Source organism: Caulobacter sp. AVps18, from assembly GCF_058681425.1.
The window spans coordinates 3,573,289-3,803,974 of the sequence record NZ_CM178737.1; the positions used below are offsets into that span (position 1 = coordinate 3,573,289).

At 64.6% G+C, this 230,686-nt stretch carries 188 protein-coding genes, 2 tRNA genes and 5 pseudogenes (2 of these 195 running past the window's edge); 102 read left to right on the plus strand and 93 right to left on the minus strand.

Annotation, left to right across the window (positions count from 1 at the left end; genetic code table 11):
• Positions 1-128, minus strand: partial view of a LacI family DNA-binding transcriptional regulator gene (locus tag ACW179_RS16290; protein ID WP_492060510.1) — the start only. 955 nt of this gene lie to the left of the window's left edge; only the first 128 of its 1,083 coding nucleotides appear in the window; its start codon is at positions 126-128; the stop codon falls past the left edge of the window.
• Positions 129-289: 161 nt separating this feature from the next.
• Between ACW179_RS16290 and ACW179_RS16295 the strand changes: the two genes are divergently transcribed.
• Both ACW179_RS16295 and ACW179_RS16300 read left to right on the plus strand, forming a co-directional pair.
• Positions 290-1,798 (plus strand): UxaA family hydrolase, encoded by a 1,509-nt coding sequence (locus ACW179_RS16295; protein WP_492060511.1) that lies wholly within the window; start codon positions 290-292, stop codon positions 1,796-1,798.
• Complete coding sequence (locus tag ACW179_RS16300; protein ID WP_492060512.1) at positions 1,798-3,240, plus strand: mannitol dehydrogenase family protein; 1,443 nt, start codon at positions 1,798-1,800, stop codon at positions 3,238-3,240. The genes ACW179_RS16295 and ACW179_RS16300 overlap by 1 nt, the downstream gene beginning before the upstream one ends.
• Before the next feature lie 10 nt (positions 3,241-3,250).
• Here the strand turns inward: ACW179_RS16300 and ACW179_RS16305 are convergent, their stop codons facing one another.
• Both ACW179_RS16305 and ACW179_RS16310 read right to left on the minus strand, forming a co-directional pair.
• Positions 3,251-3,814, minus strand: a complete 564-nt coding sequence (locus ACW179_RS16305; protein WP_492060513.1) for a sugar transferase — start codon at positions 3,812-3,814, stop codon at positions 3,251-3,253.
• A 10-nt stretch (positions 3,815-3,824) separates the two neighbouring features.
• On the minus strand, positions 3,825-5,918 hold the full coding sequence (locus ACW179_RS16310) for a coiled-coil domain-containing protein (RefSeq protein WP_492060514.1): 2,094 nt from the start codon (positions 5,916-5,918) through the stop codon (positions 3,825-3,827).
• A 1,171-nt stretch (positions 5,919-7,089) separates the two neighbouring features.
• Here ACW179_RS16310 and cysD point away from each other — a divergent pair.
• The gene (gene cysD, locus ACW179_RS16315; protein WP_492060515.1) at positions 7,090-8,061 is read left to right on the plus strand and encodes a sulfate adenylyltransferase subunit CysD; all 972 of its coding nucleotides are present in this window, start codon (positions 7,090-7,092) and stop codon (positions 8,059-8,061) included.
• Positions 8,061-9,977 (plus strand): sulfate adenylyltransferase subunit CysN, encoded by a 1,917-nt coding sequence (gene cysN, locus ACW179_RS16320; protein WP_492060516.1) that lies wholly within the window; start codon positions 8,061-8,063, stop codon positions 9,975-9,977. The genes cysD and cysN overlap by 1 nt, the downstream gene beginning before the upstream one ends.
• Here cysN and ACW179_RS16325 read toward each other — a convergent pair.
• The 7 genes from ACW179_RS16325 to ACW179_RS16355 all read right to left on the minus strand — a co-directional run bounded on the left by ACW179_RS16325 (position 9,965) and on the right by ACW179_RS16355 (position 16,234).
• The gene (locus ACW179_RS16325) at positions 9,965-11,131 is read right to left on the minus strand and encodes an MFS transporter (RefSeq protein WP_492060517.1); all 1,167 of its coding nucleotides are present in this window, start codon (positions 11,129-11,131) and stop codon (positions 9,965-9,967) included. The genes cysN and ACW179_RS16325 overlap by 13 nt on opposite strands.
• Positions 11,132-11,162: 31 nt before the next feature.
• The gene (metG, locus tag ACW179_RS16330; protein WP_492060518.1) at positions 11,163-12,878 is read right to left on the minus strand and encodes a methionine--tRNA ligase; all 1,716 of its coding nucleotides are present in this window, start codon (positions 12,876-12,878) and stop codon (positions 11,163-11,165) included.
• Between the two features lie 188 nt (positions 12,879-13,066).
• Entirely contained in the window at positions 13,067-13,765 is a 699-nt protein-coding gene (rnc, locus tag ACW179_RS16335) for a ribonuclease III (protein WP_492060519.1), read from the minus strand.
• 21 nt (positions 13,766-13,786) lie between these two features.
• A complete protein-coding gene (lepB, locus tag ACW179_RS16340; protein WP_492060520.1) occupies positions 13,787-14,635 on the minus strand; it encodes a signal peptidase I in 849 nt (282 codons plus the stop codon).
• Positions 14,636-14,765: 130 nt separating this feature from the next.
• On the minus strand, positions 14,766-15,059 hold the full coding sequence (locus tag ACW179_RS16345; RefSeq protein ID WP_492060521.1) for a YciI family protein: 294 nt from the start codon (positions 15,057-15,059) through the stop codon (positions 14,766-14,768).
• A gap of 30 nt (positions 15,060-15,089) precedes the next feature.
• A complete protein-coding gene (acpS, locus tag ACW179_RS16350) occupies positions 15,090-15,482 on the minus strand; it encodes a holo-ACP synthase (protein ID WP_492060522.1) in 393 nt (130 codons plus the stop codon).
• Entirely contained in the window at positions 15,479-16,234 is a 756-nt protein-coding gene (locus tag ACW179_RS16355; RefSeq protein ID WP_492064338.1) for a pyridoxine 5'-phosphate synthase, read from the minus strand. Before ACW179_RS16355 ends, acpS begins: the two co-directional genes overlap by 4 nt.
• Positions 16,235-16,440: 206 nt before the next feature.
• On the opposite strand from ACW179_RS16355, the gene ACW179_RS16360 reads away from it, so the two are divergent.
• Positions 16,441-18,057 (plus strand): amidohydrolase, encoded by a 1,617-nt coding sequence (locus ACW179_RS16360; protein ID WP_492060523.1) that lies wholly within the window; start codon positions 16,441-16,443, stop codon positions 18,055-18,057.
• Positions 18,058-18,061: 4 nt separating this feature from the next.
• Here the strand turns inward: ACW179_RS16360 and pyrE are convergent, their stop codons facing one another.
• On the minus strand, positions 18,062-18,643 hold the full coding sequence (gene pyrE, locus ACW179_RS16365; protein ID WP_492060524.1) for an orotate phosphoribosyltransferase: 582 nt from the start codon (positions 18,641-18,643) through the stop codon (positions 18,062-18,064).
• A 79-nt stretch (positions 18,644-18,722) separates the two neighbouring features.
• Between pyrE and ACW179_RS16370 the strand changes: the two genes are divergently transcribed.
• Positions 18,723-19,127 carry an NUDIX domain-containing protein gene (locus ACW179_RS16370; protein ID WP_492060525.1) on the plus strand — a complete coding sequence of 135 codons (405 nt, stop codon included), beginning with the start codon at positions 18,723-18,725 and terminating at the stop codon, positions 19,125-19,127.
• Here ACW179_RS16370 and ACW179_RS16375 read toward each other — a convergent pair.
• The 4 genes from ACW179_RS16375 to folK form a co-directional block, all read right to left on the minus strand.
• On the minus strand, positions 19,124-20,164 hold the full coding sequence (locus ACW179_RS16375) for an alpha/beta hydrolase (RefSeq protein ID WP_492060526.1): 1,041 nt from the start codon (positions 20,162-20,164) through the stop codon (positions 19,124-19,126). The two genes, ACW179_RS16370 and ACW179_RS16375, sit on opposite strands and share 4 nt — an antisense overlap.
• A 68-nt stretch (positions 20,165-20,232) precedes the next feature.
• The gene (locus ACW179_RS16380; protein WP_492064339.1) at positions 20,233-22,416 is read right to left on the minus strand and encodes a RelA/SpoT family protein; all 2,184 of its coding nucleotides are present in this window, start codon (positions 22,414-22,416) and stop codon (positions 20,233-20,235) included.
• A gap of 152 nt (positions 22,417-22,568) precedes the next feature.
• Positions 22,569-22,928 (minus strand): DNA-directed RNA polymerase subunit omega, encoded by a 360-nt coding sequence (gene rpoZ, locus ACW179_RS16385; protein ID WP_035049486.1) that lies wholly within the window; start codon positions 22,926-22,928, stop codon positions 22,569-22,571.
• 135 nt (positions 22,929-23,063) lie between these two features.
• Positions 23,064-23,594 (minus strand): 2-amino-4-hydroxy-6-hydroxymethyldihydropteridine diphosphokinase, encoded by a 531-nt coding sequence (folK, locus tag ACW179_RS16390; RefSeq protein ID WP_492060527.1) that lies wholly within the window; start codon positions 23,592-23,594, stop codon positions 23,064-23,066.
• A gap of 13 nt (positions 23,595-23,607) precedes the next feature.
• Here folK and ACW179_RS16395 point away from each other — a divergent pair, with 13 nt between their 5' ends.
• From ACW179_RS16395 to ACW179_RS16405, 3 genes are read left to right on the plus strand one after another with little or no spacing between them, the layout of a single operon-like run.
• Positions 23,608-24,207, plus strand: a complete 600-nt coding sequence (locus ACW179_RS16395; protein ID WP_492060528.1) for a LabA-like NYN domain-containing protein — start codon at positions 23,608-23,610, stop codon at positions 24,205-24,207.
• Positions 24,197-24,625 (plus strand): hypothetical protein, encoded by a 429-nt coding sequence (locus tag ACW179_RS16400; RefSeq protein ID WP_492060529.1) that lies wholly within the window; start codon positions 24,197-24,199, stop codon positions 24,623-24,625. Before ACW179_RS16395 ends, ACW179_RS16400 begins: the two co-directional genes overlap by 11 nt.
• Entirely contained in the window at positions 24,622-25,302 is a 681-nt protein-coding gene (locus tag ACW179_RS16405) for a uracil-DNA glycosylase (protein WP_492060530.1), read from the plus strand. Before ACW179_RS16400 ends, ACW179_RS16405 begins: the two co-directional genes overlap by 4 nt.
• Positions 25,303-25,346: 44 nt before the next feature.
• Here ACW179_RS16405 and ACW179_RS16410 read toward each other — a convergent pair whose 3' ends face one another.
• Positions 25,347-26,306, minus strand: a complete 960-nt coding sequence (locus ACW179_RS16410) for an SMP-30/gluconolactonase/LRE family protein (protein ID WP_492060531.1) — start codon at positions 26,304-26,306, stop codon at positions 25,347-25,349.
• Between the two features lie 167 nt (positions 26,307-26,473).
• On the minus strand, positions 26,474-27,967 hold the full coding sequence (glpK, locus tag ACW179_RS16415) for a glycerol kinase GlpK (RefSeq protein ID WP_492060532.1): 1,494 nt from the start codon (positions 27,965-27,967) through the stop codon (positions 26,474-26,476).
• Between the two features lie 169 nt (positions 27,968-28,136).
• On the opposite strand from glpK, the gene ACW179_RS16420 reads away from it, so the two are divergent.
• From ACW179_RS16420 to ACW179_RS16430, 3 genes are all read left to right on the plus strand, one after another.
• Positions 28,137-29,222 carry a DUF2336 domain-containing protein gene (locus tag ACW179_RS16420; RefSeq protein ID WP_492064340.1) on the plus strand — a complete coding sequence of 362 codons (1,086 nt, stop codon included), beginning with the start codon at positions 28,137-28,139 and terminating at the stop codon, positions 29,220-29,222.
• Positions 29,223-29,254: 32 nt separating this feature from the next.
• Positions 29,255-30,037, plus strand: a complete 783-nt coding sequence (locus ACW179_RS16425; protein ID WP_492060533.1) for an NAD kinase — start codon at positions 29,255-29,257, stop codon at positions 30,035-30,037.
• 91 nt (positions 30,038-30,128) lie between these two features.
• On the plus strand, positions 30,129-30,611 hold the full coding sequence (locus tag ACW179_RS16430) for an Hpt domain-containing protein (protein WP_492060535.1): 483 nt from the start codon (positions 30,129-30,131) through the stop codon (positions 30,609-30,611).
• Positions 30,612-30,616: 5 nt separating this feature from the next.
• Here the strand turns inward: ACW179_RS16430 and ACW179_RS16435 are convergent, their stop codons facing one another.
• From ACW179_RS16435 to folD, 3 genes are read right to left on the minus strand one after another with little or no spacing between them, the layout of a single operon-like run.
• The gene (locus ACW179_RS16435; protein ID WP_492060537.1) at positions 30,617-32,020 is read right to left on the minus strand and encodes a D-arabinono-1,4-lactone oxidase; all 1,404 of its coding nucleotides are present in this window, start codon (positions 32,018-32,020) and stop codon (positions 30,617-30,619) included.
• A gap of 13 nt (positions 32,021-32,033) precedes the next feature.
• A complete protein-coding gene (locus ACW179_RS16440) occupies positions 32,034-32,390 on the minus strand; it encodes a c-type cytochrome (RefSeq protein WP_492060538.1) in 357 nt (118 codons plus the stop codon).
• Positions 32,390-33,286, minus strand: coding sequence for a bifunctional methylenetetrahydrofolate dehydrogenase/methenyltetrahydrofolate cyclohydrolase FolD (gene folD / locus ACW179_RS16445; RefSeq protein ID WP_492060540.1), 897 nt, complete (start codon positions 33,284-33,286; stop codon positions 32,390-32,392). The genes ACW179_RS16440 and folD overlap by 1 nt, the downstream gene beginning before the upstream one ends.
• A 92-nt stretch (positions 33,287-33,378) precedes the next feature.
• Here folD and crtY point away from each other — a divergent pair, with 92 nt between their 5' ends.
• From crtY to ACW179_RS16460, 3 genes are read left to right on the plus strand one after another with little or no spacing between them, the layout of a single operon-like run.
• Positions 33,379-34,566, plus strand: coding sequence for a lycopene beta-cyclase CrtY (gene crtY / locus ACW179_RS16450; RefSeq protein WP_492060541.1), 1,188 nt, complete (start codon positions 33,379-33,381; stop codon positions 34,564-34,566).
• A complete protein-coding gene (locus ACW179_RS16455) occupies positions 34,563-36,065 on the plus strand; it encodes a phytoene desaturase (protein WP_492060542.1) in 1,503 nt (500 codons plus the stop codon). Before crtY ends, ACW179_RS16455 begins: the two co-directional genes overlap by 4 nt.
• A complete protein-coding gene (locus ACW179_RS16460) occupies positions 36,062-36,991 on the plus strand; it encodes a phytoene/squalene synthase family protein (RefSeq protein ID WP_492060543.1) in 930 nt (309 codons plus the stop codon). The genes ACW179_RS16455 and ACW179_RS16460 overlap by 4 nt, the downstream gene beginning before the upstream one ends.
• Here ACW179_RS16460 and ACW179_RS16465 read toward each other — a convergent pair.
• Genes ACW179_RS16465 through ACW179_RS16480 form a run of 4 tightly spaced genes read right to left on the minus strand, consistent with a single transcriptional unit; the run spans position 36,988 to position 40,509 of the window.
• Positions 36,988-37,461: a sterol desaturase family protein gene (locus tag ACW179_RS16465; RefSeq protein WP_492060544.1), complete on the minus strand. Its 474-nt coding sequence runs from the start codon at positions 37,459-37,461 to the stop codon at positions 36,988-36,990. The genes ACW179_RS16460 and ACW179_RS16465 overlap by 4 nt on opposite strands.
• Before the next feature lie 8 nt (positions 37,462-37,469).
• Positions 37,470-38,678, minus strand: coding sequence for an ABC transporter permease (locus ACW179_RS16470; protein ID WP_492060545.1), 1,209 nt, complete (start codon positions 38,676-38,678; stop codon positions 37,470-37,472).
• Complete coding sequence (locus tag ACW179_RS16475; protein WP_492060546.1) at positions 38,675-39,619, minus strand: ABC transporter ATP-binding protein; 945 nt, start codon at positions 39,617-39,619, stop codon at positions 38,675-38,677. Before ACW179_RS16475 ends, ACW179_RS16470 begins: the two co-directional genes overlap by 4 nt.
• Positions 39,616-40,509 carry a polyprenyl synthetase family protein gene (locus ACW179_RS16480; protein WP_492060547.1) on the minus strand — a complete coding sequence of 298 codons (894 nt, stop codon included), beginning with the start codon at positions 40,507-40,509 and terminating at the stop codon, positions 39,616-39,618. The genes ACW179_RS16475 and ACW179_RS16480 overlap by 4 nt, the downstream gene beginning before the upstream one ends.
• A 118-nt stretch (positions 40,510-40,627) precedes the next feature.
• Here ACW179_RS16480 and amaB point away from each other — a divergent pair, with 118 nt between their 5' ends.
• The 5 genes from amaB to arfB all read left to right on the plus strand — a co-directional run bounded on the left by amaB (position 40,628) and on the right by arfB (position 44,832).
• Complete coding sequence (gene amaB, locus ACW179_RS16485) at positions 40,628-42,151, plus strand: L-piperidine-6-carboxylate dehydrogenase (RefSeq protein ID WP_492060548.1); 1,524 nt, start codon at positions 40,628-40,630, stop codon at positions 42,149-42,151.
• An 802-nt stretch (positions 42,152-42,953) separates the two neighbouring features.
• Positions 42,954-43,028, plus strand: a tRNA-Thr gene (locus tag ACW179_RS16490).
• 21 nt (positions 43,029-43,049) lie between these two features.
• Positions 43,050-43,958: an alpha/beta hydrolase gene (locus tag ACW179_RS16495; protein WP_492060549.1), complete on the plus strand. Its 909-nt coding sequence runs from the start codon at positions 43,050-43,052 to the stop codon at positions 43,956-43,958.
• On the plus strand, positions 43,955-44,413 hold the full coding sequence (locus ACW179_RS16500; RefSeq protein ID WP_492060550.1) for a YaiI/YqxD family protein: 459 nt from the start codon (positions 43,955-43,957) through the stop codon (positions 44,411-44,413). The genes ACW179_RS16495 and ACW179_RS16500 overlap by 4 nt, the downstream gene beginning before the upstream one ends.
• On the plus strand, positions 44,410-44,832 hold the full coding sequence (gene arfB / locus ACW179_RS16505; protein ID WP_492060551.1) for an alternative ribosome rescue aminoacyl-tRNA hydrolase ArfB: 423 nt from the start codon (positions 44,410-44,412) through the stop codon (positions 44,830-44,832). The genes ACW179_RS16500 and arfB overlap by 4 nt, the downstream gene beginning before the upstream one ends.
• Before the next feature lie 99 nt (positions 44,833-44,931).
• Here the strand turns inward: arfB and ACW179_RS16510 are convergent, their stop codons facing one another.
• From ACW179_RS16510 to ACW179_RS16520, 3 genes are all read right to left on the minus strand, one after another.
• A complete protein-coding gene (locus ACW179_RS16510) occupies positions 44,932-45,414 on the minus strand; it encodes a MarR family winged helix-turn-helix transcriptional regulator (protein WP_492060552.1) in 483 nt (160 codons plus the stop codon).
• Between the two features lie 204 nt (positions 45,415-45,618).
• Positions 45,619-45,834 carry a hypothetical protein gene (locus ACW179_RS16515; RefSeq protein WP_492060553.1) on the minus strand — a complete coding sequence of 72 codons (216 nt, stop codon included), beginning with the start codon at positions 45,832-45,834 and terminating at the stop codon, positions 45,619-45,621.
• A 55-nt stretch (positions 45,835-45,889) separates the two neighbouring features.
• Positions 45,890-46,387 carry a GcrA family cell cycle regulator gene (locus ACW179_RS16520; RefSeq protein WP_492060554.1) on the minus strand — a complete coding sequence of 166 codons (498 nt, stop codon included), beginning with the start codon at positions 46,385-46,387 and terminating at the stop codon, positions 45,890-45,892.
• A 385-nt stretch (positions 46,388-46,772) separates the two neighbouring features.
• On the opposite strand from ACW179_RS16520, the gene ACW179_RS16525 reads away from it, so the two are divergent.
• The 3 genes from ACW179_RS16525 to ACW179_RS16535 all read left to right on the plus strand — a co-directional run bounded on the left by ACW179_RS16525 (position 46,773) and on the right by ACW179_RS16535 (position 48,464).
• The gene (locus tag ACW179_RS16525; protein WP_492064341.1) at positions 46,773-47,264 is read left to right on the plus strand and encodes a c-type cytochrome; all 492 of its coding nucleotides are present in this window, start codon (positions 46,773-46,775) and stop codon (positions 47,262-47,264) included.
• Between the two features lie 109 nt (positions 47,265-47,373).
• Complete coding sequence (locus ACW179_RS16530; RefSeq protein WP_492060555.1) at positions 47,374-48,108, plus strand: nuclear transport factor 2 family protein; 735 nt, start codon at positions 47,374-47,376, stop codon at positions 48,106-48,108.
• 2 nt (positions 48,109-48,110) lie between these two features.
• On the plus strand, positions 48,111-48,464 hold the full coding sequence (locus ACW179_RS16535) for a nuclear transport factor 2 family protein (protein WP_492060556.1): 354 nt from the start codon (positions 48,111-48,113) through the stop codon (positions 48,462-48,464).
• Between the two features lie 99 nt (positions 48,465-48,563).
• Here ACW179_RS16535 and ACW179_RS16540 read toward each other — a convergent pair whose 3' ends face one another.
• The 5 genes from ACW179_RS16540 to ACW179_RS16560 form a co-directional block, all read right to left on the minus strand.
• Positions 48,564-50,918 (minus strand): thiamine pyrophosphate-binding protein, encoded by a 2,355-nt coding sequence (locus tag ACW179_RS16540; protein WP_492060557.1) that lies wholly within the window; start codon positions 50,916-50,918, stop codon positions 48,564-48,566.
• 14 nt (positions 50,919-50,932) lie between these two features.
• Positions 50,933-54,079, minus strand: a complete 3,147-nt coding sequence (locus tag ACW179_RS16545; protein ID WP_492060558.1) for an efflux RND transporter permease subunit — start codon at positions 54,077-54,079, stop codon at positions 50,933-50,935.
• The gene (locus ACW179_RS16550) at positions 54,079-55,206 is read right to left on the minus strand and encodes an efflux RND transporter periplasmic adaptor subunit (protein WP_492060559.1); all 1,128 of its coding nucleotides are present in this window, start codon (positions 55,204-55,206) and stop codon (positions 54,079-54,081) included. Before ACW179_RS16550 ends, ACW179_RS16545 begins: the two co-directional genes overlap by 1 nt.
• Positions 55,207-55,330: 124 nt before the next feature.
• Positions 55,331-56,122 carry a hypothetical protein gene (locus ACW179_RS16555; protein ID WP_492060560.1) on the minus strand — a complete coding sequence of 264 codons (792 nt, stop codon included), beginning with the start codon at positions 56,120-56,122 and terminating at the stop codon, positions 55,331-55,333.
• Positions 56,119-56,895, minus strand: coding sequence for a class II aldolase/adducin family protein (locus tag ACW179_RS16560; protein WP_492060561.1), 777 nt, complete (start codon positions 56,893-56,895; stop codon positions 56,119-56,121). Before ACW179_RS16560 ends, ACW179_RS16555 begins: the two co-directional genes overlap by 4 nt.
• Before the next feature lie 154 nt (positions 56,896-57,049).
• Here ACW179_RS16560 and ACW179_RS16565 point away from each other — a divergent pair, with 154 nt between their 5' ends.
• The 4 genes from ACW179_RS16565 to ACW179_RS16580 are packed head-to-tail and all read left to right on the plus strand — an operon-like array spanning position 57,050 to position 60,374.
• The gene (locus ACW179_RS16565; RefSeq protein ID WP_492060562.1) at positions 57,050-57,721 is read left to right on the plus strand and encodes a DUF969 domain-containing protein; all 672 of its coding nucleotides are present in this window, start codon (positions 57,050-57,052) and stop codon (positions 57,719-57,721) included.
• Positions 57,718-58,674, plus strand: coding sequence for a DUF979 domain-containing protein (locus ACW179_RS16570; RefSeq protein ID WP_492060563.1), 957 nt, complete (start codon positions 57,718-57,720; stop codon positions 58,672-58,674). Before ACW179_RS16565 ends, ACW179_RS16570 begins: the two co-directional genes overlap by 4 nt.
• Positions 58,652-59,692, plus strand: coding sequence for a DUF2891 domain-containing protein (locus tag ACW179_RS16575; protein WP_492060564.1), 1,041 nt, complete (start codon positions 58,652-58,654; stop codon positions 59,690-59,692). The genes ACW179_RS16570 and ACW179_RS16575 overlap by 23 nt, the downstream gene beginning before the upstream one ends.
• A 10-nt stretch (positions 59,693-59,702) precedes the next feature.
• Entirely contained in the window at positions 59,703-60,374 is a 672-nt protein-coding gene (locus ACW179_RS16580) for a spermidine synthase (RefSeq protein WP_492060565.1), read from the plus strand.
• A 23-nt stretch (positions 60,375-60,397) separates the two neighbouring features.
• Here ACW179_RS16580 and ACW179_RS16585 read toward each other — a convergent pair whose 3' ends face one another.
• Genes ACW179_RS16585 through dapA form a run of 3 tightly spaced genes read right to left on the minus strand, consistent with a single transcriptional unit; the run spans position 60,398 to position 62,233 of the window.
• A complete protein-coding gene (locus ACW179_RS16585) occupies positions 60,398-60,883 on the minus strand; it encodes a hypothetical protein (RefSeq protein WP_492060566.1) in 486 nt (161 codons plus the stop codon).
• A 7-nt stretch (positions 60,884-60,890) separates the two neighbouring features.
• Positions 60,891-61,349, minus strand: coding sequence for an SsrA-binding protein SmpB (gene smpB, locus ACW179_RS16590; protein ID WP_492060567.1), 459 nt, complete (start codon positions 61,347-61,349; stop codon positions 60,891-60,893).
• Positions 61,349-62,233 carry a 4-hydroxy-tetrahydrodipicolinate synthase gene (gene dapA / locus ACW179_RS16595; protein ID WP_492060568.1) on the minus strand — a complete coding sequence of 295 codons (885 nt, stop codon included), beginning with the start codon at positions 62,231-62,233 and terminating at the stop codon, positions 61,349-61,351. The genes smpB and dapA overlap by 1 nt, the downstream gene beginning before the upstream one ends.
• Positions 62,234-62,477: 244 nt before the next feature.
• Between dapA and ACW179_RS16600 the strand changes: the two genes are divergently transcribed.
• Positions 62,478-64,586, plus strand: a complete 2,109-nt coding sequence (locus ACW179_RS16600) for a lytic transglycosylase domain-containing protein (protein WP_492060569.1) — start codon at positions 62,478-62,480, stop codon at positions 64,584-64,586.
• 1 nt (position 64,587) lies between these two features.
• On the opposite strand, the gene ACW179_RS16605 is transcribed toward ACW179_RS16600, so the two are convergent.
• Genes ACW179_RS16605 through ACW179_RS16620 form a run of 4 tightly spaced genes read right to left on the minus strand, consistent with a single transcriptional unit; the run spans position 64,588 to position 67,781 of the window.
• Complete coding sequence (locus tag ACW179_RS16605) at positions 64,588-65,343, minus strand: ABC transporter ATP-binding protein (protein WP_492060570.1); 756 nt, start codon at positions 65,341-65,343, stop codon at positions 64,588-64,590.
• The gene (locus ACW179_RS16610) at positions 65,340-66,380 is read right to left on the minus strand and encodes a FecCD family ABC transporter permease (RefSeq protein WP_492060571.1); all 1,041 of its coding nucleotides are present in this window, start codon (positions 66,378-66,380) and stop codon (positions 65,340-65,342) included. The genes ACW179_RS16605 and ACW179_RS16610 overlap by 4 nt, the downstream gene beginning before the upstream one ends.
• Positions 66,323-67,141, minus strand: coding sequence for an ABC transporter substrate-binding protein (locus ACW179_RS16615; RefSeq protein ID WP_492060572.1), 819 nt, complete (start codon positions 67,139-67,141; stop codon positions 66,323-66,325). Before ACW179_RS16615 ends, ACW179_RS16610 begins: the two co-directional genes overlap by 58 nt.
• Before the next feature lie 4 nt (positions 67,142-67,145).
• Positions 67,146-67,781, minus strand: a complete 636-nt coding sequence (locus ACW179_RS16620) for a TetR/AcrR family transcriptional regulator (protein ID WP_492060573.1) — start codon at positions 67,779-67,781, stop codon at positions 67,146-67,148.
• A 170-nt stretch (positions 67,782-67,951) separates the two neighbouring features.
• On the opposite strand from ACW179_RS16620, the gene ACW179_RS16625 reads away from it, so the two are divergent.
• The 3 genes from ACW179_RS16625 to ACW179_RS16635 are packed head-to-tail and all read left to right on the plus strand — an operon-like array spanning position 67,952 to position 71,093.
• Complete coding sequence (locus tag ACW179_RS16625; protein WP_492060574.1) at positions 67,952-69,367, plus strand: glycosyltransferase; 1,416 nt, start codon at positions 67,952-67,954, stop codon at positions 69,365-69,367.
• 17 nt (positions 69,368-69,384) lie between these two features.
• A complete protein-coding gene (locus tag ACW179_RS16630; RefSeq protein WP_492060575.1) occupies positions 69,385-70,296 on the plus strand; it encodes an RsmD family RNA methyltransferase in 912 nt (303 codons plus the stop codon).
• A gap of 5 nt (positions 70,297-70,301) precedes the next feature.
• Positions 70,302-71,093: a TrmH family RNA methyltransferase gene (locus tag ACW179_RS16635; RefSeq protein ID WP_492060576.1), complete on the plus strand. Its 792-nt coding sequence runs from the start codon at positions 70,302-70,304 to the stop codon at positions 71,091-71,093.
• 336 nt (positions 71,094-71,429) lie between these two features.
• Here the strand turns inward: ACW179_RS16635 and hrpB are convergent, their stop codons facing one another.
• Entirely contained in the window at positions 71,430-73,904 is a 2,475-nt protein-coding gene (gene hrpB / locus ACW179_RS16640; RefSeq protein ID WP_492060577.1) for an ATP-dependent helicase HrpB, read from the minus strand.
• Positions 73,905-74,004: 100 nt separating this feature from the next.
• Here hrpB and ACW179_RS16645 point away from each other — a divergent pair, with 100 nt between their 5' ends.
• Both ACW179_RS16645 and ACW179_RS16650 read left to right on the plus strand, forming a co-directional pair.
• Entirely contained in the window at positions 74,005-75,633 is a 1,629-nt protein-coding gene (locus tag ACW179_RS16645; protein ID WP_492060578.1) for an amino acid permease, read from the plus strand.
• Between the two features lie 102 nt (positions 75,634-75,735).
• Positions 75,736-76,455 (plus strand): MBL fold metallo-hydrolase, encoded by a 720-nt coding sequence (locus ACW179_RS16650; protein ID WP_492060579.1) that lies wholly within the window; start codon positions 75,736-75,738, stop codon positions 76,453-76,455.
• A 10-nt stretch (positions 76,456-76,465) separates the two neighbouring features.
• Here ACW179_RS16650 and ACW179_RS16655 read toward each other — a convergent pair whose 3' ends face one another.
• Complete coding sequence (locus tag ACW179_RS16655; protein ID WP_492060580.1) at positions 76,466-76,711, minus strand: hypothetical protein; 246 nt, start codon at positions 76,709-76,711, stop codon at positions 76,466-76,468.
• A gap of 188 nt (positions 76,712-76,899) precedes the next feature.
• Here ACW179_RS16655 and ACW179_RS16660 point away from each other — a divergent pair, with 188 nt between their 5' ends.
• From ACW179_RS16660 to ACW179_RS16670, 3 genes are all read left to right on the plus strand, one after another.
• Positions 76,900-77,664, plus strand: a complete 765-nt coding sequence (locus ACW179_RS16660; RefSeq protein WP_492060581.1) for a response regulator — start codon at positions 76,900-76,902, stop codon at positions 77,662-77,664.
• Positions 77,661-79,097 carry an ATP-binding protein gene (locus ACW179_RS16665; protein WP_492060582.1) on the plus strand — a complete coding sequence of 479 codons (1,437 nt, stop codon included), beginning with the start codon at positions 77,661-77,663 and terminating at the stop codon, positions 79,095-79,097. Before ACW179_RS16660 ends, ACW179_RS16665 begins: the two co-directional genes overlap by 4 nt.
• A 218-nt stretch (positions 79,098-79,315) precedes the next feature.
• Entirely contained in the window at positions 79,316-79,996 is a 681-nt protein-coding gene (locus ACW179_RS16670) for a hypothetical protein (protein WP_492060583.1), read from the plus strand.
• A gap of 6 nt (positions 79,997-80,002) precedes the next feature.
• Here the strand turns inward: ACW179_RS16670 and ACW179_RS16675 are convergent, their stop codons facing one another.
• Positions 80,003-80,722, minus strand: a complete 720-nt coding sequence (locus ACW179_RS16675; protein WP_492060584.1) for a DUF1345 domain-containing protein — start codon at positions 80,720-80,722, stop codon at positions 80,003-80,005.
• Positions 80,723-80,794: 72 nt separating this feature from the next.
• On the opposite strand from ACW179_RS16675, the gene ACW179_RS16680 reads away from it, so the two are divergent.
• Together ACW179_RS16680 and ACW179_RS16685 are read left to right on the plus strand one after the other, a co-directional pair.
• Positions 80,795-80,947: a hypothetical protein gene (locus ACW179_RS16680; RefSeq protein WP_492060585.1), complete on the plus strand. Its 153-nt coding sequence runs from the start codon at positions 80,795-80,797 to the stop codon at positions 80,945-80,947.
• Between the two features lie 23 nt (positions 80,948-80,970).
• Positions 80,971-81,180, plus strand: coding sequence for a con-10 family general stress protein (locus ACW179_RS16685; protein WP_492060586.1), 210 nt, complete (start codon positions 80,971-80,973; stop codon positions 81,178-81,180).
• Between the two features lie 92 nt (positions 81,181-81,272).
• Here the strand turns inward: ACW179_RS16685 and egtB are convergent, their stop codons facing one another.
• Complete coding sequence (gene egtB / locus ACW179_RS16690) at positions 81,273-83,456, minus strand: ergothioneine biosynthesis protein EgtB (RefSeq protein ID WP_492060587.1); 2,184 nt, start codon at positions 83,454-83,456, stop codon at positions 81,273-81,275.
• Between the two features lie 222 nt (positions 83,457-83,678).
• Here egtB and ACW179_RS16695 point away from each other — a divergent pair.
• Positions 83,679-83,752, plus strand: a tRNA-Cys gene (locus tag ACW179_RS16695).
• Between the two features lie 109 nt (positions 83,753-83,861).
• Complete coding sequence (gene nhaA, locus ACW179_RS16700) at positions 83,862-85,088, plus strand: Na+/H+ antiporter NhaA (protein ID WP_492060588.1); 1,227 nt, start codon at positions 83,862-83,864, stop codon at positions 85,086-85,088.
• Between the two features lie 78 nt (positions 85,089-85,166).
• Here the strand turns inward: nhaA and ACW179_RS16705 are convergent, their stop codons facing one another.
• Both ACW179_RS16705 and ACW179_RS16710 read right to left on the minus strand, forming a co-directional pair.
• A complete protein-coding gene (locus tag ACW179_RS16705) occupies positions 85,167-86,765 on the minus strand; it encodes an ATP-binding protein (RefSeq protein ID WP_492060589.1) in 1,599 nt (532 codons plus the stop codon).
• A 263-nt stretch (positions 86,766-87,028) separates the two neighbouring features.
• Positions 87,029-88,654 (minus strand): flavin-containing monooxygenase, encoded by a 1,626-nt coding sequence (locus tag ACW179_RS16710; RefSeq protein ID WP_492060590.1) that lies wholly within the window; start codon positions 88,652-88,654, stop codon positions 87,029-87,031.
• Positions 88,655-88,853: 199 nt separating this feature from the next.
• On the opposite strand from ACW179_RS16710, the gene ACW179_RS16715 reads away from it, so the two are divergent.
• A complete protein-coding gene (locus ACW179_RS16715; protein WP_492060591.1) occupies positions 88,854-89,711 on the plus strand; it encodes an acyl-CoA thioesterase in 858 nt (285 codons plus the stop codon).
• Positions 89,712-89,714: 3 nt separating this feature from the next.
• Here the strand turns inward: ACW179_RS16715 and ACW179_RS16720 are convergent, their stop codons facing one another.
• Positions 89,715-91,313, minus strand: a complete 1,599-nt coding sequence (locus ACW179_RS16720; protein WP_492060592.1) for an acyl-CoA synthetase — start codon at positions 91,311-91,313, stop codon at positions 89,715-89,717.
• Positions 91,314-91,535: 222 nt separating this feature from the next.
• On the opposite strand from ACW179_RS16720, the gene ACW179_RS16725 reads away from it, so the two are divergent.
• From ACW179_RS16725 to ACW179_RS16750, 6 genes are all read left to right on the plus strand, one after another.
• Positions 91,536-92,639, plus strand: a complete 1,104-nt coding sequence (locus tag ACW179_RS16725) for an NADH:flavin oxidoreductase (RefSeq protein WP_492060593.1) — start codon at positions 91,536-91,538, stop codon at positions 92,637-92,639.
• A gap of 74 nt (positions 92,640-92,713) precedes the next feature.
• Positions 92,714-93,457 (plus strand): SDR family NAD(P)-dependent oxidoreductase, encoded by a 744-nt coding sequence (locus tag ACW179_RS16730; RefSeq protein ID WP_492060594.1) that lies wholly within the window; start codon positions 92,714-92,716, stop codon positions 93,455-93,457.
• Positions 93,454-94,095 (plus strand): SDR family oxidoreductase, encoded by a 642-nt coding sequence (locus tag ACW179_RS16735; protein WP_492060595.1) that lies wholly within the window; start codon positions 93,454-93,456, stop codon positions 94,093-94,095. Before ACW179_RS16730 ends, ACW179_RS16735 begins: the two co-directional genes overlap by 4 nt.
• A complete protein-coding gene (locus ACW179_RS16740) occupies positions 94,092-94,973 on the plus strand; it encodes an SMP-30/gluconolactonase/LRE family protein (protein ID WP_492060596.1) in 882 nt (293 codons plus the stop codon). The genes ACW179_RS16735 and ACW179_RS16740 overlap by 4 nt, the downstream gene beginning before the upstream one ends.
• 13 nt (positions 94,974-94,986) lie before the next feature.
• The gene (locus tag ACW179_RS16745; protein WP_492060597.1) at positions 94,987-96,159 is read left to right on the plus strand and encodes an acyl-CoA dehydrogenase family protein; all 1,173 of its coding nucleotides are present in this window, start codon (positions 94,987-94,989) and stop codon (positions 96,157-96,159) included.
• A gap of 7 nt (positions 96,160-96,166) precedes the next feature.
• The gene (locus ACW179_RS16750) at positions 96,167-97,315 is read left to right on the plus strand and encodes an acyl-CoA dehydrogenase family protein (RefSeq protein WP_492060598.1); all 1,149 of its coding nucleotides are present in this window, start codon (positions 96,167-96,169) and stop codon (positions 97,313-97,315) included.
• A 109-nt stretch (positions 97,316-97,424) separates the two neighbouring features.
• Here the strand turns inward: ACW179_RS16750 and ACW179_RS16755 are convergent, their stop codons facing one another.
• Entirely contained in the window at positions 97,425-98,201 is a 777-nt protein-coding gene (locus ACW179_RS16755) for an SDR family NAD(P)-dependent oxidoreductase (RefSeq protein WP_492060599.1), read from the minus strand.
• A gap of 172 nt (positions 98,202-98,373) precedes the next feature.
• A pseudogene (locus tag ACW179_RS16760) lies at positions 98,374-101,273 on the minus strand (TonB-dependent receptor).
• A gap of 186 nt (positions 101,274-101,459) precedes the next feature.
• Here ACW179_RS16760 and ACW179_RS16765 point away from each other — a divergent pair.
• The gene (locus ACW179_RS16765) at positions 101,460-102,233 is read left to right on the plus strand and encodes an IclR family transcriptional regulator (protein ID WP_492060600.1); all 774 of its coding nucleotides are present in this window, start codon (positions 101,460-101,462) and stop codon (positions 102,231-102,233) included.
• Positions 102,234-102,343: 110 nt separating this feature from the next.
• Here the strand turns inward: ACW179_RS16765 and ACW179_RS16770 are convergent, their stop codons facing one another.
• Positions 102,344-103,987, minus strand: coding sequence for a long-chain fatty acid--CoA ligase (locus ACW179_RS16770; RefSeq protein WP_492060601.1), 1,644 nt, complete (start codon positions 103,985-103,987; stop codon positions 102,344-102,346).
• 240 nt (positions 103,988-104,227) lie between these two features.
• Here ACW179_RS16770 and ACW179_RS16775 point away from each other — a divergent pair, with 240 nt between their 5' ends.
• Positions 104,228-105,733: an enoyl-CoA hydratase-related protein gene (locus ACW179_RS16775; RefSeq protein WP_492060602.1), complete on the plus strand. Its 1,506-nt coding sequence runs from the start codon at positions 104,228-104,230 to the stop codon at positions 105,731-105,733.
• A 114-nt stretch (positions 105,734-105,847) separates the two neighbouring features.
• On the opposite strand, the gene ACW179_RS16780 is transcribed toward ACW179_RS16775, so the two are convergent.
• On the minus strand, positions 105,848-106,618 hold the full coding sequence (locus ACW179_RS16780) for an enoyl-CoA hydratase/isomerase family protein (protein WP_492060603.1): 771 nt from the start codon (positions 106,616-106,618) through the stop codon (positions 105,848-105,850).
• A gap of 207 nt (positions 106,619-106,825) precedes the next feature.
• Here ACW179_RS16780 and ACW179_RS16785 point away from each other — a divergent pair, with 207 nt between their 5' ends.
• Together ACW179_RS16785 and ACW179_RS16790 are read left to right on the plus strand one after the other, a co-directional pair.
• Positions 106,826-108,400 (plus strand): glucose 1-dehydrogenase, encoded by a 1,575-nt coding sequence (locus ACW179_RS16785; RefSeq protein WP_492060604.1) that lies wholly within the window; start codon positions 106,826-106,828, stop codon positions 108,398-108,400.
• Between the two features lie 27 nt (positions 108,401-108,427).
• A complete protein-coding gene (locus tag ACW179_RS16790; RefSeq protein WP_492060605.1) occupies positions 108,428-108,958 on the plus strand; it encodes a nuclear transport factor 2 family protein in 531 nt (176 codons plus the stop codon).
• Between the two features lie 29 nt (positions 108,959-108,987).
• Here the strand turns inward: ACW179_RS16790 and ACW179_RS16795 are convergent, their stop codons facing one another.
• On the minus strand, positions 108,988-110,628 hold the full coding sequence (locus tag ACW179_RS16795) for a flavin-containing monooxygenase (RefSeq protein WP_492060606.1): 1,641 nt from the start codon (positions 110,626-110,628) through the stop codon (positions 108,988-108,990).
• A 27-nt stretch (positions 110,629-110,655) separates the two neighbouring features.
• On the minus strand, positions 110,656-110,811 hold the full coding sequence (locus ACW179_RS16800; RefSeq protein WP_492060607.1) for a hypothetical protein: 156 nt from the start codon (positions 110,809-110,811) through the stop codon (positions 110,656-110,658).
• 37 nt (positions 110,812-110,848) lie between these two features.
• On the opposite strand from ACW179_RS16800, the pseudogene ACW179_RS16805 reads away from it, so the two are divergent.
• Positions 110,849-112,168 (plus strand): annotated as a pseudogene (locus ACW179_RS16805) (spinster family MFS transporter); the annotation flags it as partial.
• A gap of 119 nt (positions 112,169-112,287) precedes the next feature.
• Here the strand turns inward: ACW179_RS16805 and ACW179_RS16810 are convergent.
• Entirely contained in the window at positions 112,288-115,098 is a 2,811-nt protein-coding gene (locus ACW179_RS16810; RefSeq protein ID WP_492060608.1) for a TonB-dependent receptor plug domain-containing protein, read from the minus strand.
• Between the two features lie 291 nt (positions 115,099-115,389).
• On the opposite strand from ACW179_RS16810, the gene ACW179_RS16815 reads away from it, so the two are divergent.
• The 6 genes from ACW179_RS16815 to ACW179_RS16840 all read left to right on the plus strand — a co-directional run bounded on the left by ACW179_RS16815 (position 115,390) and on the right by ACW179_RS16840 (position 120,406).
• Entirely contained in the window at positions 115,390-116,406 is a 1,017-nt protein-coding gene (locus ACW179_RS16815) for a cyanophycinase (RefSeq protein WP_492060609.1), read from the plus strand.
• 17 nt (positions 116,407-116,423) lie between these two features.
• Positions 116,424-117,437 (plus strand): isoaspartyl peptidase/L-asparaginase family protein, encoded by a 1,014-nt coding sequence (locus ACW179_RS16820; protein WP_492060610.1) that lies wholly within the window; start codon positions 116,424-116,426, stop codon positions 117,435-117,437.
• 34 nt (positions 117,438-117,471) lie between these two features.
• The gene (locus ACW179_RS16825; protein WP_492060611.1) at positions 117,472-117,918 is read left to right on the plus strand and encodes an Lrp/AsnC family transcriptional regulator; all 447 of its coding nucleotides are present in this window, start codon (positions 117,472-117,474) and stop codon (positions 117,916-117,918) included.
• Between the two features lie 101 nt (positions 117,919-118,019).
• Entirely contained in the window at positions 118,020-118,352 is a 333-nt protein-coding gene (locus ACW179_RS16830; protein WP_492060612.1) for an Lrp/AsnC family transcriptional regulator, read from the plus strand.
• Between the two features lie 42 nt (positions 118,353-118,394).
• The gene (locus ACW179_RS16835; protein WP_492060613.1) at positions 118,395-119,420 is read left to right on the plus strand and encodes an N-acetyltransferase DgcN family protein; all 1,026 of its coding nucleotides are present in this window, start codon (positions 118,395-118,397) and stop codon (positions 119,418-119,420) included.
• Complete coding sequence (locus ACW179_RS16840) at positions 119,420-120,406, plus strand: dipeptide epimerase (RefSeq protein ID WP_492060614.1); 987 nt, start codon at positions 119,420-119,422, stop codon at positions 120,404-120,406. The genes ACW179_RS16835 and ACW179_RS16840 overlap by 1 nt, the downstream gene beginning before the upstream one ends.
• On the opposite strand, the gene ACW179_RS16845 is transcribed toward ACW179_RS16840, so the two are convergent.
• Positions 120,403-120,918 carry an Lrp/AsnC family transcriptional regulator gene (locus ACW179_RS16845; protein WP_492060615.1) on the minus strand — a complete coding sequence of 172 codons (516 nt, stop codon included), beginning with the start codon at positions 120,916-120,918 and terminating at the stop codon, positions 120,403-120,405. The genes ACW179_RS16840 and ACW179_RS16845 overlap by 4 nt on opposite strands.
• Positions 120,919-121,085: 167 nt before the next feature.
• On the opposite strand from ACW179_RS16845, the gene ACW179_RS16850 reads away from it, so the two are divergent.
• The gene (locus tag ACW179_RS16850; RefSeq protein ID WP_492060616.1) at positions 121,086-122,615 is read left to right on the plus strand and encodes an N-acyl-D-amino-acid deacylase family protein; all 1,530 of its coding nucleotides are present in this window, start codon (positions 121,086-121,088) and stop codon (positions 122,613-122,615) included.
• 259 nt (positions 122,616-122,874) lie between these two features.
• On the opposite strand, the gene ACW179_RS16855 is transcribed toward ACW179_RS16850, so the two are convergent.
• Positions 122,875-126,138: a TonB-dependent receptor gene (locus ACW179_RS16855; protein WP_492064342.1), complete on the minus strand. Its 3,264-nt coding sequence runs from the start codon at positions 126,136-126,138 to the stop codon at positions 122,875-122,877.
• Positions 126,139-126,463: 325 nt separating this feature from the next.
• Between ACW179_RS16855 and ACW179_RS16860 the strand changes: the two genes are divergently transcribed.
• The 6 genes from ACW179_RS16860 to ACW179_RS16885 all read left to right on the plus strand — a co-directional run bounded on the left by ACW179_RS16860 (position 126,464) and on the right by ACW179_RS16885 (position 134,238).
• A complete protein-coding gene (locus ACW179_RS16860; RefSeq protein WP_492060617.1) occupies positions 126,464-128,431 on the plus strand; it encodes a rhamnogalacturonan lyase in 1,968 nt (655 codons plus the stop codon).
• Positions 128,428-129,765, plus strand: coding sequence for an oligogalacturonate lyase family protein (locus tag ACW179_RS16865; RefSeq protein WP_492060618.1), 1,338 nt, complete (start codon positions 128,428-128,430; stop codon positions 129,763-129,765). Before ACW179_RS16860 ends, ACW179_RS16865 begins: the two co-directional genes overlap by 4 nt.
• A 211-nt stretch (positions 129,766-129,976) precedes the next feature.
• On the plus strand, positions 129,977-131,176 hold the full coding sequence (locus ACW179_RS16870) for a rhamnogalacturonan acetylesterase (protein WP_492060619.1): 1,200 nt from the start codon (positions 129,977-129,979) through the stop codon (positions 131,174-131,176).
• Complete coding sequence (locus ACW179_RS16875; RefSeq protein ID WP_492060620.1) at positions 131,166-132,131, plus strand: alpha/beta hydrolase; 966 nt, start codon at positions 131,166-131,168, stop codon at positions 132,129-132,131. Before ACW179_RS16870 ends, ACW179_RS16875 begins: the two co-directional genes overlap by 11 nt.
• Complete coding sequence (locus ACW179_RS16880) at positions 132,128-133,552, plus strand: rhamnogalacturonidase (protein ID WP_492060621.1); 1,425 nt, start codon at positions 132,128-132,130, stop codon at positions 133,550-133,552. Before ACW179_RS16875 ends, ACW179_RS16880 begins: the two co-directional genes overlap by 4 nt.
• A 149-nt stretch (positions 133,553-133,701) precedes the next feature.
• Positions 133,702-134,238: a DUF6250 domain-containing protein gene (locus ACW179_RS16885; RefSeq protein ID WP_492060622.1), complete on the plus strand. Its 537-nt coding sequence runs from the start codon at positions 133,702-133,704 to the stop codon at positions 134,236-134,238.
• A gap of 102 nt (positions 134,239-134,340) precedes the next feature.
• On the opposite strand, the gene ACW179_RS16890 is transcribed toward ACW179_RS16885, so the two are convergent.
• Genes ACW179_RS16890 through ACW179_RS16910 form a run of 5 tightly spaced genes read right to left on the minus strand, consistent with a single transcriptional unit; the run spans position 134,341 to position 140,567 of the window.
• A complete protein-coding gene (locus ACW179_RS16890) occupies positions 134,341-137,043 on the minus strand; it encodes an exo-rhamnogalacturonan lyase family protein (protein WP_492060623.1) in 2,703 nt (900 codons plus the stop codon).
• A gap of 15 nt (positions 137,044-137,058) precedes the next feature.
• Complete coding sequence (locus tag ACW179_RS16895) at positions 137,059-137,841, minus strand: rhamnogalacturonan acetylesterase (RefSeq protein ID WP_492060624.1); 783 nt, start codon at positions 137,839-137,841, stop codon at positions 137,059-137,061.
• Positions 137,838-138,980 carry an FMN-dependent L-lactate dehydrogenase LldD gene (gene lldD / locus ACW179_RS16900; protein WP_492060625.1) on the minus strand — a complete coding sequence of 381 codons (1,143 nt, stop codon included), beginning with the start codon at positions 138,978-138,980 and terminating at the stop codon, positions 137,838-137,840. The genes ACW179_RS16895 and lldD overlap by 4 nt, the downstream gene beginning before the upstream one ends.
• Positions 138,981-138,984: 4 nt before the next feature.
• Complete coding sequence (gene lra1 / locus ACW179_RS16905; RefSeq protein ID WP_492060626.1) at positions 138,985-139,746, minus strand: L-rhamnose 1-dehydrogenase Lra1; 762 nt, start codon at positions 139,744-139,746, stop codon at positions 138,985-138,987.
• A 23-nt stretch (positions 139,747-139,769) separates the two neighbouring features.
• Positions 139,770-140,567, minus strand: coding sequence for an IclR family transcriptional regulator (locus ACW179_RS16910; RefSeq protein WP_492060627.1), 798 nt, complete (start codon positions 140,565-140,567; stop codon positions 139,770-139,772).
• 245 nt (positions 140,568-140,812) lie between these two features.
• Here ACW179_RS16910 and rhmD point away from each other — a divergent pair, with 245 nt between their 5' ends.
• The 8 genes from rhmD to ACW179_RS16950 all read left to right on the plus strand — a co-directional run bounded on the left by rhmD (position 140,813) and on the right by ACW179_RS16950 (position 151,540).
• The gene (gene rhmD, locus ACW179_RS16915; RefSeq protein WP_492060628.1) at positions 140,813-141,991 is read left to right on the plus strand and encodes an L-rhamnonate dehydratase; all 1,179 of its coding nucleotides are present in this window, start codon (positions 140,813-140,815) and stop codon (positions 141,989-141,991) included.
• Positions 141,992-142,013: 22 nt separating this feature from the next.
• Positions 142,014-142,877 carry a 2,4-didehydro-3-deoxy-L-rhamnonate hydrolase gene (locus ACW179_RS16920; RefSeq protein WP_492060629.1) on the plus strand — a complete coding sequence of 288 codons (864 nt, stop codon included), beginning with the start codon at positions 142,014-142,016 and terminating at the stop codon, positions 142,875-142,877.
• Positions 142,874-143,623: an SDR family NAD(P)-dependent oxidoreductase gene (locus tag ACW179_RS16925; protein ID WP_492060630.1), complete on the plus strand. Its 750-nt coding sequence runs from the start codon at positions 142,874-142,876 to the stop codon at positions 143,621-143,623. The genes ACW179_RS16920 and ACW179_RS16925 overlap by 4 nt, the downstream gene beginning before the upstream one ends.
• Before the next feature lie 13 nt (positions 143,624-143,636).
• Positions 143,637-144,545, plus strand: coding sequence for an amidohydrolase family protein (locus ACW179_RS16930; RefSeq protein WP_492060631.1), 909 nt, complete (start codon positions 143,637-143,639; stop codon positions 144,543-144,545).
• Positions 144,546-144,573: 28 nt separating this feature from the next.
• Positions 144,574-144,906 carry an L-rhamnose mutarotase gene (gene rhaM / locus ACW179_RS16935; RefSeq protein WP_492060632.1) on the plus strand — a complete coding sequence of 111 codons (333 nt, stop codon included), beginning with the start codon at positions 144,574-144,576 and terminating at the stop codon, positions 144,904-144,906.
• Positions 144,907-144,908: 2 nt separating this feature from the next.
• Positions 144,909-148,676 (plus strand): beta-galactosidase, encoded by a 3,768-nt coding sequence (locus ACW179_RS16940; protein ID WP_492060633.1) that lies wholly within the window; start codon positions 144,909-144,911, stop codon positions 148,674-148,676.
• A 44-nt stretch (positions 148,677-148,720) separates the two neighbouring features.
• Complete coding sequence (gene bglB, locus ACW179_RS16945) at positions 148,721-149,830, plus strand: beta-galactosidase BglB (protein WP_492060634.1); 1,110 nt, start codon at positions 148,721-148,723, stop codon at positions 149,828-149,830.
• 120 nt (positions 149,831-149,950) lie between these two features.
• Positions 149,951-151,540 (plus strand): MFS transporter, encoded by a 1,590-nt coding sequence (locus tag ACW179_RS16950; protein ID WP_492060635.1) that lies wholly within the window; start codon positions 149,951-149,953, stop codon positions 151,538-151,540.
• A gap of 269 nt (positions 151,541-151,809) precedes the next feature.
• Here the strand turns inward: ACW179_RS16950 and ACW179_RS16955 are convergent, their stop codons facing one another.
• The 3 genes from ACW179_RS16955 to ACW179_RS16965 form a co-directional block, all read right to left on the minus strand.
• Positions 151,810-155,691 carry an FG-GAP-like repeat-containing protein gene (locus tag ACW179_RS16955; protein WP_492060636.1) on the minus strand — a complete coding sequence of 1,294 codons (3,882 nt, stop codon included), beginning with the start codon at positions 155,689-155,691 and terminating at the stop codon, positions 151,810-151,812.
• Between the two features lie 376 nt (positions 155,692-156,067).
• Positions 156,068-164,287 (minus strand): hypothetical protein, encoded by an 8,220-nt coding sequence (locus ACW179_RS16960; RefSeq protein ID WP_492060637.1) that lies wholly within the window; start codon positions 164,285-164,287, stop codon positions 156,068-156,070.
• Between the two features lie 2 nt (positions 164,288-164,289).
• Positions 164,290-166,119 (minus strand): sulfotransferase family protein, encoded by a 1,830-nt coding sequence (locus ACW179_RS16965; RefSeq protein WP_492060638.1) that lies wholly within the window; start codon positions 166,117-166,119, stop codon positions 164,290-164,292.
• Positions 166,120-166,778: 659 nt separating this feature from the next.
• Between ACW179_RS16965 and ACW179_RS16970 the strand changes: the two genes are divergently transcribed.
• Positions 166,779-167,870 carry a helix-turn-helix domain-containing protein gene (locus ACW179_RS16970; protein WP_492060639.1) on the plus strand — a complete coding sequence of 364 codons (1,092 nt, stop codon included), beginning with the start codon at positions 166,779-166,781 and terminating at the stop codon, positions 167,868-167,870.
• Positions 167,871-167,976: 106 nt separating this feature from the next.
• Complete coding sequence (locus tag ACW179_RS16975) at positions 167,977-168,675, plus strand: IS6 family transposase (RefSeq protein ID WP_492060640.1); 699 nt, start codon at positions 167,977-167,979, stop codon at positions 168,673-168,675.
• A gap of 480 nt (positions 168,676-169,155) precedes the next feature.
• Here the strand turns inward: ACW179_RS16975 and ACW179_RS16980 are convergent, their stop codons facing one another.
• Positions 169,156-169,827, minus strand: a complete 672-nt coding sequence (locus ACW179_RS16980; protein ID WP_492060641.1) for a hypothetical protein — start codon at positions 169,825-169,827, stop codon at positions 169,156-169,158.
• Positions 169,828-170,198: 371 nt separating this feature from the next.
• Between ACW179_RS16980 and ACW179_RS16985 the strand changes: the two genes are divergently transcribed.
• Positions 170,199-171,224, plus strand: a complete 1,026-nt coding sequence (locus ACW179_RS16985; RefSeq protein WP_492060642.1) for a fatty acid desaturase — start codon at positions 170,199-170,201, stop codon at positions 171,222-171,224.
• Between the two features lie 96 nt (positions 171,225-171,320).
• The gene (locus tag ACW179_RS16990; protein ID WP_492060643.1) at positions 171,321-172,037 is read left to right on the plus strand and encodes a B3/B4 domain-containing protein; all 717 of its coding nucleotides are present in this window, start codon (positions 171,321-171,323) and stop codon (positions 172,035-172,037) included.
• 69 nt (positions 172,038-172,106) lie between these two features.
• Here the strand turns inward: ACW179_RS16990 and ACW179_RS16995 are convergent, their stop codons facing one another.
• Positions 172,107-172,385: a hypothetical protein gene (locus ACW179_RS16995; protein WP_492060644.1), complete on the minus strand. Its 279-nt coding sequence runs from the start codon at positions 172,383-172,385 to the stop codon at positions 172,107-172,109.
• Positions 172,355-173,227 carry a hypothetical protein gene (locus ACW179_RS17000; protein ID WP_492060645.1) on the minus strand — a complete coding sequence of 291 codons (873 nt, stop codon included), beginning with the start codon at positions 173,225-173,227 and terminating at the stop codon, positions 172,355-172,357. Before ACW179_RS17000 ends, ACW179_RS16995 begins: the two co-directional genes overlap by 31 nt.
• Positions 173,228-173,389: 162 nt before the next feature.
• Between ACW179_RS17000 and ACW179_RS17005 the strand changes: the two genes are divergently transcribed.
• The 6 genes from ACW179_RS17005 to ACW179_RS17030 all read left to right on the plus strand — a co-directional run bounded on the left by ACW179_RS17005 (position 173,390) and on the right by ACW179_RS17030 (position 177,889).
• Positions 173,390-174,904 (plus strand): ComEC/Rec2 family competence protein, encoded by a 1,515-nt coding sequence (locus ACW179_RS17005; protein WP_492060646.1) that lies wholly within the window; start codon positions 173,390-173,392, stop codon positions 174,902-174,904.
• A 108-nt stretch (positions 174,905-175,012) separates the two neighbouring features.
• Positions 175,013-175,600 carry a hypothetical protein gene (locus ACW179_RS17010; RefSeq protein ID WP_492060647.1) on the plus strand — a complete coding sequence of 196 codons (588 nt, stop codon included), beginning with the start codon at positions 175,013-175,015 and terminating at the stop codon, positions 175,598-175,600.
• A gap of 70 nt (positions 175,601-175,670) precedes the next feature.
• Complete coding sequence (gene dinB / locus ACW179_RS17015; RefSeq protein WP_492060648.1) at positions 175,671-176,804, plus strand: DNA polymerase IV; 1,134 nt, start codon at positions 175,671-175,673, stop codon at positions 176,802-176,804.
• 9 nt (positions 176,805-176,813) lie between these two features.
• On the plus strand, positions 176,814-176,939 hold the full coding sequence (locus ACW179_RS17020; protein ID WP_492060649.1) for a hypothetical protein: 126 nt from the start codon (positions 176,814-176,816) through the stop codon (positions 176,937-176,939).
• A 64-nt stretch (positions 176,940-177,003) separates the two neighbouring features.
• Positions 177,004-177,210: a hypothetical protein gene (locus ACW179_RS17025; RefSeq protein WP_492060650.1), complete on the plus strand. Its 207-nt coding sequence runs from the start codon at positions 177,004-177,006 to the stop codon at positions 177,208-177,210.
• A complete protein-coding gene (locus ACW179_RS17030) occupies positions 177,176-177,889 on the plus strand; it encodes a S1/P1 nuclease (protein WP_492064343.1) in 714 nt (237 codons plus the stop codon). Before ACW179_RS17025 ends, ACW179_RS17030 begins: the two co-directional genes overlap by 35 nt.
• Before the next feature lie 288 nt (positions 177,890-178,177).
• Here the strand turns inward: ACW179_RS17030 and ACW179_RS17035 are convergent, their stop codons facing one another.
• The 3 genes from ACW179_RS17035 to ACW179_RS17045 form a co-directional block, all read right to left on the minus strand.
• Positions 178,178-178,375 (minus strand): hypothetical protein, encoded by a 198-nt coding sequence (locus tag ACW179_RS17035; RefSeq protein ID WP_492060651.1) that lies wholly within the window; start codon positions 178,373-178,375, stop codon positions 178,178-178,180.
• On the minus strand, positions 178,329-179,039 hold the full coding sequence (locus tag ACW179_RS17040) for a 3'-5' exonuclease (RefSeq protein WP_492060652.1): 711 nt from the start codon (positions 179,037-179,039) through the stop codon (positions 178,329-178,331). Before ACW179_RS17040 ends, ACW179_RS17035 begins: the two co-directional genes overlap by 47 nt.
• A 130-nt stretch (positions 179,040-179,169) precedes the next feature.
• Positions 179,170-180,021, minus strand: a complete 852-nt coding sequence (locus tag ACW179_RS17045; RefSeq protein WP_492060653.1) for a hypothetical protein — start codon at positions 180,019-180,021, stop codon at positions 179,170-179,172.
• Between the two features lie 92 nt (positions 180,022-180,113).
• Between ACW179_RS17045 and ACW179_RS17050 the strand changes: the two genes are divergently transcribed.
• The 8 genes and pseudogenes from ACW179_RS17050 to ACW179_RS17085 all read left to right on the plus strand — a co-directional run bounded on the left by ACW179_RS17050 (position 180,114) and on the right by ACW179_RS17085 (position 187,470).
• On the plus strand, positions 180,114-181,286 hold the full coding sequence (locus ACW179_RS17050; protein WP_492060654.1) for a hypothetical protein: 1,173 nt from the start codon (positions 180,114-180,116) through the stop codon (positions 181,284-181,286).
• A gap of 145 nt (positions 181,287-181,431) precedes the next feature.
• Positions 181,432-182,256, plus strand: a complete 825-nt coding sequence (locus ACW179_RS17055) for a C1 family peptidase (RefSeq protein WP_492060655.1) — start codon at positions 181,432-181,434, stop codon at positions 182,254-182,256.
• Between the two features lie 12 nt (positions 182,257-182,268).
• The gene (locus ACW179_RS17060; RefSeq protein ID WP_492060656.1) at positions 182,269-182,559 is read left to right on the plus strand and encodes a protease inhibitor I42 family protein; all 291 of its coding nucleotides are present in this window, start codon (positions 182,269-182,271) and stop codon (positions 182,557-182,559) included.
• 102 nt (positions 182,560-182,661) lie between these two features.
• Positions 182,662-183,765, plus strand: a complete 1,104-nt coding sequence (locus ACW179_RS17065) for a hypothetical protein (RefSeq protein ID WP_492060657.1) — start codon at positions 182,662-182,664, stop codon at positions 183,763-183,765.
• A 25-nt stretch (positions 183,766-183,790) separates the two neighbouring features.
• Positions 183,791-185,002, plus strand: coding sequence for a CHAT domain-containing protein (locus ACW179_RS17070; protein ID WP_492060658.1), 1,212 nt, complete (start codon positions 183,791-183,793; stop codon positions 185,000-185,002).
• Positions 184,999-185,730, plus strand: a pseudogene (gene rplC, locus ACW179_RS17075) (50S ribosomal protein L3); the annotation flags it as partial. The gene ACW179_RS17070 and the pseudogene rplC, both read left to right, overlap by 4 nt.
• Before the next feature lie 1,175 nt (positions 185,731-186,905).
• The gene (locus ACW179_RS17080; protein WP_492060659.1) at positions 186,906-187,040 is read left to right on the plus strand and encodes a hypothetical protein; all 135 of its coding nucleotides are present in this window, start codon (positions 186,906-186,908) and stop codon (positions 187,038-187,040) included.
• Positions 187,041-187,143: 103 nt separating this feature from the next.
• Positions 187,144-187,470 carry a hypothetical protein gene (locus tag ACW179_RS17085; RefSeq protein WP_492060660.1) on the plus strand — a complete coding sequence of 109 codons (327 nt, stop codon included), beginning with the start codon at positions 187,144-187,146 and terminating at the stop codon, positions 187,468-187,470.
• Between the two features lie 36 nt (positions 187,471-187,506).
• On the opposite strand, the gene ACW179_RS17090 is transcribed toward ACW179_RS17085, so the two are convergent.
• From ACW179_RS17090 to ACW179_RS17100, 3 genes are read right to left on the minus strand one after another with little or no spacing between them, the layout of a single operon-like run.
• Positions 187,507-188,415, minus strand: a complete 909-nt coding sequence (locus ACW179_RS17090) for a plasmid partitioning protein RepB C-terminal domain-containing protein (protein ID WP_492060661.1) — start codon at positions 188,413-188,415, stop codon at positions 187,507-187,509.
• Position 188,416: 1 nt separating this feature from the next.
• Positions 188,417-189,301 (minus strand): plasmid partitioning protein RepB C-terminal domain-containing protein, encoded by an 885-nt coding sequence (locus ACW179_RS17095; RefSeq protein ID WP_492060662.1) that lies wholly within the window; start codon positions 189,299-189,301, stop codon positions 188,417-188,419.
• Positions 189,298-190,857: a recombinase family protein gene (locus ACW179_RS17100; RefSeq protein ID WP_492060663.1), complete on the minus strand. Its 1,560-nt coding sequence runs from the start codon at positions 190,855-190,857 to the stop codon at positions 189,298-189,300. Before ACW179_RS17100 ends, ACW179_RS17095 begins: the two co-directional genes overlap by 4 nt.
• A 158-nt stretch (positions 190,858-191,015) precedes the next feature.
• Here ACW179_RS17100 and ACW179_RS17105 point away from each other — a divergent pair, with 158 nt between their 5' ends.
• Positions 191,016-191,318: a hypothetical protein gene (locus ACW179_RS17105; RefSeq protein WP_492060664.1), complete on the plus strand. Its 303-nt coding sequence runs from the start codon at positions 191,016-191,018 to the stop codon at positions 191,316-191,318.
• A gap of 50 nt (positions 191,319-191,368) precedes the next feature.
• Here ACW179_RS17105 and ACW179_RS17110 read toward each other — a convergent pair whose 3' ends face one another.
• The 3 genes from ACW179_RS17110 to ACW179_RS17120 all read right to left on the minus strand — a co-directional run bounded on the left by ACW179_RS17110 (position 191,369) and on the right by ACW179_RS17120 (position 193,301).
• Complete coding sequence (locus ACW179_RS17110) at positions 191,369-191,644, minus strand: hypothetical protein (RefSeq protein ID WP_492060665.1); 276 nt, start codon at positions 191,642-191,644, stop codon at positions 191,369-191,371.
• A 122-nt stretch (positions 191,645-191,766) separates the two neighbouring features.
• Complete coding sequence (locus ACW179_RS17115; protein WP_492060666.1) at positions 191,767-192,531, minus strand: HAD family hydrolase; 765 nt, start codon at positions 192,529-192,531, stop codon at positions 191,767-191,769.
• Positions 192,528-193,301 carry a hypothetical protein gene (locus ACW179_RS17120; RefSeq protein ID WP_492060667.1) on the minus strand — a complete coding sequence of 258 codons (774 nt, stop codon included), beginning with the start codon at positions 193,299-193,301 and terminating at the stop codon, positions 192,528-192,530. Before ACW179_RS17120 ends, ACW179_RS17115 begins: the two co-directional genes overlap by 4 nt.
• A 71-nt stretch (positions 193,302-193,372) precedes the next feature.
• On the opposite strand from ACW179_RS17120, the gene ACW179_RS17125 reads away from it, so the two are divergent.
• Positions 193,373-194,068, plus strand: coding sequence for an IS6 family transposase (locus ACW179_RS17125; RefSeq protein ID WP_492060668.1), 696 nt, complete (start codon positions 193,373-193,375; stop codon positions 194,066-194,068).
• Positions 194,069-194,116: 48 nt separating this feature from the next.
• Positions 194,117-194,677 (plus strand): IS6 family transposase, encoded by a 561-nt coding sequence (locus ACW179_RS17130; protein ID WP_492064344.1) that lies wholly within the window; start codon positions 194,117-194,119, stop codon positions 194,675-194,677.
• On the opposite strand, the gene ACW179_RS17135 is transcribed toward ACW179_RS17130, so the two are convergent.
• The 13 genes from ACW179_RS17135 to ACW179_RS17195 form a co-directional block, all read right to left on the minus strand.
• Positions 194,674-195,306, minus strand: a complete 633-nt coding sequence (locus ACW179_RS17135) for a hypothetical protein (RefSeq protein ID WP_492060669.1) — start codon at positions 195,304-195,306, stop codon at positions 194,674-194,676. The genes ACW179_RS17130 and ACW179_RS17135 overlap by 4 nt on opposite strands.
• Before the next feature lie 2 nt (positions 195,307-195,308).
• The gene (locus ACW179_RS17140) at positions 195,309-199,496 is read right to left on the minus strand and encodes an RHS repeat domain-containing protein (protein ID WP_492060670.1); all 4,188 of its coding nucleotides are present in this window, start codon (positions 199,494-199,496) and stop codon (positions 195,309-195,311) included.
• Positions 199,497-199,558: 62 nt separating this feature from the next.
• Positions 199,559-200,023, minus strand: a complete 465-nt coding sequence (locus ACW179_RS17145) for an Ig-like domain-containing protein (protein WP_492060671.1) — start codon at positions 200,021-200,023, stop codon at positions 199,559-199,561.
• A 171-nt stretch (positions 200,024-200,194) separates the two neighbouring features.
• Entirely contained in the window at positions 200,195-201,406 is a 1,212-nt protein-coding gene (locus tag ACW179_RS17150) for a type II secretion system F family protein (RefSeq protein ID WP_492060672.1), read from the minus strand.
• Positions 201,399-203,075 carry a GspE/PulE family protein gene (locus ACW179_RS17155; protein ID WP_492060673.1) on the minus strand — a complete coding sequence of 559 codons (1,677 nt, stop codon included), beginning with the start codon at positions 203,073-203,075 and terminating at the stop codon, positions 201,399-201,401. Before ACW179_RS17155 ends, ACW179_RS17150 begins: the two co-directional genes overlap by 8 nt.
• Positions 203,072-203,815, minus strand: coding sequence for a prepilin peptidase (locus tag ACW179_RS17160; RefSeq protein WP_492060674.1), 744 nt, complete (start codon positions 203,813-203,815; stop codon positions 203,072-203,074). The genes ACW179_RS17155 and ACW179_RS17160 overlap by 4 nt, the downstream gene beginning before the upstream one ends.
• Positions 203,812-204,264 (minus strand): type II secretion system major pseudopilin GspG, encoded by a 453-nt coding sequence (gene gspG / locus ACW179_RS17165; RefSeq protein WP_492060675.1) that lies wholly within the window; start codon positions 204,262-204,264, stop codon positions 203,812-203,814. The genes ACW179_RS17160 and gspG overlap by 4 nt, the downstream gene beginning before the upstream one ends.
• A complete protein-coding gene (locus ACW179_RS17170; protein WP_492060676.1) occupies positions 204,240-204,968 on the minus strand; it encodes a hypothetical protein in 729 nt (242 codons plus the stop codon). Before ACW179_RS17170 ends, gspG begins: the two co-directional genes overlap by 25 nt.
• A complete protein-coding gene (gene gspD, locus ACW179_RS17175; RefSeq protein WP_492060677.1) occupies positions 204,934-206,862 on the minus strand; it encodes a type II secretion system secretin GspD in 1,929 nt (642 codons plus the stop codon). Before gspD ends, ACW179_RS17170 begins: the two co-directional genes overlap by 35 nt.
• A 32-nt stretch (positions 206,863-206,894) precedes the next feature.
• Entirely contained in the window at positions 206,895-207,440 is a 546-nt protein-coding gene (locus tag ACW179_RS17180; RefSeq protein ID WP_492060678.1) for a hypothetical protein, read from the minus strand.
• The gene (locus ACW179_RS17185; RefSeq protein WP_492060679.1) at positions 207,416-207,937 is read right to left on the minus strand and encodes a GspMb/PilO family protein; all 522 of its coding nucleotides are present in this window, start codon (positions 207,935-207,937) and stop codon (positions 207,416-207,418) included. Before ACW179_RS17185 ends, ACW179_RS17180 begins: the two co-directional genes overlap by 25 nt.
• Positions 207,934-208,758, minus strand: coding sequence for a hypothetical protein (locus tag ACW179_RS17190; RefSeq protein WP_492060680.1), 825 nt, complete (start codon positions 208,756-208,758; stop codon positions 207,934-207,936). The genes ACW179_RS17185 and ACW179_RS17190 overlap by 4 nt, the downstream gene beginning before the upstream one ends.
• Entirely contained in the window at positions 208,755-209,312 is a 558-nt protein-coding gene (locus tag ACW179_RS17195) for a prepilin-type N-terminal cleavage/methylation domain-containing protein (protein WP_492060681.1), read from the minus strand. Before ACW179_RS17195 ends, ACW179_RS17190 begins: the two co-directional genes overlap by 4 nt.
• A 781-nt stretch (positions 209,313-210,093) precedes the next feature.
• On the opposite strand from ACW179_RS17195, the gene ACW179_RS17200 reads away from it, so the two are divergent.
• Complete coding sequence (locus ACW179_RS17200) at positions 210,094-210,618, plus strand: UCP034077 family protein (protein ID WP_492060682.1); 525 nt, start codon at positions 210,094-210,096, stop codon at positions 210,616-210,618.
• Positions 210,619-211,432: 814 nt separating this feature from the next.
• Positions 211,433-212,506: an RHS repeat domain-containing protein gene (locus tag ACW179_RS17205; RefSeq protein ID WP_492060683.1), complete on the plus strand. Its 1,074-nt coding sequence runs from the start codon at positions 211,433-211,435 to the stop codon at positions 212,504-212,506.
• Between the two features lie 83 nt (positions 212,507-212,589).
• On the opposite strand, the gene ACW179_RS17210 is transcribed toward ACW179_RS17205, so the two are convergent.
• Positions 212,590-213,048 (minus strand): RHS repeat domain-containing protein, encoded by a 459-nt coding sequence (locus ACW179_RS17210; protein ID WP_492060684.1) that lies wholly within the window; start codon positions 213,046-213,048, stop codon positions 212,590-212,592.
• 130 nt (positions 213,049-213,178) lie between these two features.
• On the opposite strand from ACW179_RS17210, the gene ACW179_RS17215 reads away from it, so the two are divergent.
• From ACW179_RS17215 to ACW179_RS17230, 4 genes and pseudogenes are all read left to right on the plus strand, one after another.
• Positions 213,179-217,441 (plus strand): RHS repeat domain-containing protein, encoded by a 4,263-nt coding sequence (locus ACW179_RS17215; protein ID WP_492060685.1) that lies wholly within the window; start codon positions 213,179-213,181, stop codon positions 217,439-217,441.
• Between the two features lie 730 nt (positions 217,442-218,171).
• Positions 218,172-218,336 (plus strand): annotated as a pseudogene (locus ACW179_RS17220) (IS6 family transposase); the annotation flags it as partial.
• Between the two features lie 262 nt (positions 218,337-218,598).
• Positions 218,599-219,420: a hypothetical protein gene (locus tag ACW179_RS17225; protein WP_492060686.1), complete on the plus strand. Its 822-nt coding sequence runs from the start codon at positions 218,599-218,601 to the stop codon at positions 219,418-219,420.
• A 265-nt stretch (positions 219,421-219,685) separates the two neighbouring features.
• Positions 219,686-219,766, plus strand: a pseudogene (locus ACW179_RS17230) (ATP-binding protein); the annotation flags it as partial.
• Positions 219,767-219,999: 233 nt separating this feature from the next.
• On the opposite strand, the gene ACW179_RS17235 reads toward ACW179_RS17230, so the two are convergent.
• The 3 genes from ACW179_RS17235 to ACW179_RS17245 are packed head-to-tail and all read right to left on the minus strand — an operon-like array spanning position 220,000 to position 223,318.
• Positions 220,000-220,464, minus strand: coding sequence for a TIR domain-containing protein (locus ACW179_RS17235; protein WP_492060687.1), 465 nt, complete (start codon positions 220,462-220,464; stop codon positions 220,000-220,002).
• Entirely contained in the window at positions 220,461-220,910 is a 450-nt protein-coding gene (locus ACW179_RS17240) for a hypothetical protein (RefSeq protein WP_492060688.1), read from the minus strand. The genes ACW179_RS17235 and ACW179_RS17240 overlap by 4 nt, the downstream gene beginning before the upstream one ends.
• Positions 220,910-223,318 (minus strand): sensor histidine kinase, encoded by a 2,409-nt coding sequence (locus ACW179_RS17245; RefSeq protein WP_492060689.1) that lies wholly within the window; start codon positions 223,316-223,318, stop codon positions 220,910-220,912. The genes ACW179_RS17240 and ACW179_RS17245 overlap by 1 nt, the downstream gene beginning before the upstream one ends.
• Before the next feature lie 145 nt (positions 223,319-223,463).
• On the opposite strand from ACW179_RS17245, the gene ACW179_RS17250 reads away from it, so the two are divergent.
• On the plus strand, positions 223,464-224,630 hold the full coding sequence (locus ACW179_RS17250) for a hypothetical protein (protein ID WP_492060690.1): 1,167 nt from the start codon (positions 223,464-223,466) through the stop codon (positions 224,628-224,630).
• 433 nt (positions 224,631-225,063) lie between these two features.
• On the opposite strand, the gene ACW179_RS17255 is transcribed toward ACW179_RS17250, so the two are convergent.
• Positions 225,064-227,337: a hypothetical protein gene (locus tag ACW179_RS17255; protein ID WP_492060691.1), complete on the minus strand. Its 2,274-nt coding sequence runs from the start codon at positions 227,335-227,337 to the stop codon at positions 225,064-225,066.
• Between the two features lie 154 nt (positions 227,338-227,491).
• Here ACW179_RS17255 and ACW179_RS17260 point away from each other — a divergent pair, with 154 nt between their 5' ends.
• Positions 227,492-230,686, plus strand: the 5' portion of a protein-coding gene (locus ACW179_RS17260; protein ID WP_492060692.1) for a hypothetical protein. The gene runs 600 nt beyond the window's last position; the window shows 3,195 of its 3,795 coding nt (coding positions 1-3,195); its start codon is at positions 227,492-227,494; its stop codon lies off the right edge, out of view.

Here is a 230,686-nt window from a genome sequence, read left to right on the forward strand (position 1 = left end):
ACGGTCTTCTTGGAGACACCCGCCAACCGGGCGATGTCGTTGATGGTCGCGCGCTTGCGACCGCCCTCAACGCCGCTCTCGGTTTCGGTGTCGCCAGGCGACGTCAGAGGCGGTTTAGAACGGTTCACGGCGTTTCCATGCAGCTTCGGGCGCTTTCTTTTGTCATACTCTACACATGCAGTCGTCGCTACCAATGGGCGAAACGACCGTTTGTAGAGAATTTGACACCGGTTACCATGCTCGAGGGAGAGCGCCTCGCGGCATGTAACGCCGCTGCGCGAAGGTATCGATGACTGAAACCATCCAAGCGCCTGCCGAATCGATTCACGACGTCGATCCGCGAGATCACGTGGCAACGGCCCTGCGCGACCTGCGAGCGGGCGAGGTTCTGGACTTGCATGGCCGCACCCTCATCGCCGGGACCGACATCCCCAAGGGCCACAAGATCGCGACGCGGCCGGTCCGGATCGGCGAGGATGTGCTCAAGTACGGCTGGCCCATCGGCAGTGCGGTCGCGGATATCGCCGTTGGCGACCACGTCCACGTCCACAATGTCGCAACAAAGCTCTCAGGCGTCGAAAGCTACGCTTGGTCTCCGTCCGTGCCGTCGCCGCAGGCTCACGACGAGACCCGCAGTTTCATGGGCTATCGCCGTGCCAATGGTCGGGTCGGGACGCGCAATGAGATCTGGGTGCTTTGCACCGTCGGCTGCGTCGCCAACACCGCACGTCGCATCGCAGACAAGGCCAATGCGCGCTTTGCGGGGCGTACCGACGGGGTGTTCGCCTTCCCTCATCCATTCGGCTGCTCGCAACTCGGCGACGACCTGATCCACACTCGCAAGCTGATCGCCGCTCTCGCCGCCCACCCAAACGCCGGCGGCGTGCTGATCCTGGGTCTGGGTTGTGAGAACAATCAACTCAAGGCCTTGCTGGACAGCGCCCCCGACATCGACCCGGCCCGGCTGCGATCCTTCACCACCCAAGCCGTCGATGACGAACTGGAGGATGGGCTTGCAGCCATCGAGGACCTGATCGCCCTGGTCGAGCAGGATGTTCGGACGCCCTGCCCTGTCGCGGACCTGGTCGTCGGCCTGAAATGCGGTGGGTCTGACGGCTTTTCCGGCGTGACGGCCAACCCCCTCGTCGGTCGTATCGCTGACAAGGTCTCGGACGCTGGCGGCACGCCGGTCCTGACCGAGATCCCGGAGATTTTCGGCGCCGAGCAGATGCTGCTGACCCGTGCATCCAGTCAGGGCGTGTTTGACAGCGCCCTTTGCGTCATCGACGACTTCAAGCGCTACTTCATCGACAATCATCAGCCGATCCATGAAAATCCTTCGCCCGGGAACATCGCCGGCGGCATCACCACGCTGGAGGAAAAGTCGCTCGGCGCCGTCCAGAAAGGCGGCCGCTCCAGCCTTGTTGAGGTGTTGCGCTATGGCGAGCGGGTTGGACCGCATGGCCTGACGCTTCTGGAGGCGCCAGGTAATGACGCGGTGTCCTCAACAGCCCTGACCGCCGCCGGCGCGACGGTGATCCTGTTCACCACCGGGCGCGGTACGCCACTGGGCTTCCCAGCCCCGACCCTGAAGATTGCCTCCAACAGCGCCCTGGCGGCCCGCAAGCCAGGCTGGATCGACTTCGACGCCGGTATGGTGTTGGACGGAAAGTCTATGGATCAGGCCGCCAACGACCTCATGGACCTCGTTGTCGCAACGGCCTCAGGCATGGCCACCAAGGCCGAGATCAACGGCGAGCGCGAAATCGCCATCTGGAAACAAGGCGTGACTCTTTGATGGCCTCTACAATGTCCCAGTCGCTTCGCCTGCGCGCGACCAGCAGCCCCGCCGCCCTGCCGGGCGTTCTCCAGCCGGCATATGACCGCGACAAGGTCACCATCGGCGTCGTGCACCTGGGGCCTGGTGCCTTTCACCGCGCCCACCAAGCCTTCTACTTCGACCAGTTGCTGGCCCAGGATCCTCGCTGGGGTATCTGCGCCGTATCGCTAAAGAGCCCCGGCGTTCGAGATGCTCTGGCGCCCCAGGATGGCCTCTACTGCCTGGCCCAACTGGACCAGGAAACGACCTTCCGGATCATCGGCGCCATCGTCGAGGTTCTGGTCGCGCCTGAAGATCCGCCCGCTGTACTCGCGCGCCTCGCAGCGCCCATGACCCGCATGGTCACCCTGACTGTGACCGAAAAGGGCTATTGCCTGACTGCCGACGGCGGTCTTGATGAAGCCCACCCCGACATCGTCCATGACCTTGCCTGTCCGCGAGAGCCGGTCAGCTCCATCGGCTATCTGGTTGAGGGTCTGCGTCGCCGCTTCGCTGCCGGACTGGTGCCTTATGCCGTGGTGGCGTGCGACAACCTCGCCGACAATGGCTGGCGCCTGAAGGCGGCGGTCACGACCTTTGCGGCGAAGATCGACCCGGAACTGGCCGCCTGGATCGAGGCTGAGGGCCGCTTTCCGCGCACCATGGTCGACAGCATCACACCTGCGACAGACGACGCCCTGCGGGCCCGGGTCGAGGCCGCGACAGGCCTGAATGACGCCTGGCCGATCCAGCGCGAGGCCTTCACCCAGTGGGTGGTCGAGGACGTGTTGGGCGCTGATGCGCCTGACCTGGCCAGCGTCGGCGTGATTCTGACTGACGATGTGCGCGGGTTCGAGCGTGCCAAGCTACGCCTGTTGAACGGTGTGCATTCCACCCTCGCCTATGCCGGGATCCTGCGCGGCCATGAGACGGTGTTTGAAGCGATGGGCGATCCGGTGCTGGCCAAGCTGGCGCATGATCTGATGGTCGAGGACATCATCCCCACCCTCTCGGCACCCCGCGGCCTGGACCTGCTGGCCTATGCCGAAGCCATCTTGCAACGCTTCCTCAATCCCGAGATCCGACATCTGCTGTCCCAGATCGCTTGGGATGGCTCGCAGAAGCTGCCCTTCCGCATCCTTGGCACGCTGACCGAAGCCCTGGAGGCTGGTCGGTCCGTAGAGCGCCTGGCCATACCTCTAGCCGCCTGGATGCGCTTCCTTCGCCTGCGCGGCAACAGCGGCGAGAAGATCGTTGACCCTCTTGCCGATCGCCTCATCGCCATTGCGGCCGACTGTACCGGAGACGCTGCCGGCGACGTGGCCGCCTTCCTGACGCTGGAAACCGTGTTTCCGCCGGCCCTGGCCGCGAGCCCCGTGTTCGTCCGCGCGCTCGAAAAGGCCTATGTCGATCTGGGCTGAAACCTGACGATCAGCGCGTAACGCCCCGGCCGGTTAGGACCGGGGCGATCGTGCGTAGCAGGATCATCAGGTCGAACGGGAACGAACGGCGCGCCAGATACTCGGCGTCGAGTGCGACCTTGTCCGCGATGGACAGTTCGTCCCGGCCATTGATCTGAGCCCAACCCGTCACGCCGGGCCGCAATCGATCCACGCCGACAGTGGCGCGCGCTGTAATCAGGTCGTCTTGATTGAACAGCGCCGGTCGGGGTCCGACCAGGCTCATATCGCCCACCAGGACACTCCATAGCTGGGGCAACTCGTCCAGACTCAGTCGACGAAGCGTGGGGCCTATAGACGTCAGCCAGCGATCAGGGTCGGCCAGCAGATGGGTTGCGACCTCGGGCGTGTCGATCCGCATGGTCCGAAACTTGGGCATGCAAAACAGCCTGCCCGCTCGTCCCACCCGGCTTGACCAGTAAAGAGCCGGTCCCGGCGAGGTCAGCCGCACCAGCCCCCACAGCATCGCCAGCGGAACACCCAGGACAAGAAGCCCGCACCCTGCAGCGGCCGCATCGAAGGCTCGCTTGAGCATCGTTCGCTGATCAGGCCAGGTCGCCGGTCGCGGCGTCCAGCAGCAGGTAGGCCCGCCCGGCGTCAGACGACAGCAGCGCCGCCACCAGGAAGCCCTCGCGATCCTGACCGCCGGCCTCGTCGATCATCCCTGCATAACGCTTGAGGAAGCGCTCGGTATTGGCCCGCAGAGCGGCATCCGAGAACAGGCGACGGACGAGACGGCGAATGGCGGCAGGGGCCAGACGCTTGACGACCTCACGGGCGGCGCCGGCATCATGGCTCTGGATCGCGGCGGCGACCTCGTCGATCCGACCGCGCGGCAAGAGGGCGTGGGGATCGATGCCCATGGCTGAGATCTCGGCCGCCAGTCTCTCGCCCAGTGCGGCGTCGCCCGGCGACTTGCTTTCGATACCGGACAGCAGCGAGCGCCAGCTCCAGCCCGGCGGCTGGCCATCGGGGCCGTCAACCGGCGGAGGCGCGGCGCGACCACCGGCAGTCTCGAAGACTTCGCGGAATTCGTCGTCTGTGGCGGTGGGGGTCAGGCGAAGGCGTGGCCGGGGACCGGATTCGACCGGAACCGGCTCGTCCTCGGCCTCGACCGGTGGCGGCGTCGGGACCGCAGCCGGGGGTGTAGGCCGGCTACGCGCCACTGACGACGCAGGCGCGCGAGCCGCTGGCGTAGCGCTGGCCATCATGCTGGCAGCCTCGCTCAGCGCATCGTAGTTGCGACGAACACGGTCCTGGAAAGCCTGGTCGATCGCGGCGGTTTCCTCGGCCGTTCGACGGGCCGAAGCCATGAGTTCCTCGATGCCCTTCTCGATCGACGCACGGACCTCGACGGCCTTTTGCAAAGCCTCTGCAGGCATCTCGGCGGTCCGTTGCCCGACCTCATCGAGCATGGCTTCCAGCTCGCCCAATGTGCCTCGAGCGGTCTGGACCGCCTCAGCCAGCTTCTGGGCTGTACGGGCGCCAGCCTGCTCGACCATCTGGGCAGACTGCTCGATGAGGTCGCGCGCCTCCTCCATCCGGGATTCGAAGACCGTGTCGGCCTTCTGGCCGGCGGCGAAGGCGATCTCGTTCAATTGGTCAACGCGGCTGCGCGCCGCCGTGACGCGGGCGTCGACGCCTTCGCTGGCCTTCAGGGCCGAGGCGGCTAGCGCTTCCATGGCCTGTTTCAGCTCGACCTCAAGGCCTTCGCGCTGACCCGCCGCAATATCGGCGATCGTCGATAGCACCTTGCCGGCCTCTTCGGTCAGGGTCTCGCGCTCATCCCGAGCTGTCTGGGCCATGTCCTTGAACTGCTCGGCTGCGGCAGCGATCAGGCCGCGAAGCACCTCCGCGCCCATCGCCGCAATTTCGCTGAGCTCGGTGGCCCCGACGCGGGTGTATGAGACGAACTCGGTCAGTTGAGCCGTGCGAGTCTCGGTCTCGGCGGCGAAGTCTTCCTGTTCCGAGCGAAGGCTCTGGCTGGCAGCCACCAAGGCGGCGCGCTGTTGGGCGAGATTTTTCTCGACCGCGTTCATCTGGTCGCCCAGACCCTGGCCTGCGGTTTCGAGCCGGGCGATTTGGCGAGAGATATCCTCGGCTCCGACCCGCGCCGCGTCGGACGCTTCAGCGGCGGCGGCGGCCAGATCGGCGGCCCGGGCTGCCAGAGCCGCTTCGGCTTCCCGCAGTTGCGTCTCGGCCAGATCGGAGGCCTCAGCGACCATCCGAGCTTGGCTGCCGATCGCGTCGACCACGGCGGTCGAGCGCGTGTCGAGGTTGTACGAAAGGGTTTCGAGAGCCTGGCGTTCATGCCCCAGTCCCTGTGCCAACTGGTCGGCCATCCGCGCCGACTCCGTCGCGGCCAGGACCAGGTTGGCGGTTTCTTCTGCCAGCGCCTGACGCAGCGCCAAAATCCGGTCGCGGGCCTCTTCGGCCGAGGCCGTCGCATGGTCGATCTGGTTGCGAACCGCCTCCACGGCACCAGACGCACCCGCAGCGGCCAGCACCGCCGGAGTCACCAGTCGGTCGGTCAGTATTCGGCTACGGCGCAGCTCTGCCGACACGCCCTGAGCCTGACGGAGCAAATAGGCACCCAGCAAGGTCAACAAGGCTGGCCCGATGGCCAGTCCGGCGAACACGCTTAGGGCGAAGCCTTCGACCTTGAGAGCGGGAACATCCCGAGAATAGCCCAACGCAAAAGCGATAGGTGCCAAGGACCATAGTGATGCCGCTGCGACAGCCAGCGTCCAGAACAAAAGCGCCGACATCGGCGACCTGTCGGACTTTGGCGGAAGCTCAAAAGGCTCAGGCGGCGGACGACGCACATCCGGAGAGGTCATGCGCGGCTCAGCTGGGGTCGGCGCAACGTCGCGCTCGGCTACGGGCACCGGCGCGGGCGGCTGCGCGGCGCTTGTCGCCAGAGAGGTTGCCGAAACGGGTGGCGGCTCGAATGACGATTCAGGCGCTGGCGCATCGACAAAGCGGCTACGTCGCGACGCTGCACGCGCCCTGGGCGTGAACGGCTCGGGCGGACTGACAATTCCCGGTTCGGCTATATCGAGATCGAGGTCCTGACCAAGTTCCGACGGCGGGGCATCGAGTTCAGCATCGAGCGCGGCCCCAACCTCAGCCGCTTCCGCGATGGCAGGCCAGGCGGACGAGTCGAACATCGGGAAGTCAGGCGCGGTTAGGAGCTCCTCGGGGGGCCTCTCCACCGAAGGCGCGGAAAAATCGAGCGGTTGGCGCTTCTTAGGCTTCATACAGAGCCAAGGTCCCAAGGCAGTCGGCGTGGGGAGCGACGAACAATCCGCGCGCAAACCCCATTTCGCATAATGCATGAACCTAGCGGCGAAAAGCTCGCGCGCAAAGCGGCTTCGGTTGAGTTTTCAGGGGTTACGTCGCCGCAGGCGCGGTGCCTGGCGCACGGATGGTGACTGGTGACGGGCTGATACGCGGCGAACGTGTAACAACCCGCTCTTTAGCGGGCTTGGCCTTGGGCTTGTCGTCGACAACAACGCCAAACTGGCACAACGCCAAGGATGACAGCCAAACGACCATAACGGCGAGGATTTCAGCCAAGAAACTCATTGGAATGCCCACGCTTGGATAGCGCCGTTATGCGATAGGCCGATGTCAGAGCCGAGTGAACTTTTCGTTATGGTGATGACGGCCAGCCCCACACAAGCTCACAGCGCCTCCAGAATTCCAGTGGTTGTCGTGAAGCCAATGCCTGACTAGGTCGCCATAATACGGCGTCAGTCGCGAGATCACTTTCGCGGCTGGGGTCATTTCGATTTGCGGAGCCCTGTCTTGGCCCCTACCCAGCTTGCATCGATCGCGCCCAGTCCTGCGCGGGAAACGTTCATGACCGACCTTTCACCAGCCCGTCTGACCCATCTTCAGCGCCTGGAGGCCGAGAGCATCCACATCCTGCGGGAGGTGGCGGCCGAGTGCGAACGCCCCGTCATGCTGTATTCGATCGGCAAGGACAGCGCCGTGATGCTGCATCTGGCGGCCAAGGCGTTCTTCCCTTCGCGCCCCCCCTTCCCGCTGCTGCACGTCGATACGACCTGGAAGTTCCGGGCCATGTACGATTTGCGCGAAAAGGTCGCCACCGAGCTGGGCTTTGATCTGCTGGTCCACAAGAACCCGGAAGCCGAGGCCAAGGGCATCAACCCATTCGACCACGGTAGCGCCCTCCATACCGACATGTGGAAGACTGAAGGGCTCAAGCAGGCCCTCGCCCAGTACGGCTTCGATGCGGCCTTCGGCGGCGCGCGCCGCGACGAGGAGAAGAGTCGCGCCAAGGAACGGGTTTTCAGCTTCCGCTCGGCCGAGCAGCGCTGGGACCCCAAGAACCAGCGCCCCGAACTTTGGAAGCTCTACAACACCCGCAAGCATCCCGGCGAAAGTCTGCGGGTGTTCCCGATCTCCAACTGGACCGAGCTGGACGTCTGGCAATACATCCACCTGGAAAACATCCCCATCGTGCCACTTTACTTCGCGGCCGAGCGGCCAGTGGTCGAGCGCGACGGCAGCTTGATCATGGTGGATGATGAACGGTTCCGGCTGAAGCCCGGCGAAGTTCCGCAGATGAAGAGCGTCCGTTTCCGCACACTGGGCTGCTATCCCCTGACGGGGGCCGTCGAGAGCACGGCATCAACCCTGCCTGAAATCATCCAGGAAATGCTGCTGGCCACAAGCAGCGAACGCCAGGGCCGGGTCATCGACCATGACCAGTCCGGGTCGATGGAGAAGAAGAAGCAGGAGGGCTATTTCTGATGAATACCATCTACAAGCCCTCCGATCTGATCGCCGACGACATCGACGCCTACCTCGTCGCCCACCAGCACAAGTCGCTGCTGCGCTTCATCACCTGTGGGTCGGTAGACGACGGCAAGTCCACCCTGATCGGGCGACTGCTGTACGACAGCAAAATGATCTTCGAGGACCAGATGGCGGCCCTCGAAGCCGACTCCAAGCGGGTCGGCACGCAAGGCGGCGCGATCGACTTTGCCTTGCTGGTGGATGGCCTGGCCGCCGAGCGCGAACAAGGCATCACCATCGATGTCGCCTACCGCTTCTTCTCAACCGACAAGCGCAAGTTCATTGTCGCCGATACGCCCGGCCACGAGCAGTACACCCGCAACATGGTCACCGGGGCCTCGACCGCTGACGCGGCCGTGATCCTGATCGACGCCCGCAAGGGCGTGCTGACCCAGACCCGCCGCCACTCCTATCTCGTCAGCCTGCTCGGCATTCGCCATGTCGTTCTGGCGGTGAACAAGATGGATCTCGTCGGCTGGGACCAGACGGTATTCGACGCCATTGTCGCCGACTACCGCGCCTTCGCTGACCAGATCGGCCTGTCGGTCTTCACCCCCATCCCGATCTCGGGTCTGGGCGGCGACAACATGGCCAGCAAGAGCGAGGCCTCGCCCTGGTACAATGGCCCGATCCTGATGGACTGGCTGGAAGACGTGCAGGTCGAGGACGATCTGCAGGCCAAGCCGTTCCGCATGCCGGTTCAGTGGGTCAACCGGCCCAATCTCGACTTCCGGGGCTTCTCGGGCCTGATCGCCTCGGGCGTGGTCAAGCCTGGCGACCGCGTCCGCGTGCTACCGTCGGGCCGCGAGAGCCGTGTCGATCGCATCGTCACCCTGCCCGATGACCTGCCCCAGGCTGTAGCCGGGCAGTCGGTGACCATCACGCTGACCGACGAGATCGACATCTCGCGCGGAGACCTGATCGTCGCCGCCGATGCGCCTAGCCCTATAGCGGGTCAGTTCGAGGCCACGGTCGTCTGGATGGACGACGAGCCCCTGCCGGCAGGCCGCGCCTATCTGCTGAAGATCGGCGCCCGCACGGTCGGTGCCAGCATCACTGAAATCAAGCACCGGGTGAACGTCAACACTCTGGAGCACACGGCAGCCAAACGTCTGGAGCTGAACGAAATCGGTCTGGTCAATCTGTCGCTGGACCAGGCCGTGCCGTTCGAGGCCTATGCTGACAATCGCGAACTGGGCGGCTTCATCCTGATCGACCGGATGAGCAACCGCACGGTCGGCGCGGGCATGCTGAACTTCGCCCTACGCCGGGCTGACAACATTCACTGGCAACATACGGACGTTACAAAACAATCCCGCGCCGCCCTGAAGGGCCAGCGAGGCCAGGTCGTCTGGCTGACCGGCTTGTCCGGCGCCGGCAAGTCGACCATCGCCAATCTGGTCGAGAAGCGTCTGCACGCCCTGGGTCGTCACACCTATCTCCTCGACGGCGACAACGTCCGTCATGGCCTCAACAAGAACCTCGGCTTCACCGAGGAGGACCGGGTCGAGAACATCCGCCGGGTCGCCGAGGTGGCCAAGCTGATGGTCGACGCCGGCCTGATCGTGCTGACCGCCTTCATCTCACCGTTCCGCGCCGAACGCCGCATGGCCCGCGAGATCCTGGAGGGCGGCGAGTTCATCGAGGTCTTTGTCGATACGCCTCTGGCCGTGGCCGAACAGCGCGACGTCAAGGGTCTGTACGCCAAGGCCCGGGCGGGCCAACTGAAAAACTTCACCGGTATCGACAGCCCTTATGAGGCCCCCGAAGCCCCCGAACTGCGCATCGACACCACGGCCATGAGCCCGGTCGAGGCGGCCGAGCGGATCGTCGAATGGCTGGAAGGCCGCGAGGTCGACTACGACATATGAAACCGTCCGGTGCGGCGGTTCAGGGTGATGGCTCCGGCCAGGCCCAGGGCCGCCACGCCGGCCATGGCCAGATAGCCGTGAACGCCGAACGCATCGAACAGCGGCCCGGCACACAGGGTCGCGACGCCCAAGGTAAGGCCACCCGACAGGGCCGAGTTGATCGCCTGGGCGGCCGAGGCGTTGGCCGGCGGGGTCAGTTTCTCGATCAGGCGCAGTGAGGCCAGGAAGCTGGCCGCAAAGGTCAGGGCGTGCAGCGCCTGCATCGGAAACAGCATCCACAGTGGCGGCGCAAAAGCATAGGCGATCCACCGCAGCACCGCCGCTGCCCCGCCCAGGATCATCAGCTTTTCAGGTCCGATCTTGCGGCACCAGGGCTCCAGGAACCACATGAAGGCCACCTCGGCGGCGACGCCAACGCCCCACAGCAGGCCGATGACCGGCTCGGAAATCCCCTGCCCCCGCCAGAGGATGGTCGAGAATCCGTAGTAGAAGGCGTGAGCGCCCTGGATCAGACCGGCGGTCATCACGGCCAGCTGGAAGGTCTGGTCGCGAAGGAGCGATCCGAGACCTTTCCAGCGCTCTGACCCGACGGGCTTGGCGCCTTCGGCATGGACCCGCTCGGGCGGCACGAACACCGCAGCCGCCAGGGCCGTGAGGAATGCGGCCGCCGCGATCCAGATCGGAATGATCTCCGGCGCTGCGACCGCCAGGACGACGCCCATGATCAGGTTGGCGACGATGAAGGCCGCCGAGCCCATGCCCCTTGGCAGGCCGTAGTTGAACCCCTCGGTGCGCGCCCGTCGCAAGGTGATGACGTCGACCAGGGGCGAAACCGTCGACAGCAGCGTCTGGCCGATCAGCCAGGCGATGGCCAGGCCCAGGGCACCGGGCGCGATCAGCAGGGCCGCGTAACCCAGTCCGGCACCTAGCGACAGCAACACCATCGGCGAGCGCCGCAGGGTGAAACCATCGGCCCACACCGCCAGGGCCGGACCCGTGAACGGCCGGGCCAGCATCGGTATGGCCAGGATCAGGCCGATGGCCGCGCCGCTCATCCCCCGGTCGCGCAGATAGGTGGCGATATAGGGCAGGCTGACGCCCGTCCCGAGATAGATCGCGACATAGAAGAAGCTGAGCCGGGTCAGGCTGCTCATCGGCCGGCGCGGCCCATATCGTGGACGAAGATCACCCCTCTTCCGCCCCGCCGAAGCGGGCCGTCCATTCGGCAATCATGTCCTCGTCGATCTTCTTGAACAGCACCTCGGGCGCGCGCACCGACAGGCCGACCGGCAGCCTGCTGAGCTCGACCGCGGCGTCGTTCGACGGCCAGGCCGCGGGGACGTCCAGCGAGAAGGCCTTGGCGATCTCCCCGGCCGCGAACGGAATAAACGGGGCTGAAATCTTGGCATACAGCGCCGCGAGATTCAGAGCCGTGCGAACGATGACAGCGGCGCGGTCGCGGTCAGTCTTGATCGCGGTCCAGGGCGCGGCTTCCTGCAGATACTCGTTGCCGACCACCCACAGGGCCCGCAGCGCCTGGGCGCTCTTGCGCACCTCGATGGCGTCCATCTGTTCGGCGAGATCAGCAAGGCGGGCCGAGACGTCGGCGAACAGCTTTTCTTCGAGCGGCCCCGGCTCACCGCCCTCGGGCACGACACCGTCGAACTTGCCTTCGGTGAACTTCAGGATGCGGTTGATGAAGTTGCCCAGCACGTCGGCCAGGTCGCGGTTCACCGAGCTGGCGAACATCTCCCAGGTGAAGGCGGTATCCGAGCTCTCGGGCGCGTTCGAGGTCAGATACCAGCGCCAGAAATCCGGCGGCAGGATCTCCAAAGCCGCGTCCATGAAGACGCCCCGTTTGGAGCTGGTCGAGAACTTTCCACCATACCAGTTCAGCCAGTTGAAGGCCTTGAGCATATCGACGCTCTTCCACGGCTCTTCCGAGCCCAGGATCGTCGCCGGGAAGCTGACCGTGTGGAAAGCGACGTTGTCCTTGCCCATGAACTCGACATAGCGAACGTCATCGGCGCCGGCGTCGGTGCGCCACCAGCGCTGCCAGTCGCGGCCCTCCTCGGCTTCGGCCCATTCCTGGGTGGCGGCGATGTATTCGATGGGGGCGTCGAACCAGACATAGAAGACCTTGCCTTCCATGCCCGGACGCGGCGCGCCGTCCTTGACCACCGGCACGCCCCAGGCGAGGTCGCGGGTGATGCCGCGGTCGATCAGGCCCTCATCCAGGAACTTGTAGGCGATCGACTTGGCCAGAATGGGCCAGTCGCCATGCGTATCGACCCAGGCCCTGATGCGGTCAGCCATTTTCGTCTGGAGGAGATAGAGGTGGCGGGTGTCACGCACCTCCAGGTTCCGCGAGCCCGAGATCACCGAATAGGCGTTCTTCAGGTCGGTGGGATCCAGCAGGTTGCCGCAGCTGTCACACTGGTCGCCGCGCGCCTTCTCGAAGCCGCAGTGCGGGCAGGTGCCCTCGATATAGCGGTCAGGCAGGAAGCGCTTGTCGTCGATGGAATAGACCATCTGGTCGACCCGCTCCTCGATCAGGCCGTTGGCCTCAAGAACTTCGGCGAAGTGTTGGGTCAGCTTGCGGTTTTGCGGCGAGGACGAGCGGCCAAACCAGTCCCACGACAGGCCGAAGGCGGCGGCGACGTCGCGCTGCAGAATATGCTGCTCGGCGCAGTAGGTCTCGACGTCCTGGCCGGCAGCGGCGGCGGCCAGCTCGGCCGGGGTTCCATGCTCGTCGGTGGCGCAGATGTAGAGCGTCTCATTGCCCCGAGCCCGCTGGAACCGCGCATAGACGTCGGCCGGCAACATCGATCCCGCCAGATTGCCCAGGTGCTTGATGCCGTTGATGTACGGCAGGGCGGAGGTGATCAGGATACGGGCCATGCGGCGCAATCTTCCGGGGAGTCAGGGATCAGAGGAAACAGGCGTTCGCATATAGAAGGCTGAGCCGCGAAACAAAAGCGCCCCGCCGCACGGTATTGCCGAGCTGGTCGCCATCCCCATCTCACGGGACGGGTTTACTGGCGGCGCACTGTTCGCTGGATGGAAGCTCAAGCCGTAAGCCTGAAGGCTCAGGTCGCCGCTTCACGCTCCAGCAGCGCCTTGGCGGCGGCCTTCTCGGCTTCCTGTCGAGAGCGGCCGCTGGCCAGCGCCGGATCGAAACCCGCAACGGTCACCTGCACCGTAAAAACCGGCGCGTGGTCGGGGCCTGTACGATCCATGACGGCATAGGACGGCAAGGGCTTGCCCTGCGCCTGGGCCCATTCCTGGAGCGCCGTCTTGGGGTCACGCGGCTTGCCCTGCGCCGCGCGGTCGAACTCGGCGCTCCACAGGTCCAGAAAAACACGGCGGGCGGTCTCAAGCCCTCCATCGCGATAGAGCGCAGCCATCAGGGCCTCGGCGCCACCGGCCAGGATCGACTCGGTCTCTCGACCACCGATCTTGCTCGACGATGCCGACAGCCTAAGCGCGGGGCCCAGCTCAGCAGCGCGGGCCACTCGAGCGCAGGTCTCACGGCTGACAAGGGCGTTCAGGCGCGGCGCAAGTTCGCCCTCCTTGGCCTGCGGAAATCGCTCGGCCAAGGCCTCGGCAGCCAATAGGCCCAGCACGCGGTCTCCGATGAACTCCAGAACTTCGTTGTCAGCGGTCTTCTTGGCGCCGTCTCCGACACTGGCGTGCGTCAGGGCTTGCTCCAGCAGCGTCCTGTCCGAAAATGCATGACCAATGCGACGCTCCAGGTCGCCGACGGCGGCGGCCCGTCTGTTATCCATGGCGCAAGGTTCCGACCGCGATCACTTCAGAACGCGGAAGAAGCGGTTGTAGCGGGCATCCATCACCCAGGTCCAAGGCTTGAACAAAGACGCATCGCGGTTCCACGACAGCAGGATGATCTGGGCCTTGCCCACCAGGTTTTCGGCCGGGACGAAGCCGACGCCAACCTCGTCACCGATGTACTGGTCCAGTTCGTAGTCCCACTTGCAGACCCCCGGACCGGTGTCGAGCGGCGAGGTGCCGGGGTCGAAACGGCTATCGGCCGAGTTGTCGCGATTGTCCCCCATGAAGAAGTAGCAGTTCGCCGGTACGGTATAGACACCGGTGTTGTCGCCACGGCTGTCGGGCGCGAAGTCCTGGGTGGCGTACTTGCGGCCTTCGGGATTGGTTTCTTCGAAGCGCTGGACCTGCTGGGTAAAGCCATACCCCATATCGACCAGGGCGGGGGCCTGCGCGGCCTGCGGCAGCGCCTTGCCATTGATATAGACCGCGCCAGAGCGCACCTGGACCTTGTCGCCGGGCATGCCGATCAACCGCTTGATGTAGTCGGTGCGTCCGTCGCGGGGCAGCTTGAAGACGATGATGTCGCCGCGCTTGGGCGACTTGCCCAGAATACGGCCCTCGAAGATCTTGGGGCTGAACGGGATCGAGTGGCGGCTCCAGCCGTAGCTGAACTTGCTGACGATGATGTAGTCGCCTTCCAGGAGGTTGGGCTCCATCGAGGCTGACGGGATCGTGAAGGGCTGGAACAGCAGCACCCGCAGCACCAAGGCGATCGACAGGGCGTAGGCCACTGTCTTGACGATCTCGATGATTTCCTTGACGGCGCCGCCCTTGTCTTCAGGGGGCGAGGTGTCGGCGTCGGTCATGCGGGGGCTGGGCTCTTCCTAGAATGGGTTCCGGCGAACCGGACAGGCTTTGCTAGACGCGGTTGGCCACAGGGGCAAGCGCCTCGCCGGTTATCTCGGCTTCATGGCACAGGTTGGGCGGACGCAACCGCTATCCGTCGGTCGGCAGAAGGCGGATTTCGACACTGCCGCCTGCCTCGTAGACCGGATTTCCAGCCAGGCACGCCCTGGCATCGTCGAGATCGGCGGCGGCAATGCGTACAAAGCCGGTGATATGGCTTGAGATCGCAGCCGGGGTGCCGTCCCGCCTGACACATTCCCCTCCGCCGATGGCGCTTCCGCCGAGAAGCCGCCCCTCCATCGCCAACCTGTCCAACCAGGCCGGCCATTGGTCCAAGGCCTCGCCTGAAGAATCGCCATGCATCAGCAGGAGATAGTCATTCATGGCCACGCGATCCTTGGAGGCGGCTTGAGCTCAGACGGCCTCAATAATCACGAAGGCCTGCGCCCAGGGATGATCGTCGGTCAGAGACAGGTGGATCACGGCCTTCTTGCCCGGCGGGGTAAGCGCAGCAAGACGTTCAGCCGCCCCACCGGTCAGGACCATTGTCGGCTGGCCCGACGGCAGGTTGACCACGCCCATTCCGCCCAGATGCACGCCCTGCTTGAGGCCCGTGCCCAGCGCCTTGGAACAGGCCTCCTTGGCGGCGAACCGCTTGGCATAGCTGCTGGCGCGATCTGGCTTTCGCTCGGACCGCTTGCGCTCGACTTCGGTGAAGACCTTGTTTGTGAAACGGTCGCCAAACCGCTCCAGAGACTTCTCGACTCGGCGGATGTCGCAAAGATCCGACCCGATTCCGACAATCATGCGACCAATTCCAGACGCGCGGCGTCCATCAGGGCGCGCATCCGATGGATGGCCTGCGGAAGCCCAACGAAAATCGCCTCGCCGATCAGGAAGTGGCCGATATTCAGTTCGGCGATCTGGGGGATGGCGGCGATAGGCTTGACCGTCGCATAGTCGATCCCGTGGCCGGCGTGCACCTCAAGACCCAGGCTCGTGGCAAATTCCGCGCCCGTCTTCAGGCGTTGAAGTATAGCCTCCGCGCGCTGGACCTCACCGGCCCGAGCTGCGTCGCAATAGGCACCCGTGTGGAGCTCAATCACCTGTGCACCCAGGCGATGCGAGGCCTCGATCTGGGCCGCCTCGGCGTCGATGAAAAGCGAGACCCTGCTGCCGGCTTCGCGAAGACGGGCCGTAGCCGCAGCGATGGCGTCATAGCCGCGCACGATGTCCAGCCCGCCCTCTGTGGTCACTTCCTCTCGGCGCTCGGGCACCAGACAGGCGGCATGGGGCCGGGCCTTTAGCGCAATACCGACCATTTCCTCGGTGACCGCCATCTCGAAGTTCAGGGGCTTGCCCCGCTTCAGGCACAGATCGGTCAGCACCGCGATATCAGCGTCGGAGATGTGCCGGCGATCCTCGCGGAGGTGGGCGGTTATGCCATCGGCGCCGGCGGCCAGGGCCAGTTCGGCCGCGCGCACAGGCTCAGGATAGACGGAGCCCCGTGCATTACGAATCGTCGCCACGTGGTCGATATTGACGCCCAGCCGGACGATAGTTGGATGCTTGCCGGAAATGGGAAAACCTCACGTCGCGCGTTCTGCGGCAGGTGATAGCCACGCCGGCATCCTATCGCCATTGCTTCGCAAGGTGGAGGCCCGAAGGTGGCCACGCAAGGCGCCAGGAATTCGAAAACGCCGTGGACACCGCCCGCGCCGCCCCACAAGGTCATAGCTGGACGAGTCAAACGGGGCGGATGTGCATGTTCGGCAACACGTTGCGGGCTACGGCCCTGGCGATACTGCTATCGGGCGTCGCGTCTTCCGCCCTCGCCGCCTCGATTTCGCCAGCGAAGCTAAAGTCCCTCAAGACTCAGGCCGTGGCCGGCGTCGAGTCGCGCGCCAAGCTTTCGCAGGTCATGAACGACCAGATCTTCTCCTACGGCGAGCTGGGCTTTCAGGAGATCGAGACCTCTAGATACATCACCGGTGTGCTGGAGCAGAACGGCTTCACCATCAAGCGCGGGGTCTCGGGCATCCCAACGGCCTGGACAGCCACCTGGACGCACGGCGTCGGTGGACCGGTCATCGCCCTGGGCAGCGACATCGACTGCATCCCCAAGGCCTCGCAGAAGCCTGGCGTGCCTTGGCACGACCCCATCATTGCCGGCGCGCCCGGTCACGGCGAGGGACACAATTCCGGTCAGGCCCTCAATGTCGTTGCGGCGTTGGCGCTGAAGGACCTGATGATCAAGGAGAACATCGCCGGGACCCTGATGCTGTGGCCCGGCGTCGCCGAGGAGCTGGTGGCCGGCAAGGCCTACATGGTCCGCGACGGCGTATTCAACGGCGTCGATGCGACGATCTTTACCCATGTCGGTTCCAATCTTGCGACCACATGGGGGCAGCCGACCGGCACCGGCCTGGTGTCCGTAAAATACAATTTCCACGGCGAGTCGGCCCATTCGGCCGGCGCCCCCTGGCGGGGCCGCAGCGCTCTGGACGCGGTCGAGCTGATGAACATCGGCTGGAACATGCGCCGCGAGCATCTGCGGCCCGAGCAGCGCTCGCACTATGTCATCGTCGATGGCGGCGATCAGCCCAATGTCGTGCCGTCCGAAGCCAGCGTCTGGTACTATTTCCGCGAACAGACCTTCGACGCGATCAAGAAAAACTACGCGATCGGAGACAGGATCGCCCAGGCCGCCGCCGACATGACCGACACCAAGGTCGACCACCAGGTGATCGGTACGGCGGCGCCGCGGCACTTCAACCGACCGATGGCTGAGGCGGCCCAGGCCAATATCGAGACAGTCGGCCTGCCGGTCTGGACCGCCGACGAGCAGGCGTTCGCCAAGGCCGTCCAGACCAACATCGGCGCGCCCAAGCAGACCGGTCTCGACGTCAAGCTCAAAGGCCTGTCGCCGCCGGACCCCAAGCCGGAAAGCGGCGGCTCGGACGATATCGGCGACATCTCGTGGATCATGCCGACCATCACGATCAACTATCCGGCCAACATCCCCGAGCTGCCCGGACACCATTGGGCCAACGCCATCTCCATGGCCACGCCGATCGCCCACAAGGGCGTGGTAGCGGGCTCCAAGGTGGTCGCGATGACGGCGCTGGATCTCCTGACCCAGCCCAAGCTGCTGACTGCGGCCAACAGCTATTTCAAGGACGTCCAGACCAAGGACCAGAAATACGTGCCGATGCTGGCGGCGACCGACATGCCCCAGACCCAGATCAACGCCAACATCATGGCGACCTATCGGCCGGCGATGAGCAAGTTCTACTACGATCCCGCCAAGTACGGGACCTATCTGGAACAGCTGGGCGTGGAATGGCCGGTCAAGCAGCTGACGCCGCCAACCGCCAAATAGGGGCTTAGCGCAGCCGGCGGCTGCCCGGGTCCTCGATGGGGATCGCGGCAAGCTCCGGTGGCAGAGCATCGGCCGGGTACGCGGGCACTTCCAGGCTGCACAGCGAGACCAGCGGCACGCCGACATCCACCTTGCCGCCCGAGCGGTCGACGATGCAGGCCGCAGCGATGACGTCGCCGCCGGCTTCCTGGATCGCGGCGATGCACTCGCGCGACGACAGGCCGGTGGTGACGATATCCTCGACCATCACGACCTTCTGGCCTGGCTCGAGGTGGAAGCCGCGACGGAACTTGAAACTGCCCCCCTCGCGCTCGACATAGATCGAAGGCACGTTGAGGTGACGGGCCGTTTCATAGCCCGGGATGATCCCGCCGACAGCAGGCGACACCGCCACCTCGGGCTGACCCACGGTGGCGACAATCTTCTCGGCCAGGGCCTTGCAAAGCCGCTCGCAGCGTTCAGGCCGCATGAACACCAGGTTCTTCTGCAAGAAGACCGGGCTGTGCAGGCCACTGGACAGCACGAAGTGGCCTTCACGCAGGGCTCCGGCAGCGCGGAATTCGTCGAGGACGTCATCATTGGTCATGGTCGGCGGATATAACGCACCCGTCCGAGACTTCAAACGCCGCCTTGCGTGCGGTGCCGGTTTTGGGTCTATCCAGCCCATGAGCGAAGTTACCCGTCCTCGCATCGGCTGTGGTGCCGCCATCCTTGACGATCAGGGCCGCCTGCTGCTGGTCAAGCGAGTCAAGAACCCCGAGGCAGATCACTGGGGCGTGCCCGGCGGCAAGCTGGACTGGGGCGAAGCGGCCCGCGCCTGCGCCGAGCGCGAGATCGAGGAGGAACTGGGCATCCGGATCGTCGCAGGACCGGTGCTGTCGGTAACCGACATGATTGCGGCAGACTACCACTGGGTGGCCATCACCTATCGCGCCGAATGCTTCGAGGGCGAACCTGTGATCATGGAAGACCACGCCCTGTACGAATGGGGCTGGTTCCCGCTCAACGCCCTTCCGGCCCCCCTCACCGCCTCAACGGCCGATGCCGTAGCGGTTCTGAGCCGGCTCTAAACCAGCTCCTTACTGATCCGCCAGGCTCGCAGCGACAGGACGTAGTCGCGGTTGCCGATCGTCTCGGCGTCCATGCCCGCAAGCACCGAACCGATGTCGAAAGCCATGGCCCGACTGCGCACGTAGTAGCTGTGCTGGACCAGAGCGTCGGCGTCGCCGGCGACATTGCGGCAGTCGACCAGCACCACCTTCTTGGGCAGCATGTCGATCAGGCGTGGTCCATCCGAACCCAGGCGATCGGGATTGCCTTTGGTCTTGTCCGAGATCAGCAAGGCCCGATCCGAGGGGTTGAAATAGACCGTCACCTGGCGCCCGATCCTAGGCAGCGGCTTCAGCTTGCTGTCCTGCTCGAAAGCGTCGTCATCCTCGTCGGGCGCCGCCAGCAGGATCTGATCGAAGATCCGCACCAGCCCGTCGGCATCCTTGGCGATCAGCGCCTGCAAACCTTGGCGCAACACATAGCTGCCCATGCTGTGGGCCAGCAGGTGGATACTGCGCTCGCAGCGATCCTCCTTCTGTAGCCGTTCCAGAAAGTCACGTAATTTCAGATAGGCGCGCGCCAGGGCCGGTCCCGATGCGCGCGCATCCTCACGGTCGCTGTAATAGGACATGTAGGGGACCGCCTCCCCGTCAGAGGGCCAACTAAAGACCACCACGTTGACGGGTCGCCCGTTGTCGGTGGCGCCGGCCCGGATCCGTACGTCGCGCGCCAGCCGCGCCCCGGCCTCGATCGCGCCGTTAAAGGTGACGTTGAAGCCGTGAATGAAAACCAGCGTGTCGCGCCCGTCCAACATCTCTTTGCGCAGGTCGTCCAAGAACCGGCCGCCGCCGGTCTTGGAAGGATCGGGCTCGCCCTTCACATCGGGATAGACAAAGACCGAGCCGCCCTGCAGCGTCTCGACGCCTGCCGGGAAGTCCACATGACCGAACCGAAGGGCCGCCACGCCGTCTGGATTAAAGCGCGGCCCAAAGACCAGCTTCTTGTTGTCGGGCAACTCGTTGCGATTGGTCGCGAAATAGACCCGCACGTCACCCATGGCTCGCCCCCTCTTGGAGCGAGCACGATACACCCTTAACGGGAGTCTAGCAAATACACTCGCGAGGCCTAACCCCGGGTCCGATCCACCGTCTCAACCGACGGACAGGCCCGGAGCGCCGCCGAGATGTTGGTCAGGTGCTTGGCGTCGCGCACCTCGACATCGATGTCGGTGTCGAAGAAGTCGCTCTGGCGATGGTGCATGCGCAGATTGACGATATTGCCGCCGGCCTCGCCGATGATCGTGCAGACCTGCCCCAGCACCCCAGGCGCGTTCTGGATCGTGGCGTGCAGACGTGTGAGCGAAACAGTCTCGCGCTCGGCCTCGGGCGTCCAGTTCAGGTCGCGCCAGAGATCCTCGCGATCCTCGTAGTCGGCGAGCTTGGGGCAATCGATAGTGTGGACATCCAGGCCCCCGTCCTGGCCCGAGGTGCCATCCTCGCGAAGAATCCCGACGATGCGATCGCCCGGAACCGGGCTGCAACAATGGGCGAAGTGCAGCGACACGCCGGGGGTCAGGCCGCCGCCACGCACATAGAGCCGCGCGCCCTTGCCGCCCTCGATCTTGCGACGGGCCAAGGCAGCGGCCATGTCGCTGTCCTTCATGCCGGGGAAGGCCGTTTCCAGCACCTGGCTGGGGGAAACACGCCCCCGCCCGACAGCGTCGAAGAGGCTCTCTTCGCTGTCCAGCGCATAACGCTCCAGGATCGGTCGCAACGACACGTCCTTCAGCTTCTTGCCGGCCCGCTCGAAAATCTGCTCCACCGAAGAGCGGCCCAGACGCAGGAACTCTTCCTTCTCGGTCTGGCGGATATGGCGGCGAATGGCCGAACGCGCGCGACCGGTCACAGTCAGCGAGCGCCAGTCGGGCGGCACCACGGGCTTGGAGCCCCGGATAACCTCGACCACGTCCCCGTTGTTGAGGCCCGTCCGCAGCGGCTTCAGCTCGCCGTTGATCTTCACGCCAATGCAGGTGTCGCCGACGCTGGTATGGACGGCATAGGCGAAGTCCAATGGCATGGCGCCGCGCGGAAGGCTGACCAACTTGCCCTTGGGCGTGAACACGAAAACCTGGTCAAGGAACATCTCGAGCTTGGCGTGCTCGACCAGTTCCTCGGCGTCGCCGCCATGTTCCAGCACCTGGACCAGCTGCCGAAGATTGGCCAGCGGGTCGCGGCCGCCGGCCGCTTCCATGCCTTCAAGGTCAAGACCGTAGGAAGCGTCCTTATAGCGGAAGTGCGCCGCCACGCCCTCTTCGTTGACGCGGTCCATGGATTCGGTGCGGATCTGCATCTCGATCCGCATGCCGCGCGGGCCAACTACCGTGGTGTGGAGCGAGCGGTAATTGTTGCGCTTGGGCGTCGAGATGAAGTCCTTGAAGCGATCGGGCACGCTGGACCAAGACCGGTGCAGAACGCCGAGCGCCCGATAGCAATCCTCCTCGCTGTCGACGATCACGCGGAAGGCGTAGATGTCGGACATCTGCGAGAAGCCGATCGACTTGCGCTGCAGCTTGCGCCAGATCGAGTAGGGCGACTTTTCCCGTCCAAAAACCCTGGCCGGCAGGCCAGCGGCGTCGAGGCGGGCCGAGATCTCCTGGCTGACCAGCGCCACCGCCCCGCCCTGCTCGGCACGAAGGGTGTCCAGCCGGCGAACGATGGCGTTGCGGGCCACCGGATTGGTGTGCTCGAACGAAAGCTCTTCCAGCTCGGTGCAGATCCGGTGGCAGCCGATATTACGGGCCAGGGGCGCGTAGATGTCGCGGGTCTCGCGAGCGATCCGCTCGCGCTTGGCCTGCGTCTTGATGAAATGCAGCGTCCGCATGTTGTGCAGACGGTCGGCGAGTTTCACCAGCAGAACGCGGACGTCCTTGCTGATGGCCAGGATGAACTTGCGCAGGTTCTCGGCCTGACGCGAATGCTCAGCCTGCAGTTCCAGCTTGGAAAGCTTGGTGACGCCTTCGACCAGCTCGGCGATCTCTTCGCCAAACAAGCCCGCAATATCCTCGCGGGTGACCGGTGTATCCTCGATCACATCATGCAGCAGGGCCGTGACGATGGTGGCGGTGTCCAGCCGATACTCGGTCAGGATGCCGGCCACCTCGATCGGGTGCGCATAGTAGGGGTCGCCGCTGGCGCGGGTCTGACTGCCATGCATGCGCATGGCGTAGACGTAGGCGCGGTTGAGAAGCGCCTCGTCTGCGGTTGGGTCATAGGAATGGACCCGCTCGATCAACTCATATTGACGCAGGATCTTCTGGCGCGGCTTGGCGGCCGGGGCATCGCTCGAGAGCTGAAACGAAGACGCGCCCGAATCGACCCCGGAAGGGGAATCGACGGACGCGCGTTCGGAAGGAGCGGCGGCGGGCGCCGCTTCAAGGATTAGAGGGTCTGCGCCGTCGGGGCTCAGTACCGCTCCTCCTGACCGCCGTCGCGGTCGCTCTGCAGGGCGCGAACCAGTTCAAGTTCGCTCATCTGCATGTGGCTCGGATCAGCCAGCAGGGCCAGGGTCTCAGCTTCTTCCTCGGCCTCGGTGTGCTCATCCACGCGTTGCAGCGTGCTGATCAGCTGTTCCTTCAGGCCTTCGTGGTCGACGACGTCGTCGGCGATCTCGCGCAGGGCGACGACCGGGTTCTTGTCGTTGTCGCGATCGACCAGCAGCGCCGCGCCGGCCGAAATGCCGCGCGCCCGGTGGGCTGACAGCAGAACCAGCGCAAAGCGGTTCGGAACCTTCTCGACGCAATCTTCGACGGTGACGCGGGCCATGGATTCCTCGGGCTAGCCGTGATGCTCTACAAAATAAGGGTCCAGGCAGCGTTACGCAACGCCGCTCGGGTTGTCACCCATCTTTCGCGAGGGGGCGCTTATGCCCGCTTCGCCAGGGGAAGTCCAGAGTATCGATCAGCGCAGGCCCAGGGGCCGTGCATCAAGACCGACGTTGACGTTCGCGGCCAACTGCGCCGCCGTCGCATCAAGAACGGGGTGACGCCAGTCAGGCGCGACCTGCGCAAGGGGCCCCATCACAAACAGCCGCTGGTGCGCGCGCGGATGGGGCGTCGTCAGCCCTGGATCATCAATCACCGCGCGGCCATGGGCGATCAGGTCGAGATCCAGCGTCCTGGGGGCGTTGCGCTCGCTCCGCGCCCGGCCAAAGGCCGCTTCGATCCCGTGAAGCGCCGCGAGGACCTGTGCGGGCCCAAGCTGGGTTCGAACCAGGGCAACGCCATTCAGATAGTCCGGGGCGGTAGGGTCGGGCCAGGCCGCAGATATCCACCATTCGGAGGTTGCGAGGACGTTCAGATCCGCAGCGGGGAATGCCGCGAGCGCGGCGTCTAGCAACGCCTCGCGACTCGTATAGCTTCCCGACAGATTGCAGCCGAGCGCCACCACCACGGCGGCGTCCAGGTCATATTGATCCAGCGTATTTTTCAAGGATTTCCCGCAGTTGACCTTTTACCCCACCGACCGCCTGGCCCTGTTCATCGACGGTGCCAATCTCTATTCCGCCGCCAAGGCACTAGGCTTCGATATCGACTACCGCAAACTGCTCGACGAGTTCAAAAAGCGCGGCGTCCTGATCAGGGCCTATTACTACACCGCGATCAACGAGAACGACGACTACTCGCCGATCCGGCCCCTGGTCGACTGGCTCGACTACAACGGCTTCACCCTGGTGACCAAGCCTGCCCGCGAATTCACTGACAGTCAGGGCCGCAAGCGCTGGCGCGGCGACATGGATGTCGAGATTGCCGTCGACATGCTGCAGATGGCTGAGGCCGCTGATCACCTTGTGCTCTTTTCCGGCGACGGCGATTTTCGCGCCGTCGTCGAGGCCGTGCAGCGCAAGGGCCGTCGCGTCACCGTGGTCTCGACCATGAAGAGTCAGCCGCCCATGACCAGCGACGACCTGCGCCGACAGGCCGACGACTTTGTCGATCTCAACGACCTGGGAAACATCATCGGCCGCCCGCAACGCGCGCCCACGCCGCGCCCCATGACAGACGCCCGCACCTTGGCCGAGCGGGAAGCCGACGATGAGTATTGAAGGTTTGGGTACACCGAACCTGGCAAGCGACGGATGGTGTTTAGAGTCGGGAGAAGAGCGACACGCTGACTCGCCGGCCACCTTTTGGATTCCCGACCGCAAGGATCGAGAAGCCTTGCAAATCGGTCATGGCGCAAAACTGATTTTTGCCATCAGTGTCGAGGAGGAAGACGGCTCTTTTAGTATCGACACCGAACGCATGTGGGTTGTTGTGACCAAGATCCGAAGCGACGGCTACATCGGGCTGCTCGACAGCCAACCCACCTGCTTCGACCCCCACGGTAGTCAGTATTTAGTGCGCGGAGCTGAAATCCTCTTTGGGCCCGAACACGTAATCGACATCGACGTCATTCCTACGGACATTCTGGAGAGTATGTCACTGGAGCCGACTCGCCGCTGGTTAAGGCCTCAAAAATGACCAATCAGCGCTCCAACATCGTCGGCGAGGTCGTTCCCTCGCCGGCTGAACCCGCGCGCGACTGCCCGCTCTGCCCGCGCCTGGTGGCCTATCGTCGTGAGAACCAGGACCTCTATCCCGACTGGTTCAATGGCCCCGCGCCCTCGTTCGGTGACCGGGACGCACGACTGCTGGTCGTTGGCCTGGCACCGGGTCGCAAGGGGGCCAATCGCACGGGCCGCCCCTTCACCGGCGACTATGCCGGCGCCCTGCTCTACGAGACCCTGATCAAGTTCGGCTTCGCCACAGGGACGTTCGAGGCCCGGCCCGACGACTCGCTGAAGCTGATCGGTAGCGCGGTGACCAATGCCGTCCGCTGCGCCCCGCCCGGCAACAAGCCCGAGACCTCGGAAGAGAACCACTGCCGGCCGTTCCTGACGGCGCGGCTGGAGATGTTTCCGAAGCTGAAAGCCATCGTCACCCTGGGCGACGTTTCGCGCCGCAATCTGCTCAAGGCCATAGGCCTGAAGGCTTCTGCCGGCCTCCCCGGCCACGGCTCGGAGTTCCAGGCCGGACCTTATCGGGTCTTCAACAGCTATCACTGCTCACGCCTGAACACGAACACCGGCCGACTGACCACCCCGATGTTCGAGGACCTGTTCGCGCGGGTGAGAGCCTATGTCGACGCCGGCGACTAGCCAGGGTCACTTGGCCGGCCAGGCTTGCGCCAGCACCGGATGCCTCAGACGAGGCCTGTGGTCTTGAGACGCACCCGCGCCAGAATGTCGTCAGCGGTCAGGAACAGCGTATGGCCATCCTCGCCGAAGGCGCAGTTGGCGACCGGACGACCCGTCTCGATGACACCGATCAGTTCGCCAGACGGCATGATCACCAGCACACCGCCCGGCCCGGTGGCGTAGAGGCGGCCCTCAGTATCGAGGCACATGCCGTCCGGCAGGCCCGGTCCACCCGCCTTCAGCAGGGCCATGGCATCGAAAAAGACCGTGGACTTCGTCGCAAGGCCGTCGGCACCCAGGTCATAGGCCATGATCACCGGTCCTTCAGGATCGGAAACGGCAACGTACAGGCGCTTTTCGTCCGGCGTCAGCGCCAGACCATTGGGGAAGGTCAACTTGTCGTCTACCACCGCGACCGAGCCGTCGGGGCGACGCAGATACACGCCGTTGAACGCCATCTCCTTGGCGGGTGAGGCGTTCAGGCCCTCAAGGCCATAGGGCGGATCGGTAAAATAGATCGCTCCGGATTTCGCTATAGCCAGATCATTGGGGCTGCTGAATCGCTTACCCTGATAGCGATCAAGCAGGATCGTTTTCTTGCGGGTCTTCAGGTCGACCCTGGAGATCGCGCGATTACCGTGATCGCAGACAAGCAAGGCCCCGTCCGCGTCGAGCGCCAGGCCGTTCGAACCCGGCTCGCGAAAGATCTTGGTGGGGGGGCCGTCATAGCCCGAGGGTTTGAGGAACACGCTTGCGCCCTCAGCTTCGCTCCAGCGGTAGATGACGTTGGCTGGAACATCGGAGAAAAGGAGATAGTCGCCCTCCTTCACCCAGACCGGCCCTTCGGACCAGACAAAGCCGTCAGCGAGTTGCTCGATAACAGCGTCAGGTGACGCCACGGCGTCCAGCGCGGGCGAGAGGCGACGAATTCGGCCCACGGTGGGACGGGCGGCAAGAGCGGACACGGGAAACACTCCGGCTAAGACGGCGGCGCTGGCCCCCAGGGTAACACCCCCCAAGGTGATGGATCTGCGCGTCGGCGTCATCCGTTTGGCTCCTCGTGCAATGACAGCGATGTCATAGCAACGCCCCGACCGGCTGGCGACCCGCGTTATGCGTTCCTCATGAAGAATCAGGTGCGGACGCGCGGCACGGCGTCCAGCCACCGCGCATAGGCAGCTTCGCGCTGATGCAGCGGCAAGGCTGGGGTTAGCCCATCGGCCGCCGGCCGCGCCGCGGCCGCTTCTTCCAGCGACGCATAAACCCCTGCCCCCAGACCGGCGAACAGAGCAGCCCCCAGCGCCGTGGTTTCCAGATAGCCGGCCCTCTGCACGGGCATACCGGTCAGATCGGAGAGGCGCTGCGAGAACCAGGCGCTTTTCGACATGCCGCCATCGATACGAAGCTGGGCCTCGTCTCCGAAGGCTTCGGGTGCGTCGGCCCGCATGGCCTCGATCAGATCGCGACTTTGCAGAGCGCAGGCGTCGTAAGTGGCGGCGGCGATCTCCGGCAGGCCCGCGTCACGGGTCAGGCCAAAGATAGCGCCCCGGGCTCCTGCGTCCCACCAGGGCGCGCCAAGGCCCGTGAAGGCCGGGACCACGACAACGCCATGATCGCTTCGCGCTGCGCGGGCCAGGGCTTCGGCGGCGCGCGGCCCGCCGGTGATACCCAACCCCTCGCCCAACCACTGGATGGCCGCACCCGCCACGAAGATCGAGCCTTCCAGCGCATAGGTCGTCTTTCCGTCGATCCGCGCCGCCACGGTGGTCAGAAGGCGTGAGCGTGAGATCGGCCGGGTCGCCCCGGTGTTGATCAGCATGAAACAGCCGGTGCCGTAGGTCGCCTTCATCTGTCCAGGCAGGATGCAACCCTGCCCCATCAGCGCCGCCTGCTGGTCGCCGGCAACGCCCCGGATTGGCACTTCGCGCCCGAGAATCCCGGCTGTGATCACGCCATAGTTGTCAGCGCAGTCCTTGACCTGCGGCATAAGGCAGGCCGGAACAGCCAGCAGATCCAGCATGGGCGCCGACCAGGCCTGTTCCTGAATGTCGAACAGCAAGGTGCGCGACGCATTGGTGGCGTCAGTAGCGTGCACCGCCCGACCGGTCAGCCGCCAGATCAACCAGCTATCGATCGTGCCGCACAAGAGCTCGCCGGCCTCGGCTCGCGCTCGGGCCCCGGTGACATGATCAAGGATCCAGGCGATCTTGGTGCCAGAGAAATAAGGATCCAGCAGCAGGCCCGTGATCTCGGCCACGCGCGGCTCATAGCCGGCGTCGCGCAGCTTTTCGCACTGCTGCGCCGTCCTGCGATCCTGCCAGACGATGGCCGGGTGAATGGGCCGCCCCGTGGTCTTGTCCCAAACCACGATGGTTTCGCGCTGGTTGGTGATGCCGACTGCAGCGATGTCTGCCACGTCGCGACCAGACCGCTCGACCGCCTCGCGCAGCACCGCCACGCAGGCCGCGAATATCTCCTCGGCATCATGCTCAACCCAGCCATCGGCAGGGTAGCTTTGCCGCAAAGGCCGGGTCGCATCCGCCAGCGCTCCGCCTGTGGCGTCAAACAGGATTGCCCGAGTGCTGGTCGTGCCCTGATCCAGAGCCAGAATCAGTTGTTCGGCCATTCCAGCGCTTCCCCTGCTGATGCTGCACCCGCGACAACACGTCGCTGTTCTTATCGTTCACCTAGCTTCACCGTTTAAGCATGTTTTCATTTGGCCGAGGCAAGTTCATGTTAATTGAGTTCGGGATTCGAGGAGGCTGGTCATCCAAGCCGTCCAGACCGCAAAGCTTCTGACACTGGCGCGCAGCCGCGACCCGGGCGACAGAGAACGCTTGCTCACCGGCATCACCGAGCTTTGCGAAGCAGGCCAGGCGATTGACGCGCCAGCAGACCCCGACGTCCAGCGCCTGCTGGACTCCATCTTCATGACGCTGGTTGTCGAGGCCGAGCGCGATATCCGTCAGCGCCTGTCGGCACGTCTGGCCGACGCGCCCTGGGCGCCGTCGGCCCTGATCAATATCCTTGCTCTCGACGAGATCGAGATTGCCCGCCCGATCATCGCACGCAGCCCTGTGCTGCAGGACCACGACCTGATTCGCCTGCTGGTGCAGGCCACTCTGGAACACCAGATTGAGGTTGCGCGCCGTCCCAAGCTGGCCGCCTCTGTGGTTGAGGCCATTCTGGCGCGGGGCGAACCTGCCGTGCTGACGGCCCTGGCCAGCAACGACACCGCCGAACTGTCGCACGACAGCCTGCGACGACTGGTCGATCGCGCCAAGGATATCGTGGCGTTACGCTCGCCCCTGGCCAGACACCCCGGCCTTTCAGCCGATCTGGCAGAACAGCTCTATCTTTGGGTCGGCCGCGCCTTGCGCGATGCGCTGACCGCCCGCTTCCATCTCGACCCCGAGGCCATGACCAAGGCCGTAGAGGAGGCCTTGCAAGCGGCTCATCGCGGCGAGGATGCAGCATCGGGCGCACTTCTGGAGTCCGAGCAGGAACGCGAGGACATGGAGCGATCTCTGGTCGAGAAGCTCGACTCGGCGGGTCAGCTTCGGCCCGGCTATCTTCTACGGGTGCTGCGCGAGGGGCGCCTGCCTCTGTTCGTGCTGGCCCTGGCCCGCCTGGGAAACTTTGAGCCGACCCAGATCCGCCGCGCCATCGACAGCAATCGTCCCGAACTTCTGGCCCTAGCCTGTTCAGCTGTCAGCATCGACCGCAGCGTTTTCCCCACGATCCTGGACCACGTCCGCCAGCTCAACATTGGTCGTCCCGGCGGCGGCGCGGAGGGCGCGCGGCGCGCCGGTAGCGCCTTTGGCCCATTCACGCCCGACATCGCCGCAATGGCGTTCAGACAGGCCGTCAGCGCGGTTTGACAAGCCGCCGGGCTTCGCGCCACTTGAGCGCGATGTACCAGCCGCAACCCTTCGTGACTCGCCTGACCTTCAAGTCCAGCGACAGGCCTGAAGCCGACGAGGCTCGCGAGCGCCTGGCCGCACGATACGGCGATGTGGGCGACGAAGCAGCGCAGGTGATCGTGGCCCTGGGTGGCGACGGTTTCATGCTTGAAACCCTTCACGAAACCATGGCGCGTCAGACCCCGATCTATGGAATGAACCGCGGTTCGGTCGGTTTTCTGATGAACGAGTACAGCGAGGACGGCCTGCTGGAGCGGATCAACGCCGCAGAGCGCGCCGTCATCCATCCTTTGGCCATGACCGCCATCGACTCCCACCGGCGCAACCACCGCGCCCTGGCCATCAATGAGGTTTCATTGCTGCGCCAAACGCGCCAGACCGCAAAGTTGCGCATCTCCATCGACGGCAAGGTGCGTATGGGCGAGCTGGTCTGCGACGGAGCCTTGATCGCAACCCCGGCCGGATCGACGGCCTACAACCTGTCGGCCCATGGCCCAATCATTCCCATCGGCGGTCAGGTCCTGGCCCTGACCCCGATCAGCGCCTTTCGCCCCCGTCGCTGGCGCGGCGCCCTGCTGCCCCGAACCGCCCGCATCACCTTCGAAATCCTTGAAGCCGACAAGCGCCCGGTGAGCGCTGTAGCCGACAATTTCGAGGTTCGCGACGTGTTGGAAGTTCACATCTCGGAGGATCGCGACACCAGTCTGGCGATGCTGTTCGACGCGGGGCGCAGCCTGGACGAGCGAGTGCTGGCCGAACAGTTCTCGGCCTGAGGCGTTCGGCCGCACAGAAACCTACGTCTCATTCGTTGTTAACGCCTGCTATGCTACTCAACTTGAAAATCCCGACGCCGGGGAGGCGATTTTGACGAACAAGCCCACCGCCGAGGTGATCCAGGTCCCGAATATGCTGAAGCTCAAGGTGGGCGGACGTGGCGGTATCGATATGGCGGCCATCGCCAAGGCGGAAGCCGCCCTCAAGAGCCTGTCCGGCAACTTCGCCCAATGGCTGCAGGACGAGATCACCAAGCTCGAAGCCGCGCGACAGGAGGTCAAGACCCAGGGCCTCAACCCCATCACGGTCGAGGCGCTTTATCTCCGCGCTCATGACCTCAAGGGCCTTGGCGCTACCTACGAATTCCCACTGATCACCCGCATGGCCGCCTCGCTGTGCAAGCTGATCGACGAGCCTGAGACGCGTCTGTCGGCGCCGATGTTCCTGGTGGACGCCCATATCGACGCCATCAAGGCCGCTGTGCGCGGCGACATCAAGGTCGACACCCACCCTGTCGGCAAGGTGCTGGCTGAGGAACTGGAAAGCCGCGTGACGGAGTATTTGAAGGGCTGAGCCCTTCAGATCACGCCAAACAGCCCCTTCAGGTAGGGATTCAGCATCCTCCCCTGCGGATCTAGCTCGGCCCGCACCTTCAGAAAATCGTCCCAGCGCGGATAGAGCCCTGCCAGTTGCCGATCGCGGAGCGTATGTAGCTTCCCCCAGTGCGGCCGGCCGCCGTGCCGACGGAAGATCGGCTCAATCAATTCATACAGAAACGCAAAGTCATCCTTGTAGTGTGTATGCACGGCGACGGAGCCGCGTGCGCCTCCCTGGAATGGCGATAGCCACGCCTCGTCGGCCGCTATCCGCCGCACCTCAATGGGAAAGAAGACGTCTGGCCGCTCCTTCTCGATAGCCGCCATCACCTCTTCTAGCGCTTTGAGCTGCACCTCTGCAGGCAGGTGGAACTCCATCTCGTTGAAACGCACGGGGCGTTCAGTCGACAATAGCTTCCAGCCCTCATCGACCGCAGTTTCGGGCTTTGCCCCGGCTAGCAAGCTCCTCGCCGCCACCTTGCGCAGCGGCGTCGAGAAGCCCAGCAGGTTTCTCAGACCCTTGAGCGCATCAAGGAATGCCGTGTCCTGATCGGGTCCGCGCACCTCCGCAGGATCGTCGGTCTCGTCATGACTGATACCGACTGCCAAACCGGTGAACGGCACGGCGTAAAACTCGAAATTTCGGTGCCGCGCCCAGCGCGATTCGGCCTGGGCCAGGGCGTCGGGGAATGGCTCGATCCAGACCTTTCGCCGGACACGGCGGTTGGGAATAGTCTTGAGCCGCACCTGCGAGATCACGCCCAGCGCGCCCAGAGAGACCCTGGCGGCCTGGAAGATATCGGCCTCCCGCGTGGCGTCGCAATCGATCACACGGCCATCGGGCGTCACCAGTCGCAGGCCCGTGACGTCGCCATGCAGGGCCTGAAGCCGAGAGCCGGTTCCATGGGTCGCCGTAGCCAGAGCACCGGCAAGCGACTGCTTGTTGATATCCGGCAGGTTGGCCATGGCACGCCCTTTGGCCGCCAAAGCCGCCCCCAGGGTGCCAAGCCGTGTGCCGGCCAGCACGGTCGCTTCGTCGCCATCCCAGCCAACAATCCCCGATAGCGCGTCCAGCGAAACCAGCGCGCCGGTCGTCGGTGCCAGCGCCGTGAACGAGTGCCCCGCTCCCACCGGCCGGATAGGCGCAGCGGCGGTCTTAAGCATCAGGGCCAGTTCGGCTTCGTCCTTGGGCGCCAGTCGCGCAGCGGGATAGGCGGTTTGCACGCCAGACCAGTTTCGCCATAGCAACTTGCCATCGGCATTGACCGACGGCGGTGAGACGGGTTCGGGCTTGTCGTGCGTTGCGACCAGATAGCCGCCGCCCCCAGCGGCCACCACCGCCGCGCCTGTTCCGCCTGCGACCAGTGCGCCTCGTCTCGAGATCATCGCGTTCCCCCGGCTACGCGGGATCTTCGCGCCCCGCCATGAAGCGTATCAGGCCCCGGAAATCAGCCGGCGCGCAAGTCGCGCACTGCCCGGAGGCCGGCATGGCCTTGAAGCCCTGGATCGTGTGGTCAAGCAGCACGGCCTCGCCCTGTTTCCAGCGCGGATCCCACGCCGCGCGATCCTGCACCAAGGGCGCGCCTGCACCCGGCGTCGCATGACAGGCCTTGCACGAGGTTTCGTATAGGCCGGCAAGCCGCGTGTCGGCGGGCTTGAGCAGCAAAGCCTGCTCCGGAGTAGGGGCCGGCGGTGCCTTCTCGCCACAGCCGGCCAGAGACAAGGCAGCCAGGCTCAGGAACACGGCCGCGCGCATCAGGCGTCGATACCGTGCAGGCGCTGGGCGGCCGTAACGGTATTGGCCAGCAGGCAGGCAATCGTCATGGGACCCACACCGCCCGGCACGGGCGTGATTGCGCCGGCCACGGCCTTGACCTCTTCGAAAGCCACATCTCCGACAAGCCTGGTCTTGCCCGCCGCTGCAGCAACGGGGTCTCGCGCCGGGAAGCGGCTGATGCCGACGTCGATAACAACCGCGCCCGGCTTGATCCAATCGCCCTTGACCATTTCCGCGCGACCGACAGCGGCCACGACGATATCGGCCTGACGCACGATTCCCGGCAGGTCGACGCTGCGCGAATGGGCGATAGTGACAGTGCAGTCGGCGGCCAGCAGCATCTGCGCCATCGGCTTGCCCATCAGGTTTGAGCGGCCAATCACCACCGCAGACTTGCCGCGCAGGTCGCCGATGACGTCCTTGAGCAGCATCATGCAGCCCAGCGGCGTGCAGGGCGTCAGAGCCGGAAGGCCGCTGGCCAGCCGGCCGGCATTGGTCACTGTGAGCCCGTCGACGTCCTTGTCGGGTGAAATTGCGGCCACGATGTCGGCCTGTTTCAGGTGATCAGGCACAGGGAACTGCACCAGCACCCCATGGATCGCAGGATCGTCGTTCAGCTTGCCGACCAGCGCCAGAAGCTCGTCCTGGCTAACATCGGCCGCCAGACGGTGGGTTTCGGAATACATGCCCGCCGCCAGGGTCTGCTCGCCCTTGTTTCGGACATAGACCTGGCTGGCAGGGTCTTCTCCAACCAGCACCACGGCAAGCCCCGGCGTGATCCCGTAATCGGCCTTGAGCGCAGCGACTTCCTCACCAATCCGCATGCGCAGATCGGCCGCAAAAGCCTTGCCGTCGATGATCCTAGCCTCGGACATGGGCGCCTCCCGGTTTCGCCGTGCCTAGCCGCTCGTTTTGTCATGCGCAACGCTGGCGTGACGGTCGCCCAATCATGCTAGAGGCTTCAAGCATGGTCGCCGCTTCACCAACCTCCCGTGCAGACGTCGTCCTGGTAGGCGGCGGATTGGCCAACAGCCTGATTGCGTTGCGCCTGAAGGCCCTGCGTCCCGACCTCAGCGTCGTTCTGATCGAGCGCGAAAGCCGAATCGGCGGCGAGCACACCTGGTGCCACTTCGAGACCGATGTCAGCCCCGGCATCGGAGGCTGGCTTCGCCCTCTCATCGTGCACCGCTGGGCCGGCTATGACGTGCGCTTCCCCGCCCACAGCCGATCCCTGACGACACAGTATCTGGCTATCACCTCAGAGCGCCTGCACCAGATGGTGACCACCGCCCTGGGCGCAAACGCCTGGCTGGGGGCTGCGGTGTCGGACGTCTCGCCCCATCAGGTCACACTGTCAGACGGTCGCCGAATTACTGCCGCCGCCGTGATCGACGGGCGGGGTCCGCGCCGCAGTCGCAGTCTTGTCCTCGGCTGGCAGAAGTTCCTGGGCCAGGGCGTGCGCCTGAGCGCGCCCCATGGCCTGACGCGCCCCATCGTCATGGACGCCACGGTCTCGCAACTGGACGGCTATCGCTTCGTCTATGTCCTGCCGCTGGACGCCACGCGCCTGCTGATCGAGGATACGCGTTACAGCGATGGGCCAGGCCTGGACCATTCCGATCTGAGGGCCGCAATCGCCGCCTATGCCGGTCAGCAGGGCTGGGTCATTGCCGCTGTCGAGCGCGAGGAACACGGAGTCCTGCCCATCGCCCTGGCCGGCGACATTGACGCCTATTGGCGTGAGGCGCGGGCCCAGGTCGCCGAGGTCGGCCTGCGCGCCGCCCTCTTTCAACCGACCACCGGCTACTCTCTGCCCGACGCCGCGCGTCTGGCCGACCAGATCGCCGCCCTGCCCCGCATCACCAGCGCTCATGTCCGCAATTGCGTCGAAGCGCACTCCAAGGCGGCCTGGCGCAGGCGTCGCTATTTCCGGCTTCTCAACCGCATGCTGTTCAAGGCCTGCGAGCCAGACCAGCGCTACAAGGTGCTTGAGCGTTTTTACCGGTTGCGCCTGCCGCTGATCCAACGCTTCTACGCTGCGCGCCTGACGCCCTGGGACAAGGCTCGCGTGTTGATCGGCAAGCCCCCTGTTCCCATCTCCCGCGCCATTGGCTATCTCGCCGAAAATTCCGTGACCCAGGACAAGACCGCATGACCCAACCCAAGCCTCGCGCAGCCGTCATCGGTTCCGGCTTCGGTGGACTATCCTTGGCTATTCGCCTTCAATCGGCCGGCTTCGACGTCACCGTGATCGAAGGCCGCGACAAGCCCGGCGGCCGTGCCTATGTCTGGGAAGACGAGGGCTTCATCTTCGACGCTGGCCCTACCGTCATCACCGATCCTGACTGCCTCAAGGAACTATTCACGCTCAGCGGTCGCAAGATCGAGGACTATGTCGAGCTGTTGCCGGTCAATCCGTTCTACCGGCTGGTCTGGGAAGACGGCGACGTCTTCGACTATGCCAACGATCAGGCCGAACTGGACCGCCAGATCGGCGCCCGCAACCCGGCCGACGTCGAAGGCTATCGCCGGTTTCACGCCTATTCAGAAGAGCTCTACCAGAAGGGCTATGTCGAACTGGGGGCCGAACCCTTCCTCGACATCCGTAGCATGATCTCATCGGCACCGGCGCTGATGAAGCTGCAGGCGTGGCGCAGCGTCTATGACAAGGTCTCGTCCTTCGTGAAGGACGAACATGTCCGCCAGGCCCTTTCGTTCCACAGTCTGCTGGTCGGCGGCAGTCCGTTCGCCACCTCGTCGATCTATGCCCTGATCCACGCCCTGGAGCGTCGCGGCGGTGTGTGGTTCCCACGTGGCGGCACAGGCGCCCTGATCCGCGGATTGGTGCGACTGTTCGAGGATCTGGGCGGTACGCTCCGGCTCAATGCGCCGGTCCGCAAGATCGCCACCCAGGACGGCCGCGTCACCGGCATCATCCAGAGCGACGGAACCTTCGAGGCCTATGACACGGTCGCCTCGAACGCCGACGTCATGCACACCTATCGCGAACTGCTGGTCGACGATCCGCGCGGCAAGAAGGCCAGCAAGGCGCTGGAGAACAAGCGCTGGAGCCCGTCACTGTTCGTGATCTATTTCGGGCTCAAGGCCGAGCACCCTGAGATCCGTCACCACACGATCTGCTTTGGCCCGCGCTATCGCGAGCTGATCGGCGAGATCTATAGCAAGAACGCCCTCGCCGACGATTTCTCGCTGTATCTGCACTCGCCCTGCGCCACCGATCCCGGCATGGCCCCCCCCGGCTGCACCAGCTTCTACGTGCTGTCGGTGGTGCCCAATCTGGAGACGGCCGAAATCGACTGGTCCAAGGAAGGCCCGGCCTATCGCGACAGGATCCTGAACTATCTGGAAGAGCGCTATATCCCCAACCTGTCGCGCGATCTGGTGACCAGCCGCATCTTCACGCCAGATGATTTCACCACCGAACTGAACGCCTGGAACGGCGCGGCCTTCTCGCTGGAGCCGCTGCTGACCCAGAGCGCCTTCTTCCGCACCCACAATCGTGACGACGTGATTCCCAACCTCTATTTCGTCGGTGCCGGCACCCATCCCGGCGCGGGGATTCCCGGCGTGGTCGGATCGGCCAAGGCGACGGCTGGCCTGATGATCGACGACTTCGAGACCGCCGCCGCGTGAGCGACCTGGAACTGCAGAGTCGCGAAGCGATCCAGAAGGGCAGCAAGAGCTTTGCCGCCGCCGCGGCCCTGTTCGACGCTGAAACCCGCGCCGATGCCGAGATGCTCTACGCCTGGTGCCGACACTGCGACGACGTGATCGACGGCCAGACCCTGGGCCACGGCATGAGTCCGGTCGAGGACGCTCCGGCCCGTCTGGCCGTCCTCTACGCCCAGACCCGGTCCGCCCTGGCCGGGGAGCCGCCAGCCGACCCGCAGTTTGCAGCCTTCCAGACCGTGGCCCGACGCCGGCAGATCCCCGAGCGCTACGCCCTGGACATGATCGACGGTTTTGCGATGGACGTCGAAGGCCGCAGCTATCAGACGCTGGACGAACTGCTCGACTATTGCTGGGGCGTCGCCGGCGTCGTTGGAACCATGATGGCGCTAGTGATGGGCGTGAAGCCTGACCAGCTTTCGATCCTGCGCCGCGCCCAGGACCTGGGCCTGGCGTTCCAGCTGACCAACATCGCCCGCGACATCGTCGAGGACGCCCGCAACGACCGGATCTATGTACCCCGCGCCTGGCTAGCGGAGTTCGGCGTGCCAGAGACCGCTGTCGCCGATCCCGTCCATCGCGCCGCCATCGCCGTGATCGCCAGCCGCCTGGTCCACGCCGCAGAACCCTACTACGCGTCAGCCCGCTGGGGGCTGCGCGACCTTCCGGTCCGCTGCGCCTGGGCCATCGCGGCGGCGCGGGGCGTCTATCGGCAGATCGGGCTGGACGTGGTCAAGGTCGGCGCCAAGGCCTGGGACGAGCGCGTCGTGGTCAGCGGCCGGATGAAGGCCTGGCGCGCGCTGGAGGGCGGCATCATCGCCCTGCGTTCGGCACTCTGGGACCGGGCGATAAAGCCGCCGCCCCGCCCAGAGATGTGGTCGAAGATCTAGGCTTCGACGCCTCGCGACTTCAACTGCGCCTTCAGTTCCCGCACCGGTTTCGCCCACAGGAAGCCGAACGACACAGCGCCGTGCTTGGTGTGGACCGCGTGGTGGATTCGGTGCGCCTGGATCGCCCGCTTCCAGAACGCCGACTTGCCGAACGGCGTCTTGAAGCGCTTGTGCACCATGCCGTCGTGAAAGACGAAATACATGAAGCCGTAAGCGGTGATCCCAAGGCCCAAAGGCAGTAGCCACGGCGTGCCGTGGACGCCGAAATAGATCGCCACGATGGCCGGGGCGGCAAAGACCACGGCAAACAGGTCATTCAGCTCGAACAGCCCCTCGCGCGGCTCGTGGTGCGACTTGTGCCAGACCCACATGAAGCCGTGCATGACGTACTTGTGGGTCACCCAGGCGAAGCCTTCCATGAAGGCGAAGGCCGCCAGGAACAGCACCAGATCAAGGGCCAGGGTCGTCATCACGGTTCCTATCGACGCGACAGCCGCGCCAGGGTCTGGGCCAAGGCGAGACCGGCCAGGCCGGCGGCGGTCAGCACGCCCCAGGCCTTATACACCTGCGAGAGTCCGGCGTCGCGCCACAGCACGCCTTGATACGCCTCAATCACCCAGGCATGGGGGGTGAACCAGCCGACGGTCTGCAGCCAGACCGGCATCAGGAAGCGCGGAACCATGCTGCCGCCGATGGCCGCCAGCACCAGGATCACGAAGGTCGACAGCATTTGGGCCTGCTCGCGGGTCCGGCAGACGGAGACAAGGCCCAGGGCAAGGCCGGCCGCGCACACGGCCGTCGCCAGGGTGGTGGGCAGCCACAGGGCCAGATGATCCAGCACGGCCACGCCATAGACGATCTGGGCTGTGGCGAAGATCGCTACGGCCTGGACGATCCCCTGCCCCACCAGGAAGACGAACTTGCCCGTCACCACCGGTCCCATGCCCGCCACACCGGCCAGCAGGCGATCGGCGACGCCCGAGCGGCGCTCGTCCATCAGTCCCAGCGCGCCCTGCATGGCCGAGAACAGGGCGAACAGGATCATCACGGCCCCGGCATAGTAGGCGATCACCGCCCCGCCCTTGCGGGCCCCGGAAAGATCTTCGCGGTCGAACAGGTCGCCGCCAGAGACGGTGGCAGGCCGGGCCTTCAGCGCGACGGCGGCGGCCTCGATCCGGGCGGACTGGGCCGGGGTCAGGGCACCCAGGGCCGGGGTCAGCTGATCGACACTGCGGCGCAGGGCGGCGTCCGGAGCGGCGCGGGCCAAGGCCTGCTGCACCCTGGCCTGGGCCAGGGGCGCGGCGACGGCGCGGCCTGGATCGGCGATGATCAGGAAGGGCCTGCCCGGCGCGGCGGGATCGGATCGGATCACCAGGCCCGCATCAGCCTGGCCAGACTTCACCCTGGCTCGCACCGCCTCAAGCGTGGCCGGTGCGACCGCCTCGGCGCGGATTTCGGAACTGGCCAGAAGGGCGGCCGCGACCCGGCCAGAGGTCTGCGTCCCGGCCAGATCGGCCATCGCCAGCTTGGGCTGGATGTCTTCACCCGTCGCCCCGGCGAATACCGAGCTGAAGATCAGGAAAACCAGCGGCGGCAGCAGGAAGGTCATGACCAGGGCCGCCCGGTCGCGCCAAAGCTCCAGCGCCATGACCTTGACCATGGCCAGCGTCATGTACAGCCGGATCATGCCGCCAGCTTCCGCTCGGCCACCAGCGAGAACAGGTTCTGCAGGGACGGTTCGCGGACCCGGATCTCGCGGGGCGTCAGGCCGGCCTTGCGCAAAGCCTTGTCCAGTCGCCCGGCGGCGGCATAGCCGTCGGCGTCCAGCCGCGTCCACAGGTCGGCGCGGTGGGTAGACGGGCTCAGGCCCTCGGCGACCAGAGAAACTTCGCCGGCGGCGTTAGGTGCTTCGGCCAGTTGGACCATCACTTCCATCCGCGCGCCAAAGGCGTCGGCCAGCAGGGTCCGGGGCGGCCCCTCCAGCACCATGCGGCCTTCACGCAGGAAGCCCACGCGGTCGGCCAGGCCCCCGGCCTGCTCCAGATCGTGGGTGGTCATCAGCACCGCCACGCCCAAGTCGCGCAGGTCGCGGATCACCGTGTCCAGCGCCTCGCGGGCGTCGATGTCGACCCCCACCGTCGGCTCGTCGAGGATCAGCAGGGCCGGCTGATGGACGATGGCGGCGGCGATATTGGCGCGCCGCTGATAGCCGCCCGACAGGTGGCGGACAGGAACGTGAGCGCGGTCGGTGGTTCGGGTGAGGCGCATGGCCCGCTCAACGGCCGCCGATACGGCCTTGCGCGGCACCTGGGCCAGGCTGGCGAAGGCGGCCAGATTCTCGGCCACAGTCAGATGGGCATAGAGGGCGATCTCCTGCGGGACCAGACCCACCACGGCCCTGGCCGAGGCGACCCGGGCCGGGTCCTGGCCGTTGAGGCGAATCTCGCCCCGATCAGGGCTAAGACGCCCGCAGATGGTCTTGATCAGCGTGGTTTTGCCTGCGCCATTTGGGCCCAGTAGGGCGTAGATCTCGCCCGGGGCCAGCGCCAGATCCACGCCGTGCAGCACGGTCTTGTCGCCATAGGCATGGACCGCGCCCGTCACGGTCAGAATGGGCGACACGGTCACGCCGCCGCCTTGCGTCCGGCGAAGAGGCGACCGACATAGCCGGCCACGAGGTCGCAGCCGCCCACACTGTCCAGCGCCGCCCGGCCGGCGGTCAGGTGGGCCTCCATGGCTGCGCGAGCCCCGGCGACGCCCAGCAGCGAGACGGCCGTTGTCATCTGGGCGTCCTTGCCCACGTCCTTGCCGGCCCCCTCGACCGAGCCCTCGGCATCGATCAAGTCATCACGGATCTGGAAGGCCAGGCCCATGCGCCAGCCAAACTCGCCCACCGCCTCGACGGCGGCGTCGGAGGCCCCGGCGATCCGCGCCCCGGCCTGGGCGGCGGCGACAATCAGCACGCCGGTCTTTTCGTGGTTTAAGCGGTCGATGGCCGGCAGGTCACGCAGCTGGTCGCGGTCGAACAGATCCCGCGCCTGGCCGGCGATCAGGCCGGAAAATCCGACCGATTGGGCGATGCGGCCGGAAATCTCGGCCCGCAGCCCGCTATCAAGGCACGTGTCGGCGGCGACAACGGCATAGGCCTGGTTCAACAGGCCGACCCCCGCCAGCACGGCGGTCGCCTCGTCGAAAGCCCGGTGAATGGTGGGCAGTCCGCGACGCAGGCCGGCGTCGTCCATCGAGGGCAGGTCATCCAGAATCAGCGAGGCGGCATGGACCATCTCGAAGGCGCAGGCCGTATCCAGCGCCGCACCTTCCGCGGCCCCGAACCGTGCTGCGGCCAGCAGGGTCAGCATGGGCCGAAAGCGCTTGCCCGGGGCCAGCAGGGCATAGCGCACCGCCTCGACCAGACGGTCGGGGGCAGATCCGACCTTGGGCGCAAGCTCGCCCAGGCGTCGATCAACGCTGGCCCGCAAGGCCTCAAGTCGCTGAAGATTGGTGGCGTTATCGTCCATTCGCGCTTCGCGACAGGCCCTGACGCCCCGATGTGGGCCGCATCATTTGAAGGCGCCCGCCAACAGCGTCAAGCAGCACCCCCTTGACCCGGCGGCCGGGTGGGCGTTTTCCACGGGAATGACCTCGTCTTTCCAATCCCCCGCCGCTCACGCCCGTACTGTCCTGGCTGATCTCGGCGTCGTCGGCCTGCCCGCCGATGGCGGCGTTCCCGTCCGCAGTCCCATCGACGGGTCGATCCTGACCCAGGTGGCCTATGACGACGCCAAGGCCATAGAGACCCGGATCGCCGCCGCCAGCCGGGCCTTCGCCGTCTGGAAAAGCGTGCCGGCCCCGCGGCGCGGCGAGCTGGTGCGCCTGCTGGGCGAGGAACTGCGCGCCGCCAAGGATCAACTGGCTGCTCTCGTCACCCTGGAAGCCGGCAAGATCGCCTCGGAAGCGGCGGGCGAGGTGCAGGAGATGATCGATATCTGCGACTTCGCCGTCGGCCTTTCGCGGCAACTGCACGGCCTGACCATCGCCTCGGAGCGACCGGGCCATGCCATGCGCGAGACCTGGCATCCGCTGGGTCCGGTGCTGGTGATCAGCGCCTTCAACTTCCCCGTCGCCGTCTGGGCCTGGAACGCGGCCCTGGCCCTGGTCTGCGGCGACCCGGTGATCTGGAAGCCGTCGGAAAAAACGCCCCTGACCGCCCTGGCCACCCAAGCCATCCTGGACCGCGCCATCGCCCGGTTCGGCGACGCCCCGCAGGGTCTGTCCAGCGTCGTGCTGGGCGGCCGCGACGCCGGCGAACGCCTGGTGCGCGATCCGCGCCTGGCGCTGGTCAGCGCCACCGGCTCCACCCGCATGGGCCAGGCCGTCGCCCCCATCGTGGCCGCCCGCTTTGGCCGCTCGATCCTGGAGCTGGGCGGCAATAACGCCATGATCGTCACGCCCAGCGCCGACCTGTCGCTGGCCGTGCGGGCCATCGTCTTTTCGGCCGCCGGCACGGCGGGCCAGCGCTGCACGTCCCTGCGCCGGCTGATCGTCCATGAGACCCTGGTCGACAAGGTGGCCAACGCGGTCGAGAGCGCCTTTGCACGGCTGCCGGTCGGCGATCCGCGCCGCGACGGCGTGCTGCTGGGCCCGCTGCACGACAGGGCCGCCTATCAGAGCTTCCTGGCCGCCATGGACCAGGTGCGGGCCGATGGCGGCACCGTCAGTGGCGGCGAGCGCCTCTTGATCGACGAGCATCCCGAGGCCTTCTATGTGCGCCCGGCCCTGGCCCGCCTGCCCGCCCCCAGCGCCGGCATGCAGCGCGAGACCTTCGCGCCCCTGCTGCACGTGGTGCCCTATCGCGACTTCGACGAGGCGGTGGCGATCCAGAACGATGTGCCCCAGGGCCTGTCCTCCTGCGTGATGACCAATGACGTGCGCGAAGCCGAAGCCTTCCTGGCCGCCTCGGGCAGCGACTGCGGCATTGCCAACGTCAATATCGGCCCGTCGGGCGCCGAGATCGGCGGCGCGTTCGGCGGCGAAAAGGAAACCGGCGGCGGCCGCGAAAGCGGCTCCGACAGCTGGAAGCAATATATGCGCCGCCAGACCGCGACCGTGAACTATTCCGGAGCCCTGCCCCTGGCCCAGGGCGTGAGGTTTGACCTATAGGCGCATGGGTCTTTGCCCCCGCGCTTTGGCTGCGATGGTGTGGGAAGGGCTGCGAAGCGCCCGGGCCTCGCCCGGATGAAGAGTAGTGAATACCGTTTCGACGAAGACGAGCGCTCCGCGTGGTCGTTCTTGCAGAGGCGTGCGGCGCTTGAGCCCTGTTGGGGCCTCGCCGCCTTGAAGCCTCCGACGGGCGGACCGGGGAGCAACCCCGTCCCGGACTGCCGGTTCTTCCGAACCGGCCTGCTGCTCGCGCGACCCCTGACGTGACGTCGTTTTAGTGTTCCACGGCCGACCGCCGCCAGACACGAAAGGGTTGGCGGTTCTGACCCGCCATCGTTTGAGCTTCCCGCTCGACCACACCCCGCCGCCGCTTCGGTCGCTGGCCTGGCGCCCTTCCCCGCGACGAGGTGGGATGTTTATGCGGGGCGTTCCGAGCGCGTTTGATTGGCGCGCTCGTTCTTTTTGCAGGGTGTTGATTTTAGTGGGTTCTATAGGCGATGCGCCGGGGATCGAGCGGGCTGGATCCCCACAAATCCTCCCCCTGAAGGGGGAGGCGGCCGTCAGGCCGGAGGGGGAAGACCGCACCGAGTCAGCAGAACTACCCCCTCCGTCGCCTGCGGCGACACCTCCCCCTTCAGGGGGAGGATCTTTTCGCTCTGCCGGTCAGGTGGGGGCCTTCAGCGCCGACCGTCATATCTCCATCACCCAGCCCCTTAATAGCCCTGAGAAAACACCGCCCCCCATTGCCCACCGCCCCCATCCGAGGCTAAGGAGGGTCCCCGTCGGGGTCCCCGGCGCGCCGGCCGGATTAGCTCAGCGGTAGAGCAGCGGTTTTGTAAACCGAAGGTCGGGGGTTCAATCCCCTCATCCGGCACCACATCCCACTTGGCGGAGTTCGATGAAAGCGCTCCTGGCAAGCCGCCTTGCGGAACGGGTTTCAAGCGCCCACCGCTTCTGCCTGGAGCGCGTCCGGGAGGCGACACGGTTTGCCGTGGCGCACCGGGATCGCGGCCTTCCCCGCCTCGCCGAGATCCGAAATTTCGACTATCCCGCCGCCACCGGCGCCCGTCCCGCGCGGCTCTATGTGCCGATGGACACCGAGGCGTCCGGGCCGGGGATCGTATTTTTCCACGGCGGCGGGTTTGTGATCTCCGATATCGAAACCCACGACGCGCTGTGTGTGCGCCTTGCCCACTCCGCCAGGGCGCGAGTGCTCTCGATCGGCTATGGCCTGGCACCCGAGAACCCGTTTCCGCAGCAGGTCAGGGACGCCAAGGCCGCCTTCCAGTGGGTCTGTGACAAGGCTGAGGACCTTGGCGTCGATCTTGATCGGCTGGCCGTCGCGGGCGACTCCGCCGGTGCCTATCTCGCGGCGACCGTGGCGAGCGACGCCAATCGCCACAGGCCCGGCGCCGTGAAGGTTCAGGCCCTTTTCTACCCCCTCATTCAGTTGGACGATCGCGCCTGGGCTGGCGCGCCGCTGCGCGATTCCCGCGTTCTGGGTCGTTTGGCTGTCGCCTATATCAACGCCCAACTGGCCGGCGGCGCGGCCCCCTCGCTGCTGGACACCATAGATCCGGCCACGCCCCGGACCCTGATGGTCACCGGCACCCATCTTGACCCTGTTCATCCCGACGCCGCGCGCTACGCCGAGGCGCTCGAAGCGGCGGGGATCGCGGTCGCGCTGCGCGAATATCCAAGCCAGGTCCATGGCTTCGCCAACCTCACCCATGTTTCTTCCACCGCTGTCGCCGCCGTTGACCAGCTGGGCGCGGACATCGGTGAAGCGCTGAGACACATGACATGAAGACCACGATCTTCATCGACGCCGACGCCTGCCCGGTGAAGGACGAGATCTACAAGGTGGCCGCGCGCTATGGGCTGAAGACCTTTGTCGTCTCCAACAGCTGGATCCGCGTGCCGCTTACCCCCGCCGTCGAGCAGGTGGTGGTCGATTCAGGCCCTGACGTGGCCGACGACTGGATCGCCGAGCGGGCGGTTCCCGGCGACGTGGTGGTGACCAACGACATCCCCCTGGCCGACCGGGTGCTGAAGGCCGGTGCCGCGGCTCTGGCGCCCAATGGCCGGGTGTTCACGCCCGACATGATCGGCTCGGCCCTGGCCTCGCGCTCCATCGGCGAGCACCTGCGCTCGATGGGCGAGGTGACCGGCGGCCCCAAGGCCTTTGGCCCGCAGGATCGCAGCAAGTTCCTGCAGGCGCTGGACACGGTGGTGGTCAAGGCCACTCGGGGCCGACGATGATCCAGATCACGTCCTGGCTGCGTATCGACGACGACGAGATCATCGAAAAGGCGGCGCGCGCTTCGGGACCCGGCGGCCAGCATGTCAACAAGACCTCCACCGCCATTGAACTGCGCTTCGATGTCCGAGGCTCCCCCACCCTGCCCGAAGACGTCAAGGCGCGGCTTGAAACGCTTGGCGGCAGTCGGATGACCCAGGACGGCGTGCTGGTGCTGTTCGCCCAGGGCAGCCGCTCGCAGGAGATGAACCGGCAGGAGGCGCGCGCGCGCCTGGTCGAGTTGATCCTGAAGGCCACCGAGCGGCCCAAGGCGCGACGGCCGACCAAGCCCACCTATTCCAGCAAGCTCAAGCGGCTGGAAACCAAGGGCAAGCGCGCCGGGGTCAAGAGCCTGAGGGGCAAGCCACGTGGCGACGACTAAAGCGCGTTCCGAGAAGTGGGAACCGGTTTTCGGAATGAAACGCGCGTGAAAACAAAAGACTAGAGCTAGTGATCTGTTTCATCAGATCGCAACCCGCTCCTAGACCGTCAGCGCCTCGCCCTTGCGGCTGAAGGCCAGGACGTCCTGCTGCCATTCAGGCTCTTCTATCAGGCCGGCCACCATCTTTTTCAGATAGCGGGTCATGTTGGTCCGCTCTTCGGGCGTCAGATCGGCATAGAGCTCGGCATGGCGCGGCTGGAGGTCTTCGTTGATGCGGGCCAGCAGATCCGTACCCGCCGGGGTCAGGCGCACCACGACAATGCGGCGGTCGCCGGGCGAGGCTGCGCGGACCACCAGCGCGTCGCGGATCAGGCCATCGATGGAGCGGGTGAGCGTGGTGCGGTCGGTGGCGGCCAGACGCGCCAGGCGGGTCATCGAGCAGTCGCCAAACCGCGCCAGGGCGATCATGGCGACCCACTTGGGGAAGGTCAGTCCGTGCTTGGCGATACAGTCCGTAGCCAGCGCCCGCCGGTGCTGCTCGGTCTGATACAGCAGATAGCTTAGATAGCTTGGCAACGGCACGACGAACGCATCCCCGACATCCAGACCCGCAACTCATCCCCCCCGGGCATGCGTCGGCGCTTTCATGTCATGCGTTCTTGAACTGCGCAATCGTCGTCGAGACACCGGTCCCAATTTGAGCGCACTTGCACCTGTTCAATCGCGCGACACGTAAAAAACCCCGCAAGCCGGGAGGGCTTGCGGGGCTTTCGACAGGCGCAGGGCTCAGGCCTCGCCGGCGGCCCGATTGCGGGCGCGGGCCCGGCTGAGCCAGTCGTCGGGATAGGTCTCGCGGACGGTGATCGACTTGAACTGGCCGACCGGGATGCGGGCGTGGTCGCCGGGATTGAGATCGCGCGACACCGAATGGCCGGCGAACTCCTCGATGATGGTGATGACCTGGCTGCTACCGGCGGTATTTTCGATGAGGACCATGTTCATGGCGATCTACTCAACAGAGGGGGTCAAATGACAGGGGGCGGAAACGACGCGGAAGTCAGAGAGCGCGCTGTTGAATGCGCTTCTCGGGCACGCCCTTCAGGGTCCAGGCCTTGATTTCGGCCGAGGACTGATGACGGCGGAAGGCGCCCTGGGCATGCTGGTCGCAATAGGAGCCCCGGGCGGGCTTGTCGCGACCGCAGAAACCGAAATCGTTCTGATCGGGATTGCCGATCGGCCAACGGCAGGAATGGGTCTCGAGGCCCAGAATGTTGGACGTGGCGCAAAGCTCGTCGGCGACCACGATCGGGGCTCTCGCCGAAGCGACCACAACGTCGCGGACAATGCGGGGACGGGCCGGAACCCGGCTGAGGGCCCGCACCGAAACGGCGCGCTGCCGGACCGGCGTTTCGCGGACCGTGATGCCCAGGCGGTGCACCTTGCCGATGACAGCGCTGCGGCTGACGCCGCCCAGCTGCCGGGCCACCTGGCTCGCGCTAAGGCCTTCAAGCCAAAGCTTTTTCAGAACCGCCGTCCGTTCGTCGCTCCAGTCCATCGCGCTTCATCCCAACCAAGCCGGGGCAACCCCCCGCCTCATTTGGGTAGGATCATGGTTAACGGCCGTCAAACAGTTATGTGCAGACCCACGTTTCCCGATTTCACCTTTCATGTTTTAAATCGGGCACATACCAGCAATTGTCGCAGGGACGACGCGGAAACCATGGCGGAAGCTTGACGACATAACGGCGTTACACCAGAAATCCGAATCCTGAACCTTGGCGGCAAATGAATGTGGCGCGGCGTCGCAGAGTTTGCGTCGAAACGTCGCGAGAGACCGATCGGAACGCGATTTCATCGTGCGCCCGTAATCGAATTTTGAGGCTTTTGATCGCCTTGAAAGGACCTATGTCTGGACGATCATGGAGCTCTTGCGGATGTCGATGCTGAAACTCAACCTGATCGCCATGGCCGCGCTGTCGGTCGCGCTGGCCGCGTGTTCCAAAGACGACGGAACAGCCTCGGAAGCGCCGGCCCGCCCGACAGCTCCCGCCCCCACCGACGCCCAAAAGGCCGCCGCGCTGGCCACCCTGCCCGCTCCCTACAACACTGGCGACCTGGCCAACGGCCAGAGCAAGTTCGCCCTGTGCCGCTCGTGCCACACCATCGCAGAAGGCGGACCGAACCTGACCGGTCCCAACCTGCATGGCGTGTTTGGCCGCAAGGCCGGCGCTGTGGCGGACTACACCTATTCGGACGCTGTAAAGGCCGCCGGTTTCGTCTGGGACGGCGAGCATCTGGACAGGTGGCTGGCCGACCCGCGCGGCTTCATGCCCGGAACCAAGATGTCGTTCGCCGGCCTCAAGGACCCCAAGGATCGTATCGACCTGATCGCCTATCTGAAGGTCGAGACGGGCTACAAGCCGGCGCCCTGATGATCACCCCGCCAGCGCCACTGACCGACCTTGATGCGGCCGATAATCTTTCCGATTGCATAGTGACGCGCATGGATACGACCCACGGCGAGGGAGCGGACCTCGCGCCATGACCGACGCCGAAGCCAGTGTGCTGAAACTTTACAGCGCCTTCAACAGCCGGGACTTCAACCTATTCTTCGACCTTCTGGCCGAGGACATCGACTGGCCGCAGGAAACCGCCGGTGGACGACTGAGCGGAAAAGCGGCCTTACGGGCCTACATCCTTGAGGATACGGCCGCCCTGCACGCCGAATATGCGCCCATCCAGGTGCAGGACCTCGGCGATGGCTGCGTTTCGGTCCTGGCCCAGCAGGTCATCCTCAGCGTCGTAGACGGCACGCTTTGGTCCAATACGAGGGTTCGGCACGTCTTCCGGTTTCACGAGGGACTGGTGGCCCGGATGGACGCGGAGCAGGACGTCGGCGCAGACGTTGACAGCGAAATCCTGCCTCTGTTGACGACATTGCATGACGCAATCGGCCGCCACGATATCGAGGGCGTCATGGCGGTATTTCACCCCCAGGCGCGCATTCCTGACAACCTTGAACATTGCGACGTGGTCGGCCTGCCCGCCATCCGCGCCTACTATTTGCGCCAGTTCGCCGCCATCCAGGTCGCCGCCTCCGTAACGGCCATCAAGCCCCTGGGCGACGAGCGGTTCGAGGCGATTGTCGATGTCCTGGTCCGGGGCTCAGGTGGCGGATTCTGGTGGGAGGGCCCCGTTATAGTCGAGTATCAGATTGAAGACGGACTGATCGTCGAGATGCAGATCGACGACAATCCGCCGGCAGAAGTTCACTGACCATGCGCGCCGAACGCGCTCTCCTGGCCAGGGCCTATGACGCCTTCAACGCCCGCGACCTGGCGGCCTTGGCCGCCACCTTCCACGAAGACGTCGAATGGCCAGACATCCTCGAGGGCGGAACCCTCATTAGCCGCCCCACCGTGATCGCCTATTTCGGGCGCCAACTGGAGTTGATGGTCCCTGATGCCCGGATCATCCGCATCCGCGCTGAGCCGCCCGGGCGGCTGGTGGCTGACATCCAGTATGCCGTGCGCGGCCTTAAGGGCGCGCTATGGTCCGACACCGCCGCAACCCTGGCCTATGATTTCCGAGACGGCCTGATCGTGCGGATGACCGTGATCGAGGGGCTTTAGAGCGCGTTCCGAAAAGTGGGAACCGGTTTTCGGAATGAAACGCGCGTGAAAACAAAAGCCTAGAGCGGGTGATCTGATTCCATCAGATCGCAACCCGCTCTAGGTAAGCAGATCCGCACAGGCGTCCAGAACAGCCTCAGCGTCCAGGCGATACAGGCCATAGAGGTCTGGCAGGTCTCCGGACTGACCAAAGGTCTCCAGACCCAGGGCCCGCACCCGCTGGCCGCGCACCGACCCCAGCCACGACAGGGCCAGGGGCGAGCCATCGGTCAGGGTCACAAGTCCCGCGTCGCGGTCCAGCGGGGCCAGCAGGGCCTCGATGGTCGATATCCGCGCGCCCTCCCCGGTCCAGCGTGAACGGCCAGAGGCGGTCCAGTTGCGGTGCAGGACGTCGGCCGAGGTAACGGCCAGCAGGCCCGCCTCGGGCATGTCTTCGGCCAGGGCCTCGAAGGCGGCCAGAGCTTCGGGTGCCAGGGCGCCGCTATAGATCACCGCCAGCCGGGCTCCCGGCGCTGGGGGCCTCAGCCAATAGGCGCCCTGCACCACGCCGGCCCGCCAGGCGTCGTCAGCGCGCGCCGGCTGGTTGATCACCCGCGTGGACAGCCGCAGATAGGTCGAACAGCCGTCCGCCGCCTGGATGCGCTCAAAGGCACGGGCCATCAGCACCGCCGTCTCGTCGGCGAAAGCGGGCTCATAGGTATCCAGCCCCGGCTGGGCCATGCCGATCACCGGCGCATTGATCGACTGGTGCGCGCCGCCTTCGGGCGCCAGGGTCAGGCCTGACGGCGTGGCCACCAGCAGAAAGCGGGCGTCCTGGTAGCAGGCATAGTTCAGGGCATCGAGGCCGCGGGCGATAAAGGGATCGTACAGCGTGCCGACCGGGAACAGCCGCTCGCCAAACAGCGGCGCGGTCAGGCCCAGCGCCGCCAGGGCGATGAACAGGTTGTTCTCGGCGATACCCAGTTCGATGTGCTGGCCTGTTTCGGCCATCGACCAGACCTGGGCCGAGGGAATGCGGCGACGCTTGAAGACATCTTCGGTGGCCCGGCGATGGAACACGCCCCGCCGGTTCACGAAGCCACCCAGATTGGTCGAGACGGTGACGTCCGGCGAGGTGGTCACCACCCGGCCGGAGAACTCGTCTGTGCGGCGAGCGATCTCGAACATCACCTTGCCAAAGGCGGCCTGGGTCGACTGCTCGCCGGCCCCCGCCACGGCGTCCAGAAATTCATCGGCCGACGGCGTGGCGACCTGCGGTGCCAGGTACTGGCGCTTGACGTCGGCGGCGAACGGCGCGCGGGCCAAGAGCCCCTTCAGGGCCGTGCGCTCGGCGGACGAAAGCCCCGACAGCGGGTCCCACTCCTCGCCCTCGACCACGCCCAGCCGCTCGCGCAGCTGCGCGATCTGGGTGGGGGTCATCAGGCCGGCGTGGTTGTCCTTGTGGCCCTGGAACGGCAGGCGCAGGCCCTTGACGGTATAGGCGATGAAGAAGCGCGGCGCGTCGTCATGGCTGGCTCGCTCGAAGGCCTCCAGCAGCGTCTCAAGGCAGTGGCCGCCCAGCTCGGTCATCAGCTCGGCCAGATCAGCGTCCTTGTAGGCCGCGATCAGCGTCAGGGTCTGGGGCTGGTCGTCCAGATCCGTCGTCAGCCGCTCGCGCCAGGCCGCCCCGCCCTGATAGGTCAGGGCCGAGTAGAGGTCGTTGGGCGCGGTTTCGATCCAGGCCCGCAGAGCTTCGCCGCCGGGCCGGGCGAAGGCTTCGCGCTGGCGTTTCGACCATTTCAGCGTTTCGACAGTCCAGCCGGCCGCCTCGAAGATCTCGCCATAGCGGGTGAACATACGGTCCTGGGTGGTCGCATCCAGGCTCTGGCGGTTGTAGTCGACGATCCACCAGGTGTTGCGGACGTCGTGCTTGCAGGCCTCGATCAGGGCCTCGTAGATGTTGCCCTCGTCCAGCTCGGCATCGCCCAGCAGCGAGATCATCCGGCCCACGCCTTGGGCCTTCACCGCCCCGCGCGCCGCCAGATAGTCCTGGGCCAACGAGGCGAAGGCGGTCATGGCCACACCCAGGCCGACTGACCCTGTCGAGAAATCGACGTCGTCCACATCCTTGGTCCGCGAAGGATAGGATTGCGCCCCGCCCAGCGAGCGAAAGCGCTTGAGGTTGTCCAGGCTCTGGCGACCAAACAGGTGCTGAATGGCGTGGAACACGGGGCTGGCGTGCGGCTTGACCGCAACCCGGTCCTGGGGTCGCAGCGCCTTCATGTAGAGCGCCGTCATCAGGGTGGTCATCGAGGCGCAAGAGGCCTGGTGCCCGCCCACCTTCAGCCCGTCCCGGCTTTCCCGCAGATGGTTGGCATTGTGGATCGTCCACGAGGCCAGCCAGAGAATGCGTTCCTCCAGACGGCGCAGCAGCGCGATTTCCTGCCGCTTGGCCGTCATTGAGCCGTCAGGCATGCTTCCTCACCGGTTTATGCCGGTGAGGTTTGCCCCTCACCGCTCTTCTCCTTGGCTTCATAGTCCTCGATCTGCCGGGTCGTCCACTCCGGAGACTTCGTGAAGCGCGCCAGCAGGTTGTAGAACACCGGCACGACGAACAGGGTCAGAAGGGTGGCGAAGATCGCACCGGTGAAGATCACCGCCCCGATCGTCTGGCGGCTACCCGCCCCGGCCCCGGTCCACAGCATCAGGGGCAAGGCGCCCATGGCGGTGGCGATCGAGGTCATGATGATCGGGCGCAGGCGCAGGGCCGCCGCCTCGATCACCGCCTCGGTGACCTTCAGACCCTCGTCGCGCAGCTGGTTGGCGAACTCGACGATCAGGATGCCGTTCTTGGCCGCGATGCCCACCAGGATGATCAGGCCGATCTGGCTGTAGGTGTTGATCGTCGATCCCACCATCAGCAGGCCAAACAGCCCACCCAGCACCGCCAGGGGCACGGTCAGCATGATAACGGCCGGGTGGATCCAGCTTTCGAACTGGGCTGCCAGCACCAGGAACACCAGCAGCAGGGCCAGGCCAAAGGCGATGCCCACCGCGCCGGACGCTTCCAGATAGTCCTTGGCCTGCCCGCCCCACTTGACGCTGACCCCCGGGGTCGGACGGGCGGCAGCCTCGTCCTGGAAGAACTTCACGGCGTCGGCCACGGTGTAGCCTTCCGCCAGTTGGGTGGTCAGGGTGACAGAGCGCAGGCGGTCAACCCGGGGTCGGTCAGGCGTGTCGCCGCGCAGTTGGGTGGTCACCACAGTGGAAAGCGGCACCAGGGTTCCTGACTGAGTGCGAACCTGAAGCTGGTCCAGGTCGGCGATGCTGCGGCGCTGCTCCAGCCGCGACTGCAGGATGACGTCATATTCCTGGCCGCTCTTGATATAAGTCGTAGCCCGGCGCGAGCCGAACATGGTCTCCAGCGCCCGACCGATGGATTGGGCCGAGACACCCAAGCTGGCGGCCTTGTCACGGTCGATCTGCACCGACAGACGCGGCGATGTGGGCTCGAAATCGATGCGCGGGCGCGAGAGGCCTGGATTATCCTGGGCCGCCGCCAGGATGGGCTGCAGCCAGCGGGCCAGCTCGGCATAGTCGTTGCCGACGGCGATCATGTCGACATTGGTGCCGCCACCGCCGCCACCACCGCCGCCGCCGCGCTGAAAGGCGCCGCGTACGCTGGCGACGGCGCGCACGCCGGTGATCTTGCCGAGGCTCTTGTTCAACTCGGCGGCCAGCTCATCGGCCGTCTTGTCGCGTTCGCCCCAGCCCTTGAGCACCAGAACGCCGTTTCCGGTGTTGAACTGGCTCTGGCCAAAGCGCGGTACCGAGATCACCGTCCGCTCGGCGACGCCTTCGGCACGATACTTTTCAAGCTCGCGCTCGACCTGATTGGCCGCCTTGACCGTGTATTCGAAGCCCGCGCCCTCGGGACCATTGATGTTGATGTCGACGCGGCCACGATCCTCGGCCGGAACCAGCTCCTGCGGCATGACGACGAACAGTCCCCCCGCCACGGCCGCCAGCACCAGCACCAAAAGGCCTGTGCCGATGGTGGCCGAGCGGGCCGCCAGCAAGCTTTCCAGCGAATGGCGATAGCTGTCCTTGAGCTTTTCCATCGCAAAATCGACCTTGCGATTGAACCAGCCGCCGGTGGTGGCCGGCTTGAGCAGCTTGGAGGCCATCATCGGCGACAGGCTCAGCGCCAGAAGGGCCGAGAAGCCGACAGCGGCGGCGATGGCCACAGCCAGCTCGACGAACAGACGCCCGATATAGCCGGGAAGGAACATCAGCGGCGCAAAGACCGAGATCAGCACCACGGTGGTGGCCACGACCGCAAAGAACACCTGCCGGGTGCCGCGAAGGGCCGCGACGGGCGCGGGTTCGCCATCGTCGACACGACGCTGGATGTTCTCGACGACGACGATGGCGTCATCGACCACCAGGCCGACCGCCAGCACCAGGGCCAGCAGGGTCAGCAGGTTCAGCGAGAAGCCCAGCGGGGCCAGGACAATGAAGGTCGAAAGGATGCAGATCGGCGCGATGATCGAGGGGATCAGGGCCGAACGCCAGCTGCCCAGGAACACCAGGTTCACCAGGGCCACCAGGCCGATCGAGATGCCCATGGTGACCCAGACCTCGTGGATCGCCTCGGCGGTGAAGATCGAGTTGTCGACCGCCTTGATCAGCTTGGTGCCGGCCGGCAGCGTCTTGTTGATCTCCTTGATCTCCTGATCGACGACCTTGGAGATGGCCACGTCATTGGCCTGTGACTGGCGGGTGAGGAAAATACCCACCTGGTTGACGCCGTTGCCGCGGAAGATCTTGCGACGCTCGTTGGAGCCTTCTTCCACCCGTGCAACATCACCGATGCGCACCACGAAACCACTGGCGTCGGCGGCGCGGATAGGCAGCTTTGCGAAGTCTTCCGGCTTGGAATAGCTGCGGCTGACGCGGATCGTGAAATCCTTGGAGTCACTCTCCAGGGCGCCGGCGGGAAGCTCGACGTTCTGGCTGTTGAGAGCATTCTCGACATCGTCGACCGTAACCCCGCGCGCGGCCATGGCGTCGGGATTGAGCCAGATGCGCATGGCGTAGAGCTGGCCGTTCAGGCCCGCCTGGGCGACGCCCGGGACGGTGGACATGCGCTCGACCAGATAGCGGTCGGCATAGTCGGCCAGGTCCAGCGGCGACAGAACCGTGGACGTCAGATTCAGAATGATGATGGGCGCGCTGTCGGCCGTGGCCTTGGCGATCTGTGGCGGGTCGGCCTGGTCGGGAAGGTTGGCCGAGACCCGGCTGACGGCGTCGCGAACATCATTGGCCGCATCGTCGAGATTGCGGTCCAGGGTGAAGGTGATGTTGATCTGCGAGCGGCCATCGCGCGACGACGAGTTGACCCGGTCAATGCCCTGGATGCCCGAGACCTGGCGCTCGATCACCTGGGTGATGCGCTCCTCGATGACCTCGGCCGAGGCCCCGCGATAGGCGGTCGAGACCGACACCACCGGCGGATCCACATTGGGCAGTTCGCGGATCGGCAGGCCGGTGAAGGCGGCCAGACCGATGACGCACAGGATGATCGCCGCGACGGCGGCGAAGACGGGGCGGCGGACGGAGAGATCCGAAAGCATCAGCCGGCCTTGCGGTCGGCGCCGCCCGCGGCGGGCTTGCCTGCGCCTTGCGGGCCACCCTTGCCGGTGGTCACCGCGCCGCCATCCCGAACCCGGTTGAGGCCATCGGCGACGATCTTGTCGCCAGGCTTGATCCCCGAGCGGATCTCGACGAAGCCATCCGCCGTCAGGCCGGTCTCGACGGCGGTACGGCGGGCAACAGCGCCCTTGGGCCCCTTGCTAATCACGAAGACCGAGGCCTGCTCGCCTTCGAACTGGACGGCGGCCTCCGGCACGGCCGGTGCCTGGCGCTGGCCCTGGTCGATGCCGACCTTGACCAGCATGCCGGGCTTGAGGCGGCCACCGGCGTTGGGGAACTCGGCTCGTGACTTGACGGCGCGCGTGGCGGGATCGATCCGCGTGTCGATCTGGGCCACACGGCCCTGGAAGCTTTCACCCGGCAGGGCGTCTGGCCGGGCCACGATGTCCAGCCCCTCGCGGAGCGTGGCGAGGTAGCGGTCGGGCACCGAGAAATCGACGCGGATCACCGAGGTGTCGTCCAGAGTAACGATGGCGGTCCCGGGGCTGATCAGGGTGCCGGGCGCCACGTCGGACAGACCCACGCGGCCAGCGAACGGCGCGCGGATGACGCGGTCCAGCTTCTGGGCCTGGGCCGAGGCGACGGCGGCCTTGGCTGTCTCCAGGGCGGCCAGAGACTGCTCGGCGCTGACGCGCGGGGCCACGCCGCGATCGGCAAGCGTTTTCCAGCGTTGATAGTCGCGCTCGGCCTGGGCCTGGCGAACCTTGGCCTCGGCGATGCCGGCGTTCTCGCTATCGGACTTCAGTTCAACCAGCACCTGGCCGCGCGCAACCGTCTGGCCGTCGCGGAAATGGACGGCCGTGATCATTTCGGCGGTGTTGGAGGTGATGGTCACAGACTGGCGGCCCTTGGCGACGCCCAGCACTTCGATACGATCCGTAAACGGACGAGCGACCACCGGGACCTGCGAGACCAGCGTGGCGCGACCACCCGGACCACCGCCCTGCGTAGCCGCCTTTCCGCCCAGCGCCAGCTTCACGCCGCCGGCGATAAGCATGAGCAAGATCGCGGCGAGGGCCGCCACAAGGAAAAAGTGCCTGCGGATCAACGGAACGACTCCTCTCGCCGAGGGGAGTCGGCGGACGGGGCAAGGTGCGGCGACATATGCCGCTCCCCTAAAGCTGCGTCCAGTGACAGCAGCATGACGGAACATTTCAGTTCAGCAACAGTGATTAGAAACCGCGCCAGACCGCAACAATCAGGCCCTGATCGCGTGCAGTTTCCCGCCCGGCCACCGTCTGGCGCCAGCCCGCCTGCACACTCCAGCGCTGGAAGCTGCGGGCCACCGAAAGCTCGGCCTTGAGCCAACGGGACGGGACGGCGCGCGACGGGGCCTCGCCGCCATAGGCCTGGGCCAGAAGAAGCCAGTTCCTGGCGGGACGCACGCCCAGGGTCGCATCCAGCCGGGTCTCGTCCGAAAGACCGCTGCGGGACAGGTGAGCGACCTGCATATCGACAAACGCCTCACGTCCGCGCACCAGGCCCGAACGGCCCAGCAACAGACGCGCTTCAAGATCAGCCTCGCCGCGTCCGGGCGCAGCATAGCCGGCATTGCGTCCTGCGCCCGCCTGCGCCGCGCCGACATAGACCGCCGCGACGGTTCGGTCAGATACAAACACGGCGTAGCGCAGGCCCAGTTCCAGCGGGCCCCGCCCCTCATAGCGCACGAAGCGGTCATGGCCTCGCGTGAGGCCGGCCTTGGCCTGCAGGGTGAGGCGCGAGGTGAGACCGTGCTCGACGAACAACGAGAGGTTTTCCTCTTCGCGATGATCGATGGCCACCAGCTGGCCTTCTGGCGTGAAGCCCTTATCGGCGGCCTGGCGCTCATATTTGGCGATCGCCTGGGTCTTGCCGTCGGGTATGGGCCAGGCGCCGGCCTGGGCCTGATCAGGTTTAGCGCAAAACAAAGCCGTCGCGGCCACCAGGACCGCGACGGCGCTTGTCTGACGAACCTGTGGGGTCAATCGGCGTAGCCGGGGGATTCCCGGTCCAACTTGCGCAGGCAGCCCGGCCAGGCCAGGCCGCCGATCATGCCCATGCCCATGCCGACCTGCTTGCGCACCTCGGCCTGGGCCTCTTCGGGCGCCAGGAGAACGTTGTCACGGCCGATCGACAGGGCCATCACCTGCTGGGCGCAGGCGCGTTCCAGGAAGAACATGCCCAGCCAGCACTCGGCGGCCGTCAGACCAACCGACAGAGTGCCGTGGTTGCGCAGCATCATCGTCTTCTTGGACCCCAGGTCGGCCACCAGCCGTTCTCTTTCGTCAAGATTGAGCGCTACCCCTTCATAGTCGTGATAGGCGAGTTGAGGCAAGACAATTAAAGCGTGCTGCGTCAGCGGCAGCAACCCCTCCTTGTGCGCCGACACCGCAACGCCCTGATCGCTGTGCAGGTGCATGACATAGTGGGCATCCTCGCGCGCGGCGTGGATAGCCGAGTGGATCGTGAAACCCGCCGGATTGATGAAGTACGGCGTCTTGTCGATGACATTGCCGTCCAGATCGACCTTGACCAGGCTGGAGGCGGTGATCTCACCGAAGAACATGCCGTAGGGATTGATCAGGAAGTGATGCTCGGGTCCCGGGATACGGGCCGAAATGTGAGTGAAGATCATGTCGTCCCAGCCATGCAGGGCGACCAGCCGGTAAAGCGCGGCTAGCTCGACACGAGCCTGCCATTCGGCTTGGCTGACCGTATCCTTGATGGACGTGACGATGGGTGATGCGCCGTCGGCCATGGGGGCCTCCTCCGGTAGGTTATCATTGTTGAGTTAGAGTCGCGCCGGGGGCGCCCGGCGTCAAGAGGCGCTCATCTCGCCTGCCAAGGCTTGCCAGAGAGGCGCACAACCCCGACGTTCGCGAAGGATTCGTTGGGCGGGAGAGCCAAGGACCATGCTGACCCTGCTGGGCGTGGCGGTGATCGTCGTGGGCTTCGCCCTGCGCTTCAACCCGCTGCTGGTCGTGGTGGCCGCCGCCTTTACCGCGGGGCTGGCCTCGGGCATGGCCCCACTGGAGGTGCTGGCCGCCTTCGGCAAGGCCTTCAACACCAATCGCTACGTCACGATCGCCTGGCTGGTGCTACCTGCGATCGGCGTGCTTGAGCGCTGCGGCCTGCAGGAACGGGCCCGGATGACCATCCAGGGCCTGAAAGGCGCCAGCGCCGGACGGATCCTGCTGGCCTATCTGTTCCTGCGCCAGGCGACCTCGGCCCTGGGCCTGACATCGGTGGCGGGCCATGCCCAGACGGTGCGTCCGCTGGTGGCCCCGATGGCCGAAGCCGCCGCCGAGAGCGCCGGCCCAGTCAGTGACGCCGACCGCGAGCGTATCAAGGCCATGAGCGCAGCCACCGACAATGTCGGGCTGTTCTTCGGCGAGGACATCTTCATGGCCATCGGCTCGATCCTGCTGATTGTCGGCTTCCTCGACCAGAGCGGCATCACGGTGGAGCCCCTGCACCTGTCGGTCTGGGCCATTCCCACAGCCATTGCCGCCTTCATCGTTCACGGGGCAAGGCTGCTGCTGTTTGATCGCCGCGTGGCGCCCAGGGCGGAGATCCAGCCATGATCGGCCTGCCGCTGGTCTATCTGGTCGCCGGCCTGATGTTCGCCGCCTTCGCCGTGCTGAGTGCCGGCGACAAGGCCAACAGCAAGCGCTTTGGCAACGCCGCTTTCTGGGCTCTGGTGGCGCTCAGTTTCCTGCTGGGCGACCGGCTGGGCGACCTCGGCAACGGCGTGCTGGTGCTGGCCCTGGCCCTGCTGGCCGGAACCGGACAGCTGGGTGTCGGCGCCCCGGCCACCACGTCGCCGGACGAGCGCCAGGCCTTGGCTCACCGCCTGGGCCTGAGGCTGTTCCTGCCCGCCCTGGTCATCCCGGTGATCACCCTGATCGGCACCTTCGCCTTTAAGGCCTTGACCGTAAACGGCCAGCACCTGGTCGAGGCCAAGAACGCCACCCTGATCGCCCTGGCCCTGGCGGCCGTCATCGCGGCGATCCTGGCCAAGGTGATGTTCAAGCAACCCGCCACAGCGCCCCTCCAGGAAGGCCGTCGCCTGATGGACCTGATCGGCTGGGCCGCCCTGCTGCCCCAGATGCTGGCGGCCTTGGGCGCAGTGTTCGCCGCTGCAGGCGTCGGCCAGACCATCGGCGAGCTGGCGGTGGCCTGGACGCCGGTCGACAGCCGCTTTGCCGTGGTCGTCGCCTACTGCCTGGGCATGGCCGGCTTCACCATCCTGATGGGCAACGCCTTTGCCGCCTTTCCGGTGATGACGGCAGGGATCGCCCTGCCCCTGGTGATCGGTCGTTTCGGCGGAGATCCGGCCGTAGTCTGCGCCATCGGCATGCTGTCGGGCTTCTGCGGCACCCTGCTGACGCCGCTTGCCGCCAATTTCAACCTTGTGCCGGCGGCGCTCCTGCAATTGAAGGACCGCTACGGCGTGATCCGCGCCCAGGCGCCGACCGCCGTCCTCATGCTGGTCATCAACGTGGTTCTGATGAATGCCCTCGCCTTCCGGGCCTGACCCCCAGCGCGCCAGCACAACTGGCCTGGCCAAGTTCACGGCCTCGCGGTTCGCGCGTATCGCCCTAGGCCATGTGGCCCGGGAATATCCCAACAAGCTGGACCATGTGATGGCCGGCGACGAAGACGCCCGCACGCCCCGCGATCTGCACCCGATCTTTTTCGGCAGTTTCGACTGGCACTCCTGCGTGCACGGCTACTGGCTGCTGGCCACCCTGCTGCGCATCCGGCCAGACCTGCCCGAGGCCGAGGCCATCATCGCCCTGTTCGACGACGCCTTCACCCCCGACAAGGTCGCCGCCGAGGTCGCCTATCTTGCCCGCCCCGAAAGCCGGGGCTTCGAGCGCCCCTATGGCTGGGCCTGGGACCTGATGCTGCAGGCCGAGTTGCTGCGCCACCCCGACCGTCCCTGGGCCGCGCGTCATGCACCTCTGGCCCAAGCCTTCGCCGACCGCTTCCACGCCTTCCTGCCCCTGGCCGACTATCCGGTGCGGGCCGGAGTCCATACCAACACCGCCTTCGCCCTGGTGCTGGCCAGCGAATATGCCGACATGACCGGCGACGCCGCCCTGCGTCAGCTGCTCGCGACCAAGGCGATGATCTGGTACGGCCAGGACGCCGCCTGCCAGGCCTGGGAGCCCTCGGGTGACGATTTCCTGTCGCCGGCCCTGATCGAGGCCGAGGCCATGCGGCGGCTGATGTCCAAGGACATGTTCGACGTCTGGATCGTGCGCTTCCTGCCGAATCTGGCCGACAAGCAGCCGGCCACCCTGTTTACGCCCGCGCGGGTCAGCGACCGCACCGACGGCAAGATCGCGCATCTGGACGGCCTGAACCTGTCGCGCGCCTGGTGCTGGCGAACCCTGGCCGGAGCCCTGCCCGACCTCGACCCGGCCAAGATGCACGCGATCAATGCGGCCCTGAGCCATCTGAGCGCCGCCGTACCACATATCTCCGGCGACTATATGGGCGAGCACTGGCTGGCGACCTTTGCCCTGCTGGCCCTGACCAACGGCTGAAAGCGACGCCATGATCCCCTGGGAACATCTCGACAGCGCCAGCGTGCCCGGCGACGGCGTGGAGCTGCGCCTGATGCGGCGCGGCACCGAATACTCGATCATGGCCGGCCCCATCGAGCTGATGAACAGCCGTCTCAGCGGCTCGGAAGAAGCCATGGCCACCCTGGCCTTCGACCGCATCGGCCAGCGGCCCGGAGCCCGGATCCTGATCGGTGGCCTGGGCATGGGCTTCACCCTGCGCGCGGCGCTGGGGGCGTTCGCGGCCGATGCCAGGATCGTGGTCGCAGAGCTGGTCCCCGCCGTCGTCACCTGGGCGCGTGGCCCCCTGAGCGGCCTGCATGGCGACAGCCTGGATGACCCCCGCGTCGCGATCCGCCTGGGCGATGTCGGCGCGGAGATCCGCGCCGCCGACGGCCTCTATGACGCCATCCTGCTGGACGTCGACAACGGCCCCGGCGGTCTCAGCCGCAAGGGCAATGACAGTCTGTACGACAAGGTCGGCCTCGCCGCCGCTCGCCGCGCCCTGCGCCCCGGCGGCGTGCTGGAGGTCTGGTCCTCCACCCGCGACAGCGCCTTCACCAAGCGGCTTGAGCGGGCCGGTTATACCGTCGAGGAGGTCGGCGTGCGGGCCCACAAGGGTCGCGGTGCGCGGCATGTGGTCTGGGTGGGGACGCGGGGGTGAGGCCGGCGTTCGAACGGTCGGCATCACAGTTCTGATCGCTCTCGGCTACGCCAGTAGGATTGTTCGCCCAGCACGGCCCGCAAGTGTGTTGGCGTTTCAAGCGCCACAGCGTGCGGCAATCGGTCGAAGCTATGCTTGGCGTAGAGGCCTTCGAAATTTCCTGCGGCTTCCTCAAGCGCGAAATACACGCCATCGAGATACACGACCTTCTGCCCTAACTCGAAATCGGCGAGCATGTACTCAAGCTGTTCTGCGTACTCTCGGACGTCCTCGTCGGTGAGATTGGAATATCCACCCCGCATCTGATCTTCGCGAACGAACATTTCGTAGGTGGTGTCGGCTTCGACGACCTTGGCATAGGTGAAGGCTTTGCGGCACTCGGTGCATGAAATGAGCCATCCGCAGCCGCACCAAGGGCAGTCAAATTGCCCCGGTAGCGAAGCCGTCGCGCTTTGGCACTGACAGTGAGACAGCACCTCGTCGTTGGCCTTGGCCAATAGCTTGATCATCGCCCCCTCAATCCCCCCGGTCGCCCTTCATCAGGCGCGCCTTGTCGCGCTGCCAGTCGCGGGCGGCTTCGGTTTCGCGCTTGTCGTGGTTCTTCTTGCCCTTGGCCAGGCCGATCTCCAGCTTGGCCAGGCCCTTTTCGTTCCAGTAGAGCTTGAGCGGGATCAGGGTGCGGCCGTCGCGCTGGACGGCGCCGATCAGCTTTTCGATCTGCTTCTTGTGCAGCAGCAGGGTGCGGTGACGGCGCGGCTCGTGGTTGAAGCGGTTGGCATGGCCATAGGGCGGGATGTCGGCATTGATCAGCTTGATCTGCTTGCCTTCGACCGAGGCGTAGGATTCAGCGATATTGGCCCGGCCGACGCGCAGGCTTTTGACCTCGGTGCCGGTCAGCATGATCCCGGCCTCGAAGGTCTCTTCGATGAAATAGTCGTACCGGGCGCGCCGGTTCTCGGCGATGGGCTTGGTCATCAGACCAGACCCGCCTCGCGCATGGCCTCCAGGATGGCCGGCTTGACCGCATCGCTGCACGGGGCGATCGGCAAGCGCACGTCCGGCTCACACAGGCCCAGCTGGGCCATGGCAAACTTGGTCGGCGAAGGCGAGGAATCCAGGAACAGGGCCTTGTGCAGGCGCACCAGGCGATCCTGCCAATACAGCGCCGTCTCCCACTGGCCGGCGATGCAGGCATTGATGAAGGTGGCGCAGGCTTCGGGCGCGACATTGGACGTCACCGAGATCACGCCGTGGCCGCCATGCGCCATATAGCCCAGCGCCGTGGGATCATCGCCCGACAGCATCACCCAGTCATCGCCGCACTGGATGCGCTGGAAGCTGGCGCGGGTCAGGTCGCCGGTGGCGTCTTTGATACCCACGATGTTGGGCAGCTTTGCGAGGCGCGCGAGGGTGTCATTGGAGATGTCGACACAGGTGCGGCCCGGCACGTTGTAGACCAGCACCGGCAGTTGGACGGCGTCGTTGATCGCCTCGTAGTGGCGATACAGGCCTTCCTGGCTGGGGCGATTATAGTAGGGCGTCACCACCAGGGCGGCGTCTGCGCCGACGGCCTTGGCGTGGGCGGCCAGCTCAATGGCCTCGGTGGTGGAATTGCTGCCTGCCCCGGCGATCACCGGCACCCGACCCTTGACGGTCTTCACGCAAAGCTCGACCACCCGCTTGTGCTCGTCGTGGCTGAGCGTCGAGGTTTCACCGGTGGTGCCGACCGGCACCACGCCATGGACGCCGGCGGCGATCTGGCGCTCAACGAGGGCAATGAACGCCGCCTCGTCCACCGCGCCGTCGCGGAAGGGCGTGACCAGGGCCGGAATGACGCCCTTGAACGGGGAATGGACCATAACTGCAATTTGCCGTGAGAAGGGGCCGCAACGGTTGCGGCCGGACGATCGGAGCGGACATATGTATGTCCCCGCCCCACCGTCCCGCAACCGGTGCGTCGGGGCAGGCAGCGGTTTGAGGGTCCAAACCCCGAGGGTCAAGCCCCGGGGTCATGGATAAGACGTCTTCAGTCGTTGTCCTGACGTTTGGGTGAGCGCCTTCGGGGGCAAATTCGATTCGGTTTGTGCGTAAGGAGATCGCGTTTTGGCTTCATTTCTGGGACGGCTTTTGCTCGGCGGCGCAAGTCTGGTGCTGGTCGGCGGCATCGCAGGCGCCCAGACCTCGGGTCCGGTTCCCTATCAGAGCCTGCCCGGTGCCCTGCCCGCCCTGGTGACCACGCCACCAACCGCCCTGCCCGGCACCCTGTCCGATGTCGACGCCGAAAACCTGCGTCAGGCCCTGTCGGCCGCCAGGAGCGGCGACGTCTCGCGCGCCCGCGCCGCCATGGGCAGCGTCGAAGATCCCGTCGCCCGCAAGATCGCCCTGTGGGCGCTGGTCGACAATTGCGCCGAGTCCCTAAGCTTCTTCGAACTCGATGCCGCCCGGCGTGACCTGGCGGGCTGGCCGCGCGGGGGTCGCCGTGAGAGCGCCGCCGAGAAGCAGCTTTCCGTTTCCGGTCTGGATCCGGCCCGCACCATCGCCTGGTTCGGCGGCAGTCAGCCGGCCACCGCCGAAGGGGCCATGGCCCTGGCCTCCGCCTATCAGGCCAGCGGCCAGAACCAGCAGGCCACCGATCTGATCCGCCGCACATGGCGTGACAAGGTGTTCGAAGCCGACGCCCAGCGCAGCATGGCCGCTCGCTTTGGAAGCCTGCTGACCGCCGACGACTATGCCCGCCGCGCCGACATCCTGCTGTACGGACCGCAAGGGCCGGCGGCGCGCGAGCTGGTGGACCTGCTGTCCCCCGAGCAACAGGCCTCCGCGCGCGTCCGCATCGCCTTCCGCCAGAACGCCGCCAACGCCACAAGCCTGTTCGAGGCCCTGGCCCCGACCGATCAGGCCGCGCCCGGCGTCGTGTTCGAGCGCGCCGCCTTCCTGCGCCGCAAGGGGATGGACACCCTGGCCCTGGGCCTGGTGGGCGGCTTCCCCGCCCCACCCACCGACGAGGCCGCCGCCGCCATCTGGAAGGAGCGCCGCGCCCTGGTGGGCTCGGCCCTGAAGGCCGGCAACAACGCCGGCGCCTATGCCGCCGCCGCCAATACCGGCCTGACCACCGGCGCAGACGCGGCCGAGGCCGAGTTCTATGCCGGCTGGATCGCCCTGGCCCGCCTCAAGCAGCCCGACGACGCCGGCCGGCACTTCGCCGCCATCGCCGCCATCGGGGCCTCGCCGATCACCAAGGGCCGGGCGCTGTACTGGCAGGGCCGCGCGACCGAAGCGCAAGGCGACCCCATCGCCGCCCAGTCCTTCTATGCCGAGGGCGCGCGCCACATCACCACCTTCTACGGCCAGCTGTCGGCCGAGAAGGCGGGCGTCACCGAGATCAGGCTGGATCCCGACCCGGTCATCACCCAGGCCGACCGCGCTCGCTTCTTTGGCCGCGATCTGGTGCGGGCGGCGCGGATCCTGGCCGACATCGGCGCGCGCGACCAGTTTCGCGCCATGGTCCTGTTTATCGACGACAACCTGCCCAATGCCGAGGAATCGGCCCTGTTGGTCGATCTGGCGCGCGGCTATGGCGACCAGGACCTGGCCATGCGCGCCGTGCGCACGGCGGCCCAGCGCGGCTTCATCCTGCCCGAGCGCGGCTATCCCCTGCTGGACCACCACTTCACGCCGGGACCGGGCGCGGCCGAGACGGCCTTCGTCTATTCGATCTCGCGGCAAGAGAGCAATTTCGACCCCAATGCCCGCTCCGGCGTCGGCGCGCGCGGCATGATGCAGCTGATGCCGCCCACCGCCGCCATCGTCGCCCGCCAGCTGGGCGAGAGCCACTCGGTCGACCGCCTGTCAGAGCCGACCTACAACATGCGCCTGGGCTCGACCTATCTGGGCGACATGGTCAACACCTTCAGCGGCTCCTACATCATGGCGGCCGCCGCCTATAACGCCGGACCGGGCCGTCCGGCGGCCTGGGCCACCCTGTGCGGTGACCCGCGCGGCGCAGCCACCGACCCGCTGGACTTCATCGAGTGCATCCCCTTCTCGGAGACCCGCAACTATGTGATGCGGACGCTGGAGACGACCATGGTCTATCGCGCTCGCCTGAACGGCGGCACTGCGCCCCTGACCCTGTCGCGCGACCTCAAGCGCGGTGCCTATGTCTATGCGCCGGCTGTGGCCCAGGCCGAGACAGTCTCGGCGCGGCCTTAGATTAGACCCGCCTGGCCACCAGAACCGGGCCTATGGCGGTCTCCACCAGTTCGCCGTCCAGCTTGAAAACGCTGGCCAGGACCTGGGGGGCCAGGGCTGTGGCCGGCGCGCCCTCGGCCACCACCCGCCCGTGGTCCAGCACGACGATACGGTCGCAGCAGCGGGCGGCCAGGGTCAGGTCGTGCAGGGTGACGACGATGGCCGCCCCGGCGGCCGCTTCGGCGCGCAGTAAATCAAGGGTCAGCATCTGGGCGTCGGGGTCGAGGCCGGCAATGGGCTCATCGGCCACCAGCAGCGGTGCTCGCGTGGCCAGCAGCCGAGCCAGCAGCACCCGGGCGCGTTCGCCGCCCGACATGTCCAGCACGCCGCGCTGCGCCAGATCGGCCGCGCCCACCCGGGCCAGACGATCGCGCGCCACGGCCAGGGCTTGCGGCTCCGGCAAGTCAATCGCACCCAGGCTGGCGACCATCTCGGCGGGCAGGTTCCAGGCCAGGCGGCGATCCTGCGGCAGATAGCCGACCAGGGCAGCGCGCTCGGCGGCGCTGAGGTCTTGCAGCCTGCGACCTGACAGAAAGGCCTCCCCCTCGGTCAGGTGCAGCAGGCCCAGGCCCGCACGCAGCAGACTGGTCTTGCCCGCGCCGTTAGGGCCGACCACGCCGACCACCTCACCGGGCTGCACGGTCAGGCCGGCGGCGTCCAGCACCAGCCGACCGCCCTGCCGCGCCCTGATGCCGACGATGCTCCAGGCAGCCGTCATGCGCGCCAGCTCCGCGCCGCGCGCCAGGCCAGCAAGGCGAAGGCCGGGGCGCCGAACAGGGCCGTGACGACCCCCAGCTTCAGTTCCTGATCGGTGGGGACCATCCGCGCCGCCAGGTCGGCCAGCACCAGCAGAAGGGCTCCGGCCAGGGCCGAGGGCCAAAGGATGCGTCGGGGGTCGTCCCTGACCAGGGCGCGCACCATGTGCGGCGCGGCCAGACCCACAAAGCCGATGACGCCCGCGCCCGCCACGGCCGCGCCGGTCAGCAGGGCCGCGCCGGCCACAGCATAGGCCCGCAGGCGGGACATCCGCAGGCCCGACATCCGCGCCGCCTCCTCGCCCAGGGTCAGCATCCGCAGGCCCTGCCCGGCCTTCAGGCACAGGGCGGTGCCGACGACCATGGGCGGCAGGGCGCGCAGGCTGTCAGTCCAGTCGCGGTTCTCGACCGAGCCCATCAGCCAGGCCAGGATCTCGGCGATGGCCACCGGCGACGGGGCCAGGTTGAAGACCAGCGCCGTCAGGGCTCCGCCAAACGCCGAGATGGCGACGCCGAACAGGATCAGGGCCTCGGGCTCGCGCAGGCGGATGGCGATGGCCACCACCGCGCCGCCGGCCACCAGAGCGCCAAGCAGCGCTCCAACTTCAACCGCGCCGGGCACGGCGGCCAGTCCGCCGGCGATGCACAGGGCCGCGCCCAGGCCTGAGGCCGCCGAGACGCCCAGCACGCCCGGATCAGCTAGGGGATTGCGCAGCAGGCCCTGCATGGTGGCACCGGCCAGGCCCAGGGCCGCGCCGACCAGGGCGGCCATGGCCACGCGCGGGGCGCGGATCGTCCAAAGCACCTCGCCCGGCGGCGAGCCCGGATGGGTCAGGGCCTGAACATATTGGCCGCTCGACAGCGGCGTCTCGCCCAGCGTGACGGCGAAAACGACGGCCAGGATAAGTAGGCCCAGCATGAGCAAACAGAGGCGCAGCAGGCTCATCGGGCAGCCCGCGCCAGGATCAGGCTGCCCTCGGCGGCGAACCAGGCCGGGCATCCGACCACCGCCCCTGGCAGCGAGGCGATTGTGCGCTCACGGGTCACCCGCTTGAGAGCCGCATGGCGTCCAGGGCCCCAACGGTCAGAGCCGGCGCGGGTCTGGTCGAAGAAGCCCAGCACCACCGCGCGCGGCGGGGTCATGACCATGGCTTCCAGCGGCACAGCGCTGAAGAACGGCCCCTTGGCGGCGTTGGACAGGCCCGCCGCCTTCAGCATGGTGTCGATCAGGGTGCCACTGCCGGCCGTATAGCCGCCCGGCGTCAGATAGAGGGCGCTGTCGCCCTTCCAGGCCCCGGCCGAGGCTTTCAACTGCTGGTCCATATGGGCGATCAGAGCCTCGCCCACAGCCTTGCGGTCAAGGGCCAGGGCCACGCGGCGGACATTGGCGCGCACGGCCTCGAAATCGGCGGCATCGTCGATCCGCACAATGCGCATCCCGCGCCGGTCAAGCGCAGCGACCAGCCGGGCGTCGCCGCCCCAGTGCCGCACCACCACATCGGGACGCGCAGCGACCAGGCTTTCCACCGTGGCGCGCCGACGCGGCAGGCCGACAGACGCGGCGCGCATATAGGAATCGGCCGCTCTCGCCCGATGCGATAGGCCGACAATGGCCTCGCGCGGGGCCAGGGCCAGCACATACTGGTCGGCGCAGGAATCCAGCGACATGACGCGTGGCGTCTTGCCCGCCGCGAGCGACGCCGCCGGCAGGGCAAGAGATATCGCCGCCAGAACGACGCCAAGCACGCGCGACAGCGTCATAAACTCAGTCCGTGACCAGACCGTGCAGCAGACCGTCCAGCATCACCGCCATCAGATCCTCGGGCGGCGACCAGCTTCGGGTGGTCTTGGTGATCAGCAGCGAGACCAGGCCATGACAGCCCGACCAAAGCACCTCAGCGGCGCTCTGCCCGTTACCTGACCGCAGGCGTCCCGAGGCAGCGATCTCATGCAGAGGCTGACTGAAGGCTTCGAAACAGCGGTCGCCCAGGGCCAGTGTAGCGGCCTGTTTGTCCAGAGAGATCGCATGGGACGAACCGCAGAACACCAGTTGGTAGGTGTTGGGGTTCTCCAGCGCGAACCGCATATAGGCCTCCAGCATCAGCCGAATGCGCGAGACCGGATCGATGGGTTTGCCGTTGACCTCGGTGTTCAGGTCCAGCAGGCGGCCGATGGCCCCATCGCTGATCTCCAGCAGGATCTGGTCCTTGTCGCGGAAGTGCATGTAGAGCGCCGTCGATGACACGCCTACCGCATCGGCGATCTTGCGGATCGTGGCCCCGGCATAGCCTTCGGCAATAAAGATCTTCTCGGCTGCGGCCAGGATCTCGCCCCGGCGCATATGGCCGTCGCCTTTCGGCTTGCGGGCGGACTTGTGCGGCTTCTTCAAAGCGACCGTCACGTGCGGCTTTCCCCAGTGTTTCCCCAGTTCGTGACACTAAACGGGAATCACCCAGCCGTCGCAAGAAACACCTCATAGACGTAAAACGTGTATTTTTTAGTTTGACAGCCATGAGATGTATTTTCTCTATCTGTCATCCTAGGATCGTGCGGATCAGCCGGGGGCAGGACATGGCGCGCGAGGAGCCGGCCGCCGTTCGCCTGACGACGACCATCGCACCGTTCGATGCAGACGTTTTGGCGTCCGTCCTGAGCGATCCGGCCGCCGGAAGCCATGTTACGCTCCGCCCGGCCGAACGATGGACCCTGGCTGGATTGCTGATGGCCTTCCTGCTTGTTGCGGTCGCCTTGCCGGGCCTGATGTTGAAGATCGTCTATGGCCTGTTTGTCGCGGCCTTCCTGGCCAGCGCCGCGATCCGGCTGGCCGCTATTCTGACGCCCCGTCGCCCTGAGCGGGCTCCACCCCTGCCACCGGCAGACCTGCCGACCTACACCGTCATCACGCCGCTCTATCGCGAAGCCGAGGTCGCAGCCGAACTGATCACCAATCTGGACCGGCTAGACTATCCCCGCGACCGACTTCAGGCCCTGGTCGTGCTGGAAGCCGACGATCTGGACACCCAGGCCGCCTTCCACGCCATGGACCTGCCAAGCTTTGTGCAGGTGCTGGTCGTACCGCCGGGCCTGCCCCGCACCAAGCCCCGCGCCTGCAACCTGGCGCTGGAGCGGGCCAGGGGCGAGTTGGTGGTCATCTATGACGCCGAAGACGCGCCCCATCCGCAGCAACTGCGCGAGGCGGCGGCGAGGTTTGCGGCCGGACCGCCAGAACTGGCCTGCCTGCAGGCCCCGCTGCGCATCGAGACCCCGCCCTATCTGGCCTTCATCGCCGAGCAGTTCCGGCTGGAATATGCGGCCCTGTTCGAAGTGCTGCTGCCGGCCTTCGCCCGCTGGGGCCTGCCCTTCCCGCTGGGCGGCACCAGCAACCACTTCAAGGCCGCGCCCTTGCGGGCCCTGGGCGGCTGGGACGCCTACAATGTCACCGAAGATGCCGACATCGGATTTCGGCTGGCGGCGGCGGGCCATCGACTGGAAACGATCGGCCTGCCCACCCTGGAAACCGCGCCCACCACCCTGGCCCAATGGGGTCCGCAACGCGCACGCTGGATCAAGGGACACCTGCAAACCCTGGTCGTGCACAGCCGCCGCGCTGTGGGCGGCCGTCGCCGCGCCTTGCTGGCCCTGATCGTGACCCTGGCCGTGCCCATTACCGCCTCGAACCTCCACGCCCCGGCCATGATCGTGGCCGGCGCCAGCATGCTGATGGACTGGCGGGACGACGCGACCCTGTCGATCCCGATCCTGCATCTGCTGTTCTATGTCGGCTGCTGGGCGGTCTGCGCAGTCGGAGGAGCGCTGGGCGTGATACGCTCCGGCGGCGCGCCGCGCTTCCTGCACCTGTTTGGCATGGTGCCCTATTGGCTGATGTGGGTGTTCGCATCCCCCCGCGCCCTGTGGCAGTTCTTCTTCGCCCCGCATCACTGGGACAAGACACGACACGCGCCGCGCACTGGACGGCCAACGCCCTGAAAGCGTATGGCGAGGCGATGAGCCCGACGATCGCCCCCGCCCCCCTTGTCATGCGCACCACCGGCTGGAGCGACTACGCCCTGCTGGACAGCGGTCATGGTAAGAAGCTGGAACGCTACGGTCCCTACACCGTGGTCCGCCCCGAGCCGCAGTGCTTCTGGAGCCCTCGCCTGCCGGCCACGGCCTGGGACAACGCCGACGCGGTGTTCGATCCTTCCGACGAGGACGAGGCCGGCCGCTGGCGCTTCAAGGGCAAGCCGATCGAGAAGTTCCCGCTCAGCTGGGGCGAGGCGAAGTTCCATGGCCAGTTCACGCCGTTTCGACACCTGGCCTTCTTTCCCGAGCAGGCCGCCAACTGGGCCTGGCAGGACCAGCGCGTGCGCGCCTTCACCAAGGCATCAGGACGTCAGCCCAAGATCCTGAATCTGTTCGGCTATACGGGCGTAGCTTCGCTCGTCTGCGCCGCCGCCGGCGCGGCCGTCACCCATGTGGACGCTTCCAAGAAGTCGGTCGGCTTCGCCCGCGAAAACGCCGCCTTCGCCGGTCTGGACGACAGGCCGATCCGCTGGATCGTCGAGGACGCCCGCCGCTTCGTGGCCCGCGAGGTTCGGCGCGGCAATGTCTATGACGGCATCATCCTGGACCCGCCCAAGTTCGGACGCGGTGCCGAGGGCGAGGTCTGGCGGCTGTTTGAGGACCTGACCGAACTGACGACGAACTGCGCGCAACTGCTCAGCGACGACGCCTCGTTCCTGCTGATGAACGCCTATGCGGCGCGCGTGTCCGGCGCGGCCATGTCGGGCCTGCTGGCCCAGGTGCTGGACGGCCGCAGCGGCGTCATCGACTGGGGCGAGCTGTCCTTGGTCGAGGACAAGGGCGACCGCCAGATCGGCCTGTCATTCTTCGCCCGCTGGTCCTCGGAAGGGTGAGCACGATGAACGCCAAAACCGTCACCTCGCTGTCGAACGCCACCGTCAAGGCCGTTCGCGCCCTGCACATGCGCAAGGAGCGTGAGGAGAGCGGCCTGTTCCTGGCCGAGGGCCTGAAGATCGTCATCGAGGCGATCGACTGTGGCCACGCACCGAAAATCCTGATGTACGGCCGCGACGCTGCCGATCATCCGATGCTGCAGAAGGCCTCGCAGGCCTGCCTGAAGTCTGGCGGCGAAGTCATTGAGGTCAATCGCGAAATCCTCGAGAAGGTCTCGCGTCGCGACAACCCCCAGGCCGTGGTCGGGGTGTTCCGGCAGGTGTTCACGCCGCTCAGCGCCATCGTGCCGCAAAGCGCCCCCTGCTGGGTAGCCATGCAGGCCGTGCGCGATCCGGGCAATCTGGGCACCGTCATCCGCACCGCCGACGCGGCCGGCTGCGGCGGGGTGATCCTGGTGGGCGACTGCGTCGATCCCTATTCGGTCGAGGGTGTCCGCGCGACCATGGGCTCGATCTTTGCGGTGCAGATCGCCAAGGCGACGATCTCCGAGTTCGTGGCCTGGCGCGAAACCTGGCCCGGCAGCGTGGTCGGCACCCTGCTGACGGCCACGGTCGACCACAAGAGCGCCGACTATGTGAAGCCGTCGCTGATCCTGATGGGCAACGAACAACAAGGCCTGCCGCCCGAGCTGGCGGCGGCGTGCGACGTCAACGTCAAGATCCCGATGCGCGGCCGGGCCGACAGCCTGAACCTGTCGGTGGCGACGGGGATCATGATCTATACGGTGACGGGGTAGGCGCTAGGAGGACAACCATATGCGTTGGCTTTACGGAATGTTCGCGAGCATAATGTTCGTGGCTCTCGTGGGCATGACCCTGGCGGGCTACGAACAGACGCGTGTGATCGGCTATGTTCTCTGGTTCGCCTTTCCCTGCCTTTGGCTAGTGCTTGGCAATAGCGTCCGATGCCCCCGCTGCGGCAAACACATTTGGGACAACGGACGCGGGTACGTTGCTCCCTGGATACCTATGCCCACCGAGTGCGTAGGATGTGGCCGCAGCAAGTCAGACTGGTGGCCTTTCCAATGGCTCCTGAAGCCTGAACCCAAGTCAGACGACCACACCCCGCCGCCCTAGGTCCCCCTCGGCTTCGCCCGCGTCGTTGGCGCAGCCGCTGCCGGGTCATCCGGCCAGACGTGCCGGGGATAGCGCCCCTTCATTTCCACCTTCACCTCGCGCCATGAGCCCTTCCAGAAGCCCGGCAGGTCGCGGGTGATCTGGATCGGCTTGTGGCCGGGCGACAGCAGCGACAGAACCAGCGGGATCTTACCGCCGGCGATGCTGGGATGCTCGGTCAGGCCAAACAGCTCCTGCACGCGGATGTCTATGCGCGGCCCGGCCTCGGCGGCGTAGTCGATGGCGACGGTGGTGCCGGTCGGGGCCTTGAAGCGGGCCGGCAGGGCTGCGTCGATCCTCTGCTGAGCGTCCCAGGGGATCAGGGACCGGATCGCGCCGTCCAGCAGGTTCTCATCCAGCGCCGATAGCGACGAGCGGCCGTGCAACAGCGGCTCAAGCCATTCGTCCAACCGATCCAGCAAGGCGGCGTCCGACAAGTCGGGCCACGCGCCGCCGTCGAGCGAACGCAAGAAGGCGACGCGGTCGCGCAGTCCCTGAACGCCGTCGCCCAGCCGCAGCGCTGACAGCCCCTCAGAGCAAACCTGATCCAGCAGGGCGCCGGCAATCAAGGCCGGGTCAGGCTTGTCGATCAGACGCTCCTCCAGAACCAACTTGCCCAGGCGCAGCAGACGCTTGGCGCGGACCTTGCCGCCGGGGCTGGTTTCCAGCCGGTCCTCGGCGGTCAGGCGATCGGCGAAGGTCTCGCGCAGAGCGACCTCGTCGACGGCGGCGGCCAGCAGGATGCGGTCGCGACTGTCGCCGCCGCCCAGCTCGCCTACCGCCAGCCAGGTCTCGCGAGCCAGGGGATCGGTGGGCTCCATATAGACGCCGCGTCCGCCGGCCAGTTGGAACTCGCCTGGCTTGCCCCGCGCCCGCGCCACCCGTTCGGGATAGGCCTCGGCCAGCATCAGGCCCTCATCCAGCGGCGTCGCGCCCGAAGGCTTGCCGGCCGCGCGGGCCCAGCGGTCGGCCAGGGCCTGGGCGTCTCTGGCCCTCGGCGAGCGATCGCGGCCAAGGTTCTCCAGCCGTCTGCGCAGGTCAGTGTCGCGCCCGCCAAGGCCCTGTTCTGTCAGGATCGCAGCGACCTCTGCCCCGCGCCGGGCCTGTCCGGAAGCGGCGGCGCGGACCATCATGTGGGCGATGCGCGGCGGCAAAGGCATCTCGGCCAGGGCCTTGCCGTGAGCGGTCAGGTCGCCGTGGCTGTCCAGCGCCTGGATACGCTGCAGCAGGCCCCGCGCCTCGGCGAAGGCGGCGGCGGGGGGCGCGTCCATGAAGCAGAGGCCCGACGCGTCGCGCGCACCCCAGCGGGCCAGGTCCAGCGCCAGGCGCGACAGATCGGCCTCGAGGATCTCAGGCCGCGCGAAAGCCGGCAGAGACCGCGTCTCGGCCTCGTCCCACAGGCGATAGCAGACGCCGGGCTCGGTGCGCCCTGCCCGGCCCCGCCGCTGGTCGGCGGCGGCGCGGCTCACACGCACAGTGTCGAGCCGGGTGATACCGCTGGCCGGATCATAGCGCGGCACACGGGCCAAGCCCGCATCGATCACCACGCGCACGCCCTCGATGGTCAGGCTGGTCTCGGCGATGGAGGTGGCCAGCACCACCTTGCGGCGGCCTGCGGGCGCGGCGGCAATGGCGCGGTCCTGGACGGCCGGATCCAGCGCGCCATAGAGCGGGGCCAGATCGACATCAGGCCGGCGTAGCCGTTCAGCAAGCCAGCTCTCGACCCGGCGAATCTCGCCCTGGCCTGGCAGGAAGACCAGCAGGCTGCCGATCTCCTCGGCCAGGGCCCGCTCGACGGCCCGCCCGACCCGCTCTTCAAGCCGCACGCGGTCGTCACGGCCCAGATAGCGGGTGTCGACCGGGAACATCCGGCCCTCGCTCTCGACCACCGGCGCGTCGCCCAGCAGGGCCGAGACCCGCGCCCCGTCGAGGGTGGCCGACATGACCAGCAGGCGCAGGTCTTCGCGCAGCAGGCCCTGAACGTCGCGGGCAAAGGCCAGACCCAGATCGGCGTCGAGACTGCGCTCGTGAAATTCATCGAAGATGACGGCGGCGACGCCCTCCAGGCCCGGGTCGTCGAGAATCATCCGGGTGAAGACGCCTTCGGTGACCACCTCGATCCGGGTCCTGGCCGAGACCTTCGACTGCAGCCGCACGCGAAAGCCCACAGTTTGACCGACCGCTTCGCCCAGGGTGTCGGCCATGCGGGCGGCGGCGGCGCGGGCGGCCAGCCGGCGTGGCTCCAGCACAATGATCTTGCGGCCCAGCACCCACGGCTCTTCCAGCAGGGCCAAGGGAACAGCCGTGGTCTTGCCCGCGCCGGGCGGCGCGACCAGTACGGTCGCATCGGAAGCGAGCAGCGCCGCCTTGAGTGCGGGCAGGACATTCTGGATCGGCAGCATCAGGGGGAGGCATAGACCCTCAAACCGCATCCGTCACCGCAAGGCGTTGCGCGATGGCGGCTCTCTGACTAACGTCCCGGCCCAATGCCTGACTAGCGGGGGTTCGCTGGTCGATGGGGAAACGAAACACATGGCCGAAAACAGGCTATTTCTGAAGAAGTCGATCGCGAGCATCCAGAAGGAAGCCGCACACAGCCAGCTGAAGCGTACGCTGGGCCCTCTCAATCTGATGAGCCTGGGTATCGGGGCCATCATCGGCGCCGGTATCTTCGTGCTGACCGGCCAGGTGGCCTCGGCCAATGCCGGCCCGGCCATCATGCTGTCGTTCATCGTCGCCGGCATCGCCTGCGGCCTGGCCGGCCTGTGTTACGCTGAGCTGGCCTCGACCATGCCGGTCTCCGGCTCGGCCTATACCTATGCCTATGGCACGCTGGGCGAGGTCTTCGCCTGGATCATGGGCTGGCTGCTGGTTCTGGAATACGGCGTCGCCGCCTCGACCGTTGCGGTCGGCTGGTCGGGCTATGTGGTCAGCACCCTGCATGCGTTCGGGGTCAATTTCCCGACGATCATGGTTGCGGGCTCCGAGGCCCCGATGTGGGCCACGCCGCTGATCCAGGCCGTCGCTACGCCCGAAGGCGGCACGACATTCGCCATGACCGGCACCCTGAACATCGTCGCGGCCATCGGTATCGCCATGGTCTCGGCCCTGCTGGTGCTCGGCGTTAGCGAATCGGCCAACGTCAACAACGCCATCGTCGTGATCAAGGTGATCGTGCTGCTGGTGTTCATCGCGGTGGGTGTCCAGTACATCAACCCCGCCAACTGGCACCCCTTCATCCCCGAGCCGACCGGTCAGCCCGGCGAATTTGGCGTGAGCGGCATCTTTCGCGGCGCGGCGATCATCTTCTTCGCCTATGTCGGCTTTGAAGCGGTTTCGACTGCGGCGGCCGAGGCCAAGAACCCCTCCAAGGATGTGCCGATCGGCATCCTGGGCGCCCTCGTCGTCTGCACCCTGATCTATATGGCCGTCGCCGCCGTCATGACCGGCGTGGTCCCCTACAAGGAACTGGCCAGCCCGGCGCCCATCGCCGTCGCCATCGACCGCATGGCCCTGGAATGGGCCGACATCCCTTATGCGGCGGCTGAAGGCGGCAACCTGAACCTGATCAGCATTGCCATCAAGATCGGCGCGATCACCGGCCTGTCCTCGGTCATGCTGGTGCTGTGCTACGGCCAGACCCGGATCTTCTACACCATGGCCCGCGACGGCCTGCTGCCGAAGGTCTTCGCCGCGATCCACCCCAAGTTCCGCACCCCGTGGCTGGGCACCATCCTGCTGGGCGTGGTGATCGCTATCGCCGCCTCGTTCCTGCCGATCAGCCTGCTGGGCGATCTGGTGTCGCTGGGTACGGCCGTGGCCTTCTCGATCGTCTGTCTGTCGGTGATCTATCTGCGGATCAAGCACCCCGACCTGCCCCGCCCGTTCAAGGTGCCGGGCGGCATCTTCACCGCCGTGCTCGGCATCGCCGCCTGTCTGTTCCTGGCCTATCAGAACTTCCAGCCGATGATCGTTCACGCGATGAACGACAATCCGCTGCCCCTGATGATCCTGGCGGGCTATGCGGCGGTCGGCGCGGTGATCTATGCCGCCTATGGCTACTGGAACTCCAAGCTGGCCAAGGGCATCGACATCACCGAAGACACCGACATGAACTCCCCTGCCGAGGCCATGGGCCACGGCGTGGACGACGTGAAGTAACCAGCCCTCTTCGGCGAAACAGGTGGAAGGCCCGGGAGCGATCCCGGGCCTTCTTTCTTGCGCGCTCGCCAGCGCCTATGTTGGCAGGATCAAGGAGTTCCCGTGAGCCAGACCCAGTCTCCCATTCGCGCCGTCATCGCGCCCGTCACGCCCCTGCAGCAGAACTGCACCATCGTCTGGTGCGCCAGGACGATGAAGGCCGCCGTGATTGACCCCGGCGGTGAGGTGCCGCGCCTGATGCGCGCCCTGGCCGACCAGGGCCTGACCCTGGAAAAGATCTGGATCACCCACGGACACATGGACCACGCTGGTGGCGCGGCCGAGCTGAAGCAGCTGACCGGGATTCCCATCGAGGGACCTCACAAGGACGACCAGTTCTGGATCGACCAGATTCAAACCAGCGGCGAGATGTATGGCATTCCCGAAGCCCGCATCTTCGTTCCCGACCGCTGGCTGGAAGACGGCGATGTGGTGACCCTGGGCGAGACCCAGTTCGAGGTCTATCACTGCCCCGGCCACACGCCCGGCCACGTGGTGTTCTTCCACCGCGAGGCGCGCTTTGCCCAGGTGGGCGACGTGCTGTTCCAGGGCTCGATCGGCCGCACCGACTTTCCGCGCGGCAATCACCAGGACCTGCTGGATTCGATCACCCAGAAGCTCTGGCCGCTGGGCGGTGACGTGCGCTTCGTGCCCGGCCATGGCGGGATGTCCAGCTTCGCCGCCGAGCGACGCAGCAACCCCTATGTCAGCGATCTGGCCATAGAGGCCGCCAACGTCCAAGGCGCGGACTTCGTCATTCCCAAGAACATGTCGCCGGGCTGAACGCCGCCCTTCAGACGTCTTCTTCCTCGGCCTCGTCCAGCGCCTCGCGCTCGAGGGCGATGATCTCGTCGTCGTCGAGGTCTTCGGCGATCAGGGCGTCGTCATTGTCGGCGTCCCCCTCGGCCGAGGTGACGTCCAGGACCTGCGGCAATTCCTCGAAGGTCTTCATCTCGCCCTCGCCGGCCAGATTCTGGTTATCCTCGTCGAAGGTCACGGCCAGATCGACGTCTTCGGAATCGTTGTCGGCGGGGGTCATGGCGGTCTCCTTCATGCGAAAAGAGATACCGTTCCGGGCGACCGTTTGTTCCCGCCCGACCGTGACAGGATCGGCTCTGTAAAAGTCGCGTGGCTCGCAAGCCATTGACGCTCAAATTGAACCAGCGGGTTGCGCCGCTGTTTCAGGCGTGAAATCTGAGCGCCACGGGGACATGGCAGGAGCGTCTCATGGAGACCATCCAACAGACAGGCCCTTCGGCCGATCCGGACGCCCCGCGCGGCGCGGCGCCCCGCATCCTCATCGTCGATGACGATCCTGGCATTCGCGACGTCGTGTCCGACTTCCTGGGACGGCACGGCTACGCGGTCGAGACGGCGCAGGACGCCCGCACCATGGAACAGGTCCTGGCCCGCGGGCCGGTCGATCTGGTGGTGCTGGACGTCATGCTGCCCGGCGAGGACGGCCTGGCCATCTGCCGGCGCCTCTCGGCGCAGGATGGCCCGGCCATCATCATGCTGTCGGCCATGGGCGAGGAAACCGACCGCATCGTCGGGCTGGAACTGGGCGCTGACGACTATCTGCCCAAGCCGTGCAATCCGCGCGAACTGCTGGCGCGCATCCGCGCCGTGCTGCGCCGACGGCAGGAACCCCGCAGCAATGACGACGCCATGGGTGCAGCCTGTGAGTTCGCCGGCTGGAGGCTTGACCTTGTGCGCCGCGAACTGCGCTCGCCGCAGTCGGTCGTGGTCAACCTTTCAAGCGGCGAGTTCTCGCTGCTGCGGGCCTTCGTGGAACGCCCACAACGGGTGCTGACCCGCGACCAGCTTCTGGACCTTGCCCGAGGCCGCGACAGCGACGCCTATGACCGGGCCATCGACGTCCAGATCAGCCGTCTCCGCCGCAAGCTGGACGACGGCGGCGGCAGCGAACTGATCCGCACAATCCGCAGCGAAGGCTATATGTTCACCGCCAAGGTCATCCGCACGCCATGAACCCCGGCCGGCGCGCCGCGCCCCTCTTCGTCCAGGCCCTGGGTCTGGTGATCCTGACCCTGGTGGCGGCGCAGTTGGTCGCCATCGCGGTCATCTTCACCCTGCCGCCACCACCGCCGGAGTTCTACCGGCAGTCGGAGATCACCCGCGCCCTCAAGACCGGCCAGACCATCCAGACCCGTGACGGTCGCCAGCTGGTGATCAAGCGCCAGAGCAAGATGCGGTCTGGCGGCCCGGACAATCCGCGCCGCGCCGAATTCAAGGCTGCAATCGGCAAGGCGATCGACGTCGCACCCGCCCGCATCGAGATCGTGACCGACAACGGTCCGCGCTTCTTTGTCCGGCGGTTCAACAAGGTTCCGGGCTCGGAAGGCCAGGCTCAGCCTGATCCTCGACGCAATGGCCCGAACGGTCGCGGCCCCTATATGGGGCGCAACATGCCGCCCCCGCCGCCCGGCGAGGGCGACGCGCGCGGTGCCGGATCCCGCGAAGAACCCCTGATCTTTGGCGACTTCGAACTGGGCGTCCGTCAGGCCGACGGTCACTGGATGGTGGTCGAACCCAAGGCGACCTTCCGCCTCGACAGCTGGCAGCAGCGGATCCTGCTGATCCTGGCACTGTCGATCCTGGCGGTCTCGCCCCTGGCCTGGCTGTTTGCCCGTCGGTTGGCCGGTCCGATCACGGCCTTCGCCGACGCCGCCGAGCGCCTGGGCCGCGACCCGCGCGCCGCGCCGCTGGAACTTTCGGGCTCGGCCGAGGTGATCGCGGCCGTCAACGCGTTCAACATGATGCAGGAGCGTCTGCGGCGTTATGTCGAGGATCGAACCGCCATGATCGGGGCCATCGCCCACGATCTGCGGACGCCCCTGACCCGGCTGCGCTTTCGGATCGAGGCCACGCCCGACGACGTTCGGGCCAAGCTCTCCAGCGACATCGATCAGATGGAGGCCATGATTTCGGCTGCCCTGGCGTTTGTCCGCGACACCACCCGCCCGGCCGAGCGTACCAGGCTGGAACTGGCCTCGCTGCTGGAAAGCGTGGTTGATGAAGCCGCCGAAACCGGTGGCAAGGCCACGGTGGAACGCGCCGAGAAGATCGTCATCGAGGGCGATCCGATCGCCCTCAAGCGCCTGGTGGCCAATCTGGTCGAGAACGCCCTGAAGTACGGCCAGGTGGCTCGGGGCAGGGTCTTCGCGGACGGCGACATGGCGATCATCGAGATCGACGACGACGGCCCCGGCATCCCGCCCACCGAACTGGAGCGCGTGTTCGAACCCTTCTTCCGGGGCGAGCCATCGCGCAATCGCGAGACCGGCGGCATCGGCCTGGGTCTGGCGGTCGTGCGCTCTCTGGCCCGCGCCCACGGCGGCGACGTGATCCTGATCAACCGTCCCGAAGGCGGGCTGCGCGCCTGCGTAAGACTGCCGATCTGACACCTGCGTCGCTAGAGCGGGTTGCGATCTGATGGAATCAGATCACCCGCTCTAGTCTTTTGTTTTCACGCGCGTTTCGTCCCGAAAACCGGTTCCCACTTTTCGGAACGCGCTCTAGCGCCGGCTTGCCGTTTGTTGCGCCCCCGCTAGACGATACGGCCGACCTGACATTCGCCCGCAATCTGGCCAGGCTTGATGCAGGGGGAAGGAGTTCCCCCATGACATCTCGCGTACCAGCCGCCCTGACCCTGGCTGCCTCCGCCCTGATCACCCTGGCGATGGCCACCAGCAGCCATGCAGCGATGCAGGACGGCAGCGCTCGCGAAGGGCCGCCCCGCCCTCGCCTGCAGCTGTTCATCAGTCCGGCAGGCGAGCCCTTCCGCGCGGCGGCCGGCGCGGCCTATCCCGTCGCAGCCTGGCTGACCGGCGCAGACAGCGACCATGATCAGGCCCTGTCGCGCGAGGAGTTCGTGGCCGATGCTGCGCGCTTTTTCGCCGTGCTGGACAGCGATCATGACAGCATCATCGACGGCTTCGAGGTCTCGGCTTACGAGAAGGATGTCGCGCCCGAAATCCTCCACGGCGCCGGGTTTGCGCCATCCGGCGAACGGCCCCCCGCTGGTCGTGGTCGGCCTCCGGGCGGCGGAGGTCGCGGTCCTGGCGGCGGCGGCAAGGGTGGACCGATGGGCGGTGCCTTGCAGGGCGCGACTCCCTACAGCCTGCTGGCCGAGCCCCAGCCCGTGATGGGCGCTGACGCAGACTTCAATCGCAGGATTTCCCGCGACGAGGCCCTTAAGGCGGCAAGGTCGCGCTTTGCGCTGCTGGACCTCGACAAGGACGGCATGCTGCGACCGGCCGAACTGCCGCCCACGCCCATGCAAGGTCGCCCCCGACGCTGACGCGCCTCAGCCCCCCACGACGCTGGCTATGATGTTGATGCCCAACGCCAGGATGGCCGTGTTGTAAACGAAGGCGGCAGCCGCATGGGCAGTGACCAGCCGGCGCAGACGCGAGGTCAGGATGGTGTTGTCCGACACCTGGAAGGTCGCGCCGACACTGAACGCCAGATAGACAAAATCCATGTAGCTGCCGGGCGGCTCGCCGGGAAAGCCGATGCCGCCCTTGCCCGCCCCGTCGCCGAAATGGCGATGGGCGTAGTGGGGCACGAAGATGGTCTGCAGGACCAGCCAAGACAGCACCAGGGTGGCCCCGGCGCAGGCCGTGATGAACACCCGCCCCTCTACCGCAGCATCCTTGGCGGCCAGCATGGCGTCGATCACCCCGCCAAGGCTGGCCAGGATCGCGGCCAGCACGATCAGCAACAGCATGGATCGGCCCTCGTCCTCACGGGCGGCCCTCTGGCGCACCTGAGCCTTGTCGGCGGTCAGGAACAGCCGCCACATCAGCGCCAAGTAGGTCGCCGCGCCGATATCCCATCCCACCAGCAGGTGCGAACCGCGTGGCGCGCCAAGCATCACGGCGCCAGCCCAACCCGCCAGGCCAGCAAGTCCACCGACCAGCAAGCGCCAATGCGCCGCCATGGGCGTCGCAACGGCCTTCGTTTCACTGTGCCTGCCCACAATCATCAGTTCCTTTTCCACCACCCAGAATAGGTGCGGATGCAATTACCTGTCTTTGCCGTGAAACCTAACGCGACTTCGCTGGTTACTTCACCAGAACGCGCAGGACACGACACCATGACCGACCCCGACGCACCGCCTCCCGTCGATCCCGGACCTCCCGAATACGATCCGGGATCGACGCCCGAGGAAGACCCGATGCCGTCGCCGCCGGTCGAACCTGGGGACGATCGTCCCTATGGCGCCGCGTCCCGCGCATCCAACACGTGATCAGTTTCGATTAGGAGCACCATATGGACCTCGACAGCGAACGGCCCCGTGGCCGCCGCGGCTTCGCCGCCATGGACCCCGAACGTCGCCGCGAGATCGCCCGAAAGGGCGGGGCAAGCGTGCCCAGCGAAAAGCGCAGCTTCGCGAAAGACCGCGATCTGGCCGCCAATGCAGGTCGCAAGGGCGGCTCCTCGTCCCGCAGTCTGCGTCCAGGGGGCGATGGGGCCCTTTGAATCCCTCGGCGCCCTTTCGACGCGCCGCGCCCGATCGGACATGCGCCGGAACCCATGCGGGGTTCCGGCGCCTTTTTGCGTTTGGGTAGCCCCTATCGCGTCAGGCTGTAGATCGCGAAGGCAGGGGCCGGGCTTTCCCAGCGTTGGTCGATGCGCCAGCCCGCACGCGTGATGATCTCCGCGAGGTCGGCCGGCCGGTACTTGTAGGAATTTTCCGTGTGGATCGTCTCGCCGGCCGCAAAGCTCAGGCGGCGGCCCGCCACGCGAACCTCTTGGTCGACCGTACTGACCAGATGCATCTCGATGCGGCTCTCCAGCGCGTTCCAGATCGCCTGATGGCGGAAAGCCTGCAGGTCGAATGTCCCTTCAAGCTCGCGATTGATGCGGGCCAGCACATTGAGGTTGAACGCCGCCGTGACGCCCTGGGCGTCATCATAGGCCGGGATCAGAACGTCGCCGCCCTTGGCGACATCAACGCCCAGAATCAGGGTTGCCCCCTCTCCCAGCAGCCCGCCGGCTCTCCGCAGGAAATCCTCGGCCTCGGGCGGAGGAAAATTGCCCAGGGTCGAGCCCGGAAAGAAGCCCGCCGCCCGTGTCCCGGCCACTGAAACCGGCAGGCGCAGCGCTCTTGTGAAATCATCCACCAGGGCGGCGACCTGCAGATGGGGATAGTCTCTGCGGATCGTTGCCGTGGCGGCGTCCAGGGCGCTCTTGCTGATATCGATGGGCGCATAGGCCGCAAGTTGCGGCGCGGCGTCGAGAAGAATGCGGGTCTTTGCGCTGGCCCCGCTGCCAAACTCGACCAGCACGGCCCCATCGGGCAGGCGCGCGGCCAGTTCCGGCGCGATCTCGCGCAGAAGCGCCGTCTCCGTGCGGGTCAGATAGTATTCCGGCAGGTCGCAAATGGCCTCGAACAGACTCGAGCCCTCGGCGTCGTAGAAATACTTGCTGGGCAGGGTCTTGGTCGGCGCGGACAGTCCGGCCAGCACATCGACCAGGAAATCGGAGGTCGTCTCAGGCCCGGCGTCGGTCAGGCTCTCAAGGTCATGCGGACCATCATCGGCCAGCCGCACCCCCGCAAAGGCCCAGCGCTTTTCAGGATGGAAGAAGTTGCGATAGGTCGCTCGCGCGTGACCGGGCGGTGTAGTCAGGCAGCCGCCGCGCAGCACCATCTGGTTGACCATGAACTTGCCATTGTACTCGCCCAGCGCGCCGGGTCCCGGACGAAAGCCGGGATAGGGGCAGTAGGCACTGGCCGTCCATTGCCAGGCATGGCCCTGGACCTGGGTCAGCCCCCCATGGCCGGGCGATCGCACGGCATGTTCCCACTCTGCCTCGGTCGGCAGCCGTCGCCCCGCCCAGGCTGCATAGGCCGCAGCCTCGTAATAGCTGACATGGGTGACGGGGGCGGCCAGATCGACGGGGCGGCGGCCCTCCAGCGTCATGACCGACCAGCCTGTCACTTCCTGTCGCCAGTAAAGCGGCGCGCGCCAGGCCTCGTCGACCACCCTGGCCCAGCCCTCCGACAGCCAGAATTCGGGCCGTTCATAGCCGCCGGCCTCGATGAAGGCGATCCACTCGCCATTGGTAGTCAGGCGGTCACACAGCCGATATGGGGCCAGAAACACCTGATGTTGCGGGCGTTCATTGTCGAAGGCAAAGCCAGAGGGCCCCGCGCCTATCTCGACCAGACCGCCGTCGAACGGCAGAAACCTGGCCACAGACGCCGAGGGCTCCGCCCCGGTCGGCCGATGGGCGCGATAGGCAGGCTCCAGCGGCGACTGGGCGAACAGGTGCAGGATGTCCATCAGGATCAGTTCCTGATGCTGCTCCTCGTGGGCGAGGCCCAGATCCAGGCGCTGGCGCATGGCCTCCGTCGAACCGCCGGCCAGCAACCGCGCCATCGCCGCGTCGACATGGGCGCGATAGGCGCCGACCTCGGCGCAGGACGGTCGGGTCAGAAGGCCCCGCGCCGGTCGCGGCTGACGCGGACCAAGGGCCTCGTAGTAAGAATTGAACAGATAGCCGAACCGGACATCAAACAGCTGGTAGCCGGCCAGATAGGGAACCAACAGGAAGGTCTCGAAGAACCAGGTCGTATGGCCATGATGCCATTTGGTCGGGCTGGCGTCCGGCATGGACTGCGCAGCCTGATCCTCGGCCGACAGCGGCGCAGCCAGCGCTTCGGTGCGACGCCGCACCGCGCGATAGCGTTCGAGATCCTGGCCGGGTGCGGGCCCGACGGTATCCGATACCTGCAGATCGTCCGGGCTCATGGGCTCTCCTGTCGGCCAAGGCCAGGCGGTCGTCAATCCCGGCCGACCACAACGCAGGCGGGACCTTCAGTGTTCCCTGGCCAGGATTCAAGGGCCGCAGTGGCGTCCCCACCCGCCTTGTCATGACGTCAGCCGATTGAGGGTCACGAAGCCATTGCAGCGACGCCGCCGGTCTGATAGCCATCCGCCCTCTTCGCTGACGCACCTTGCGTTGACCCGGATGGCCCGGTGGCGGAGTGGTTACGCAGCGGATTGCAAATCCGTGCACCCCGGTTCGATTCCGGGCCGGGCCTCCACCTTTTTCCATCAACTCCCGACCGGTTTCGCTGGGTCAGGCCGACGAGCCTGATACAATGCGCGCAGGCCGTCGCAGCGGTCCTTACCGCCGCCCGGAGCCGCCTCAGCATGACGACGCTCAAAACTGCCGCCCGCCGCCGCCTGTCTGGTCTGCGCGCTTTTCTGCACAACGAGGCGGCCGGCGGCTATGTGCTGATGGCCGCCGCAGCCCTGGCCCTGATCGTGGCCAATTCCCCCCTGGCGGCAGGTTACTTCGCGGCATTGAAGATCGAGTTCGGATTCGCGCTCGGCCCCCTGCACCTGCGCGAGACCACCCTGCACTGGATCAATGACGGGCTGATGGCGGTGTTCTTCCTGCTGGTCGGGCTGGAGATCAAGCGCGAGGTGCTGGACGGACAGCTTTCGCGGCCGTCGCGAATCATCCTGCCTGGCGTCGCGGCCCTGGGCGGTATCGTGGTTCCGGCCCTGATCTATCTGGCGTTCAACGCCGCCCTGCCGGCCAGCCGCGCCGGCTGGGCGATCCCCTCGGCCACAGACATCGCTTTCGCCCTGGGCGTACTGGCCCTGCTGGGCAAACGCGTGCCCAGTTCCCTGAAGATCTTCCTGACCGCCATCGCCATCATGGACGATCTCGCGGCCATCGTGATCATCGCCCTGTTCTACACCGCGCAACTGCACTTCGCCGCCCTGCTGGCCGCCGGCGGCATACTGGTCGTGCTGTTTGCCCTCAACAGGCTGAAGGTGAAGGCGCTGTGGCCCTACCTGCTGAGCGGACTGGTGCTGTGGTGGTTCGTGCTGGAATCGGGCGTCCACGCCACCCTGGCCGGCGTGGCCCTGGCCATGCTGATACCCTTGCACAAGAGCCCCTCGGCACCGGATGACGAGACCTCGCCCCTGCACCGCCTGGAGCATGCGCTGCACAAGCCTGTCGCCTTCGTGATTGTGCCGCTGTTCGGCTTCGCCAATGCGGGGCTGTCATTCGCGGGCATGTCGCCGTCGGCGGCGCTCGACCCCGTCCCGCTGGGCGTGGCGTTGGGGCTGTTCGTGGGCAAGCAGATGGGCGTCTTCCTCAGCGCCATGGCCATTGTGCGCCTGGGTTGGGCCGACATGCCGCGCGACGCCACGACGGGCCAGCTCTATGGCGTGGCGGTGCTGTGCGGCATCGGCTTCACCATGAGCCTGTTCATCGGCAACCTGGCCTTCAGCGATCCGTTGCTGGTCGACGAGACCAAGATCGGAGTGCTTGTGGGATCGCTCGCCTCGGCCCTGGTCGGGGTGGCCATTCTGAGCCTGTGCAAGCCCCCTAAACTCGCCGCTGTCGACGATCTGGCCTGAACGAAATCAGGTCACGTCAAGGCGAGCCTTGAACGGCCGCTCATCCGGCCTGCAACGCTTCGGCGCCCAGCTCGCCGATCAGGAAAGACCATCCGTCGTCACCGCCTGGATTCCCGCCAGCAAATTGACGGCGGTGATCGGCTTGGCGACGTGCAGGTCGGCACCGGCGGCCAAAGCCTCGTTCTGGTGCTCGACCATGGCGTTGGCGCTGAGCATGATGATCGGTGTGGGTGCGCTGCCGCGCTCGGCTTCAAGGGCGCGGATGGCGCGAGTGGCTGTCAGGCCGTCCATGTGCGGCATCTGCATGTCCATCAGCACGACGTCAAACTGGCCCGACGCGAAGGCCGCCAGCGCCTGAAGTCCGTCTTCCACCGTGCAGATGTCAGCGTCCTGGCTGGCCAGGATCAGCTGGACGACGCGCTGGTTTGTCGGGTGATCTTCGGCCAGCAGAACACGCAGGGGACGGTCAATCAGCCCCTCGGTCAGGGTCATCGCCTGGGTAGCGCGCGCATCATAGACAGCCAGCGTCTCGGCGCGGCGCAGCGGCAAGGTCACGACAAAGCGACTGCCGCGCCCAGGCTGCGAGGTGGCGGAGATGTCGCCTCCCATCATCTGGGCCAGAGACCGGCAGATCGCGAGGCCAAGACCCGTTCCGCCAAAGCGGCGACTGATCGTCGCGTCGGCCTGGCTGAATCGCGTGAACAGGCGGGCAGCGTGGTCGGCGTCGAAGCCGACACCGGTGTCTTCGACGACCAGCGTCAGGTGTGCGCAGTCGATCGCCTCGACCAGGTCGATGCGCAGCACGATCCTGCCCTCCTGGGTGAACTTGACGGCGTTCGACAGCAGGTTGCCGACGATCTGGCCAATGCGCGTGCTGTCGCCCACGAAGCGGCCGCGCGCGGCAACCTCACGCTCGACCTCAAAGATCAGGCCCTTGTCCTCGGCGCGATAGCGCATGACCTCGATACAGGGGCGCAGTGCCTGGTCCAGGTCGAACGGCCGGCTCTCCAGTTGAAGCTGTCCCGCCTCGATCTTGGAGACATCGAGAAAGTCGGAAACCAACCGCTCCAGCATGGCACCGGAGTCGCGAACCAGCCCCACCATCTCGGCCTGCTCAGCGCTGAGCGGGGTGCGCGACAATGCATCGATGATACCGATCACGCCATTGAGCGGCGTGCGGATTTCATGGCTCATATTGGCGAGGAAGTCAGACTTGGCCCGGCTGGCCGCTTCGGCCGCCGCCTTGGCCTCAATCAGCTCGCGCTCGGCCGCTACCCGGTCAGTGACATCGCGCGCCACGCCGTAGATCCGCTCGCCAGCCCGCTGGGCACGCCATTCCAGGGTGCGATAGCGGCCATCCTTGTGACGATAGCGATTGATGAAGCCCAGCACCGGATCTCCGTCCCTGCGCTTTTCCACCTCATCCACGCTACCCAGGGTGGCGGGCAGATCTTCAGGATGCACCAGGCGCAGAAGTGGCTGGCCTTCCATCTCTTCGGGACGATATCCCAACTGGGTGAACCACGACGAACTGGCCTTGAGCACCTGGCCTTCCAGGTTACGGATAACCAGCAGGTCCAGGGAGACCTCGAAAAACGTGGTAACGTCCTGAACCGGCTCGTCGCGCACCGCGGGCGCCGAGGCAGTTTCCGGATTCACTGACGGCGCGTGTGTCATGGGCGAGAATCCTTGGATGCGCCAAGGATGACGGCCCCAAGCTTGCGCATCAACACTAGGTCTCGATTGCGGCTTCGTTAAGGACGCGATTTTTGGCGCGGCGGGACTGGGCCCGGATGCCTCTTTAGGCAACCCTGACCGCATAGAGAGCCGTCGCTGCGGAGGATGGCGATGCCGCGCTCGGCCAGACGGTCCCAAGCTCCAGGATCGCGGCGGCGCTATGCGCTCACCGCTCCGGGGCTCTGAACCGCCAGCTATGCGACCTACTTCTGGAAAACGAAATCCCGATAGCCGTGCTCGGCGGCCAGCCGGCACGCTTCCGTGTAGCGCTGGAAGCCACCGGTATACATGCTCAGCCCGCGCGGCTTGCCGCTGATATTGCCGCCGACGTACCAGGTGTTGGCCTTAGAAACGAGCGTCAGCCCGGCCAGACCGTAGACGGTCTCCATCCACGCCTGCTCGGCCCCTTCAGTCGGCTCTATGGTGGCCAGACCCTTCTCGCGCATGTGGGTGATCGCGTCGGCAATCCAGTCAATGTTCTGCTGGTCCAGAGTGATGATGTTGGCCAGCGCCGCCGGACCATTGGGCCCGCAGACCAGAAACAGGTTCGGGAATGACGCGATCATCAGACCCAGGTGCGACGTGGCGCCGTCGCGCCACTTGTCGCGCAGCTGCATGCCGCCCCGGCCCACCACGTCGAAGTTGAGGAGCGCGCCAGTCAGACCGTCATAGCCGGTGGCGAAGATCAGCGTGTCCAGCTCCACCTCGCCGGTAGCCGTGAGCAGGCCGGCCGGAGTGATCCTGATGATCGGGCTTTCCAGGCAGTCGTGCAGGGTCACGTGCGGCAGGTTGAAGGTCTCGTAGTAGTGGGTGTCGAGACACGGACGGCGCGCGAAGATCGGGTAGCCGCGCGGCTTCAGCTTCTCGGCGGTCACAGGATCGGCGACGACCTCACTGATCTTTCCACGGACGAACTCGGCGACCTGTTCGTTGGCCTCGGCGTTGACCAGAAGGTCCGAGAACGTGCCCAGGAAGGACAGGCCGCCCCGCGCCCAGGAATCCTCCATGAGCGCTCGGCGCTGCTCGGAGGTGACGCTGAAGAACGGCCGGGTTGATTGCGGACGAACGCCGCCGAGCGGGCTGTTGCGGGCGACCTGGCGGATACCCGCATAGTTGCGCTTGAGTTCGGCGACGTACTCCGGCTCCAGAGCCACGTTGCGCATCGGTAGGGTGAAGCTGGGGGTGCGCTGGAAAACCGTCAGCGTTCCGGCGGTCCGGGCGACCTCCGGCACGATCTGAATGCCTGTCGAGCCGGTTCCGACCAGGCCGACACGCTTGCCTTCGAAGCTGACAGGCGTATGCGGCCACTTGGCCGCAAGCAGGATTTCGCCCTTGAAGTCCTCGGCGCCCTCGAACGGAACGCCTTTGGGGATCGACAGCGGGCCGGACGCCATCACGCAGTACGTCGCCTCGAAGACGCGGCCAGCATCAGTGGTGACGCGCCAGACATTGGCCACCTCGTCATAGGCCGCGCCCGTAACCCAGGTCTCGAACAGGAAATGGCGACGAAGGTCCAGGCGATCGGCGACGAAGTTGGCATAGGCCAGGATTTCGGTCTGGGCGGCGAACTGTTCGCTCCAGGTCCATTCCTGCTCGATTTCCGAAGAGAAAGAGTAGCAGTAGTCAAGGCTCATCAGGTCGCAGCGCGCGCCGGGATAGCGGTTCCAATACCAGACGCCGCCGACGTCACCGCCGGCCTCGACGCCCCTGACGTTCAGGCCCATGCCGCTCAGCTTGTGAACGGCGTACATGCCGCCAAAGCCGGCACCGATCACGAGAGCGTCGATGCGGGTCGGCTCTTGGCTTGAGGGCGGCTGCAGCGCGGTCATGGCGATCTCCCTGATAGATGTCCTCTTGTTGCGGCCCTGACCCAGGCCGTGCCAGTGGCGGGGTCCTTGGCGCGCGAACATCACGGATGTGTCTGTTGAGAGGCAGTGCTCGCACGCCTTGATCTGAATCCCGGACCTGACGCATCGCTTGGCGCGCCGATCTGTGACCACGGCCCAGAGGCCCCGCGCGGGGAGACACATGAACGACAAGACCACTGCGGCGACGCCCCTCAGCCAACCGCCTTCGCGCCTGATGCGCTTCGAAGCGCAGACCGGCTCTCCCCGCCAGATCCTGAAGGCCGACAGACGCCTTTGCGTCGGTCCGCCCGGCAATGTCTTCGTCTTCGGCGGCGTACTTTTCGGCTCGGCCCTGGCAGCGCTGGAAGACCATCTCCAGCGCCCGGTGATCTGGTCGACGATCCAGTTCATCGGTCCCCTCCGCCCCGGCGAAGTTCTGGAATTGGCCGTCGAGGTTCCCGGTCCCGGTAGGACGATCTCGCAGGCGCGCGTCGTCGGGCGCGTGGGCGATCGGGAAATCTTCCTGGCCTCGGCGGCGCTGGGCGTGCGCGACGAGCCGTTGGACCATGCCTGGGATCGCGCTCCGGAGGTTCCCCCGCCCGAGGCCTGCGAGATGGCAAAGCTTTGGCCTCATGGCCAGGAGCCCGGCACGCTGCTGGAAACCCTGGAGATGCGCATCGCGCCCGGCGCGTTCGCGGAAGCCGAGCCGACCGGAAGGCTGGCTGACAGCGGGCGAGCGGTCTTCTGGATGCGGGCGCGCCAGGACCTTCCGATGGATATCAGCGTACTGGCCCTGTTCGCGGACTTCACGCCCTACGCCTTGAGCAAGGCGCTCGGCGGCGGCCTGGGTGGCGTCAGCCTGGACAACACACTGCGGGTGGTGCATCGCGTCGAGACCGACTGGATCCTCTGCGACGCCCGAATTCAGGGCATCCGCTCAGGCTTCGCCCACGGCGACATCCGCCTGTTCGCCCGGACCGGCGAGCTCATGGCGATCGGCGGCCAGTCGATGAACGCCTGGCCGCCTCGCCCGCGCTGACGGCTAGACGGTCTGATCCGCCAGGGCGAGCGCGGTTCGGTAGTCCGCCTTGCCGCTCTCGTGCCGAGGCACGGCGTCCACCAGAACGAAGCGCTTGGGGTGCTTGTAGGCCGACAGCGTCTGGGTCAAACCCGCCCTCACCCGCGCCTCGTCAAACAGGCCGTCCGGCTTGAGGATCGCCACGACGATCTTGCCCCATTTGTCGTCGGGTTGCCCGACGACCAGCACGTCGGCGACGCCCGGCTGAAGCTTCAGGGCCTCCTCAACCTCCTCGGGGAAGACCTTCTCGCCGCCGGTGTTGATCGACAGATTGCCCCGTCCGATCAGGGTGAACTGGTTGGGCGGCATCCAGCGCGCGAAATCTCCGGGCACGGCATAGCGCACGCCGTCGATCGTCCGGTAGGTGGCAGCGGTCTTCTCGGGATCGCCGAAATAGCCGTTGGCCATCGCCCCGCTGCGGGCGATGAAGCCCTCGGACGGACGGTCCTTCGGCATCACCGTCCCCGTGTCCGGATCGATGAGCACCGTCAGGGGCGCGGCGTCGAAGACGCCCGTCTCGGGGATCTTGCCGGCCCGGGCGACCGAATAGCCCAGCCCCGAGGCTTCCGACGCCCCCAGAATATCGACGAGCGCGATATTGGGCATGTGTCGCAACAGGCCCGCCTTGACCTCCTTTGACCAGGTCAGCCCCGCCGAACTGATCGCCCTCATGCTGGACAGGTCATAGACGCCCGGCGCGTCATCCAGCGCCTTGAGCATCGGCTTTGCGAAGACATCACCGACGATCGAGACCCGCGTGGCACGATGCGTCTCGACGTCGCGCCACAGCTGGGCGGCGTCGAACCTGTCGCCGGACAGGATGATCGCCGTCCCGCCGTTCAGCAGGTCGCCCATGGCCGAGTTGCTGCCCGATCCGTGCATCAGGGGACATGCCGGAATGATGCGGCTGTCAGTGACGCGCACAACCTCGACATGCTCGTCCATCGACTGCGGCGCGCGCGGGATCAGCGGCGACTCCAGCTGGACGCGGCGCGATTGATCGGTCGACCAATGGACGCCCTTCGGCTTGCCGGTCGTGCCGCCCGTATAGAGCAGATAGCCGTCGTCGCCCGAACGGGTGATGTCCAGCGGCTGACCATCGCCGGTTCGCGCCAGGGTCTCGTAGGACAGCGTGCCTTCGGGACCGACCTCGGATGACCGCTCGTTCTCGATGCGCACCCAGGCGCGAACATCCGGCAGGCGGGCCTGCAGCGGCTCCAGCATCGCGTCGAAGTCCGACTGGTAGAACAACGCCTCGGCGTTGCAGTCATTCAGCACGTAGGCGATCTCGTCGGCGGTGTAGCGATAGTTCAGATTGACGGTCAGCAGGCGGGCCTTCACGCCGGCCACGAGGAACTCGAGATAGGCGGGATGGTTGCGGCACAGGATGCCGATCCGCGCATCCGGTTCGAGGCCAAGATCGACCATGGCTTTTGCCAGGTTGTTGGTGCGGCGGTCGAACTCGCCCCATGTAACGACCACATCGCGCCAGATCAGGGCAGGACGATCGGCCGGGACGGCGCGCGCGACCGCGTCGAAGATGTCTCCATAGTTCCAGTGCACGGCAGCCTCCCGAGGTCTCTTCCCTCGAAGGTCTATGGGTCGTGGGGATCGCCGCCGCGTTAGCCCTCTCGCGCGGCCAACAAATCACGTGGGTGATGCGCGCGATCCCGGCGCGAACTTTGGTGCGCCCACCGGCAGGCCACGATTAGTCGTTGCGCAAACCTGACCGGGCCGCCCAAGCGCGATGCTGCGGCAGGCTCCATTCGCATCCGGAGGAATGCAGTGTCTGCTTCCACGCTCTTCGCACCGACGACCATTGCGGGCCTCGCGCTCCGAAATCGCGTGGTCATGTCCCCGATGACCCGCCGCTTCTCGCCCGCCGGCCTCCCGACCCAGGCTGTCGGCGACTACTACCGACGCCGCGCCGAAGCCGGCGTCGGCGTGATCATCACGGAAGGCGTAGCCATCGACCATCCGGCTGCCGTCGACCATCCGGACATCCCGCACTTCCACGGCGCTGCGCTTAAAGAATGGAAGACGATCGCCGCGTCGGTGAAGGCTGCGGGCGCGGCGTTCATCCCCCAGCTCTGGCACATGGGCGGCCATCGTTCGCTGACGGCGGGTCCGCCAAATCCCGACACCCCCTCGCTCTCGCCTTCGGGAATCTACGAGCCTGGAACCCGCTTCGGCGCACCGGCGACGGAGAACGAGATCGGCACCGCGATCGAGGCTTATGCCCAGGCCGCGCGCGACGCCGTGTCGATCGGGGCCAGCGGCGTCGAGATCCACGGTGCCCACGGCTATCTGATCGACCAGTTCCTTTGGGCGGCGACCAACCAGCGCGGCGATCACTATGGCGGCGGCATGACCGATCGGCTGCGCTTCGCCATTGAGGTTATCAAGGCCTGCCGGGTCGCGGTGGGGCCTGCCTTCCCGATCTTCTTCCGCTACTCCCAGTTCAAGCAGGTCGATTACAAGGCCCGCCTTTGCCACTCACCCGACGAGCTGGCGGCCTTCCTTCAGCCCCTGGCCGACGCGGGGGTCGATGTCTTCGACTGCTCCCAGCGCCGCTTCTGGGAGCCGGAGTTCGAGGGTTCGCCCCTCAATCTGGCCGGCTGGACCAAGGCGCTGACCGGCAAGGCGACCATGACCGTGGGCTCGGTCGGCCTGGACGGCGATGTCGTCGCCAGCTTGCGGGAAGGCGTCGATGTCATCGGCGCGTCCTCCCTCGACAGGCTCGACGGGATGCTGGAGCGCGGCGACTTCGATCTGGTCGGGGTGGGCCGCGCCCTGCTGGCCGACCCGCGATGGGCGGAAAAGGTCCGCGACGGCGAGACGAACGGACTGATCGGCTTCACGCGTGCAGCGCTCGAGACCCTCGCCTGATCCATCACCCATGTGATTAGCGCCGCCGCCGACGATCACATGCCCACCCTGCCAAGGGGCTGACGTTTGGTGCCATGAGGAGGACTTCATTCATGCCGCAACTGGCCATGGTCACCGGGGCCGCCCAGGGCATCGGGCGCGCCATCGTCGAGCGCCTTGGCGCTGACGGCTTCGACATTCTGGCGCTGGACGCGGACGAGACCCAGCTTGCGCGGTCCGCAAACGACTGGCGCGAGAGCGGACTGACTGTCCGGACCGCCGTCGCCGACTGCCGTGATCGCGGCGCGGTCACCAAGGCGCTAGACGGTGTCGAGACGCTGGCTGTCCTGGTCAATAACGCCGGGATCAGCGGGGCCCTTGACCCGATCGGTCAGGTGGATCGCGCCAGTTGCGAGCGCGTGATGAGCGTCAACCTCGTAGCGACGATCAAGGTCGCCCAGGAAGCCGTCCGCCTGATGCCGAACGGCGGCAGCATCATCAACATTGCCTCGCGAGGCTATCTCGGCGGGGCCGGCGCCGCCCACTATGTGGCGTCCAAGGCTGCCGTCGTGTCGCTGACCCGGGCGATGGCGATAGAGCTGCGCTGGCGCGGCGTCCGCGTGAACGCGGTCGCACCCGGCATGGTCGACACCCGGATGATCGACGGCTTCGGGGACATGCTGGGCGCGTTGAAAAGGCTTGAGCCGACCGGAGCTCCCGCCGATCCGGTCGAGATCGCCGCGATCGTCAGCGTCCTGGCCGGTCCCGACGCCAGCTTCGTCAATGGTCAGATCCTGATGGCCGATGGCGGGAAATCGCTGGGGATGCCGCCGCTATGATGGCCTCGAACTCTCCCATCCTGGTCATCGGGTGCGGGCCTGTCGCCGACGCGATCGCCGAACGCCTGAGCCGCGATACCCGGGGCGGTGTCGTGGCGCTGGCCCGACCGGACGCAGCGGCGGTTACGGCCCTTGGACATGGCCTGGCTGCTGCGGTCATCGTCGCGCCGGCGGGCCCGCCACCTTGCCTGTTCGTCGACATCACTGACGAACGACTTGATGCGCAGCTGGCCGATTTTCTGGATGTCTTCGAAGCCCTGGGTGCCCTGCTCGGCCGCCTGGACCCCGACGGCGCGATCGTACTGGTCGGTGACCGGGGCTATCTCGGTGCCTGGGGGGCCGCTGACGCCTGCGCCTTCTCGGGGGCCCATGTCGCGCTGATGAGGTGCGTGACCCTTGAGGGCTTTGCCGCGGGCCATCGCGCCAACTGCATCGCTCTGGATCTGGCCACAGACGCAACGCGTGCGCCTCCGGGCGAGATCGCGGATCTGGCCGCCTATCTGGTCGCGCCCGAGAGCCAGGCCATCAATGGCGAGATCATTCTGGCCAATCGCGGTCGGAGCCTTCGCATACGCGAGGCGAAGGATCGTCGCGCGGAGGCCTCCGCGACTCCCCCACGCAAAGGAGATCCGTCATGACGTTCACCGTCGAGATCATTGGCAAGGAACGCTGCCGGCTGGGCGAGTCGCCGCTGTGGGACGCCGAGGCGGGCCTGCTCTACTGGGTCGACAGCGTGGCGCCCGCCATCTGGCGCTATGACCCGTTCACGGGCGAGCAGTCGACAATTCCGGCGCCCAAGCCCATCGGCAGCGTGGTTCTGGGCCGCCCTGGCGAGCTGATCGCCGGCCTCGCGGACGGGGTCTATCGCGTCCAACTGGACACCGGCGTCTTCACGCCGATCGCCCTGCCCGACACGCTGGCACCGATCGAACGCTTCAACGACGGCAAGGCCGATCGCCAAGGCCGTTTCGTCACCGGAACGATGGCGATGCACAACGAGACGGGACGGATCGGCAAGCTCTATCGCTTCTCGGCCGGCGGCGCCTGGGAAGTGCTGCCCACCGAACCGATCGAGATCGCCAACAGCACCTGCTTTAGCCCCACCGGCGACACGCTCTATTTCGCCGACAGCCTGCGCCACATGGTTTGGGCGTTCAGCTATGACGCCGAGACCGGCGCGGTGGGCGAGAAGCGCGACTTCTTTGACACCACAGGCTTCAGCAGCGCCCCGGACGGAGCGACGGTCGACGCCGAGGGTTATATCTGGCTGGCCCTGGTGCAGGCCCAGAAACTGATCCGCATTTCGCCGGAGGGCCGCCTGGATCGGGTCGTCGAAAGCCCCGCCCCTTTCTGTTCGTGCCCGGCCTTCGGGGGCGAAGATCTCGACATCCTCTACGTGACCTCGATCTCCGACAGCGGCGGCCGGCTGAAGACCGACGTCGATGCTTCCGGTCGCCTGATGGCGTTCCACGGTCTTGGCGTGCGCGGCATCGCCGAGACCCGTTGTTTCCTCTGACCCGCGGTGAACCATGAATCTTGACCTGACCCCGGAGCAGTCCGCCTTCCGAGACGAGGTGCGCGCTTTCTTCGCCGAGAACGTCCCCGAGTCGTTCAAAAGCCGGGTTCGCGCCGGCATGCGCCTGGAGCCCGAGGAGTTCACGCGGTGGCAGAAGCTGCTGCATGCGCGCGGCTGGGGCGCGCCGTCCTGGCCGAAAGCGTATGGCGGCACGGGCTGGGATCCGACGCAGCTCTACATCTTCGAGACCGAGGCCTCGCGCGCCGACGCCCCCGTGCAGTTTCACCAGGGCTTGGAGCTGATCGGGCCGATCATCTTCACCTTCGGCAGCCCCGAACAGAAGGCCAGGTACCTGCCGGCCATCGTGTCTGGCGACGACTGGTGGTGCCAGGGCTATTCCGAGCCCAACTCCGGCTCTGATCTGGCGTCGCTGTCGACCCGCGCCGTGCGGGACGGCAATGAGTATGTGATCAACGGCCAGAAGGCCTGGACCAGCTACGCCCACGTGGCCAACCGGATGTTCCTGCTGGCCCGCACCGATCCGGACGCCCGCAAGCAAGCCGGCATTTCGCTGTTCCTGATCGATATCGACACGCCGGGCGTGACGATCCGCCCCGTGGTCACGATGGACGAGATCCACCACACCAACGAGGTCTTCCTCGACAATGTGCGTGTTCCGCCCTCGGCCCTGCTGGGCGAGGAAGGCATGGGCTGGAGCTACGGCAAGGTCCTGCTGGACCGCGAGCGCGGCGTCACGGCCGCAACCACCATGCGCCTGGCCCAACAGCTGCGCGGCGCCCGCAAGGTTGCAACTGAGACGGTCGTCGGCGGACGCAGCCTGCTCGACGATCCCCGCGTCGCTGATCGCCTGGCTCAGTTCGAACTGGAAGTGATGGCCCTGGAAGCCATGGTCATGCGGACCATGGCCGAGGCGACCTCCGGTCAGGACTCCGGCCCCCGGGCCTCGATGATCAAGATCCGCTGGTCCGAGCTGCTGCAGCAGATCACCGAATATTGGGTCGAGCTGCAGGGCTACGACGCCATGGCCTTTGCGCCGCTGGGCCCGTTCGAGGCGCCCGAGGCCTGGCCGGCCAAGGGGATGATCTATTCCCGGGTCACCAGCATTTACGGCGGCTCGAACGAAATTCAACGCAACATCATCGCCCGTCGGGCGCTCGGTCTCTGAGGTCCCCATGAACTTCGATCTCTATGAAGAGCAGCAGCTCCTGAAAGACAGCGCCTGGCGCTACGGCGCCGACAACGGCGACTTTCCCGCCTGGCGCGCCCGGGTCGAACGCGGCGAGGCCTACGACGCGGCCAGCTGGCGGCGCATCGCCGATCTGGGTTGGCTGGCCCTGAACGTCCCCGAGGAAGACGGCGGCCTGGGTGCGGGCCCGGTGGAAACCATGGTCGTGGCCGAGGCGATGGGCCGCTACCTGATGCTTGAGCCGTTTGTCTCGACCGGTGTCATCGCGCCGGCCCTGCTCGCCGCCGCCACCGAGGGTGTTCGCGCAGATCTCACCTCGGGACTGATCGAGGGCAAGGTGGTGATCAGCCTGGCCGACGCGGAACCTGGCGGCCGCTTCGATCTCAACCGCATCGCCACCCGCGCTGAAGCGGTTGACGGCGGCTTCCGGCTGACCGGCGAGAAAAGCCACGCCCTGGACGGCGGCTCGGCCGACTGGTTCATCGTTCCAGCCCGAACGGCCGGGGCAGACGACAGCGCGGAAGGTGTGAGCCTTTTCCTGGTCCCGGCCGACGCGACGGGCCTGACAGTCATGCGCAGCCGGGCCATGGACAACCGCCACAACGCCAGCCTGAAACTGGATGGCGTCCTGGTGACCGCCGAGACTCTGATCGGCGGCCTGGGCGAGGGCTTTCCGCTGCTGCGTGACGCCGTCGACCGGGGCGTGGTCGCGCGCCTGGCCGAAGCCGTCGGGGCCATGGACGCCGTCCGCGAGATGACCCTGGAATACCTCAAGACCCGCAAGCAGTTCGGCCAGACGCTCGGCGCGTTTCAGGCGCTGCAGCACCGCGCGGTCGACATGGCGATCGCCTGCGAGGAAGCCCGCTCAATGATGTATCTGGCGACCATCGCCCTGTCAGGAGCCTCCGCCGACCGCCGCAAGGTGATCTCGGCGGCCAAGGCCCGCGTCGGCCAGACCAGCCTCTATGTGGGACGCCAGGCGGTGCAACTGCACGGTGGCGTCGGCTTTACCGAGGAGTTGGCGGTGGCCCACTACCTCAAGCGGCTGATCATGATCGACATGGCGTTCGGCAATGCCGACCATCATCGAACCGAGCTGGCGACCAGCCTGAAGCCGGGCGCGATCGCCGCTTGAAGCCAAAGCGCGCCGGGCGAGGCCTGATCCGCCTCCCCCGGCGCGCGCCAGATCTGTGACTGTGAGAACCCTTGCCTGCGTCGGATGATGTCATCCGACGCCGCTTTTTTCAGGACAGGGCGGTGGCCAGACCGCCATCGACGGTGAGCATCTGGCCGGTAACGAAGTCGCTGTCGTCGCAGGCCAGATAGCGAACCGCCTTGGCGATGTCCTCGGTCGTGCCCAGCCGCCCCAGCGGGGTCTGACCGATCCGCATGGCGATGCGCTCTTCGGAGACCACCCGGCGCACACCCTCGGTGTCCACCGTCGACGGTGCCACAGCGTTGACGCGGATGTTGGAGCCGCCCAGCTCGGCAGCGGCCGCGCGGGTCATGCCGGCGACGGCGGCCTTCACGCCGCAGTAGGCGATGCCGTTGGGGATACCCAAAAGCGCGCTGACCGACGCGATGTTGATGATCGAGCCGCCGCCCGAAGCGGCCATCAGGGGGGCAGCTGCCTGCATGCCCCAGATCACGCCCGAGAAGCCCACGCCGACCATGCGGTCAAGGCTTTCCGGCCGGATGTCGGCCAGGGGCTCGTAGACATTCCACATGGCGTTGTTCACCAGGACGTCGAAGCGGCCGTGCTGTTCATGGATCGAGCCCAGGGTCGCGGTCAGCGCCTCGCGATCAGAGACATCGCAGCCCAGCCCCAGGGCCTGCCCGCCGGCGGCGAGGATCTCGTCGGCCGCCGCCTGGGCCCAGTGCGCCTTCAGATCCAGCAGGGCGACAAATGCCCCCTCGGCGGCGAGCATGGCTGCAGTCGCCCGGCCCAAGCCCCTCGAAGCGCCCGTCACCGCAGCGACCCGTCCCTTTAGGCGACAACCCATCGTTTCCTCCTGCAGCATTTTTCGACCGGCGAAGAGCCTGATCGGTCTTGAGCTTCATGATTAGCCCGCTCTTCCCCAACCGCCCGCGCTTGCGCCCTGCGAACCGAAAACATCACCGACGTGATGCGCGCAAAAAAAGACGGCGGTCCTTCGACCGCCGCCAGATGTCCGAGGATCCTTTCGGGGAGGATTAGAAGGTCTTCTGGAGCGACACGCCAATGATGCGAGGCTCGGTGAAGACCGTGTTGGCGACCTGGCCGAGCGCTTCGTCCATCAGGAACACGTCGGTGATCGAGCGCTTGTTGAGGAGGTTTTTCACATAGGCCTCCAGTTCCAGGCCGCGCTCATCGTTGACGACGCGGAACGAGAGGTTGGCATTCGCCCAGCCCTTGATCTGATCCACTGACGTGTTGAAGACCCGGGCATGGGACTTGCCCTGGCGGTAGTAGTCGCCACGCACGGTGCCTTCCCAGCCGTCCAGGACGTCGAAGGAGTACTGAGCACCGATGGAGCCGGTCCAATGCGGCGAGCCCGGCAGTTCATTGCCCTTGAGCTTTGCCGCCACGCCGTCGGTGGGCGTCACGCCGAAGGAACTCGCGAAGCTGCCCGAGCAAGCGCCCAGCAATGCCGCAGGGTTGCCCGAGACTCCGGCGACGGTCGCCGCGCCCGGCGCCTGCTGGATGACCGCCAGCAGGTTGGCCAAGGCGGCTGTCGGAACCACGCAGCCCGCCGCGCCCGAGGTCTTGACCAGGGTCAGGTTCGGATTGTTACCGGTGCGGTTCATCGGATCAATGGACTCTCCGGTCTTGATCTTGGTGTCGAGCAGACCCAGCGTTCCGTTCAGGCGGAAGCGCGTCACAGGCTGCCAGACGGCTTCCAGCTCAAGACCCTTGATCTCGGCGTCGATATTCTCGGTCACGGAAATCCGGTTCACGAACTTCGAGATCTGGTAGCCCTTGTAGTCGTAGAAGAAGGCTGACCCGTTCAGGACCAGTGCTCCGCCCAGCAGGGTGTTCTTGCTGCCCAGCTCGAAGGCGTTGACATATTCCGGCTCGTAGAACGGCTTGAGCGTTGCGACCTGGCCGATGTTGTTGGGGCCGCCTCCCTTGTAGCCGCGCGAGTAGAATCCGTAGATCAGGGAGTCGTCGGTAAAGCTGAGGGCGGGCTTCCAGTCGAAACCCGCGCGGCCGGTGAATTTCTTGAACTGAGCCGTCAGTTGCGGCGGCGTTCCAGGGGTCAGGCCGCTGCCGGGCGTCAGAAGTTTGACGGGGAAGTTGTCCAGCGTCTTCTTGTCATCGGTATAGCGCAGGCCGACCGTGAACTTCAGTTCTGGCGTGGCCTCGTAATAGACCTCGCCGAACAGGGCGTTCGAGTCCAGGTGGTAGGGCTGGAAGCTCAGATAGTTGCCATGGCCCTGGCCGGTCGGCACGCGGTTTGGATCGATATAGACGCAGGTCCCGCCCGGGGCGCAGGTCGCGCCGCCATTGGCCACGTTCGCCGCATAGGTGAAGGCGTTCGACATGATGTAGAACGACTGGACCACGTCATAGCGCAGGGCCAGGCCACCGAGGTTGAAGTTCAGCGGACCGTCAAAGCTGGACTGCAGACGCAGCTCCTGGCTCCACTGCCGCGAGGGCGTGGTGATCCGGTCCGACACCGACATCCGGTTGGAGCTGCCCAGCTGGGGATCGTTCACCAGGCCTCCGGGTGCCAGGGTGGTGTTGTTGAACACCGTCGAGGCCTGGAAGCGGTTCATCTCCTGGCGCGCGTCCAGTTCGCCGTCGTAGTAAGACGTCAGCGAGTTGAACTGCAGATTGTCATTGATGTCCCACGCGACGTTCAGCGTGAACACGTCTTCTTCGGCCCGGTAGTAGGGGTTCTTCGCCGAGTCGATGACGTCCAGGCCCTTGGGCTGGGTTCCGCCATAGACGTCGCCACTGGTCAGGCCGCGCGCGAACCCGATGATGCCGTAGAGGGTGGCCAGCGAGTTGGGCGTGCCATAGGCGGCGGCGTTGTAGACTGACGCGTCAGCGCAACCCGCGCTCAGGAACCCGCGAACCGTCGCGTTGGTGATCGCGGTATTGCCCACCGAGCTTGGACCATTGTCGCGGGTGCAGAGCCCCTTGCCCGTGCGCAGACGGGAGTCCTGCTCTTTGAAGTGCTGCCAGACGAAGTTGGCGTCGACAGTCGAGGTCGGGCGCCAGCGCAGGCTGGCCCTGAAGGAGTAGAGATCGCGGTCATCGACCTTGTCGCCGGTGCCCAGGTTGTCGACGAAGCCGCTGCGGTTGAGAGTCGCTCCGGCCAGGCGCAGGTCCAGCTTGTCGGCGACAAGCGGGACATTGAGCATCCCGCGCAGCTTGCGGCCGTCATAGTTGCTGGCCTCGGCCCGCAGCATGCCCTCGAACTCGCCGGTAGGCTTGGCGCTGAGGACGTTGACCACGCCGCCGGTGGCGTTGCGCCCGTAGAGGGTGCCTTGCGGACCGCGCAGGACTTCCACGCGCTCGACATCGAAGAACTCGGCTTCGAACAGGCGGTTGGAGGTCAGCGGCGCGCCATTGAAGTGGACGCCCGTCGAACTGTCGCCCGTCACGGCCGTCTGTTTGGTGCCGATACCGCGGATCTGGAAGTTGTACCCGCTGTAGAAGCTCTTGGCGAAGGTGACATTCGGAATCGCCAACTGCAGGTTCGGGCCGCCGTCGATCTTCTGACGACGGAGCATGTCGCTGGAGAAGGCCGAGACCGCGATCGGCACATCCTGCAGCCTCTCCTCTCGCCTTTGGGCGGTGACAACCAGCTCATCGATGACGACGCCATCTTGCGCCGGCGGGGACGCGGTCTGGGCCGCTGCGGGCAGCGCCAGGAAGAAGGAAAGGGCTGAAGCGCCGGCCATCAAGGCCGTACGCCGCAAGGTTTGCGAGATCACCATTTGTTTCCCCCAATAAGCTTCCGCGCGGCGCGGGCTCATCTGTGATTGTTGCGACGCGGCAGCGGCGTCGCCTTAGGGAGCCGTGACCAGCCCGATCCGGCCAGCCTGGGGACTCATGGGTTTCGAATATCGCAAACGAGATATTTGAATTGCGGACCAGCCAGTGTTGAGCATGGGCTTTGGGCGAGCGCTCGCAGCTTTCAGATCCCGGGCAGATCTCGCTCAGACCCGACACCTCGGTTCATGGCGAATTATATCACATATGTGCTGGAGAGCTGGACGGCTCGGGAAGGCGGAGGTCTAAAGGAGAGACGTGGCAGAGTTGGCCCATCGCGACCTGGAACCGTTCAATGCGCCGAGAACCGATCAAATCCGCTGCGCGCACCCTGGAGATTCTCGAGCTGTTCCAGGAGCAGCGTTCACCTCTGCGGCTGACCTACATATTCGAGAAGCTGGGCTATCCGCAGTCGAGCACCACCACCCTGCTCAAGAGCATGGTGGTTCTGGGCTATCTGAACTATGACCGCGCCTCCCGCACCTATTTTCCCACGCCGCGCGTGGCGGCCCTGGGCGACTGGGTCAACCATCACCTCTTCGGCTCCGGCGACCTTGACCACCTGGTCGGGAGCATCTTCGAGCAGACCAACGAGACGGTGGTGATCTCGTCCCAAAACGACATCTTCATCCAGCATTTGCGGATCGTGCAGCCCAGTCATCCCCACAAGATCGCGATGACCGAGGGCAGTATGAGAGTGCTTCCGCACTCCGCAGCGGGCCTTGTCCTGATGAGCCGGATGCCCAGCAAGGCCGTCGACAAGCTGAGCCGACACATCAACGCCTATCTCGGCGGAACGGGCGACCGGATCGACATCGGCCAGCTTCAGGAGCAATTGGCCTGGGTGCGTCGCGAAGGCTATAGCCTGTTGGCCGCTTTCCCCTTCCCCAATGCCGCCGCGATCGCCATGCCGTTGCCCGCCGCGCCGCATGGCGTTCAGCTGACCCTGGGGGTCGGCGGCCTCAACAGTCGCATCGCCCGAAACAAGAGCGAGATCGTGGCGATCATGAACGCAGGTGTGGCCGCATACGCCGAGAGCCTGAGGCAGTACTCAGCGCCCGAAACTTGAGCCGCGCGTAGAGCGCGTTCCGAAAAGTGGGAACCGGTTTTCGGAATGAAACGCGCGTGAAAACAAAGAACTAGAGCGGGTAATCTGTTTCCATCAGATCGAAACCCGCGCTAGACGCCCTCGACGGACGGGTCGAGGTGGTGACGATAGGTCTCGCGCAGCTTTGACTTCAGGAGCTTGCCCGTCGCGGTGTGCGGCAGAGCGTCGACGATCACCACATCATCGGGCACCTGCCACCGCGCCACGCGCGAGGCGAGGAACTTCAGGATGTCGTCCTTGTCGGGGACGGTCTCCGGAGCCGGCACCACGATCAGCAGCGGGCGTTCCTGCCACTTGGGATGCGGCACGCCGATAACCGCAGCTTCGCGGACGTCGGGGTGGGCGATGGCGACATTTTCCAGATCGACCGACGAGATCCACTCGCCCCCCGACTTGATGACATCCTTCGAACGGTCCGTCAGTTGCAGGTAGCCATTGGGGTGGATCTTGGCCACATCGCCAGTGGCGAACCAGCCGTCCTCGGTGATGGCCGGTGTTTCAGCCTTGAAGTAGCTTTTCACAACCCAGGGACCACGAACCTGCAGGTCGCCCACGACCTGACCGTCATGCGGCGCAACCACGCCGTCGGCATCGACGATCCTGAGCTCCACGCCATAAATGGCGCGGCCCTGCAGGGCCTGAACGTCATACCGCGCCTGACGATCGAGGAAGGTGTGCTCGGGCAGCGGCGTACCGATGGTCGCCAGCGGGCTGGTCTCGGTCATGCCCCAGGCGTGAATGACATAGACGCCCAGCATATAGTCGAAACGCTCGATAAGGCTGCGCGGCGCGGCCGAGCCGCCGACCAGGATCCGCTCCAGCGCCAGTCCCGCCAGGTCGAGATCCTCGCGATGGGCGGCGACATAGTCCAGGAAGCCCAACCAGACCGTCGGCACGCCCAGGCTGAAGGTGCAGCGTTCGGCCCGCATCAAGTTGAACAGACTTTCGCCGTCGACCGCTGCGCCGGGCAGCACCAGCTTGGCACCGCACATGGCCGCGCTGAACGGAATTCCCCAGGCGTTGACGTGAAACAGCGGCGTAACCAGCAGGATGCTGTCGCGGCGGGAGATCGCCATGCCGTCCGCGCCGGTCGCCACGAAAGCGTGCAGAACCAGCGAACGGTGGCTGTAGAGCACACCCTTGGGGTCGCCGGTGGTTCCCGAGGTGTAGCAAAGGATCGCGCCGGCGTTCTCGGCGACGACAGTCCAGGGCGCATCTTCGGGCTCGGACGCGACAAGGTCCTCATAAGCGATCAGATTGGGCAGGCGCAGGGGCGGCATGTCCTGCGCGCTGGACAGGCAGACATAGGCTTCGACCTGCGGTGCCTGGTCGACCAGGGTCTCGAGCAAGGCCCCGAAGGCCGGGTCGAAGAAGACGATGCGATTCTCGGCGTGTCGAAGGATAAAGGCGATCTGCTCGGGGAAGAGCCGGGGATTGACGGTGTTCAGGATTCCGCCCGCGCCCGTCGCGCCATAGTACAGCTCAAGGTGAAGCGCGCTGTTCAGCGCCAGGCTGGCGACACGATCGCCTTCGTTCAACCCTCGGCCCCGCAGGGCGGATGCCAGTTGGCGCGCCCGGACCGCAAGCCGCGCGTAGTTGCTTCGGGTGAAGCCTCCGGGCTCCCGCGAGACGATCTCGACCTCGCCATGAAAACGCGCTGCGTGATCAAGGAGCGAGGACAGCGTCAGGGGCGTATCCTGCATCAGGCCGAGCATGGCGTTTCCTGTGTCCGATGGTCTTTGCAGCCGACCTTAGGGACGGATGGCGCGTCGCCGGGGTGCGGCTCGATCCACAGGCGTCTTTTCACATACGCGATACTGGATGGAGCGATCGACGTGCGGCTTTAACCTTTTCGCGGGGCATGCTGTTGTTGCCCATGGCGGACGCTTTGGCGTGCGTCGGACCGGAAAAAACCGCTCAAAGCGGACTGCGACACGCAACCGGTTGGAGGAAATATGGGAACGGGAACAACCCGCCGGCCGACGCACGCGCCGACGACCGGCCAAGCCATTGGCTCTGGATTGACGCTCCGGCGCGGCGTGGCGCAGTTGAAGCTGGACTGTCCGCCGCCCTGCAGTTGGGACGCCGCGCACGCCCGCGCCTTCATCGAAAAGATCACCGCGTTCGGCGAGGACCCCGAGGTCTGCGCCATCGTTCTGCACGGGCGTCGCCTGTTCAACGACGTGCTCGCCGCCCAAACCGCGCCCGACGATGCCCGCTCGGCCGTCTATGCGGCGGTCTCGGGCTCGACCAAGCCGATCATCGCCGCCCTGTCGGGCCCCGTGACAGGCTCGGGGCTGGAACTGGCCCTGGCCTGCGGCGCGCGGGTCGCCTTGCCAAACGCAACCTTCTCGAATCTGGCGCGCAGCGAAGGCCACCTCCCCGCAGCCGAGACCCTGATCCGGCTGGCGCGATTGATCCAGGTCGAGCGCGCCGCCGATCTGGCGGTCTTCAATGCGGTCTGGGACAGCAAGGCGGCGATCGAGCATGGCCTGATCGATCTTGTCGCCGCCCGCGATCTTGTCCAGGTCGCCGAGAAGCTCGCCTTCAGCACCGCGAGCGAGCGCAGGATTGCGCTCACCGCCGAGCCGGAGGTCATCGCCGCCAAGATATATGGCCTGCGCGCCAAGGTGCGCCGTGAAGCTCCCCAGCAGACGGCGCCGATCACCCTGCTGCGCGCGCTGGAACTGGCCTGGCAAACGCCCGCGCGCCGCGCGCGCGCCGAGATCGATCGCCTTGACGAAACCTTCGCGGCCTCTCCCGAAGCCCGCGCCCTGACCTATGCAGAACACGGCCAGTCCGCCCTGACGCGCCGCCCCCTCCCCGCCGAACTGGCACACGAACTCGCCTGGCCTCTTTTGCGTGAGGCCATCCATCTGCTGGACGAGGGTGCCACGCCCGGCCAGATCGACCGCGAGCTTCAGAAGTTCGGCTTCCGGGTCGCGCCCTTCGTACGTTCGGACCGCGAGGGCCTGGAAACTGTGTTCCGGCGTCAGACCGGCCTGACCAACGGCGAGGACTGGATCACCTATTCGCCGACCCTGGACCTCATGATCGACGAAGGCCGGGTCGGTGGTCCTGATGCGCCGGGCTGGTATCGCCACGGCAGCGACGGCCGCTACACCTTTGAGCCGGAGGTCGAGAGACTGCTGAAAGCCTCGGCGACCTTCCAGCGTTGCGCCCGCGCGCCGATCAGCGACGAGCACGTGATCGATCGGTGCCTGACCGCTGCGATCAACGGAACCGCCCATACGCTTGAGGCGCATCCGGACCTTTCACCCAGCCTGGTCGATGCCATCTGGACCCAGCAGCTGGGCTTTCCGAAATGGCGCGGCGGCCCGCTCTATATGGCGAGGACCCAGGCCTGCGATCCGCTCGCCAGCCTCGAACGCTGGGCCAGGGTGCGCAGCACGGCGGGCGTCGCCGCTCCGCTGCTGCGCCGGATCATCGCCAACGCCTGAGGCGCCCCAACCGTCCTGAAAACACAAAAGCAGCGTCACCGTGTGACGCTGCTTTCTTGTTCATGCGAATAGCTTGTGCGCCGGCGCCCGGTCTCGACCGGGCGCCGATCTCCGTTAGCGGCCCTGGAACACCGGGGGGCGCTTTTCGATGAAGGCCTTGACCGCCTCTTTGGCGTCCTCGCTCCTCGACAGCTTCAGCGTGTTGCCCTGTTCGTAGCGATAGCCGTCACGAAGGCTCAGATTGTCGATGACATTGAGACTGTCCTTGGCTGCGGCGACGGCCATGGGGCTCTTGCTGGCGATTTCCCTGGCGATCGCGCGGGCGTACTCCAGGTACTCCTCATGCGGCAGCGCCGCCTCGATCAGGCCCCGACGATACATCTCCTCGGCCGGCACGCGCCAGCCTGTCAGCACCATGCGCCGCGCGAGGGAATGGGGAATGAAGCGCAGCGCGTGCTTTGCGCCCCCGGCCAGACCCACGTCGATCTCGGGAAGACCGAACACTGCCCGCTCAGAGGCCACGATGATGTCGCAGCTGGCCACAATGCCCAGGCCCGCGCCCAGCGCCGCGCCATTGACCGCCACGACGACAGGCTTGCTGCACTCAACCATCGACCAGCTCATTTCGCGCGCCATGCGCTGGCGGGCGAATGCGGTGCCGGCCGGGGCGTCCGGACCAGGGCGGTTTTTCAGGTCGGCACCCGCGCAGAAGGTCTTGCCCTCGCCGGTCAGCAGCACCGCGCGAACATCGGCGCTTTCGTTGAACGCGTCGAACGCTGACGTAAGCTCCAGCATCATGTCGACACTCGCCGAATTGACCGGCGGATTGGCCAGGGTCACCGTGGCCACGAAGTCTTCGACCTCAATCTTCAAGCACGACATCATTTGCTCCTTGCCCAGTCATCGGTCACGGACCGTCTCCCGGACTTGGTAGCCCCTCTCGACTCCGGATCTTAGTCCGGTCAGACACAGCGCATCACATCACATAGGCGATATTCGCCAGAGGTGCGGGCACCGGCATGGCGCTCGGGAGGGCGCTGTTAGGCTTTGCCAAATCCGTTACGACGGCCCCTGCATCACATCGAGCCCAGCATGAACTCCAAGACGCAGTCGCGAGTGGTCCTGGTCACCGGCGGTGCCGACGGGATCGGCTGGGCGGCCTGCCGGCGCTTTGCCCAGGCCGGCGACCGGGTGCTGATCGCCGACCGAAACGGCAGTCGCGCCCAGGAGCGCGCTGCGAGCCTGGGCGCGGAGCACCACGCCATCGCAATGGACGTCTCCTCGGAAGCCCAGATCCGCGAGGGCTTCGAGTGGGTGCGCCGCGAATTCGGGCGGCTCGACGTTCTGGTCAACAACGCCGGCGTGACCGACCCTCAGCCTACCGCGACCCTGGACCAGACGGCCGCAGAGGTCGCCTGGCTGCAATCGATCAATGTCACAGGCGCCTTCCTGGCCGCCCGCGAGGCGGGACGCCTCATGACCGCCCAGGGCCATGGCGCGATCATCAACCTGGCCTCCGGCGCGGCCCTTGTCGCCCTGGCCAGGCGCACCAGCTACAGCGCCAGCAAGGCGGCCGTGATCTCGCTGACCCGCACCCTGGCCTGCGAATGGGCGGCCCAGGGTGTTCGCGTCAACGCGGTGCTGCCGGGCTACACCCGCACCCAGATGGTGCAGGACCAGATCGACGCTGGCCTTCTGAACCCGTCAACTGTGCTCGCCCGCATTCCATTGGGTCGCATGGGCGAGCCCGAGGAGATGGCCGAGGGTGTCTTCTTTCTGGCCAGCGATGCGGCCAGCTATATCGTTGGGACAACGCTCGTCGTGGACGGTGCCTACACGGTCTATGGCGGCGCCGGCCCCGCTTCGGCGGCACCTGCGCCCCGTGTTCCGACACCGTCCCCTCGCATCAGTGCGATTACCGGCGGCGGACGTGGGATCGGCCGCTGTGTCGTGGAGCTGCTTCACGCCGCAGGGGATCGGCTGCTCGTGATCGAGCGCGACCCGGAAAGCGCCAAGGCGCTGGCCCAAGCGCTGGGCGAGGAGCATCTCGTCGTTCAGGCTGACATTACCGACATCCCTGCGGTCGAGGTGGCCTTCGCCCAGGCCACGGCCCGCTGGGGCCGCCTGGACGTACTGGTCAACAACGCCGGCGCCGCTGACGTGTTCAAGCCCACCCTGGATCAGACGGTCGAGGACTTCACCAGCGTCTATGACGTCAATTTCAGTGGGCCGCTGGCGACGGCCAAGGCGGCGGCGCGCGCGATGAGCCAGGGGGGTGTCATTGTCAATCTCGGCTCGATCGCAGGCCTGGGTGCCCTGCCCCGGCGCAACGCCTACTGCGCGGCCAAGGCGGCCGTGACGATGATGACCCGCAGCCTGGCGTGCGAATGGGCCTCTGCCGGCATCCGTGTGAACACGGTCGCACCCGGCTATATCGAAACCCCCGCCGTTCTGGCCCTCAAATCGGCCGGGCGAGCGCAGTTCGACGCCATCAAGCGCCGCGCGCCCATCGGTCGCCTTGGAGACCCCATGGAGGTCGCCCGGGCCATCGCGTTCCTGACCTCGCCCGCCGCCGGCTACATCACCGGAGCCACGCTCAGCGTCGATGGCGGCTGGACGGCTTTCGGCGACGCCGGCGACGCCAGTGACGCCAGCGACATCCTGTAACCCCAGTCCATTTCACGAGAGTTCGTCATGTCAGACCAACCCAATCTCCAGCAACTCTGGGACAGCGAGCAGATCCGCCAGTGCCTTTACCGCTATTGCCGGGGCATCGATCGCATGGATGAGGCGGCCCTGCGGTCCGTGGCCTGGCCGGAAGGCCCTGATCAGCACGGTGCCTTCAAAGGCACGGCGTCGGAGTTCGTCGACTGGGCGCTGAAGGTCCTGCCTCACATCGAGCGCGCGGTGCACCAGGTGCACAACGTCATGATCACCTTCGAAGATGCATCGGCCGCCGCAGTCGAGTCCGTGTTCACCGCCCTGCACCGGCAGCCCGATGACGACGGGTCGCTGGTCGCCCTGCACATGTGCGGCCGCTACCTTGACCGGTTCGAAAAGCGCGACGGCGACTGGCGCATCGCCGCCCGTCAGGTGGTGTTCGACTGGATCGAAAAGGCCACGCCGACACCCGGCGCGCATCCTGACCGGTTCGGGGCCCGCACGCCCGTAGGCGGCCGTTTCCCCGACGATCCCCTCTACACGTTCCTGAATCGAAACGGCTAGCCGGTGGCGGGCGCGGCCGAAGCCGCGCCCTAATCCGGGTTGAGCGCCGTGAAGAGACACCCTTCATAGCCCGCCGCCGCGACCCCGGCGCAGACCTCGGCGTAACGGTTCAGGCCGCCGGCGAAGACGAAAAAGCCGCGCGGCTTACCCTCGATATTCGCCCCGGTGTACCAGGTGTCCGCCTTCACATAGAGGGTGCGATCCGCGATCTCGCATACAGTCTGGCCCCAACGCGCCTGCGCCTGGGCCGTGGCCTCAATGGTCGCCAGGCCCTGGCGGCGCATATGCAGGATGCAGTCCACCACCCAGTCGACATTCATCTCGTCCAGCCGGATGTAGTTGGCCAGAATCGACGGTCCGCTCGGGCCGCCGATGATGAACAGGTTCGGGAAGCCGTGCATCAGGAGTGCCAGGTAGGATTGTGGTCCATCGCGCCAGGCTTCACTGAGCTTCAGCCCATCGCGGCCCGTGATGTCGATGGCCAGCATCGGGCCGGTCAGGGCGTCGTAGCCGGTGGCCATGATGATCACGTCCAGCGCGATCTCGCGCTTTGTCGTCCGCAGACCCGCCGGGGTGAATTCGATGATCGGTTCTTCGAGGCAGTCGACCAGCGAGACGTGCGGCGCGTTGAACGTCTCGTAGTAGTGCGTGTCGAGACAGGGCCGGCGCGTATAGATCGGATAGCCGCGCGGCTTGAGCTTCTCGGCCGTCACCGGGTCCCTGACCGTTTGGCCGATCTTGCCGCGCACGAAGTCTGCAACGATCTCGTTGGCTGCAGCGTTGGTCAGAAGATCAGAGAACAGGCCCAGAAACTGCAACGCCCCCTTGGCCCAGGCCTCCTCCATCAGTTCATTGCGCTCCTCGACGGTGACGCTGAACAGCGGGCGGGTTGAGAGCGGCCGGACCCCCCCGGTGAAGGTCGTGCGCGCCACCGCGCGAAGGCCGGCCATGTTCGCCTTCAACTGTGCGGCGTAGTCCTCCGAAATGGCCGTGTTGCGCATGGGGAGCGTGAAGCTCGGCGTGCGCTGGAAGACCGTCAGCGACTGACAGGTCTCGGCGACCACGGGCGCGATCTGGATGCCGGAGGATCCGGTGCCGACCAGACCCACCCGCTTGCCCCGGAAATCGACCTCGTGATGGGGCCATTTGCCGGAGCGATAGACCTCGCCTTCAAATCGGTCGGAGCCTGGAATATCGACGGGCTTGGGCAGGGACAGCGGGCCGGTGGCCATCACCAGGTAATCGGATTCGAAACGGTCGCCCTGCTGGGTCGTCAGGGTCCAGACGCGCCGCTCATCGTCGAAGGTGATGGCTTCCACCCGCGTGTCGAAAAGGTAGGCGGGCCTGAGGTCCAGGTGGTCGGCGACGAAATTTGCGTAGGCCAGGATCTCGGAACCGGCCGCGAAGGTTTCGCTCCAGGTCCAGGCCTGTTCGATCGCCTCGGAAAAGGCGTAGCTATAGTCGATGCTCGTGACGTCGCAGCGGGCTCCTGGGTAGCGATTCCAGTACCAGGTTCCTCCGACGTCGCCGCCCGCTTCCAGACCAAGCACCGACAGCCCTTCGCTCCGGAGTCGGTGAACCGCGTAAAGTCCGCCAAAGCCGGCGCCGACGACAATGGCGTCGGTGCGGCGCACCTGCGCACGGCGTGGATCAGCGGTCGTAATGGTCATTGCGGGGCGGCCCTACCAGCGAGGCGCTTACTGGTCGGCGTGGCGCAATCCGTTCTCAAGCCCCGCACGCGTGCATCGGGACAAGATCACATAGGCGATATTGAGCGCCTGCGGTGGCAGCGCGAGCCCCACGGCCAGCCACCCCCATAGCGTAAAGACCTGATAAGCAAAGAGCAGGTCCATGGCGGAACAGATATCGATCGGATCCCCGTCCGAGCAACCGGCGTGGTCCACAGGCTATCGGCGCTACGCCTTGGTGCTGTTGATGCTGATCTACGCACTCAACATGCTTGATCGGCAGATCGTCACGATCCTGGCCGAACCGATGAAGGCTGAACTGCACCTCGCCGACTGGCAGATCGGCGCGGTGAGCGGCCTGGCCTTCGCGCTCTTCTACTCGGCGGTCGGCCTGCCGATGGCGCGCCTCGCCGACCACGGGGACCGCGTTCGGCTGATCGCCATCTCGTTGGCCGTCTGGAGCGCCTTTACCGCAGTCTGCGGCCTGGCTCGCTCTTTCCCGCAGCTCATTCTGGCGCGGATCGGGGTCGGCATCGGCGAGGCCGGCTGTACGCCGGCGGCCCATTCGCTGATTTCCGAGTTCACACCGCGCGCCAAACTGGCCTCGGCCCTGGCTTTCTATTCCCTGGGCATTCCTCTCGGCTCGCTTTTGGGCCTGGCGGTGGGCGGGCTCATCGTCGACAGCCTTGGCTGGCGCGCCGCCTTCATGGCCGCCGGATTGCCCGGGCTGGGTGTGGCTGTCCTTGCCATTGTCACCCTGCGCGAGCCGCGTCGCCTGCGCCCTGCGCTCGCCATGCAGACCAAGGGTCTGCAGTCCTTCATGGCGGCATTCGCCGAGCTGAAGGGCAAGCCTGCATTCTGGCTTATCGCCTTCGCCGCCGCCCTGACGTCATTTTCCTATTACGGTCAGTCCACGTTCTTCGGATCGCTTTTCCTTCGCAACCACAGCGAGGCGCTTACCCTGCTGGGGGCTAGGCTTGGGCTAGGTCCTTCCGGCATGGCCGGTTTGGCCCTGGGGCTCATCATCGGACTCGGCGCCGGCGCGGGGACCCTGGCCGGCGGCCGGCTGGCCGACCGGGCCGCCCGCGGCGGCATCGCCGGCTATGCTCGACAGCCGATGTTTGTCCTGCTGGCCTCCACGCCGTTCCTGGGCCTGATGCCCTTCGCGCCAAACCTCACGCTAGCGCTGGCCGCCCTGATGGTCGGCGTATTCCTGCACGCGATGGCCTATGGGCCGACCTTCGCGTCGGTTCAGGTGCTGGCCAGCGCCAACGTCCGCGCGACCGCGTCAGCGATACTGTTCTTCCTGACGAGCTTGATTGGCCTGGGTCTTGGGCCTCTGGCCGTTGGATCGGCCAGCGATCTTCTCAGCCAGACATTCGGGCCGGTTCAAAGTCTGAATATCGCCTGCGCGGGTGCCTCGGTCGCCATGTTGGCGTCAGTCATCTGTTTTAGCCTGGCCGCCAAACGCATGGCGGCTGAACCGACGGTCACGGCCAAGACTGCAGTGGGGAAGACCTAAGCGCACGTTGCATGCAGCGAGAACCAGCAGAGCTGGCTCGCCGTTTGCCGAGACAGCCTCCCCCGGCGCGATGCGCCGGGGGAGTTCGCTGGGACAGGACGTCCCTTCGCCGCAGAGCCCTACAGACCGCCCGCCCCGCCAAACTTGTGGGTCAGCTGCAGGTAGTAGCTGCGCCCGGTCGAGTCGAACCACGAGGTGTCGTAGTAGGGATAGCCCGAATAGGTCGGGTCGCGCGGCGGTGCCTTGTCCAGCAGGTTGTCGACCGCCAGGCTGATGCGGGTGGTGTCGTTCAGGTCGTACTGAACGGTCGCGTTGTAGAGATAGGTTTCCTTCGTCCAGCCCTCTTCGGCATAGTTGGGCAGACGGTCCAGACGCTGGCCGTGCACGCCCAGGGTCAGGCGATCCAGGGTCCAGTTGATCGAGCCGCTGCTCTTGGATCGCGGGATGTAGTAGCCGCTGTCAAAGGCCAGCTGGTTCTCGATCGGATCGCCCGGATATTGCCGGCTGGTGTGCTTGTGCACCCAGGTGTGGGTCAGGCCGAAATTGAACGTCCCGAAGCTTTCCGTCGGCCAGCGATAGTGGGCGGCCACATCGACGCCGCTGGTCTCTTCGGTGGCGACATTGATCGGATTGATCGTCACCGTCGCAATGGCGCCGGGATTGATCGCTGCGGTCAGGGCGTTGCGGGCGACGCGCGCCAGGGCATCGACGCAGGTGGGCGAGGTCGCGCTGACCGCCGTTCCCGCGCTGGTCTTGCCCAGCCGGCAATCGGCTTCCTGGCGCAGCACGCTGTCCAGGCTCATGTCGAGTACGGCGTTGTCCAGTTGGACGCGGAAATAGTCGATCGAGATGTCGAAGTTGCGGACCGGCGACCAGACGGCACCATAGTTCAGCGACTTGGAGGTTTCCGGCTTCAGCTTGGCGTTGCCCAGCCGAACCTTGACCAGGCCCTCGCCCGCATAGCTGCAGTCGCCGATATCCTCGTCGGGCTCCTCGCTGCGGCAGCGGAAATAGTCCGTGCCTGACGGGTGGCTGATGCCTTCCTTGGCGAACACATAGTGCAGGTCGGGAGCCCGGAAGCCGGTGCCATAGGCGCCGCGCAGCAGCAGGGTCTTGACCGGCCGCCACTCAAGTCCGCCATTGTAGGTGAACTTGTCGATCGTGTTGCCGCCGTACTTGTAGCCGTCATAGCGGCCGGCCGTGCTCAGCTCCATGCCCGTGAACAGCGGGATACGGAACTCGTAGCCGGCGCCCCAGCGCTTGCGCGAGCCGTCGCCATCGGCGTCGCGCAGGCCGTAATAGTAGTTCTGGGTGGCCAGGGGATCGAGGCCCAGCTTGTAGGACTGCTTGCCCAGTTCGGCGACGGCGGCGAAGCCGACAGGGCCGGCCGGAAGGGTGAACAGATCGGCCTTGTTGACCTGGAACGACAGACCCTGCTGGCGCGCCACCGGCTTGTAGGTGGTCCGCGCGGTGATCGAGTCGTACTCGGCCACGGTCAGGGGCTTGTAGAGGCGCGCCGGGTCGGCGTTGAAGATCGGATAGCCGCTGTCTTCATCAACGCCCAACTGCGAGCCCAAGAAGAAGGCCGTCGCCTTGGACGTCACCACCTTGGGCCAGCTGATCGCCGCCTTGTACTGGCTGAAATTGTAGAAGGCCTCGTAGTCCCATCCGCCGCCCAGCGCGCCCTTGATGCCGGGCGTGATGCTGAAGGTCTTCGAGACGTTCTTGATATAGCCCTTGCTGAGCCCGCCCATTTCTTCGGGCGTGAAATTGCGGTGCCAGAAATCCAGAGCCCCGTCGAACTGGTTGTAGAAGATGCCGTCTTCGCTGCCGTTGGCATCCTGGTATTCCCAGTCCAGCACATCCTGGAACTGGCGGGTGCGGCTGTAGCCGGCCGAGATATCGGCGAAAAAGGCCAGGGTGTCGGTCTTGGCGTAGTTCAGCGAGGCCACGACATTGGCGCTCTTGCGCTCGCTGATGATGGTGCCATAGCCGATCGAGCTGTAGCTGCCGCAATAGTAGCCAGGGCCGTAATCATCCAGGTCGGCGTCATAGTCGCCCCAGCCCGGTCGGCTGGCATATTCCACCGAGCCGCCGTTCAGCTTGCTGAGCGTGGCGCAGGTGGCGCGCCCCGGATCCAGATAGACCTCGGCATCCGGGTCCATGCGCAGGAAGTCGCGGCGCGCGATGCGGGCGCGGGCCGTGGGGGCGTCCTTGGTGCTGTCCTGAATGTCGCGATCATAGGCCCAGAGGGGCTTCTGGTTGACGAACTCGCCGCCGATCACCAGGTCGAAATCGCCCTTGGAATAGCCGCTTGAGACGTTGACCCGCTGGCTGCTGGCCCCGCCGTGCTCAAGGCCACCGAAGGTGACGTCGACGATCGTGCCGTCGGCCTTCTTTTTCAGATTGAAGTTCACCACGCCCGAGATCGCGTCCGAGCCATAGACGGCCGAGGCGCTGCCGCTGAGCACCTCAATGCGGTCAATCATGCCCAGCGGGATCGAGGATGTGTCGGTAAAGGCGCTCTTGCCGTTGAACGGCAGGGGGAAGTCGGCGATGCGACGGCCATTGACCAGCACCAGCGTGTGGTTGGGGCCCAGGCCACGCAGGTCGACCTGCTGGGCCCCGGGCGTCCAGTCCGCCCCGCTCGACGACTGCTGGGTCTGGGTCTCGCCGCCGTTCTGGGTGAGGCTGCGCAACACGTCCGGCACGCTGTTGAAGCCGGCGGCCTTGATGGCATCGCTGGTAATGACGGTCACCGGGGCCGGCCCCTCGGTGGCGATCCGGGGAATGCGCGAGCCGGTAACGACCAAGGCCTCGACCGCGTTTTCTTCGGCCTGCGGCGCGGTCTGGGCGAGCGCCTGGCCCGTGATCATCAGGCCCGCCGCGCCGGCCAGAGCGCTGGCCCTCAACAGATGCATCTTCATCATTATCCCCTCTTCTGAGCGGCGCATCCATTCCCTTGGACAGGCCTGGCACCGGGTTGCACCCCCGAGGCGACCTCATGTTGGATTGCATTGTGCGCAAAATGAAAGCCGAAAAGATCAAATTGTCAGAATTAGTGGACACAATGTGTCTCGCGTGCAGCTTTAACGCACAGCGCCTCGAACTGCGGCGTCAGGTCAGGAAAATCGTCAGACGACGGTCTGGCGCGAGGTTAAACCCTGGACCCGGCGCAGGACGCACGCGCAGGGTCGCTTCAGGCGAGGAACGGGAAGAGAATGCTGGCAAGATTTTCGGCGGTGGCCATGGCGGCGACCCTCCTCCTGCCCTTGGCCGCGCGCGCGGCCGATGCGCCCGCCAAGGGACCCGACGCCGTCGGACCCGGCTATGAGTACTATATGATCGGCGACATCTCCGCGCCGACGCCGGGCAAGACCGGGCCACTGCTGGCCCTGATGGGCGGCGGCGACTGGCCGCTTGACGCCTTCCGCCAGTTCGTCAAGCAGTCGGGCGGCGGCCACATCGTGGTGCTGCGGGCCAGGGGCGGTCGCGAACTGCAGGACGAGATCTACAAGGACGTCGGCGGCGTCGCCTCGGTCGAGACGCTGGTGATCCAGAACGAGGACGCCGGCGAGGATCCCAAGCTGCTGGCCATCATCGCCCGCGCCGACGGAATCTTTTTCGGAGGCGGCGACCAGAGCAACTATATCCGCGCCTGGAAGGGTACGGCCCTGAACAGGGCGCTGGACGCCCACGTCAAGGCCGGCAAGCCGATCGGCGGCACCAGCGCCGGTCTCGCCATTCTGGGCGGCTACTCCTATGGCTGCCTCGACTCGATCAGCATGACCTCGCCCGAGGCGTTGAAGAACCCGACGGCCGCCGGCGTCACCCTGGTGCGCGACTTCCTGCATCTGCCCTTTCTGTCCAAGGTCATCACCGACAGCCACTTCGACAAGCGCGACCGCCAGGGTCGGCTGGTGGCCTTCGTTGGCCGCCTGATCCAGGAAGAGAACGACCCGGCGATCACCGGCCTGGGTATCGACGAGGGTGCCGCCCTGCTGATCGACGGCCAGGGCATCGGTCGCTTCTACGGCCCCGGCGCCGCCTGGCTGGTGCGGCCGATGGCCAGGCCCGCAACGATCATCGCCGGCCAGCCCCTGACCTATGCGCCCTTCCCCATCGTCGGCGTGGGTCCTGACAGCACCCTGGACTTCAAGACTTTTCAGGTGACCAAACCGGCCTTCACCTTGACCGCCCAGGTCAAGGACGGCGTGTTGATCCGCAGCGACCGCTAGTGACCAAGAGAACCCTGATGACGCTTTCCAAGATCCGCACGCTCGGCCTTTCGATCCTGGCCCTGTGCGCCGCTTCGGCGCCCGCAATGGCAGCTGAGGCCAAATGGTCCCTGGCCATTCACGGCGGATCAGGTGTCCTGGACCGCAGCGCCATGACGCCGGAAAAGGAAAAGGCCTATCGCGCCGGTCTGGACGCCGCGCTGGAAGCCGGGGCCAAGGTGTTGAAGGCCGGCGGCTCCAGCCTCGACGCGGTCGAGACGGTGGTGCGGACGCTGGAGGACAATCCGCTGTTCAACGCCGGCAAGGGCGCGGTCTTCACCGCCGAGGGCAAGAACGAGCTGGACGCCTCGATCATGGATGGTGCCACCCTCAAGGCCGGAGCCGTGGCCGGCGTCACGCGCACAAAGAACCCGATCAGCCTGGCCCGCGCGGTGATGGAGAAGTCGCCGCATGTCATGCTGACGCGTGAAGGCGCCGACCAGTTCTCCAAAGAGCAGGGTCTGGAGCAGGTCGATCCCGGCTATTTCCGCACCGAGGAGCGCTGGAAGCAGCTGGAGACCTGGCGCAAGGATCATCACGCCGTGCTCGACCCCACCCACCTGTTCGGCACGGTCGGTGCCGTGGCGCTGGATCAGTCGGGCCATATTGCGGCCGCGACCTCGACCGGCGGCATGACCGGCAAGCGCTGGGCGCGGGTCGGCGACACACCGATCATCGGCGCAGGCACCTATGCGCGCGACGGCGTCTGCGCGGTGTCGGCCACCGGCTCGGGCGAGTACTTCATTCGCGAGACCGCCGCTCGCCAGGTCTGCGACCGCATCGCCTGGAAGGGCGAAGACGTGCAGGTGGCGGCCGACCAGACCATGGCCGCGATCACGAAGATCGGTGGCGACGGCGGGCTGATCGCCATGGACGGCCAGGGTCGAGCGGCGTTCGGCATGAATGACCTGGGCATGTATCGCGGGGCCATCTCGTCGGCCCTGCCGACGCCGCGCACGGCGATCTACACCAATGAGCCCTCGCCGAAATGAAGCCGATGATCGTGACGGACCCAGGGAGGGACCGATGAAGTCGGACGACCAGAACCTCGCCGACATCGACCGGCAGTTGCTGGCCATGCTGCGCGAGGATTCGCGTCAGCCGGTCACCAAGCTGGCGGCGGATCTGGGGCTGTCGCGAGCCAATGTCTATGCCCGGCTCAGTCGCCTTGAGCAGGACGGCGTCATCCAGGGGTACACCGTGCGCCTGGGCAGCGACTATGATCGCCGGCTGATCCGCGCCCAGGTGATGATCAAGGTCCAGCTGAAACTGGCCAAGACCACGGAGGAGGAGCTGGCGGCCATCGCCGAGCTGTCAGCCCTGCACGCCATCAGCGGCGAATATGACCTGATCGCCCTGATCGAGGCCGAGACCGTCTCCGAGCTCAACGACCTGATCGACCGCATCGGCGCGCTGGACGGCGTGGAACGCACGACGTCCTCGATCCTGCTGGCGACGAAGATCCTGCGCTGAGGGATCAGCGCGAGCGTTTCTCTCGCCGACTGGCCCAAACACGGCGTTTTTCGAGGCCCGACCCAACCTAAACTCTCTGCTTCGAGTAAGGGAGTTCAGCCTTGATCGCCGTCCAGATCGCAGCTCCGGGGTTTCTGGGCGTCGCCGCCGATCGCGGGGACATCGCCCTGCGGGCCCATGTGATGATCCAGGTCGCGCCGCGAGACGCCGACCAGGTCGGGGCGCGTCTGGCCGACATGGCCGAACTGACCGCGCTCCACCAGATCACCGGGGAATACGACATGGTCGCCGTCGTCGAGGCCGGACGGGCCGAGGATCTGGAACGGACGGTGGACAGGATCCACGCCCTGGCCGGAGTGCGCCACGCCCTGGCTTCAGTGGTTCTGCCCCGCTCGTGGAACGCCCGCGCGGCCAGTCCGAGCTGCGCCGACTAAGCCCTGCAACCCCATTGCCGACATCTGTTACGAGGTACTGTCGTGGACCTGCCCTATCCCTGCCTGATGTTCCTCGGAGACGTGGACCGGGTCAGCGCCAAGACCGCCTCTGGCGTCGCGCACTGGCGGCCTGACGCCTGCATGGCGCAGCTTCGCCTGCCCGGCTGCGAGGCCGATCTGGGCTTGCCCGACATGACGCCACAGGCCGCCAGGGATGCAGGCGCCCGCTGCCTGCTGATCGGCGTAGCCAATGCCGGCGGCTATATCCCGCCCCACTGGGAAGCCGTGCTGATCGAGGCTCTGGAGGCGGGCCTGGACCTCGTCTCGGGCCTGCACACCCGCATGGCCGACCTGCCGGAGGTGGCCGAAACGGCCAAAAGGCTGGGCCGCCGCCTGTTCGAGGCTCGCCAGCCCTCTCCGGCCTTCAGCGTGGTGGGAACCGGCGACAAGCGCTCCGGCCTGCGCCTGTTGACCGTCGGCACCGACTGCGCCGTGGGCAAGATGTACGCCGCCCTGACCATCACCCGGGAGCTCAAAGCGCGCGGCGCTGACGCCGACTTCCGGGCCACCGGCCAGACCGGCATCTTCATCGCAGGATCGGGCGCACCGATCGACGCCATCGTTTCGGACTTCGTAGCCGGCGCGGCCGAGCGGCTGAGTCCCGATGCTGCGCCCGACCACTGGGACGTGATCGAGGGCCAGGGCTCGCTGTTCCATCCGGCCTATGCCGGTGTGACGCTGGGCCTGCTGCACGGCAGCCAGCCGGATGTGCTGGTGCTGTGTCACGACGCCACGCGCACTGCGATCGACGGCCTGGAAACCTTCCCCACCCCGTCCCTGGCCGAGGCTATCGCCCTGAACCTGCGCCTGGCCGCCCTGACCAATCCGGGCGTCCGCATGGGCGGGATCTGTATCAATACCTCGCGTCTGACGCCGCAGGCGGCGGCGGACTATCTGCGCGAGACCGAGGCCGCCCTGGGTCTGCCATGCTGCGATCCGGTGCGAACCGGCGTGGCGGCCATCGTCGATGGCCTGCTGGCGGCGGAAGCGCGCTCGGACGCAGCCTGATGCGACTGACCGCGCGGGTCGAGGCGCACGCCCTGACCGAGCCCTTCGTCATCGCCCGCCACGTCTACACGGAGGCCAATGTGCTTCATGTCGAGATCGCGGCGCGCGGCGCGATCGGACGGGGCGAGGCCGCGGGTGTGGACTATCTGGGCGATACGCCAGAGACCATGCTGGTGCAGGTGCAGGCCCTGGCGGTCGAGCTTGCAGCAGGCACGCTTCTTGACCGCACGTGCATCGCCGCCCGCCTGCCGCGCGGCGGCGCGCGCAACGCCGTCGATTGCGCGCTGTGGGACCTCGAGGCCAAGCTGACCGGCGTTCCGGTCGCTGTCCGGGCGGGTCTGGCCCCGCTGCGCCCGATCGAGACTTTCGTCACCCTGGGCATGGACACACCCGCCGCCATGGCCGCCAAGGCCGCGCGCTGGGCGCCCGACTTCCCCTGCCTGAAGGTCAAGCTGGGCGATAGTCAGGACCTGGCCCGGCTGGAAGCGATCCGCGCGGCGGCACCGCGAGCCCGCCTGATCGCCGACGCCAACCAGGGCTGGACCCTGGAGCAGTTGAACGCCTATGCGCCCAGCCTTGCGGCTCTGGGGGTCGAACTGGTGGAGCAGCCCCTGCCGGTCGGACAGGACGACGCCCTGCTGGGCTATACCGGCGCGGTGCCGCTGTGCGCCGACGAATCCTTCGACGACCGCGCCGACCTCGACAAGGTCGTCGGGCGCTACGCCTTCTGCAACATCAAGCTGGACAAGTGCGGCGGCCTGACCGAGGCCCTGGCCCTGATGGACGCCGCCCGGGCGCGCGGCCTGCGGCTGATGATCGGCTGCATGGAGGGCACCTCGCTGGGCATTGCGCCGGGCCTGCTGGTGGCCCAGGCCTGCGAGATCGTCGACCTGGATTGCCCGATCCAGCTGGTGCGCGATATCGACCACGGCTTTGGCTATCGCGACGGGGTCCTGCGCCCGCCTTCGCCTGCGCTATGGGGCTAGTCGTCGATGTCTTCGGCGGTGGCCAGCAGCCGCGCCAGGTCCAGGCCCGCCTCGCCTTTCAGCGTCTTGGTCACCGGGAAGGTCACATAGTCGAACGGCACGTTCAGGGTGCCCAGCAGCCGCTCCATGACCGTCTGATAGTGCTCGATACTGAAGGCAGCGACGGTGATCAGATAGTCCACCTCGCCCAGAACGGCCTGGCAGGACACGATGTTGGGATCGGCCGAGATACCCGTCTCGAAGGTCTTGGCCTTGGCGTAGGAATAGTCGGTCAGCTTGATCTGCACGACGAAGGTCGAGAGCTTGGCCAGCCGACCCAGGTCGACCTCGGCGTGATAGCCCCGGATAATCTTGGCCTTTTCCAGCTTCTTCATCCGCTCCCAGCAGCGCGAGGCCGACAGGCCGACCGCCTCGCCCATCGCCGCCTTGGTCACCCGCCCCTGCCTATGCAGCAGGGCCAGTATCTTGAGGTCGATGCGGTCGATGTCCTTGCGGGGGTCGTTGCCCGTCATCCCGAAATCCTTGCTGATGTGGCACCCCTGCTTAGCGCAAACCGGGCGCGGGGTAAGGTCGTGATCACGGCGGCGTGCCCGCGATCCTGCCGCCGAGGCCGCGCGAAACAACGAAAACCCTCGCGAGGGCGCGCTATGCTTGCCCCCGTATTCTGCAAGGTCCCGACATGACGCGCACCCTCCCCCGCCTCGCCATCGGCCTTGGCCTGTCCCTTTTGATGGCCTCTTCCGCCCTGGCCTCAACCCTGATCGTCGGTGCCCGCGTGGTGGACGGCACGGGTGCCCCGGCGCGGGCGGTCAGCGTCCGGGTGGACGGCGACCGCATCGTGGCCGTCGGCAAGCTGAAGAAGACGCCCGGCGATACGGTGGTGGACGCCAAGGGCCTGGTCCTGGCGCCGGGCTTCATCGACGCCCACAGCCATCACGACCGTCAGGCCGATCAGACGCCCGACATGATCGCCGTCACCGCCCAGGGCATCACCACCATCGTGGCGGGCCAGGACGGCGAGTCGTCGTTTCCGCTGAAGGCCTATTTCGCCGGTCTGGAAAAGGCGCCGCTGGCCATCAATGTCGCCTCCTATACCGGCCACGGCTCCTTGCGCGAGCGGGCCATGGGGGCGGACTACAAGCGCGCCGCCACGCCTACCGAGATCGCCGCCATGCAGGCCGACCTCGCAGCGGATCTGCAGGCCGGCTCGCTGGGCCTGTCGACGGGTTTGGAGTATGACCCCGGCATCTTCTCGACCCCGGCCGAGGTCATGGCCCTGGCCAAGACCGCCGCCGCCGGCCATGGCCGCTATATCAGCCACCTGCGCAGCGAGGACGTGAAGCTGGATGCGGCGATCGATGAGATCATCGCCATCGGCCGCGAGGCCAAGCTGCCGGTTCAGATCTCGCACCTGAAGATCGCCATCGTTGACCGCTGGGGGCAGGCGCCGCAGATTCTGGCCAAGCTGGACGCCGCCCGCGCCCAGGGCGTGGACATCACCGCCGACGTCTATCCCTACGAATACTGGCAGAGCAATCTGGCGGTGCTGCTGCCGGAGCGCAATTTCAACGACCTGGCCGCCGCCAGATTCGCCCTGACCAAGCTGACCACGCCCGAGGGCATGCGCCTGGCGGTGTTCGCGCCCGATCCGTCGTTGGTCGGCAAGACCATCGCCGACATCGCCGCCGAGCGCGGTGCCGATCCGGCCGAGACCTATCTGGCCCTGACCCGGCAGTCGGAAGCCTATCATCTGGCCCATCCCGAGGTTGATCGGGTCGACGCGGTGATCGGCACGGCCATGACCGGCGCCGACATCGACGCCTTCATCAAATGGGATCACTCGGTGATCTGCTCGGACGGCATGACCCACGGGCTGCACCCGCGCGGCTTCGGAGCCTTCGCCAGGATCCTGCGGGTCTATGTGCGCGAGAAAAGGACGCTCTCCCTGGAGCAGGCCATCCACAAGATGACCGGCCAGACAGCGGCCCAACTCGGCATCGCCGGACGCGGAACCATCGCCCCGGGTGCCTTTGCCGACCTGGTGCTGCTGGATCCGGCGACCATAGCCGATCGATCCGACATCGTTCATCCCAACGCCCTGGCGACAGGAGTCGCGAAGGTCTGGGTCAACGGCGTTGTGGTGCTGGCGAATGGCGGTGCCACGGGCGCACGGCCCGGAGCGACCATTCGCAGGGCCGGGTCTCTCTAGGGGGCTTGAAGTCTAACCCAACTTGTCTCGACCGGGCGCAGTTCGAGCAGAAACGGCCGGGCCTCAGGCCAGGAAGGATTGCCACACAGCCAGAGCAGCCGACCGGTGCGTCTTGTCGGCTTCACGGCTGGTGAGGTGGCGCTGCGGCCTAAAGTGGTGGCGAGACGCCCCGCCGTGCCTAAACTTTTGACGACGCCCATTGCCTGCTGGAAGCAGGGGTCGGCGAGGGCGCGTCGATTCCGCACCCTCGCCAGACATGTTAGTTGCGCAACGTCACTCCAAAGAAGAAGCGTTGGCCGGGCCAGGCAAGCTCCGTCAAACGAGCAACATCGCCGCCGTAAGCCCGCTCCGCCTGCTTGGTGATATTTTTGGCCTCCGCGAAGAAGGTCGCGTGATCGTTCACCTTGTACTGGACGCGCGCGTCCAGATAGCCAGTGGCTTCACGGAACACCGGATTTCGCGAAACATCCGACGAACCCGTATAGTAGGGGTCGCGATAGTTGTAAGCGATACGGGCGTTGTACGGCCCTCTATTGTACCAGAGGTTCACGTTATAGCTGTTTTCCGACAATCCCGGGAATGGCAGAAGCGTGCCATCCAGAGCGCTCGTCAAGGTCAAGTTGTCAGCCGTCGTGTAGGTATAGTTCACCTCACCGCCAAGGCCGCTAAACACACCTGGCAAAAAGGTAAACGCTGACCTTGCCCCGACTTCGACACCCTTGGTGACGGCGCCGCGGCCATTGATCTTTTGACGAACGTCATAAAGCACGCCATCGCCAAACAACTCTTTCGTCACAACCTGGGCATCGACGATAAAGGTGTCGATGTCCTTACGGAACAGCGCGACGCTGAACTGGGTGTCCTTGTTCGGATAGTACTCAAAGCTCAGGTCGGTCTGGCGAGCGCGATAGGGCTCAAGGTCGGGATTGCCGGCCGTGCAATCATCCTCTTCCGGCGTGGCACCACTGGCCAGACCCCGACTTCCCGAACCGATGATACAGCTGACGTTCGGCGCGAGGTCAGACGGGCGCGGGCGGGCCATAACCTTGGCCCAGCCAAAGCGGGTGATCAGCTTGTCCGACAAGGCATAGAACGCGATGTTCACGCTGGGCAGAACGTCGGTGTACTTGCTGTCCATCGTGGTAATCGAGTTCGACTGCACGACATTGCTGTGGGCCGCATTGGCGTTGGCGGTGATGCACTGGGCTCGCGTGACCCCGGCGGCAAGAACGCCGGCGCAGACCGTAGGCATCCGCTCCTGCAACTGAATTGAGCCGGTAGCTTTGGTCTCCGTGGTGGCAACCCGGAGGCCCGCATTGCCAGAGAAATCCAGGCCAAATAGCTGCTGAGCGAAGCTGATCTTGCCATAGGCCGCCTCAATCGTCTGATCGACGATGTGCGTCGGCGTCTGATCATAGACCTGCCCGTCGGACCCAACGGCCTTGCGCAGATTGTCGTGATTGAAGTTGGAGGTATCGAAGAACGGCGCGATCTTGGCATACACCGGCGACATCCAGCCCGACTGGATGGCGTCAATGTCCGGGTAGCCGCTGAAGAAGGTCCCCGGGCTGCTGCCCATGCCGGCCTGCAAGATCGCATCCAGCTGCGCACGCGTCGCTTCGGCATTGAAACTGTCGATGTTGATCGCCGTCTGGGTCACAGGCGTCGTAGGCACCGTCAGCCCGGCCGGGCGCAGGGGATCGAAGGTAACGGCCTGGTTGATGTTGGCCGTCAGGATGGTGATGTCATCGACAGCCGATGTCAGGTTGGACCCGGTGCTGATGATCCGGCCGCCGCCGCCGTAGAGCAGTGAACTGTAGGCGCGTTTCTGAACGCCACCCTTGATGTCCGTGATCGGACCCCAGTTCAGCTTGTAGGTGGCGTCAAACTTGTACTGGCTCTCCTCGATGTCATTCTCGCTAGGCCGATATTGCAGCGTCACGCCGACATAGGAGCTGATCGCGGAGGGATCAAATCCTGCCGGGAAGGTGAACCGGGGGACGCCCTTGCTATCCAGTTTCACGGTCAGGCCAGGCGCATTCTGGGTGAGAATGACGTTGTTGCTTTCCGACCAGTATTTGGACTTTGAATCCGCCGCCAGGAACTCAATATCCAGGCGCTCGCCCCGATAGTTGAAACCCGTGGACACGTATTGACTGTCGATATCGAGCGTGAAGTCACGGGCGGACGTCGTAAAGGCACCCTGACCACCCTGCCCCGCCACGTTCAAGCAGTTGCCGACTGTGTATTCGGTTACAACGTGGTTGTTGATCACCATGCCGGCCGGCGTGGCCGTGGTCGAAACGGGCGTACAGGCCCCGCCCGTACGCACGCCGGTCGTCGCGTTATATACAGGCGCCGCACCTGATGTAGCCAGGCGCGTCACTGCGGTCAGGTCGGTGCCGAAGTTGCGGTCGTTCAGGTTCTGCGACTGTTTGTTCTGCTGGACAGACGCCCAGACATCGAAATGGTCCGTCACGCGATACTGGGCGGTCAGTTCGCCCGAGTAGCGCTTGTTGTCCCGGGTCCAGATGCCATAGCGGGCGATCTGCGGCGCGTAGTCATTCCACTGGCTGAGGCAGTCCGTTAGATTCGTGCCAGTCAGGGTCGAGCAGCTCGCCTTGTCGCCGATCGCCGCAGCGGCCGAGTTCAGGCTGGTGATGGTCTTCTCAGCCGAGTTGTCCCAGTCACGCAGGAAGGTCCACGAGGTGTTGCGCGCATAGTCATTGCGCGTCTGGTTCTTGTCATAGGTTAGATTGGCCATCAGGCCCAACCGGTCGTCAAAGAACTTGTCAGCCAGAAGGAGATTGCCGCGCGGCGTCCAGTCGCGTTGCGAGGTGGAGAGTTTCTGCCAGGACAGCGTGCCCGATGCTGTCGGGCGCTTGAAGTCGAGCGGGCGGCGCGTCGTGATCGATACAGTGCCGCCGACGCCACCTTCCGTGAGGTCCGCCATCGAGCCCTTGAAGACATCAATGGACTTGACCAGTTCGGTCTGCAACTCCCGGAAGTCCGCACCGCTGTTGCCGTCACCGCGCGTTCCGAGCGTTGTCAGACCATTGACCTCGACGCGGTTCAAATCGGGCTCGACGCCACGGATCGACACCTGGGTGCCTTCACCGAAATCGCGCGTCAGCTGGACGCCGGTAATGCGTGAAAGAGCCTCACCGGCGTTCTTGTCGGGGAATTCGCCGATATCCTCAGCGACAATCGAGTCCGAGACCGTCGCCGCGTTGCGCTTGCGCGCAATGGAGTTCTGCTGCGAGGCGCGCGTACCGACGACGACGACGGCATCGACACTGTTCTCAGCGCTGGCCGGCGTGTCCGCAGTCTTGCCTGCGCCAGACTGCGCCAAGGCCGAGACAGGCGCGACTGCGACAATCAAAACACTGATAGCGGCGCCAGCCAACAAGCTTTCCGCGCGACCGCCCTTCAAAACCTTAGCCATGGGAATCCCTTCCTCCTTGCTTTTTTTGGGCGACCTTGGGCCGTTGATCAGGGCGACCGACAGTTGCGAGCCGGTCACTCTGGTCAATGGCGTGATCGCCTTATCAAGACCCGTCTGCGGCTCGCCGCGTCTTGGCCCCCCTCGGTCTTCCATCCTGCGGCCCTTCCTGCCCTACCGCGCTGAAGGGCGCGACTGGACGGCGGGCTGCTCGGACCGTGCCCCGGCCGGTAAATCCCAGCCAATACCACATAATGGAATGCCTATACATTTTATGGGAAGACAAAGCAAGGGTTTCGTGCTTTAACAAGCTGCACCCGCTCGCGGGCCGCCCAGACCAGACCAAGCTACCCCGCCCGGAGCCTCGCCGGAGGGACGCGAGAGTCCCCCAAAGAGGACGGTTGGAATGTCAAAGTCCCCCGCTCAAGTTCGGTACACGGTTGCAGGTGCCCTCTGCCTGGCGCTCTTGGTCGGGACCGGCGCGGCGGCGGCTCCCAAATGGGTGGAGCAACTGGACAGGGGCGTCGTGGCCGTGCCCGCGAAAACCGGCGGTGTGCTGATCAGCTGGCGTCTGTTGGCCGACGATCCGGCCAAGGCGGCCTTTGACGTCTATCGAGACGGCAAGCGGCTGAACGCCAAGCCCCTGAAGGGGGCCACCAACTATGTAGATCTTCAGCCGGGCGAAGGCGCCTACACCGTTCGCCCCGCTGCGGGTCGGCAAGCCCTGGTCGACAGCCGGCCTGCGACGGTCTGGCGGGATGGCTACCTGAGTCTGCCGATCCAGCCTCCGCCGGATGGCCAGACACCGACGGGTGAAAACTACAGCTACAGCGCCAATGATGCGAGCGTCGGCGATCTGGACGGCGACGGACGCTATGAGATCGTTCTCAAATGGGATCCGACCAATTCCAAGGACAATGCCTTCGGCGGATACGCCGGAGAGGTCTTTCTTGACGCTTACAATCTGGATGGCCGGCGCCTGTGGCGCATAGGCCTCGGGCCAAACATTCGGGCCGGCGCCCACTACACCCAGTTTCAGGTCTATGACTATGACGGCGACGGCTATGCCGAGGTCGCCGTCCGTACGAGTGACGGGACGGTGGACGGAACCGGTGCCGTCCTGGGCGATCCAAAGGCGGACTGGCGCGAGTCTGAAGGCGAACGCCCCCAGGCTGACCGCACCGGCGCAGAGGTCAAGCCCGACGGTTCCAGGGTCGCGCGCGTCCAGGGCCGGATCCTGAGCGGACCGGAGTTTCTGACCGTCTTTGACGGGCGAACGGGAAAGGCGCTTGCAAGCGCCCCCTTCGCGCCGTCGAGAGACCCACAGACCGACGCGCCGACCACCGCCCAGATGAGCGAGACCTGGGGTGATGGCTATGGCAACCGGTCTGACCGCTTCCTGGCGGGCACCGCCTATCTGGACGGCCAGCGACCCAGCATCATCATGGGGCGAGGCTACTACGCCCGATCGACGGTCGCCGCATGGGACTATCGAAACGGCACACTGAGCCAGAGGTGGCTTTTTGACAGCAGCCGGCCGGGCGATGCGCTGTTCGCCGGACAGGGCAATCACCAACTCAGCGTCGCCGACGTCGACGGCGACGGTCGCGACGAGATCCTCTACGGCTCGATGGCTGTCGACGACGATGGCCGGGGCCTGTGGTCGGCGCGGCTCTTTCACGGTGACGCCATGCATGTTGGCGACCTTGATCCTAAGCACCCGGGACTTGAGAGGTTCGGCGTTCATGAGAGCCCGAAGCTCAATGGCGGCGTCGGTGCGGCGATGCTGGACGCCCGTACCGGACGGGTGCTTTGGACGACGCCCACAGAGACTGACACGGGCCGCGGCCTGGCAGCCGACATCGATCCCCGCTATCCGGGGGCCGAGGCCTGGGGCACGAACCAGAATGGGCTCTACACTGCCAAGGGCCAGCTGATCCCGGGTGTGCCCCGCCCCAGACAGGCGAACTTTGCGATCTGGTGGGACGGCGACGAGCTTCGCGAACTTCTTGATCGCAATCAGATCAGCAAGTGGGACTGGGGTGCCGGTCAAGCGACGCCTCTACTGACCGCTGCGGGGGTTGCCAGCAACAACGGCACCAAGGCGACACCCGCCCTCTCTGCCGACATCCTGGGAGACTGGCGCGAAGAGGTCATCTGGCGGGCCGAGGACAATCGCTCACTCCGCATCTACGCCACGCCCTACCCAACTGAGCGCCGCCTGACGACCCTGATGCATGACCCGCAGTACCGGGTGTCGATCGCCTGGCAGAATACCGCCTACAACCAGCCCCCTCACGTCGGCTTCCACCTCGGAGCCGGCATGAAGACGCAGCGACCCGCCGCCGTTGCCCCCCGAAAGGCCGCTCGATGATTTGGCTTCGTCACTGGGGGCTGCTGGCCGTCCTGGTCACCGCCCTGACGACCAGCGGGGCCGGGGCACAGGATGTTCTCAGCACGGGGCCGGCAAACGGCGCGGAGCCCCCCACAGAATGGGTCGACAAGACCACCGGGCACCGCATCGTCCGACTGTCGCGCGAGCCCGGAAGCCACAGCCTCTACTTCAACTACAACGCCTTCACACCGAAGGGCGATCGGCTGGTCTTCTCATCGCCCAACGGCATTACGGCGATGGATCTGAAGACCCGCGCCCTGACCAGGATCGTCGAGGGAAAGGTCCGGTTGCTTTATGTCGGGCGAAAGACCGGCGAGGTCTATTACGAGCAGGCGCTGACGGCCGACCAGAACGGCCCCAAGGCGATCATGGCCGTCGATCCCTATACCCGGGCAACGCGTCAGGTGGCCCGGATGGACCGCGGCGCACTGCAGACGATCAACGCCGATGAAACCCTGCTGGCCGGTGTCGCGGTGCGCACGGACCTCCCGATCCCGCCCAATCTCGCTGACGCCCTGCCCCGCGATCCGGATCATGTGAAAAGCGCCGACGGACGAGACCTGAGCTACGCCGAGGGCCGGGAGATTCAGTTGAATGCGCGTCTGGAAAGCCGCATCCCGATGGAGATCTTCACGATCGACACGCGCACGGGCACCCGCCGGGTGGTGCATCAAGCCACGGACTGGCTGAACCACCTGCAGTTTTCCCCGACAGATCCGGGCCTGCTGATGTTCTGTCACGAAGGACCCTGGCACAAGGTCGACCGACTGTGGCTGGTGCGCACGGACGTGGAACAGCCCGCTCCGGTCAAGATCCACACCCGCACCATGAATATGGAAATCGCCGGTCACGAGTGGTTCAGCGCAGACGGCAAGACGGTCTGGTACGACTTGCAAACCCCGCGCGGCGAGTCTTTCTGGGTCGCCGGCTACGAAATCGCCACCGGCAAGCGCACCTGGATGCATGTTCAGCGCAACGACTGGTCGGTGCATTTCAACAGCTCTCCGGACGGAACCCTGTTCGCCGGCGACGGCGGCGACAGCGAGATGGTCGCGCATGCGCCGGACGGCAAATGGATCGTCTTGCTCAGGCCGCGTGCCATTCCAGACGTGGCGGGCATTCATGCCCCGGGCGCCGAGGCGCTCATCAAGCCGGGTGCCCTCGACTCCGAGCGTCTGGTGAACATGACAAGCCACGACTACCGGCTGGAACCCAACGTCAACTTCACGCCGGACGGCAAGTGGCTGGTGTTTCGGTCCAACATGCACGGTGCCAGTCACGTCTACGCCGTGGAGATCGCCAAGGCTCTCTAGAGCGCGTTCCGAAAAGCGGGAACCGGTTTTTGGAATGAAACGCGCGTGAAAACAAAAGACTAGAGCGGGTGATCTGATTCCATCAGATCGCAACCCGCTCTAGACTCATGGTCACAAGGTTTGGTTCGGCCTCCTGGAAACTCCAGGGCCGCTCGTGCTCATCAAGGATCCCATGCGCTTGACCCGAAGACGGATGGTGGGAGGGTTGGTCATGACTTCAGCCGGGTTGGAGGCAGCGCGCGCCTCGTCCTTACCGCCTCGAGAGCCGCTTGATTTCAACCTCAGGGCGCTCGCCGGCGTCGCCTATGATGCGCGCCTGGGCCATGGTTTCGAACCGGGTCCGGGCCGTCGTTTCTCGATCAGGCTGCCGGAAGGTGACTATCGGGTCACACTGGAGCTGGGCGGCGACACTCCCTCGCTGACAACCATCAAGGCCGAAGCGCGCCGCCTGATGCTGGAAGACGTAGAGGTCGCGGCGGGCGAGCGCCGGACGCTGGCCATCATCGTCAATGTCCGCCGCCCTGATCTCCCAGCTCCGCCCGCCAACGCGCCGGGCGCGAGTCAGGTCCAGCTCAATCCGCGTGAAATCGGAACGCCGACCTGGGATGATCGTCTCACCCTGGAGATCTGTGGAGCGCGTGCCGCCGTCGGACAGATCCACGTCGCGCCCGTTCAGGTTCCGGTGCTCTATCTGGCTGGCGACTCCACCGTGACCGACCAGCCGTTTGAGCCCGCCGCCGGGTGGGGCCAGATGCTGCCAAGATTTTTCCGCCCGACGATCAGCGTCGCCAACCATGCGGAATCTGGCGAAACGCTCAAGTCGTTCCTGGCGGGCCGCCGGCTGGACAAGATCCTCGACCGCCTCAAGGCCGGCGACTGGCTGCTGATCCAGTTCGGGCACAACGACCAGAAGACGAACTGGCCGCAGACCTACGCCCCGGCCGACGGAACCTATCGGGACTATCTTCAGGTCTATGTCGGCGAAGCGCGGCGGCGCGGGGCGACGCCGGTATTGGTGACCCCGATGCACCGCAACCGGTTCGATCCCGCTGGCCGCGTCATCAACACCCACGGCGACTATCCGGCAGCCATGCGCGAAACCGCCGACTTACTGCGCGTGCCCTTGATAGACCTGAATACGGTGAGCGCGACATTCTATGAGGCGCTCGGCGCGGCCAACGCCTGGAGGGCCTTCAACGACGGGGGCCGGGATCTCACCCATCACAACAACTACGGTGCCTACCAGCTGGCGCGCGGGGTCGTGGAAGGTCTGCGCGTCTCGGTTCCCGGCCTGGCCGAGCATCTGCTTCCCGATCTGAAGCCTTTCGACCCGGCCAGGCCGCCTGCGCCGGAATCCTTCACCTTGCCGCCCAGCGCGGCCGTCAGCCCGGAGCGCCCCCGTGGCAACTAGTCTCAATCGTCGCGTCCTGCTGGGACTGGCCACCAGCCTGACCGCCCTGAGCGCGCGCGCCAATTCGCCTGCCCCCCCGGACATCGAAACCGTCGATCTCTGGCCCGGCCCCGCGCCGGGCGGCGAAGCGGTCACAGCCGCCGAGACGGTGATCCTGCGCACGCCGGGCGGCGACCCGAACGACACCGCCTTCCTGAATGTCACGCGTCCCTGGCTCACGATGCGCCGGCCCAAACACCCCAATGGCGCGGCGGTCCTGATGATCCCTGGCGGCGGGTATCGCCGCATCGCGGTCGGCCGTGGCGGCGGCCCGATTGATGCCTGGCTCGCCGGCCTTGGCGTCACGGCCTTCGTGATGAACTACCGCCTGCCGGCCGACGGCTGGGCGGCGGGTCCCGACGTCGCACTGCAGGACGCACAGCGCGCCATGCGGCTTATTCGGGCCCGGGCCCCGTCACTCGGCGTCGACCCCGCGCGCGTCGCCGTGATCGGGTTTTCGGCGGGCGGCCACGTCGCCGCGCGGCTGGCCACCCAATTCACGCGTCAGACCTATGCGCCCGTGGACGCCGCCGACGCCTTGCCGACACGACCGGCCCTGGCGGGTCTGTTCTACCCTGTCATCACGCTGACCCCGCCCTACGCGCATGGCGGCTCCCTGAAGGAGCTGCTAGGCGCATCGCCCAGCGATGCTCAGCGCGAAGCGATTTCGGCCGAGCGCCACGTCCCCGATGATGCGCCGCCGACCTATATCTCCGCCGCCGCTGACGACAGGGTCGTGCCCGTCGAGAACAGCGTCCTGATGTGGCAGGCGCTGCGCGCGCGCAAAATCCCCGTCGAGATGCATCTTCAGGAGATCGGCGGCCATGGCTTCGGCCTGCGGGGCCCCGACGGCCAGCTGGCACCCTGGACCAGTCAACTGGATGCCTTCTTCAAGCGACACGGCCTCTATCCGTGATTGCCGACATCCGGGATTTTGGTGCCTTGGAGGGTGGCGTTGCGCTGGCCACGGATGCGGTAAACGCCGCCATTGCTGCGGTCCACGCCACCGGTGGTGGGGAGGTGCGCATTCCAGCCGGTCGCTTTGCGGCCTTCTCGATCCGCCTGGCCAGCGCCGTGACCCTGCGACTTGAGGCCGGCGCAGTCCTGGAAGCCGCTGATCCGGCCAGTCACCCCGGACGCTACGACCCGCCGGAACCCAATCCCCATGACCTCTGGCAGGATTTTGGCCATAGCCACTGGCACAACAGCCTCATCTGGGGCGAGGATCTCGAGGACGTTGCGATCCTGGGCCCCGGCCGCATAGACGGTCGAGGCTTGACCCGCGAAGGGCCCGGGGCGCGCTGGAGCCGTCAGGCCGGCGCGTTTCCACAGAGCATGCAGCACATCTCGCCCGAAGCGTTCAAAGCCCTTAACCCGGACCGGGAAATGATGGTTGGGCAAGGCAACAAGGCCATTGCCCTCAAGCGGGTCAAGGGCGCGCGGATTGACGGCCTCACAATCTTCCGGGGCGGTCACTTTGCGGTGCTCGCGACCGGGTGCGAGCGACTGACGCTCAGCAATCTCCTGATCGACACCAACCGCGATGGCCTCGACATCGACGCCTGCCGGAACGTGGAGATCCGGGGCTGCCGGGTGAACACCCCCAACGACGACGCGATCGTGCTGAAGAGCTCGCTGGCCCTGGGAGAGCCGATCATCACCCAACAGGTGCTGATCGAGGATTGCGAGGTCAGCGGGTTCGATCTGGGCACGATGCTGGACGGCACCTATGGCCGAACCCAGACCATGGCCCCCGACCAGGACGGCGTCACGGGACGGATCAAGCTGGGCACAGAATCAAACGGGGGGTTCCGGGACATCACCATTCGCGACTGCCGCTTTGTGCGCTCACGCGGTTTGGCCCTGGAAACCGTCGATGGGGGCGTTATCGAGAATGTTCTGGTCGAGCGTTTGACCCTGACTGAGGTGACCACCGCACCCATCTTCCTGCGGGTCGGCGACCGTCGGCGGGGCCCCAAAGGGACCGGACTGGGCGCGATGCGCCAGATCGTCCTGCGCGATATCGTCGGCGAGGACATACTGGCCGACTATGCTGCGACACTCGCTGGCCTGCCAGAGTCGCCGATCTGCGATGTGACGATGCGCAATATTCGCCTGACCTTCCGCGGCAGCGGCCACGCCGACTGGGCCCGGGCCGAGCCTGACGAACATCGAGAAACCTATCCCGAGCCCAGCATGTTCGGTCCCACGCCGGCCTTCGGCCTCTGGGCCCGGCACGTCAGAAACCTGGTTCTGGACCAGGTGCGCCTCGACAGCTTGGCGCCCGACGGCAGACCGCCGTTGCGGCTCGACAATGTGACCGAGGCGCCCCCGTGAGCCTGGATCGACGATCTGTTCTGGCAGGCCTGGCCGCAGCCCCTCTCGCCCCGCCAGAGCCTCCGGGTCGCGGCCGGCGGCTTTTCGCGGACGCCTTCACAGCCGGTCTTGGCCAATGGCGCCTGGAGGCGGAAAAGCCCGCGCAGGTCGTGGCCGAAGCGGGTGTGCTGGATGTTCTCGCGCCGGCGGGCCTCACCCTGTGGTTTCGTCAGGAGCTGAAAGGTCCGGTGGTCATCCGCTATGAGGCCCAGGCCGTCTCCGAGGGCGGCCCTCTTGATCGCGTCAGTGATCTCAACGCCTTCTGGATGGCGCGGGAGGCGAGCGGCGGGTCTGTTCATGCTCAGCCGCGCAGCGGTGCTTTCGCCGACTATGACACGCTGAAAACCTACTATATCGGGCAAGGCGGCAACCGCAACACGACAACCCGGTTCAGGCGCTATGTCGGACGCGCGGGCCAGCGGCCGCTCTTGCCACAGCACGACCTCACCGACGCAAGCACGATGCTCGTCGCCAATCGCTGGACTGCGGTGACGCTCGTCGCGGACGGCTCGCGGATCGCCTACTGGAGCGACGGGCGCCGCCTGTTCCAGCACCATGACCCCAAGCCCTACACCCGTGGCTGGTTTGCCCTGCGGACCACGCAAAGCCACCTGCGGCTGCGCAATTTCGAAATCTGCCGCCCCTAGAGCGGGTTGCGACCTGATGGAATCAGATCGCAACCCGCTCTAGTCTTTTGTTTTCGCGCGCGTTTCATGCCGAAAACCGGTTCCCACTTTTCGGAACGCGCTTTAGCGGCTCGGCGGAAAGCCTGCTTTGGGTAACTCGGCAGGCAGGGCATCGCCGACAAGCGCCAGCAGCTCGATGACATTCAGGGACCATTGCGAGACATTATTGGTCGCCACCCCGGCAATCTCCTCAACCGGGTTCAGCGACTGCGGTCCCGCAACCCGTGTACGGGCGGGAAGACGCGCCGTCTCGCGGCCTTCGGTCAGCACCTCGCGCCACGCCCGCGCCGCCAGTTGCGGATCCTCCAGACGACGGGCCGCCCAGGCGGTGAGCCGCGCGTGCCAGGCCGGATAGGCAAAGTAGCGGTCGATCGCGCCAGGACCCAATGCTGCCTGCCGCAAGGCCTGCGGGGCATTGTAATAGACGCAGAATTGAAGCCATGCCTTGCGCCAGGCGGGGTGGTCTATCAGGCCGTCGAGTTCGAACGCCGCCTCGGCACCGCCCATGATCGTCACCAGATGGTAACTGGACCCGAACGCCCGGCCGATGTCCTCGAGCCGGCCGGTCGCGGGGTCATAGCCAAAGGGCGGTCCTGAAAACATGCCGTGCGGTGCCCCGGCAATGGACTCGAAGCCCCGAACAATACGGTCATGCCAGCGACGCTCTCCGGTGCGCTCCCACGCGGTCATCCAGTTGCCTGCCAGGGCCAGCCAGTCCGGGCCGGTACGCGCCTGGGTGGGGTGGGAGGTTGCGGCGACAACCTTGCGGACCGGATTGACGCTCAGCAGGGCCTGGTCGGACTCCGCCTGCGCGGTCATCAGGTCGCCAGTCCGCTCGTCTGCCGTCAGATAGTAGTACGGACGACGCAGCAGGGCCTGACTGATGCGCAACTCCTTGGCACCGTCCCCCCAATGACTGACATTATGGCGCGAACCCAAGCCCTTGAACGGGCCGATCTGATGGACATCGACCTCTCCGGTGTGACGGGTCATCGCTTCGGCCACGCGGAACACATCCGCGCGACCGCTTCGCAGGAAGGACGTCCATAGCCACAGGTCAGGCACCAGTTCGCTATTGGCCCAGGCGAATCCGCCGACGTCATATCGCCAGACATGTCGGTCAGCGTCGTAACTGTGCATCACATCGCCGTGGTCCCAGAAGCCGTACCAGCGGCGCTGGTCGATCTCGTCGCGGTAGAACGCCAAAAGGCGATCCAGCTCCGCCTCGAGCTGGGCCCGCGCCGGTGTCGAGCGGTCGACCGGCGACCAGACCCCGAATACGCCGCAGCTTTGGTAATAGTCCGGCTTGCAGACCGGCAGCGCCGGCTCTCGCGTGGCGGCAGCCATGGCGACAAGGGCCTCTCGACGCGGCGTTGCGCCCAGCGGCCAAAGGAAGACCTGGTTGGTGCGGGCGACGCCGAGGGGCGTGCTGTGCCCGGGCTCGACGTCCTCGTACTGGATCTCAAGGCCATGAGCCCGATCACTATAGTGCCGCAGATCCATGGCCCCGGCCTGGGGCGACCAGAACCAGAGAGTCACCGTCGCGGCATCTCCGCCCGCACCCTGGATCTCAAGGCCGGTCGGATGACGTTGCCAGAAGTGCCGGACGCCGCAGGCCAATCCACCGGAAACGCCGCCGACATAGACAAGCCCTGACGCCCGGCCACCCTGCCCGGCTCGCAGCCAGCTGCTGTGCGCCCCGGTTCGTTTCTCGACCGAGAATGCATCCGAGCCGCTCTGGAACAGTCTAAAGCCATCCCAGGCCGGCACCGTCTCCAGCTGAGCCCGGGTCTTGGTGTCCATCTCTGCGAGGGCTGGAACCCGTTCACCGCGCAACTGGGCGGGAAACTGGCCGGCGAGCGAAAACTTGCCCGGCTGCCAACCCGGCAAGTTGCGCACCGCTTCGCCCCACAGGCCATCGCCCTCGCCGGCGAAGCGGACATGCCGGTTGTGCAGCTCGTCAGAGAACGGCACGTCGAACCGAACCCCCAGGCCGCAGATAAAGTCGTTGCTGGCGTCGCCATCGAAAACAAAACTGTGGGTCAGGGTCAGGCGGCCGTCGGCATCGACCGCCACCCGAACCGTGAAGGGCATCCAATCTCGGCCGCCGCCTCTGTGGTGCCCGTCGAACCGGACCACCGCCCGGAGGGGTCCGCTCTGCTCGACAGTGGCCCGTTCGACGAAGCCTTCGAAGGTCTGGACCTCGCGCCCCGAAAGGGAATCCGGCGGCGTTGTCTGGCTCAGGCAAACCAGACGGCCGGAGCGCGCCGTCTCGCGCCCGGACAGGGCGATGCTGTCAATCAGGGTCGTGCCATGGCGCGCGAACCGGCAAACCAAGGCGCCGGCGCGAACCTCGATCGTCTCGGCCCCTTCCTGAACCGTCACGGGATTTTGAGGGGCCGCCGGGATCCCCTGTTCGATCCGGAAGCCTGGTCCCGGGGCTCCGACAACAGCTTGGCCGCTGAACTTGATGGAGCCGTCAGGCCAATAGGCGAGCGGCCAGGTTTGCAGCGGCAATGGGCTCCCGCCGGCGGTGGTCGCCTTCAAGGACATCTTCGGGCTTAGGGACCCCTGCGGCCAGGGCACGCCCCAGACCGCCGCCCCCGGCGCGGTGGGCGGCGCGTCGCCCAGCCAGGCGAGATCGACCGGCGCGACGCCACGCTTGCCGGGCGAGGCCCTGGACGGGCGGACGCCGCCAAGCGCGACGACCGAACCCAGAGCGGCGCGCCGGGTCACGGCGGCGGAGCGGGCTTTTGATCGGTCCATGACGAGGCTTCCCAATCAGGGGCAGGTCGGCGCGCCAAGCCTGGGCTGGGCGGCGATCGAGGCCGGCCGGACCCACTTCGCCAAAGGGATCTTCAGATCCGCCAGCCGCGTCGCGACCAGGGCGGCGGCGAGACGTGCGCCCTGCTCATTGATATGCGTGTCATCGCTGATCCCGCTCGGATAGCGCGCCACCTGATCGTAGGGCTGGTAGAACAGATAGAGCCGCCGGGAGGCGGATGGGCCTCGCGCGGCGAGCGCGGCCATCATGTCGGCGTCGAGATCGACAAGCGGAACCTTTTGCTCTCGCGCCACGCGCCGAACGGCGGCTGAATAAGGCCCATGAGCATCCTTTGGAGCGCCGTTTTCCCACATCCAGCGCGCGACCGGCGTGACCAGGACGGGCCTGCCGCCAGCCTGACGCACATCCTTGACGAACTGGATCAGGTTGGCCCGATAGGCACCATCCGGCGCGGCGTAGCGCTCGATCTTCTTGGTGTCGGCGTCGTTGTGTCCGAACTGGATCAGCACCGTGTCGCCGGACTGGAGCTGAGCGACCAGCTTGCCCCACAGCCCCTCCTCGATGAAAGTCTTGGTCGAGCGGCCGCCACGGGCCAGGTTGACGACCTCGACGCCGGGATCCAGCGAGCACTTCAGCACCATGCCCCACCCCATCTGCGGATAGCGGTCGGCACCGTAATGGGCGGCGGTGGAGTCGCTGGCGATCAGGATGCGCGGCGGCACCTTGGCCGGTGTCGGTGAGGCGGCCAGGGCCGCGCCAAGAACCAGTGAGGCGATCACGCCTTGAACTCCGCAAGGATCGAGCGGTCGATGCTGGCGATGTCGCGCACGCCGGTCAGGGCCATGGCCACGCGCATCTCCTTCTCGATCAGGTCGAGCAGTTGGGTGACGCCGGTCTCGCCGCGCGCGGCCAGGGCGTAGACGAAGGCCCGGCCCAACAGCACGCCCTTGGCGCCCAAGGCCAGCATCCGCACCACATCGAGGCCCGAGCGCACGCCGCTGTCGGCCAGGACCGTCAGCCGGTCACCGACCGCGTTGGCAATGGCCGGCAGGGCGCGGGCGCTGGACAGCACGCCATCAAGCTGACGGCCGCCGTGGTTGGAGACGACGACGCCGTCGGCGCCGATGTCAGCGGCGGCCCTGGCATCCTCGGGATCCAGTACGCCCTTGATGATCAGCGACCCCTTCCAGAGGTCGCGGATCCACTCCAGATCCTTCCATTGGATGGACGGGTCGAAATTGGCCCCCAGCCAGCCCATGAAGTCCTCGAGCCCCGAGTTTTCGCCCAGCACCGGCGCGACATTGCCCAGAGTGTGAGGCCGGCCCATCACGCCGACGTCCCAGGCCCAGGAGGGCTTGAACATCGCCTGGACCATGCGGCGCGCCGCAGCGTTGGGACCGCTCATGCCCGAGTGAGCGTCGCGGTAGCGGGCCCCGGGCACCGGCATGTCCACCGTGAAGACCAGGGCGGTCGCCCCTGCGGCGCTGGCGCGGGCCAGAAGGTCACGCATGAAGCCGCGGTCGCGCAGCACATAGAGCTGAAACCAGATCGGTGACGGCGAGGCCTTGCTGACCTCGTCGACATCGCAGACCGAGACCGTCGACAGACAGAAGGGCACGCCCTTCCTGGCCGCCGCCCGGGCGGCCTGGCACTCGCCGCGCCGCGCATACATGCCAGTCAGGCCCACCGGTGCCAGGGCGACCGGCAGGGCCTGCTTGACGCCGAACAGCGTGGTCGAGGGATCAACCGCCGAGACGTCCTTCAGCACCCTCTGGCGCAGGGCCAGGTCGGCCAAGTCTGAGACGTTGCGCTGCAGGGTCCGCTCGGCATAGGCACCGCCGTCGATATAGTCGAACAGGAAGCGGGGGAGTTTGCGCCGCGCTGCTTCCCGAAAATCGGTCGTGGAGGAGACAATCACGGCGCTATTGCAGGTTCACGAAGGCGCCGCCGTCGACCAGCAGCGCCGCGCCGGTCACATATCTGGCCAGATCCGAGGCCAGGAACACGATCGGGCCTGCCAGGTCGTCCGGCACGCCCAGACGGCCCAGCGGGATGCGGCCGGACATGTATTCGCGCTTGGCGACGTCGGCCAGGTCGTCCTTGTTGATCGCCGTCTCGATGGTGCCCGGCAGCACCGAGTTGCAGCGGATGCCGTGCTTGCCCAGCGCGATCGCCGTAGACTGCATCAGGCTGTGCACGCCGGCCTTGGTGGGCGTGTAATGCGTCTGCATGCCGCCGCCCACGAGGGCGCTGATCGAGCTGACCGCGATGATCGCGCCGCCGTGGCCTTGGCGGACCATCTGGTTAGCCGCCGCCTGCACCATATAGTAGGCGCCGTGCAGATTGACCCTCATCGTCCGCTCCAGGACCTCGGGCGGCATGTCGAGGAAGGCGTGGAACGGGCAGATTCCAGCATTGTTGACGAAGACGTCGACCTTGCCGAACGCCTCGACCGCCGCCGACACAAAGGCCTTGGCCGTTTCCGGTTCGGCCACGTCGCCCCGCACGGCGATCGCCCGGCGTCCCAGCGCCTCAATCTGCTTGATCGCATCAGCCGCCCCCGCTTCGTCGGAGTTGTAGTTGATCGCGACGTCAGCCCCGTGGCGGGCGCAACCGATCGCGGCCGCCTTGCCAATTCCCTGAGAGGCGCCGGTCACCAGCACCACCTTGCCCTCGAGCAGCATCGTTCCTCCCTTGGTCGCGCGACTTAGCTTCGCGCAGCGGGTCTATTGCCCTTCCAGCCCAGGTCATGGGCAATGGCGTTTGCGGTCTCACGTACGTCATCGACGAGCGTGGACAGGCGAGCGTCGTCCATGTACTGGGCCGCGCCCGATACGCTGATGGCACCGACGATCTGGCCGGAGGCACCGCGAATAGGGGCCGCCACACAGCGAATTCGGTCTTCGTTTTCCTCAAGGTCGAAGGCCACGCCGCGAACGGCGTAGTCGCGCATCCAGCCGATCCATAGGGCTTCGTCGGGAGCCCCCGGCGCAATCGGCCCCTCGCTGCGGAACAGGTGCTGCCAGCGCTCTTCTGTTTCGTCCAGCACCAGCGCCTTGCCGAGACCGGTAGAGCGGATCGGCTGACGATCGCCAACCCGGGAACTGATATTTATCCGGCGACGGCCCGTCAGCTTGTCGAGATAGAGCGCACGGTCAGCGTCGAGCACACCCAGATGCACCGTATCTTCGGTGGCCTCCCAAAGCCTTTCCAGATGGGGACGGGCGATACGCGGCAGGTCCATCTGCTGGCTGGCCAGATAGCCCAGCTCAAGGAGCTTGGGGCCGAGGCTATAGCCCTCTCGCGGAGCCTGGGACAACATTCGACGCTCGACCAGGGCCGTGGCCAGTCGATGCGTAGTGCTACGCGTCAGGCCAAGCTGAGCGGCCAGCGCGGGCAGAGCGATCGTGCCGAAATCCGCGACCACATCCAGCAGGTCCAGCCCACGAAACAGGGTCTGGCTGCCGCTCGGACCCTTCGTCGCCGTTACCTCTTCGCCAGACACTGGTGGAGCTCCTCTTGACGATGATTTCATTTTGTAGCACAACCTCTCACATTATGGAACGTTTGACAAGTGGATCCACGGCGGCTCGCCTTTGTCCGCATGTCGGTTCCTGCATAGCGTGTCATATGTTGGACAGGTAGCTGAGCACTTCAGGCGCCGCGTGCGGCCGCCCGAAATTGCTTGGTCGTCTGCTCGCTGTTTGTATCGGGTGAGAGATCACCCTCTGGGTTGGAGTCGCGCTGAGCATGGCGTTTCCTGTGATCAAACATGTCCGCGCTTTCGTCGTAAGGGGCGGCGGAGCAGACTATCATGACCAGGGCGAGGGCCACTGGATAGACGACCACATCGCCACGCCGATGTCGCGCTATCCGGAGTATCGCCAGAGCCGCCAGAGCTTCGGCATCAACGTGCTGGGCACTCTGGTGGTCGAGATCGAGGCCGCCGACGGCACGATCGGCTTTGCGGTAACCACCGGCGGCGAGCCGGCGGCCTATATCGTCGAGAAGCACCTGTCGCGCTTCCTGGAGGGCCGCGACCCGACCGAGGTCGAGAAGATCTGGGACCAGATGTACTTCTCGACCCAGTACTATGGCCGCAAGGGCCTGGTCGTGAACGCCATCTCGGGTGTCGACCTGGCGCTGTACGACCTCTTGGGCAAGCTGCGCCAGGAGCCGGTCTATGCCCTGCTAGGCGGCAAGGTCCGCGACGAACTGACCTTCTACGCCACCGGCGCGCGCCCGGACCTGGCCAAGCAGATGGGCTTCATCGGCGGCAAGATGCCGCTGCATCACGGCCCCGCCGAGGGCGAGGAAGGCCTGCGGAAAAACATCGAGGAACTGGCCACGATGCGCGAGCGTTGCGGCGAGGACTTCTGGCTGATGTTCGACTGCTGGATGGCGCTGGACCTGAACTACGCCACCAAGCTGGCCCACAAGGCCCATGAGTACGGCCTGAAGTGGATCGAGGAAGCCCTCAGCCCCGACGACTATTGGGGCTATCGCGACCTCAAGAAGAACGCGCCGACCGGCATGCTTGTCACCACCGGCGAGCACGAAGCCACCCGCTGGGGCTTCCGCATGCTTTTGGAGATGGAATGCTGCGACATCATCCAGCCGGATGTGGGCTGGTGCGGCGGTGTGACCGAGCTGATCAAGATCGCCAATCTGGCCGACAGCAAGGGCGTGATGACGATCCCGCATGGCTCCAGTGTCTACAGCTACCACTTCGTCATCACCCGCCATAACAGCCCGTTCGCCGAGTTCCTGATGATGGCGCCCAAGGCCGACGAGGTCGTGCCGATGTTCCATCCGCAGCTGATCGGTGAGCCCGTGCCGGTCAACGGCAAGCTCAAGCTCTCTGACGCGCCGGGTTTCGGCGTCGAACTCAATCGCGAGGTCGGCCTGCACCGGCCCTACGTTCGCTGATCCTTCTGAAAGCACAAGATCGATGAAACTGCTCCGCTATGGCCCCAAGGGCACCGAGAAGCCCGCCCTGCTCGACGCCGACGGCAAGATCCGCGACCTGTCCGCCCATGTTCCCGACATCACCGGCGCCCAGCTGTCGCCGGCCAGCCTGAAGGCGCTGGCCGCGATCGACCCGGCCACCCTGCCCGTCGTCGACGGCGCGCCCCGTTATGGCTGTCCGGTGAACGGCGTCAGCAAGTTCATCGCCGTGGGCCTGAACTTCGCAGACCACGCCGCCGAGTCGAACCTGCCGATTCCGGAAGAGCCCGTGATCTTCACCAAGGCCGTCAGCTGCCTGCAGGGCCCGAATGATCTGGTCATGCTGCCCAGGGACTCCCTGAAGACCGACTGGGAAGTCGAGCTGGGCGTCGTCATCGGAACCCGCGCGCGCTACGTCACCGAGGCCGAGGCCCTGGACCACGTCGCTGGCTATGTGCTGATCAACGACGTCTCCGAGCGCGCTTTCCAGATCGAGCGCGGCGGCACCTGGGACAAGGGCAAGGGTTGCGACACCTTTGGCCCGGTCGGGCCGTGGCTGGTGACCTCCGATGAGGTCGGCGACCCGCAGGCCCTGGGCATGTGGCTGGACATCAACGGCCATCGCAAGCAGGACGGCTCGTCCAGGACCATGATCTTCCCGATCAGCAAGCTGGTTTCGTACATCAGTGAGTTCATGACCCTGGAACCGGGTGACCTGATCACCACAGGCACCCCGCCCGGCGTCGGCATGGGCCAGAAGCCCGAGCCCGTCTATCTGAAGGCCGGCGACGAGATTCGCCTCGGCATCGAGAAGCTGGGCGAGCAACGCCAGATCGTCGTGGCCTGGACGAAGGACGGCGTCGCGTGAGCCCATATAGCAACCGGTTCGCCGGGCGCGCGGCCATCGTCACCGGCGGCGCGTCGGGCCTTGGCAAGGCCGTGGCCGCCCGGATCATCGCCGAGGGCGGTCTGGTCTCACTGTGGGATCTTGACGCCGAAAGCCTGACAACCACCGCCGCCGAGATCGGGGCGACAGACGTCCAGGCGCTGGACGTCTCGAACCAGGTGGCTGTCGCCGCAGCCACCAAGGCGTCCAACGCCATTCTGGGCCGTGTCGACGTTCTGGTCGCTTCGGCCGGCATCACTGGCGCGACCGCGCCGGTGCATGAGTACCCGATCGACAGCTGGACCCGCGTCGTCGACATCAATCTGAACGGCGTCTTCTACTGCTGCCGCGAAGTGGTGCCGTACATGCTGACCAACAGCTATGGCCGGATCGTCAATGTCGCCTCGGTGGCCGGCAAGGAAGGCAACCCCAACGCCAGCGCCTATTCGGCGTCGAAGGCCGGGGTGATCGGTCTGACCAAATCGCTGGCCAAGGAACTTGCCACCAAGGGCATTATCGCCAACAGCCTGACGCCCGCCACCTTCGAAAGCCCGATCCTGGACCAGCTGCCCAAGAGCCAGATCGACTACATGAAGGGCAAGATCCCTATGGGTCGGCTGGGTGAGATCGAGGAGAGCGCCGCCATGATCTGTTTCATGGCGTCCGAGGAGTGCAGCTTCACGACAGGCGCGACCTTCGACACGTCCGGCGGCCGGACCACCTTCTAGGAGGGCTGCGGCCATGGCGTATACGGGCCCCATCGTCGATCCCCACATGCACCTGTGGGATCTGGATCGGCACTACTACGCCTGGCTTCAGGACACGCCGCTGCCGAACAATCCGGCCGGCGACATGAGCCCGATCGCCTACCGGTCCTACGGGCTGGACGACTATCTGGCCGACGCCAAGGGCTGGAACGTCGTTGAGGTCGTACATGTCGAGTGCGGCCTGCCGCCCAGGGACCAGCTGTCCGAGACCGACTGGCTGCAGGCCATCGCCGACCAGCGGGGCGTGGTCGGCGGCATCGTTGCCGGTGCCGACCTGGACGATCCGGCGGTCGAGGCGATGCTGGAGGCGCACGCGGCCCGGCGCTGCGTGCGCGGCGTCCGCCAGATCGTCAACTGGCACACCGACCCGGCCAAGACCTACGGCCCGACCGACAGGCTCCAGGACCCGCAGTGGCACGCCGGCTACGCGCTGCTGGACAAGTACGGCCTGTCGTTCGACCTGCAGCTCTACGCCTCACAGATGGAAACGGCCGCTGCCCTGGCCGACGCCCATCCGGGCATTCCCCTTATCGTCAACCACGCCGGCATGCCCACTGATCGCGACACCGCCGGTCTGGCCGCCTGGCGCGAAGGCCTGGCGACCCTGGCCGCGCGGCCGAACGTCAGCTGCAAGATCTCGGGCCTGGCCATGGTCGACCGCGCCTGGACGATCCAGAGCCTGAAACCCTTCGTCTTGCAGGTCATCGAGATCTTCGGGGTGGAGCGCTGCATGTTTGCCAGCAACTTCCCGGTCGAGAAGGTGCACGGGACCTTCGGCGGCTTCTACGCCGCCTATGACGCTATCACGGCCGGCTTCAGCGACGATGAACGCCTGGCCCTGTTCGCCGGCTCCGCCCGGCGGATCTATCGCCTGGCCGCCTGACAACAAGAACCAAATCGGGAGGATCACGATGAGCACGACGCCAAGCCGCCCCCTCGCCTTCCGCATGCAGCTGAAGCCGGGTGTCGCCGCAGAGTACGAACGCCGCCACGACGACCTCTGGCCCGATCTGGCGCAGGCCCTGCGCGAGGCGGGGATCCATGACTATTCCATCTTCCTGGACGAAGAGACCATGAGCCTCTTCGCGGTGCTGCGCCTGCGCCCCGACCACCAGAAGGATCTCCTGCCGCTGCAGCCGGTGATGAAGCGCTGGTGGGACTTCATGGCCGACCTGATGGAGGTCCAGCCTGACAACAAGCCCGTCGAGTGGCCCCTGAAGCCCGTCTTCTATTTCGGGGGCTGAGCATGGGATTGCGTTTCGCAGGCCTGGGCCTGGCCGCCGCTCTTCTGGCGACGACAGCCCTGGCTGAACCCGTCCGGTACACGATGACGGCGTTCACCAACGCCAGCCAATCGAACATGAGCGTGTACGACTCCGCCGACGGGTCGCGCTTCACGCTGAAACAGCCGCTGGCCTACACCCCGCCCAAGGGACTGATCCGCGACCCCAGCGTGATGAAGCACACCGACGGCTGGTACTATGTCGCCTATACCACCGGCTGGAGCGGCGACACGATCGGTCTGGCGCGCAGCCGCGACAGGGTCGACTGGACCTTTCTGCGCGACGTCAGGATAGATGTCCCGGGCGCGACCAACAGCTGGGCGCCGGAGTGGTTCATCGACCGCGACGGGTCGGTGAACCTGATCCTGTCGGTCTCGACCACCGGCCAGCAAGGTGCCTTCCAGCCGGTGCGCCTCACCGCCCAGGACGCAACGCTGAGCACCTGGAGCACGCCCCGCCCGCTTTCGGGCCTGGGTCCCAACGTCATCGACACCTTCATCGTGCGCGAGGGCGAGCTCTACCAGGCCTTCGCCAAGAACGAGACGAGCAAGTACATCGAGCTGTGGACCGCCCCTGCGCTGGACGGGCCCTGGCAGGCCAGGGGAACCGGCGACTGGGCGGGCTGGGGACGCCATCTGGAAGGCCCCGCCCTGACGCGCACACCGGATGGGGCGTGGCGGATCTATTTCGACGAATACATGGCCAAGCGGTACTGGTCGTCGGACAGCAAGGATGGCTTCAGGACCTGGACCCAAAAAGCCGAACTTCCAGAGCTCTCAGGCCTGGTGCGTCACTTCACCGTCCTGAAGGAGGGCAGCGAGCCCGCGCTCGCAGCCAAGCCGGTCCAAGCGCACAAGATCACCTGGGACAAGTACTCGCTGAAGGTCGACGGCCGGCGGATCGTCTCGTGGGGCGGTGAGTTCCACCCGTTCCGCCTGCCCAGCCCCGACCTGTGGCGCGACATCCTCCAGAAGATGAAGGCCAGCGGCTACAACACGGTCGCGATCTATTTCGACTGGGGCTACCACTCGCCCAAACAGGGGCTCTACGACTTCTCCGGCGTGCGCGACATGGATCGCCTGCTGACGATGGCCAAAGAGGAAGGCCTCTACGTCATCACTCGCGCCGGACCCTATGTGAACGCCGAGCTGACGCGGGGCGGATTCCCGGGCTGGCTGGTCAACCAGCAGGCCCGCGCCCGCACCGACGCGCCGGAATATGTGACGGCGGCCGACGAGTGGCTGACCCGGATCAATGCGGTCATCGCCCGTCATCAGCTGACCACCGGCCAGGGCACGGTCATCGCCCATCAGATCGAGAACGAGCTCGACGTCGTCGGCGCGCCGCAGCAGCGCTACATGCAGTGGCTGTACGACAAGACCAGGGCCGACGGCATCACGGTGCCGATCTTCCACAACGACAAGGGGCGGAACGGCTACTGGGTCCCCAAGGGCTCGAACGTGCCGGGGACGGTCGAAGGCCCCACCGACCTCTACGCTTTCGACGGCTATCCGGGCGGCAACTGCCGGGTCGACTCCAAGCCCTCAAGCCCGGGCGTAGCGCCCGACTGGGGTCTGTATGGGCCAGGCGGTGCCAAGGGCGGGGCCTCGGCCAGCCCGAACACGCCGGGCTTCCTGGCGGAGTTCGGCGGCGGCTGGTTCGACTACTGGGGCAGCAACGGCGACTACGACTGCACCGCCCTGCATCGCGGCGTCGGCTATCAGCGGGTGTTCTATGCCACCAACCTGGCCAACGGCATCACGCTGCAAAGCTTCTACATGACCTATGGCGGGACCAGCTGGGGCTGGCTTCCCGCCCCCGTGGTGTTCACCTCTTATGACTATGGCGCGGCGATCGACGAGGCCCGGGGCCTGCGCGACAAGGCGCGGGTGATGAAGCAGATGGGCGAGTTCATCGCCGCCGTGCCCGACCTGGCTCGCATGGACAAGGGCGAGGCGGTGGTTCCGTCCAACGACAGGGTCCGCGTCTATCACAACACCAACGCCGAGACCGGATCGCACCTCTATGTCGTGGTCCACAATCCCAGCAGCGCGACAAGCGACGAGCGCTTCACCTTCAGGGTGAAGACCCGCGACGGCGCGTACGAGGTAGCGTCCCGCATCAGGGGTCAGGACAGCAAGATGCTGATGGCAGCCTATGATCTGGGCGGCCAGCGGCTGGTCTATTCAACCTCGGAGATCCAGACCCACCTGGCCTGGAACGACGGCGACCTGGCTCTGCTCTACGGGCGGGCCGGCGAGGACGGCGAGACGGTCCTGCGCTACGCCGGCGCGCCCAAGGTCGAGGTCCTGGACGGCGCTGTGGCCTCGACCTTTGACGCGGCCAAGGGCGATCTGAAGCTGACCTACACCCACACAGGGCTGGCCCGCGTGCGGATTACCGGCGGTGGCCGCCGATCGCTGACCCTGCTGCTGGCCGACGCCGAAACGGGCCAGACCTTCTGGCGCCGGGACGACGTCCTGATCCGCGGCCCCGGTCTGGTTCGCGCGGCGACGGTAAAGGGCGGCCTGCTGAGCCTGACCGGCGACACCGAGGCGCAGAGCCCGCTGGAGGTGTTCGCCCCCAAGACGGTCACCGCACTGGGCTGGAACGGGGCCAGGGTCACCGCCCGGCCGACCGCTACGGGCAGCCTCCAGACGATCAAGGCCCTGGCGGGGCCCGAACCGATCGCCCTGCCCGACCTGACCAGGCTGACCTGGAAAACGGCCCATGGCGCGCCCGAGGCTGATCCCAAGTTCGACGACGCCGGCTGGATGAAGGCCGAGGGGCGGCGGGGCGCGGCCACCGTGCGGCCCCCGACCGGCCAGCCGGTGCTGGACATGAGCACCTATGGTTTCCACCATGGCGACGTCTGGTATCGCGGCCGCTTCCAGGGCAAGGCCGAACTCGACACCCTGACCCTGCACTATGGCGGCGGCGGCGCAGGGATGCTGCAGGTCTGGCTGGATGGCCAGTTCCTGGGCCAGCACGAGCTGGACGGCGGCCTGCCACGCCCGATCACGACCGGGGTGGCGACCTTCAAGATCCCCGAGGCCCTGCGCGGGACCGGCGAGCGGCTCCTGTCGGTGATGGTCCGCAACAACGGCCACAACTGGGACCTCGATGCCGACGACTTCCACAAGGAGCCGCGCGGCCTGATCTCGGCCTCGCTGTCGGGCCCGGGGACCTACAGCTTTGCCGCGCCGATCGCCTGGAAGATCCAGGGCAACAGCGGCGGCGAGGACATCCAGGACCCGATGCGCGGAACCGCCAACAGTGGCGGCCAGTTTGGCGAGCGCCAGGGCTGGCACCTGCCGGGCTTCCCTGATGACGCCTGGGCCAGGGCCGACCTGGCCGACGCCCGGGCTCCGGCCGGAACCACCTGGTATCGGACAGGCTTCGACCTCGACCTGCCCAAGGACCACGACGTCACCCTGGGCCTGACGATCGGCGATCCGGACAGGCCGCGTTCCCCAAACCGTCGCTACCGGGTGCTGATCTTCGTCAACGGCTGGAACATGGGCCAGTTCATCGCCCATGTTGGCCCGCAGCGGACCTTCGTCCTGCCGACCGGGATCATCGACCCTAGCGGCAGGAACACCATCGCCCTGGCGGTAACCGGCGACGGTGCCCCTGAGGCGGCGCTGGAACCCGTCAAGCTCGTCAACCTGCGCACCGTGCGCGGCGGCGTCCCCGTCGCCCGCGTGCCCGCACCCGATTTCAAACCTTAGGGCGGCGCTCACTCGCCGCCGCTCGACTTCGACTGGAGACCAACGTGCCCAATCTCGCCCACGGCCTAGAGGCCAATGATATCAAGGCCAAGATCGCCGCCCTGATCAGCAATCTGGTCGACATCACCGACGAGACCGGCGAGTTCCTGCTGCGCCTCGACGACGGCCGGGTCATCGACACCAAGGGCTGGAACGACTGGGAGTGGACCCACGGCGTGGGCCTCTATGGCCTCTGGAAGCAGTATGAGATGTGGGGCGACGAACGCGCCTTCGACATCATGACGAAGTGGTTCGCCGACCGCTTCGAGGCCGGCACCCCGACCAAGAACATCAACACCGTCTCGCCGTTCCTGACCCTGGCCTATCTGTACGAGGCCACCGGCGACCACACCTACCTGCCCTATCTCGAAACCTGGGCCGACTACGTCATGTACGAGGGGCCGCGTACCGAGGAAGGCGGCTTCCAGCACATCGTTTTCAACAGCGAGAACCCGCAGCAACTGTGGGACGACACGCTGATGATGAGCGTGCTGCCGCTGGCCAAGATCGGCCTGCTGCTGGACCGACCCGACTTCGTCGAGGAGGCCAAGCGCCAGTTCATGGTCCACATCAAGTACCTGGCCGACCGCAAGACCGGCCTGTGGTTCCACGGCTGGACCTTCCTGGGTCGCCACAACTTCGCCGACGCCCTGTGGGCGCGCGGGAACTGTTGGGTGACGATCGCCATCCCCGAGTTCATCGAACTGCTGGACCTGAAGCCGGGCGACGGCCTGCGTGCCTTCCTGATCGACGCACTAGAGGCGCAGATCAAGGCGTTGACCGAGTACCAGGACCAGGAGAGCGGCCTGTGGCACACCATCATCAACGACAAGACCTCGTACCTTGAGGCCTCGGCCGCCGCCGGCTTCGCCTACGGAATCCTCAAGGCGGTGCGCAAGCGCTACATCGGCAAGGACTACGAGGCCGTCGCCATCCGCGCCATCAAGGGCGTGCTGGCCAATATCGATGACAAGGGCGAACTGCAGCAGGTCTCGTTCGGCACCCCGGTGTTCGACACGATCCAGGGCTACAAGGACATTCCCCTGACCTCGATGCCCTACGGCCAGTCGCTGGCCATGCTGGCTCTGGGCGAGTTCCAGCGCGCCTTCATCTAATCGCCAACGCGGCGCGACGTCCTCGTTCCAAGCCCGGCGAGGCGCGAGGATGTCGTCCGGCCGCGATACCAGAACAGAGAAAAGGCGGGGCGAAAGACCCCGCCTCACGGGAGTGAGACCATGGCCGCCACGGATGTGCGCAAACCGACCTGGGTGAACTACTGGGGCTGGGGCTCGGGCGACATGCTCGGGGCCGGGGCTCAGGCGGTGATCACCGGCTGGCTGGCCTATTTCTTCATCACCTTCTGCGGGCTTTCGCCGGTCGAAGCCGGCCTGATCCTGGGCCTGCCGCGCCTGCTGGAGGCCATCACCTGCCCGCTGATCGGCTATGTCTCCGACAATCTGCGCCACACCTGGGTCGGTCGGAAGATCGGTCGGCGCAAGATCTTCCTGATCCTGACCATCCCGCTGCTGCCCGCCTTCGTGCTGCTGTTCGTTACCGGCCAGACCTTCACCTACTACCTGCTGGCCTTCATCTTCTTCGAGTTCGTCTACACGATGTTCCTGATCCCGTGGGAAACGCTCGCGGCGGAAATGACGAAGGATTACAAGGAAAAGGCCAAGTTTGCGGGCGCGCGCATGCTGATCGCCCAAACCTCGGCGATCCTGGCCTCGTACTTGCCGACGCTGATCATCAGCCACTTCGGCGGCAAGGACTCGCCCAACACCTTCCTGATCATGGCGGCGATCTTCGGCGGCCTGTTCAGCCTGGTCGTCACCCTGGTGGTGCTGCTGTCCTGGGAACGTCCCTACACCGAGGACGAAAAGCGCATCCAGCCCGAGCCGATGGACTGGAAAAAGGCGCTGATGATCCCGTTCAACATGTTCCGGGACCTGTTCTCGACCCTGCGGATCAAGGCCTTCCGCCAACACCTGTCGCTGTATCTGGGCGGCTACATCTCGCAGGACATCTTCAACACCGCCTTCCCGCTGTTCGTGGCCAGCGTCATGCTAGGCTCGACCTTGCTGATTTCCCAGCTGATGACCACCATGTACCTGGCCCAGCTGATCTCGGTCATGATCGCCATCAACATCGTCATCCGCATCGGCCCGACGGTCGCCTATCGGATCGCCATTGCCTTTGTCGGCGCGGCGCTCCTGCTGTTCCTGATGTTCTATCTGCTCCCCCCGGCCAACTTCGGGACCGGGGTCGCCGCGTCGGGGGACAACATTTTCAAGGCCCTCCTCCCCGGCCCGACCTTCCAGCCCCTTACGGCGTTCTGGCTGTTCGCACCGATCATTCTGGCAGGTCTGGGTCGGGGCACGCTGAACTTCGTGCCCTGGAGCGTCTACAACTACCTTCCCGATATCGACGAAGCCGTAACCGGCCAGCGCCGCGAAGGTATTTTTGCGGGCGTGATGACGTTTGTACGCAAGATCGCACAGTCGGGTGCCATCGTCGCCACCACGAGCCTGATCGGCATGGGCGGTTTCGTATCGGCCGCCAAGGGCCATGTCGGCCCCGTCACCCAGACCCCGGAGGCCATCCAGGTTCTGGTGCTGGTGATGGTCGGAGGCCCTGTCCTGGTGATGCTGGCCGGACTCCTGTTGGCCTGGAGGTTCAACCTGAACGCCCGAACGCATGTCGTTCTGGTTCAAGCGGTTGACCGTCTGCGCGCCGGCGAAACCGAGCCTGCCTCGCCCGAGGCTCGCGTGATCGTGGAGGACCTGACCGGCTGGACCTATAGTCGGCTCTGGGGACGAGGCTAGCCGCCCGGCCCCTAGCTCGACAAGGCAGCGGGGTGCGGTCAGCCTAACCCCAACTTGTCTCCACTTGGCGTAGATCGGGCAGACACGGCAGGACCTCGGGCCACGAGGAACTGCCCCTCGCCCGACAGGACCTAAACCCAGGGAGGGGACAGCGGATACTTGACGTACATCATCACCACGAGGCCGATCACCTCGGACGAGCAGTTAAAGTAGTGGAATGGAGTGCTCGTCCCGGCGGGCTATCGGCAATTTGGCCCGACAGCGTCGTCTCAGACAAATATGAAATCGCCGGCCGAGGGGGCCACGTTCGGCGGGTTGACAATCCATTCGTTGACATCGCCGGTGGCGGAGTTCAGCCACATCACGTCGTCGACGCCGTCGTGGTTGTAGTCGCCGACCGAGGCCACGCTCCAGCCTGCGGCCATCGAGCCCGGATCGTACGAGCCCGCCCAGTTGCCGTTGTTGATGATCCAAGTGTCCATCTGGCCGCTAAACTGCTGGCGCCAAAGGATGTCGTCGGTGCCGTCACCGTTGAAGTCGCCGATGCCGGCGAACTGCCAGTCGGTGTTGTAGAAGCCCGGCGAATACGAGCCGGCCCAGGCGCCGTTCTTCAGCAGCCACAGGTCCACCTGGCCGGTCTGCGGATTGCGCCAGAAGATGTCGGCCGTACCGTCGCCATTCAGGTCGCCGATACCCTGGACCTTCCATTCGAGATTGTAGGACCCCAGGATGTAGGAGCCAATCTGGGCACCGTTCTTCATCAGGACGGCCTGGGTGACGCCCGTCTCGGTGTTGCGCCACAGCAAATCGTCGCCGCCGTCGGCGTTGAAATCAGCGGCTCCAAACAGCATCCAGTCCGCACCAGGCGAAACGACGGACATCGTGCCCTGATCGGCCGCGCCGTTCTTGATAAAGGTGGTTAGGTAGCCGTCGGCTGTGGTGCGCCAGACGATGTCGTCGGTGCCGTCGCTGTTAAAGTCGCCAACGGCAACCACGCCGGTGGCCCCGGAGATCGCCAGATTGAAAGCGCCGGCGCTGCGGCCGTCGCTCATCAGCCAGCCGGTGTAGGCGCTGCTGAGCTTGTTGTCCCAGAGGACGTCGACCGTGCCGTCGCCATTGAAGTCGCCGGCAAGGGCGGGCTTCCAGTCGGACACGGCACGAGCCGGATCGTAAGATCCCGTCCAACTACCGCTGCGCAAGCGCCAGGCGTCCATCATGCCGGTGGTGGCATTGCGCCACAGCACGTCGGCGTTGCCGTCGCCGTCGTAGTCGCCTAGGCCGGCAACCTGCCAACTCGTATCGTAGAAGCCCGGCGAGAACGAACCGGCCCAGGCGCCGTTCTTCAGCAGCCATCCGTCGACTTGGCCGGTGGTGGGGTTGCGCCACAGCACGTCGCCGACGCCGTCGTTGTTGAAGTCGGCCACGCCGACCACTTCCCAGGCGGTGCTATAGGCGCCCGGCACGAAACTGCCGGTCTTGACGCCGCCTGCCATAAGCCAGGCCTCGACCTGACCGGTGACGCTGTTGCGCCACAAAATATCGGCGTCGCCGTCGCCGCTGAAATCAGCCGAGCCGATGATCTTCCAGTCGATGCCCTTGTTGTCGCCTGGCGTGAACCCGGCGGTAAACGCGCCGTCGCGCATCAACCAGCCGTCAAGCTGGCCGGTGACGGTGTTGCGCCAAAGGATGTCGGCATGGCCGTCCTTGTTGAAGTCGGCGACTGCGGCAACAGTCCAGTCCGCCGCCCGCGCACCCGGCGAAGCCAAAGTCGTGAGGGTAGAGCCAATCAGCGTCCGCACCTCGGTGGCACCGGTGCTGGTGTTGCGAAAAAGGATGTCGTCCTTGTTGTCGCCGTTGAAATCGCCGACGCCGGCAAGGGTGCTACCGACCATGTTGGCCGGGGCCATAGAGTCGAATGCCTGGAAACCGTCGAAGGTCCAGGCCTCATACAGGCTCTTGTCGTTGCGCCAGACCAGGTCCTGCAGGTCGTCGCCGTTCAGGTCAGCCGAACCGGCCGCGCTCCACTCCGAACCGTACAATATCGGCCGCGAGCCGCCGATAGATAGCGTCGCCAGCGACGACAGCGACGTCATACTGGCTCGACCCAGTTGGGCGATCTCCACAGCGGCGCCCGCGCCCGAGCCGTCGGCATCCCAGTGGAGAATACGACTGGCCGCGTCGTAGTACAGCGTGCGGCCAGCGACGGAGGCCGCCGAGCCGAGTTGGAAGGTGATGCCGGCCTGTGCCAGGGACGCGGCCGCCTCGACTCCAAAGGAGCTGGCGTCCAGGCCGATCTTATCGACATTGGCCAAGAAGTCGGTGATGAAGTCCTTAGAGCCGGTCTGCACTACGAAAACGTCCGAGCCCCGGGCACCCGTGTAGGTGTCGCTATGAGCGTTGCCCCTCAGAACATTATTCAGTTCATTGCCTATCAGGACGTCAGCGCCAAAACCGCCGACGGCGTTCTCGATCCAGACCCCGGCGGCGATCGTCAGGCCACCGTTGACCTTCCCCACGTAGGACACGAAACCGCCGCCGCCCGGAGCGTTCAAGAGGGTCGCGGGGCGCAGATCGATGACGGCCCCGTCAAGCGAATTGGACGCTGAGATGGTGTCCATGCCGCCTGTGTCCCAGATCGCCCGGTAGTAGGCCAGTCCGGCAGTGTCGGAGTTGGGCAGGACATACAGGCTGTTGCCGACACTGGCCGACACGGCACCGTACTTGGCCTGTAAGGCCACGATATCGAGCGCCATCGGGCCGAACTGGCCGCCATAGCTGTAGGAGACGAGGCCGCCGGCCGGGCCGGAGGGCCAGCCGTCGTTGTAGGACATAGTCGTGTAGACGCCCTGGTTCAGCCCCGACGAACCGTAGGAGTCGAATTCAGACAGGACGCCTTCCATGGCTTCCGACGAGCCCCCGAAGTCGTGCGGGTGCGCCAGGCCCAGGCCGTGGCCGATCTCGTGAAGGATAGTGCTATAGCCGATGCCGCCCACTTTCAGGCTGTCGGCCGTCCAGCTGGCGATGGTTGGCGAAAAGACGCCGATCGCCGGCGAGGAGGGCGGGGTCGTCATCATCCCGGCTACGCCGTCGTCGAGGCCTGAATCGAGCACCATGACCATCGTGGCTTGGCTCGAGTCGGTCACCACGGTGAACTGGACACCGGCCACCGCCGAAATCGACGCGGTGACGGCCGCGACCGAGCGGATCTCGTCGCTCGACCAGTTGCGGTCGGCGGAGTACCCGCCGAAGGCTTGGCCGGCCGTCGCGAAGTAGATGCGGATTTCCGACGCATTGAGCTTCGGGCCGAAGTCGATGGTGTCGACCGGATCCTGCGGGCCGGTCTCCTGGGCGGTCAACGTGTAGCGGCCGGTATCGCTCGCGAAGTCTCGGGCGGTGACATAGTAGAGCCCGGCCTTCGTCGGTGTGAAGCGGACTTCGGAGTCGAGGCCGCTCCGGCCGTCGTCGTTGGAGGCGACGATCCGGCCGCTGGCGTCGCGGATTTCGATATAGGGGTCGCCCAGGCCGCCCGACACGGTCGATTCGAGCGTGAACAGGTAGCCCTGGCCGCCGTTGAGCGAGACCCGGTGCCAGTCGGTATCGTTGGCGACGTCAATCTCGCTGGTGACGCTGCCGCCCACCACCAGGGTAGAGGTGGTGGTCGTATTGTCCGGAATTTTGTCGGTCGGAGTCGGGGTGCTGATCGACAGAAGGGAGTAACTGCCCGTGCCGCGGTTGGCGCTGCTGGCCGACACGTAGATGTAGCCCGTGCTGCTGGCTACGTAGTTGTAGCGGGAGTCCAGCGAGATCAGGCTGTTGTCGTTCTCGCCGATGAGCACGCCGCTGCTGCTATATATACGCAGATACGGATCGGCCACGGCCGTGCCAATTGCGTTGCCACTCAAGGTGTAGCTGGAGAGGGCGATCGTATAGGTCTGCCCGGCCTCAACCTGCATCCGGTACCAGTCGGTATCCGTGGTGGAGTTGACCCACCCAAAGACAACGCTGCTCAGGGTGAACGTCGTCGACGCGTCGCCCGGCACCGTGTCGAGGTTCCGGGTTTGCGCGATCTCTAAAAGGGGCGAGCCAATCTTCGCCATTTCAGGAGAGGCTAGGACCTTGAGCGCCGGACCGTCGATTCGATAATCAATCATGCCAACTTGAACGTTAATCGCCACAACAAGCTTCACCTAACGTTGAAACCTCTTGTGGCCGGCGTTGCAAGTTCAAATATGCGAATGGTGCGTGACAGGGTGATGGCAGACTAACGCTAGCTCATCTCCGTCAGGGGCGAAACGCGCCGATCAGAGCGGAGACGACGTCAAACCGATATCGCCCAAGCGCCACCGTCCCATTGCGCCAGAGCCAGTCGCGGAACCAACCACAGCTCCACGAACACGAGACTTCTCTCAGATCGGTTGCCCGCTTTCCCAAACACATATGCGCTATCGCGGTGGGCGGCAGGGCCGAGCCTGGGCCCTTTACCCCGCTCCTGCCCCCGCCGCCGCTCCCCGACCCCGTCCCATCGGCCTAGACAGCGTATACATCCCCCAGCGTCAGTGCCGGCCTGCCGGTAAGGACAGCGATGTGGACCTGGTCGCTGTTGTCGCCGCCGGTGGCGTCGAACCACAGAGCCCCGGTGGCGGTGTCATAGAGCAGGGTCGGCCGGGTGTCTGCCGCGACAGGCCCAGCGCCGGTCACAAAGCCCAGATCCGCGATCGACGTAATGCCGAACGTGCTGGCCCGGAGCTGGATATGGTCCACGCCGGACAGGAAGTCGGTAATGCGGTCCACGCCCTGGCTGACCAGCGGGCTGTCGAAATAGAACAGGTCCGCCCCGCCGCCACCGGTCAACTGGTCATTGCCCCCCTGCCCGGCCAGACGGTCAGCTCCGCCCCCGCCGACCAGGGTGTCATTGCCGACGCCGCCGAACACCGAGGCACCCGTGGCATTGGCATAGCCCTGGAAGTTGCCCGTGCCGATGTACTGCAGGGTCTCGATATTGTCGGCCGCCCTGGCGCTGGCCAGGGTGGTGAGCACGCGGTCCTGCCCCTGGCCTGCCAGTTCCACCACTGTGTCTGACACATTGTCAGTGAAGTAGGTGTCGTCGCCCAGACCGCCGACCAGACGGTCCGCACCGGCCCTGCCGTCCAGGGTGTCGTTACCCACGCCGCCGGTGACGACATTGGCCAGGCCGTTGCCAAAGCCTTGGAAGTTGCCGGCGCCGGTGTAGGTCAGGTTCTCGACATTGGCCCCCAGCACATAGGCCGTGATCGCTGTCTTCACGGTATCCAGACCCTCGCCTAGCGCCTCGATGACCACGTCAGCGAGGTTGTCGACGATATAGGTGTCATTGCCGGCCAGACCGATCAGCCGGTCCGCCCCGGCTCCGCCGTCGAGCTGGTCCACGCCGATGCCGCCGGTGATCACGTTGGCCAGGTCATTGCCGGTCCCCTTGAACGCAGCCGTACCCGTGTAGGTCAGGATCTCCAGGTTGCCCCCAAGACCATAGACCGGGGCCGTGGTCCTGACAGTGTCGAACCCTTCGCCGGCCAGTTCGGTGATCACGTCGGCGACCGAGTCTGCCAGATAGGTGTCATTGCCGGCCCCGCCGATCATGGTGTCGGCCCCGGCCTTGCCGTCCAGGGTGTTGATCCCGCCATTGCCCACGAGGACCTGAGCATATTCGTTGCCGGTCAGGTTCAGGGCTGCCGTGCCGGCCACCGCCTCCAGGCGCTCGATCGAGACGCCCGCTGCCAGGACGTAGCTGACCGTGGTGATGGCGCTGTCCGTCCCGGAACCGTTGCCTTCGACGATCGCGTCCTGGCTGTTGTCGATGCGGTAGATGTCGTTGCCCGCCCCGCCGACCAGGGTGTCTCGACCGACACCGCCATCGAGGGTGTCGGCCCCGCCACCGCCGTTCAGGCTGTCATTGGTGGCCGCGCCCGTCAGGCTGTCGGCAAAGGTCGAGCCGAACAGCCCCTCGATCGAGCGCAGGGTATCGATCCCGTCGCCGCCGGTGTTCTGGGCCGTGGTCAGGGCCAGGGACACGTTTACCCCGGCCGATGCCCCCGCATAGGAAGCCGTATCGATGCCGCCGCCGCCGTCCAGGCTGTCATCACCTAGCCCGCCCAGCAGGGTGTCATCGCCCGCACTACCAGCCAGGGTGTCGGCCCCCTCGCGGCCGGCTAGCACATTGGCCAGGCCGTCACCGGTGAAGACGTCAGATGCCGTGCCGCCGGAGATGTTCTCGATGCCGACCTGGTTCAGTCGACCAAAGCCGATCGACTGGAAGCCACCCTTCACGCCCAGATTGACCGTCAGCGACGTCGTGATCAGGCCCATCTCCAGGGTGTCGATACCGGCCCCGCCATCGGCCACCGTATCGGTGATCGTCGGCAGGTCCTCCGCAAAGCCGAAACCGTATTGGATGACATCATCGCCTTCACCGGCCTGCGCCGTGTCCACTCCGACGGCGACATGGAGACGGTCATTGCCTGCCCCGCCAGACAGCAGGTCATCGCCCTGGCCACCGATCAAGGTGTCGGCTCCATCGCCGCCACTCAGCTGATTGGCCAGGCCATCGCCGGTCAAGCTGTCAGAATAGGCCGAGCCGCTCACGCGTTCGATGCTCCACAGCGCGTCAGTCCCTGCCCCGCCTTGAGCCGATCCCCTGGCGAGATCCACCGTGACCCCGGCCAGCGCACCCGAATAGGCGGCGGTGTCGAAACCCGCGCCGCCCACAAGGGTATCGGCGCCAAGACCGCCGGTCAGGGTGTCGTCGCCTTCACCGCCGTCCAGACGGTCGGCCAGGGCCGTGCCCACAATGGCGTCGGCTCCCGCCAGCGCTTCCACGAAAACGCCGTGGGTCTGGGTCTCGTAAGACTGGAGATCAGCCAGCGCGGTCAGGACGATATGCTGCAGATCGCTGGTATCGCCTGGTGATGGGGCGATTGAGATCACGGTGGTGGTTGAGGATAGGCCGCCACGACCATCGTTAATCGTAATCGACAGGCTGTCCGCGCTACTGCCGGCCGCCGGCGCGGTGTAGGTCAGGCTGGCCAGTTCGGCGGCGACCTTGAAATAGTCGCCCTTGAGGATCACGGTGCGGGTTCCTGCCCCACTGCCCCCTGACCCCGTATCGCCGGCCGGTGCCGTGGCGAACAACAGACCGCTGACGGCTGTAAGGGTGACGGTGACGTTGTCGTGGCCGACGGGCGAGCCCCGCAGACTGAACCCCAGGGACGAGGCCGTCTGACCGGCAATCGCGTTCAAACTGGCCGGACCCACGACCTTTGTCGGGTCGTTCACCAGGATGATCATCGAGCCACTGTCGCCGCCCGGGCCGACCGTGGCCCTGATCTCGTCAAAGACCACCAGGTTGGTGACGGGGTCGGTATAGGTCAGGCTCGCCAGTCCGCTGTTCACCTCGGCCAGCGTGCCGCTCAGGATGAGGGTCTTGCTTCCCGCGCCGATCACCGTTCCGCCGCCCACAGACGTGGCCGACAGCAAACCGGCCTGGTCGGTCAGGGTCACGGTGATGACCGGAGGCACGCCCCCGCCCGGCGGCACGGAGATCGAAAGCCCCTCAATCAGCAAAGGTTGGCCGACTTGGGCGATCTGCAGCGCACCCGACGCCGAAAAGTTCAGGAACGGCTGTTGGTTGATCGGCAGGGCGAAGGTCTGACTGGCGGTGCCGCCAAACTGATCGCTCGTCAGGATCGTCAGGCTGTTGCTGGCGGCGCCCACAAAGGTTGGGCTGACGATGGTCAGGCTGGCCAGTTCAGCGTTCAGTTCGGCCAGGCTGCCGGTCAGCGTCAAGCTGGTCGTGCCCACGCCCTGAACCGTCCCGGAGCCCGAGGCGACCGCGCTAAACAGGCCCAGAGCATTGCTGATGGTGGTGGTGAACTGCTTGCCATAGGTGACCGCGTCGCTGTTGGCGATCGCCAGGCCACTGACCGAGAGCGTTTGTCCCGACAGCTGCGCCACGGCAGAGCCGAACTGGATTGTCGGCGCGATGCCGGCCGAGACCAGCACGCCGCCCGCGCCGTCGGGAGACAGGACGTACTCGGCCGCCCCGGGGTTGACCAGGTTGAAACTCAGGCTGGCTCCGCCGCTGGAGACCGTCAGTACGCCGCCGCTCAACCGGCTTGTGGCGTTACTCGTGTAGGACATTCCGGACAGGTAGAGGCTCTCGCCAGCGCCAAAGTCGACCAGGGTGTTGGAGAAGATCCCGCCATTGGCCGGCGTCGCTGCGGCATTGATCTTGAGGCCGACCGGGTTGGTCGCGGAGCCGCCGAAGGTGATGGCCCCCGAGCCGGCCGCACCGGCTGCCGCCAGTTCGGTCTGGCCGCCGTTCAGGGTCAGTCCGCCGGTGAAGGTGTTCCGGGCACCAAGGACCAGGAGGCCCGCGCCGTTCATGACCAGGCCCCCCGCGCCAGTCTGGCCGCTGCGGTCGTTTGATCCTGTCATGTCGGCGATGACGCCTGCGATGAGCTGGGTCTGACCGGCCGCAGGCGCCAGGCTTATCGACTGATTGCCCTGAAGAAACAGAGCCCCGCCATAGCCGGCACCGGCATTGGCGCCGGAGCCTCCGGCCGCGGTGCCGCCAAGCAGCTGGCCGCCGATCAGGGTCAGGAATGCGCCCTGCTGGACGAATATGTCGCCACCGGCGCCAAGACCGCCGCCGCCGGCCCATCCCGAGCCAGACTTGGTGGAGGAGCCGTCGCCGCCGCCAAAGCCGCCCACGCCGCCCTGTTTGCCGCCCCCGCCGCCGCCGCCAAAGCCGCCGGCACCGCCGACGCCGCCAAGGCCAGAGGTGGCCTCACCACCGCCGCCGCCAAATCCGCCCGCGCCACCCTGCTTGCCGCCACCTCCACCGCCGCCAAAGCCTCCGGCACCGCCCGCTTGCCCCAGCGCGTTCGCACCGCCGATTCCGCCGCCGCCGCCGCCGTTCTTCCCGCTTCCGAGGCTGCTACCGCTACCGCCGCCGCCACCGTCCGCGCCGCCTGCTGCGTAGATGTTCGAGGAGAGGATGGCTCCGATCCCAGCCCCAGCCGCGCCGGCCACAATGCCCCGCTCCCCAAAGTCAACTCCGGCAAGGCCATCGCCTCCGGCACCGCCAATGCCGCCGCCGCCCCCACCGACACCGACACCGCTGCCGCCGGCGCCGCCAAGGCCCCCGCCGCCCGAGATCGTGCCATTGAGGCTTCCATCGCCGCCGACCGCCCGGTCGTTGACAAAGTTCACATTGGTCAGGGTCACCACGGCGGGCGCGGCGCCATGTGCGGTGTCATTGGCTACGAACAGCCCACCGCCCAGCCCCGCGCCGCCGCTATTGCCGTTGCCGCCCTTGGCCAGCATGTTTTGCAGGGTCAGGTTCGAGGCGGAGAAGACGCCGGAATAGACGAAGAAGCCCCTCTGGGTTCCAAGTCCGTCGAGCGTGAAGTTGTTTCCGTCAATCTCCAGGCTGACGCCCGCCTTCAGGTTCACGGCCTCCAGGGCCGAGGTCAGCTGTATGTCTGCACCCAGGACGATCCGCTGAACGCCGCTGCCGGCCGCCGCATTGTCGGCGGCGAGAATGGCCTGGTTCAGCTGGCTCGCGCTTCTGATGGTGGGATCGCCGGTCAGCAGGACATGGCCGTCGCTGTCCGCCGATACCGTGAAACCGGTCGAACCCGCATTGGCCAGCACGAACTTGACGCTCTGTGCGCCGTTGGTGACCACCAGATTGGACCCGACAACGACCGCCGTCGCACCGGGCGCATAGGTCCAACCTTCGAGTTCGACAGTGTTGGCGCTGTTGAAGCCCCCGCCGCTGGCCTTCAGGGTGTTGGCAAAGACCCCGCCATTGGCGGGCATAGCCCCGGCGTCGATGCGAAGTATCGCCGCCCCGCCAGCCGCAGCTGCGAAGGTGATGCCGCCGCTGCCGCCCGCGCCGGCAACGGCCAGTTCGAGCACGCCGCTGGCCAGGGTGACGCCGCCCGTAAAGGTGTTGGCGGCCGAAAGGACCAGGGTCCCCTGCCCGTTCATCACCAGCGATCCGGCCCCGGTCTGGCCGCTGGCGTCACGAGATCCGGTCATGTCGGCAATGACGCCGGTGATCGTTTCGGTCGCCCCGAGGGCGGGGCTCAGGGTGATCGACTGATTGCCCTGCAGGAACAGACCGCTGCCATAGGCCGCGCCATTCCCGCCCGCGCCCCCGCCGGATCCCCCGGCGACCGTGCCCCCGGCCAGGACCCCCACGCCCGTGGTCTGGACGATGGTCAGGGAGGCTCCCTGCTGGATGAAGATGTCACCGCCGGCCCCAAGGCCGCCGCCGCCACCATTGCCCACGCCATTGCCGCCCCCGAAGCCCCCGCGACCGCCAGGACCGGTGGAAACGGGTCCTAGCGAGCCGCCGCCGCCGCCAAAGCCGCCGTCGCCCGCATTGACGGTGATTCCGCCGCCGCCGCCGCCGCCGCCAAAACCTCCGTCACCGGCTTGGCCCTGGCTGCCGTATCCGCCACCGCCGCCACCACCGCCAAAACCGCCACCGCCCCCGAAGCCGACGCCGGGCCTTTCGCCGCCTATGCCGCCGCCCCCGCCGTAGGTGTTGGCCTGGATGCCACCCAAGGCCGCAGCACCGCCGCCGCCCGAGGCACCACCGGAGGCCTGCTGATTGCTGCCGCCGGCACCCGCGCCCGATACGATGCCCGCCTGGCCGTTAGGGCTCGTCAGCCCGCCGTTGACAACCAACTGTCGGGGAGGGCCTCCCACACCGCCCGCACCGCCAAGACCCCCGCCGCCACCTGCGACGCCGCCGTATGAGGCGCTGCCGTTACCGCCGTCGCCGCCCATGCCGCCGCCGCCGCCTTGCTGAATTCCGGCGGTGGCACTGCCACCGATCGCACTGTTGCCCGCAAAGTTGACATTGGTCAGGGTGACAACCCCGGGTGCCGCCCCGTGGGCGCTGTCATTGGCCACGAACAGACCACCGCCCAGGCCGGCCCCCGCGCCGCTGCCCGCACCGCCCTTGGCGACCATGTTCTGGATCGTCAGGTTCTCGATCGTGACCTCGCCTGAATAGACGAACAGGCCGCGCTGCTTCGACTGGCCATCGATGACATAGTTGCCGCCATCGATGTTCAGGGTCACGCCGGGCTTCAGATTGATCGCCTGCAGTGCGTTGTTGGACAGATAGATGTTCGAGGTCAGGTTGATATGGATGACGCCGCTGTTGGCGGGCATCGCATTCGCGCTGACGATCGCGGCATTCAGGTCGTTCAAGGTGGCCATGGCCCCCGTGATGACCAGGTTACCGCTGCTATTAGCCGACAGGGTGAAGCTCTCGGCGCTGAAGCCGCTCAGACTGAGCACCACGTCCTTGCCGCCGCTATGGATGGCGAGAATGCGATTGCCGGGGACGTAGGTATAGGAGGCCCCGGCAGCGGACAGACTGCTGAAAATGACGGAATCGCCGCCCGCGAAATTGACCAGCTCTCCGCCGAAACTATAGCCGACGGAGCCGCTGGTGCTGACAACGCCCGTCGAGACCAGGGCAGCGGAGTCGACTTTCAGGGTTGCGACGCCGACGAAGTCGATCTTCGCGGAAGATCCGGTGCCCGCCAGGCCCGCAGCGCCCGCGGCCGCCAGGACCGTCGTTCCACCATAGAGCTTCAGTCCGCCCGTGAAGCTGTTGGCCGCGCTCAGGATCAGCAGCCCGTCGCCCTTCATGCTCACTGAGCCGACGCCGGACCCGGCGTTTTGGCCGGCCGCATCGTCAATGGTTCCTGCGATGATCTGCGTCTGACCAAGGCCGGGCGAGAAGGTGATGCCTTGAGTTCCCTGGAGATAGATTCCGCTGCCCCAGGCCGAGCCCACCGCACCAGGATCTCCGTCCTTGCCGTCGCGGTAGCCTTGAGAGCCCCCTCCGCCCGCCCCACCGGCGGCGCCCGTCACCCTGCCGGGCAGGATCAGATTGCTTCCTGCGATGGTCAGCGCGCCGCCTTCGGCGACGAAGATGTTGCCGCCCGCCGCCAGCCCGCCACCACCACCGCCGGCGCCCCCCCCACCGCCATCTTGATAGCTTGCGCTACTGCCGCCGTGACCGCCATGGCCACCAACGCCGCCTCCGGCACCGGGTATACCACCGCCAAACCCGCCCGAACCGCGCGTCGGCAACTGTGCTTCCAACGGGTCGCCGCCGAAGCCGCCGTGACCGCCGTCGCCACCCACGCTGCCGTATCCATAGGCGGCGGCGGGGCCAGCACTGGCGTTGATCCCGCCCTCCCAGCCATACGGACCAGACTTGTGGCCGTTATCACCAACACCGCCGGTGCCGCCTCGGGCGGAGTTGTTCTGGAAATTGACGCCATCCAGGCTGACGACAGCCCGCGCGCCAACATAGAGGCCGCCTCCCAGGCCTGGTGCACCGCCGCCGCCCGGACTGACCAAAGGCGAGCCGCCGATGGCCGCCATGCTATAGAGGGTGAGGTCCTCTATGGTGACCGTGCCGGCATTGACGTAGAGGCCACGCTGCTGGCCGCCCCCGTCCAGGAAAGCGCCGTTCCCCTGGATATCGAGCGAGACGCCGGAGGCCAGGTTGATCTGGGTCAGCGGGCTGGCGAGCGAGCCCTGGAAGGCTGCGGACAGGATGATCGCATAGGCACCGCTATTGGCCGCCAGGGCGTTGGCCGCGGCGATGCAGGCGTTCAACTGGGCTTGGGTGGTGACGGCCTGACCGTTGTTCAGAAGCGTGGGGGTGGTCATGATCAACGTCCAGGTGAGATCGAATGTGGGGCGGATTGGGCCGGCAAGGCCACGGCGTTCGGGGCAGCGAACGGGTCTTCTGGCCAGCCCTCAAGCGCTCCGGCGGCGTCGAGTTCGGCGATCAGGGGCGCGAGTTCGGCCTGATAGGTCTTCCAGCGGCCAAGGCCCCGGGCGTTAACGGGCTGACGAACCTGGGCGTAGCTGACGGTGCGAACATCGCTGTCGCGCTCGTGGAAGTGCACGCAGGCCGGATCATGGGCGAGGCCCAGATGGTCCAGGACCCGCGACAGGGTCGCGTCGAAATCGTCCACCCAGTCATTCAGACGCACCTGCAGCACCGGGTTTGGCAGGACCGCGCTCCAGTGCGCCATAAGCTGCAGCTGCTGGGCGATCGCCCAGCCCAGGTCGGCAATGTCGTGCGCGTAGGAATGATGACCGTGGAAACGGTAGCTGAAGATCGACAGGCCGATGTCGCGCGGATCGCGCACACAATGGATGATCCGCGCACCGGGCAGCATCAGACCTACCAGACCAAGAAAGCGGTAATTGCCCGGCATCTTGTCGATGATCCGGGCCTTGTCAGGCGCCAGGGCGCGCAGTTGACTCAGGTAGCGATGGGCGGCGGCGTCCAGAGCGGCCCCATCAAGGCCGGCGATGGCGTTGACGCCGTCGGCGGTTTCGCTGCCCCCCAGGGCATGGAAGGCCTCAGCGAGCGCGCCGCGCTCCCCCGCGCCATGCACGTCGGCATGGGCGGCCAGAATCTGTTCGCACAGGGTCGTGCCCGAGCGTGGCATGCCGACGATGAACACCGGCGTGGGATCGCGGTTGGTGGCGCGCGGTCCGTCCGCCAGTCGCCGGCGGTCTAACCGCGCCTGACTGGCCTCAACGAAGGCGGCGTGGTCAGCGCGGCAAAACGGCTGCTCGTGCTTGAGAAGATCATGGCCAGCGCTCCAGTGCGAGAAGGCCTGGGCTGGCTCACCCTGACCGGCCCAGAACTTGGCAAGGTCGTAGTGGGCCATGATCCGATGCTCTGGCAGCATCGCTTCACCGGAGCTCGCTAGCGCCGCCTCCATCGCTGCGGCCTCGTCGAGCGCTGCGGTCGGGTCGTGTTCGGCCAGCGCAAGACAGAGACGTCGCCAAAGCCACAGGGGGGTCAGCGCCGGCGGACAGGCGCCGATCGCTTCGAACGCCACGAGTGCGGAGCGCGCGTCGCCAGCCCGCCCAAGCTGCAGGAGCGCCAGGGTACTCAACAGATGCCAGTGCCGGGCCTCGGCCGGGTTGCCCGGCACCGTGGACTCCTCCAACAGTGACAGAGCTTGCTGCGCGCGTCCCCGCTGAAGCAGGTCGGCAACCAGGTTCAGACGTGCTGCCGCATTGCGCGGCTCGCGCTCCAGGCTTTCCCTGAGCAGCAAGTCGGCCGCATCCCGCTCGCCGGTCAGGCCCAGGAAGGCGGCGAGATTCGCCGACGCCGCCACATGGCCCGGCGTATGTCGCAGCGCCTCGCGCATGGCGGTCTTGGCGTCGTGGATCGCGCCCTGGCGATAGCGGGCCACCCCGTAGTTCACCCAGGGCTCGGCCCAGGCCGGTGCCCTCTGGATCGCTGCGGCGAAGGCGTGCTCGGCCTTCTCGGTCTGGTTCAGACCCAACCAGGCCTGGCCATAGGCGTAGTGAGCCTCGGCGTCGTCAGGATTGGCGTGGCAGGCGTCACTGGCGGCGTAAAGCGCAGCATGGAAATCGCCGGCGGCCAGATGGGCAACCGCCCGGGCAAGGTCTGCAGCACGGGGCGGATGGCCAGGAGGCTGCGCGACGGGTGCAGATAGTCGATTGCCCACCACGGTCTCTCCGGATCGCAAGATCGTAAGAGGCGGTTAAGCTCACGGCCGTTCGGCCTTGACCATGCCCTCTCGGGCCTCGCAAGGCAGATTGAGACGGATGTCCATTCGATTGAGACGACTGTCAGCAGATGGCCGCCGATCGCCGATGGGCCCGCCCGCGAAGGTCATGCAGGCCCTCCAAACGCGTCGCCTGCCTTGGCGAGCAATGGCCCCGAACCAACGGCGCGACCCAAGCCGCCGTCCCCGTTTCCGCTGCCTACGATGCCACATCGCGCCGTTTTGCATGCACGGAAAATGCCCATAACGCCTTAATAATATTCAATATTTTTGAATTTCCAATTTGCACTTCCTATTGTCGAATATTTCCGAGCACATCGGACAGAAATTGAGATTTCTGATATATCAACTGGAAATCAAGTCATCAGCGGGGTCGGAATGAAATTTGCGAAGCAAATACGCTTAACTTTTGAATGAAGAATTCATAAAAAGATATTTCCGAACCTTATCCGTCAAATTTATTTATAAATCTCGCACGTTGAAACTCTCCAGATATAATAAAGTGTAATTTCAATTTCAATTGACAATCAAAGCAGATAGCTCTGCTAAGCAAAAAATTCACAAGCAAGGCATAAACTTAGTTTCAATGAGACAGATAATTGACCGAACCTAGAAATCAGCGTGCCGAAACCGTGACAACCAATAAGCTTCCGTGCCTGGAGCGAGGCACTGACGATGGGCCACCGCAAGAAGTCGCGCAGGCCATTCGCGACGCCCTCAGCGGCGTGTTCGACACTGAATTTCCTGACATGAACCAGTATCAACTGGATCTACGCACGCGCGTCTACGTGATGGGCCCGGCGCTGCTGAGTCGTGCCAGGCTGGAGGGCGGAGAATTTCGCTTTTCCAGGAATGCTGAGAAGATCGCAGCCAGCAGCCTCGATCTGATCTGCATCTATCTCTATCTGGAAGGCACCGAGAGACAGCACATCGAAGGCGTCGATCAGATCGCCGAGACTGGCGATGTCGGCTTTCTGGACCTTACACGAACCAGCAGCGTGTTGGCGGCGAACTATGTTCAGAATCTGATCCTGCCCAGAAGTTTGCTGGAGGGGAGCAAGCGCAATCTTGATCACTTGCACGGCCTCATCCTGCGCAAGGGCAGCGTCGCCAACACGGTGCTTGGCGCGCATCTGCGAGCCCTGTGGCTTGCCGCCGCCGAAGCGGCACTGGAAGACGGACCGGCCCTGATCGACGCAACAGCCGGGCTTGTCTCGGGCCTTCTACTGTCTGGTCCGGAAAGCGACCAGGACCAGCAAGACCTGGCCGACGCACAGCTTGTTCGTATTCGGCGTTACATCAATAGGCATCTGGGCGATGCCACCCTTGGCCCGGATCACCTTTGCGATCAACTCGGCCTGTCCCGCGCCGCTCTGTATCGGCACATGGCCCCTCTGGGCGGCGTCGCCGACTATATTCGCACCCAGCGCCTGCGGAAGGTTTACCTGACCCTCTGCGACCCCAGCTTTGCGCACCTGTCCGTCATGGAAGTCGCGGCCGTCTGGGGATTTGGTGACACCTCGGGATTCTATCGGTCCTTCAAGAGAAAATACTCTCTAAATCCAGGTGACCTCAGAGTGTATCCGGAAGTCATGAAGACCCCTCAAGCCACCACCCAGCGCAAAGCGCCGTTCGTCACAGATTGGCTGGAAGAAATCGACGAGGACACGAGTAGCAAGTTCGACACCTGAAACGCGATCCGAGCAGTCTCGGAGGTGCTGTCAGTTAGGTGCTGGCAGTCTAACGCTAACTTTTCTCCGCAACCCGGGCGAACGCGGCTTTGGGGCGGAGGAGAAAATGAAACCCATCTCGTTCAAGCGCCATCGCTTCCCCTCGGCAGTGATCCTGCAGGCGGTTAGGCTCTATTTCCGCTTCACCCTGAGCATCGGGGACGTCGAGGAATTGATGGCCGAACGCGGCGTCGAGGTCAGCCGCGAGGCCATTCGATGCTGGGTCATCAAGTTTGGCCCGTTGATCGCCTCAAATCTGCGGCGCGGCCGTGCCGCCCCGACCGGCCGATGGCATCTGGACGAGGTCGTGGCCAAGATCGGCGGGCGCCGGATGTTCATCTGGCGCGCCGTCGATGACGAGGGCGAAGTGCTCGATGTCTTGGTCCAGAAACGCCGCAACAAGAAGGCGGCTCTGAAGCTACTGTGTCGGCTCCTGCGGAACACCGGCGTCTCGCCCGAGACGATCGTCACCGACAAACTGGCGTCGTACCGCGCGGCGATAAAGATGTTCGGGCTGCAAGAGCGTCATCATCCCGGCGGGATGCGCCAGAACAATCGCGCCGAAAACTCCCATCTGGTCATCCGACGACGAGAACGAAAGCAGCAGAAGTTCAAATCCCAGGGCTCAGCCCAGCGCTTCCTCGCCAGCCACGGGCCAATCTACAACGCCTTTAACCTCCAGCCTCACCTCATCTCCCGGCCGGGGCTTCGAACGCTCCGAGCCAAGGCGGAGCTCACCTGGGCGGCGGCGACAATCGCCGCCTAACTGGCTTCGGCCATTCGATTGGTGCGGCCCAGTGCGGCTTTGGGCGGTAAACTTGTCAGTTCCGAGCGATTGGCGGCGAATAGGCGCGCTTACTCGGTCGCTTGGGAGCGCCGAGTGCCGCTTGAGACAAATTTCCGGGGTGGGTGGCGGAGACGGAGTCCGCCGGAATGGACAAATTTTCTATTATTTTCCTATACTTAAATTTTCCGACCTCTGCGTTCTACCCCAGTTCCTACCCACGGTTTGTGGCGCGACAAGGTGAGATGGGCATGGATATCAGTGGACCGCAGTTTCGCCCTCTGAGCGACGGCATCGGACCTCCGACGCCCGCGTAGCAACGCCCCCTAGGCGCAGCCGGCTCCGGCGAAACAGGCCGAGCGCGCCAGAGCCGGCGCCTCATGCAGCGTGTGCGCCGGCGCGATAGCCCGAAAAATCTGGGATATTTTGAGATGTGGGCACACCCCGCAGCGCTTTGGAGCCTCAACGGCCTGCCATGCGCTTGAGCTGGCGCTCTTGGGTCAATTTCGCGCCGCTTCTGGGCGGCAACTGCAGCAGCGTCGCGTACTTTGCTAAGCAGTCGTACTGCTCCTCGTCGATGCCGTGTGCGCCAGGCACCATCAAGTGATGACAGCGCTTCTCACCCGCCTCGGTGATGACGATGGGGCTGCCGTGTTCGCCCTCTTCCCAATGGATGGTCTGGGCATGGCGCAGCTTGTTGAGCCGCGTCTTGAACGAGCCTTCGGTGCCGATATCCAAGAGCGCCGAAAGGCGCCTCCACAAGGTGGTCTTGGTCCATCGGCCCGGGCAAACCTCTAGGACCCGCAGAACCGCCAGTTCCGCCGCCCGGGCATAGATTCCGCGATTGTCGGTGTAGAGACTCTCGGCGTGCTTGGCTCCCTTGTGGAGGGTTAGCGCAGCTTCGCCGTCGCCCCCAGAACGGTCTTCGGCGCGATCGGCGTGGGCGCGCTTCTTGGGCTCCGAATCGACGCGGCCCGCGCTCCAGGTCTCCAAACGATCCAGTTCGGCGCGGATCCGCCGGACGCGCGCCGTGGCGAGTTCCGGATTCGTCACGACCAGCGGCTCGAGATGGGCGGTCAAGCCCAGTAGAAGCACGCCGAACATCGGATCGTTGTCGCTTTCGTCGGCAGCCATCCCAACCCCAACCGGGCCCGCCAAGGCCCACTAACCCCTCGTTAACCTCGTCGAGACACACTCCGTCCTGCATTTTCTCGCCGTCCTCCGTCGAACAAAGCCGGTCTCAATGCAGCTAAGCTCATTGGAACGCGGCATAGGCGAGCCAATCAAACTGTAGCGTAACATACCGAATTGACACTCGCGAACCCCTTGAGTCGCGGGTGACGTCGTTATTTTAAAGCCAGATTTACCATATTGAGCCGCAGCCGAAGCGGCCGGAACGCGCCGCAGCCTGTCGTAGCCGACCGAAGCGATAAAATGTTGTTTATTTTCAATAGCTTATATAGAAGATTTACTCCCGTTGGTTCAACCCAACCGGAGACGACCCGATGTCGCACAAGACCCCCAAAAAGTCCCGACGCAAGGCGGCTGGCGGACGCAAGGCGCCCAGCTACCCGCAGCTGAACGCCATGCTGCTGGGCGCCGCGCCGCCCCACGCGCCGACCAAGGCCCAGATCGTCCAGCAACTGGCCATCAACTTTGACCGCCCCGCCTTCGGGCGCCCGGACCCGCTCGGCGCCCTGGGCATCGGCTTCCAGATCTACTTCTGCCTGGCGCTCTGCGGTGTTGCCTGCGCCATGACCTGGGCCGTTTTCGGTCCCGTGGTCTCGGCGGCCACTTGGCTGCTGGGCTCGCTCCTGGCCACCCGCGCCCTGCGCGGCATGGAACTCATGGTCCACGACGGCTCCCACGGTGCCATCGCTCGCGGCGGCAAATGGGGCCTGACGGTCAACGATCTGCTCTGCAACCTGCTCTTCGCCTGGCCGGTGATGCAGGACGTGGTCGGCTATCGCGGCACGCACGTCATCCACCATCGCAACTACGGCGGGGCCGACGACCCGTGCCTGATCCGACGCGTGCCGGGCTTGCTGGGCGCCGCCGGGCGCCGGGGCGGCCTAGCCTGGGTTGGAGTGCTCGTGCGCGAACTGCCGCGGTACGTCGCCGAATACTACTGGGAAGTGGGCACCAAGCCGGTCGTGGTCCTGAGGTTCGCCGTCTGGCATCTGGCCATCATGACGCCGATCGCCCTCTGGGTCGGCATCGGCCCGGCCCTGATCGCCTGGCTCGCGAGCTTTGCCCTGCCCTTCGTCCTCACCCTCCCCATCCTGCGCGCGGTCGCCGAGGCCGAGGAGCACGACTGGGACAACGCCAGCGCTTCGGACTTCCGCTCGACCTACAACAACCTGGGCTGGTTCCACCGCGTTCTGATCCACCCGTTCAACGACGCCTATCACCTCGTGCATCACCTCTTCGCCGAGGTGCCGACCACCCGCCTGGCGGCGCTGCATCGGATCCTGATGAAGGACCCGCTCTACGCCGAAGGCCTGTCGCGCCGCGACGTGCTCGCTCCCTAACTCACTGTTCGAGCGGAGCGCCCGAACTCGGCGCCGGAGGCGTGGTGCCCCCACGCCTCCTCCATTTCCCCCTACTCTCTTCTGGAGACATTCCCGATGCTGCAACTCCACATCGACCAAGCCTTGGCCGCCGCCTTCCCCGACCTCTTCGTCTGCGGCCTTACCGCACGCCTGCCGCGCAGCCCCGACCGCAGCCGCGCCTACAGCGTCCTGGACTCCGGCTCACGCTTGGCGCGCCTGCAACTGGGCGTCCTGCAGAACCCAACCGACGATCCAGGCCTGGCGGCCTGGCGTCACGCCTATGGGCTGACCGGCCTCAAGCCTTCCAAACATCGCGCCAGCATCGAGGCCTTGGCGCGCCGAGCCTTGAAAGGGGATCTCGCTTCCATCCATCCCATAGTCGATCTCTACAACGGCTGCTCTCTGGCCCATCTTGCGCCGTTGGGCGCGGTGGATCTCGACAAGATCGCCCTGGGTCGTCTCGACCTGCGCCGCGCCAGGCCCGAGACTGACCGCTTCGTTCCGCTCGGCGCGGGGCCGGAAGCCTTCCCGCTCACGGCCAACCTGCCCGTCTACGCCGCTGGCGATGAGGTTCTCTGCTGGGGTTTCAATTGCCGCGACAGCCAGCGTGCGGCGCTGGACGAGACTTCGCGTCACATTCTTTTCCTGAGCGAGGGCGTCACGGCGCTGCATCGGCTGCGCGCCCAAACCGCAATGGAGGGCTTGGCGCAACTCCTGGGCGACGAAGGCGCAACGGTCGAAAGCCGCCTCTTCGTGACCCACGCCCTAGCCACCGAGGCGATTTGCGCCTGAGTCTCTCGGGTCTCGACTACCCGCGCGAGCCGTCGAATCCAAAGAATCGACGGCTCGTTCGTTTTCGGCTCAACCGTAGAAGTGGCACGAGGGAAGCGGCGTCAGTCCCCAGTGATAGCCGCTGCCCTTGCCTGGGTGCAGGACGTGCAGATCCTTCTTGGCGTAGACGAACTCATGGCGATGAGACGGCGTGTTGCGATTGCGCAGCGGCCTACTGCGATAGTCCTCGCAAAACATAGCGATCAGATCGGCTTCGACGCCTTCGCACACGCGCCCGTGCTTGGGTGCGCGAGGCTCGCAGAAATACACCTTGATCTTCAGGTCGGGGATCTTCTTGGCCAGGCGCACGGCGCGGCGGCCGCGATCCTGGCCTTGCGATCTTCCGGCGTCAGCGTGGCGTCGATGGCCTGGATGAACGCGCCGCCGGCATGGATGAGTTCATCGACGAGCTTAAGCGCTCGGTCCGCCAGGGCATCCTCGATGTAGAAGACCCAGGGGCGTCCGCCGATGGTGGCCTGACTGAACCAGCCGTCGGGCCAAACACGCTTCTGCATCAGGTCCAGGAAGCTGTCACGCCGATCCAGATGCCACTCTGGCCCCATGTGAAGCATGTGGTTGCGGCAGTGGAAGATCGCGGTGATCACCTGCCGGAAATCCCCAGGAAGGTAGCCGGTCAGCTTGGTGAGTTTCACCAACTGATTGACCCCGCTCACGAGGTCTTCCTTGGCCGCCAACTCCAGCCGCTCAAGATGATCCTTGGCGGCCTTTCGGCAGTAGTACTGGTGAGGATCCCAGGTGTCCCTCAATGGCGGTGACGGCCTTTTCGTCGCGATGTCCGTCGCAATCAGATCGCCATATTGCGCGCCCAGGCACAGAAACAGCCGGGTTAGCAACATCTCCAGCAGGGGAGCTATGACGGCAATCGCCGCGATGCTTGAGGTGGCAGATTGGTAGACAGACAGCTCTGCGCCGTCGTCACCCCGCCCTTGCAACATGTCCCCATAGTCGGGGTTCAGAGCGACCTTAGCACCTTGGTCGAAGCCCTCGATTTCGAGGGCGAGGGCTCGATCGGCGGCGCGGTTGCGATCGATCATGGCCCGCGCGGTTTCAAGCTGGCGTTCCCAATGTTGGGTCTCGCCAACCGGGCCGTAGAGGATCTCCGAGCGTGGGTCGTTCAAGAATTCAAACATGCGGACGTGCTCATAAAGCGAACGATCGGGAACGGTGGCCTACTGGCGCAGCCGCCGCCCGAAGCTTCAGGTTGCACAGCACCACTGCAACTGGTCTAGCTTGGTGATTGTTTTTCGGCCGCCGCATTGCAGAGGCTGAGCCTGGGGCGGGTTAAGGCAAAGATGGTTTCGGCGTACACACTTTCGGATTTCGAGATCCGCCTGATCAAGGCAATGAGGATCTACACCTCGCTAAATCTGCAACAGATCCTCGCGTACTTCACGCGCTCCGGACGCGACATCAACCACCGCCTGGTCGCGCAAATCTGCGCTGGCACTTGGCGGGATGATTTAACGGCCGCTACGGTCGTCGAGTTGAGCGAGTACATGACGGCGTCGGAGCAAACAGAATTTCCCGACGCCGATCTATATCAGCAACTGAGGCGCTACCGCGGCGGCCCCACGCCCAGGTATCATCTTCTCTTGGACTGGTGGCCGGTAGGCCAGGGACTCTTCGCCTCGGGCGCGCTCGAGCGTAAAAGCGGTGGTCCGCTCACCTGGGTTTATGACTGCGGAACAACTTCCAGCGCGGCCCTGGTCACCAAGGCGATCGATGGGTTTGTCCATCGACAGCGCGCGCTGGGCAGCCAAGCGATCCAATTGGCGGTGCTGTCGCATTTCGACAAGGATCATATCAGCGGCTTCGTCGATCTGATCTCGCGCCTCCCCGTACGCACGCTGCTTTTGCCGTACGTGCCAGCCTGGCGACGCATCCTCTTCGCGATAGACCAGGGTGTCGGCGCCGGCGATCCTTTGTTCCGCTTCTTTGCCGATCCGGCGGCCTATCTGAGAAGCGTGGATGGCAGCGAAATCGGGGAGATCGTCTTCGTTGGTGGCGCCGGCCCAGAAGATGTCGCCGAAGGCGGCGAAGGTCCCGAACCATCCGCGGATCCAGATGCCCGCTCGACCGAGCGTGGTGAACCGGGCCTCAAACACGATGCCGGCGAACCACCCGCGGAGGCGAAGGGCGATCCGGTTTTCCAGGACTCGGCCGGCGCGCCAGCGCGTTACCTGCGCCCGGGCGCGCCCATCATCGCCCCGTTCTACTGGGAGTTTGTTCCCTACAATGACGCCCAGTTCGCCCCGAAGATTGACAAGGCGTTCCTGGCCATTGTCGAGCCGCTGATCGCCACTTTGAGGAATGATCCGAAGAAAGGGAAAACGGCGCTCGCGGCGTTGAAAGCCGCCTACAACGCCAAGTTCACGACCCCCGAAGAACGCAATCTCATCTCGCTCTTCCTCTATTCCGGGCCGCTGCGTCAGCCCACGGGCTACTTGCATTGCTGGGAGTCACAGGCGACCGTCCTTAGGTACCCCACTCGCAACTTCTCACAGATGCATACCGGTGACGGGACGTTAGATGACGTTCGCTACATCGCCTTCGAAAAATTCTACGGAAAAGTCCTGCGCCTCGCGCGCGCGAAGATCTTCCAAGTGATGCATCATGGTGCGCAAAGCAATTGGCATGCCGGGATCGGCGCGAAGCTTTCACCGAGCGCGTCCATCTTCTCCTCAGACCCGGCGCACAAAGGCTACAAACATCCTCACGCACCGGTCCTACGCGATTTCTGGCCCTACTATCCCATCCAGGTCGACAAGAAGAACGGCCTGCACCTTGAGGGATATCTCCTCCGCTAGCGGCTGGGCCGCCAGTGGGATCATCCGCGAGTTGCGGTCGGCCGCAGGGCGTCAAGTGCTGCCGCGTCACGTCGAAGCATACAGCGTCAGAGGCAAGGACACCAAGAAATGCACGAACTCCTGAGCGCGACCGCTCCTTGGAGAGGCCTCGAAGAACGCGCCGCGATCTTGGCGCAAACTTGGCATGACGATTTGCAGCACGGGCACGCGATTAATTCGTTCGACTTTACGATCCCAAGCAAAATGTCAGCGTCACAAACACTTCTGACCGAACTTCCGGAGACGCGCTGCCCATCCCTCTACGTCATTGAAATTGCGGCCGAGGGCATCGACGCATGCAAGAGCGCCTTCGCCGTCCGAAAAGAGCAATATCCTCGAGAGCCCCTGACGCCGAAGATCGTCGATAAGGACAGGCGCGGAACCTGTCTCTACGTCGGCAAGTGCGCCGGCAAACATCAGTCCGTCAAAAACCGACTGGCGCAGCACTTGCTGTGGGAAGAACACAATAGTCAGCGCACCACGGCGCTGAGATTGTCGTGGTGGCTACCGGACGCCTGCTGGCCGGTCCGGGTCCGGGTCGCGATGGTTTACCCGCCTCCTTCGAAGTCGGCGCTGAGCCGGGGTCTCATCGCGTTCATGGAGGACGTACTCTGGGATGAACTGAAGCCAATGCTCGGCCGCCAAGGCGGCAACTGAAGCTGCGTTAGGGGGGACGAGCTCGCCATTTTTCGTTCCCTTTTTGTTTCACTTCTGATAGCCTCCCGGCATGGCCGGCGATCAGATTCGCAAAATCATCCATATCGACATGGACGCCTTCTATGCGTCCGTTGAACAGCGCGATGATCCCAGCCTGAGAGGCCGTCCCGTGGCGGTCGGCTATCCGGCAAAGCGCGGCGTGGTCGCCGCCGCCAGCTACGAGGCTCGAACCTTTGGCGTGCGCTCGGCCATGCCGTCGACGACGGCATTGAAGAAGTGCCCGCAGTTGGTTTTCGTGCCGCCCAGGTTCGAGGTCTACAAGGCCGTGTCGCGCCAGATCCACGAGATCTTCGCCGACTACACCGACCTGATCGAACCCCTGTCCCTGGACGAGGCCTATCTCGACGTCAGCGACAATCGCGCCGGTCTGCCGACCGCCACCGAAACGGCCCAGGAGATCCGGGCCCGGATCCTTGCGGCCACGGGTCTGACCGCCTATGCGGGCATCTCCTACAACAAGTTTCTGGCCAAGCTCGCATCGGATCAGCGCAAACCCAACGGCCAGTTCGTGGTGCCGCCCGGCAAGGGCGAGGCCTTCGTGCAAACCCTGCCCATCGGCCGCTTCCACGGCGTGGGCGCGGTGACCGAGGCCAAGATGAACCGCCTGGGCATCTTCACCGGCGAGGACCTGCACCGCCAGTCCCTGACTTTCCTTCAGCACCACTTCGGCAAGTCCGCCCCCTGGTACTACGCCATCGCTCGCGGAGAGGATCACCGGCGGGTCAATCCCGACCGGACGCGCAAATCGTTGGGCTCGGAGACCACCTTCGACATGGACCTGATCAACCCGGCGGCGATCAAGCCGGAGCTTCAGGCCCTGGCCGACAAGGTTTGGGCCTGGTGCGAGCGCACCGGCGCCAGGGCCCGCACAGTGACGGTCAAGATCAAGTGGGCCGACTTCCAACAGGCCACCCGCAGCCGATCCTTGCCCGGTCCGATCCAGGACGCTCAGACGCTGGCTCAAACCGGCGTGGAGTTGATGCGCTCGGTCTATCCGCTTCGGCTGGGCGTGCGCCTGGTGGGGGTGACCTTGTCGAACTTCGACCAGGAGGTTTCGCTCAAGAGCGAGCAACTGGGCCTGAGGCTAAACGACGCCGACGAAACCGACGCCGGCCCGTTGGCCAAGACGCACTGCCCCGCTTAAGGTCCATCCATGCCGCCCAGACGCCGCCCCACCGCCCAACTGCTGACGCCTGCCGGGTGGGCGGGACTGGTCGCGGCGATCGGCGTTGTCGCCGCTGCGGCGGTCGCCCTATCGGGCCTGCTGCGCGCGCCCTGAGCATCGCCTTGCGGGGCTGGGGCCAAGCGGGCATGAGCGCGGCATAATCTCCGGGGAATCATCCATGCATCGCGTCGTGAAGACCTGCGCCGCCCTCTTCGGCCTGGTCGCCGCCATCGCCGTTCCCGCCTCGGCCCAGGCCTGGGGCCGCGAAGGCCACGCCGTGGTGGCTCAGATCGCGCGCGGATATCTGCGGATATCTTACGCCCAAGGCCGCCGCCGCGGTCGACGCCCTGCTGGCGGCCGACACCGACGCCCTAACACCCGCTGACCTAGGCGCTCGCGCCTCGTGGGCCGACGCCTGGCGCAAGGATCATAGCGAGACCACCGAGTGGCACTTCGTCGACACCGAACTTGACCACCCTGATCTCGCCGCCGCCTGTTTCGGGCTTCCCGCCAGCGCCGCGCCAGCCAGCGCCGGTCCCGAGAAGGACTGCGTCATCGGCCGCCTGGACGCCTTCGAAAAGGAATTGGCCGATCCCAAGACCGATCCGACCGAACGACTGCTAGCCTTCAAGTTCGTGCTGCATTTGGTGGGCGACCTGCATCAGCCGCTGCACGCGGCCGACAATCAGGACCGGGGCGGCAACTGCGTGCCGCTGGCGCTGGGCGGCCCACACACATTCAATCTGCACAGCTATTGGGACACGGTGATCGTCGAGGCGATCGAAGCCGATCCGGCGAAGCTGGCCGTCAGCCTCGCCGCCCAGATCACCCCGGCCGAACGCAAGGCCTGGGAGAAGGGCGACGCCAAGACCTGGGCGATGGAGAGCTTCGCGGTCGCCAAGGCCAGCGTCTACACGATCAGCTCCAAGCCCGGCTGCGCCAATGACACCTCGCCAGTCAGCCTGCCCGCCGGTTACGACGAACAGGCCAAGAATGCCGTGGCTCTGCAGCTGAAGAAGGCCGGCGTGCGGCTGGCCTTGGAACTGAACCGGGCGCTCGGCTAGCCCAGGCTCACGGGTTTACCCGACCGGCTTGGCGCCGGGCGTGCCGCACTTGGCGAACTTGCCCTTGGCATCCTTGCACTTGACGGCTGGGCGGGCGCTGAGGCCGGGCACTTGATGAACTTGCCTTTGGCGTCGCGGCACGACGCGGCGAAGGACGGACTGGAGAGGGACAGGGTCAGCAGGGCGGCGGCCAAAGCCAGGGTACGGCGCATGGGGATCCCTCCAGTCGAGATGGGGACGGGCTAGGCTGACGCCGGTTTGCGGCCAACTCAAGACGAAATCGCCCTCTCAGCACCGCTCCGAAAACCGATCGTAGGCGTCGCCCCGCCGCGTCAGCAGATCAATCTGGCCGCCATAGATCTCCTGGCGCAGGAAGGCCAACTCCGCCTCTTTGTCGGCCTCGGCGACATCGACATACCAGCAGCGGGACGGCACGCTGTCATCGCCGTTCCAGCGATAGCCCCGCGTCTTGAGTTGGTCCTTCATCGCGAAGGGGGAGTTCTCGGCCCAAATCCGCCAGGTCGGCGTGCGCGTCCGTTCCAGCAAGGCGGCCAGGGCCGCCGCTTCTCGGCAGATCGCTCGCCAAGAGCTCAATGGCGGCGGCGCAATCGTTCACCGCGCGGTGCCGATCATAGAAGAACCCGGCGCCAGCCGCGAGCCAGGCGAGCTTGACGCCCTCGTGCCCCTCGGCGCTCCAGTCCACCTGGCTCATCGAGCAGGCCCAGGGTTTGGTGCGGAAGACCTCGCAGAACCGCTCCAGGAAACGGCGATCAAAGGCAGCATTGTGGGCGATCACCAGAGCGGCCGGCGCGGCGAACGCCGCCACGGCGTCCAGGTCAATCGCCTTGCCCGCGACCATGGCGTCGTCGATGCCTGTCAGCGCGGTGATTTCCCGGGAGATGGGCGATGTCGGCTGACGAAGACCCTGAAAGGCCTCGCCGACCTCGTAGACCCGGCCGTCCAACCCATAGCGGAACGGGATCATGGCCAATTCGATGATCTCGTCACGGCGGTGGTCCAGGCCTGTCGTCTCGACATCGACGAAGAGACCCGTGCGCGTCAGGACCCCGTCCAGAACGCCGATAGAGGGTCTCGGCGCCAGGCGTCGCAGCACGCGATAGTCGCCGCTCGCCTCCAGCGTCGCGGCCATCACCTTAAGATCTTCACCCTTCGCCACGGACGCTCGCATATCACCTCAGCGACTCGCCACGCCAGCCATCACGCATTTCCAGCAGTCCTCTTGGCTAAGGCTCCCACGGCGTCGCGTGCTCCGGTCACCCTCACCCCGCCACGGTATACTTCAGACTCGCGGACCATAGGCCCAGAGGCTTTTCCGCGATCGCGTGTTGGATCGACAGCAATTCCTGGCCCGACAGATATCCGTCGCCGGTTAGGTGCTTGGCGTAGATCGCCGTCAGGTTCGTTCCAAAGGCGTCGCTGGAGCCCACGACGTGCAGCGCGAAGCGTCCACGCTGGGGCATGGGGGTCATGGAGACACCAGTGAGCGCCCCCCAGGGAACGACGCGGTTGGGCGGTAAGGGTGGATCGGCGACCGCGGAGACGAGTTGCCAGACCTTGTCGTCATAGCCGTAGCCCAGGATCATCATCGGCCCGGCGACGCCGCGGGCCGTCAGCGGGCGGTCAATTTCAAGCCGATGCCGGACATTGGGGGTCAGCACCATAACCGGCTCGAGCGCGCGCCCCATGTGCCCCATGACGGGATCGAGGGTGTTTGGCGCCCGAAGCCGCAACGTCGTGCCGTCGCCCAAGCTCTTGAGCGCGGTCTCCAAGTCTGACGGCGCCGATTGCGCCAGCAGGTGCTCGAACTCGTCCAGCGGCAGCTCGAACGCCTCTGGAGTCAAACCGCGATCATGCAGGCCAAGCGCTTTGATCAGCGCCGCAGCAAATCCATTCAACGCCGGTCGTTTGCCCGCCAGGACCAATCGGAACGTGTCGATCGTCCCATGGACGCTCGAGGGCGCGATGCGGTGCAGGGTCTGGAAGAGTTCCTTGTTACGCGCCGGGACGCCAAAACTGTGGCGCGTGACCGTTTCGATGTATGCGCCCCACGGTTTGGCCGCGATCTTGGACGGGGGTCGGCCACGCTGAGGTTTTTGGTCGGTTTCCATCATTTTCCCTCCCCCCAGCGGGTGCCGCCCTTTCGATACCTGAAGAGCCCTGGCGGTCGACGTCGACCGCCCTCCCACGATGGAAGGGGCTCGCAATGCAATCTAAGCTTTACCAAGATCTCATCCAAGCAACCTACGCTGATCGCGACCGTCTGCCGGCGGCTTTGGTCGGACCGCACCGTTGGATTACCGGCCTACCCTCGCCCGACGAAGCGCCGCGATCCACCGGTCCGGTGCGCGCTCTGCTCAAGGACATCGCGATCCTGGCGCTATCGTCCTCCGCGGCGGGCGGGCTTGGTTACGCCGCCACCCACCTTGGTTTGGGCGGTGTGGCCCTAGTGCCTCCGGCCATCTTGGCCGCCCTGACCGCGGCTGGCCGGTTGCGCAGCCTGACCGTCGGTCATATGCACGAGGCCGGGCACGGGGTCGGCTTTGAGGGTTGGAAGGCCTTGGGCCTGCCACGCCCGCGGCTTCGCGCGCTTCGGTTCACCCTGGCCGAAACCTGTTCGGTGCTGGTGGGCACGCTGCCCGCCCGCGTTTATATGAAGGCTCATGGCCGCCACCACCGGCAGCGCTGGCTCGGAACGATCTACGAGATCGACGGTATGGATCTGGCCCACGAAGGGTTTGAGCGCTCCATGAAGCCTGGCCAGTTCTACAAGCGGCTGGCGAGCAAGCTGCTCAATCCGCTGTGGTACGCCAAAAAGACGGTCTCCAGGATCGTGGCGGGAACGACCCAGGGCCCCGTGGGGCGCCGGTTCGCCGCGGCCGCAATGTGGGCAAGCCTCTTTGGCTCTCTGGCTTGGCTCGATCCGTCCGTGTGGCTCTTCGCGATCGCCCTGCCCTGGCTGACCCTCTACCCGGCGGCTTCGCTGCTCCAGGTGCTGACAGAGCATCCCTATGGTGATCAGACCGGCGCGCGAAACTTCGCGGAATATGCTCAGAAGACCTGGGATCGCATTCCGTGGGACCCCATGCCGCGCGATGGCGCAGGACCGCTGCAATGGCTTCAATGGTCGCTTCGGTTGGCGCTTCTGCATCTGCCCTCGCGCCTGGCCGTGCTGGACACGACCATGATCTGGCACCGCTACCACCATATCGCCTGGCCGCTGGGTCGCGCCTTCGACGATTGGTGGGCGATAGATCACCACGCGATCCAAGCCTGGCGCGACAACGCCTGGCCGCTGGGCTGGCAGGAAAACACCCTGTCTGGCCTGCCAGAAGCGCTGGAACGCCAACGCAAGCACATGGAATCGAGTGTGGTCTGACACTACCGCGCCTGATGGCCACGGCCGTCAGGCGCGGGATTGCTCACCGCGTGCGCCATGGGATGGAAAAACACACGCGAGGCGATCAAGCAGTACAACTTTCACGAAAACCCAGTTTAATCGCCTTTAACGGTGGAGGGGTGCAATGACGTCGCGAATTGAAGAGCTGAACGCCAAGATCCAATCCGAGGGACTGCACTGGACGGCCGGCGAGACGGGAATGGACCGGCGGCGCGCCTTGACCGGCCTGATCATGAGCCCGGACGAAATCAAGCTCGCCAAGGAAACGGCCGACTGGATCGGACGGTTTGGATCGTCCGACGACTTGCCGCCAAGGCACGACTGGCGCGACCACGATGACGGCAACTGGCTCTCGCCGGTAAAGGACCAGGGTGACTGTCAATCCTGCGTGGCGTTCGCGACCTTGGCGGTGGTCGAGGCGCGCAAGCGCATCAAGGCCTATTCCACCGTCTTGAGGATAGATCTTTCTGAGGCGCATCTGTTCAAGTGCGCAGGCGGCGACCCTGCGGTGGGCTTGAGGGTTACGGACGCGCTCAAATTCCTCCGCGACCACGGTGGCGTGGTCAGTGAAGACCTCGCGCCCTACGATCGCATGAGCGAGCTGGACTGCGGCGCGGTAGCTGGCCCGCGCGTGGGCATCTCAACCTATATGAGCGTCTCTACCCAATCGCTACGTCGCTCCGCGCTGGTTAGCAGCGGGCCCGTCATCGGCAGCATGGAGGTCTATGACGATTTCTTCGACTACAAGAGCGGAGTCTACGCGCCCGCCAGTGGGCCACCGTTGGGGCTCCATGCGGTCTGCGTCGTGGGATACGACGACGTGGAGAAGGCCTGGATCATCCAAAACAGCTGGGGCGAAGGCTGGGGCGAGGCTGGCTTTGCTCGCATCGCCTACGAAAAGTGCGAGTTGGACGCCAACCTCGTCTTCTATGATCCACAGGTCGAATAGTAGGAGGACGCCATGATGACGAACCGCATCCCCTGCAGCGTTACTCTTGGCCAACCTCTTAAGCTTGAAGTCGAAAGCCGCGCCGGTTCCGGCTACCGCTGGACGATCACGACACCCGAAACCGAAGCCTGGAAGGTCCTGGACTTCAACACCGCGCTCGATCCGATCAAAGGCGCGACCACCTTGGTGTGGCAGGTGATGATGTTGCGCGTCGGATCCTGGAACATCGTTTGCAGGCGCCAGCGCCCTTGGGAAAAGGAGCCCGCAGAAGAGCGCATCTTCGAGATCAGCGTCCAGCCCTAGCGCTGGTCCTGTCACCAGACTCAGCACACTCTCCGGCCTGTGGCGCTGCAACTTCCCCTTGCCTTGGATGAGCCGCCCGCTTCGCGTCGCCGTTTGTGGATCTTGTCCGTCGAACCGGAGAGGCTTCCCCTACTGCGCCAAGCGGTCTCGGGACGCGTCGCCACGGTCATCGGCGTCGATCAGGGTCGCGACGAAATCAACCCGGACGATGCGATCCTCATTCGCACCGCGCCTCACCAGTACGAGGCCTACGGTCGTACCGCCGGGCTCTTCGCCCACGCTGTCGGCTTGGACGGCGACCTAGCGCCCGACCTCGTCGCGTCCGTGGCCAGGGTTCACGACCAGACCGTCAACATGATGGCGTTTGGCCGTGGGGCGGGCGTGCGACTGCCCTCTGACTACGATCCGGTCACCAGCATCGAGCGCCTTGTCTCGGCCGTTCGCGATCGGGACCGCCTGCCTCGCCAAGCAAGGCTGGAGCTTTGCCAGTTCGCCCTTTCGCAACTGACGCCCGAGCAGCAACTTCTGCGCGCCGTGCTCGCCGCGCAGGCCCAAAGGCTCTCGGCCTTGATCTCGGTCGATGAGAGCGGACAGCGCCTGGAAACGGAATTTGTCGATCACGTTGCTCTGTTCGGCACGCCGCTGGAGCATCTGGCCAGAGCGTTGCGACCAAGCCCGATCACCGAACAGCTGGACTTCTTCGTTCCCCGCGCGAGCAAGCCCGCTCGCGATTTCAGCCTCACCGCAGTCCCCGTGGTCGGCCTGGCCGTGGACCTCAAGTCGGGCGCTCCGTTCTCGCGTGGGGCCGCCTTCACAGACGCCGCGCCCACGTTGTTTCTCGATGAGTCCACGCTCTCGCCGTTGTTTGGCGACGTCAGTTCCCGGCGCCTGGTCGCTGTCGCCGAGTTTTCAAAGGACGAGCGACATCCCCCGTCCGTCGACGTGCGGGTCGATTGGGACGTCCGCCACCTGCTCAAACCCCTCATGCCAGATCGTGAGGGTGCCGCCCAACTTCACGTCTGGCTTGAATCGTACGACGGATCGCGCGCAACGGTTGCCAAACCCGCGACCTTGGGCCAACAAATAACGTTCGACGTTTCGGCCAGCGAGTTTTCGATGCCCGACGCCGTCGAAGGGGTAGTGGCGTTTCGCAGTAGTTTTGGGGGGGGCGGTCGGCGGAAGTTTAAGCTTCTACGCACCGGATAGTCTCCCCTCGAATTGGGGGACATAAGTGTCAACGCCGAACAAAGTGCGCTCTCAGATCTATTTCGATGCCTGGCGACCTGGCGAAGAAGACAGATCCTATGACAAAGGCAACGAGCCCGCGACGGCCTTGCGGGTCATCTTCGGCGAGACGAAGAAATCCTTCCCCTTTTTCAAAGAAGTCATGGAGATCTATGATTTCAAAACTGAAGTCATCAAACTTCTGTCGCTGAATGACTTCTTCTATGAAACCGCGTCCCGCGCGCCGGAGGGTCTGCCTGGGGCAGCCGGCAAGCTGTCGTACGATTTCCTCGTCGACGCCATGGAAGAGGACAACCTCAAAACCTTCGTGGAGTTGCTGGACGGCGCCCATAACCAAGGCGTGGAAGAGTTCGAGGTCTTCACGCTCTTCGCAAAATTCCCCCCCTTCCCCTGGTCGCTACTGCACCCTCGCAAGCCTTCACCAAATGCGCCCTCTGCGACCGGCTTCCTTGGCTATCGGTTTTTGCTGTTCTCGCCACCGCTGTCGGACAGCGGACAGGATCTGCCCCATGACGACGACGCGGCGATCCTTGAGCCGGCCTACGGCCTGATCGACGATTCCAGCCTTAAGGCGGTGAGGCGCTACATCGAGCGTCGTAGCCTGAATGCGCTGGCCGGCGCCGAATTCAAGCCGCTCGAGGTCTTGCCGATCCCGGTGGATCCCGAGCATGAGGACCCCGAACCCGCCAAGGTGCCGGCGGTGCCCGGCTTCACCAACCAGGTCGCTAAATATCTTTCGAGCCGGGAGTGGTCCTTGGTTCACGTGGCCTGCCACGGCGACCTCAGCGCGCCCAGAGCCCAGAAGAATTTCCTTCGCGTGCGGAACTGGCAAATTGTCCGATCCAACGAACTGAAGGATGAAATCCAACGCGAAGACGTGGTGAGCGCGACCAACCAAACGAGCGCAAAACTCCTTTTCCTCAATGTCTGTTATTCCGTCCCGGGCGCTAAGCTGACCAATAATGGGTTCGAGCGATTGAGCCCGACCGTCACAATCTCAACCCTGGGAAAGATTTGTGATCGGTACGCGGCCGATCTGGCGACGTCGTTTTTTGACAAGGCCATTCCCCGGACGGGCGGTCGCCGGCGATGCGGTTCGGCGTTCCAGGCGGCGCTGCGCGAGCGATTGGAGCAAACCCTCAATCCGGCGCATTTGCTGTTTATCTACCAGGGCTTTCCCGAGGTGGCGCTGTCATGACGATGCCGCTCCAACGTACTGGCGTGCTGGCCAAGAAGCTTGGCATGACCCGTCTGTTCGACGAATCCGGTGAGCACGTTCCGGTCACGGTGCTTTCACTCGATGGCTGCCAGGTCACGGCGCAGCGTACGGTCGAGAAGGACGGTTACACCGCGCTGCAATTGGGCGCCGGGGCCAAGAAGCCCAAGAACACGCCCAAGGCCATGCGCGGTCACTTCGCCAAGGCGGCGGTGGAACCCAAGCGCATCGTCGCCGAATTCCGCGTCGAGGAAAGCGCTCTGATCGCAGTAGGCGCCGAGTTGCAAGCCGACCACTTCGTCACCGGCCAGAAGGTCGACGTGCAGGGCATCACTGTCGGCAAGGGCTTTGCCGGCGCGATGAAACGCTGGAACTTTGGCGGTCTTCGCGCCAGTCATGGCGTGTCGGTCTCACACCGTTCGCACGGATCTACGGGCAACCGGCAGGATCCGGGTCGCACCTTCCCAGGCAAGAAGATGGCGGGCCATCTTGGTCAGGAAACCGTGACCACCTTGAACGTCACGGTTTGGAAGGTGGACGTCGAACGCGGTCTTATTCTGATCAAGGGCGCGGTCCCCGGATCGGAAGGCAGCTACGTCAAGGTGCGTGACGCGGTGAAGAAGGCTCCGCCAGCGGACGCCCCCTACCCCGGTCAAATTCGCCTGAGAAATTATCTCGAACCCCCGCCCCTGCCCGACACTCCGGAAGAATGGTGGAGTCGGATGTCGGAAGCCTGGCGCCAGGCCCAACCCACGGCTGAAGATCTTTATCCAACCATCAAGCTCCCCGCTCCGGCAGCTGGATCTGACCGGGCCGACGCGATCTACGAGCTGCAGAGGCTCGTGTGGCACGACGGGCGTACACATCTGGTGAGGATCAAAGACGAGATCATCCGACGCGCGGCGCATCGGTTTGTGGCGAACTTGTCGCGCGAAGCGGTCAAGTTTTTGCTCGATCGCACAGCGCGAACCGCCAAGGCCGGCGCTCTGCTCTTCACCACGCTGCGTCAAGGCTCAGCGCCGGAACTTGAGGTCGACAGCCCCGACCGCGCCGATTGGTCGGCGGACACCACCGCAATGGTCAAGTCGGTCGTCGAGGCCTTCATCCATGACAGCCCGGTCAACTTCGTGGTGCGCAAAGCCCTGTCGAGACGGGAAGGTGCCGATACGGTCATCGACGGTCTAATCGAGGTCTACGATCATTTGCCAGGCCTGGATTTGGAGACCCGGTTTCCGACCCAAAAACCCACTTGGGCCACCGGAAACGGCAAGCTGCGCTTGGCGGTCGACTGGGATTTCCAGTCAGCGACCGAGGACAGTTCGGACGACGACGATCCGGAAGATGACGCGCCGCCATCGTTCTCCACCTCAGACTATCAACTCGTCCTCAAGGAAAACGACGTCAAGGACGTGGAACGTCGGTTCGGCGTCCTTGCCCAGTTGGAGTTTTCCCTCAGGACAGAGCAAGATCCGCGCGGAAGCAGGATCACCGTGCGTCCGGTGTTCGAGGACCGGGTGCTGAACGCTCAAAGATTCGATTTCGACACCTTGCCGGCTTTCACACCCCCATAGTCGAGGCGATCGCTGGCGCTAGCGCGCCCAGAACACATGCACCTCGTCATGCGCCGTGTGATGGTGAAGACGTCGCCGCCGGCCACGGCGTCATCGGCCAGCCAAAAGAACCCTTATCCGCTGGTGGTGACCCTGGAAGATTGGTGGGCGTTCAACCCCACGATCTACGGCCTCCTTGACGAAGGCGTGCGCCGCCATCTCGCTGAGGTGAGTCTGGACCCAACCCTTCCTGACAGGATGCCCTATACGATCGCGTCGGCCGCCGAACTGGAGATAGCCGCGGGCGTGATCGCGCGGTTGAGATTGAACGGTTCATGCGCGAGAAGACCACGAACGAGCACCGGCAATGGGCGGTGTCCCCCTTCGCCGCCAACGTGTTCGAAGGCGTAGGACTGACGGGTCAGCACCAATTTTTCGAGGCCGAGCGGAACCGCCTGACCCCAGAATAGGGATAAGCGCCCCCGGGACCACGATGTCTCCAGCGCCCTGCTCCGACAGGATGTCGCCGATCGCGTTGGTGTTCGATATCTGCTCGTCGCCGCGCTGTTGTCGGTGCAACGGTTCAAGCGCTTCGAAAGCCTGCGCGCAATTTTCGACGACGATGACCAGGCCGCATGGCTTTGGATCGACGCCTATCACGCTATCCGGACGCGACGCCGCTCGGCTGAGCGTAAGGCCTGTGTTGATCGAGCGCTGGCCGCCAATCCCCATGTGCCGGCGCTCTTGAACACCGACCAGCCACTGTGTGAACGGCTGATCGGCGATTACGCGATCGGTTCAGCCGAGGAGGCCAACGCCTTCGCCGCGTCAGAAGGCGGTAGGCTGTGGCGGATGGATTGGCGTACGCTTCACGCCCTAAACCAGCACCCGCGATCGTGAGCGGTCCATCGATCTAAAACCTGCTCGCACGAAAGACTACGCCTCGCTCGGCCCGCCCAGCGTCACTGCCCGATCCAACGACGCCGCCGCCACGATGGCCCGAAACTCGTCCAGGATCTCCGAGTGACGCCCGCGCAGATAGCGCTCGATCTCGCTGTTCCCGATCAGGCGAGACAGATAGCCCGACGCGATCACCAAGTGCAGGACGTCGTCGCCGTACGAGGTCTCCAGGGCTTTGAAGTCCTGGGTCAGGGATTCCATCTCCCGCTCCATGCGGGCCATCTGATCGCTGGTCATGCCGCCGACCTTCTTGGGTTTGTTAGCATGGACCAGATCGGTTTGGCGGGTCGCAGCCAGCAGCGCCTTGGCGTAGGCGGAGGTGAAGTTGCCGGCCGAGATCATCGGTTCGGCCACTTCGATCTGGCGCATCGGTTTCATCTTGCGCAGAGCGTCGAAGGACACCGGATTGACCGCGCGGTCCTTCAGCAGCTCGACCACTTCGGGCGTGCCCCCCTCCAACAGGCTGCGCCGACGGCGGATGGCCTTGGCGTCGACATTGAGGGCGCGGGCGAGCTTCTCTTCAGAAACGCCGCGCTCGATGGCGCGAACGATCATGTAGTGTTCCTGGATGGTGGCGAGGCGATTGACCCGCTTGTTGTAGGTGAAAGCCTCATCATCGTCGGAGATCAGGCACCGGGATTCCCGCTCCTCCAGATCCTTCAAGATCGCCAAACGCACGTGGCCATCGAGCAGCATGTAGGGACCGCCGCCCGGCGATCGCACCACGACCAACGGCTCGATGACGCCGACCTCGGCGACCGACTGGGCGATGCGCCGAAACTTCACCGAGGTCAGCACCTTCTCGGGCGTCTTGCGCATGGGCAAGATCTCGTCGAGCCGAACCGTGACAAGGTCCTGCTCGAAGGCGGCGCGAACGGGAGCCACCTCAGGCCTCGTGCACGCCGAGGCGCTCGGCCAAGGGCTTGGGCAAGGTGTGCATGGCTTCGGCCCGCAGCAGGGTGACGAAATGGTCGTCGTCCAGGAGCCGACGAAGACCGTTGACCACGAACAGCAGACGGCTCTGGGCGAGCGACGCCTTCTTGATCAGCAGCTTTTGGCGATCGGTCTCCTTGCGATAGGCCCGCACCAGGGCGTCGGCCGTGACCCTTACCCGCCCTGCCCCACCGTGGCCGCGCGCGCCGCTATGGCCCGCCTTGCCGCTGGTCTTGCGCTGTTCGATGATCTTGCGGATCGCCACCAGTTGATTGCCGGGCAAGGCCTTGTTCTCGTAGGCGTCGGCCAGGGCGCTTTGGACTTCGGCGTCGCCGGCCTTGGCGATCTCCATGGCGATGGTGTGGGGAATGACGCCGCGCTCGACGGCGTTGATCAGGCGCACCTCGCCGTTCTCGAGCAGGAAGACGATCGCCCAGATGTATTCGGGGCTGAAGTCGGTCTTGCGGGCGATCTCGGCGACCGTGTAGCCGCGCTCCTTCAGGGCGCCGATCTCGAGCACCAGCTCCATCGGACTGTGCTGGCGACGGGCCAGGTTCTCCACCAGGCTCATGACGAAGCAATCTTCGACGCTGGCCTCCATGACCACGGCCGGGATGTCGGTCTCGCCCAACGCCACGAAGGCCTCCAGCCGCCCCTGCCCGCAGATCAGGTCATAGCCGCCGTCCTCACGCGCGCTGACCGTGATCGGCTTTTTCAGGCCCAGATTGGCGATGCTGGAGACCAATTCCTGGAAGATCCACTTGTTGCGCGAACGCGGATTGAGGACGGTGATCGCCGCGATCGGGATGCGGCGAATATGCTGATCCTGCTCGTTCATGCCGCGCTCCGCAGGCGAAACCGCCGCGTCAGATCGAAGAACGGCTCCAGGTCGTCGAAGCGATATGCGTCGAGAAAGACGCCATTGTCCTCGGCGAGCCTCAACCTAGACGCCTCGCCAAGATCGATCCAAGGCAGGAGATACCAGTCGCGCACAGTGGCGTTGTCGGCGTTCATGCGCGCGGCGATGGTGATGTCGGGACGCAGGCCCGCGTCGAGCCGGATCTTCCAGCGACCACCGCTCGGGGTCGGCGCGCAGCGGGCGATGGCCAGTGAGGTCGTGAACTCCTCATTGACGGTCATCAAGTCGGTAGCCGGGTCGACCCGAACCGTGCCGCCCAGCCCGCGGATCGCGCCGAGCGTCTGTTCGACGATCTTCGGATGCAAAGCGCGCAGGACGCGGTTGGTCTCCAGGTAGCGATAGTCGCGGGGAATGGCATAGCCGACCAGTTCGTAGGCGCGAACGAGACTGCCAAACCGATGGCGGTAGGTGGAGCTGGACGGCATGTCCTCGACTTCGTCGATGATCAGGCCGGAGAGACAGCCACGCTGCGTGAGCAAGCCGTTGAGCCGCTCCAGCAATTCCTCGTCGGTGAACCGGCGCGTGCGCTCCTCGATAATCCGCCGGGCGGCCAAAAAGAAATCGGGATCGACGATGGCATCGAAGGCGCCGTCGCCTCGGACCCAGTGGCCCGGTTCGTTGACCACCCGCTTCTTCTTCAGCTTGAAGGAGACGCGATTGTAGACGTTGTTGCCGACGTACTTCTCGTTGCTCAGCACTTGGTGGACGACGCCCCGCGTCCAGGCGCGGCCCAGATCCGTCACCAGCCCTTCCTCATTGAGCAGGATGGCGATCTCGCGCTCTGACCGGCGATGCAACACGAACATCCAATAGATGCGCTGGACGATCTCGATCTCTTCGGTCGGCCCCGGCGCCAGGACCACGCGATCGGTCTGCAGACTCTTCTGCTCGCCGCGGTTCAACACGCCTTTGGGTTGGCGATGCTCGTCCACCAGCACGCGGCGAAGGCCAAAGCCGGCCGGCCCGCCCTGCCGAAACCCCAGGGTGATCAGGCGGCGCTGGCCAGTGAAGACTTTGGCTGACAGTTCGCGGCTGTACTCGCCGGCCGTCGCCCGCTTCATGCTCTTGATGATCGTGGCCGAAAGGCTGCCGTCGTTTTCGAATTGCTCGGCGCAGTAGTGAACGATGATGCCGGCCTCACGGCACTGGAATTCGTAGAAGGCGCTCTCGTCGGCGTCCTGGAAGCGGCCCCAGCGACTGACGTCGTAGACGAGGATGGCCTGAAAATCGGCCCGGCCGGTCTTCACATCGGCGATCAGGCGCTTGAGCGCATCGCGGCCGTCCAGCCGCAGACCGCTCTTGCCCTCGTCGGCGTAGGTCTGGACGATCTCGAACCCCTTGCGCGCGGCGTACCTGGCGATGATCTCGGCCTGGTTCTCGGTCGAGTATTTTTGATGCTCGGTGCTCATCCGAACGTACTGAGCCGCGCGCACTGACGCTCCGGCGGGCTTTTCGTCGCCGGTTACACTTTCCATCTGTCTTCAATCCCCACGCCAAACGTCACCGAGCCGGAGCACCTTGGCTCCGGTGGGACCCTAGGTCGGGGACGGTGGGAATGTCGCGTTCGCAGAAGGACCGAAAACTTCAGTCAGATTTGGGAAAAACTTTTCCGCAAGACCCCGACCCGCACCGCATGGATTTCGTCGAGGCCATCGCCCAGGCGCTGCGGCGCGAGTATGGCCAGAGCCCGGCAGCGGTGAAGGTCGTGGTGCGTCTGACCCGGGCCAATCCGCGGGCCGTGCGCAACTGGTTCGCCGCCAACAACGGTCCCAGCGGCGAGAACCTGGTGGTGCTTCTTCGCCATTCCGAAGAGGTCCTTGAAACCGTCCTCTTCCTAGCCGGCCGTCACGACCTGATCACCGCCCGCAAACTGGCTGGAGCGCGGGAGAAGCTCAAGGAAATGCTGGAGATGATCGACGACCTGCAGAGCGGCTGAAACAGCGGCGGCTCGGTGACGGCTGATAGCAGCCACCGAGCCGCCAACTATCACCGACGCAAGCGGCCATGGTTAATCATCAAACGATACTTCACGCCCGGATCATCCAACATCTCGAGCCGCGCGATGTAAGCCCGAGCGTGACGTTTCGTCGGAAATGAAAAACGGAGATAACCCCGCTTCATGTAGAGTTCGTTGGTCTGCCGCCGCTTGGAGCGGATACCGATAGCGCCGAGATGGTCGACCTGCCGGCGAGCCTGATCCAACAAGAACAACGGATCTCGGTTCGCACTGCGAACCTTCACCCTTACAACTGCGTATCCCATTTTCTGTCTCCAACTCGATGCGGAGCAGCGCCATTGCCGATCCTCGGCGCCTTTACAGTTTGAGTTTTCGCAGCCTGCTTTTTGTAGCGAAGCCCGCGCGCTCATCGCCACGAGGCGTTTGACTAGGCCGTAGCGAACGCGCCGCGATGCTGGTCAGCCAGAATGAAGTCGGCCGCTTCGTCGAAATTGGCGACCTTGTAGTCAGGACCAACGTCACGCTCGTGCGGCGTCCATTTGGGCGAGAACCCGCCCGGGAAATAGATCGTCACAAGACCCGCGGCCTTGGCCGGTGCGATATCGCGATCGAGTTGGTCGCCGATCATGCAGGCACTGTCAGCGCCTTCCAGGCGGCTGACCCGCTTGAAGAGGCCAGCTTCCTTCTTGGCTTCGAGGATATTGGCGCCCAGGTGGTCAAGCCCGTGAGCCAGCAGCGAGCGCTCAATACGCGCCCGCTGGCCTTCGGTGAGGATGAACAATCGATACCCGGCAGATGAAAGACGCGAGAGCCCCGTCGAGACGCCCGTCCGTAGCGCGGGCTTGGCGTCCAACTGCTCCTTGAAACTGTCCTCCAACTCCTGGGCCCGAGCAGAGGCCAACCCTGCGTTCTCGTCAGCCCAGACGCGCTTGACCGCGCGCCCGATCGCCTCGCCGCTCAGCACCAGGGCCAGGGCTCGGGCAAGGATTTGGGTGGGATAGCGTAATCCGCCGTGGTGTTGGGCCGCGATCGCCTGATCGACCTCCCGCACATACGCCAAGCGATCAGCGGCTTGCGTCTTGGCGCCGACCGCAGTTTCCACCGCGTCGAGGAGCCAAAGTTGAGCGTCCTTGTAGACGGCGTTGGTGTCCCAAAGTGTGTTGTCGGCGTCGATGAATACGAGCTTGGTCATGGCTTGGCTGTCTGCGTCCCTGACGCGCTTGGCGACTTTAGCGAGTCGGCCGGCCCACTAATGGTCGCGGAAGATTGCGACGTAACTTGGATCGAGGTGCTGCCGGGCCGCGACGGCGTTTCTTTCCACTTGGGCACGAACGCCAACGTTAGGGCCGCAAACACCAGCCACCCGAGAAAGAGCTTCGTCGAGAGCGACAAGAAGTCCTGCGCCGGACGCAGGTAGCGCACCTTGTCGTTGGCTTTGCAGGCGACGAGATAAGATTCCATGACGCTATCGCGCAGATAGTCCGCCGCGATCTCGACAGTTGGTTTCTTGTTCTCGCCGGCCGACGGCAAGTACGTCTTGACCGCATCGGCCCAGGCCTCAGCTCGGGTCTTGCTGATCGGCATGTAGAAGAGGCGCGACTTGACGATCGGCGTGGCGAGCGTGGACTTGCTAGTCTCCCATCGATAGCGGGTGCGGCTGGCGTGGAAGATCACCGTCGCTCCGGTCAGCGCGCTGAAGAGGAAGGCGGCGAACAACAGGTAGCTTAGGACCACCAAGAACTCACCGGAACCGTAGGACCCCTTGGGCGGAAAGTAGTCGGCGAACTTGCCGAAAATTACCCCGCCGATGGCCGCGAAGATCGAGATCACCGTGAGGAGGCGCGCAGCCTTCTGGTCCTGATACTCGGTCTGTTCCTTGGCTTCGTCGAGACTCTCGCGGTAGCGCTCACTCAGGGTCTCAAGCGTCGCTGCATCCTGGCTGTCCAGCTTGAGCGCCCGCAACGGTGCTGTCAGTCTAACGCTAACTTGTCTCCACTTCCGGCCTCAACGGGGCTCGAGTTCGGAGATGGTTCGTGCAGCTCTCATTCAAGCGCCACCGGTTTCCGGCTGAGGTCATAAGACACGCCGTCTGGCTGTATTTCCGCTTCACCCTGAGCTTTCGCGACGTCGAGGAGATGATGGCTCGCCGGGGCGTCGACGTCAGCTATGAGACCATCCGCTGCTGGACGATCAAGTTTGGTCCGCAGATCGCCAGAAATCTCAAGCGCAATCGCCCTGCCCCGTCGCCGCGCTGGCATCTGGACGAGGTCGTCTGCTCCATCGGGGGCAAGCGTATGTACCTCTGGCGCGCCGTCGATGACGAAGGCGAGGTACTCGACGTGGTCGTGCAGAAGCGGCGCGACACTGAGGCCGCGCTGAAACTTCTAAGACGCCTGCTGCGCAACCAGCCCGTGGAGCCAGAAGCGATCACCACGGACGGGCTGAGGTCGTACGGCGCGGCGCTAAAGCAACTTGGCCTGGAGGACCTTCACCGGCCAGGCCGGCTTCGAGAAAACAACAGAGCAGAAAACTCCCACCTGCCGATCCGCCGACGGGAGCGGAAGATGCAGCTCTTCAAGTCTCAGCCTTCCGCCCAACGTTTCCTCACCACCCACGCGAGCGTCTACAACACCTTCTACATCCAACGTCACCTGATCAGCCGATCCGCCCTGCGCACCTTCCGCGCCGCGGCTAACGACGCCTGGCGCGAGGCGACTGCCGCCGCGTAACGAGGGCCTCGGCCAGAGCTAACTGCAGCCGGCGGCATTAAGTTGACAGTGCTCATTCGATGCTGGGTCAACAAGTTCGGCCCGTTGATCGCCTCAAATCTGCGGCGCGGCCGGTCTGCGCCAACCGGCCGATGGCATCTGGACGAGGTCGTGGCCAAGATCGGCGGGCGGCGGATGTTCATCTGGCGCGCCGTCGACGACGAGGGCGAAGTGCTCGATGTCTTGGTTCAGAAACGCCGCAACAAGAAGGCCGCGCTGAAGCTGCTGTGTCGGCTCCTGCGCAACACCGGCGTCTCGCCCGAGACGATCGTCACCGACAAACTGGCGTCGTACCGCGCGGCGATGAAGATGCTCGGGCTGCAAGAGCGCCATCATCCCGGCGGCATGCGCCAGAACAATCGCGCCGAAAACTCCCATCTGGTCATCCGACGACGAGAACGAAAGCAGCAGAAGTTCAAATCTCAGGGCTCAGCCCAACGCTTCCTCGCCAGCCGCGGACCAATCTACACCGCCTTCAACCTTCAGCCTCACTTGATCTCCAGGCCAGGGCTTCGAACGCTCCGAGCCAAGGCGGAGCTTGCCTGGACGGCGGCCACCGCCGCGGCCTAGCTATCCCCTCCCCCGCGCTTCTCGCGGCCGATGACGGTTAACTTGTCAGCTCCATCAACGTTAGCTCCTTTCGCGCGCCCAAACCTCTCCCTCTCCATGGTCAACCAACTTGAGCTATAAATCAGAGCAACAAGAAGAACAACCGCCCACAGTAATTCATACTTAGCAGAAACCGCTATGTTCCAAAATATATGTGCGGAAATGCTAGAAAAGCAGACTAGCAGAAAAATGCTTAAGCCTCGGCCAATCGACGCCTTCAAGAGAACAAAGCTAAATATATGAATGCAGAAATTTGGAAGACTAAAATAGCTAATTACCATAGCTGTTTCAAAAGTATTTACGGATCCAAATGAACCAGCCATCTCATACAGAAACACACATGAACCGCAGGCTATCCAATCGAGAACTCCAACTTTTCTCAATGCCGCTACTGCAAATATTTTTAACATCTCCTCGATCAAGACAGGACCACAGATCATCAAGATAAAGATAATACCACTTTCACTGATCCAGGCAGTCTGGATTCTGTAAGTGACAAATAGAACCAACACAGTTGAAATAGTTAAATATATTACCGCAAGCACGGCACCACAAAAAACTGCGCCTCCCAACGCTGCAAATTTCCGCACCGCTAATAAGTCCCGTTTTGAACACGAACTTTCGTCTTCGGTTCAGGCTTCACCGGCTGAACTTTAGGCTCTTCGGATTTCGGGAAACCTTGGGGTCCTCGCATTTCCGGCGGCGGTTCGTTTGGGTCGTGCTGCACAGCATCAATCCAGTCCGACAGCATTTCGGCGAAATTACCGCGAACACCATGTACGGTTTCATTGGCCTTATCTTCAACCATGTCCTCTAAAGGCGTACTACCACCCCTTCCCCCTTGCTGGGGATCGACGACGCCTTCCAAGAAGCGATGGTAAGCTCTATCTTGATGTGCTTGTGCAGTGTTGCGGAAATCTCTCCAGTCTACATCCCCGTCATTATCAGTGTCTTTTGTGTAGGGCTTGCCGGTAGAAGCGTCACCAATTCGGCCAGCGTAACTGTCCAATTTGTCAGCAAACCGCCGCACCCATCCAGTACCTGATGACTGCCTGCCTGTTGGGTCGTTTAGATTTAGAGGATCATTACCCACATAGGAATACCAATTAAGCCCGTCCTCATAGCCGGCCGGATCTGTCTGCAAAAACCGCCCAAGGGTCGGTGAGTAAATGCGGGCCTTGTAGTGGTAGAGGCCGATCTCCGAAAGCCACACTTGGCCAGTGTACTGAAAGCGTCCAGCGTTGGTTGCGGCTGGTAGGCCGTATTCATCATAGGTATTCGCACTTAGCAGCGTACCGGTCGGACCAGTGATGCCGACCACGGAGCCCTGCTGATCTTTGATATACCATCGGCGATCGTTAGTACCGCTCCCCTCGTACCAGCTTACCGGCTCGTCAGGACCTGGGCCTGGTACATAGCGCCGTAACATAATACCCGAACTGCTATACTCGGCGACGAGATCCGGTCCTGAGTAGAGGAACTTCGTAGTGACTGCGCTGTTGATCTGCCGCAATCTACCCGTCGCGTCATAATTCAGTGTAGTGCCACCGGCCGAAGTCAAATTGTTGAGTAGATCATATCCAAAGCCATTGACACCATCGTGTATCAGATTTCCGCGTGCATCGTAACTAAGCGCTGATCCACTCCCCGCTACTAACTGATTTAGTTTGTTGGCGCCGTAGCTCCGGCTTGCCGCGGCTCCCGACCAGTCATAAGCGCTGTTGGTACTGTAGGTAGAGACAATTTGAGACGCTGGATTTCGAGAGTAGACATAGTAGCCGTCCTGAGCCGTACCGGCCAAATTGTTCAACAAAGTCGATAGCCGCGATACTGGGTCGTAGCTGTAGCCCGTGATGACGCCATTGCCGCGCTGCACCAGTGTCCGACGGCCAAGGTCGTCGTAACCGTAGGTGGCCGGAACTAGCAACGTAGTGACTGAACCGTTCTCTCGAAGCTGTCGAGGCTGACCAGCATCTGTATAAATATAGTCTACAAATAGTCCGTCAGGCCAGGTGATCCGCGTCCGATTTCCAGCTAGGTCGTACTTGTATCCCAATTGCTGGCCATCTGTCGTCTCTGTGACTATTCGGCCAAGAGTGTCATAGGTTACAATAACGCCGGGGCCACCGCTGGAAAATACGCTGGATAGTTGACGCCCAAGGTTGTCGTAGGTGTAGTCGACGTCGGCTATCTCAGGTCCGCCCATATGTGTGGCTCGGTTCAGAGCGTCGTAGGTTGTGGTGATCGTTTCGCCGCTCCGGCGACGCCAATTCGTACGGTTCCCATTGGGATCGTATCCATACAGTTCATAGTCAGTTGTCGAACTGCCCGCCCTTGCCGGGTTCGGGTAACGAACCTTCTGAAGGAAATCTAACCCATCATACTCGTAGGTCGTCAGGTTGCCATTCCCATCGGCGATAGTCGCCTCTCTACCGTTGCCGGTATAGGATAGAACCTTTTCGACACGGGACTGCCCAGTCACCAAACCGTAGCCTGATACAATTTGAGTCACCCTGTCGGCAGCATCATAAGCAAATCGGGTGATCCTATCCGGGCCGACTGAGCCCGGTGCACCCGGATCGCATGCAGAAGTCGGAAGCGACCCAAATGCCGCCGTATTCATCCGCACCGTTTGGCAAGTTAAGCGACCGGACACGTCATACGCGTACTGCGTGACAGTATGGTTCGTCGACCCAGACTGAACGCGCTGCACAATCTTTTGACCAACATTATCATATTCTGTAGCGAGCCGCTCCGTTTCAGTCATGGCCGCAAAAGCAGCTGCCGTCTGGCCGGCCGCGCTGCCTCTTCGAACTAGAATGGGTTGTCCGTCAGCATTATAGCTCGTCGCGGTTGCTCGGTTCCGCCGAGCGCCCGCGCCATCAGGATCCGGTTCGACTACACCAATAAGTCGGCCAACGACGTCATAATGGCTGACAGTTTTCTTTCCGAGCGGATCAGTATTCTCAATCGCTCGGCCAGCTGAGTCGTACGCGAAGCTTTTTGTAGCAGAAATGCTATTATTACCTGAGCTCTCTATAATTGTTTCCGGAAGAAAAGTTGAACCCCAATAGGTGTATGAAATTTTATACTCTAAGGACGATCCGATACAGCTCGCCCCCGCAGTACAGGTCGACGTTCCGGTGCGCCTGTGGAGAAGTCCATTTCCCGTATTGAAGGTTGTGTAGCTATGGCGCAACTCTGATCGGACACCAAGCTGGTTGGCAGGCCCAATTTCACTAGTCACTTCCCCGCTAACATTATCGTAATAATAGTCCGTTCGCTGACCTGACAAGACGCCATTTGCATCTTTCGTCCAATTAGGCTTATTGCATTTCACTGGGTAGATACATGAACCATCATACTCCGCCTGAAATACAACGATATTTGATCCAGAAGAATTGACTTTTTTGGTGTCCGTGACCTTCGTAAGGTTGCCCCGCAAATCGTACTCATATGAATGCCCATTACTTTCAGGAAGCACTATCCGACTTGGACTGGCTAAGTTTGGATATTCATAGAGATATTGAGTCTCATTTTCCGTCGCATTTTTGTGATAACTTATTTTATTAGACACGACTCCGCCACTCGAGGAGCAATCTCCTTGGCCGGAGTAATCATATCCGTCTGAAACAGAAACTATAGAAAACGTAGACTTGTGGCCCAATGGATCGGTGACGACTCTGCTGCCATCAGAATTTATCTCGTAGAACCACTTTTGGTCTCCACGCTTTACGGAAACCAAAGGTATCGAATTCCCTTCACTTACTTGCGAAACATCTCTATACTCGATCTCCGTACGAACACCCCCGGGTGAAACAACAACACGGGGAAGTAGTTGGGTGTAATCTACCCCCCAGCAAACATTAATTGGATCAGCGTGCAACTCTACACGGTAAATACGATTGAGATCGTCCCGCTGAGTAAGAACGGCATCGCGAAAATTATTTGTATACAAGATTGACGTATCAATCGAAGAAACTAAAGATTCACCTTTATGCAAAGAAAACAACACCTCGCCGCCACCACCAGCGCGGTAGAATAACCAATTTGTCCCAGGATTGGTACTTGGCACAAAATTTTCAGGTACAGAGCGTGAGAGAGTTAGCTTGTATCCGAGATTACTCCTGACGGTGTCGATCGCCTTCGCGCCACCAGCGGTTGTCTTTACCGAGTACGGATCGTAAGTTAACTTCTCACCAGACGGATAAGTCACACTCTCCGCATAGGCGTAGGCACTATATCCAGCATTATTACAGCCAAACTCCGAGCATTGGGCGAGTGGGTTGTATGCTAAATCGAAAAAACTATAGGCTACACCTTCTCTATCGGTCATAATATACTTGTTTGAAGTGACACGAGTTAGCGTAGCGCCGTCAACTGATGCAACTTGTGTGCAAGAGCCACTCGCGTAGCAGGTAAAAAGCTTATCCAAACCACCTATATGGACTCGAATATGCCGCTCGGTCGGATTACCTGTGTCCCAGCGGGTATAAGTTTCGTCGTCTAAAAAAACATTCAGCGAAAACGATATCCGACGCCCATTAAATGAAGTGTTTGTATTTAGTCGCCCCGCACCCGGCGCGTTAAATGAAAAAGGAGATGTGGTCACAAAATTACCGCTAGGTATATCTACCCCATTTTTATCGACTTCGGCCGCTACAACAGGATAGTACTTTAACGAGGACCCCTGGGCTGCTGCAAACTGGAAACCAAATCCACTTGCAATGATCGCCAAGAAAATTACTTTTACTATCATCCGGAGACGGCAATTTTTCATTTAAAATTCGCTTTCAGGTGCGGAATGTCTATTCATATTCAATATAGTGGAAATTTTTGCGCCTACGGAGAGATTATGACTACGGAGACTGTAGCTTGTGAAGAATTTCCGCCCCCTCCTACTGCGTGATAAGTAAAGCTATCAGAGCCGACTTGTCCTGAATTTGCTGTGTAGGTCGCAACAAAACCGTTCAGAAGAATTGTGCCCTTCGCTGGCGGGGTGTCTATCACTACCCCTGTAACAGCACCGGATGCGGGTAATCCAACTGCGCTGAACCCGTTGAACGGCACGGTCAGCGATGCGGCACCTGCGGTCGGCGCTTCCTGCGAAATCTTGTTTACTGCGAGTCTATTGCCGCCGGCGTCATAGCCATAGGACGCTCCTACACCTCCGCGCATTGACCCGACGAGTTCGCCTTGGGGATTGTAGGAGTAGGTCGTTGTGGTTTGAGCCATCGCGGAAGAAGCGCAGAGGGTGATGCATAGCGCTGCACTTCGGGCGGCACACGCCCCTACATCGAATTTCATTATGTGTCCCCGCTCTGCTTAGCGCTACTCTGAATTCGAAACGGTGACGGTTGCAACGCAAGCGCGACATTCAGCTGTGGATAACTCTGTTCGGTGCCTAATTGATCACCCACGGGCAGGCGCGCGTTGAGCCTCTCGGGCTGTCGCCGACGACAAAGGGAGATGTCGCTTCTATTCTGCGGCTGCAGCGCCAAGCTCGCCAACGCCGGAAAGTAATCCCGCCATCATCAGGCCGATGAGACCGCCCAGCAAAACAATCAGCAACGGCCCCAGGAGCTGTGAGACCGCCTGAATCCTCCGCAAAGCAGCATCCTCCTCCAGCTTTCCACCCCGCTGAAGCATCACGCCAAGGGCCCCGGTGGATTCGCCAACCCCCACAAGGCGCACGATGGTCGATGGAAACCCCGCAACGCGGGCTAAGGCGTCCGACAACGCGCCGCCCTGCCGAACGTCTTGAGCAACGCTCTCCAGGCGCTTGCGCGCCAAGGGAGAGCGAACGGCCCTGGTCGCCAGTCTCAAGGCCGCCGTCATCGGCGCGCCTGAGGCCAACATTGCGCCCAGCGACATCGAAAAGCCCCCGTAGAGGATCCCGCCGCTGATCTTGCGCCAGGGCCCGACTAAGGAAAGCCAATCACCCAGTCGCGCAAGCAGCCCCATCCGCGCTGCCAGGATCGTCGCAACAACGGCGAGAGCACCGCTGATCGCTAGCGTGCTCACATTGTCCCGCAGAAACCGGCTCACCACGATCAGGCCGGTCAGGATCGAAGCGTCCTGCGATCCTCCTTCGGCGACCAAAGGTTCTAGCGAGGGCACGACGGCTAGCAGGATGACGCCGGCCGCGGCCAGGGTGCTGGTGAGCACGAACGCGGGATAGGCCAGCGCGCCGATCAGCTGTTGCCTCAGCCTGATGTCGGCCTCCAGCATTTCACCAGCGCGGCGAAGACCGCCGGCGAGATCTCCGGAAGCTTCCCCTGCGCCGACAAGAGCCGACACGAACCCATGACGGGGCGCAAGCACACGAGCAAAGGCGACGTCCAACGCCTCACCCGAACTGATTGTGTCGCTGAGGCGCTTGCTAGCCTGACCCATACGAGAACGCTCTGCGCGGGCCGCCAGAACCCCGAACGCCGAGCGCATATCAGCGCCCGCCGCCAGCAAGTCACTGAGGCTCATGAGAAGCTCGGCGCTTTCGCTATCGCGCAGAGCGCTACCTTGAGCCTCCGGCCCTCCGCGTCGCGAGATTTTCGACAGGGTGGACGGCGACAAGCCCTGGCGCTTGAGCCGTTCAAACGCGGCCTGCTCATGACTGGCAACGACCGTGCCGCGCACGCGCTTGCCGTCGCTTCCCGTGGCAACATACCGAAACTGAACGTCCTCAGCCATGCACGGCGCCCATGACCTCGTCCGGGGTCGTCACCCCTTCAACGGCCTTGGCGAGCCCGTCGAGCGCCATGCTGCGCAGACCCAAGGCTCGTGCCTTGTCAGCAATCTCGTCAACGGGCCGGCGATCTGCGATCTGGCGAAGAACCTCGTCGTCAGCCAAAAAGGCCTCAGCGATCGGGGCGCGTCCCTTAAACCCCGAGCCCTTACACCGCGCGCAGCCGACCGGACGGAAAACTTGGCCAAGCGGCGGCGCGCCATGGCTGGCGGCAAAAACGATCTCCGCCTCCGACGCGATCCCGGGCTGACGGCAGGCGCAGAGCTTGCGGACAAGGCGCTGAGCGACGGTCCCGCGGAAGGCCGCTGCCAATTGATAGGGCTCGACGCCCATGTCGAGCAAACGTGGCAGAACGGCCAAGGCGTCGTTGGCGTGGACCGAGGCCAAGACTAGATGCCCCGTCATGGCCGCCTGGATGGCGACGGCGGCGGTCTCCGGGTCGCGGATTTCGCCGACGAGAATGATGTCGGGGTCTTGTCGCAGGAACGAGCGCAAGGCCGCCGCAAAGGTCAGACCCAGATGCGGCGCCGCCTGGGTCTGGGATACATGCTCGAAATGATACTCAACCGGATCCTCAACGCTCAGCACCTTCTTGGGCGAGCCGGTAAAGGTCTCCAGCAGCGCGTAGAGCGTGGTCGTCTTGCCGCTGCCGGTCGGCCCTGTCACCAGGAAAATGCCATGGGGCATTCGCCCTGCCCGCTTGAGGACCTCAGTGACATCGGGCGCCAGACCAAGGCCCTCCAACTCCAACGGCACGGCGCTACGGTCGAGAATTCGCAAGACGGCCGCTTCACCAAAGACCGTAGGTGAAGTGGCGACGCGAACATCCACCGACTTTCCGCCGATCACAAAGCTGGTGCGGCCATCCTGAGGCAGGCGCTTTTCGCCAAGGTTGAGATTGGCGATGACCTTGATCCGCGACACCGCCGGCGCCGCAAGGTCAGCCGGGACGACCCGGTAGTCGACCATCCGGCCATCGACCCGCAGGCGCACTCGCAGGTCATGCCGACGGGGCTCAAAGTGGATGTCGGAGGCCCCGACCGCGATGGCTTCCTCAAAGGCCTCGGCAACGAGACGCGCTCCTCCCCCTTCGACGAGACCATCAGAGACCTGGTCGATTTCTCGTTCCAGACGACGCTCGTCCACGGCGTCAACGGTCGCCGCTTCCATACCAAAGCGCTCGTCAAAGGCTCGCCGCCAATCGGCCGCGCGCGCCGTCATCACCTTGACCGGCCGGCCGGTCGCAAAGACAAGCCCGGCAAGAGCTTCGTCGTCCAGAGGGTCGCAGGCCGCGCAGATCAGGGCTCCGTTGCGGATCTCCAAAGGCAGCACCCGCACGCGGCGCAGAAACTCTAGCGTGACGCCCAGATCGGTCAGATCAAGCTTGGCGGGCAGGCTTCGCGGTTCCCACACCTCGCAATCGGCGATGCGGGCATACTGCTCGGCCAGCTCATCATCCGATAGCTCGCCCAGTTGGTTGAGAACCTGCTCGACGGGCTGGCCGGTTCGTAGCGAAACAAGCTCGGCTCGGGAGATTGCCGACGGATCGACCCGGCCTTGGTCCAGCAAATCCTCAATCAGGCGCGCGCGGCGCGCGGCGGCGGGCTTGTTCATGGCAAGAGGTCCCCCAGCCCATGGGATTGCAACCCCCAACCCACCAGCCAGCCTCCAATGGCTAAGGCCGGCCCGAAGGCAATCACCCTACGGCCAGCCGGCACCCTCGACGCCTGGGCAAGACCGATGATCCCCGCCAGCGTGATCGCCCAGGGCGTGGCGGCTCCTAACCAAAGCGCCAGAGCAGCGGCCAGTTTTACATCACCCAGGCCAAGGCCCGGATCGCCGCGCTTTGCTTGGAAAGCAGCGCGCACTGACATCAGGACAAGAGCGGTCAAGACCGCTGCGGCCAGGCCTGCGAGTAAGGCTTCTGGACTGCGCCAAAAGGAAAGGCCAGCGCCTAAGCCCGCAACACCCAGCGTGGCCAGGTCAGGAAGCCTGCGGCAGGCGCTGTCGGCGCAGGCGGAGCCGATCAGTAACAGGCCCAAGACGGCGACGATGAGGGCTTGCGGAAGTGGAAGCGTCGCGACCGCCAGAAAAGCGATTACCGCGCCGCCGATCTCTCCCGCAAGATGAGCCGACGCGATCGGCGCCCGGCATTGGGCGCACGCGCCTCTAAGCGCCACGTAGGAAATCACCGGAACGGTCCGCACAAAGCCTAAGGCTATACCGCAGCCGTCACAGCGTGATCGTCCGCGGACCGCCTGCTCGCCTCGCGCCCAGCGCAGGCCCGCCGTTGCGGCAAAGCTGCCGGCAACCGCGCCCACAGGCGCTGCAAGGAGGAGCGCAGGCAGGATCATTGTAGGTCCGGAGCGCGCAGGTCACGTTTTGGCCCCTTGCCACCGACCGCGCGGTCAGCGCCAAGACTCACCACTTGGAACTGGCTCGCGTTGATCAGCTCATAGCCGATCTGTCCGCCCCACGGGTCCTTCAAGCCTTTGCTGCCCCGCAGATAGGGTCCAGTCCAGCCTTCGGCGTCGCCGGGCTCGGCGACGAGCACGCTCAAGCCCTCTTCTGGAGTCGGATAACGCCCCACGTCCGAGCGGAACATCTCGATGCTGGAGACCACGGTGTCGAGCTGCAGCTGAGCCGATTTAACCCGCGCGCGCGCGAGCTGACCCATCAGACTGGGCGTCAAGACCGCAGCAATCAGGCCAATGATCGCAATGACTACGAGCATCTCGGTGAGGGTGTAGCCGGCGTCGGGCTGCTGCGAGCGGGCCTCTACGGCGTGATCGTCGTCTGACATGGCCCTGTCCCTTTAGAGCGGCGTGAGAGGCTCCGCCAGATGATCGCGCTAGGCTGTTCTGAACGACCGATCAACCGCACAATGCGCTCCTCGGTCCATCCGTCCTCAGTCGCTGCCTGTAACCGCCAGATCTGACCACTTCGGCCGATCACGGTGTCGGCGGTTGGCGGCCGCGTCGGCATCAGAGCCAAAGCACTGGCCTGCCCCCACGGGGATATCGCGCTGGCCGCGCAAGCCTTCCAGTCAGTTGCGGCATCCACAGCGATGACGTCCGCCGGGGTCGCTGTGTCTGCCGACAAACGCGAAAGACGGTCCATCGCCTCGGACGAGTTAAGGGCTCCCAGCGGCTCCAACGCCTCTGGGCTCAGGTTGACCAGCGCCGCTAAACCGAGCTTCGGGGCTTCTGACTCAGCTAGAACCTGCACGGTTTCGCCGCCCGGCGCCGTCACGGTCCACAGGAGGCGAATTCCGCCCGCGCTGTTTAGAAGCCGCTCCACGGCCAACTGGCTGGCGGCATCCAAAGCATACTCGGCCTGGGCTCTTCTGAAATCCGCCTTCGCCAAGCGTAGCGAACTGACGCCGCGCACCATCAGAGCCGAAACCACTACGGCGATCGCCAGGCTCACGCCGATGGCCGCCACACTGGCGTAGCCGCCGTCGTGAGTGGGATCAGCGGGGCGCAAGACCACGAGCTTCGATTTCACGCATATCCAGCAGGAGGGATTCCGTCATCTGATCGGAAGCCTCGGGATCCCGCACGATCCTGGCGGTCAGTAAGACGATCAGCTCGGTTCGCGCCTCGTCTCGCCCCTGAGACTTAAAGAGGTTGCCCAGCACCCGTACATCCTTGAGACCCGGCAGGCCGCTATTGGTTTTGGTGCGGCGCTGGCTGATCAGGCCGCCCAGCGCCACCACGGCTCCGTCCTTCAGGACCAGTGTGCTCTCGAACTTGCGTTGCTGGATGGTCGGCGAGTCGATCCCGGAGGTTATCGTCTTGGCGACCGCGCTGACCTCTTGGCTGATCTCCAGCACAACCTTGTCATCGCCGCTGATGCGCGGCGTCACGTCCAGGATCACGCCGGTATTGCGATACTCCACCGTGCTGACCAAGGCCGGACTGGAGGTGGTCGTGCTGGTCGCTGTCTGGGTGACGATCGGCACTTGGTCGCCGATCGACAGGTGGGCCTTGTGATTATCCAGCGTTACGAGCTTGGGCGCAGAGACCACATCGATGTCGGTGCGTGATCCGAGCGCATTGACGGCGGCATCAATGTCCCCGCCCAAAAACGTTACCGAGAATCCGGGGAAACTGGGCCCGATTACGCCGCCGGATTGATAGATCGAGCGAGTGGTCAGCTTATCGGAGCCAATGCTCCTCCAGTCGACCCCGAACCTGAAATCGTTGGTCAGGCTAACCTCGATGATCGAGGCCTCGATCATCACCTGGCTGGGCGCACGATCAATTTGGGCCAGGGTTTCCTGCAGACCGATCCAGCGCGCGGCCGGCGCGCGCACGATCAGAGTGTTGCTGTCCTTATCGACACCAATGCGGACCCCGTCTTCAAGGGTCTCGGATGTCGCGTTGACGGAGTCTGACGAGGCTTCGTCGGGAGTGGTCGGCTTGTCGGACGTGTCACTGCGCGCTGACGTGGCCAAGCTGCTTTGGCTGGAGCCCTCCGCGGCGTTGGTGGACAAGACCTGCGTCAAGGTCCGGGCCAAGGACTGAGCCGAAGCGCTGCGTGGACGGTAGACGTAAAGCTGCGTGGAGAGGTCCCGAGACGGCGTGTCTAGCCGGGCAACCCAGGCGGCGACTTCGTTCAGAACCGGCTCCGTCCGAGCCGCGACGATGAGCCCGTTGAGGCGCTTGAGGGGCGCCAGCGCGACGCCTTGCACGCCGGCTGTGGTCAGGATCCTGTTCAGATCGGCCGACACGGCCGCAGCCGAGGCCTGGTTCAGTTGAAACCATCGGATTCGCGCGCCTTCGAAGACATTGCGATCAAAAACCTTGATCGTCTCTAGGGCCGCATCCAGCTCCGAACCGGAGCCTCCCAGGACGATCAAGCCTAGACTGTCATTGGCATAGAGCACCGCCTTGGAGCCGGTCATAGCTTCGAGCGCCTTGGCGACCTCCGTCGGCTTGGCGAAGGATAGCGGCGCCGCGACGACGTCGTACCCACCCCGGCGCGCGCTCGAGCTGGTTACGGCTCCTGGCCCCCGAAGCGATGCAGTCCCCCGCGCCTTTTCTCGCGGCACGAGGACGAGGCTTTCGCCTTGGCGCAGCAAGGCGATCTCACTGACCGCGAGAGCCGCCTCGAAGGCCTCAAGAAGTTGGGGCCGCGTCAGTCGCCGGTCGATCCGGAACGAGACCTTCCCGGTCACGGCCGGATCGATGGTGTAGGCAACCCCTAAAGCCAGGCCGAGGATTTCTTCGGCGACTTGAGCGACGTCTGCGTCGCGAAAGGCAAAGGTGAAAGCCTGCGCCGAACGTGAGGTATTGGCGACGTTTGGCCTCGATGGGGTCTGTGCCCACAGCGTTGCAGGGACGGCGGTCGCCAGCACCGCCACGCAGCTTAAAACAAGAGTTCGCTTCAAAACCATCTTACCCCCAGCTCGCCCAGAAAGCGGCGAGCTTACCCGCCCACGCCCATCGCCGGCGCGCTCGCGGGAGGCGGCGGCAGGCGATAGCCGGCGGGCGGCTGTTCATTCGACATTGTGTTTTGCTGGGGAGCCGACGGCGGCATCGCGCCCAGCGGCGCGGTCGTCTCGCCCAGCCGAAGGTCCCTGAGCCCCAAGGGCAAGTCCAGGGTCACCCGGCCGGCCCCGACCTCCCGTAGCCAGACGCCATCGCGGCGCTCGCCCAAAGTCAGCCACGCTGGAGCTTGGCCACCAATCGATAGTAAGGCGGCGCTTCGTCCGGGCATACGAGACAGACCCATCAACGTGACAGCAGGATCGGTCACGGGGTTGGGACCCGTGGTCATGGCAAAGAGCGGTGCTCCGCCGATCGCGCTGGAAAGACCCGAGGACTTCGCTGCGCTAGGCGGTGGCAATGCATCTACACGCGCTTGGAGGTCAGCGAGCGGATCGTTGCGCCCGGCTGCCAGCCACGCCAACGCGCCCAGTGTCAGGCCGACCGCGCTGGCCGTCACGACTATCGAAGCGCGGAAGTCGAGCAATAGAACCGTCCTGAAAATTGCAACGTGGCCGAAGAGGTCTGGGAGACCAGATCTACGCTATCGGCGAAAATCAGTGGGCGCGCGCCCTCTAATGATTTGAGTAGTCCCAGCACCTGCTCATAGCCGCCGGTGGCCTTGAAATGCACAGTCCCCGCCTGCATCGCCAGCCCATCGCTTTGGGGTAGAGGGGCAAAGTTGAGATGGGCAAGTTCGAAGGTTCCCTGGGCCGCGGACCGTAATGACTGTTCGATCTGCCGCCCCCCTTGCAAAAGATCGCCTTCGCAGACGGCGCCTCTGGGCAAGCTGGCGGGGCCGCCCGATATCTTGCTCAAGGTTTCAATGCGCTCGATTTTCTGGGCCAGCGCTGCACGTCGCTCGGTAAAGTTGGCAGGCTTGGCCAGGGCCGACAGGCCAAGCGCAGCAGCGACCGCCAGCACGCCTGCGGCCATGGCGCTAGCGATGGCAAGACCCGGGCCCGACTGGAAAGGCGGGCTCATGGCTCACCCCTGCCCGACGGCGGCTGCACGCCCCATAGCCAGACCCCGCGTCGCAAGGGTCTGTCCACACGGCGCACGCTTCGATCGGTGCTCTTAAAAGGCGATGTGTCGGTGCGCGCTTCAACCGCCGAAAGTCCACGATCCCAGCGCCAGGCTTCAATCCGCGCGTCGGGATCGCGCGCGCTCATCGCCCAGGCAAGGTCGGCCGTAACCGTCTCAACCCGATAGCCAGGCCTTGCCGCCAGGAGTGCTGACGATTGACGCCAAGCGGCTTGCGCAGCCTCAGCACGGCGCAGCTTACTCGTGGCCTGGTCTTCAAGGAAGGACAGACGCTCCTCGGCCTCGGATCGCGCGAGAAGGGCCGCCGTAACCGCTATGAAAACGGTTGCTACGACGACTGCGCTGGCGGCCGCGACAAACAGAGAGCGCCGCGCGCGCCGCGCCAGCGCATCGGCCGGCTCGAAAGTCAGCTCAATGGTCTGTCCATCGACATCCACGGCGCAGGTGATGCGCTCGGAAACCTCTGCGGCGCGAACAAAGCCAGCAGCGAACTTGCCCGGTTCCCCCGATCGCCAGGGCGTCAGACGTTTAAGGCGGACCAGCGTCTCGGCGATGGGCAGCGGAGCGCTATGACGCGCCTCAAGTAGCGCCGCCTTGGACTGTTCCCAAGGCAGGCCCGGAGGCGCCTGAACCAGCCGCGCGAAAACTGAAGGCCGTCGCGCAGGCTCGCGATCATCCTCGCCGACGCTCGAGACAGAGGGGAGCCGAAGATCGAGATCGTCGTCCTCGTCCACCAACCGCAAATCCACGCCCAGCCTCATGGCGTTACAGTCCGGCATGCACCAATGACGCCATCAAACTGGCAATCCCGCGGCTCTTGAACCCTCAGCCTGGCAAGCGCCACCGGGGGCGCGGTGCGGTCGCCTCTGACAATCACCGCTCGCAAAAGTCCGCCGCCGTCTCGTGGCCAAGCGTCTGTCTCGCCCAGTGCGTCGACATAGGCAAACCGCGCTGGAGCGTTCTTGATTGGCACATGCGCCGTAGTCTGGCGCCGTCCTCGCACCTGCATCACGCTATCGCTCGCAGCGGCCGACAGACTGGCCCCGCAAACCTTGTCCCCGCACTGAAACTCCAGTTTGGTCGCCGAGCCGGCAAAGTGTTGAGCTCCGTTGGTGATAAAGGGCCCCTCGCCTGCCAACAGTTGCTCCAGGCCATGGTCGACAATACGCACGTTCATCAGCGCTCGGGTGGCGCGATTGGAGGCCAGCTGTTGTTTTCCGATCAGGCTTGCGACCAGGCCAAGGCCGCCCAGCGCCATCCCAAGGATGGTCAAGGCCGCCAGGGCTTCGACCAAGGTATAGCCCTCGTCGTTCATGGTGCAGCCGGAGCGAAACAAAGCTCGAGGGCGTTGATTTGATAGACCCGGGCTGTACGCTTTGACCTGGCGGACGCTGATACGCTGCAGGGTATGATGCGGGCTTTTGTTGCGCCAAATCTTGTGGCCTCCAGCCGCCAGCTAAGGCCGCCTGCCTCGCCCGTCTCGATGCCAGGGCGCCCAGAATAGAGGACCAAGCGTTCGCGCAGGAGGATTTCGGCAGCCTTCGTCTCGGCGGCGATTCTCGAAGCACGGGCGGCGATTTGGGCCGCTACCAGCGAAAGCGAAAGGCTGGACGCCAAGATGGTCACAGCCACTAGCGCATCGACGGCCGCAAAGCCCCCTTCACCCGATCCATCACAGTCCTGCCCCTGGCGCAAAACCACCCCAACCCACGCCGACACGCGTCCCCTGAAGACATCGGTCCTCAGGCTTTTTGGTATCACGACGTCCCGTCCGGTGAACAGTCGATTTCAACCTTGCCGGGCGAGTTGCATGGCATGCTCTCTGGCTCTTGAACAATTTCTGGGAATGATCACAAGTCGGGTTCGATCACGCCCCTGCCGGACTGCGGCGGTGTGGATTCTCGTCCGGGCCGACATCGAGCGACATGAGAGCTGGCAAAATCGTTGCGAGGGTATCGGGTTCGTCAGGGCTCCAGAGGATGCCTCGTCCATCGGCGGGACTAGCGCTGGCGATATTTGGTCACTGTATTGCCTTGGGCCTGGCGGCCCTGGTGAGCCAAAGGCCAGAAGAGCCCGTTGTTGAGGCGGCTATTTCCGTGACGCTCGTCGCATCATCACCAGGCGCATCAGGCGGTTCGTCTCGCCCTGTCTCTCAGTTGGCGGAATGGGGCCAGAAGCTTTCATCCCCGGTTGTCCAGCAGCAGCACCGTTCGATCTCGTCATTGGACGAGCTTTTCGCCAAGCCCGCAGATCCGTCGGTGGCGACAGGCCATGCGACCTCGACAGACCAAACCGCCAGTCTTGGCGAAGGCACAATTGACTATATGGCGGCGGCTTCTCTGCCACCGGTGGGGCAGCGACCGGCAAAGCCACGGGGCGGGATTTGGGAACAGATTTCGGCGTGCTGGCGGCCGCTAACGGCGCAGAAAGTGACCTTGGTTGTCGATCTCAAAACTGATGGACGACTGAAAACTCCGCCGAAGGCTCTGCGGCGGCAGGACGAGCCCATGGATGCTCCGCAACGGGGAGCGGAGTCTGCCGCCGCTCGGGCCGTTGAAGCTTGCGCACCCTACGTTGGTGTCAAGGAGCAGCGCTACCAGGTGGAGTTTCCGGCATCGTGAGGCTCCCAACTTGCAACATGGGGCTGGCTATGAAGTGAATGCCCACTGAAACAAGGAAATATCAGGCCCAACGCGGCTTTCGACGATTAGATTGTCATTTACGAACAAGCGCTATTGCGGCCAATCCACATCTAATCGAAATCTAGAAAATGAGAGCACCCCAATTGCTATAATCTGCCCCTTCGATCCATCATCAGTGAACCGCTGGCTTGACCATCGCCCAACTCCCAGGCTCCTTTAGCTTGGCGAACTGTGCAGAATTGACTCAACGTGGGTCGCCCATGAACCCGTGCTTTACATCACCGAGTGGGTCGGCTAGCGGCATCGGTAAGGCAAAGCTTAGGGTTGTCGGCGCCGGTGCCTAAATCGCCGCCGATGACTTTGCGGGAGAATGTGTTGAAGCGTTTACGGCCGGTTTCCCTCTTCGCTGTCACGGTGGCCATGGCTTGCTCGGTAAGCGTGAGCACTCAGGCACAAGTCGCCACGGGCAATAGAGGGCCGTCCTGCGCCCCGAAGGTTCTCCTGCTGGAAAAGCCGGCAACCCCCAGGCCATTGCAAGCGACGATCCGCCCCATAGAGGCGTCGCCCGCCTGCTCCGATCTAGATGGCGATGCTCTACATATCCGAGAAATCTCGCCCCCAACTAATGGGGCGATAGCAACGCTGGAAGGAGATACGGTCCAAATCTCCAACCTTCAGCTAGGCCCTACGACCTTGTTCTACACGGTGACAGACGGCCATGGTCTGGCTGTGCGCGGCGCGTTGACAATCGTGGCGAGGTAACGGCCTGAGGTTCGGCCTGGTTTGAGTTTTGATGGTCGCGGGGGCGAAATCGGTCATGACAGTACGCAGAAAGCTGGCGGGCACGGGGCTTTTTCTGTGCCTTGCGTTGCTGGGCGCCGCGCCAGCTTTGGCCGAGACGGCCTACAAATACGATGTTCATGGGCGGCTCGTGCAAGTCATGCGCCTAACCACGGGCGAAGAGATTACCTATACCTATGACAACGCCGACAACCGCACGGCCATGACCAGCGTCCTAAAGTTTCCGGTCATGCAAGGGTGGGAAGCCGAGGATTCTCCCTACCACCTCATCGGCGCAGCAACGGCCGATGGCTGGACGGCGCCGGCATCCACACCCGCTGGCGCGCTAAATTACGGACCGTATGCTACGAACATCGAAGTCGGCGCGAACTTGGGCGTCTGGCGGCTGATGATTGGCAACGAAGCAGTTTCGCCTAACCTGGAAATACTCCGCCTAGATGTCTTTGACGCAACCGCAGGCCAGATCGTGGCGCAGCGCAGCCTGCGTAGGCCTGACTGGAAGGCGGACTTTACCTATGAATATTTTACGCTGCCCTTTGATTGGGCTAGCAGTCGGTTAGGCCACACTTTCGAACTCAGAGCGTTCTACACGCCATCGGTCACGGTTTGGGAAGACCGGATCGGTTTGGCCGCCAAGACTTTGCGAGGCCCCGAGGCGGGTACAGCGACTACGAGTTGGGAAGCCGAAAGCGGTCTGCCGCATGTGGTCGGTTATTCGGATGGCGACGGCTGGGCCGCCAGCACATCCACGGCGGCCGGCGCCATGACCTACGGCCCTTACACCGTGCTGGCGGCAGGGCAGCGCGTGGCTCTTTGGACACTGATGGTCGGCGACATCGCTGCGGCTCAGGACGAGACCGTTCGCCTTGAAGTCTTCGACAGCACTCAAGGCGATGTGGTGACTTTTCGCAGCTTGACCCCGCAGGCTTTCAGCATGGCCATGACCTACGAGACATTTGGCGTCCCCTTCACCGTCGACGCCTCGCGCAGCGGGCATACTTTTGAGTTTCGAACCTTCTTTCGACCGCGCGCCTATGTGCGGGTGGACAAAGTCGGCCTGCGATAAGGTGGGGAACCACACCGGCCGATAGGCGCTGCTGGTACAGCCCATGTCGGCTAAAACAAAAAGCTCACATTTCGCTTAGCGCTTTAGCGGAAGGTTAGGACGCCCATTCTGAGCATGGCCTCTTCACCTTCGATAAAATCAGAGGCCTGATCAGAAGCGTTAGATCCAACGGTCGTCGAGCGCTGTTTGGCTGCAAGCTGGATAGGCTTCGCATTCTGATCGCTATTCGCAGGCTGATCCTGCTTGAGCGCATAGGTTCCGGTCGTCACCATGCTCGTGCGATTTCCGGCTGCATCGTAGGTGTAGGTCGCATTTCGGCCAGCGGTGCTGTTGGCGGTCAAGAGCCTGCCGCGCGCGTCATAGGTGTATGTGATGGTCGCGGCGCTGGCTTGGCCGAGCATGCCAAGCGTCAAAGCTCCGGCCACCAAAGCCCGGGCACATGTTTTTCTCGACACGATCATTTTCCACACCACCGGTTGCCATGGAACCCAGATAAGACGGTGAACTGCGAAAGCCAGGGCGTGCAATCGAAAATTGCACATGCCAAAAAATTTTCCAAAAATTGCTCGGTGCCTAGTTGCAAAATTTAGGATTGCAGCTGAGCTTCGGGCCAAGGTGCAGCTCTCTGTCGTAAGCGTTGGATTGAGCCGCCCTTTGTCAGTAGGGGGACTTGTGGCTCATCGACTTTCTCGGCTCGCGCGTCTGAGCGCGCTGCTTTGCGCTTCGACCTGCTTCAGCACAATTGCACACGCGCAAAGTGCGCCAATCCCGCCAGAAAGGTTTGAAATTGACGCGCGCGGCGTGGACGTCATTAGCGGCAAATTTTTTACCGGCACACCGTCGATTGCTGTCGGTGACCCCTCCAGTGGCGGCCTTACATTCAGCCGGGCTCTGTTGGGCTACAGCGGAGTTCTGAACGACGGAGGCTGGCGAGATCTCCAGCTCGGGACAATCAGCAGCTCAGGCACAACCTTTTTTGTCACAATCGCGAACAGTACAGAAACCTTCACCAAGAGCGGCTCGAGCTTCAACTCGAATAGCGGGAGCGGCGCTACGCTTGTGGCTGTAGGGACCACAGGGTTCACCTTCACATCACGAGATGGCTTTGTAGCCAGCTTCGATGTCGCCTATGCGAAGAATGCAAGCAACTACTTCGGCGCTAACGAAGCGGTGATGACAAGCTTGCTCGCTCCAAATGGACTCAAGACAGATTTTAACATTGTCGTCGGCGAGATTTGCCAAAAGCCTGTCAACGGCCAATGCACAAGCTATGGCTACGTTTCCCGCATCCAGTCTGTATCTAATAATCTTGGATACCAGATACATTACGATTATTCGACAAATACGCCATCTGTTGGGTTGGCGGGTTGGTCGAAACTCATCAAGGCGACGGCACTTAACACCGCAGTCGATTACTGTGATCCCCTCGCATTCTCGTGCACCTATTCACAGACGTGGCCGAGCCTTACGTTTGCATCGGTAACGGGATCGGTTTCGGTAAACGACCAATCTAACCAAGCAACGACTTATTACTTCCCAAACAACGGGACCCTAAGCGCGATACGCCGACCAAGTAGCACAGCCGACGATGTCGCAATCACCTACAATGCCGGCAAGGTCAGTAGCGTTACAAATGCTACCGGGACGTGGAACTATGCATACGCTGACTCTGGTTCGACACGGACCACAACGGTCACTGGGCCGTTGTCCCACCAATCGGTCTACATCGCCAATCTCAGTTCCAATCGCCTGACTTCCGTCACCTTGGTTAACGGTGCTCAGAGCTACGTGCGGGCCTTTGAGTATGACGGCAGTGGGCGGGTGACCAAACTAGTGAACCCTGAAGGCGTCGCAGCAGGGTCGTCCGGGGACTATCTGCAGATTGCATACGATGGTCGCGGCAACATCACTTCGCAAACTTACAAGGCCAAATCGGGATCTGGCCTGGCTGATATCGTGACCAGTGCCAGCTATTCGGCTTCGTGTTCGAACGCCAAGGTCTGCAACCAGCCCAACACGACCACCGATGCCTTGGGTAAGGTCACTGACTACACATATGACTCTGGACATGGCGGGCTGCTCACCATTACACCGCCGCCTCCGTCAACAGGTGCGTCCAGACCCCAGGTGCGCTACACTTATGGTTCGCGGAACGCATGGTACAAGAACGCTGCGGGCACTCAGACCCAGGCCCCAACGGCCATCACGCTCTTGACGGAAACCTCCGCGTGCGCGGGCGCTTTCCCATGCTCCGGTTCAGCGTCTGAATCCAAGTCCACAATCACTTACGGCACGACGGGCGTTGCCAACAATCTGCTTCCGACGAGCGTGTCTTCCGGTTCTGGCGACGGGGCTCTTACCGCTGTAACGGCAATCACGTATGATGCGGTAGGCAATGTTCGCACCGTTGATGGCCCGTTGGCCGGTACGGGCGACACCACGCGCTATTATTATGACGCTGCTCGCCAGACGACTGGTGTCGTTGGAGCCGACCCGGACGGCGGTGGCGCGCGAAAGAGCGCCGCTGCTCGGGTGACCTATGACGCCAAAGGAAATCCTACCCTCAGCGAGATAGGAAGCGCCTCAGATCAAACCGACACGGCTTGGTCGACGTTTACCGTCTTCCAGAAGCAGGCGACGACCTATGATGCATACGGACGCAAGATCCAGGATAGTCTGCAGTCGGGCGCGACGACCTATGGCGTGACTCAGTATGCCTATGATGCGGTCGGAAGGCTCTCCTGCACTGCGGTTCGAATGAACTCCGCGGTCTTTGGGTCATTGCCTGGGGCCTGCTCACTGAGCACCACGGGCACCGACGGACCGGATCGGATCACTTACAACAGCTACAACGCCATCGACCAATTGCTCTCGGTAACGGCCGGCTACGGAACAGCCGGCGCAGGCCAGGATGTCGCCTTCTCCTACACACCCAATGGCACGGTTGCGACAGCGGCGGACGCGAATGGAAATCTCACGACTTATGAATATGACGGTTTTGACCGTCCGGTGAAGACCCTCTATCCGATCGCCTCCAATGGTTCGATCAGTTCAACGACCGACTACGAGCAAGTCACCTATGACATGGCGAGCAATGTGCTCAGCAGTCGCCGCCGCGACGGAAATACGATAAGCTTTTCGTACGACAACCTCGGCCGCCTGACCCACAAGGGCGGGCCTGTGCCGGACACCGACTATGCCTATGACAATCTTGGCCGGCTCACTTCGTTAAGCTATTCCAGCGGCGCCGCAGCCAACTACGCCCATCAATTGACCTTGGCCTACGACGCCCTGGGGCGAAACACCAGCCAGGCGGGCGTTCTGGGAACCATGAGCTACCAGTATGATCTCGCTGGCCGCCGCACCCGGATCACCTGGCCTGACGCCTTCTACGTCACCTACGACTACGACGGCGCGGACCGGATGAAGAATATCTGGCAGAGCGACGGGACACGCATCTGGGCGGTCGCCTATGACGATCTGGGCAGGCGGGAATATGAATGGTCCGGAGCTGGAGGCCCCGCGAAAGAGACCAGCTACAGCTATGACGCAGTCTCGCGACTTACCGGCCTGACACTGAATCTGGCTGCCACCGCCCAGGACCAGACCTACGGTTATACCTATAATGCCGCTGGTCAGATCAAAAGCCGCGCGGCAAGCAATGAGACCTACAACTGGATGAGTGGCGGCCCGGTGAGCCGCTCCTACGGGTCAAACGGACTGAATCAACTGACGACCTCAGGGCCGCTGACCTTGGGTTATGACACTCGAGGTAACCTCACCTCCGATGGATCGACAACCTTCAACTACGATGTGCAGAACCAACTGGTCAGCGCCTCGACCGGCGCGACGCTTGGCTACGACCCTGCGGGCCGCCTGTCGCAGATCTCGGCCAGCACGGCCACCCGCTTCCTCTACGACGGCAACACTCTCGCCGCCGAGTACAATACAAGCGGCACCCTTCTACGCCGCTACATCCCCGGCCCCGGCGTCGATGAGCCGATCGCTTGGTACGAAGGCGCAGGCACATCAGACCGCCGATGGCTTGCGGCAGACGAACGCGGTTCGGTCGTGGCGGTAACCAACGCTTCAGGCGCGGCGACCGCCATCAACACCTATGACGAATATGGCTCACCCGGGGCCGGCAATGTGGGCCGCTACCAGTACACCGGCCAGACTTTCATCTCTGAACTGGGGATCTACAATTACAAGGCGCGCATGTACTCTCCGACCCTGGGCCGGTTCATGCAGACCGATCCCATCGGATACGCCGATGGGATGAACTGGTACGCCTATGTCGGAAATGACCCAATAAATAACAAAGACCCGTCAGGACTTATGAACGTCAGAGAGAAAAGGTCTTGCACTAGCTCGTTAGTGCCAGGACGTGCTGGCGAGATTGACATAATTGTATTGAGTTGCAAGACATACTACTTCCTCGTCGATGATCATTTAAGTGTTGAGATCAAAGTTGGTGTTGGCCCTGCACAATATTCAGTTCCGGATAAAAAGCAACAAATCTGCCTGGCCTGGAGAGCGCTTGATGTATTAGACAAGGGGTCAAAAATTGGCGAGCGCTCTGGCCTCGCAATTACCGGCGTGGGGGGGGCTGCGGCTCTCGCTGGACTTGCATTTGAAGGTGTTGGCGCTTTGCCGGGACTGGGCATGATGGCTGTGGGCAACAGAGTCACAGCTGCGAGCGGAGTCGTTGGCCTGACCGCAAATGCAGGGAAAGCCTCTTTGGGCGATCGGGCTGCAATGATCTCTCTTGGAACAAGCTTAGCCCAACAAATTGACATTACGCGACTAGTTAAATATAAACCAAGTGCTTCGCAGAAAGCCTCTATAAACGCAGGAAAGGATGCTGGCGATATAGGAGCAGGAGCGATGTCGGATCAAATTACTAGCGCAATGAAGAATCCATGCTCAGAATAGTAAAGAACGCCATATTGGTAACCTTATTGATTACAAGCACGTTGTGTGCCTTCACAGTTGTTATGGTTCCGAAAATTTCGGAAGCGCCGCTGCTGAAATGGAGCATAATATTTTATATATTCGCCTCTACCGCAATTTGCTCAGTATTGGTTAGCCGTAAAAAGCTATCAACGTCACTCAATTACGCAAACTCGAAAGCAAAGTGGCTAATTGTAAGCTCTGTAACAATACTTGCCGCAACTATGGTAATTGTGCCAGAAATTGATCCGCAATGGTATGTTAATGTAAAGATTACTATATTTGTATCTTTAGCATTTATTTTGGGAATTATTTTAATGCTCTCTTATTTCTACATCAATAGCACAAAACGAAAGAGATAAATATTATACCTGAAATATTCTATCCCACGATTAACATTTTCGATGCTATAAGCTTAACATTAATTATCTCCACTACAGGCGAAACGCACCGATTAGAGTGGAGACGATGTGAAGCCAATATCGGGTGCTGTCAGTCTAACGCTAACTTGTCTCCACTTTCGGCCTCAACGGGGCTCGGGTTCGGAGATGGTTCGTGCAGCTCTCATTCAAGCGCCACCGGTTTCCAGCCGAGGTCTTAAGGCACGCCGTCGGTGCTGTCAGTCTAACGCTAACTTGTCTCGGTGCTGTCAGTCTAACGCTAACTTGTCTCCACTTACGGCCTCAACGGGGCTCGAGTTCGGAGATGGTTCGTGCAGCTCTCGTTCAAGCGCCACCGGTTTCCAGCTGAGGTGATAAGGCACGCCGTCTGGCTGTATTTCCGCTTCACCCTGAGCTTTCGCGACGTCGAGGAGATGATGGCCCAGCGGGGCGTCGACGTCAGCTATGAGACCATCCGCTGCTGGACGATCAAGTTTGTGACGTGACCCCCATTTCTCATCCAGCCGTAACGAGAATCCTGGGTTCAGTGGCGCCGTCGGTGGTGTCGGGGTCCCGGGAGATCGATGGAAAGATTCTATCTTGTCCGGTCGAAATGCTCGAAGTACGTTGCTGCATGGACTAAGGCGGACGGCCTCAAACGTCATGGGTGTATGGCGGCCCTAAGCGCCAGCAGGAAGATCGGCCGCCTTAATGGGCCGGGGTCCACTTTCCACTAGCCCTTTTGGAAAAGGCCCAAATATGACTACGCTCCAGTACCTCTTCGAACTCGGCTTTACTCATGCCGGGCGCTACCAAGGGACCACCTTCACCATCCGCGATGAATGGCTGAAGCGCGAGGTCATATACGCGTGGGTTGATGCGTCAGCCTCCGAGCCAAAACTCGTCCGCTTCGGAATAGCGTGTGGCCATTCGGGTTTCGGCGGACGATACCTCCTATACAATCGGTGGCTTGCAGGTCAGTTCAAGCCCGACTCCGCTGAAGAGCAGCAGAAGCGCGCGCTCTTTCTGAAGCGCCTGAGCTCTGGATTGGAGATCTACGCGCTTCAAGTTCCTGACAAACGCGCCGCTCTCGCGACCGAGGCAACCCTCCGCCGCGCTTGGGGAGCATCGCTGGATCTCGACCTCATGGCCAAGGGAAGCTGGGCAAAGGGCGAAATGGCAAAGTGGCGCGCGACACTCAAGAAGCCTGACAAGCCTAAGAGTCCTCAGGCTGATAAAATTGCTCGGCCAAAGCCCCTCCGCCAGACCCGCCTGGGCACATCAGCGGTCGCGCTTCATCAGCGCCTTGAACAGGGTCTCTCTGGTCTTGGGCTGACGCCAATGCCGCTCGCAAGTGGACGCGGCACTTCCTATCGGCTCGGAGGAGCGGCACCAATCCGTATCGACCCCAAGCAGGCGTTCCTCCGTATCTGGGTGGGCGAAGATGACGAAGCTCGCGCTCCAAGTCAGCTCAGGGGTTCCTATGCTCAAAAAGGTTGGCTGATCGCCTATCCCGCAGATGCCAACATGGTGGAAGATTATGTTCTGCGCTGCGCCCGCCAACGACTGAAGGACCTATAGGCAGCCGAACTATCAACCAATATCTTCGTTCGGCCGCCGGGGGCTGTGCGCGGCCTTGCCAGACTAAACGGCGTTGCCATGGCGCTGAAACCTTGGCCAGTCCCTTGCGCTTGCTCAGCTCGTGAACAAGCCTATTTCGCTGCCCCCAATCTTGGACGCGCCAGCGGCAAAGCTCATCGGCCGATTGCTGTGACCCCCCCCCCTTCGGAGCGTTGGCGGATCACATCAGATCGCCACGCACACCATCGATCTTTAATCCCATGCCTCGCTGCTCGACCGCCTGACCCACCACTGCGACATCGTCGAAACCGGCAACGACAGCTGGCGGCTCAGGAATCGCGCCTGACCGGCGCTCTCCGCGTCATCCACAACTTGTTCAACCTCCCCCAGACCCCCTCCCGGGCAGCTGAAAGATCAGTGGCTCACTAGGCGGCGACGCGCTGCGCTAGCTGACCGCTACGCACCTCGCCGCCGGTCCGTGAACAGAGCGTAGAGGGGTCAATATTGGACGCCGATCGGGGGTCAGTTTTGAACGCCGTTTGACAATTACGACAACCGCCAAGCGTCGCCAATCGTGATCTAGTGCGCCTGCGGCTCGCGCGGGGCCCTCAAAACACGCCCTCGTACAAGCGCTTTACGGATCTCCTCGGTCTTCTCCGCGACCTTCTCCTTGAAGCGCACGTAGAGTACGCCGGTGATGTCGGAGGGCAGTTCGATCTCGCCCCGATGCAACAAGAGCGTTTTATGCTTCCCGAGGGCGGCGAAGAAGTAGCCCATCTCGAAGATGACGTTCTGGCGCGAGTGATAGACATCCTTTCCCTGAAGTTCGGACACGTTGTGATCGTCGGGCGTGAGCAGCACGATCGCGAAATCGCAGGAGCGGGCCAACCGCTCGAACTTGGCGAGAATGCCGATCGAGATCTCGGGATCCTCGGAAAACAGAACCGTCTCGACGCCCAACTTACCGAGGACGCTCTTGAGCTGATCCCTAGCCTTGTGGTCGTGTCCATGGACGACGAAGACACGCGGAGTCCGCTCCGTCATTTAGCAATGGACTCCAAGAGCCGAATGATCCGATCAGTTTGGACAGAAATGTCGTCCCCCTTGGCTAGGCGCGCCAGGCGGCATCCTCGGAGGGCCTCAAGATCCACACTGGTGGCCATCTTCAAACGCGCCTCGATCGACTCCAGTGCAAAGCTCTGAGCCGAGACGACGATGTAACCGATGTGCTTGTTGGCCTCTCCCGCGGCTCCCGCAAGCAGCTGTGTCACCAGCAGCAAACCGTCCCCCTCGGCGATCTTTCCGTCCTCTTCGAACCGCAGATCGAGCAACAGAAGCTTGTAGGGGCGGGCCTGTAGCATTGCCATCGCCTCGCGGGTCGACTGGGCGTAGTCCACCGGCACGCCGCGAAGGTCGAGCTCGGAGATTAGCCCTTCGATCGAAGAGAGGTCGTCGTCGACGGCGAGGATCTGCGCTTGCGGAGCGGTCATCAGGTCAACTTCACGTGCTGGGGTCCGAGCGGTTGAATTTGGGGTATCCGGAGCTCGAACGTGGTGTCGAAACCTTCGAGCGCCTCGACCCGATTGCTGTCGTCCAGCGTAGGGTCGCTGCTGCGGCAGAAGATCCGACCTCGGTGAGCAGTGGCGAACAGGCGGGAAATGTAGAGGCCCAGGCCCATGCCCCGGATCGCGCGAATACGATCGATCCGTTCGACCCGATAGAACTTCTCGAAGATCAGCTCGCGCTTTTCCGAAGGGATGCCTACGCCCCAATTTGCCACTTGGATGACATCCCACGCTCCCTGCGTCTCGCCGCTTACCGTCACGACCATCGACTTTCCCCTTTGCCGAGGGAGGGAGTACTTGATGGCGTTCTTGATCAGATTGACCATCACGTTGTGGAGGAGATTGGTGTCACCGATCGACTGCAGCTTGGCCACGCCCGGCTTCACCAGCAGGTGAATGGTTCGAGCCGAGCTTTGCCCGTCATCGCTTTCCTTCCAGGCGATCGCCTCTTCCCAGGCGCTGTCGATGAGCCCCTTCCAACCGAACTTGTTGAAGCTGACGTCGATCAATCCGGAGGTGTGGTTGGCCAGCGCCACGGCGACCTTCATCTGTTGGCTGATGTAGTTGCTCTGCCGATTGATCTCGGCCTTGCGAAGGTCGAGCGATTGTACGACCTCGGAGAAAGCCGGGTCGTCCCTCAAGGCCTTGATGGCCTCGTTGACGCCACTGATCGCCTTGTTGTGGAGGCGTACGATCGGCGTGGCGACTTCATGACCGAAGTGGGCCACCAAGCCCTCGGCGAACTCGGCTGAGACATGCGATCGCGAGGCTTCGACCGAGGCACGCACGATGGAGGCCATTGCCGTCAGGCTTTCGGCTTCGGCCGCGTAGCGGTGCAACTGGCTGCCGGGCCTGATCGCGGAGCCCGCATCTTCGTTGAACCTAAGGGCGACGACCTTGGCGCCATCCGGACTGCCGTCCTGCAGCGAAGTGACAGCAATTGCGCTGGGATAGCCGTGCTTTTCGGCAAACGCCGTCAGCTGATCCGAACTGGCGCTTACCGCCGAGAACTCCATGCCCCGGATACCCGTCTTCTGCGTGACGCGCTCGAAAGCGGGGCAGTCCTCAGCCATGATCGGCGCGGCGCGCAGCGCTTTGGCCACGGCCGGATCCGAACTGCCGATGACCTCGTAGGTAGACGAACCAGCCGGCCGATAGAGCAAGGTCACACGATCGAAGCCGAGCTCGGCGAAGCCGTCGATCGCGGCTCTCTCCACGGCTTCGACATTGGAGAAGGCTCTCAAGCCGACCGCAGCCAGGTGGCCGAGGTTCCGGATCACGATCTGATTGGAATACTCGTCGACCAGCTCGGCAAGCTCGTGGCACACCGACTCGAAGGTGTCCCGCTGCACCTTGTTGAAGGGTAGCGTCGGATCGTCGGCGCGGTTGATCAGGCGGATTTGCAACCTGATGAACCGCATACCGACACGTCGGATGAGCATAGAATGGGCCGGCCCCAAGGCCGTCTCGTGGTGTTCGACGCATAGGTCGTTGACCAAGCCGGGTTCGGTGGCCGCGAGCGCCGCGAGGTTTTCGACGAACGCGTAGCGTGGGTTATCCCAGGCCGATCCGGTCAAGTTTTGTCCGACGAAGTAGCTCTCGTCGAACTTGCCGAGTTTTGGTCCAGGTAGAAGCCCCGTCTCCTCGGACATCTTCACCAGCTGCCGGTCCGCCCAACGATAGTTGAAGATCGCGCAGGCTTGAGCTCCGGAGGCCGATAGAGCGAGCTTGGCGCAGACACTCGCGAGCTCGACGAGCGGCACCTCTTCCTTGCGATTGCGGTTGATGAACTCACGCGCGATGCGGCGATGCGATCCGATCTGCGCGAGTCGTTGAGTGGTGAGATGATGCTCCATCAGGAGCTTGATCAGGGAAAAGGCGAAGGTCTCGCGCGGGTCGAACTCGGCGGCCTCGATATCGATCGCCATCGACAGCAGCGCGATGGGCTGGGCGTCTTGGTCGCGCAGAAGAATATCGACCCAGCGCTGTCGTCTGAGGCCAAGCATGTCGATCCATGGAGACGCTCGATCGGGACTGCTTCTGCTGTCACCAAACGCGATGTCGTCGACCGATCCGGCGGCGATTGTCGAGGTGTGATAGGGAATTTCGACAGGCCCCTTGGGCGCAAAGCCATCGGCGTATCGATACATTCGCAGGAACAGGACATCGTCTTTGTTACTCGGCCCGTTGGGATTGATCTCATAGTAACGCGCCGAGACGAAACCGCTCTCGATGAAAAGGTCGAGCATGTTCGACAGCAGGGCCGCCTCCCCGATCCGCCCGCCGGAGATCAGGGTTTGCAAGCTTCGGGCAATGTCGAGCAGGTCGCGCATAGTCCCCTCCCGGATTAACCTTGACCGCGAGAGAGCTTTACCGCAAGGCGTATTACCCCCATTTCAGCAACTATGACGCGGGGTCAACCTGCAGATCCAATCTGCAGGAGAGTTGCGAGCGACAAAGAAAGGCCCGGAACTTCCGATGAGCTTCGACCATTTGGTGCCGCCCACACTCGCGGCTTTCGTCGCAGCACCACTGCTTGCATTTGTGATCGCGCGGATTTTTCTGGCCTGGCGGGAAGCCGAATACAAAAAGGCCGAGAAGGTCGAGCGTCCCGAATTCGCGAGCCCTTGGACAGGCATAAAGGCTGTACGCAACCCGGACGAGGCGGCGTTGGACAAGGCCGCCAAGGCCTTGTTCCTCGACGATCACGAGAAGGCTAACACGGCGCAGACCAATACGGTCCGCCACGTGGCTCAAGCCGGAGCGTTGCTCTTTATGGCCTTCGTGTGCTTTGCCCTCACTGTCACCTTGTTGGCAGTCAACGAGCAAGCTCACGTCTTCGCCGCCGCATTCGAGGCTACGGCTTTCGTCTGGGTCGTGTTGCATTTCCATTGGGGCAAAAAAGAGCGAACTCAGTGGATAACCAAGCGCACGCAGGTCGAGTTCTTGCGGGTCTGGCACGCCGTCGAATTCGCCCTTTCGGGGCCGAGGGCCTCGACACTTCAGGGCAGTTTCGACGAGGTGCGAGCCAAGACCGTGGCGGCCATCCCCGATGGCGAGGATCCGTACGAAACTGCTCCGCGGTTTGGGAAGGCCTATATCGCCGAGATCAAGGGCCGCATCGTGAACGCGCCATCCCTGTCCTGGGAAGTCGCACGCTATTATCTCGAACGTCGCCCCGTTCGGCAGGCCCGCTGGTTCCATTCGGCCCAGCACCGCCTTGAAGGCGGCCACAAGACCCGTGGCGTCATCCTCTTTTGGCTGTTCACATTGGCGATCCTGTGCGCCGTCGGCAAATTCCTACTCATAGCGTTCGCGCATGATACCGGTTTGGTTTTGCACGCTCTCGAGTTCGTCTTGCTCTTGGCGATCGGCGCCTCGTCGGCGACCACCGCGCTGATGGTAGGCCAGAACGGACGTAGCCTCTCCCACCAGTATCGTAGCCAGCTACGCGAAATCGAAAAATGGATGAGTGAGAACGAATGGCTTCTCGCACCTGGTTCCGCCGCGACCGAGCCACTTACGGGAGCCGACAAAGAAAGGTTCGCGCGGGCCGTAGAGGACTTCGAGGTTCTGATGCTGCACGAGCTTCTCGATTGGATCCATGCGACCGAGGAAGATTCCATGGAGTTGGCCGCCGCCTGACGCGACGATGATGGTCGCGAGCGCCTGGGCCACGTCAACAAATCAGATGCCCGCGAAGGCGTGAGATCCCGTGGAAAAATAGTCGCGTTTGCGCACCGTGACGGTCTTGAGAGCCAAGTCTTCGACAAATTACTCGGTCTCGAGCTGATCGGCTACCGACTGCATCCGCCTTCCGGCCCTCGGCCTTCACCGCCGCGATGACGCGATTGACAGCGCTATGATTGGAGAGGCATCGAGTTGCGCCACCAACGGACATTGGCCCAGGTTCAGAAAGCAGACCTTCGCAAGGCTGGAGCGCCGAACTAGAGTCCTCTCTGGACCCTACCGTCATTACTCGAGTTTACGCGAACCCTCGAAAGCTCGCCTCAGAAAGACGCCCGAACTCGTACAGCGGACCGCGCTGATCGCTCTCGGCCTGCTTCACGCCCTGTCGCTAAGCCCGCTCGTTACCGGCTTTGTCCGCGACCATTCCCAGAGCGATCGCCTCATACCCGCTCTCGTTCCAGCGCTCGACCATTCGACTGATCACGAGACATCGTGAGCGGCCGGACTCGCCGATGACATGTTGGGCGATCCGGCTGACCGTCGCCTCGAGAGCGTCTTGCTCGGCGTGGGGGAACACATGAAATGCGAGCGCCACGTCGCGGTCGCCCGGTGGAAGAAGCGCAACGACGTTCAATTCATCATCGTCAACTGGAACTTGGAGCACGGCCAGGCGCGCCTGCTCCACCAAGGCCTCGCATTCGCTCTGATCGTCGGCATCGCCGAAGCTCAGGAGATCCAACACCATGGTGGTCCACCCCGTCGGGCGGCGCGCTTCGAGCTGATCCACGACGGCTTCGAACATTGGCGCCATGCGTGGCTTCGGCCTATCGATCGGAAGGCCAAGATCGAGGTTGTGATAGTAGCGATCAACCGCTTGGGACATGTCGGTGATCACCACCTGAGTGTGCCCTTCAGCAACGGCCAAGTTGAATGCCGTGGCGAGATAGAGGCCCAGGAAGTCCAACTCGAATCCGAAGATGTTCGACTCCCGCTGCACCTCGCTGCGACGGCTAAAATAGTGAAGGAACTGGCTGGGGCGCACGAGGATGTCGGCCACGCACGCGAAATCGCCAAGGTTTAGGGTCGCGGCCAGCTCCAAGCCCTCGGGTATCCAACCGGCCGCCTTCATCTCGTTTTCCGCTGAGGACAGAACCGAAAGATCGTCGAGCGTGACAGAGATCCGGATGACGTCGCGGATCTCCGTTGGGTCGAGGCCGAGCGATCGAACTGTTTTGAGAGCGGCGCAATCGCCATCCCGCGCTGCGGCAATCAATTGGGCGAGCCGCGCCGATTGCTCGGAGGGGTCGGTGACCAACTCCTTGATGTGCCGGCGCGCCCGGTCAGGGGCGCCCCTCAGGCCCTGAGGGCTTAGAGTGGCTGACTTGCTCTCGACGATCAGCAGCGTCCGGTCGAGCACCACCAAAGCGTCAGTCTCATAGGCGAGCCATTTTGCACTTCTGGTGATCCGGCTCTCCGGGAGCGCCTGCGTCAGTATGCGCGCTGTCTCGCCTTCGAGATATTTTGCCCGCCGACTTTCCAATGCCTCTTTCAAACCGGCTTCTTCGCAAAGAGCCCGTAGAATCTCTTGGAGAAAACTGACCGCGCTCTGTGGGAAAGCAAAGAAATAGGCCTCGCCCGATTTCAACCCCGGCTTGGTCCAAACCGGATTGTCGAGAAAGAGGTATTCGAGCTTGCTGTCGGCTAGGGCGCCTTCGCTCAAGCTGAGTCGATCCAAGATAGCTCGCGTCTGAGCGTCTGGCAGACGAGCCGCCAGAGCAATGGTTTCTACCGGCGCGATCGAGTTGACGACGAGCCAGCGGTCGGCGTGGGCGAGAAGGCGCCCACGGACCGAGTCCAATGTGTCGTTCGGATGGATGGAACTCAGAAGATCGTCTGGATCACCCGTCACCCCAGGATATCTCGCGAAGAAGTCGCGGACGAGCGTGGGAATGGTGGTCGCCCTGAATATGTCCTTCAGCAGGGTGAAGCGACCATTCACTTGGGCTTCGATCGCCGCCACCGTCTGCTCGGCCACCGCGATCACGTCCAAGGGTCCGTAGCCGTGAAGCTTGCGGAATGGCGCGTCGAGGGACGGGTGGGTGTAGAGCCCCCGCACGATACGCAGCATCTCTTGGTAGGGTGCCCAGTTGCGGATCATCTGGGTGTGAATGCGAAGACGCTCCTGCAGCCCTAACTGCTTTAGCGCCATCGGATCGGTGATCGCCTCGGTCGCCAGCAGGCGCCGGCCCGTGATCGCCGAGGCGAGCCTCAGGGTCAGATCGATGGCGCTCTGGATGTCCTCTGGTTCGGCGGGTCGCGTGCCCCACTCCCCGGCGGGGGCTGTAAGGGCAATCGCCTGTAGAAGTTCGACGTGATGCTGGGAAAGATCCTTGATCATGCCCTCGCCTTTGACGCCGTCAGGCCCGGCCGTAGTGCGCAGGCCCCAGCCGGCGATGACAGCGATCACATGCGGCGGAAAAACCGCGCGCAGGAGCGACCGCAGCTTCTCCAAGTCCACATCGAACGTGGCGACTTGCTCCTTGGCTGTCTTGACCTGCTCCTCGCGCATGGCCACGACCGCGTCGCTCGACAGCACGCGAAATCCTGGCGCGTCCACCGAACCTCGGCCCTGACTGACGCCCTCGCCTTCATCCTCTGACACGCACGGACCCCTTCTCCTCGAACCTGGAGCGTAGCGCTGTTCGACCGCGTCACAACGTTGACCATTGCGGCGAACCGCGGACGACTTTCATGGAGGGCGTGAGACGGGCGCGCAGCGGTGTTCCGACTCGCCGCTTCCGATGTAACTTCAGGTTATGTTCGACATCACCGGCGACGATACAGCCCGCCTCAACGACGCCGACTTGCGCACCCTTGTCGCCCGTCTGGCCATTGCTGAGCTCAGCAAGCAGGGCGCGCCCGTGTCAGCGGTTACGGCCGGCGGTAATCAGGACGCGCCAGACGGCGGCCTGGACGTCCGGGTCGAGCTGCCGGATGAACCAATTCGTCCAGATTTTGTCTCACGAGCCAAGACCGGGTTTCAGGTCAAACGCCCGGACATGCCGCCTGGCAAAATCCTCGACGAGATGCGCCCCAAGGACCAGCTCCGGTCCGTCATCGCCGATCTGATCGACAGCAAGGGCGCCTATATCATCGTCAGCGCGCAAGGGTCCGTCGCGGACGGCCCGCTTGCCGCGCGCAAGGCCGCGATGCGTCAAGCGCTCGGCGCCTATCCTAACGCCGATGAATTGGCGGTGGATTTCTATGATCGCGACCGCATGGCGGTCTGGGCTAACCAATATCCCGGCGTCGCCGCGTGGGTGCGGAGCCGGATCGGGCGGGAATTGAAGGGTTGGCGGCCGATGGGCCAATGGTCCGATACCCGGACGGCCAACGACACGGGTTATCTGGTCAACGACCACGCCGTTCTCATCGACGAGACCACCCCGGAGCATAACAAACTGCCGATCGGTCAGGGCGTTGACCGGCTCAGAAGGCTACTGTCTCAACCTCGACATTGCGTCCGGCTCATTGGCCTTTCGGGACTCGGAAAAACACGGCTGGCGCAGGCGCTTTTCGAGGAGGAAGTGGGCGGCGGCGGCGCGCTGGATCCGGCGCTCTCCATCTACACCGACTATGCCAATGACCTTGAACCTTCCGCGCGCGAGATGGCCAACCGTCTTGTTGCGAGCGCCCAGCGCGCGATCCTGGTGGTCGATAACTGCAACCCAGCCACTCACCAGGAGATCGCCAAGATCTGCCTCCAGCCTGACAGCCAAGTCAGCCTGCTGACGATCGAATACGATGTCCGAGACGACGAGCCCGAACAGACAGACGTCTTTCGGCTGGCCGGGGCATCGGCCGAGCTCATCGAAGCCTGGCTCGAGCGCGATTTCGACCATGTGTCGCAACTCGATCGGAGACGAATCGCCGAGTTCAGCGACGGCAACTTCCGCGTCGCGCGGTTCCTGGCCGATACAGTGCGAAAGGGAGAAACGCTCGCCAGCCTAACCGACGAGGCTCTGTTCGAACGCATCTTTCAACAGCGCAACGCGCCTGACCGCCAGTTGCAGAGCTTGGCCGAGGTGTTGGCGCTTCCCTACTCGTTTGATGGAAGCGACCTCACGGCCGAAGGGGAGTTGGCGGCATTGGCCAACCTTGCGGGCGTCGACATCGCGCTTGTTTACGCGGCCTTGAACGACTTGACCGAACGGGGGCTGCTGCAATCGCGTGGGCGCTGGCGCGCGCTCCTGCCACACGCCCTTTCCAATCGTCTGGCGGCCGATGCCTTGAAGCGCATCATGCCCACGAAGCTCGACGCCTTCAGCGCCGGGTCATCCCCCAGACTCCTGAGATCGTTGTCGCGTCGACTGGGGTATTTGCACAGTAGTCCGGCCGCCCAGGCCCTCATCGCGCGCTGGCTCGGCGTCGGCGGACCGTTAGAGAACCTGCTTTCGGTCGCCGATTTCAGCGTGGTGCGCAATCTCGCGCCCGTGGCGCCGGCGATGATGCTGGACAAACTCGAAGCGTCGCTGGACCTTCCCGAGGCCGATAGCGTGCTCGCCGCGAGCAATTCTGGCCGCTCCACCTGGATCGGTTTGTTGAAGTCGTTGGCCTACGAGCCCGACCTCTTCGAGCGCGCCGCACGCGGTTTGGCGAAGTTCATGGCCACCGAGCCTGACAACCAGAACCACAACAGCGCCCGTCACGCGTTTCAGGATCTCTTCCATATCTATCTCTCGGGCGCCCAGGCCACGCCCGAGCAACGTCGGCTCTTGGTGCGGGACCTGTGCACCAGTACTGATCTGAACTCACGGAAGGCTGGCCGCCTGGCCCTCGAAGCGCTCCTGAAGACGGGTCAGTTTTCCTCCAGCTCCGACCACGACTTTGGGGCGAGGCCGCGCGACTTTGGCTGGCAGCCCAAGACGTATGGCGACACCTGGTCCTGGTATCGGGAAGCGATCGCCCTGCTTCTTGAGGTCTCACCCCATATTCAGGATGCAAAGGGGATTCTGGCTCGTCACTTTCGCGGCCTTTGGGCCTTCCCGGCCTGCCATGACGCGTTGGAGGCCGCATCGGTCCAATTCGCCGAAGGGGGATGGCCGGATGGCTGGATCGCCGCGCGCACCGCCAGACAGTTGGCCAAGGAAGGAATGCCAGCGGAGGTGACCGCCAGGCTTGAGGTGATCATTGAGCGTCTGGCCCCCAAGGACCTGCTCGAACGGGCGCGCGCGTTTGTGATGGCCCGCATGCCCGGCGGCTACGACATCGCAGACGCCGAAGCCGAGGATGAGCCGGACGGCGGAGACGACAAGGACGGCGGTTCTCGCATCGTACGCGCCTGGCATCGGGCCTCAACGACCGCGATCCAGCTCGGCGAGGCTTTTGCGACCAACGCTGATCTGCAGGTTTTCCTTGCGGAGCTCTTCTCGCAACGCCAACCCGCCCGAGGGTGGCAGTTTGGCCAAGGTCTTGGACGGGCCGCTCCAAACCTGGTCGAGATGTGGGGAATTCTTGTGGGCGCCTTCGTGGACGCGCCAGCGGACAAGCGAGACGCCAGCGTCCTGGGCGGCTTCCTCGACCAAGCGCGCACACGTGACGCCGCCGTCGTCGATGCGCTCATGGCTTGGACGATGGAACTTGAAGTGCTCAGGCCACACGCGCCATACCTGCAAAGCCAAGCGGGTCTGGATGAACGGGGCCTAGATCGACTGACCCAGGCTGCTGCTAACGGAACAGTACCCGTTTACGCCTATCGATCCTTGATCAGCGGCATCGTTCAGACCGCGCCACCCGCGCCGTTCGCCGTCCTGCTCTCCACGCTCGGCGGGCTCGAAGAGGGACCACAGGTCGCGATTGAAATCCTGCATATCGCCTATTACGCGGCGCGGTCAGACGGTCATGCCATCGACCCGATCCTGATCGAAAGTGGACGAGAACAGCTGAACAAGATCGACATTGCCTCGCTCGATACCCATCGCGATCACGCGCTGGGCGATGTGATCTCCGAG

Bases quoted from the DNA above. Each gene is read 5' to 3' on its own strand.
- ACW179_RS17190 (WP_492060680.1), bottom strand. From the start codon at position 208,758: ATGAGGCTGGGCGTGGATTTGCGGTTGGTGGACGAGGACGACGATCTC.
- acpS (WP_492060522.1), bottom strand. From the start codon at position 15,482: ATGATTGTCGGAATCGGGTCGGATCTTTGCGACATCCGCCGAGTCGAG.
- crtY (WP_492060541.1), top strand. From the start codon at position 33,379: ATGGTCGCCGCTTCACCAACCTCCCGTGCAGACGTCGTCCTGGTAGGC.
- ACW179_RS16785 (WP_492060604.1), top strand. From the start codon at position 106,826: ATGAACTCCAAGACGCAGTCGCGAGTGGTCCTGGTCACCGGCGGTGCC.
- ACW179_RS17210 (WP_492060684.1), bottom strand. From the start codon at position 213,048: ATGTGCAATTTTCGATTGCACGCCCTGGCTTTCGCAGTTCACCGTCTT.
- egtB (WP_492060587.1), bottom strand. From the start codon at position 83,456: ATGAGCCCGGACGATCTGCAGGTATCGGATACCGTCGGGCCCGCACCC.
- ACW179_RS16580 (WP_492060565.1), top strand. From the start codon at position 59,703: ATGATCCCCTGGGAACATCTCGACAGCGCCAGCGTGCCCGGCGACGGC.
- ACW179_RS16565 (WP_492060562.1), top strand. From the start codon at position 57,050: ATGCTGACCCTGCTGGGCGTGGCGGTGATCGTCGTGGGCTTCGCCCTG.
- ACW179_RS16665 (WP_492060582.1), top strand. From the start codon at position 77,661: ATGAACCCCGGCCGGCGCGCCGCGCCCCTCTTCGTCCAGGCCCTGGGT.
- ACW179_RS17150 (WP_492060672.1), bottom strand. From the start codon at position 201,406: ATGGCTGAGGACGTTCAGTTTCGGTATGTTGCCACGGGAAGCGACGGC.
- ACW179_RS17110 (WP_492060665.1), bottom strand. From the start codon at position 191,644: ATGGGATACGCAGTTGTAAGGGTGAAGGTTCGCAGTGCGAACCGAGAT.
- ACW179_RS17235 (WP_492060687.1), bottom strand. From the start codon at position 220,464: ATGACGGAGCGGACTCCGCGTGTCTTCGTCGTCCATGGACACGACCAC.
- ACW179_RS17140 (WP_492060670.1), bottom strand. From the start codon at position 199,496: ATGAAAAATTGCCGTCTCCGGATGATAGTAAAAGTAATTTTCTTGGCG.
- ACW179_RS17100 (WP_492060663.1), bottom strand. From the start codon at position 190,857: ATGGAAAGTGTAACCGGCGACGAAAAGCCCGCCGGAGCGTCAGTGCGC.
- ACW179_RS16630 (WP_492060575.1), top strand. From the start codon at position 69,385: ATGAGCCCGACGATCGCCCCCGCCCCCCTTGTCATGCGCACCACCGGC.
- ACW179_RS16955 (WP_492060636.1), bottom strand. From the start codon at position 155,691: ATGATTGATTATCGAATCGACGGTCCGGCGCTCAAGGTCCTAGCCTCT.
- cysN (WP_492060516.1), top strand. From the start codon at position 8,061: ATGAATACCATCTACAAGCCCTCCGATCTGATCGCCGACGACATCGAC.
- ACW179_RS16980 (WP_492060641.1), bottom strand. From the start codon at position 169,827: ATGGCTGCCGACGAAAGCGACAACGATCCGATGTTCGGCGTGCTTCTA.
- ACW179_RS16705 (WP_492060589.1), bottom strand. From the start codon at position 86,765: ATGACACACGCGCCGTCAGTGAATCCGGAAACTGCCTCGGCGCCCGCG.
- ACW179_RS16775 (WP_492060602.1), top strand. From the start codon at position 104,228: ATGGGAACGGGAACAACCCGCCGGCCGACGCACGCGCCGACGACCGGC.
- ACW179_RS16465 (WP_492060544.1), bottom strand. From the start codon at position 37,461: ATGACGACCCTGGCCCTTGATCTGGTGCTGTTCCTGGCGGCCTTCGCC.
- ACW179_RS17245 (WP_492060689.1), bottom strand. From the start codon at position 223,318: ATGCGCGACCTGCTCGACATTGCCCGAAGCTTGCAAACCCTGATCTCC.
- ACW179_RS17000 (WP_492060645.1), bottom strand. From the start codon at position 173,227: ATGTTTGAATTCTTGAACGACCCACGCTCGGAGATCCTCTACGGCCCG.
- ACW179_RS17060 (WP_492060656.1), top strand. From the start codon at position 182,269: ATGATGACGAACCGCATCCCCTGCAGCGTTACTCTTGGCCAACCTCTT.
- pyrE (WP_492060524.1), bottom strand. From the start codon at position 18,643: ATGACCAATGATGACGTCCTCGACGAATTCCGCGCTGCCGGAGCCCTG.
- ACW179_RS16670 (WP_492060583.1), top strand. From the start codon at position 79,316: ATGACATCTCGCGTACCAGCCGCCCTGACCCTGGCTGCCTCCGCCCTG.
- ACW179_RS17145 (WP_492060671.1), bottom strand. From the start codon at position 200,023: ATGAAATTCGATGTAGGGGCGTGTGCCGCCCGAAGTGCAGCGCTATGC.
- ACW179_RS16455 (WP_492060542.1), top strand. From the start codon at position 34,563: ATGACCCAACCCAAGCCTCGCGCAGCCGTCATCGGTTCCGGCTTCGGT.
- rhmD (WP_492060628.1), top strand. From the start codon at position 140,813: ATGGCGTTTCCTGTGATCAAACATGTCCGCGCTTTCGTCGTAAGGGGC.
- ACW179_RS16960 (WP_492060637.1), bottom strand. From the start codon at position 164,287: ATGACCACCCCCACGCTTCTGAACAACGGTCAGGCCGTCACCACCCAA.
- ACW179_RS16860 (WP_492060617.1), top strand. From the start codon at position 126,464: ATGTCAAAGTCCCCCGCTCAAGTTCGGTACACGGTTGCAGGTGCCCTC.
- glpK (WP_492060532.1), bottom strand. From the start codon at position 27,967: ATGGCCGAACAACTGATTCTGGCTCTGGATCAGGGCACGACCAGCACT.
- ACW179_RS16710 (WP_492060590.1), bottom strand. From the start codon at position 88,654: ATGACCGCGCTGCAGCCGCCCTCAAGCCAAGAGCCGACCCGCATCGAC.
- ACW179_RS16360 (WP_492060523.1), top strand. From the start codon at position 16,441: ATGTTCGGCAACACGTTGCGGGCTACGGCCCTGGCGATACTGCTATCG.
- gspD (WP_492060677.1), bottom strand. From the start codon at position 206,862: ATGGTTTTGAAGCGAACTCTTGTTTTAAGCTGCGTGGCGGTGCTGGCG.
- ACW179_RS16440 (WP_492060538.1), bottom strand. From the start codon at position 32,390: ATGCGCGCGGCCGTGTTCCTGAGCCTGGCTGCCTTGTCTCTGGCCGGC.
- ACW179_RS16375 (WP_492060526.1), bottom strand. From the start codon at position 20,164: ATGGGTGACGTGCGGGTCTATTTCGCGACCAATCGCAACGAGTTGCCC.
- ACW179_RS17205 (WP_492060683.1), top strand. From the start codon at position 211,433: ATGGTCGCGGGGGCGAAATCGGTCATGACAGTACGCAGAAAGCTGGCG.
- ACW179_RS16585 (WP_492060566.1), bottom strand. From the start codon at position 60,883: ATGATCAAGCTATTGGCCAAGGCCAACGACGAGGTGCTGTCTCACTGT.
- ACW179_RS16535 (WP_492060556.1), top strand. From the start codon at position 48,111: ATGCGCGCCGAACGCGCTCTCCTGGCCAGGGCCTATGACGCCTTCAAC.
- ACW179_RS17080 (WP_492060659.1), top strand. From the start codon at position 186,906: ATGCGCGAGAAGACCACGAACGAGCACCGGCAATGGGCGGTGTCCCCC.
- ACW179_RS16615 (WP_492060572.1), bottom strand. From the start codon at position 67,141: ATGACGCTGTCGCGCGTGCTTGGCGTCGTTCTGGCGGCGATATCTCTT.
- ACW179_RS16800 (WP_492060607.1), bottom strand. From the start codon at position 110,811: ATGGACCTGCTCTTTGCTTATCAGGTCTTTACGCTATGGGGGTGGCTG.
- ACW179_RS16470 (WP_492060545.1), bottom strand. From the start codon at position 38,678: ATGATCCGGCTGTACATGACGCTGGCCATGGTCAAGGTCATGGCGCTG.
- ACW179_RS16790 (WP_492060605.1), top strand. From the start codon at position 108,428: ATGTCAGACCAACCCAATCTCCAGCAACTCTGGGACAGCGAGCAGATC.
- ACW179_RS16515 (WP_492060553.1), bottom strand. From the start codon at position 45,834: ATGAACATGGTCCTCATCGAAAATACCGCCGGTAGCAGCCAGGTCATC.
- rhaM (WP_492060632.1), top strand. From the start codon at position 144,574: ATGAGCACGACGCCAAGCCGCCCCCTCGCCTTCCGCATGCAGCTGAAG.
- ACW179_RS16770 (WP_492060601.1), bottom strand. From the start codon at position 103,987: ATGCTCGGCCTGATGCAGGATACGCCCCTGACGCTGTCCTCGCTCCTT.
- nhaA (WP_492060588.1), top strand. From the start codon at position 83,862: ATGACGACGCTCAAAACTGCCGCCCGCCGCCGCCTGTCTGGTCTGCGC.
- ACW179_RS17240 (WP_492060688.1), bottom strand. From the start codon at position 220,910: ATGACCGCTCCGCAAGCGCAGATCCTCGCCGTCGACGACGACCTCTCT.
- ACW179_RS16655 (WP_492060580.1), bottom strand. From the start codon at position 76,711: ATGACCCCCGCCGACAACGATTCCGAAGACGTCGATCTGGCCGTGACC.
- ACW179_RS16605 (WP_492060570.1), bottom strand. From the start codon at position 65,343: ATGACGGCTGCCTGGAGCATCGTCGGCATCAGGGCGCGGCAGGGCGGT.
- ACW179_RS16755 (WP_492060599.1), bottom strand. From the start codon at position 98,201: ATGCTGCAGGAGGAAACGATGGGTTGTCGCCTAAAGGGACGGGTCGCT.
- ACW179_RS16930 (WP_492060631.1), top strand. From the start codon at position 143,637: ATGGCGTATACGGGCCCCATCGTCGATCCCCACATGCACCTGTGGGAT.
- metG (WP_492060518.1), bottom strand. From the start codon at position 12,878: ATGGCCCGTATCCTGATCACCTCCGCCCTGCCGTACATCAACGGCATC.
- ACW179_RS16740 (WP_492060596.1), top strand. From the start codon at position 94,092: ATGACGTTCACCGTCGAGATCATTGGCAAGGAACGCTGCCGGCTGGGC.
- ACW179_RS16425 (WP_492060533.1), top strand. From the start codon at position 29,255: ATGTACCAGCCGCAACCCTTCGTGACTCGCCTGACCTTCAAGTCCAGC.
- ACW179_RS17250 (WP_492060690.1), top strand. From the start codon at position 223,464: ATGAGCTTCGACCATTTGGTGCCGCCCACACTCGCGGCTTTCGTCGCA.
- ACW179_RS16840 (WP_492060614.1), top strand. From the start codon at position 119,420: ATGCGACTGACCGCGCGGGTCGAGGCGCACGCCCTGACCGAGCCCTTC.
- ACW179_RS17045 (WP_492060653.1), bottom strand. From the start codon at position 180,021: ATGATGGAAACCGACCAAAAACCTCAGCGTGGCCGACCCCCGTCCAAG.
- ACW179_RS16975 (WP_492060640.1), top strand. From the start codon at position 167,977: ATGAAACCCATCTCGTTCAAGCGCCATCGCTTCCCCTCGGCAGTGATC.
- ACW179_RS16810 (WP_492060608.1), bottom strand. From the start codon at position 115,098: ATGATGAAGATGCATCTGTTGAGGGCCAGCGCTCTGGCCGGCGCGGCG.
- ACW179_RS16950 (WP_492060635.1), top strand. From the start codon at position 149,951: ATGGCCGCCACGGATGTGCGCAAACCGACCTGGGTGAACTACTGGGGC.
- ACW179_RS16890 (WP_492060623.1), bottom strand. From the start codon at position 137,043: ATGGACCGATCAAAAGCCCGCTCCGCCGCCGTGACCCGGCGCGCCGCT.
- ACW179_RS16735 (WP_492060595.1), top strand. From the start codon at position 93,454: ATGATGGCCTCGAACTCTCCCATCCTGGTCATCGGGTGCGGGCCTGTC.
- rpoZ (WP_035049486.1), bottom strand. From the start codon at position 22,928: ATGGCCCGCGTCACCGTCGAAGATTGCGTCGAGAAGGTTCCGAACCGC.
- ACW179_RS16850 (WP_492060616.1), top strand. From the start codon at position 121,086: ATGACGCGCACCCTCCCCCGCCTCGCCATCGGCCTTGGCCTGTCCCTT.
- ACW179_RS16750 (WP_492060598.1), top strand. From the start codon at position 96,167: ATGAACTTCGATCTCTATGAAGAGCAGCAGCTCCTGAAAGACAGCGCC.
- ACW179_RS17195 (WP_492060681.1), bottom strand. From the start codon at position 209,312: ATGAACGACGAGGGCTATACCTTGGTCGAAGCCCTGGCGGCCTTGACC.
- ACW179_RS16560 (WP_492060561.1), bottom strand. From the start codon at position 56,895: ATGGCCGACGGCGCATCACCCATCGTCACGTCCATCAAGGATACGGTC.
- ACW179_RS16480 (WP_492060547.1), bottom strand. From the start codon at position 40,509: ATGGACGATAACGCCACCAATCTTCAGCGACTTGAGGCCTTGCGGGCC.
- ACW179_RS16610 (WP_492060571.1), bottom strand. From the start codon at position 66,380: ATGCCCGGCCTGGTTCGCCGCCGAGGGCAGCCTGATCCTGGCGCGGGC.
- ACW179_RS16575 (WP_492060564.1), top strand. From the start codon at position 58,652: ATGCCCTCGCCTTCCGGGCCTGACCCCCAGCGCGCCAGCACAACTGGC.
- ACW179_RS17185 (WP_492060679.1), bottom strand. From the start codon at position 207,937: ATGAGCCCGCCTTTCCAGTCGGGCCCGGGTCTTGCCATCGCTAGCGCC.
- ACW179_RS17040 (WP_492060652.1), bottom strand. From the start codon at position 179,039: ATGGCCGCGACGCTGGAGGCGAGCGGCGACTATCGCGTGCTGCGACGC.
- ACW179_RS16635 (WP_492060576.1), top strand. From the start codon at position 70,302: ATGAACGCCAAAACCGTCACCTCGCTGTCGAACGCCACCGTCAAGGCC.
- ACW179_RS16545 (WP_492060558.1), bottom strand. From the start codon at position 54,079: ATGCTTTCGGATCTCTCCGTCCGCCGCCCCGTCTTCGCCGCCGTCGCG.
- folD (WP_492060540.1), bottom strand. From the start codon at position 33,286: ATGTCCGAGGCTAGGATCATCGACGGCAAGGCTTTTGCGGCCGATCTG.
- ACW179_RS17225 (WP_492060686.1), top strand. From the start codon at position 218,599: ATGACTACGCTCCAGTACCTCTTCGAACTCGGCTTTACTCATGCCGGG.
- ACW179_RS16845 (WP_492060615.1), bottom strand. From the start codon at position 120,918: ATGACGGGCAACGACCCCCGCAAGGACATCGACCGCATCGACCTCAAG.
- ACW179_RS16495 (WP_492060549.1), top strand. From the start codon at position 43,050: ATGAAAGCGCTCCTGGCAAGCCGCCTTGCGGAACGGGTTTCAAGCGCC.
- ACW179_RS16525 (WP_492064341.1), top strand. From the start codon at position 46,773: ATGCTGAAACTCAACCTGATCGCCATGGCCGCGCTGTCGGTCGCGCTG.
- ACW179_RS17095 (WP_492060662.1), bottom strand. From the start codon at position 189,301: ATGAACGAGCAGGATCAGCATATTCGCCGCATCCCGATCGCGGCGATC.
- ACW179_RS16680 (WP_492060585.1), top strand. From the start codon at position 80,795: ATGACCGACCCCGACGCACCGCCTCCCGTCGATCCCGGACCTCCCGAA.
- ACW179_RS16520 (WP_492060554.1), bottom strand. From the start codon at position 46,387: ATGGACTGGAGCGACGAACGGACGGCGGTTCTGAAAAAGCTTTGGCTT.
- ACW179_RS16645 (WP_492060578.1), top strand. From the start codon at position 74,005: ATGGCCGAAAACAGGCTATTTCTGAAGAAGTCGATCGCGAGCATCCAG.
- ACW179_RS16795 (WP_492060606.1), bottom strand. From the start codon at position 110,628: ATGACCATTACGACCGCTGATCCACGCCGTGCGCAGGTGCGCCGCACC.
- ACW179_RS16530 (WP_492060555.1), top strand. From the start codon at position 47,374: ATGACCGACGCCGAAGCCAGTGTGCTGAAACTTTACAGCGCCTTCAAC.
- lepB (WP_492060520.1), bottom strand. From the start codon at position 14,635: ATGACCGACGCCGACACCTCGCCCCCTGAAGACAAGGGCGGCGCCGTC.
- ACW179_RS16715 (WP_492060591.1), top strand. From the start codon at position 88,854: ATGAACGACAAGACCACTGCGGCGACGCCCCTCAGCCAACCGCCTTCG.
- ACW179_RS16940 (WP_492060633.1), top strand. From the start codon at position 144,909: ATGGGATTGCGTTTCGCAGGCCTGGGCCTGGCCGCCGCTCTTCTGGCG.
- ACW179_RS16625 (WP_492060574.1), top strand. From the start codon at position 67,952: ATGGCGCGCGAGGAGCCGGCCGCCGTTCGCCTGACGACGACCATCGCA.
- ACW179_RS16990 (WP_492060643.1), top strand. From the start codon at position 171,321: ATGCTGCAACTCCACATCGACCAAGCCTTGGCCGCCGCCTTCCCCGAC.
- ACW179_RS16815 (WP_492060609.1), top strand. From the start codon at position 115,390: ATGCTGGCAAGATTTTCGGCGGTGGCCATGGCGGCGACCCTCCTCCTG.
- ACW179_RS16685 (WP_492060586.1), top strand. From the start codon at position 80,971: ATGGACCTCGACAGCGAACGGCCCCGTGGCCGCCGCGGCTTCGCCGCC.
- dapA (WP_492060568.1), bottom strand. From the start codon at position 62,233: ATGGTCCATTCCCCGTTCAAGGGCGTCATTCCGGCCCTGGTCACGCCC.
- lra1 (WP_492060626.1), bottom strand. From the start codon at position 139,746: ATGCTGCTCGAGGGCAAGGTGGTGCTGGTGACCGGCGCCTCTCAGGGA.
- ACW179_RS17155 (WP_492060673.1), bottom strand. From the start codon at position 203,075: ATGAACAAGCCCGCCGCCGCGCGCCGCGCGCGCCTGATTGAGGATTTG.
- ACW179_RS16825 (WP_492060611.1), top strand. From the start codon at position 117,472: ATGAAGTCGGACGACCAGAACCTCGCCGACATCGACCGGCAGTTGCTG.
- ACW179_RS16325 (WP_492060517.1), bottom strand. From the start codon at position 11,131: ATGAGCAGCCTGACCCGGCTCAGCTTCTTCTATGTCGCGATCTATCTC.
- ACW179_RS16305 (WP_492060513.1), bottom strand. From the start codon at position 3,814: ATGCTCAAGCGAGCCTTCGATGCGGCCGCTGCAGGGTGCGGGCTTCTT.
- hrpB (WP_492060577.1), bottom strand. From the start codon at position 73,904: ATGCGGTTTGAGGGTCTATGCCTCCCCCTGATGCTGCCGATCCAGAAT.
- ACW179_RS16500 (WP_492060550.1), top strand. From the start codon at position 43,955: ATGAAGACCACGATCTTCATCGACGCCGACGCCTGCCCGGTGAAGGAC.
- ACW179_RS16780 (WP_492060603.1), bottom strand. From the start codon at position 106,618: ATGATGTCGTGCTTGAAGATTGAGGTCGAAGACTTCGTGGCCACGGTG.
- rnc (WP_492060519.1), bottom strand. From the start codon at position 13,765: ATGGATAACAGACGGGCCGCCGCCGTCGGCGACCTGGAGCGTCGCATT.
- ACW179_RS16985 (WP_492060642.1), top strand. From the start codon at position 170,199: ATGTCGCACAAGACCCCCAAAAAGTCCCGACGCAAGGCGGCTGGCGGA.
- ACW179_RS16345 (WP_492060521.1), bottom strand. From the start codon at position 15,059: ATGAATGACTATCTCCTGCTGATGCATGGCGATTCTTCAGGCGAGGCC.
- ACW179_RS16920 (WP_492060629.1), top strand. From the start codon at position 142,014: ATGAAACTGCTCCGCTATGGCCCCAAGGGCACCGAGAAGCCCGCCCTG.
- ACW179_RS17035 (WP_492060651.1), bottom strand. From the start codon at position 178,375: ATGAAGGACCAACTCAAGACGCGGGGCTATCGCTGGAACGGCGATGAC.
- ACW179_RS16865 (WP_492060618.1), top strand. From the start codon at position 128,428: ATGATTTGGCTTCGTCACTGGGGGCTGCTGGCCGTCCTGGTCACCGCC.
- dinB (WP_492060648.1), top strand. From the start codon at position 175,671: ATGGCCGGCGATCAGATTCGCAAAATCATCCATATCGACATGGACGCC.
- ACW179_RS16570 (WP_492060563.1), top strand. From the start codon at position 57,718: ATGATCGGCCTGCCGCTGGTCTATCTGGTCGCCGGCCTGATGTTCGCC.
- ACW179_RS16295 (WP_492060511.1), top strand. From the start codon at position 290: ATGACTGAAACCATCCAAGCGCCTGCCGAATCGATTCACGACGTCGAT.
- ACW179_RS16540 (WP_492060557.1), bottom strand. From the start codon at position 50,918: ATGCCTGACGGCTCAATGACGGCCAAGCGGCAGGAAATCGCGCTGCTG.
- gspG (WP_492060675.1), bottom strand. From the start codon at position 204,264: ATGTCAGACGACGATCACGCCGTAGAGGCCCGCTCGCAGCAGCCCGAC.
- ACW179_RS16870 (WP_492060619.1), top strand. From the start codon at position 129,977: ATGACTTCAGCCGGGTTGGAGGCAGCGCGCGCCTCGTCCTTACCGCCT.
- ACW179_RS17050 (WP_492060654.1), top strand. From the start codon at position 180,114: ATGCAATCTAAGCTTTACCAAGATCTCATCCAAGCAACCTACGCTGAT.
- ACW179_RS17055 (WP_492060655.1), top strand. From the start codon at position 181,432: ATGACGTCGCGAATTGAAGAGCTGAACGCCAAGATCCAATCCGAGGGA.
- ACW179_RS17160 (WP_492060674.1), bottom strand. From the start codon at position 203,815: ATGATCCTGCCTGCGCTCCTCCTTGCAGCGCCTGTGGGCGCGGTTGCC.
- ACW179_RS16300 (WP_492060512.1), top strand. From the start codon at position 1,798: ATGGCCTCTACAATGTCCCAGTCGCTTCGCCTGCGCGCGACCAGCAGC.
- ACW179_RS17005 (WP_492060646.1), top strand. From the start codon at position 173,390: ATGGTTTCGGCGTACACACTTTCGGATTTCGAGATCCGCCTGATCAAG.
- arfB (WP_492060551.1), top strand. From the start codon at position 44,410: ATGATCCAGATCACGTCCTGGCTGCGTATCGACGACGACGAGATCATC.
- ACW179_RS17020 (WP_492060649.1), top strand. From the start codon at position 176,814: ATGCCGCCCAGACGCCGCCCCACCGCCCAACTGCTGACGCCTGCCGGG.
- ACW179_RS17025 (WP_492060650.1), top strand. From the start codon at position 177,004: ATGCATCGCGTCGTGAAGACCTGCGCCGCCCTCTTCGGCCTGGTCGCC.
- ACW179_RS16765 (WP_492060600.1), top strand. From the start codon at position 101,460: ATGCGCCGAGAACCGATCAAATCCGCTGCGCGCACCCTGGAGATTCTC.
- amaB (WP_492060548.1), top strand. From the start codon at position 40,628: ATGACCTCGTCTTTCCAATCCCCCGCCGCTCACGCCCGTACTGTCCTG.
- ACW179_RS17105 (WP_492060664.1), top strand. From the start codon at position 191,016: ATGGATTTCGTCGAGGCCATCGCCCAGGCGCTGCGGCGCGAGTATGGC.
- ACW179_RS16435 (WP_492060537.1), bottom strand. From the start codon at position 32,020: ATGATCTCGAGACGAGGCGCACTGGTCGCAGGCGGAACAGGCGCGGCG.
- smpB (WP_492060567.1), bottom strand. From the start codon at position 61,349: ATGACCAAGCCCATCGCCGAGAACCGGCGCGCCCGGTACGACTATTTC.
- ACW179_RS16745 (WP_492060597.1), top strand. From the start codon at position 94,987: ATGAATCTTGACCTGACCCCGGAGCAGTCCGCCTTCCGAGACGAGGTG.
- ACW179_RS16660 (WP_492060581.1), top strand. From the start codon at position 76,900: ATGGAGACCATCCAACAGACAGGCCCTTCGGCCGATCCGGACGCCCCG.
- ACW179_RS17115 (WP_492060666.1), bottom strand. From the start codon at position 192,531: ATGACCAAGCTCGTATTCATCGACGCCGACAACACACTTTGGGACACC.
- ACW179_RS16400 (WP_492060529.1), top strand. From the start codon at position 24,197: ATGAGTATTGAAGGTTTGGGTACACCGAACCTGGCAAGCGACGGATGG.
- ACW179_RS16370 (WP_492060525.1), top strand. From the start codon at position 18,723: ATGAGCGAAGTTACCCGTCCTCGCATCGGCTGTGGTGCCGCCATCCTT.
- ACW179_RS17010 (WP_492060647.1), top strand. From the start codon at position 175,013: ATGCACGAACTCCTGAGCGCGACCGCTCCTTGGAGAGGCCTCGAAGAA.
- ACW179_RS16820 (WP_492060610.1), top strand. From the start codon at position 116,424: ATGACGCTTTCCAAGATCCGCACGCTCGGCCTTTCGATCCTGGCCCTG.
- ACW179_RS16730 (WP_492060594.1), top strand. From the start codon at position 92,714: ATGAGGAGGACTTCATTCATGCCGCAACTGGCCATGGTCACCGGGGCC.
- ACW179_RS16405 (WP_492060530.1), top strand. From the start codon at position 24,622: ATGACCAATCAGCGCTCCAACATCGTCGGCGAGGTCGTTCCCTCGCCG.